The sequence below is a fragment of the Shinella zoogloeoides genome, assembly GCF_020883495.1.
Classification (GTDB): Bacteria; Pseudomonadota; Alphaproteobacteria; order Rhizobiales; family Rhizobiaceae; genus Shinella; species Shinella zoogloeoides.
The window spans coordinates 3,223,979-3,449,034 of record NZ_CP086610.1; the positions used below are offsets into that span (position 1 = coordinate 3,223,979).

Annotated in this window: 211 protein-coding genes, 1 tRNA gene, 1 pseudogene and 2 riboswitches (2 of these 215 running past the window's edge); of the genes and pseudogenes, 78 read left to right on the top strand and 135 right to left on the bottom strand. The window is 65.5% G+C overall.

Annotated elements, in window-relative coordinates; translation table 11 throughout:
- The 5 genes from K8M09_RS15895 to sdhC all read right to left on the bottom strand — a co-directional run.
- Positions 1–323, bottom strand: partial view of a protease inhibitor Inh/omp19 family protein gene (locus tag K8M09_RS15895; protein WP_160787106.1) — the 5' portion only. The gene continues 211 nt to the left of window position 1, outside the view; only the first 323 of its 534 coding nucleotides appear in the window; the start codon lies at positions 321–323; its stop codon lies off the left edge, out of view.
- Between the two features lie 144 nt (positions 324–467).
- The gene (locus tag K8M09_RS15900) at positions 468–1,247 is read right to left on the bottom strand and encodes a succinate dehydrogenase iron-sulfur subunit (protein WP_119258995.1); all 780 of its coding nucleotides are present in this window, start codon (positions 1,245–1,247) and stop codon (positions 468–470) included.
- Between the two features lie 18 nt (positions 1,248–1,265).
- On the bottom strand, positions 1,266–3,107 hold the full coding sequence (gene sdhA / locus K8M09_RS15905; protein ID WP_160787107.1) for a succinate dehydrogenase flavoprotein subunit: 1,842 nt from the start codon (positions 3,105–3,107) through the stop codon (positions 1,266–1,268).
- 6 nt (positions 3,108–3,113) lie between these two features.
- Positions 3,114–3,494: a succinate dehydrogenase, hydrophobic membrane anchor protein gene (sdhD, locus tag K8M09_RS15910; RefSeq protein ID WP_160787108.1), complete on the bottom strand. Its 381-nt coding sequence runs from the start codon at positions 3,492–3,494 to the stop codon at positions 3,114–3,116.
- Positions 3,495–3,504: 10 nt separating this feature from the next.
- A complete protein-coding gene (sdhC, locus tag K8M09_RS15915) occupies positions 3,505–3,897 on the bottom strand; it encodes a succinate dehydrogenase, cytochrome b556 subunit (RefSeq protein WP_160787109.1) in 393 nt (130 codons plus the stop codon).
- Positions 3,898–4,197: 300 nt separating this feature from the next.
- On the opposite strand from sdhC, the gene K8M09_RS15920 reads away from it, so the two are divergent.
- Positions 4,198–4,629, top strand: a complete 432-nt coding sequence (locus K8M09_RS15920; RefSeq protein WP_229341943.1) for a hypothetical protein — start codon at positions 4,198–4,200, stop codon at positions 4,627–4,629.
- Here the strand turns inward: K8M09_RS15920 and K8M09_RS15925 are convergent.
- Genes K8M09_RS15925 through tsaD form a run of 5 tightly spaced genes read right to left on the bottom strand, consistent with a single transcriptional unit; the run spans position 4,610 to position 8,115 of the window.
- Positions 4,610–5,266, bottom strand: coding sequence for a class I SAM-dependent methyltransferase (locus tag K8M09_RS15925; protein WP_160787111.1), 657 nt, complete (start codon positions 5,264–5,266; stop codon positions 4,610–4,612). The two genes, K8M09_RS15920 and K8M09_RS15925, sit on opposite strands and share 20 nt — an antisense overlap.
- Positions 5,267–5,271: 5 nt before the next feature.
- Positions 5,272–5,703, bottom strand: coding sequence for an EVE domain-containing protein (locus K8M09_RS15930; protein ID WP_160787112.1), 432 nt, complete (start codon positions 5,701–5,703; stop codon positions 5,272–5,274).
- A 6-nt stretch (positions 5,704–5,709) separates the two neighbouring features.
- Entirely contained in the window at positions 5,710–6,003 is a 294-nt protein-coding gene (locus K8M09_RS15935) for a YciI-like protein (RefSeq protein WP_160787113.1), read from the bottom strand.
- Between the two features lie 34 nt (positions 6,004–6,037).
- A complete protein-coding gene (locus K8M09_RS15940; protein ID WP_160787114.1) occupies positions 6,038–7,024 on the bottom strand; it encodes an NAD(P)H-dependent glycerol-3-phosphate dehydrogenase in 987 nt (328 codons plus the stop codon).
- Positions 7,021–8,115 (bottom strand): tRNA (adenosine(37)-N6)-threonylcarbamoyltransferase complex transferase subunit TsaD, encoded by a 1,095-nt coding sequence (tsaD, locus tag K8M09_RS15945; RefSeq protein ID WP_160787115.1) that lies wholly within the window; start codon positions 8,113–8,115, stop codon positions 7,021–7,023. The genes K8M09_RS15940 and tsaD overlap by 4 nt, the downstream gene beginning before the upstream one ends.
- Before the next feature lie 73 nt (positions 8,116–8,188).
- On the opposite strand from tsaD, the gene hemC reads away from it, so the two are divergent.
- The 7 genes from hemC (at position 8,189) to K8M09_RS15980 (ending at position 14,462) form a co-directional block, all read left to right on the top strand.
- The gene (hemC, locus tag K8M09_RS15950; protein ID WP_160787116.1) at positions 8,189–9,118 is read left to right on the top strand and encodes a hydroxymethylbilane synthase; all 930 of its coding nucleotides are present in this window, start codon (positions 8,189–8,191) and stop codon (positions 9,116–9,118) included.
- Position 9,119: 1 nt separating this feature from the next.
- Positions 9,120–9,833, top strand: a complete 714-nt coding sequence (locus K8M09_RS15955) for a uroporphyrinogen-III synthase (protein ID WP_160787117.1) — start codon at positions 9,120–9,122, stop codon at positions 9,831–9,833.
- Between the two features lie 98 nt (positions 9,834–9,931).
- Positions 9,932–11,128 (top strand): COG4223 family protein, encoded by a 1,197-nt coding sequence (locus tag K8M09_RS15960; protein WP_160787118.1) that lies wholly within the window; start codon positions 9,932–9,934, stop codon positions 11,126–11,128.
- 11 nt (positions 11,129–11,139) lie between these two features.
- Positions 11,140–12,738, top strand: a complete 1,599-nt coding sequence (locus K8M09_RS15965) for a heme biosynthesis protein HemY (protein WP_160787119.1) — start codon at positions 11,140–11,142, stop codon at positions 12,736–12,738.
- 123 nt (positions 12,739–12,861) lie between these two features.
- Positions 12,862–13,350 carry a tellurite resistance TerB family protein gene (locus K8M09_RS15970; RefSeq protein WP_160787120.1) on the top strand — a complete coding sequence of 163 codons (489 nt, stop codon included), beginning with the start codon at positions 12,862–12,864 and terminating at the stop codon, positions 13,348–13,350.
- 2 nt (positions 13,351–13,352) lie between these two features.
- A complete protein-coding gene (locus K8M09_RS15975; RefSeq protein WP_160787121.1) occupies positions 13,353–14,069 on the top strand; it encodes a glutamine amidotransferase in 717 nt (238 codons plus the stop codon).
- A 99-nt stretch (positions 14,070–14,168) separates the two neighbouring features.
- Positions 14,169–14,462 carry a YggT family protein gene (locus K8M09_RS15980; RefSeq protein WP_206366685.1) on the top strand — a complete coding sequence of 98 codons (294 nt, stop codon included), beginning with the start codon at positions 14,169–14,171 and terminating at the stop codon, positions 14,460–14,462.
- Between the two features lie 100 nt (positions 14,463–14,562).
- Here the strand turns inward: K8M09_RS15980 and ppa are convergent, their stop codons facing one another.
- Positions 14,563–15,096 carry an inorganic diphosphatase gene (gene ppa, locus K8M09_RS15985; RefSeq protein ID WP_160787123.1) on the bottom strand — a complete coding sequence of 178 codons (534 nt, stop codon included), beginning with the start codon at positions 15,094–15,096 and terminating at the stop codon, positions 14,563–14,565.
- Positions 15,097–15,231: 135 nt separating this feature from the next.
- Between ppa and K8M09_RS15990 the strand changes: the two genes are divergently transcribed.
- Positions 15,232–15,837, top strand: a complete 606-nt coding sequence (locus tag K8M09_RS15990) for a hypothetical protein (RefSeq protein WP_160787124.1) — start codon at positions 15,232–15,234, stop codon at positions 15,835–15,837.
- A gap of 3 nt (positions 15,838–15,840) precedes the next feature.
- Here K8M09_RS15990 and K8M09_RS15995 read toward each other — a convergent pair whose 3' ends face one another.
- The 3 genes from K8M09_RS15995 to K8M09_RS16005 form a co-directional block, all read right to left on the bottom strand.
- On the bottom strand, positions 15,841–16,347 hold the full coding sequence (locus tag K8M09_RS15995; RefSeq protein ID WP_160787125.1) for a GNAT family N-acetyltransferase: 507 nt from the start codon (positions 16,345–16,347) through the stop codon (positions 15,841–15,843).
- A 205-nt stretch (positions 16,348–16,552) separates the two neighbouring features.
- Positions 16,553–18,379, bottom strand: coding sequence for a translational GTPase TypA (typA, locus tag K8M09_RS16000; protein WP_160787126.1), 1,827 nt, complete (start codon positions 18,377–18,379; stop codon positions 16,553–16,555).
- 146 nt (positions 18,380–18,525) lie between these two features.
- Positions 18,526–20,586 (bottom strand): M3 family metallopeptidase, encoded by a 2,061-nt coding sequence (locus K8M09_RS16005; protein ID WP_160787127.1) that lies wholly within the window; start codon positions 20,584–20,586, stop codon positions 18,526–18,528.
- A gap of 378 nt (positions 20,587–20,964) precedes the next feature.
- On the opposite strand from K8M09_RS16005, the gene K8M09_RS16010 reads away from it, so the two are divergent.
- A complete protein-coding gene (locus K8M09_RS16010; protein ID WP_160787128.1) occupies positions 20,965–22,083 on the top strand; it encodes a DUF475 domain-containing protein in 1,119 nt (372 codons plus the stop codon).
- Positions 22,084–22,190: 107 nt separating this feature from the next.
- Here the strand turns inward: K8M09_RS16010 and K8M09_RS16015 are convergent, their stop codons facing one another.
- The 5 genes from K8M09_RS16015 to K8M09_RS16035 form a co-directional block, all read right to left on the bottom strand.
- Positions 22,191–22,355: a hypothetical protein gene (locus tag K8M09_RS16015; protein ID WP_024270181.1), complete on the bottom strand. Its 165-nt coding sequence runs from the start codon at positions 22,353–22,355 to the stop codon at positions 22,191–22,193.
- Positions 22,356–22,508: 153 nt separating this feature from the next.
- Positions 22,509–24,026 carry a tripartite tricarboxylate transporter permease gene (locus K8M09_RS16020; protein WP_160787129.1) on the bottom strand — a complete coding sequence of 506 codons (1,518 nt, stop codon included), beginning with the start codon at positions 24,024–24,026 and terminating at the stop codon, positions 22,509–22,511.
- A gap of 9 nt (positions 24,027–24,035) precedes the next feature.
- The gene (locus K8M09_RS16025) at positions 24,036–24,524 is read right to left on the bottom strand and encodes a tripartite tricarboxylate transporter TctB family protein (protein ID WP_160787130.1); all 489 of its coding nucleotides are present in this window, start codon (positions 24,522–24,524) and stop codon (positions 24,036–24,038) included.
- On the bottom strand, positions 24,521–25,465 hold the full coding sequence (locus K8M09_RS16030; protein ID WP_160787131.1) for a Bug family tripartite tricarboxylate transporter substrate binding protein: 945 nt from the start codon (positions 25,463–25,465) through the stop codon (positions 24,521–24,523). Before K8M09_RS16030 ends, K8M09_RS16025 begins: the two co-directional genes overlap by 4 nt.
- 224 nt (positions 25,466–25,689) lie before the next feature.
- The gene (locus tag K8M09_RS16035; RefSeq protein WP_160787132.1) at positions 25,690–26,757 is read right to left on the bottom strand and encodes an ABC transporter substrate-binding protein; all 1,068 of its coding nucleotides are present in this window, start codon (positions 26,755–26,757) and stop codon (positions 25,690–25,692) included.
- Between the two features lie 77 nt (positions 26,758–26,834).
- Here K8M09_RS16035 and K8M09_RS16040 point away from each other — a divergent pair, with 77 nt between their 5' ends.
- Together K8M09_RS16040 and K8M09_RS16045 are read left to right on the top strand one after the other, a co-directional pair.
- Complete coding sequence (locus tag K8M09_RS16040) at positions 26,835–27,509, top strand: response regulator (protein ID WP_160787133.1); 675 nt, start codon at positions 26,835–26,837, stop codon at positions 27,507–27,509.
- Positions 27,506–28,894 (top strand): sensor histidine kinase, encoded by a 1,389-nt coding sequence (locus K8M09_RS16045; protein ID WP_160787134.1) that lies wholly within the window; start codon positions 27,506–27,508, stop codon positions 28,892–28,894. The genes K8M09_RS16040 and K8M09_RS16045 overlap by 4 nt, the downstream gene beginning before the upstream one ends.
- A 100-nt stretch (positions 28,895–28,994) precedes the next feature.
- Here K8M09_RS16045 and K8M09_RS16050 read toward each other — a convergent pair whose 3' ends face one another.
- A complete protein-coding gene (locus K8M09_RS16050; protein ID WP_160787135.1) occupies positions 28,995–29,636 on the bottom strand; it encodes a LysE family translocator in 642 nt (213 codons plus the stop codon).
- 165 nt (positions 29,637–29,801) lie between these two features.
- On the opposite strand from K8M09_RS16050, the gene K8M09_RS16055 reads away from it, so the two are divergent.
- Positions 29,802–30,287 (top strand): MarR family winged helix-turn-helix transcriptional regulator, encoded by a 486-nt coding sequence (locus tag K8M09_RS16055; protein ID WP_170299540.1) that lies wholly within the window; start codon positions 29,802–29,804, stop codon positions 30,285–30,287.
- An 11-nt stretch (positions 30,288–30,298) separates the two neighbouring features.
- A complete protein-coding gene (locus tag K8M09_RS16060) occupies positions 30,299–31,504 on the top strand; it encodes a multidrug effflux MFS transporter (protein WP_160787197.1) in 1,206 nt (401 codons plus the stop codon).
- Positions 31,505–31,557: 53 nt separating this feature from the next.
- Here the strand turns inward: K8M09_RS16060 and K8M09_RS16065 are convergent, their stop codons facing one another.
- Positions 31,558–32,781 (bottom strand): argininosuccinate synthase, encoded by a 1,224-nt coding sequence (locus tag K8M09_RS16065; protein WP_160787136.1) that lies wholly within the window; start codon positions 32,779–32,781, stop codon positions 31,558–31,560.
- Between the two features lie 184 nt (positions 32,782–32,965).
- Here K8M09_RS16065 and K8M09_RS16070 point away from each other — a divergent pair, with 184 nt between their 5' ends.
- A complete protein-coding gene (locus tag K8M09_RS16070; RefSeq protein ID WP_160787137.1) occupies positions 32,966–33,817 on the top strand; it encodes an SDR family NAD(P)-dependent oxidoreductase in 852 nt (283 codons plus the stop codon).
- A gap of 83 nt (positions 33,818–33,900) precedes the next feature.
- A complete protein-coding gene (locus tag K8M09_RS16075) occupies positions 33,901–34,542 on the top strand; it encodes a LysE family translocator (protein WP_160787138.1) in 642 nt (213 codons plus the stop codon).
- Between the two features lies 1 nt (position 34,543).
- Here the strand turns inward: K8M09_RS16075 and K8M09_RS16080 are convergent, their stop codons facing one another.
- From K8M09_RS16080 to K8M09_RS16120, 9 genes are all read right to left on the bottom strand, one after another.
- Positions 34,544–35,338: an ABC transporter ATP-binding protein gene (locus tag K8M09_RS16080; protein ID WP_160787139.1), complete on the bottom strand. Its 795-nt coding sequence runs from the start codon at positions 35,336–35,338 to the stop codon at positions 34,544–34,546.
- Positions 35,338–36,216: an ABC transporter permease gene (locus tag K8M09_RS16085; RefSeq protein WP_160787140.1), complete on the bottom strand. Its 879-nt coding sequence runs from the start codon at positions 36,214–36,216 to the stop codon at positions 35,338–35,340. Before K8M09_RS16085 ends, K8M09_RS16080 begins: the two co-directional genes overlap by 1 nt.
- A gap of 123 nt (positions 36,217–36,339) precedes the next feature.
- On the bottom strand, positions 36,340–37,293 hold the full coding sequence (locus K8M09_RS16090) for an ABC transporter substrate-binding protein (RefSeq protein WP_160787141.1): 954 nt from the start codon (positions 37,291–37,293) through the stop codon (positions 36,340–36,342).
- A 108-nt stretch (positions 37,294–37,401) separates the two neighbouring features.
- Complete coding sequence (gene rlmN, locus K8M09_RS16095; RefSeq protein WP_380735248.1) at positions 37,402–38,631, bottom strand: 23S rRNA (adenine(2503)-C(2))-methyltransferase RlmN; 1,230 nt, start codon at positions 38,629–38,631, stop codon at positions 37,402–37,404.
- A 231-nt stretch (positions 38,632–38,862) separates the two neighbouring features.
- A complete protein-coding gene (locus K8M09_RS16100; RefSeq protein ID WP_160787143.1) occupies positions 38,863–39,366 on the bottom strand; it encodes an invasion associated locus B family protein in 504 nt (167 codons plus the stop codon).
- Between the two features lie 305 nt (positions 39,367–39,671).
- Complete coding sequence (locus K8M09_RS16105; protein ID WP_160787144.1) at positions 39,672–40,061, bottom strand: YkvA family protein; 390 nt, start codon at positions 40,059–40,061, stop codon at positions 39,672–39,674.
- Between the two features lie 71 nt (positions 40,062–40,132).
- Positions 40,133–40,441, bottom strand: a complete 309-nt coding sequence (locus K8M09_RS16110) for a 4a-hydroxytetrahydrobiopterin dehydratase (RefSeq protein ID WP_160787145.1) — start codon at positions 40,439–40,441, stop codon at positions 40,133–40,135.
- A 77-nt stretch (positions 40,442–40,518) separates the two neighbouring features.
- Positions 40,519–41,244 carry a beta-ketoacyl-ACP reductase gene (gene phbB / locus K8M09_RS16115; RefSeq protein ID WP_160787146.1) on the bottom strand — a complete coding sequence of 242 codons (726 nt, stop codon included), beginning with the start codon at positions 41,242–41,244 and terminating at the stop codon, positions 40,519–40,521.
- 87 nt (positions 41,245–41,331) lie between these two features.
- Complete coding sequence (locus K8M09_RS16120) at positions 41,332–42,513, bottom strand: acetyl-CoA C-acetyltransferase (RefSeq protein ID WP_160787147.1); 1,182 nt, start codon at positions 42,511–42,513, stop codon at positions 41,332–41,334.
- 293 nt (positions 42,514–42,806) lie between these two features.
- On the opposite strand from K8M09_RS16120, the gene phaR reads away from it, so the two are divergent.
- Positions 42,807–43,385, top strand: a complete 579-nt coding sequence (phaR, locus tag K8M09_RS16125; protein ID WP_160787148.1) for a polyhydroxyalkanoate synthesis repressor PhaR — start codon at positions 42,807–42,809, stop codon at positions 43,383–43,385.
- A gap of 82 nt (positions 43,386–43,467) precedes the next feature.
- On the opposite strand, the gene K8M09_RS16130 is transcribed toward phaR, so the two are convergent.
- From K8M09_RS16130 to mtgA, 4 genes are all read right to left on the bottom strand, one after another.
- The gene (locus tag K8M09_RS16130; protein WP_160787149.1) at positions 43,468–43,875 is read right to left on the bottom strand and encodes a hypothetical protein; all 408 of its coding nucleotides are present in this window, start codon (positions 43,873–43,875) and stop codon (positions 43,468–43,470) included.
- A gap of 156 nt (positions 43,876–44,031) precedes the next feature.
- Positions 44,032–44,217 carry a 50S ribosomal protein L32 gene (gene rpmF / locus K8M09_RS16135; protein ID WP_119257782.1) on the bottom strand — a complete coding sequence of 62 codons (186 nt, stop codon included), beginning with the start codon at positions 44,215–44,217 and terminating at the stop codon, positions 44,032–44,034.
- A 146-nt stretch (positions 44,218–44,363) separates the two neighbouring features.
- Positions 44,364–45,011, bottom strand: coding sequence for a glutathione S-transferase family protein (locus K8M09_RS16140; protein ID WP_160787150.1), 648 nt, complete (start codon positions 45,009–45,011; stop codon positions 44,364–44,366).
- A gap of 71 nt (positions 45,012–45,082) precedes the next feature.
- The gene (gene mtgA, locus K8M09_RS16145) at positions 45,083–45,865 is read right to left on the bottom strand and encodes a monofunctional biosynthetic peptidoglycan transglycosylase (RefSeq protein WP_206366686.1); all 783 of its coding nucleotides are present in this window, start codon (positions 45,863–45,865) and stop codon (positions 45,083–45,085) included.
- Positions 45,866–45,965: 100 nt separating this feature from the next.
- On the opposite strand from mtgA, the gene K8M09_RS16150 reads away from it, so the two are divergent.
- The 3 genes from K8M09_RS16150 to K8M09_RS16160 all read left to right on the top strand — a co-directional run bounded on the left by K8M09_RS16150 (position 45,966) and on the right by K8M09_RS16160 (position 48,703).
- Positions 45,966–46,883: a polyprenyl synthetase family protein gene (locus K8M09_RS16150; RefSeq protein WP_160787152.1), complete on the top strand. Its 918-nt coding sequence runs from the start codon at positions 45,966–45,968 to the stop codon at positions 46,881–46,883.
- 4 nt (positions 46,884–46,887) lie between these two features.
- Complete coding sequence (gene hisC / locus K8M09_RS16155; protein WP_160787153.1) at positions 46,888–47,943, top strand: histidinol-phosphate transaminase; 1,056 nt, start codon at positions 46,888–46,890, stop codon at positions 47,941–47,943.
- Positions 47,944–48,058: 115 nt separating this feature from the next.
- Positions 48,059–48,703 (top strand): LysE family translocator, encoded by a 645-nt coding sequence (locus K8M09_RS16160; RefSeq protein ID WP_160787154.1) that lies wholly within the window; start codon positions 48,059–48,061, stop codon positions 48,701–48,703.
- On the opposite strand, the gene ispG is transcribed toward K8M09_RS16160, so the two are convergent.
- The 6 genes from ispG to K8M09_RS16190 all read right to left on the bottom strand — a co-directional run bounded on the left by ispG (position 48,704) and on the right by K8M09_RS16190 (position 56,485).
- Positions 48,704–49,957 (bottom strand): flavodoxin-dependent (E)-4-hydroxy-3-methylbut-2-enyl-diphosphate synthase, encoded by a 1,254-nt coding sequence (gene ispG, locus K8M09_RS16165; RefSeq protein ID WP_160787155.1) that lies wholly within the window; start codon positions 49,955–49,957, stop codon positions 48,704–48,706.
- A 127-nt stretch (positions 49,958–50,084) separates the two neighbouring features.
- Positions 50,085–51,290 carry an MFS transporter gene (locus K8M09_RS16170; protein ID WP_380735225.1) on the bottom strand — a complete coding sequence of 402 codons (1,206 nt, stop codon included), beginning with the start codon at positions 51,288–51,290 and terminating at the stop codon, positions 50,085–50,087.
- Positions 51,291–51,367: 77 nt separating this feature from the next.
- Positions 51,368–52,132 (bottom strand): DeoR/GlpR family DNA-binding transcription regulator, encoded by a 765-nt coding sequence (locus K8M09_RS16175; protein ID WP_160787198.1) that lies wholly within the window; start codon positions 52,130–52,132, stop codon positions 51,368–51,370.
- Between the two features lie 156 nt (positions 52,133–52,288).
- Entirely contained in the window at positions 52,289–53,032 is a 744-nt protein-coding gene (locus K8M09_RS16180) for a Bax inhibitor-1/YccA family protein (protein WP_160787157.1), read from the bottom strand.
- Positions 53,033–53,222: 190 nt separating this feature from the next.
- Positions 53,223–55,775, bottom strand: coding sequence for an ABC transporter permease (locus K8M09_RS16185; RefSeq protein WP_160787158.1), 2,553 nt, complete (start codon positions 55,773–55,775; stop codon positions 53,223–53,225).
- Positions 55,772–56,485: an ABC transporter ATP-binding protein gene (locus K8M09_RS16190; RefSeq protein ID WP_160787159.1), complete on the bottom strand. Its 714-nt coding sequence runs from the start codon at positions 56,483–56,485 to the stop codon at positions 55,772–55,774. Before K8M09_RS16190 ends, K8M09_RS16185 begins: the two co-directional genes overlap by 4 nt.
- Positions 56,486–56,544: 59 nt before the next feature.
- Here K8M09_RS16190 and K8M09_RS16195 point away from each other — a divergent pair, with 59 nt between their 5' ends.
- On the top strand, positions 56,545–57,189 hold the full coding sequence (locus K8M09_RS16195; RefSeq protein WP_160787160.1) for an arylesterase: 645 nt from the start codon (positions 56,545–56,547) through the stop codon (positions 57,187–57,189).
- Positions 57,190–57,271: 82 nt separating this feature from the next.
- Complete coding sequence (thpR, locus tag K8M09_RS16200) at positions 57,272–57,853, top strand: RNA 2',3'-cyclic phosphodiesterase (protein ID WP_160787161.1); 582 nt, start codon at positions 57,272–57,274, stop codon at positions 57,851–57,853.
- Positions 57,854–57,871: 18 nt separating this feature from the next.
- Here the strand turns inward: thpR and K8M09_RS16205 are convergent, their stop codons facing one another.
- Entirely contained in the window at positions 57,872–58,420 is a 549-nt protein-coding gene (locus K8M09_RS16205; protein WP_160787162.1) for a hypothetical protein, read from the bottom strand.
- Between the two features lie 347 nt (positions 58,421–58,767).
- On the opposite strand from K8M09_RS16205, the gene K8M09_RS16210 reads away from it, so the two are divergent.
- The 5 genes from K8M09_RS16210 (at position 58,768) to K8M09_RS16230 (ending at position 64,777) form a co-directional block, all read left to right on the top strand.
- Entirely contained in the window at positions 58,768–61,779 is a 3,012-nt protein-coding gene (locus K8M09_RS16210) for a helicase-related protein (protein ID WP_160787163.1), read from the top strand.
- 3 nt (positions 61,780–61,782) lie between these two features.
- Positions 61,783–62,202 (top strand): RNA-binding S4 domain-containing protein, encoded by a 420-nt coding sequence (locus K8M09_RS16215; protein WP_160787164.1) that lies wholly within the window; start codon positions 61,783–61,785, stop codon positions 62,200–62,202.
- A gap of 191 nt (positions 62,203–62,393) precedes the next feature.
- Positions 62,394–62,732: a ferredoxin FdxA gene (gene fdxA, locus K8M09_RS16220; protein ID WP_160787165.1), complete on the top strand. Its 339-nt coding sequence runs from the start codon at positions 62,394–62,396 to the stop codon at positions 62,730–62,732.
- A 372-nt stretch (positions 62,733–63,104) separates the two neighbouring features.
- Complete coding sequence (locus K8M09_RS16225; protein WP_160787166.1) at positions 63,105–63,674, top strand: CarD family transcriptional regulator; 570 nt, start codon at positions 63,105–63,107, stop codon at positions 63,672–63,674.
- 242 nt (positions 63,675–63,916) lie between these two features.
- Positions 63,917–64,777, top strand: coding sequence for an RNA polymerase factor sigma-32 (locus K8M09_RS16230; protein WP_160787167.1), 861 nt, complete (start codon positions 63,917–63,919; stop codon positions 64,775–64,777).
- Positions 64,778–64,780: 3 nt separating this feature from the next.
- On the opposite strand, the gene K8M09_RS16235 is transcribed toward K8M09_RS16230, so the two are convergent.
- Genes K8M09_RS16235 through dapF form a run of 4 tightly spaced genes read right to left on the bottom strand, consistent with a single transcriptional unit; the run spans position 64,781 to position 69,173 of the window.
- Positions 64,781–65,431 carry a septation protein A gene (locus tag K8M09_RS16235; RefSeq protein WP_160787168.1) on the bottom strand — a complete coding sequence of 217 codons (651 nt, stop codon included), beginning with the start codon at positions 65,429–65,431 and terminating at the stop codon, positions 64,781–64,783.
- A complete protein-coding gene (gene ftsY / locus K8M09_RS16240) occupies positions 65,428–66,975 on the bottom strand; it encodes a signal recognition particle-docking protein FtsY (RefSeq protein ID WP_160787169.1) in 1,548 nt (515 codons plus the stop codon). Before ftsY ends, K8M09_RS16235 begins: the two co-directional genes overlap by 4 nt.
- 12 nt (positions 66,976–66,987) lie before the next feature.
- The gene (gene mtaB / locus K8M09_RS16245) at positions 66,988–68,277 is read right to left on the bottom strand and encodes a tRNA (N(6)-L-threonylcarbamoyladenosine(37)-C(2))-methylthiotransferase MtaB (protein ID WP_160787170.1); all 1,290 of its coding nucleotides are present in this window, start codon (positions 68,275–68,277) and stop codon (positions 66,988–66,990) included.
- Positions 68,274–69,173 (bottom strand): diaminopimelate epimerase, encoded by a 900-nt coding sequence (dapF, locus tag K8M09_RS16250; RefSeq protein ID WP_160787171.1) that lies wholly within the window; start codon positions 69,171–69,173, stop codon positions 68,274–68,276. Before dapF ends, mtaB begins: the two co-directional genes overlap by 4 nt.
- 313 nt (positions 69,174–69,486) lie before the next feature.
- Here dapF and ffh point away from each other — a divergent pair, with 313 nt between their 5' ends.
- From ffh to trmD, 5 genes are all read left to right on the top strand, one after another.
- Positions 69,487–71,028, top strand: a complete 1,542-nt coding sequence (gene ffh, locus K8M09_RS16255) for a signal recognition particle protein (protein ID WP_160787172.1) — start codon at positions 69,487–69,489, stop codon at positions 71,026–71,028.
- Positions 71,029–71,038: 10 nt separating this feature from the next.
- On the top strand, positions 71,039–71,359 hold the full coding sequence (locus K8M09_RS16260) for a chorismate mutase (RefSeq protein ID WP_160787173.1): 321 nt from the start codon (positions 71,039–71,041) through the stop codon (positions 71,357–71,359).
- A 31-nt stretch (positions 71,360–71,390) separates the two neighbouring features.
- Positions 71,391–71,756, top strand: coding sequence for a 30S ribosomal protein S16 (gene rpsP / locus K8M09_RS16265; protein WP_160787174.1), 366 nt, complete (start codon positions 71,391–71,393; stop codon positions 71,754–71,756).
- A gap of 167 nt (positions 71,757–71,923) precedes the next feature.
- Positions 71,924–72,499 (top strand): ribosome maturation factor RimM, encoded by a 576-nt coding sequence (rimM, locus tag K8M09_RS16270; RefSeq protein ID WP_160787175.1) that lies wholly within the window; start codon positions 71,924–71,926, stop codon positions 72,497–72,499.
- Between the two features lies 1 nt (position 72,500).
- Positions 72,501–73,196 (top strand): tRNA (guanosine(37)-N1)-methyltransferase TrmD, encoded by a 696-nt coding sequence (trmD, locus tag K8M09_RS16275; RefSeq protein ID WP_160787176.1) that lies wholly within the window; start codon positions 72,501–72,503, stop codon positions 73,194–73,196.
- On the opposite strand, the gene K8M09_RS16280 is transcribed toward trmD, so the two are convergent.
- Positions 73,178–73,924, bottom strand: coding sequence for a sulfite exporter TauE/SafE family protein (locus K8M09_RS16280; protein WP_160787177.1), 747 nt, complete (start codon positions 73,922–73,924; stop codon positions 73,178–73,180). The genes trmD and K8M09_RS16280 overlap by 19 nt on opposite strands.
- A 299-nt stretch (positions 73,925–74,223) precedes the next feature.
- Here K8M09_RS16280 and rplS point away from each other — a divergent pair, with 299 nt between their 5' ends.
- The 4 genes from rplS (at position 74,224) to leuC (ending at position 78,165) form a co-directional block, all read left to right on the top strand.
- Entirely contained in the window at positions 74,224–74,742 is a 519-nt protein-coding gene (gene rplS, locus K8M09_RS16285) for a 50S ribosomal protein L19 (RefSeq protein ID WP_160787178.1), read from the top strand.
- Between the two features lie 148 nt (positions 74,743–74,890).
- The gene (locus K8M09_RS16290; RefSeq protein WP_160787179.1) at positions 74,891–75,688 is read left to right on the top strand and encodes a transporter substrate-binding domain-containing protein; all 798 of its coding nucleotides are present in this window, start codon (positions 74,891–74,893) and stop codon (positions 75,686–75,688) included.
- A gap of 9 nt (positions 75,689–75,697) precedes the next feature.
- Positions 75,698–76,513: an amino acid ABC transporter permease gene (locus tag K8M09_RS16295; protein ID WP_160787180.1), complete on the top strand. Its 816-nt coding sequence runs from the start codon at positions 75,698–75,700 to the stop codon at positions 76,511–76,513.
- A 242-nt stretch (positions 76,514–76,755) separates the two neighbouring features.
- Positions 76,756–78,165 carry a 3-isopropylmalate dehydratase large subunit gene (leuC, locus tag K8M09_RS16300; RefSeq protein ID WP_160787181.1) on the top strand — a complete coding sequence of 470 codons (1,410 nt, stop codon included), beginning with the start codon at positions 76,756–76,758 and terminating at the stop codon, positions 78,163–78,165.
- Between the two features lie 67 nt (positions 78,166–78,232).
- Here leuC and K8M09_RS16305 read toward each other — a convergent pair whose 3' ends face one another.
- Positions 78,233–79,063, bottom strand: coding sequence for an aldo/keto reductase (locus K8M09_RS16305; protein WP_160787182.1), 831 nt, complete (start codon positions 79,061–79,063; stop codon positions 78,233–78,235).
- A gap of 277 nt (positions 79,064–79,340) precedes the next feature.
- On the opposite strand from K8M09_RS16305, the gene K8M09_RS16310 reads away from it, so the two are divergent.
- Together K8M09_RS16310 and K8M09_RS16315 are read left to right on the top strand one after the other, a co-directional pair.
- On the top strand, positions 79,341–80,024 hold the full coding sequence (locus K8M09_RS16310; RefSeq protein ID WP_160787183.1) for a response regulator transcription factor: 684 nt from the start codon (positions 79,341–79,343) through the stop codon (positions 80,022–80,024).
- A gap of 20 nt (positions 80,025–80,044) precedes the next feature.
- Positions 80,045–80,500 carry a cyclic nucleotide-binding domain-containing protein gene (locus K8M09_RS16315; RefSeq protein WP_160787184.1) on the top strand — a complete coding sequence of 152 codons (456 nt, stop codon included), beginning with the start codon at positions 80,045–80,047 and terminating at the stop codon, positions 80,498–80,500.
- 3 nt (positions 80,501–80,503) lie between these two features.
- On the opposite strand, the gene K8M09_RS16320 is transcribed toward K8M09_RS16315, so the two are convergent.
- From K8M09_RS16320 to tesB, 6 genes are all read right to left on the bottom strand, one after another.
- The gene (locus tag K8M09_RS16320; RefSeq protein ID WP_160787185.1) at positions 80,504–81,310 is read right to left on the bottom strand and encodes an exodeoxyribonuclease III; all 807 of its coding nucleotides are present in this window, start codon (positions 81,308–81,310) and stop codon (positions 80,504–80,506) included.
- A gap of 55 nt (positions 81,311–81,365) precedes the next feature.
- The gene (locus tag K8M09_RS16325; RefSeq protein WP_380735240.1) at positions 81,366–82,040 is read right to left on the bottom strand and encodes an outer membrane lipoprotein carrier protein LolA; all 675 of its coding nucleotides are present in this window, start codon (positions 82,038–82,040) and stop codon (positions 81,366–81,368) included.
- Positions 82,041–82,137: 97 nt separating this feature from the next.
- Positions 82,138–84,807: an FtsK/SpoIIIE family DNA translocase gene (locus tag K8M09_RS16330; protein ID WP_160787187.1), complete on the bottom strand. Its 2,670-nt coding sequence runs from the start codon at positions 84,805–84,807 to the stop codon at positions 82,138–82,140.
- A gap of 206 nt (positions 84,808–85,013) precedes the next feature.
- Complete coding sequence (locus tag K8M09_RS16335; protein WP_380735252.1) at positions 85,014–86,339, bottom strand: ammonium transporter; 1,326 nt, start codon at positions 86,337–86,339, stop codon at positions 85,014–85,016.
- Between the two features lie 66 nt (positions 86,340–86,405).
- The gene (locus K8M09_RS16340) at positions 86,406–86,756 is read right to left on the bottom strand and encodes a P-II family nitrogen regulator (protein WP_160787189.1); all 351 of its coding nucleotides are present in this window, start codon (positions 86,754–86,756) and stop codon (positions 86,406–86,408) included.
- A gap of 206 nt (positions 86,757–86,962) precedes the next feature.
- The gene (gene tesB / locus K8M09_RS16345) at positions 86,963–87,847 is read right to left on the bottom strand and encodes an acyl-CoA thioesterase II (protein ID WP_160787190.1); all 885 of its coding nucleotides are present in this window, start codon (positions 87,845–87,847) and stop codon (positions 86,963–86,965) included.
- Positions 87,848–87,957: 110 nt separating this feature from the next.
- On the opposite strand from tesB, the gene K8M09_RS16350 reads away from it, so the two are divergent.
- Positions 87,958–89,178 (top strand): ubiquinone biosynthesis hydroxylase, encoded by a 1,221-nt coding sequence (locus K8M09_RS16350; RefSeq protein WP_160787199.1) that lies wholly within the window; start codon positions 87,958–87,960, stop codon positions 89,176–89,178.
- Here K8M09_RS16350 and K8M09_RS16355 read toward each other — a convergent pair.
- The 4 genes from K8M09_RS16355 to K8M09_RS16370 all read right to left on the bottom strand — a co-directional run bounded on the left by K8M09_RS16355 (position 89,175) and on the right by K8M09_RS16370 (position 91,711).
- On the bottom strand, positions 89,175–89,363 hold the full coding sequence (locus tag K8M09_RS16355) for a Trm112 family protein (protein ID WP_160787191.1): 189 nt from the start codon (positions 89,361–89,363) through the stop codon (positions 89,175–89,177). The two genes, K8M09_RS16350 and K8M09_RS16355, sit on opposite strands and share 4 nt — an antisense overlap.
- 10 nt (positions 89,364–89,373) lie before the next feature.
- Positions 89,374–90,054 (bottom strand): LON peptidase substrate-binding domain-containing protein, encoded by a 681-nt coding sequence (locus tag K8M09_RS16360; protein ID WP_160787192.1) that lies wholly within the window; start codon positions 90,052–90,054, stop codon positions 89,374–89,376.
- Positions 90,055–90,180: 126 nt separating this feature from the next.
- Positions 90,181–91,143 carry a thioredoxin gene (gene trxA, locus K8M09_RS16365; RefSeq protein WP_160787193.1) on the bottom strand — a complete coding sequence of 321 codons (963 nt, stop codon included), beginning with the start codon at positions 91,141–91,143 and terminating at the stop codon, positions 90,181–90,183.
- A 58-nt stretch (positions 91,144–91,201) separates the two neighbouring features.
- Entirely contained in the window at positions 91,202–91,711 is a 510-nt protein-coding gene (locus K8M09_RS16370) for a prolyl-tRNA synthetase associated domain-containing protein (protein ID WP_160787194.1), read from the bottom strand.
- Between the two features lie 217 nt (positions 91,712–91,928).
- On the opposite strand from K8M09_RS16370, the gene K8M09_RS16375 reads away from it, so the two are divergent.
- The 8 genes from K8M09_RS16375 to K8M09_RS16410 all read left to right on the top strand — a co-directional run bounded on the left by K8M09_RS16375 (position 91,929) and on the right by K8M09_RS16410 (position 100,760).
- A tRNA-Gly gene (locus K8M09_RS16375) sits at positions 91,929–92,003 on the top strand.
- 220 nt (positions 92,004–92,223) lie between these two features.
- Positions 92,224–93,750 (top strand): IS21 family transposase, encoded by a 1,527-nt coding sequence (gene istA / locus K8M09_RS16380; protein WP_160788247.1) that lies wholly within the window; start codon positions 92,224–92,226, stop codon positions 93,748–93,750.
- Entirely contained in the window at positions 93,740–94,552 is an 813-nt protein-coding gene (gene istB, locus K8M09_RS16385) for an IS21-like element helper ATPase IstB (RefSeq protein WP_160788246.1), read from the top strand. The genes istA and istB overlap by 11 nt, the downstream gene beginning before the upstream one ends.
- 251 nt (positions 94,553–94,803) lie before the next feature.
- A complete protein-coding gene (locus tag K8M09_RS16390) occupies positions 94,804–95,829 on the top strand; it encodes a BMP family protein (protein WP_160787679.1) in 1,026 nt (341 codons plus the stop codon).
- A 124-nt stretch (positions 95,830–95,953) separates the two neighbouring features.
- On the top strand, positions 95,954–97,489 hold the full coding sequence (locus K8M09_RS16395; RefSeq protein WP_160787678.1) for an ABC transporter ATP-binding protein: 1,536 nt from the start codon (positions 95,954–95,956) through the stop codon (positions 97,487–97,489).
- Positions 97,479–98,528 (top strand): ABC transporter permease, encoded by a 1,050-nt coding sequence (locus K8M09_RS16400; RefSeq protein WP_160787677.1) that lies wholly within the window; start codon positions 97,479–97,481, stop codon positions 98,526–98,528. Before K8M09_RS16395 ends, K8M09_RS16400 begins: the two co-directional genes overlap by 11 nt.
- Position 98,529: 1 nt before the next feature.
- Positions 98,530–99,471 carry an ABC transporter permease gene (locus K8M09_RS16405; RefSeq protein ID WP_160787676.1) on the top strand — a complete coding sequence of 314 codons (942 nt, stop codon included), beginning with the start codon at positions 98,530–98,532 and terminating at the stop codon, positions 99,469–99,471.
- Entirely contained in the window at positions 99,468–100,760 is a 1,293-nt protein-coding gene (locus tag K8M09_RS16410) for an amidohydrolase family protein (protein ID WP_160787675.1), read from the top strand. Before K8M09_RS16405 ends, K8M09_RS16410 begins: the two co-directional genes overlap by 4 nt.
- A gap of 5 nt (positions 100,761–100,765) precedes the next feature.
- Here the strand turns inward: K8M09_RS16410 and K8M09_RS16415 are convergent, their stop codons facing one another.
- The 16 genes from K8M09_RS16415 to ccmA form a co-directional block, all read right to left on the bottom strand.
- Positions 100,766–101,782 (bottom strand): aldose epimerase family protein, encoded by a 1,017-nt coding sequence (locus K8M09_RS16415; RefSeq protein ID WP_229341950.1) that lies wholly within the window; start codon positions 101,780–101,782, stop codon positions 100,766–100,768.
- Positions 101,783–101,877: 95 nt separating this feature from the next.
- On the bottom strand, positions 101,878–102,330 hold the full coding sequence (locus tag K8M09_RS16420) for a GNAT family N-acetyltransferase (protein WP_160787673.1): 453 nt from the start codon (positions 102,328–102,330) through the stop codon (positions 101,878–101,880).
- A 3-nt stretch (positions 102,331–102,333) separates the two neighbouring features.
- Entirely contained in the window at positions 102,334–103,257 is a 924-nt protein-coding gene (gene metA, locus K8M09_RS16425) for a homoserine O-acetyltransferase MetA (protein WP_160787672.1), read from the bottom strand.
- Positions 103,258–103,316: 59 nt separating this feature from the next.
- Positions 103,317–103,394: riboswitch (SAM riboswitch) on the bottom strand.
- Between the two features lie 47 nt (positions 103,395–103,441).
- Positions 103,442–103,816: a DUF2794 domain-containing protein gene (locus tag K8M09_RS16430; RefSeq protein ID WP_160787671.1), complete on the bottom strand. Its 375-nt coding sequence runs from the start codon at positions 103,814–103,816 to the stop codon at positions 103,442–103,444.
- Between the two features lie 338 nt (positions 103,817–104,154).
- Positions 104,155–104,916, bottom strand: coding sequence for a DUF1223 domain-containing protein (locus tag K8M09_RS16435; protein ID WP_160787670.1), 762 nt, complete (start codon positions 104,914–104,916; stop codon positions 104,155–104,157).
- A gap of 117 nt (positions 104,917–105,033) precedes the next feature.
- Positions 105,034–106,860 carry an ABC-F family ATP-binding cassette domain-containing protein gene (locus K8M09_RS16440; RefSeq protein ID WP_160787669.1) on the bottom strand — a complete coding sequence of 609 codons (1,827 nt, stop codon included), beginning with the start codon at positions 106,858–106,860 and terminating at the stop codon, positions 105,034–105,036.
- 3 nt (positions 106,861–106,863) lie between these two features.
- The gene (locus K8M09_RS16445; protein ID WP_160787668.1) at positions 106,864–107,529 is read right to left on the bottom strand and encodes a thiamine diphosphokinase; all 666 of its coding nucleotides are present in this window, start codon (positions 107,527–107,529) and stop codon (positions 106,864–106,866) included.
- Between the two features lie 61 nt (positions 107,530–107,590).
- Positions 107,591–109,096 carry a M48 family metalloprotease gene (locus K8M09_RS16450; protein ID WP_160787667.1) on the bottom strand — a complete coding sequence of 502 codons (1,506 nt, stop codon included), beginning with the start codon at positions 109,094–109,096 and terminating at the stop codon, positions 107,591–107,593.
- Positions 109,097–109,310: 214 nt separating this feature from the next.
- On the bottom strand, positions 109,311–110,030 hold the full coding sequence (thiQ, locus tag K8M09_RS16455; RefSeq protein ID WP_160787666.1) for a thiamine ABC transporter ATP-binding protein: 720 nt from the start codon (positions 110,028–110,030) through the stop codon (positions 109,311–109,313).
- The gene (thiP, locus tag K8M09_RS16460) at positions 110,023–111,645 is read right to left on the bottom strand and encodes a thiamine/thiamine pyrophosphate ABC transporter permease (protein WP_160787665.1); all 1,623 of its coding nucleotides are present in this window, start codon (positions 111,643–111,645) and stop codon (positions 110,023–110,025) included. Before thiP ends, thiQ begins: the two co-directional genes overlap by 8 nt.
- Positions 111,646–111,661: 16 nt before the next feature.
- A complete protein-coding gene (gene thiB / locus K8M09_RS16465; RefSeq protein ID WP_160787664.1) occupies positions 111,662–112,669 on the bottom strand; it encodes a thiamine ABC transporter substrate binding subunit in 1,008 nt (335 codons plus the stop codon).
- A gap of 39 nt (positions 112,670–112,708) precedes the next feature.
- Positions 112,709–112,819, bottom strand: a riboswitch (TPP riboswitch).
- A gap of 72 nt (positions 112,820–112,891) precedes the next feature.
- Entirely contained in the window at positions 112,892–113,506 is a 615-nt protein-coding gene (locus tag K8M09_RS16470) for a DsbE family thiol:disulfide interchange protein (protein WP_160787663.1), read from the bottom strand.
- Positions 113,503–113,670 (bottom strand): heme exporter protein CcmD, encoded by a 168-nt coding sequence (gene ccmD, locus K8M09_RS16475; RefSeq protein WP_160787662.1) that lies wholly within the window; start codon positions 113,668–113,670, stop codon positions 113,503–113,505. The genes K8M09_RS16470 and ccmD overlap by 4 nt, the downstream gene beginning before the upstream one ends.
- Positions 113,667–114,437, bottom strand: a complete 771-nt coding sequence (locus K8M09_RS16480; RefSeq protein ID WP_160787661.1) for a heme ABC transporter permease — start codon at positions 114,435–114,437, stop codon at positions 113,667–113,669. The genes ccmD and K8M09_RS16480 overlap by 4 nt, the downstream gene beginning before the upstream one ends.
- 73 nt (positions 114,438–114,510) lie before the next feature.
- Positions 114,511–115,170 carry a heme exporter protein CcmB gene (gene ccmB / locus K8M09_RS16485; protein WP_160787660.1) on the bottom strand — a complete coding sequence of 220 codons (660 nt, stop codon included), beginning with the start codon at positions 115,168–115,170 and terminating at the stop codon, positions 114,511–114,513.
- A complete protein-coding gene (gene ccmA / locus K8M09_RS16490; protein WP_160787659.1) occupies positions 115,167–115,808 on the bottom strand; it encodes a heme ABC exporter ATP-binding protein CcmA in 642 nt (213 codons plus the stop codon). Before ccmA ends, ccmB begins: the two co-directional genes overlap by 4 nt.
- 266 nt (positions 115,809–116,074) lie before the next feature.
- Here ccmA and acnA point away from each other — a divergent pair, with 266 nt between their 5' ends.
- Positions 116,075–118,768, top strand: coding sequence for an aconitate hydratase AcnA (gene acnA, locus K8M09_RS16495; protein ID WP_160787658.1), 2,694 nt, complete (start codon positions 116,075–116,077; stop codon positions 118,766–118,768).
- A 50-nt stretch (positions 118,769–118,818) separates the two neighbouring features.
- Here acnA and K8M09_RS16500 read toward each other — a convergent pair whose 3' ends face one another.
- The 3 genes from K8M09_RS16500 to K8M09_RS16510 form a co-directional block, all read right to left on the bottom strand.
- Positions 118,819–119,370: a GNAT family N-acetyltransferase gene (locus tag K8M09_RS16500; protein ID WP_160787657.1), complete on the bottom strand. Its 552-nt coding sequence runs from the start codon at positions 119,368–119,370 to the stop codon at positions 118,819–118,821.
- A gap of 132 nt (positions 119,371–119,502) precedes the next feature.
- Positions 119,503–122,961 (bottom strand): pyruvate carboxylase, encoded by a 3,459-nt coding sequence (gene pyc, locus K8M09_RS16505; RefSeq protein ID WP_160787656.1) that lies wholly within the window; start codon positions 122,959–122,961, stop codon positions 119,503–119,505.
- Positions 122,962–123,182: 221 nt separating this feature from the next.
- Positions 123,183–123,923, bottom strand: a complete 741-nt coding sequence (locus tag K8M09_RS16510; protein WP_160787655.1) for a helix-turn-helix transcriptional regulator — start codon at positions 123,921–123,923, stop codon at positions 123,183–123,185.
- Between the two features lie 302 nt (positions 123,924–124,225).
- Here K8M09_RS16510 and K8M09_RS16515 point away from each other — a divergent pair, with 302 nt between their 5' ends.
- The gene (locus K8M09_RS16515) at positions 124,226–125,983 is read left to right on the top strand and encodes a glucan ABC transporter ATP-binding protein/ permease (RefSeq protein ID WP_160787654.1); all 1,758 of its coding nucleotides are present in this window, start codon (positions 124,226–124,228) and stop codon (positions 125,981–125,983) included.
- Between the two features lie 88 nt (positions 125,984–126,071).
- Here K8M09_RS16515 and K8M09_RS16520 read toward each other — a convergent pair whose 3' ends face one another.
- Positions 126,072–134,558: a GH36-type glycosyl hydrolase domain-containing protein gene (locus tag K8M09_RS16520; RefSeq protein WP_160787653.1), complete on the bottom strand. Its 8,487-nt coding sequence runs from the start codon at positions 134,556–134,558 to the stop codon at positions 126,072–126,074.
- On the opposite strand from K8M09_RS16520, the gene K8M09_RS16525 reads away from it, so the two are divergent.
- Together K8M09_RS16525 and metH are read left to right on the top strand one after the other, a co-directional pair.
- Positions 134,557–134,763 (top strand): hypothetical protein, encoded by a 207-nt coding sequence (locus tag K8M09_RS16525; protein WP_160787652.1) that lies wholly within the window; start codon positions 134,557–134,559, stop codon positions 134,761–134,763. The two genes, K8M09_RS16520 and K8M09_RS16525, sit on opposite strands and share 2 nt — an antisense overlap.
- A 180-nt stretch (positions 134,764–134,943) precedes the next feature.
- Positions 134,944–138,735 (top strand): methionine synthase, encoded by a 3,792-nt coding sequence (gene metH, locus K8M09_RS16530; protein WP_160787651.1) that lies wholly within the window; start codon positions 134,944–134,946, stop codon positions 138,733–138,735.
- Positions 138,736–138,741: 6 nt separating this feature from the next.
- On the opposite strand, the gene K8M09_RS16535 is transcribed toward metH, so the two are convergent.
- Positions 138,742–139,776: a YeiH family protein gene (locus K8M09_RS16535; RefSeq protein WP_160787650.1), complete on the bottom strand. Its 1,035-nt coding sequence runs from the start codon at positions 139,774–139,776 to the stop codon at positions 138,742–138,744.
- A gap of 75 nt (positions 139,777–139,851) precedes the next feature.
- On the opposite strand from K8M09_RS16535, the gene K8M09_RS16540 reads away from it, so the two are divergent.
- Positions 139,852–140,709 carry a LysR family transcriptional regulator gene (locus K8M09_RS16540; RefSeq protein ID WP_324256101.1) on the top strand — a complete coding sequence of 286 codons (858 nt, stop codon included), beginning with the start codon at positions 139,852–139,854 and terminating at the stop codon, positions 140,707–140,709.
- A gap of 145 nt (positions 140,710–140,854) precedes the next feature.
- Here K8M09_RS16540 and cobM read toward each other — a convergent pair whose 3' ends face one another.
- Both cobM and cbiE read right to left on the bottom strand, forming a co-directional pair.
- Positions 140,855–141,616 (bottom strand): precorrin-4 C(11)-methyltransferase, encoded by a 762-nt coding sequence (gene cobM / locus K8M09_RS16545; RefSeq protein WP_160787649.1) that lies wholly within the window; start codon positions 141,614–141,616, stop codon positions 140,855–140,857.
- 1 nt (position 141,617) lies between these two features.
- Positions 141,618–142,856: a precorrin-6y C5,15-methyltransferase (decarboxylating) subunit CbiE gene (gene cbiE, locus K8M09_RS16550; RefSeq protein ID WP_160787648.1), complete on the bottom strand. Its 1,239-nt coding sequence runs from the start codon at positions 142,854–142,856 to the stop codon at positions 141,618–141,620.
- Here cbiE and K8M09_RS16555 point away from each other — a divergent pair.
- Entirely contained in the window at positions 142,855–143,625 is a 771-nt protein-coding gene (locus tag K8M09_RS16555; protein ID WP_160787647.1) for a cobalt-precorrin-6A reductase, read from the top strand. The genes cbiE and K8M09_RS16555 overlap by 2 nt on opposite strands.
- On the opposite strand, the gene K8M09_RS16560 is transcribed toward K8M09_RS16555, so the two are convergent.
- The 6 genes from K8M09_RS16560 to K8M09_RS16585 form a co-directional block, all read right to left on the bottom strand.
- The gene (locus K8M09_RS16560) at positions 143,589–144,353 is read right to left on the bottom strand and encodes a precorrin-3B C(17)-methyltransferase (protein WP_160787646.1); all 765 of its coding nucleotides are present in this window, start codon (positions 144,351–144,353) and stop codon (positions 143,589–143,591) included. The genes K8M09_RS16555 and K8M09_RS16560 overlap by 37 nt on opposite strands.
- Positions 144,350–145,081, bottom strand: coding sequence for a precorrin-2 C(20)-methyltransferase (locus tag K8M09_RS16565; protein ID WP_160787645.1), 732 nt, complete (start codon positions 145,079–145,081; stop codon positions 144,350–144,352). Before K8M09_RS16565 ends, K8M09_RS16560 begins: the two co-directional genes overlap by 4 nt.
- Positions 145,078–145,710: a precorrin-8X methylmutase gene (locus tag K8M09_RS16570; RefSeq protein ID WP_160787644.1), complete on the bottom strand. Its 633-nt coding sequence runs from the start codon at positions 145,708–145,710 to the stop codon at positions 145,078–145,080. Before K8M09_RS16570 ends, K8M09_RS16565 begins: the two co-directional genes overlap by 4 nt.
- Positions 145,707–147,026 (bottom strand): precorrin-3B synthase, encoded by a 1,320-nt coding sequence (cobG, locus tag K8M09_RS16575; protein WP_160787643.1) that lies wholly within the window; start codon positions 147,024–147,026, stop codon positions 145,707–145,709. Before cobG ends, K8M09_RS16570 begins: the two co-directional genes overlap by 4 nt.
- A complete protein-coding gene (gene cobF / locus K8M09_RS16580) occupies positions 147,023–147,796 on the bottom strand; it encodes a precorrin-6A synthase (deacetylating) (RefSeq protein WP_160787642.1) in 774 nt (257 codons plus the stop codon). Before cobF ends, cobG begins: the two co-directional genes overlap by 4 nt.
- Before the next feature lie 132 nt (positions 147,797–147,928).
- Positions 147,929–148,750, bottom strand: coding sequence for an AraC family transcriptional regulator (locus K8M09_RS16585; RefSeq protein WP_160787641.1), 822 nt, complete (start codon positions 148,748–148,750; stop codon positions 147,929–147,931).
- 109 nt (positions 148,751–148,859) lie between these two features.
- On the opposite strand from K8M09_RS16585, the gene K8M09_RS16590 reads away from it, so the two are divergent.
- Complete coding sequence (locus K8M09_RS16590) at positions 148,860–150,062, top strand: MFS transporter (protein WP_160787640.1); 1,203 nt, start codon at positions 148,860–148,862, stop codon at positions 150,060–150,062.
- A gap of 63 nt (positions 150,063–150,125) precedes the next feature.
- Here K8M09_RS16590 and K8M09_RS16595 read toward each other — a convergent pair whose 3' ends face one another.
- Positions 150,126–151,430: an NAD(P)/FAD-dependent oxidoreductase gene (locus K8M09_RS16595; protein ID WP_160787639.1), complete on the bottom strand. Its 1,305-nt coding sequence runs from the start codon at positions 151,428–151,430 to the stop codon at positions 150,126–150,128.
- The gene (locus K8M09_RS16600) at positions 151,430–152,773 is read right to left on the bottom strand and encodes a glutamine synthetase family protein (protein ID WP_160787638.1); all 1,344 of its coding nucleotides are present in this window, start codon (positions 152,771–152,773) and stop codon (positions 151,430–151,432) included. Before K8M09_RS16600 ends, K8M09_RS16595 begins: the two co-directional genes overlap by 1 nt.
- 141 nt (positions 152,774–152,914) lie before the next feature.
- Here K8M09_RS16600 and K8M09_RS16605 point away from each other — a divergent pair, with 141 nt between their 5' ends.
- The gene (locus K8M09_RS16605) at positions 152,915–153,610 is read left to right on the top strand and encodes a GntR family transcriptional regulator (RefSeq protein ID WP_380735582.1); all 696 of its coding nucleotides are present in this window, start codon (positions 152,915–152,917) and stop codon (positions 153,608–153,610) included.
- 39 nt (positions 153,611–153,649) lie between these two features.
- On the top strand, positions 153,650–154,903 hold the full coding sequence (locus K8M09_RS16610; protein ID WP_160787637.1) for an NAD(P)/FAD-dependent oxidoreductase: 1,254 nt from the start codon (positions 153,650–153,652) through the stop codon (positions 154,901–154,903).
- On the opposite strand, the gene K8M09_RS16615 is transcribed toward K8M09_RS16610, so the two are convergent.
- Complete coding sequence (locus K8M09_RS16615) at positions 154,893–155,333, bottom strand: Lrp/AsnC family transcriptional regulator (RefSeq protein WP_160787636.1); 441 nt, start codon at positions 155,331–155,333, stop codon at positions 154,893–154,895. The two genes, K8M09_RS16610 and K8M09_RS16615, sit on opposite strands and share 11 nt — an antisense overlap.
- Before the next feature lie 112 nt (positions 155,334–155,445).
- Between K8M09_RS16615 and K8M09_RS16620 the strand changes: the two genes are divergently transcribed.
- A complete protein-coding gene (locus K8M09_RS16620; protein ID WP_160787635.1) occupies positions 155,446–156,546 on the top strand; it encodes a saccharopine dehydrogenase family protein in 1,101 nt (366 codons plus the stop codon).
- Positions 156,547–156,683: 137 nt separating this feature from the next.
- Here K8M09_RS16620 and K8M09_RS16625 read toward each other — a convergent pair whose 3' ends face one another.
- From K8M09_RS16625 to hglS, 4 genes are all read right to left on the bottom strand, one after another.
- A complete protein-coding gene (locus K8M09_RS16625) occupies positions 156,684–157,640 on the bottom strand; it encodes a MerR family transcriptional regulator (protein ID WP_160787634.1) in 957 nt (318 codons plus the stop codon).
- A 132-nt stretch (positions 157,641–157,772) separates the two neighbouring features.
- The gene (locus K8M09_RS16630) at positions 157,773–159,005 is read right to left on the bottom strand and encodes a pyridoxal phosphate-dependent aminotransferase (RefSeq protein ID WP_160787633.1); all 1,233 of its coding nucleotides are present in this window, start codon (positions 159,003–159,005) and stop codon (positions 157,773–157,775) included.
- A gap of 6 nt (positions 159,006–159,011) precedes the next feature.
- The gene (amaB, locus tag K8M09_RS16635) at positions 159,012–160,535 is read right to left on the bottom strand and encodes an L-piperidine-6-carboxylate dehydrogenase (RefSeq protein ID WP_160787632.1); all 1,524 of its coding nucleotides are present in this window, start codon (positions 160,533–160,535) and stop codon (positions 159,012–159,014) included.
- 130 nt (positions 160,536–160,665) lie between these two features.
- The gene (gene hglS, locus K8M09_RS16640; RefSeq protein WP_160787631.1) at positions 160,666–162,063 is read right to left on the bottom strand and encodes a 2-oxoadipate dioxygenase/decarboxylase HglS; all 1,398 of its coding nucleotides are present in this window, start codon (positions 162,061–162,063) and stop codon (positions 160,666–160,668) included.
- Positions 162,064–162,178: 115 nt separating this feature from the next.
- Here hglS and K8M09_RS16645 point away from each other — a divergent pair, with 115 nt between their 5' ends.
- Positions 162,179–163,075: a LysR family transcriptional regulator gene (locus K8M09_RS16645; RefSeq protein WP_160787630.1), complete on the top strand. Its 897-nt coding sequence runs from the start codon at positions 162,179–162,181 to the stop codon at positions 163,073–163,075.
- Between the two features lie 118 nt (positions 163,076–163,193).
- Positions 163,194–164,477 carry an NAD(P)/FAD-dependent oxidoreductase gene (locus K8M09_RS16650; protein ID WP_160787680.1) on the top strand — a complete coding sequence of 428 codons (1,284 nt, stop codon included), beginning with the start codon at positions 163,194–163,196 and terminating at the stop codon, positions 164,475–164,477.
- 53 nt (positions 164,478–164,530) lie between these two features.
- Here the strand turns inward: K8M09_RS16650 and purU are convergent, their stop codons facing one another.
- On the bottom strand, positions 164,531–165,415 hold the full coding sequence (gene purU / locus K8M09_RS16655; protein WP_229341954.1) for a formyltetrahydrofolate deformylase: 885 nt from the start codon (positions 165,413–165,415) through the stop codon (positions 164,531–164,533).
- Between the two features lie 306 nt (positions 165,416–165,721).
- On the opposite strand from purU, the gene K8M09_RS16660 reads away from it, so the two are divergent.
- Complete coding sequence (locus K8M09_RS16660) at positions 165,722–166,909, top strand: hypothetical protein (protein ID WP_160786277.1); 1,188 nt, start codon at positions 165,722–165,724, stop codon at positions 166,907–166,909.
- On the opposite strand, the gene K8M09_RS16665 is transcribed toward K8M09_RS16660, so the two are convergent.
- The 8 genes from K8M09_RS16665 to K8M09_RS16700 are packed head-to-tail and all read right to left on the bottom strand — an operon-like array spanning position 166,899 to position 175,024.
- Entirely contained in the window at positions 166,899–167,912 is a 1,014-nt protein-coding gene (locus K8M09_RS16665; protein ID WP_160786276.1) for a succinylglutamate desuccinylase/aspartoacylase family protein, read from the bottom strand. The two genes, K8M09_RS16660 and K8M09_RS16665, sit on opposite strands and share 11 nt — an antisense overlap.
- A gap of 2 nt (positions 167,913–167,914) precedes the next feature.
- On the bottom strand, positions 167,915–168,259 hold the full coding sequence (locus K8M09_RS16670; RefSeq protein ID WP_160786275.1) for a RidA family protein: 345 nt from the start codon (positions 168,257–168,259) through the stop codon (positions 167,915–167,917).
- A 26-nt stretch (positions 168,260–168,285) separates the two neighbouring features.
- Positions 168,286–169,599, bottom strand: a complete 1,314-nt coding sequence (locus tag K8M09_RS16675; protein ID WP_160786274.1) for an alanine racemase — start codon at positions 169,597–169,599, stop codon at positions 168,286–168,288.
- Positions 169,592–170,527: an amidohydrolase family protein gene (locus K8M09_RS16680; protein WP_160786273.1), complete on the bottom strand. Its 936-nt coding sequence runs from the start codon at positions 170,525–170,527 to the stop codon at positions 169,592–169,594. The genes K8M09_RS16675 and K8M09_RS16680 overlap by 8 nt, the downstream gene beginning before the upstream one ends.
- A complete protein-coding gene (locus K8M09_RS16685) occupies positions 170,524–171,465 on the bottom strand; it encodes an ABC transporter permease (RefSeq protein WP_160786272.1) in 942 nt (313 codons plus the stop codon). The genes K8M09_RS16680 and K8M09_RS16685 overlap by 4 nt, the downstream gene beginning before the upstream one ends.
- A complete protein-coding gene (locus tag K8M09_RS16690; RefSeq protein ID WP_160786271.1) occupies positions 171,462–172,427 on the bottom strand; it encodes an ABC transporter permease in 966 nt (321 codons plus the stop codon). The genes K8M09_RS16685 and K8M09_RS16690 overlap by 4 nt, the downstream gene beginning before the upstream one ends.
- On the bottom strand, positions 172,424–173,932 hold the full coding sequence (locus tag K8M09_RS16695) for a sugar ABC transporter ATP-binding protein (RefSeq protein ID WP_160786270.1): 1,509 nt from the start codon (positions 173,930–173,932) through the stop codon (positions 172,424–172,426). The genes K8M09_RS16690 and K8M09_RS16695 overlap by 4 nt, the downstream gene beginning before the upstream one ends.
- Before the next feature lie 21 nt (positions 173,933–173,953).
- Positions 173,954–175,024, bottom strand: coding sequence for an ABC transporter substrate-binding protein (locus K8M09_RS16700; RefSeq protein ID WP_160786269.1), 1,071 nt, complete (start codon positions 175,022–175,024; stop codon positions 173,954–173,956).
- A gap of 220 nt (positions 175,025–175,244) precedes the next feature.
- On the opposite strand from K8M09_RS16700, the gene K8M09_RS16705 reads away from it, so the two are divergent.
- Positions 175,245–176,018, top strand: a complete 774-nt coding sequence (locus tag K8M09_RS16705) for an IclR family transcriptional regulator (RefSeq protein WP_160786287.1) — start codon at positions 175,245–175,247, stop codon at positions 176,016–176,018.
- Between the two features lie 7 nt (positions 176,019–176,025).
- Here the strand turns inward: K8M09_RS16705 and K8M09_RS16710 are convergent, their stop codons facing one another.
- The 3 genes from K8M09_RS16710 to K8M09_RS16720 all read right to left on the bottom strand — a co-directional run bounded on the left by K8M09_RS16710 (position 176,026) and on the right by K8M09_RS16720 (position 179,441).
- A complete protein-coding gene (locus K8M09_RS16710; protein ID WP_160786268.1) occupies positions 176,026–177,240 on the bottom strand; it encodes a TIGR03862 family flavoprotein in 1,215 nt (404 codons plus the stop codon).
- Between the two features lie 78 nt (positions 177,241–177,318).
- On the bottom strand, positions 177,319–177,786 hold the full coding sequence (locus tag K8M09_RS16715; RefSeq protein ID WP_160786267.1) for a hypothetical protein: 468 nt from the start codon (positions 177,784–177,786) through the stop codon (positions 177,319–177,321).
- Positions 177,787–177,818: 32 nt separating this feature from the next.
- On the bottom strand, positions 177,819–179,441 hold the full coding sequence (locus K8M09_RS16720; RefSeq protein WP_160786266.1) for an ABC-F family ATP-binding cassette domain-containing protein: 1,623 nt from the start codon (positions 179,439–179,441) through the stop codon (positions 177,819–177,821).
- A gap of 189 nt (positions 179,442–179,630) precedes the next feature.
- Between K8M09_RS16720 and K8M09_RS16725 the strand changes: the two genes are divergently transcribed.
- The 5 genes from K8M09_RS16725 (at position 179,631) to K8M09_RS16745 (ending at position 184,270) form a co-directional block, all read left to right on the top strand.
- Positions 179,631–180,281 (top strand): PI-PLC domain-containing protein, encoded by a 651-nt coding sequence (locus tag K8M09_RS16725; RefSeq protein ID WP_160786265.1) that lies wholly within the window; start codon positions 179,631–179,633, stop codon positions 180,279–180,281.
- On the top strand, positions 180,278–180,904 hold the full coding sequence (locus tag K8M09_RS16730; protein ID WP_160786264.1) for an HAD family hydrolase: 627 nt from the start codon (positions 180,278–180,280) through the stop codon (positions 180,902–180,904). Before K8M09_RS16725 ends, K8M09_RS16730 begins: the two co-directional genes overlap by 4 nt.
- 12 nt (positions 180,905–180,916) lie before the next feature.
- Positions 180,917–182,434, top strand: a complete 1,518-nt coding sequence (locus K8M09_RS16735) for a glycosyltransferase family 2 protein (protein WP_206366673.1) — start codon at positions 180,917–180,919, stop codon at positions 182,432–182,434.
- Positions 182,431–183,126 (top strand): glycosyltransferase family protein, encoded by a 696-nt coding sequence (locus K8M09_RS16740; RefSeq protein WP_160786263.1) that lies wholly within the window; start codon positions 182,431–182,433, stop codon positions 183,124–183,126. The genes K8M09_RS16735 and K8M09_RS16740 overlap by 4 nt, the downstream gene beginning before the upstream one ends.
- Positions 183,127–183,208: 82 nt before the next feature.
- Positions 183,209–184,270: a class I SAM-dependent methyltransferase gene (locus K8M09_RS16745; RefSeq protein WP_160786262.1), complete on the top strand. Its 1,062-nt coding sequence runs from the start codon at positions 183,209–183,211 to the stop codon at positions 184,268–184,270.
- A gap of 68 nt (positions 184,271–184,338) precedes the next feature.
- On the opposite strand, the gene K8M09_RS16750 is transcribed toward K8M09_RS16745, so the two are convergent.
- Positions 184,339–184,554 carry a hypothetical protein gene (locus K8M09_RS16750; protein ID WP_160786261.1) on the bottom strand — a complete coding sequence of 72 codons (216 nt, stop codon included), beginning with the start codon at positions 184,552–184,554 and terminating at the stop codon, positions 184,339–184,341.
- 663 nt (positions 184,555–185,217) lie between these two features.
- Between K8M09_RS16750 and K8M09_RS16755 the strand changes: the two genes are divergently transcribed.
- From K8M09_RS16755 to K8M09_RS16780, 6 genes are read left to right on the top strand one after another with little or no spacing between them, the layout of a single operon-like run.
- Complete coding sequence (locus K8M09_RS16755) at positions 185,218–185,433, top strand: helix-turn-helix domain-containing protein (protein WP_229341956.1); 216 nt, start codon at positions 185,218–185,220, stop codon at positions 185,431–185,433.
- Positions 185,430–187,562 (top strand): type I restriction-modification system subunit M, encoded by a 2,133-nt coding sequence (locus K8M09_RS16760; protein WP_229341958.1) that lies wholly within the window; start codon positions 185,430–185,432, stop codon positions 187,560–187,562. Before K8M09_RS16755 ends, K8M09_RS16760 begins: the two co-directional genes overlap by 4 nt.
- A gap of 2 nt (positions 187,563–187,564) precedes the next feature.
- Positions 187,565–189,361 (top strand): GmrSD restriction endonuclease domain-containing protein, encoded by a 1,797-nt coding sequence (locus K8M09_RS16765; RefSeq protein ID WP_160786259.1) that lies wholly within the window; start codon positions 187,565–187,567, stop codon positions 189,359–189,361.
- A gap of 40 nt (positions 189,362–189,401) precedes the next feature.
- The gene (locus tag K8M09_RS16770) at positions 189,402–190,436 is read left to right on the top strand and encodes a phosphoribosyltransferase-like protein (RefSeq protein WP_160786258.1); all 1,035 of its coding nucleotides are present in this window, start codon (positions 189,402–189,404) and stop codon (positions 190,434–190,436) included.
- Complete coding sequence (locus tag K8M09_RS16775) at positions 190,436–192,553, top strand: restriction endonuclease subunit S (RefSeq protein WP_160786257.1); 2,118 nt, start codon at positions 190,436–190,438, stop codon at positions 192,551–192,553. The genes K8M09_RS16770 and K8M09_RS16775 overlap by 1 nt, the downstream gene beginning before the upstream one ends.
- Positions 192,540–196,094 carry a type I restriction endonuclease gene (locus tag K8M09_RS16780; RefSeq protein ID WP_160786256.1) on the top strand — a complete coding sequence of 1,185 codons (3,555 nt, stop codon included), beginning with the start codon at positions 192,540–192,542 and terminating at the stop codon, positions 196,092–196,094. The genes K8M09_RS16775 and K8M09_RS16780 overlap by 14 nt, the downstream gene beginning before the upstream one ends.
- 292 nt (positions 196,095–196,386) lie before the next feature.
- On the opposite strand, the gene K8M09_RS16785 is transcribed toward K8M09_RS16780, so the two are convergent.
- From K8M09_RS16785 to K8M09_RS16850, 14 genes are all read right to left on the bottom strand, one after another.
- Entirely contained in the window at positions 196,387–196,650 is a 264-nt protein-coding gene (locus tag K8M09_RS16785) for a hypothetical protein (protein WP_160786255.1), read from the bottom strand.
- Positions 196,651–196,812: 162 nt separating this feature from the next.
- Positions 196,813–197,487 (bottom strand): YcbK family protein, encoded by a 675-nt coding sequence (locus K8M09_RS16790; RefSeq protein WP_160786254.1) that lies wholly within the window; start codon positions 197,485–197,487, stop codon positions 196,813–196,815.
- A 73-nt stretch (positions 197,488–197,560) separates the two neighbouring features.
- Entirely contained in the window at positions 197,561–197,848 is a 288-nt protein-coding gene (locus K8M09_RS16795; protein ID WP_160786253.1) for a DUF6127 family protein, read from the bottom strand.
- Between the two features lie 20 nt (positions 197,849–197,868).
- Entirely contained in the window at positions 197,869–198,945 is a 1,077-nt protein-coding gene (locus K8M09_RS16800; protein ID WP_160786252.1) for a DUF2793 domain-containing protein, read from the bottom strand.
- A gap of 10 nt (positions 198,946–198,955) precedes the next feature.
- A complete protein-coding gene (locus K8M09_RS16805) occupies positions 198,956–202,921 on the bottom strand; it encodes a baseplate multidomain protein megatron (RefSeq protein WP_160786251.1) in 3,966 nt (1,321 codons plus the stop codon).
- Positions 202,922–202,930: 9 nt separating this feature from the next.
- The gene (locus tag K8M09_RS16810) at positions 202,931–203,365 is read right to left on the bottom strand and encodes an NlpC/P60 family protein (RefSeq protein ID WP_160786250.1); all 435 of its coding nucleotides are present in this window, start codon (positions 203,363–203,365) and stop codon (positions 202,931–202,933) included.
- Positions 203,362–204,246 (bottom strand): DUF2163 domain-containing protein, encoded by an 885-nt coding sequence (locus tag K8M09_RS16815; protein WP_160786249.1) that lies wholly within the window; start codon positions 204,244–204,246, stop codon positions 203,362–203,364. The genes K8M09_RS16810 and K8M09_RS16815 overlap by 4 nt, the downstream gene beginning before the upstream one ends.
- A complete protein-coding gene (locus K8M09_RS16820; RefSeq protein WP_160786248.1) occupies positions 204,243–204,869 on the bottom strand; it encodes a DUF2460 domain-containing protein in 627 nt (208 codons plus the stop codon). Before K8M09_RS16820 ends, K8M09_RS16815 begins: the two co-directional genes overlap by 4 nt.
- Positions 204,869–207,286: a phage tail tape measure C-terminal domain-containing protein gene (locus tag K8M09_RS16825; protein ID WP_160786247.1), complete on the bottom strand. Its 2,418-nt coding sequence runs from the start codon at positions 207,284–207,286 to the stop codon at positions 204,869–204,871. The genes K8M09_RS16820 and K8M09_RS16825 overlap by 1 nt, the downstream gene beginning before the upstream one ends.
- Entirely contained in the window at positions 207,267–207,407 is a 141-nt protein-coding gene (locus K8M09_RS16830) for a DUF7697 family protein (protein WP_023851451.1), read from the bottom strand. The genes K8M09_RS16825 and K8M09_RS16830 overlap by 20 nt, the downstream gene beginning before the upstream one ends.
- Before the next feature lie 98 nt (positions 207,408–207,505).
- Positions 207,506–207,961, bottom strand: a complete 456-nt coding sequence (locus K8M09_RS16835) for a hypothetical protein (protein ID WP_160786246.1) — start codon at positions 207,959–207,961, stop codon at positions 207,506–207,508.
- Positions 207,962–207,963: 2 nt separating this feature from the next.
- Complete coding sequence (locus K8M09_RS16840; protein ID WP_160786245.1) at positions 207,964–208,905, bottom strand: phage tail tube protein; 942 nt, start codon at positions 208,903–208,905, stop codon at positions 207,964–207,966.
- A gap of 24 nt (positions 208,906–208,929) precedes the next feature.
- The gene (locus tag K8M09_RS16845; protein WP_160786244.1) at positions 208,930–209,346 is read right to left on the bottom strand and encodes an acyl-CoA transferase; all 417 of its coding nucleotides are present in this window, start codon (positions 209,344–209,346) and stop codon (positions 208,930–208,932) included.
- Positions 209,343–209,768, bottom strand: a complete 426-nt coding sequence (locus K8M09_RS16850) for a MerR family transcriptional regulator (RefSeq protein WP_160786243.1) — start codon at positions 209,766–209,768, stop codon at positions 209,343–209,345. The genes K8M09_RS16845 and K8M09_RS16850 overlap by 4 nt, the downstream gene beginning before the upstream one ends.
- Positions 209,769–209,844: 76 nt before the next feature.
- Between K8M09_RS16850 and K8M09_RS16855 the strand changes: the two genes are divergently transcribed.
- From K8M09_RS16855 to merA, 4 genes are read left to right on the top strand one after another with little or no spacing between them, the layout of a single operon-like run.
- Positions 209,845–210,234, top strand: coding sequence for a mercuric transporter MerT family protein (locus K8M09_RS16855; RefSeq protein ID WP_160786242.1), 390 nt, complete (start codon positions 209,845–209,847; stop codon positions 210,232–210,234).
- Positions 210,235–210,252: 18 nt separating this feature from the next.
- Positions 210,253–210,558 carry a heavy-metal-associated domain-containing protein gene (locus K8M09_RS16860; RefSeq protein WP_160786241.1) on the top strand — a complete coding sequence of 102 codons (306 nt, stop codon included), beginning with the start codon at positions 210,253–210,255 and terminating at the stop codon, positions 210,556–210,558.
- A gap of 4 nt (positions 210,559–210,562) precedes the next feature.
- Entirely contained in the window at positions 210,563–210,796 is a 234-nt protein-coding gene (gene merF / locus K8M09_RS16865; protein WP_160786240.1) for a mercury resistance system transport protein MerF, read from the top strand.
- 4 nt (positions 210,797–210,800) lie between these two features.
- Positions 210,801–212,225 (top strand): mercury(II) reductase, encoded by a 1,425-nt coding sequence (merA, locus tag K8M09_RS16870; protein ID WP_229342398.1) that lies wholly within the window; start codon positions 210,801–210,803, stop codon positions 212,223–212,225.
- A 50-nt stretch (positions 212,226–212,275) separates the two neighbouring features.
- On the opposite strand, the gene K8M09_RS16875 is transcribed toward merA, so the two are convergent.
- From K8M09_RS16875 to K8M09_RS16910, 8 genes are all read right to left on the bottom strand, one after another.
- Positions 212,276–212,914, bottom strand: coding sequence for a DUF6441 family protein (locus K8M09_RS16875; protein WP_229341960.1), 639 nt, complete (start codon positions 212,912–212,914; stop codon positions 212,276–212,278).
- The gene (locus tag K8M09_RS16880) at positions 212,911–213,222 is read right to left on the bottom strand and encodes a head-tail joining protein (protein ID WP_160786238.1); all 312 of its coding nucleotides are present in this window, start codon (positions 213,220–213,222) and stop codon (positions 212,911–212,913) included. Before K8M09_RS16880 ends, K8M09_RS16875 begins: the two co-directional genes overlap by 4 nt.
- A complete protein-coding gene (locus K8M09_RS16885) occupies positions 213,222–213,557 on the bottom strand; it encodes a DUF2190 family protein (protein ID WP_160786237.1) in 336 nt (111 codons plus the stop codon). The genes K8M09_RS16880 and K8M09_RS16885 overlap by 1 nt, the downstream gene beginning before the upstream one ends.
- Positions 213,558–213,631: 74 nt before the next feature.
- Positions 213,632–215,689 (bottom strand): prohead protease/major capsid protein fusion protein, encoded by a 2,058-nt coding sequence (locus K8M09_RS16890; RefSeq protein WP_160786236.1) that lies wholly within the window; start codon positions 215,687–215,689, stop codon positions 213,632–213,634.
- 4 nt (positions 215,690–215,693) lie between these two features.
- Positions 215,694–217,250 (bottom strand): phage portal protein, encoded by a 1,557-nt coding sequence (locus K8M09_RS16895; RefSeq protein ID WP_160786235.1) that lies wholly within the window; start codon positions 217,248–217,250, stop codon positions 215,694–215,696.
- Entirely contained in the window at positions 217,250–217,459 is a 210-nt protein-coding gene (locus tag K8M09_RS16900) for a phage head-tail joining protein (protein ID WP_116134388.1), read from the bottom strand. Before K8M09_RS16900 ends, K8M09_RS16895 begins: the two co-directional genes overlap by 1 nt.
- A 2-nt stretch (positions 217,460–217,461) precedes the next feature.
- On the bottom strand, positions 217,462–219,465 hold the full coding sequence (locus K8M09_RS16905; protein WP_160786234.1) for a phage terminase large subunit family protein: 2,004 nt from the start codon (positions 219,463–219,465) through the stop codon (positions 217,462–217,464).
- Positions 219,413–220,009 carry a hypothetical protein gene (locus tag K8M09_RS16910; RefSeq protein WP_160786233.1) on the bottom strand — a complete coding sequence of 199 codons (597 nt, stop codon included), beginning with the start codon at positions 220,007–220,009 and terminating at the stop codon, positions 219,413–219,415. The genes K8M09_RS16905 and K8M09_RS16910 overlap by 53 nt, the downstream gene beginning before the upstream one ends.
- A 112-nt stretch (positions 220,010–220,121) precedes the next feature.
- Between K8M09_RS16910 and K8M09_RS16915 the strand changes: the two genes are divergently transcribed.
- Positions 220,122–220,394: a hypothetical protein gene (locus tag K8M09_RS16915; protein WP_160786232.1), complete on the top strand. Its 273-nt coding sequence runs from the start codon at positions 220,122–220,124 to the stop codon at positions 220,392–220,394.
- 95 nt (positions 220,395–220,489) lie between these two features.
- The gene (locus K8M09_RS16920; RefSeq protein WP_160786231.1) at positions 220,490–221,062 is read left to right on the top strand and encodes a DUF3489 domain-containing protein; all 573 of its coding nucleotides are present in this window, start codon (positions 220,490–220,492) and stop codon (positions 221,060–221,062) included.
- Positions 221,063–221,110: 48 nt separating this feature from the next.
- Here K8M09_RS16920 and K8M09_RS16925 read toward each other — a convergent pair whose 3' ends face one another.
- From K8M09_RS16925 to K8M09_RS16955, 7 genes and pseudogenes are all read right to left on the bottom strand, one after another.
- Positions 221,111–221,308, bottom strand: a complete 198-nt coding sequence (locus K8M09_RS16925; protein ID WP_160786230.1) for a hypothetical protein — start codon at positions 221,306–221,308, stop codon at positions 221,111–221,113.
- Between the two features lie 44 nt (positions 221,309–221,352).
- Positions 221,353–221,568, bottom strand: coding sequence for a DUF7220 family protein (locus tag K8M09_RS16930; protein ID WP_160786229.1), 216 nt, complete (start codon positions 221,566–221,568; stop codon positions 221,353–221,355).
- Positions 221,565–222,047, bottom strand: coding sequence for a hypothetical protein (locus K8M09_RS16935; protein ID WP_229342431.1), 483 nt, complete (start codon positions 222,045–222,047; stop codon positions 221,565–221,567). The genes K8M09_RS16930 and K8M09_RS16935 overlap by 4 nt, the downstream gene beginning before the upstream one ends.
- Before the next feature lie 202 nt (positions 222,048–222,249).
- Positions 222,250–222,837: pseudogene (locus K8M09_RS16940) on the bottom strand (DNA cytosine methyltransferase); the annotation flags it as partial.
- Positions 222,761–224,137 carry a site-specific DNA-methyltransferase gene (locus tag K8M09_RS16945; RefSeq protein ID WP_160786227.1) on the bottom strand — a complete coding sequence of 459 codons (1,377 nt, stop codon included), beginning with the start codon at positions 224,135–224,137 and terminating at the stop codon, positions 222,761–222,763. The gene K8M09_RS16945 and the pseudogene K8M09_RS16940, both read right to left, overlap by 77 nt.
- Before the next feature lie 416 nt (positions 224,138–224,553).
- The gene (locus K8M09_RS16950) at positions 224,554–224,934 is read right to left on the bottom strand and encodes a DUF6362 family protein (RefSeq protein ID WP_160786226.1); all 381 of its coding nucleotides are present in this window, start codon (positions 224,932–224,934) and stop codon (positions 224,554–224,556) included.
- A protein-coding gene (locus K8M09_RS16955; RefSeq protein WP_028720215.1) for a hypothetical protein crosses the window boundary here: on the bottom strand, positions 224,927–225,056 show its 3' portion. Its footprint extends 71 nt past the window's final position; the window shows 130 of its 201 coding nt (coding positions 72–201); its start codon lies off the right edge, out of view; the stop codon is at positions 224,927–224,929. Before K8M09_RS16955 ends, K8M09_RS16950 begins: the two co-directional genes overlap by 8 nt.

Genomic DNA, 225,056 nt, shown 5'->3' on the forward strand with positions numbered 1-225,056 from the left:
AACATGTCGCAGGAGGACGGGCCGTTCGCCACGCGCCAGTTGCCGACCATGGATTCCTTCTTGACGTCGAGCGCCGTGGCGGCCGCCGCCGTATCGCCGGTGCCCGTCGCCATGGCCGTATCGGTCGTCGGCTTGTCCGGGAACTGGCTGGTCGTGCTGGTCGTCGGATCGGGAAGCTGGCTCGAGGCGACCGCGCCGACCGGCTGGGCCTGCAGCGGCGTGAGGTTCGGCTGCGTATTGACGCTGTCCATCGACGCGGTGCGCTGGCAGCCGGCAAGTGCAAGCGCCATCATCAGTCCGCCTGCAACATGGTGAATCCGCATCTCGTTACTCCCGATCATCTGCCCGATACTGCTGCCCTGCAGCAATTCCCGCCGAATTAACGTGAATCGCCCGCACGAATCAAGACGAAACGGCCCGATTGTCCGGGCCGCCTCCTCACGTTTCGTGAACGCTGCTTATGTAGGTCAGAGCCGGCGCTCGACCAGCATCTTCTTGATTTCGCCGATCGCCTTGGCCGGATTGAGACCCTTCGGGCAGGCCTGGGCGCAATTCATGATCGTGTGGCAGCGATAAAGGCGGAAGGGATCCTCGAGATTGTCGAGGCGCTCGCCCGTCGCTTCGTCGCGGCTGTCGATCAGCCAGCGATAGGCCTGCAGCAGTACGGCGGGGCCGAGATAACGGTCGCCGTTCCACCAGTAGCTCGGACAGGAGGTCGAGCAGCAGGCGCACAGGATGCACTCATAGAGGCCGTCGAGCTTGAGGCGGTCCTCATGGCTCTGCTTCCATTCCTTGGCCGGCGTCGGCGACACGGTCTTCAGCCACGGCTCGATGGAGCGGTGCTGGGCATAGAAGTTCGTAAGATCAGGAACGAGGTCCTTCACCACCGGCATATGCGGCAGCGGATAGACCTTCACGGTGCCCTTCACCTCGTCCATGCCCTTGGTGCAGGCGAGCGTGTTGGTGCCGTCGATATTCATGGCGCAGGAGCCGCAGATGCCTTCGCGGCAGGAGCGGCGCAGCGTCAGCGTCGGGTCGATCTTGTTCTTGATGTAGAGCAGCGCATCGAGAACCATCGGGCCGCAATCGTCGACGTCGATGTAGAACGTGTCGATCGACGGGTTCTTTCCGTCGTCCGGGTTCCAGCGGTAGATGCGGAATTCGCGGGTATTCGTGGCCCCGTCCGGCTTCGGCCAGACCTTGCCCTCGGTCATCTGCGAATTTTTCGGGAGAGCGAGTTCAACCATGTCCTGTTCTCCTCGATCTTAGTAGACGCGGGCCTTCGGCTCGATCTTCTTGGGATCGATGCCGTCGGCGATGAGGTCGGTATGCACCGGGCGGTAGTCGAGCGTGACGTCGCCCGCCTCGTTGACCCAGGACAGCGTGTGCTTGCGCCAGTTGACGTCGTCGCGGCCGCCGAGCGGGCCGGTCGCATAGTCCTCGCGGGCATGCGAGCCGCGGCTCTCCTTGCGGGCCTCGGCGCCGTAGACGGTCGTGATGGCGTTGGCCATCAGGTTTTCCAGCTCCAGCGTCTCGACGAGGTCGGAGTTCCAGATCATCGAGCGGTCGGTGACCTTGATGTCCGGCAGTTCCTTCCAGATTTCGCTCATGCGCTTGCAGCCGCTTTCCAGCGATTCCTGCGTGCGGAACACGGCGGCGTCTTCCTGCATGGTGCGCTGCATCTTGTCGCGCAGGATCGCCGTCGGCGTGCCGCCATTGGCGTTCCGCAGGCGATCGAAGCGGTCCATGATCTTGTCGCAGGCGGCAATGTCGAGCGCCGGGATCGGGGAAGCGCGGTCGATGACCTGGCCGGCGCGGATGGCGGCGGCGCGGCCGAAGACCACGAGGTCGATCAGCGAGTTGGAGCCGAGGCGGTTGGCGCCGTGCACCGAGGCGCAGCCCGCTTCGCCTACGGCCATCAGGCCGGGCGCGATGCGTTCCGGGTTCTGGGCATCGGCGTTCAGCACTTCGCCCCAGTAGTTCGTCGGAATGCCGCCCATGTTGTAGTGAACGGTCGGCAGGACCGGGATCGGCTCGCGCGTCACGTCGACGCCCGCAAAGATCTTGGCGCTCTCGGAGATGCCCGGCAGGCGCTCGTGCAGAACGGCCGGATCGAGATGGTCGAGATGCAGGAAGATGTGGTCCTTGTTCTTGCCGACGCCGCGGCCTTCGCGGATTTCCATCGTCATGCAGCGCGAGACGACGTCGCGCGAGGCAAGGTCCTTGGCCGACGGCGCATAGCGCTCCATGAAGCGCTCGCCCTCGGAATTGACGAGATAACCGCCCTCGCCACGCGCGCCCTCGGTGATCAGGCAGCCCGCGCCGTAAATGCCGGTCGGGTGGAACTGGACGAATTCCATGTCCTGCAACGGCAGGCCGGCGCGTGCGATCATGCCGCCGCCGTCGCCCGTGCAGGTATGCGCCGAGGTGGCGGAGAAATAGGCGCGGCCGTAGCCGCCGGTCGCCAGAACCACCATCTTGGCGGCGAAGCGGTGGATCGTGCCGTCATCGAGGTTCCAGGCGACGACGCCGGTGCAGCGGCCATCGGCCGACATGATCAGGTCGAGCGCGAAATACTCGATGAAGAATTCCGCATTGTTGCGCAGCGACTGGCCGTAGAGCGTGTGCAGGATGGCGTGGCCGGTGCGGTCGGCGGCGGCGCAGGTGCGCTGCACCGGCGGGCCTTCGCCGTAGTTCTGCATATGGCCGCCGAACGGGCGCTGGTAGATCTTGCCTTCCGCATTGCGCGAGAAGGGTACGCCGTAATGCTCCAGCTCATAGACAGCCTTGGGCGCTTCCATGGCGAGATACTGCATGGCGTCGACGTCGCCGAGCCAGTCGGACCCCTTGACGGTGTCGTAGAGGTGCCACTGCCAGCTATCCGGCGTCATGTTCTGCAGCGAGGCGGCGATGCCGCCCTGCGCGGCGACGGTGTGCGAGCGCGTCGGGAAGACCTTGGTGATGCAGGCCGTCTTGAGGCCCTGCTCGGCCATGCCGAGCGTGGCGCGAAGACCCGCGCCGCCGGCGCCGACGACGATCACGTCGAAGGAATGGTCCACATAGGTATAGGCTTTGCCGTTGGCCGCCGGGGAGGAGATCGCTGCCATGGTGAATTATCCTGCGAAAGCGATTTTGAGGACGGCGAAAAGACAGAGCCCGCCGACGAGGATCGCGAAGAAGGTGTTGAGCATGAGGAGACCGATCTTCACGCCTTCCGCATGCACATAGTCCTCGATGATGACCTGCATGCCGAGCTTCATGTGAATGAGGCCGGAAATGACGACGAGGCCCATGAGGACGGCGACGACGGGATGCGACAGCGCCGCCGTCACTTCCGCATAGGACGCACCGTTGTAGCAGATGAGGAAGCCGACGAAGAACAGCATCAGCGGAACGTTGGCGACGGCCGTCAGGCGCTGGCGCCAGAAATGCTCCGTGCCGTCCTTTGCCGAGCCGAGGCCGCGAACCTTGCCGAGGGGCGTGCGCATATCCATGGGTCTCTCCTCAGCGCGCCAGATAGCCGACGACCCAGACCAGCACCGTCAGGGCGACGGAGACGACCGGGGTCACGATGGCGAGCTTGGTATTGAAGTGCTTCTCATAGCCGCGGCCCATGTCCCACATGAAGTGGCGAAGGCCGCCGAGCATGTGGTGCAGCAGCGCCCAGGTGTAGCCGAAGAGGATGAGACGGCCGATCCAGGTGCCGAAGAACCAGCTTACCCAGTCGAAATAGGCCTCGCCCGTCGCCGCCGCGATCAGCCACCAGGCGACGAGGACGGTACCGAAATAGAGCGCGCCGCCGGTGATGCGGTGCACGATGGACATGACCATCGTCGGGATCGGCTTGTAAACCTGGAGATGCGGCGAAAGCGGCCGGCTTCGAGTGACATTCGTCATCTGAACCTCACGGAACCCCGGAGAGCCAAAACTGGACCGATTTTCTCCGGAATTGCAAATATGTTGTGCACAATGCAGTGATTGCGACGTTTAATCACCGGAAAGCGGAACCACAAGCCTTCTTGCAGTGCAAAATGAATTTAATCGATTAGACGGCCTCCTGCCTCCGTCCCGTTCCGGCGCACCCGCCGCACGTTAACCAAACGCGGAAAATCCCCAATCGAATCCGTGACTTTTGCGGCTTTCTGCCTCATCCTGCCGTTAAGGATTTGTTAAGCATAACCCGGAAGGCAGGACAGAATGACTCTGTTATCCGCGCTCCGTGCGACCAAAGTCTTAGGGCTTGCGGTCGCGCTTGTCGCAGGCGGCATGACGGCCGCTGACGCCGGTGACGGTTGGGGCTCCTCCCGCCATCACGGCCATCACCATCGCTCCAAGTGGCTGCCGAGCATCGAATTGCCGGGCCATGGCGGACGCCTCGAGACCGTATTCCACTCCGGCGGGGAGGCGCGGCAGGGTTGGCGGGACAACGGGATGCGCATCGGCGTCTTCCCGGCCTATCACCTGCGCGCCGACAGCATCACCATCTATGTCGGCGATACCGATGCGATCGATTGGAGAACGAGGCGGGAAGCATCCCGCAGGAGCGAGCCGAAGGTCATCACCGTAGCGCCCGGCCAGAACGATTGCTCGTGGGAAGCCGGGGTCTGCGTCATTCGCCCGAACTGGTGAACCGCCAGACGGTCGTCTTCTTGACCTCGCTGTCCTCCAGCGCCCGCGTCACCGGCACCTGATAGGTGGCGAGCGCCTCCATGCGGTCCCGCGGGCAATAGGCTCGGCCGGGATCGCCGACGAGCACCGTCGCGCCGCGCGCGGCAAGCGCCGAGAACCAGGGGATCAGCACGTCGGCAAAGTCCCGGTCGTAGAAGACGTCACCCGCCAGCACCACATCCCAGCCCGCATCGCGCCCGACAAGGTCTTCGGCTGAGCAGTCGAGAGCGACCCCGTTGAGCGCCGCATTCAGCCGGATCGCCGTCCCGCTCCAGGGATCGATATCCGCCGCCAGCACGGCGGAAGCCCCGGCCATGCGCGCGGCAATGCCGACAAGGCCGGAGCCGCTGGCGAAATCCAGCACCGTCTTTCCGGCGACAAGCTGCGGATGGTCGAGCACATGGCGGGCAAGCCCCTGCCCGCCCGCCCAGGCAAAGGCCCAGAAGGGCGGCGGCAGGCCGATCGCCTCCAGCTCTTCCTCCGTCTTCAGCCACAGGTCGTGCGCCTCGGTGGCAAGGCGCAGCCGAACCTCCGGCACATGCGGCGGCGAAAGCACATCCGTGTTCTCGCGGATGAAGACTTCGGGGTCGGTCCTCACGGAATTTAACGCGGCGGGTTATCGAGACCGCCCATGCGGCAGACCTCGATCCACTCCTCCTCCGTCACCGGCTGCACCGAAAGGCGCATGGAAGTGACGAGCGACATATTGGCCAGCTTCGGATTGGCCTTGATATCCTTGAGGGAAACGGGCCTGGGCATGTCGCGCACGGCGCGGATATCGACGCAGTCCCAGCGCGGGTCCTCGCCGGCCGTCGAATCCGGGTGCGACAGGGCGCAGACCTCGGTGATGCCGACGATCTCCAGCCCCTCGTTGGAGTGGTAGAAGAAGCCCTTCTCGCCGATCTTCATGGCCCGCATGTTGTTGCGCGCCTGATAGTTGCGCACGCCGGTCCATTCCTCGCCGGCTTCGCCGACATCCTTCTGCATCTGCCAGGACCACTTGAAGGGTTCGGACTTGTAGAGCCAGTATGCCATCGGGCCTTACGCCTCCGGATTGTTGAAGACCCAGTTCCAAGCCTTCACCTCGACCTCGGCAAAAAGGCCGGCCTTGGCATAGGGATCGTTCGCCGCGATCTCGCGCGCCGCCTCGATCGTCTCGGCCTTGACCACGACAAGGCTGCCCGTCGGCTTGCCGTCATCACCGAGGAACGGGCCGGCGAAGGCCAGTTTGCCCTCGGCATTCAGCGCATTGAGATAGGCGAGGTGATCCGGGCGCGTATCGAGGCGCACCTGAAGCGCGCCGGGCTTGTCCTTGCAGAGGAATGCGAAATGCATGTGCGGTCCTTCCCTTCGGTTATAGTTCTGGCCATTATTCCTGGGTGATCGGGCGCGTCATGAGCTGCCCGATGGCGGTCTTCACGTCCAGTGTGCCGTCGACGATGCGGGCGACCGCATCGGTGATCGGCATGTCGATGCCCTTTTCCGCCGCAACGCCCGAGGCGACCGAGGCGGCGAAAGCGCCTTCCACGAGATCGCCCGACCAGCCGGCCGCCGTGCCATGCCGGCCGAGCGCGATGCCGAAGCGCAGGTTGCGCGACTGGTGGCTGGTGCCGGTGAGCACGAGGTCGCCGAGGCCGGAAAGCCCCGTCACCGTGATGCCCTCCCCGCCATGCGCCTCCACAAAGCGCGACAGTTCCGCAAGCCCGCGCGAGATCAGCGCCGCCCGGGCGGAATCGCCAAGCTGCGCGCCCTCGATGATGCCACAGGCAATCGCCAGCACGTTCTTGAGCGCGCCGCCGAGCTGCACGCCGATCCGGTCGGTCGAGGGGTAAAGCCGGAAGGTCGGCCCGGAAAGGGCCTGCGCCAGCATCGCCCCGATCTCCGCCGTGCGCGCGGCAATCACCATCGCCGTCGGCAACCCTTTTGCGATATCGGCGGCAAAACCGGGACCGGAGAGGACGGCGATCTCGCGACCGGGCAGTTCTTCTTCCAGAACCTCGGTCAGGAGCCGGCCAGTGCCCTTCTCCATGCCCTTGGCGCAGATGACCACCGCCGTGCCGGGCGCAAGGAGCGGAGCGAGCGACCGCGCCGCCTCGCGCTGTGCCTGCGAGGGCATGGCGAAAAGCACGATGCCCGCGCCACGCATGACCGCCGCATCCGCGCTATAGGCAAGCGTCTGCGGCAGGTCGATGCCCGGCAGCGCCTTCTCGTTGCGGCGCGTGGTCCGCATGGCCTCGACCGAGCCGGCATCGCGCCCGATCAGCGTGACATCGCCACCACTGGCGGCGGCCACGCTTGCCAGCGCCGTGCCGAAGGCCCCCGCACCGACCACGGCGATTTTCGCATGGGCGCTCATGCCTTGGCTCCCCGCTTGCCGGACCCGAGCATCGTCGCCGCCTCGCGGTCGAGCGGCCAGCGCGAACGCGGCGCGACGGACAGGTCATCGGGCGCAAAACCGGCCGCCATGCGCTCCAGCCCCGCCCAGGCGATCATCGAAGCATTGTCGGTGCAGAGCGCCAGCGGCGGCGCGATGAAGCGGAAACGGTTCTTGTCGCATAGCGCCTGTAGCGTCGCGCGCAATTCCGCATTCGCCGCCACCCCGCCGGCAACGACGAGCGAGGGCGTTTCAACGTCGGGATGGAGCGTGCGAAACCGCTCAAGCCCCCGGCCGATGCGGTCCTTCAGCGTACGCGAGACGGCGCGCTGGAAGGAGGCGCAGATATCGGCGACATCCTGATCCGTCACCGGCTCGATGGACTGCGCCGCCTGACGCACCGCCGTCTTGAGGCCGGAGAAGGAGAAATCGAGCCGCGCCTCGCCGACGAGCGGACGCGGGAAGGTGAAGCGTTCCGGGTTGCCGTTCTTCGCCATGCGCTCCACCGCCGGCCCGCCGGGATAGGGCAGGCCGAGCAGCTTGGCGGTCTTGTCGAAGGCCTCGCCCAGCGCGTCGTCGATGGTCGTGCCCCAGCGCTCGTAATCGTCGACGCCGCGCACCAGCACAAGCTGGGTATGGCCGCCGGAAACGAGCAGCATCAGATAGGGGAAGGAAAGCCCGTCCGTCAGCCTCGCCGTCAGCGCATGGCCTTCCAGATGGTTGACGGCATAGAGCGGCTTGCCCGTCGCCCGCGCGATGGCCTTGCCGGTCATCAACCCGACAATCAGTCCGCCGATCAGCCCCGGCCCGCTCGTCGCCGCGATGGCATCGATATCCTCAAGCGAACGGCCGGCGCGCAGAAGCGCCTCGGAAATCAGGCTGTCCAGCGCCTCGACATGCGCGCGCGCCGCGATCTCCGGCACCACGCCGCCATAGGCGCTGTGCTCTTCCAACTGGCTCAGCACGACTTCGCCAAGAATCTCGCCCTTGCCATCGGCACCGCGCGCGACGACGGACGCGGCGGTCTCGTCGCAGCTCGTTTCGATACCGAGGATGGTCAGATGGGACGACATGAAGCACTAGGATCGATTGCGGGCGGCCCTAAAGCCGGTTACGAGACATCCCGGTAACAATGGATCAAGGCGGATGCAAACAAAACCTTTCAGGATCGGCACCCGTGGCAGCCCGCTGGCGCTCGCCCAGGCTTACGAGACCCGCGCGCGCCTGATGGCCGCGCACGGCCTGCCGGAAGAGATGTTCGAGATCGTCGTTCTCTCGACGAAGGGCGACCGCATCACCGACCGCTCGCTGGCGCTAATCGGCGGCAAGGGCCTGTTCACGGAAGAGATCGAGGCGCAGCTTTCCTCCGGGGAACTCGATTTCGCCGTGCATTCCTCCAAGGACATGCCGACAAAACTGCCGGAAGGCCTGCACCTTTCCGCCTTCCTGCCGCGCGAAGACATCCGCGACGCCTTCATCGGCCGCAGCGCAAAACGCCTGCTGGACCTGCCGCAGGGCGCGACCGTCGGCTCCGCCTCGCTGCGCCGGCAGGCGCTCATCCGCCGGCTGCGCCCGGACCTCAATGTCATCGTCTTCCGCGGACAGGTCGATACCCGCCTTGCCAAGCTCGCCGGCGGCGAGGCCGACGCGACGCTGCTCGCCTATGCCGGCCTGAAGCGCCTCGGCAAGCTCGACGTGCCGACGGAAATCCTCGATCCCGTCTCCTTCCCGCCGGCTCCGGCGCAGGGCGCGATCTGCATCGAGAGCCGCGTGGGCGACGCGCGCATGGAAAACCTGCTTGCCGCCATCGACGACCGGCCGACCCGCACCGCCGTCACCTGCGAGCGCGGCTTCCTCGCCACGCTCGACGGCTCCTGTCGCACGCCCATCGCCGGTTACGCGACCGTCGAGGGCGACCACGTCCAGTTCCGCGGCATGATCCTGACGCCGGATGGCAGCCGGTTCCACGAGATCGAGGCAAGCGGCCCGGCAACCAATGCCGCCACGCTCGGCGAAGAGGCCGGCGAGGCGATCCGCGCGAAGGCAGGGGCGGACTTCTTCGAAAGCTGGGGCTGAGATGCGCGTCCTCGTCCTTCGCCCCGAGCCTGCCGCCTCCCGCACGCGGGATGCGCTCTCGGCGCTGGGGCACGAGGCCGTCTGCCTGCCGCTATCGCAGGCCGAACACGACCTGACGGCGACGCGAAAAGCCCTCGGCGAGCCCCATTCCGCCATCGCCGTCACCAGCGCGGAAATCGCCCGCCTGTCCGGCAGGCTCGGCAACGGCCTTGCCACCATGGTCTTCGCCGTCGGGCAGGCCTCCGCCGCCGCCATGCGCGCCGCCGGCTTCCCCACCGTCCTTGCCGCCGACGGGGATGGCGAAAGCCTTGCCGCGATGATTGCCGCGCACTATCGCGAGACCGGCTTGCCGGACGCCCCCCTGCTCTATCTCGCCGGCAATCCGCGCGCGCCCGCCTTCGAAAGCCGGCTTCGCGAGGCGGGCATCCCCTTCCGCACCGTCGAAGCCTATCGCATGACGCCGCTCACGCCCGCCAAAACGGACATCGAAGCGGCGCTGCTCGTCCCGCTTCCCGACGCCGTCCTGCTCTATTCCCGCGAAAGCGCGCTCGCCTTCTTCCGCCTGCCTCCCGTTCACGAAACACCCGAGCGTTTCCAGTCCGTCCGCCTGCTCTGCATGAGCCGCAATGTCGCAGCCGCAGTGCCCCGGCACTTCACCGCCAATGTCTCCATCGCCGCCGCTCCCGACGAAAAAAGCCTGTTCGCGCTGCTCTGAAACCGGCCCCCGGCGGACGAAATTGCCGCAAGGGTCTTTCCCTCCCCGGCTTCCCTGTCTACGTTCAGGGCAATGCACATGAACGCGAGGAGGCCGCCATGGAACCGGAAACCCCGTCCCGTCGAAACAGGACCGGCGACGAGCCGGTGACGATCGACCTCGAAGCGGTTCCCGCCACCGACGAGGCGGAAGCTGCCGACACGGTTGCGGACGTCTCCGCACAGCCGGACGAGGCGGCAAGCCCGGAGATCGCAGACGAGAAGCAGGCGCCGGAAGAGCCGGCCCCTGCGGCCGACAAGGAGCCGGCGCGCAAGGAAACGCCGCCGCCCCGCCAGCGCGGCACGTCCGGCACGCTCGCCGCAAGTATCCTTGGCGGCCTGATCGCGCTTCTCGGCGCCGGCAGCCTGCAATATGGCGGCTACCTGCCGGCTCTCGGGCCGGAACGCACGGGCGGCGACAGCGCGCTTGCCGGCCTGTCCAGCGAAATCGAGGCGCTGAAGGCGCGCCTTGCCGAACCCGCCACGCCCGTCACGGTGGATCTCCAGCCGATCGAGACACGGCTTGCCGCCCTCGAGAAATCGGCCGGCACCAATCCGGGCGCTGCCGGAGCCGATCCCGCAGCCGTGGGCAAGCTCGAAAGCGAAATTAGCCGGCTAACCACGGAGCTGGCCGCCCTGCAGGATGCCGTCACCCGCACGAGCGAAAGCGTCAGCACGACGGAAAGCCAGTTGACCCAGCGCATCGCCGCCGCCGAGCAGAAGCTCGACGAGCCGCGCAGCGACATAGAAATGGCCCGGGCCGTCGCCGCCAGCGCGCTGAAGACCGCAATCGACCGGGGCGGCTCCTATCTCGCCGAACTCGAGGCCTTCGCCTCCGTCGCGCCGGACGATCCGTCCGTGGCCGGGCTGCGCGAGCACGCCACGGTCGGCGTGCCCTCGCGCTCCGACCTCGTTCGCGACTTCCAGCCGACGGCGGACGCCATTCTCGACGCCGTCCACCAGCCGGAAGGCGATCAAGGTATCTTCAACCGCCTGATGTCGAGCGCCGCATCGGCCATCCGCGTGCGCCCGGTCGGCACCGTCGAGGGTGACAGCCCCGAGGCCGTCGTCGCCCGCATCGAGACCCGCCTGCAGGACGGCGATTTCAAGGGCGCGCTGATCGAATGGCAGGCCCTGCCGGAAAAGGGGCAGGCCGCAGCGGCCGACTACAAGCGCAAGCTGGATGCCCGCGTCACCGTCGAGGGGCTGATCGGCGCCGCCGTTTCCGGCGCCATGACGACCGGCAACCAGGGCTGAGGAGAGGCTTCATGATCCGCATACTCGGCTTCGTCCTCTTCGTGCTCGCGCTCGCCGCGGGCTTCGCCTGGCTTGCCGACCGGCCGGGCGAACTCTCCGTCATCTGGCAGGGCCAGCGCGCCGACATGAGCCTGATGGTGGCGGCAACGCTCGTCGTCTCGCTCATCGCCGCCGTCATGTTCTCCTGGTGGCTGGTGCGCGTCATCTGGACGTCGCCGCACTCGATCCAGCGCTATTTCCGCGCCCGCAAGCGCGACCGCGGCTATCAGGCGCTCTCGACCGGGCTGATCGCCGCCGGCGCGGGTGACGCCGTGGGCGCCCGCAAGATGCTGACGCGCACCAAGGGTCTGCTCAGCGCCGATCAGGAGCCGCTCATCCATCTGCTCGAAGCGCAGGCGGCGATGATCGAGGGTCGCTACGACGATGCGCGCAAAAAGTTCGAACTGATGGCCGACGACCCGGAAACCCGGGAACTCGGCCTGCGCGGCCTCTATCTCGAAGCCCGCCGCCTCGGCGCCAACGAGGCCGCCCGGCAATATGCCGAGCGCGCGGCGGAAAAAGCGCCGCAGCTTGCCTGGGCGACGGAAGCCGCGCTCGAATACCGCTCGCAGGCCGGCGACTGGGACGAGGCCTTGAAGCTCCTCGGCGACGGCCGCACCGCCTCTCCCGAGGAAAAGAAGGCCCATGCGCGCCGCAAGGCCGTGCTCCTTGCCGCCCGCGCGGCGGCAAAGCTCGACGCCGACCCGAAGGGCGCGCGCGAGGACGCCCATCAGGCGCTGAAACTCGACGAGAATTTCGTGCCCGCCGGCCTTGTCGAAGCCAGGGCATATCTGCGCGAGGACAATCTGCGCAAGGCCGCCTCGATCCTCGAAAAACTCTGGAAGGCGACCGCCCATGGCGACGTGGCGCGGCTCTATGTCCGCGCCCGCAGCGGCGATTCGGCGACCGACCGGCTGAAGCGGGCGGAAAAGCTGGAGGCCCTGCGCCCGAACAACGCCGAGGCGCTCTACGCCGTCGCCGAGGCCGCGCTGGAAGCCCGCGACTTCCCGCGCGCCCGCGCCAAGGCCGAGGCCGCCGCCCGTCTCTCCCCACGCGAAAGCGCCTTCCTGCTGCTCGCCGATATCGAGGACGCCGAGACCGGCGACCAGGGCCGCATTCGCCACTGGATGAACCAGGCGCTGAAGGCCCCACGCGATCCCGCCTGGACGGCGGACGGCGTCACCGCGCCGGAATGGCGCGCCGTTTCGCCCGTCACAGGCCGGCTCGACGCCTTCGAGTGGCGCACCCCGGTCAGCACCCTCGAAGGGCCGGTCGAGGAGGGTTCGGCGGATGCGGTGGACGAAGCCATCCGCACCCTGCCCCCGCTCGCCATCGCCGTGAAGCCCGTACCCAGGGCCGAAACGGCCGTGGTGGTGGAAACGGAAAAGCCGGTCGTCGTGGCGGCTGTCCCCGAGCCTGTGCAGGCGACCGCGACCGTGCAGGAAAAGCCGAAGACCGAGACGGCCGCGCAGGAAACGGAACCGCCCTTCTACGGCCTGCCGGACGATCCGGGCGTCAAGGACGGCACGGGTGCGAAGCGGGACGGCACAAGCGGCTTCCGGCTTTTCTGAGACAGGGACGATTCGAGCAGAAAGTGCGTCATGGCCCTTTAATACAATTGCGAAGAAACAGGCATTCGTCGTATTTTCGCAAGTCGTGAAATACATGCTCTTCCAGGAAATGGGGCCATATCGATGTTCGAACGCTTGCAGCAGTTTCTTGCGAGCCTTTCCGGTGGCGACAGCCGGCCGGCCTTTGCGGTCGACGACCCCCGGGTCGCGGTTATGGCGCTCTGCATCCAGGTGATGGAGGCCGACGGCACGGTGCTAGAATCCGAGAAGACGGCCCTTCGCGCCCGCTTCAGGGAATTCTACCCCGTGGACGAGGCGGAGCTGGATGCGCTCGTCGCCGCCGGCACGGATGCGGAAAGCGAGGCCATCGACTTCTTCCAGTTCACCTCCGAGTTGAAACGCCAGCTCTCGGAAGAGCAGCGCGTCAGCCTCATCGGCCTGCTCTGGGAGATCGTCTATGCGGATGGCGAGCGCAGCGAGATGGAGGACCATGCCATCTGGCGCATCGCCGACCTGCTCGGCGTCTCGGGCCGTGAGCGCATCATGAAGCGGCAGGAAGTGGCCGAAAGGGTGGGTGCGGCGGCGGGCGCGGAGGAGGCGGACGACGTCTGAGCATGCTCGATTCCCCGCATAAGCCGCATAACAAGCGCCCCATCCTCGTCGTCCTGCATCAGGAGACTTCCAGCCCCGGCCGCGTCGGCCAGATTCTCCGGGCGATGGGCTACCGGCTGGATATCCGCCGCCCGGTGCTAGGCGACGGGCTGCCCGAAACGCTCGACCGTCACGCGGGCGCCGTGGTCTTCGGCGGGCCGATGAGCGCCAATGACGACGAAGCCTATGTGCGGCGGGAAATCGACTGGCTGTCCGTGCCGCTCAAGGAGAACCGGCCGTTCCTCGGCATCTGCCTCGGCGCGCAGATGCTGGTGAAGAATCTCGGCGGCGCGGTCTACGGCCATGCGGAGGGCCTGACGGAGATCGGCTGGTATCCGCTTCAGGCGACCGAGGCCGGCACGGCGCTGATGGCCTGGCCGGACATGGTCTACCAGTTCCACCGCGAGGGCTTCGACCTGCCCGCGGGCGCGACGCTGCTCGCCACCGGCCATCACTACGAGAACCAGGCCTTTCGCTACGGCGACAACGCCTGGGGCATCCAGTTCCACGGCGAGCTGACACTCGCCATGATGCATCGCTGGGTGGTGCGCGGGGCGCATCGTTTCGACCTGCCCGGCGCGCAGATGGGCCGCGCCCATCTCGACGGCCGGCTGCTGCACGATGCGGCCCTGCGGCTCTGGATGGGGTCGTTCCTCGACCGGGTCTTCCACGAGGCTTGAGGCCGGCCCGTTAAACATGTTGCCGCGCGCCAAAAGCCCGGCCTTGCTGGCGGGGCCGGCAATGGCTACATGTCGGGACGAAACCAATTGGAGACGTCAATGATAGCGGTCATCAACACCCTGTTGTTCATCATCAGCATCGCGTGGTTCCTGGTGATCGCCTCGGCGATCTTCTCCTGGCTCTACGCCTTCAACGTCATCAACGCGAACAACCAGGCAATCGCCGCCATCGGCCGCTCGCTGTATCAGCTCACCGAGCCGATCTACCGCCCGATCCGCCGCGTCCTGCCGAATTTCGGCGGCGTCGACCTGTCGCCGCTCGTCGTGCTGGTCATCCTGTATTTCCTGGAGCAGGTGATCCGCGGCGTGCTGGCCCCGGCGCTTCTGTCCTGATTGACGCAGACCGAAAAAGAAAACCTCCGGATCGGCGACGATCCGGAGGTTTTCGATTTCAGGCAAGGGCAAACGGCCGGGACAGGCCCGGCCGCAAGGCTTACTTCGACTTGTTGTAACGCTCGACGGCTTCGAGAACCATCTTCTTGGCGACGGAAACGTCCTGCCAGCCGGCGATCTTAACCCACTTGCCGGGTTCCAGATCCTTGTAGTGCGTGAAGAAGTGCTCGATCTGCTTCAGCGTGATTTCCGGCAGGTCCGTGTAGTTCTCGACCTTGTCGTAGCGGCGCGTCAGCTTCGGCACCGGCACGGCGATGATCTTCTCGTCCTTGCCGCCATCGTCTTCCATGACCAGCACGCCGATCGGGCGAACATTGATGACGCAGCCAGGAACGAGCGGGCGCGTGTTGGCGATCAGCACGTCGATCGGGTCGCCGTCTTCCGAAAGCGTGTGCGGCACGAAGCCATAATTGCCCGGATAGGTCATCGGCGTGTAGAGGAAGCGGTCGACGACGAGCGCGCCGGCTTCCTTGTCCATCTCATACTTGATCGGGTGGCCGCCGACCGGCACCTCGACAATGACGTTCACGTCGTCCGGCGGGTTCTTGCCAACGGAAATCGCATCGATACGCATGGGGGCTCCCTCGATTGGAAATGGAGTGGTTTGCGCGCTTCCTAATGCGAATCCCGCTGCGGCGCAACATGACTTTCATCCAAGGTGAATAGACGGGCGGCCTGCGCCGTTCTCTAGCTAACCGGAGGATGTCCCATGCGCCTGATGCCCCTCTTCCTTGCCGCCACCGTCCATGCCGCCACCGCGCAGGCCAACGAGAGCGCCTATACCGACCGCAACCTCGACGCCTGCAAGACCCTTGCAAAAGAGGAGGAAGGCGAGAGCATCACGATGAAATGCGCCGGCTACAAGAAGGTCCCGGTCTATTTCAAGGAAGGCGACCTGCGGCAAAGCCAGACCTACGGGCCCATCGGCAAGGACTGGCTCGACGGAGCCTTCGAAACCTTCGGCCCCTTCAACCACACCAATGCGAAGATCGAGTGGCGGCTCGACGGCGGCGGCGCGCCCTTCGCAACCATCGTGCGGTGGTTCGTCGCCGATCCGGAAACGACGGACGACACCAACACGCGTTACGGCCAGGTCCTCGTCGTCTCGACGGTCGCCACGCCGGACAATCCGGCAAGCTGCGTGGTCGGCTATGTCGATGCACTGGAGAACAAGGACGCCAATGCGCTCGCCCGGCAGATCGCCGACGGGGAGGCGGCCGGCTTCATCTGCGGCAAGGACGAGCCGCGATGGCAGGGAAAACGGGGAAAGCTGGCGGGCGAGCCGATGCGCAACCTGCCGGAAACGGCGCAGTAGCCGTCAGGGCCAGACGAAGCCGATCTTCTTCAGTTCCTTCTCGCCGAAATTCTCCATGCCTTCGGCAATGTCGCGCCCGCCGGCGGAGCGGAAGAAGTTATGCGCATGCTCGCTGTCTTCCAGGCACCAGACGATCATGCCGTTGCAGCCGAGCGACTTCAAAAGCCGCTGCGCCTCGCCGAAGAGCAGGCGGCCAAGGCCGATGCCCTGGTATTCGGGGCGCAGGTAGAGTTCGTAGATCTCGCCTTCCTGCGGCAGCGCCCGCGCGCGGTTGAGGCCGAGCGTGGCGTAGCCAGCCACCGTTCCGGCGACGTCGAGCACGAGAAGCGTTGCGGGGCCGCGTGTCGCCTTGCGCCACCAGACCTCGCCGCGGCGGTCGACCATCTGGATGAGCGGCCGGTGCGGAATGAGGCCGCCATAGGCCTGCAGCCACGACACCCGATGCGTCTCGGATATCGCGCGCGCGTCCTGCGGCTCGGCGCGCCGCACATCGATCGACAGTGTCTTCATAACACGACTCATATTCCCGCACCGATTCCACCGGAATCGCGCATCGCGCGAAGGTCCCCCTTGCCCACAGGCAAGTTCGAGGTGGTATCCCGGAAAGTTAACGCTTTTTTAAGAAACGTCACAAGCCGTAAAACGATGGCACACACATGAAAAACCCCGGCACAGGGCCGGGGTCTCATTTTGTCCCGTTTCGGGAAGCGTGCGATTATGCGGCGCCGGCGGCGCGCTGCTTTTCGAATCGCTTGCGGTCGTTCGGGTCGAGATGCAGCTTGCGCAGGCGGATCGACTTGGGCGTCACTTCGACGAGTTCGTCGTCCTGAATCCACGAAAGGGCGCGTTCCAGCGTCATCTTGATCGGCGGCGTCAGGCGGACGGCCTCGTCCTTGCCGGCGGCGCGGATGTTGGTGAGCTTCTTGCCCTTCAGCACGTTGACCTCGAGGTCGTTGTCGCGCGTGTGGATGCCGACGATCATGCCCATATAGACCTTCTCGCCCGCGTCGATGACCATCGGGCCGCGATCTTCGAGGTTGAAGAGCGCGTAGGCGACGGCTTCGCCCGCTTCGTTGGAGAGCAGCACGCCGTTGACGCGGCCGCCGATCTCACCCTTGTAGGGCTGGTAGTCGTGGAACAGGCGGTTCATGATCGCCGTGCCGCGCGTATCCGTCAGAAGCTCGGACTGGTAGCCAATGAGGCCGCGGGTCGGGGCGAAGAAGACGAGACGGACGCGGTTGCCGCCCGACGGACGCAGTTCGACCATCTCGGCCTTGCGCTCGGACATCTTCTGCACGACGACGCCGGAATGCTCTTCATCGACGTCGATGACGACTTCCTCGATCGGCTCCAGAAGCTGGCCGCCTTCGTCCTTGTGCATGACGACGCGCGGACGCGACACGGCAAGCTCGAAGCCTTCGCGGCGCATGGTCTCGATGAGGACGGCGAGCTGAAGTTCGCCGCGGCCGGAGACGAAGAAGGAATCCTTGTCGCCCGACTCTTCGATCTTCAGCGCGACGTTGCCCTCGGCTTCCTTGAAGAGACGGTCGCGGATGACGCGGCTCGTGACCTTGTCGCCTTCCGTGCCGGCGAGCGGCGAATCGTTGACGATGAAGGACATGGTGACGGTCGGCGGGTCGATCGGCTGGGCCTTCAGGGCTTCCGAAACGGACGGGTCGCAGAACGTGTCGGCGACGGTGCCCTTGGTGAGGCCGGCGATGGCGACGATGTCACCCGCATGGGCTTCTTCGATCGCCGTGCGCTCGATGCCGCGGAAGGCGAGAATCTTCGAGATACGGCCGTTTTCGATGAGCTGGCCGTCCTGGCCGATGACCTTGACGGACTGGTTCGGCTTGATCGAGCCGGAATGGATGCGGCCGGTGATGATGCGGCCGAGGAAGGGGTTGGCTTCGAGGATCGTGCCGATCATGCGGAACGGGCCTTCGGCAACCTTCGGCTCGGGAACGTGCTTGAGCACGAGGTCGAGCAGCGGGGCCATGCCTTCGTCGCTCGGGCCGTGCGGGTTGACGTTCATCCAGCCGTTGCGGCCCGAACCGTAGAGGATCGGGAAGTCGAGCTGCTCGTCGGTAGCGTCGAGATTGGCGAAGAGGTCGAAGACCTCGTTCAGCACTTCCTCGTGGCGGCCGTCCGGGCGGTCGATCTTGTTGATGGCGACGATGGGCCTCAGACCGACCTTGAGCGCCTTGCCGACCACGAACTTGGTCTGCGGCATCGGGCCTTCCGACGAGTCGACGAGAACGATGGCGCCGTCCACCATCGAGAGGATGCGCTCGACTTCGCCGCCGAAGTCGGCGTGGCCGGGCGTGTCGACGATGTTGATGCGAACGCCCTTCCATTCGACCGAGGTGGCCTTGGCGAGAATGGTGATGCCGCGTTCTTTTTCGATGTCGTTGGAGTCCATGACGCGCTCGGCGACGCGCTGGTTTTCACGGAAAGAGCCGGACTGCTTCAGAAGCTCGTCGACGAGCGTGGTCTTGCCATGGTCGACGTGCGCGATGATCGCGATATTGCGAATGGACATGTTGTAATCTCTGAGGTTCGGGGCGCGCGGGATAGGGGGCGCCGTCTTCAATGGCCGCGCTCATACATGTTTTTCCGCAAATGCGAAAGGGGCGGGCCGCAACTCTGTTGCCCGCCCGGCGCACGGCGCCGCGATGAGGCGCCTTTTCAGGCCGCCAGTCCCTTCTTCTCCAGCATCGCCTGCGGGCTGGGCAGCTTGCCGCGGAACGCCTTGTAGGCGTCCTCCGGGTCCACCGAACCGCCGACGGAGTAGATATAGGTCTTCAGCCGTTCCGCCATGGCCGGGTTGAAGGCGTCGCCCGTCTCCGTGAAGGCGGCGAAGGCGTCGGCATCGAGCACTTCCGACCACATGTAGGAATAGTAGCCCGCCGAATAGCCGTCGCCCGAGAAGACATGCTGGAAATGCGGCGTCGCGTGGCGCATGACGATGGATTTCGGCAGGCCGATCGTCTCGAGCACTTCCGCCTGCACCGCCATCGGGTCCTCGACGGGACCGCGCGTGTGGAACGCCATGTCGACCAGCGCCGAGGAGGTGAACTCCACCGTCGCGAAACCGGAATTGAAGGTGCGGGCGGCCAGCACCTTGTCGAGCAGCGCCTGCGGCATCGCCTCGCCGGTCCGGTAGTGCACCGCATAGCGCGTGAGGATTTCCGGCACCGTCAGCCAGTGCTCGTAGAGCTGCGAGGGCAGTTCCACGAAGTCGCGCGAGACGCCCGTGCCCGAGACGGAGGGATAGGTGACGTTAGAGAGCATGCCGTGCAGCGCATGGCCGAATTCGTGGAAAAGCGTGCGCGCGTCGTCGAGCGAGAGAAGGGCGGGCTTGCCCTCCGCCGGCTTTGCGAAGTTGCAGACATTGTAGATGATCGGCAGCTCGCCGACCGAACCGTTCGGCAGCGGCAGGCGATGCTGGCTCTGGTAGGAACTCATCCAAGCGCCGGAACGCTTGGAGGACCGCGCGAAATAATCGCCGAGGAACATGGCGACCAGCCTGTCATCCCGGTCGCGGATTTCGAAGACTCGCACATCGGGATGATAGACCGGCACGCCCTTCTTCTCGACGGCGCGGATGCCGAACAGCCGTTCCGCGACGTCGAAGCAGGCTTCGATGATCTTTTCGAGCTGGAGATAGGGTTTTAGCTCCGCCTCGGAGAAATTGAACTTTTTCGCGCGCAGCTTTTCCGCGTAGTAGCGCCAGTCCCAGGGCATGACCTCGTGGTTGCGCCCCTCTTCGGCGACCAGCGCGGCAAGCTCCGCCTCTTCCTCGCGCGCCCGCGCCACGGCCTTTTCCCAGACCTGCATGAGAAGCCCGTTCACCGCCTCCGGCGTCTTGGCCATGGTGTTGTCGAGCTTCAGCGCGGCAAAACTCTGATAGCCGAGCAGGCCGGCCTTTTCCGCCCTCAGCGCCAGCGTGTCCTTGACGATGCCGCGATTATCCGTTTCGCCGGCATTCTCCCCGCGCGCCACCCAAGCGCGGAACGCCTGCTCGCGCAGGTCCCGGCGGGCGGAGAAGGTCAGGAACGGTTCGATGATCGAACGCGACAGGGTGACGGCATAGCGCCCGTCCTCGCCGCGCTCACGCGCCGCGGCGGCCATCGCATCCTTCAGGAAATCCGGCAGGCCTTCCAGCGCCTCGCCCTCGTCGAGGAAGAGCGCCCAGCTCTTCTCGTCGGCAAGCACGTTCTGGCCGAAATTCGCACCGAGACCTGCAAGCTGCTCGTTGATCGCCGAAAGCCGGTCCTGCTCGGGCTTTGCCAGCTTGGCCCCCGACTTCACGAAGCCCTTCCAGTGCCGCTCCAGCACGCGCACCTGCTCCAGCGAGAGGTTCAGCCCGGCGCGGCTTTCCCACAGCGCATCGATGCGCTTGAAGAGCGCGGCATTGGTGCCGATCTTCGAATAGTGCCGCGACATCTTTGGCGCGATGTCGCGTTCCAGCGCCTGGATCGTGTCGTTGGTATTGGCCCCGGCGCGGCTCCAGAACAGCGCCGAAACGCGCGAAAGCGCATCTCCCGCAACTTCCAGCGCGACGACGGTGTTCTCGAAGGTCGCGGGTTCCGGATTGTTCGCGATCGCGTCGATCTCCGCCTCATGATCGGCCAGCGCCGCATCGAAACCGGCCGCGAAGGCATCGTCCTTCACGAGATCGAAACGCGGCAGGCCGCCCGGGCCGGTCCACTCGACAAGGGCGGGATCGATGCGCGTTTCGGTCATGGCTCATCCTTTCTGGCAAATCATCGTGCAGCGAATATAGGAACGGACAGCCCCATTGGTACAGAGCATCGGCACAAATTTGGGAACCGGATGCGCCTTGCCGCGTTCAGGCGGGTGCGGCACCCTGCCTCTTGACGCGGAAGACGAGTTCGGTGAAAACAGTCCCGTACCCGCGGCCTTTTGACATCGGTTGCCGCGGTGAACCCTGGTGCCGGGCCCCTCTGGCGAGAGTTTTTACGGCGCTCTCGTGATGTCGGTACCGCCAGCAATTAGCCGGCGGATTCATACGCACATGAACATCCTGACCATGCCTTACCCGCATGCCCGTCGTGGTATGCGCAATTCCACCTTCCGTTCCTCCAGCATGGAGGCGCTGTCATGATCGGCAACGGCGAAGGCAAGACCACCCTCTCCTACCTCAAATGGGCACTCATCTCGACTGTCATCGGCCTTGCGCTCGGCGCCTGGCTCGGCTGGCAGACGACCGGAACGCTTTCCGGCATGGCGACCGTCTTCTTCATCTGCGCCGTTCTCGCGGTGCTGGAGATTTCGCTCTCTTTCGACAATGCCATCGTGAACGCCAACAAGCTCAAGGACATGACGCCGGTCTGGCAGCACCGGTTCCTGACCTGGGGCATCGTCATCGCCGTCTTCGGCATGCGCATCGTCTTCCCGCTGCTGATCGTCGTCATCGCCGCCGGCATCGGCCCGATCGACGCGCTCGTCCTCGCAGCCCGCGAGCCGGCAGAATATGCCCGCATCATGAATGACGCGCACCTGCCCATCGCGGCCTTCGGCGGCACGTTCCTGATGATGGTCGGCCTCACCTACTTCTTCAACCATGAGAAGGACGTGCACTGGATCGGCTTCATCGAGAAGCACATGGCGCGCTCGGCGACCGTCAAGGGCATCGAGATCGCCTTCGTTCTGGCGCTCATCCTTATCTTCTCGAACCTGCTGGAAGGCGAAGCCGCCAATACATTCGTGCATGCCGCGGTCTACGGCCTCCTCACCTTCCTTGCCGTGGAAGTCGTCGGCGGCCTGCTGGACGCCTCGCAGAAGGCGATGTCGGAAGCGGCCAAGGGCGGCCTCGGCGCCTTCATCTATCTTGAAGTGCTCGACGCCAGCTTCTCCTTCGACGGCGTGATCGGCGCCTTCGCGCTGACGCAGAACCTCTTCGTCATCGCCATCGGCCTCGGCATCGGCGCCATGTATGTGCGCTCCATGACGATCATGCTGGTGGAGAAGGGCACGCTGGCCGAATACCGCTACCTGGAGCATGGCGCGTTCTACGCGATCCTGATCCTCTCGGTGGTCATGTATTGCCAGACGCTGGTGCATATTCCCGAGGTCATCACCGGCCTTGGCGGCGCGACGCTGATCGGCATCTCGCTCTGGTCCTCGATCCGCTACAACAGGCGCGAGCGGGAACTGGAGCATCCGGCCGGCGCGCGTGCAAGCGACCGTGTATCCGCCCAGCTCGGCGAACAGGTCTGACGATTGCGGCCGGCCGTTCCGACGGCCGGCCTTCAAGCCTGAAAGACAGAAGGCCCGCCGATCTTGCGATCGGCGGGCCTTTTCATTCGGAAATTCTCTGTCTCGCGTCAGACGCGCGGGAAGTCGGCGGGGTTGATGCCGAGCGTCCTCAGGTCGCGTTCCTTCGGGCGGCGGTGCCCTTCGACTGCCGCGGCGGCTGCGTTGGCAGCGCTCAGTACGGCGAAGGCCCGGCCGAAGAAGCCCTGGGCGAAGGAGTTGCGGAGGGTGGTCATTGGATTGCTCGCTTTCTGTTTTAGCTTACGAGCGGAAGATGAGGCTGCGGGCCTCGAAGGACAAGAGACGGAATCTCAGCCCAGCCATGCAACGGATGCAGGCCGGAAACGGGGTTTCCGGCCTGCCTTGTTTTCAACCGCCAAAGAAGAACCTCAGTCTTCGTTCGCCGCGAACTGCGAGAGGACTTCGCCCTTGCCGCGCGCCCGCAGGATGAGCGGCACCACGACGGCGAGGAAGGCGAGGCCGAAGAGCACGGCGGCGATGGGCGACATGAAGAGCGCCGTCACGTCGCCCTGGCTGATCGCCAGCGCCCGGCGCAACTGCTGCTCGGCCATAGGCCCGAGGATGAGGCCGACGACGACCGGCGCGATCGGATAGCCGAAGATGCGCATGGCAAAGCCAAGCAGGCCGAAGGTGAGCAGCATGCCCAGCTCGAAGACCGACGGATTGGCGCCGATGGTGCCGAGCGTGGCGAAGAGCAGGATGCCGGCATAGAGCCAGGGCTTGGGGATGGTCAGCAGCTTCACCCAGAGGCCGATCAGCGGCAGGTTCAGCACCAGCAGCATGAAATTGGCGATGAGCAGGCTGGCGATGAGGCCCCAGACGAGTTGCGGATTGGTCGCAAAGAGCAGCGGCCCCGGCTGGAGACCGTATTGCTGGAAGCCGGCAAGCATGATGGCCGCCGTCGCCGTCGTCGGCAGGCCGAGTGAGAGCAGCGGCACGAGCGTGCCGGCGGCCGACGCATTGTTGGCCGCCTCCGGCCCCGCCACACCCTCGATGGCGCCCTTGCCGAATTCGTCCTTGTATTTGGAGAACTGCTTTTCCGTCGAATAGGATAGGAAGCTTGCAATATCCGCGCCGCCCGCCGGCATGGCGCCGATGGGGAAGCCGATGAAGGTGCCGCGCAGCCACGGCTTCCACGAGCGCGCCCAGTCCTGCGCACTCATCCAGACCGAACCCTTGACCGCCTCCACCTTGTCGGGAATGCGGTCGCCCTGACAGGCGACGTAGAGCGTCTCGCCGATGGCGAACATGGCAACGGCCAGCGTCGTCACCTCGATACCGTCGAGAAGATCGGGAATGCCGAAGGAGAGCCGCGCCTGCCCGGTCTGCTGGTCGATACCGATGACGGCAAGGCCGAGGCCGACGAAGAGGGCAGTAAGGCCGCGCAGCGTGGAATCGCCGAAGGCGGCCGAGACCGTCACGAAGGCGAGCACCATCAGCGCGAAATATTCGCGCGGGCCGAAGGAAAGCGCGAACTTGACGACGAAGGGCGCGATGAAGGCAAGGCCGAGCGTGGCGATGAGGCCGGCGACGAAGGAGCCGATGGCCGCCGTCGCAAGCGCCGGGCCGCCGCGGCCGGCGCGGGCCATCTTGTTGCCCTCGAGCGCGGTGACGACGGAGGCGCTTTCACCCGGCGTGTTGAGCAGGATCGAGGTCGTCGAGCCGCCATACATGCCGCCGTAATAGATGCCGGCGAACATGATGAGCGAGCCGGCCGGATCGAGCTTGTAGGTGACGGGCAGGAGCAGCGCCACCGTCAGCGCCGGGCCGATGCCGGGCAGAACGCCGACGGCCGTGCCGAGCGTGACGCCGATCAGCGCATAGAGCAGGTTCATCGGCTGGGCGGCGACGGCAATGCCCTGCAGCAGGAATTCGAAAGTACCCATCGTCAACCCTCAGAAGAACAGGTGCTCGAGCGGCCCCGCAGGCAGCGAAAGCTGCAGGAAGCGGCCGAAGATGATGTAGACGACGAAGCTGAAGCCGATGCCGATGGGCAGCGAGATCCAGAGCTTGCGCCGGCCGAAGCCGAAGGCCGTCAGCGCGAAGAGCACGCCGGTGGCGATGGAAAAGCCCGCGGTCTTCAGGAGCAGCATCTGCCCGGCAAGGCCGGCGACGATCATCACGACCGGCTGGATTTCGACCGGCTCGCGCTCGGGGAAATCGCCGCGCCAGGCTTCGAAGGCGGTCCAGACGGCGAGCAGCGCAAGGCCGATGGCGACCACATGGGGCACGGTGGCGGGGCCGATGCGGGAATAGTTGCTCATTTCCGCAAGGCGGCCGGCATCCCACCAGATGATGCCGGCAAGCAGGAAGAGCACCGGCGCGATGACCAGCGCCGCCCTGTCGGGGCGGCGCTTTTCGTGAGAGGACGGGACCTCGCTCATTTGACGAGCCCGATGTCCTTGAGGATGCTTTCCGTGGCGGCGACATCCTTGTCGAGCTGCGCCTTGAAGGCATCGCCGGCAAGGTAGGTGTTCTGCCAGCCCTTGGTCGTCAGGATATCCTTCCAGGCGGCGGAGTTCACGACCTTCTCGATATCGGCGTTGACCGCGGCGACCTGCTCGGCCGAAAGGCCGGGCGCAGCGGCGACCATGCGCCAGTTCTCGACCACAACGTCGAGGCCGCCTTCCTTGATGGTCGGGGCGTCGATGCCTTCGACACGCTCGGCGCTGGAGATGGCGATCAGGCGCAGCGTGCCGGCCTTCACCTGGGCTTCGAATTCGCCGTAGCCGGAAATGCCGGCCGTCACCTGGTTGCCGAGGATCGCGGCCAGCGCCTCGCCGCCGCCCGAATAGGCGACATAGTTGATCTTGGTCGGATCGACGCCGGCAGCCTTGGCGATGAGGCCCGCCGTGATGTGGTCCGTGCCGCCGGCAGAGCCGCCAGCCCAGGAGACCGCGCCCGGATCGGCCTTCAGCGCCTTGACGAGGTCTTCCATGTTCTGGATCGGCGAGGCGGCCGGGACGACGATGGCCTCATATTCGCCGGTGAGGCGGGCGATCGGCGTCACGTCCTTGAGGGAGACCGGCGACTGGTTGGTGAGGATCGCGCCGACCATGACATAGCCGCCGACGATGAGCGCGTTCGGATTGCCGCTGTTCTGGCTGGCGAACTGGGCGAGGCCGATCGTGCCGCCGGCGCCCGGAACATTGACGACCTGAACGGCGCCGGAAATCTTCTCATCCTGAAGAACCGTCTGCAGCGAGCGGGCCGTCTGGTCCCAGCCGCCGCCCGGACCGGCCGGCGCCATGATCGAATAATCGGCGGCGAAGGCCGGAAGCGCGAGAGCGCCGGCGATGATCGATGCCAGGAAGAAGTGTTTCAAAGGTATGTCCTCCGTCAGGCGCGGCTTTTTGCGCGCATCGTTGCTTGTGACGGGAGGATGGCGGCCATCGCCGGCGCGAACGGATTCGCGGGCGCGATTGCTGCAGAATTCTCCTCCCGGTCTTCCGTCCGCCTCCACGGACGATGAAGAAGCCTAAAGCAACACAGGAAGCTGACATCTACCTGACATGGCGGCGCAAGGCCCGGCCTTGGCGCGCCGGATGCCTATTGCGTGCGCAGGACCTCGTTCCAGCGGGCGATCAACCGCGCGCGCTTGACCTGGTCGAGATAGACCATCAGGCCGGGGCTGACGGGCACCGGCTTCAACTGCGCGCCGAGCAGCGCGCTCATCGTGCGCGCCGTGTTGGAGCCGGAGACTTCGGGGCTGACGGCGGCGATCTGCAATTCGCGCGACAGGATTTCCTGCCCCTCCTTCGACATGAAGAAGGAGAGGTAGCGCCGCCCGAGTTCCGGCGAGGCCGCCGCCTGCGGCACGAGGCCGATGCGCGACATGACGACCGTATAATCCTTCGGCAGCACGATGCCGACATCGGGATGGCGCGAGGCCCAGTCCGCGGCATAGGAGCCGAGAATGTTGTAGCCGAGCACGAAGCGGCCATCCGCCACGCGCTCCAGAATGGCCGAACTGGTCGAATAGAGCTTGACCCCGGCCGCGCCCATCGCCTGGATCACCGTCCAGATATCGCCGAACTGCTCCTGGTCGCGCGCCATGAAGAGGAAGCCGACGCCCGAGCGCTCGATATCGTAGGTGCCGATGCGGCCATAGACCTTCTCGCCCTGCTCCTTGAGATAGGCGAGGAATTCCGCGCGCGAGGCCGGCGGCTTGCGGCCCTTGAAGCTCGGCTTGTGATAGACGAAGACCGCCGGCTCGAAGGTCAGCGCATAGGCCGTGTTGCGCCAGTTGGCCCAGCCCGGCCAGCGGTCGCTCATCGGCAGATCGCTGCGCTGGGCATAGCCGTCGTTGCTGAGCTTGACCTGCAGGTCCATCGCCGAGGAGAAGGCGAAATCCGCCGTCTTCCCGCCCGCATCCGTCTCGCGCACGATGCGGTCGTGCAATTCCCCCGTCAGCATCTCGTCGTAGCGCACGGCGACATCCGGATTGGCTTCCTGAAAGCCCCGGATCATCGGCCGGGCGAGCGGCTCGTCCAGCGAGGAATAGACGACGAGCACCGGCGCGTCCGCATTGCCGTCGCGCGCCGCAAAAAAGGTCGGCTCGGCGAGCGCGGGAAAGGCGGCGGCGAGGATCGCAAGAAGGATGAGGACAAGGCGCATGGCGCGACCTTGCCAAAGCGCGCGCAGGTTCACAAGTCCGCCGCCCGCCGTTAAGCTCGCGAAGGGAGGACGAAAACGTGCGCATTCTACTGGTCGAGGACAACGAAGCCCTGGCGGATGGCCTGTCCGCCATCCTCAAGGGCACCGGCCATGCGGTGGACGTGGTGCGCGACGGCGCCTCCGCCGACGCCGCCATCGCGTCTGAAAATTTCGACCTCGTCATCCTCGACCTGACGCTGCCGGAAATGGACGGTCTCGACGTGCTGCGCGCCATGCGCGCGCGCTCCAGCAAGGCTTCAGTGCTGATCCTGACGGCGCGCGGCGCGCCGGAGGAGCGGGTGCGCGGCCTCGATCTCGGCGCCGACGACTATATGATCAAGCCCTTCGACATTTCCGAATTCGAGGCGCGCGTGCGCATGCTGCTGCGCCGGCAGGCGGGCCTGCGTTCCGCCGCCATCACCTTTGGCGGCGTCGCGCTCGACCTCAATTCGCGCACCTTCTCGGCCGAGGGCGCGCCGCTCGACATTCCCGCCCGCGAACTCGGCCTCCTCGAAATCCTCTTCATGCGCGCCGGCAAGGTGGTCGCCAAGGAGGCGATCATGCAGTCGCTCGCCGCCTTCGACGACGACCTTTCCGCCAACGCCATCGAGCAATATGTGAGCCGGCTAAGAAAGCGCCTTGCCCCGCATGGCCTGACCGTGCGCACGGCCCGCGGCATCGGCTATTATCTCGACAAGGCGAGCGCGGCTTGACCCTCTTCCCCACCTCCTCGCTGCGCCGCCGCCTCCTTCTCTGGCTGCTCGTCTCGACGGCGGTGATCGGCACCGTCGCCCTCGTCGATACCTATAACGAGGCGGTCAAGACGGCGAACACCGTCTCCGACCGCGTGCTCGCCGGCTCGGCGCTCGCCATCGCCGAGCGTGTCGTGGTGACGGAGAACGGCACGCTGGAGGTGGACATCCCCTATGTCGCGCTGGAAATGCTGACCTCGGCGGCGCAGGACCGCGTCTTCTACCGCGTCGACGGCCCGCCCGGCCGCTTCATCACCGGCTACCAGACCCTGCCGACCATCGCGGCCACGGAGGGCCGGTCCATCGGCTTTGCGGATGCGACCTTCCGCGGCGAGCCGATCCGCATCGCCGTGCTGCAACGCTCGGCCTCGACGGGCATCAACTCCGTGCCTTTCGCCGTGACGGTGGCCGAAACCACCATCGCCCGCCGCCAGCTCACCCAGACGATCCTCCTGCGCTCGGCGCTGCGTCTCGCCATGATGATCGCGGGCGCCGCCATCATCGTCTGGATCGCCGTCACCGTCTCGCTGCGCCCGCTCTATCGCCTCAGCGACGCCATCGCCGAGCGCAACCCCAACGACCTGCATCCCATCGAGCAGCGCGTGCCGAGCGAGGTGCAGGGCCTCGTCGATACCGTCAATTCCTTCATGGTGCGCCTGCAATCGGCGCTCGACGCGCTGCGCCACTTCTCCGGCAATGCCAGCCACCAGCTCCGCACGCCGCTCGCCATCATCCGCACGCAACTTGCGCTCGCCAGCCGCGCCGGCACGCTGGAAGAGGCGCAGGAGGCCGCGCAGAAGGGCGACGCCGCCGTCGCCCATGCCGAACGCATCCTCGCCCAGCTTCTGTTGATGGCGAAGATCGACGCCGCCGGTTCCAACGAGCCGCAGAAACCCGCGCCCATCGACATCGCCTCCCTCGCCCAGCAGCTTACCGCCGACCGCGTGCCCGCCGCGGCGGATGCCGGCATCGACCTCGGCTATGAGGGCGACGGCCCGGTTCCGGCCCGCGCCGAACCGCTGCTTTTCGGCGAACTCCTGCGCAATCTCATGGAAAACGCCATCGCCTATGCCGGTCCCGGCGCGGAGGTGACGGTGAGCGTGCGCGCCACCGCCGACGGCGCGCTGCTGACCGTCGAGGACAACGGCCCGGGCATCGCCCCCGAGCGGCGGAACCTCGTGCGCCAGCGCTTCTCGCGCGGCGAGCATCGCGATGCGCCGGGCATGGGGCTGGGCCTGCCCATCGTGGAGGAGATCGCCGCCCTCTTCGATGCGGCGATGACGCTGGAGGACGGTCCGGGCGGGCGCGGGCTTCGTGTGGCGATCCGCTTTCCCGCCGCCGCTTAGAGTATATCCAGCAAAAGTGCGTAGCGGTTTTGCGTTCGGAAATACGAAAAAACGAAGAGAGAAAGAGCGTTTTCGCGATTCGAAGAAAAGCGAAAGCGCTCTAGGGCTTCCGCCAGCCGAGAAGGCCGGGCGCCGCGTGCCAGACGGCCTGCACGGCAAAGCCCATGAAGAGCAGGCCGGACATGCGCACGATCGCCAGCTCGTGCCGCCGGTAGAAGGTGCGCACCATGCGCGCGCCGATAATGGCGATCAGGATGACATCCGCGACGAGGAAGCCGAGGAACGACACGCCAAGCAGCGCCGGCAAGGCATCGAAATCGAGCGCATTGGAGGAACTGGCGAGCAGGGCCGTGAAGGTGGCGAGCGCCACCGGATAACCCTTCGGGTTGGTCAGGCCGAAGATCAGCCCGCGTCTCAGCGGCCGCTCCACCGTCATCACGGCCGCGCCGTCCTGCCGGGCCTTCGCGCGCAGCGCCGACCAGCCGATCCAGGCCAGATAGAAGCCGCAGAAGAGGCCGAGCACATCGAAGACCATGGTACCGATCGTCTTGGCGCCGACGATGGCGACAAGGGCGAGGCTCGACCAGACGAGGTCGCCCGCAAGGTGCCCGCCCATGAACAGGGCCCCCGCCTTGCGCCCCTGGCCGGCGCCGATGCCGAGCAAGGCGAGAAAGGCCGGGCCGGGGATAAGCACATAGAGCAGAGCAGCCATGAAGGCGCCGAATAGCATCGAACCGGTCATCGGAAATCCCCTTGATTCTCAAGGCATTCCAGCCGTTCGGCCCTGCTTCGTCAAGGGGGTGTGCCCGGCCTTTCGCAGGGCAGCCATGCGCTGTTCCCCTAGCTCGCCAGTTGTCCATTCCGGGAGTGCATAGTAAGCTCTGCTTACAATAGCCAGAAAGCAATCATGATCTCACGCCCCGATCCCGACGCCCTCGGTTTCGTCCTCATCGACGTTGCCCGCATGCTGCGTAGCGCCTTCGAGCGCCGCATCGCCACCGCCGGCCTCGGCCTCACGCCGGGCGAAGCACGCGCCCTCGTGCGCATCGCCACACTGGAGGGCAGCCGCCAGCTCGAGATCGCCCAGCGCATGGGTATCGAGCCGATGACGCTCTCCACCTATCTGGATCGCCTCCAGAGCCTCGGCTTCATCGAGCGCCGCGCGGATCCGGCGGATCGGCGCGCCAAGCTGATCTTCACCACGCCCGCCGCCAACGCGCTGATCGCAAGCATCCGCGTCGAGCAGATGGAGCTGATGCAGCATGTGACAAGCGGCATCGGCGAGGCGGAGCTGGACCTGATGGGCGAGCGACTGAAACGCCTGCGCGCCAATCTCTCCGCGCTGGAGGAGGACAGCACCGCCCTGACGCTGGCAAGGGAGACCGGCCGGTGACGCGGGCGCGCATGAGCGAGCGCCGCACGAGCATCATCAGCGCCTTCCTCGTGGCGCTCGGCCCCGTTTCCATGGCGCTCTACACGCCCGCCATGCCGGAGCTGGTGCATGCCTTCTCCTCCACGGAATCGGCGATCAAGCTGACCCTTTCCTTCTATTTCGCGGGCTTCGCCCTCTCACAACTCGTCTCCGGCACCATGTCGGACGTGCTCGGCCGGCGCAAGACGACGCTGATCTTCATGACCGTCTACCTCGCCGGCAGCCTCATGGCCGCCTTCGCCCCCAGCGTCGGCGCGCTGCTGGCCGGCCGTCTCGTGCAGGGCATCGGCGCCTCCGTCGGCATGACGGTCTCGCGCGCCATCGTGCGCGACCAGTTCACCGGCACCGAAGCCGCCCGCATCATGAACATGGTGGGCATGATGCTCGCCATCGGCCCGGCCGTCTCGCCCACGCTCGGCGGCTTCGCCCTCGGCCTGTTCGGCTGGCAGTCGATCTTCTTCCTGATGGTGGGTTTTGCGCTTGCCGCCTGCGGCGCGGTTTATTTCTGCATGGCCGAGACGACGACCCCCGACCCCGCCAAGGGCCGCATCGGCCCGATCCTGCGTGGCTACCGCGATCTTGCGACCAGCAGCCGTTTCGTCTCCGCCACGCTCGTCATGGCCGGCGCGGTCGGCGCACTCTACGGCCAGGCGACCATGCTGCCCTTCGTGCTGATCGACCGCGTCGGCCTGACGCCCACCCAGTTCGGCGTCGGCATGCTCATGCAATCCGGCTTCTTCTTCGCCGGAACGGTCGTCGTGCGCCTCCTGATGCGCAGGATGACGCCCGCCCGCATCGTCGTTCCCGGCCTCACCTTCATCGGCATCGCCAGCGTGCTGATCGCCTGCGCCTCGCACCTTCTGGAAACTCCGACCTTCCTCAGCGTCATGGGTCCGGTCGGCCTCTATGCCTTCGGCATCGCCTTCGTGATGCCCTACATGATGACCGCCGCCATGGAACCCTTCCCGCATATCGCCGGCTCGGCATCGGCAGCCATGGGCTTCGTCCAGATGGGGTCGGGCTTCCTCGCCGGCCTGATCGCCGCCGCCATCGGCCTGCCCCTCTTCGCCTTCGGCACCATCATTCCCTCGATGGGCCTGATGGCGATCCTCTCCTACCTCTGGTATCGCGCGGTCTGCGGCCGCGACGCCCGGCTTGCGACGGAACCGGCGGAATAAGAAAAGCCCGCCGCCGTTGCCGGCAGCGGGCCTTTTCATTCGGGCAGAGCCGCTCAGCCGCGCTTGTTGCGGGCGGCGAGCGTGCGCAGGCGCAGCGCGTTCAGCTTGATGAAGCCGGCGGCGTCCTTCTGGTCGTAGGCGCCCTGGTCGTCCTCGAAGGTGACCAGCTTGTCGGAATAGAGCGACTTCGGCGATTCGCGGCCGGTCACCATGACATTGCCCTTGTAGAGCTTCAGCGTCACTTCACCCTCGACATGCTCCTGGCTGCGGTCGATCAGCGCCTGCAGCATCTCGCGCTCCGGCGAGAACCAGAAGCCGTAATAGATCAGCTCCGCATAGCGCGGCATCAGCTCGTCCTTCAGATGGGCCGCGCCGCGGTCGAGCGTGATGCTCTCGATGGCGCGGTGCGCGGCAAGCAGGATCGTGCCGCCGGGCGTCTCGTAGACGCCGCGCGACTTCATGCCGACGAAGCGGTTTTCCACGAGGTCGAGACGGCCGATGCCGTTGTCTCGGCCGTAATTGTTGAGCGCCGCAAGCAGGGTCGCCGGCGACATGCGCACGCCGTTTATCGAGACGGCGTCGCCGCGCTCGAAGCCGACCTTGATGACGGTCGCCTTGTCCGGCGCGCTTTCCGGCGAGATGGTACGCATATGCACGTATTCGGGGGCTTCGACGGCCGGGTCTTCCAGCACCTTGCCCTCGGAGGAAGAGTGCAGAAGGTTGGCGTCGACCGAGAACGGCGCTTCGCCCTTCTTGTCCTTGGCGACCGGAATCTGGTGCTGCTCGGCGAATTCGAGCAGGTGCGTGCGGCTCTTGAACGACCAGTCGCGCCACGGGGCGATGATCTTGATATCGGGGTTCAGCGCATAGGCCGAAAGCTCGAAGCGGACCTGGTCGTTGCCCTTGCCGGTCGCGCCATGCGCGATGGCGTCGGCGCCGGTCTTGGCGGCGATCTCGATGAGATGCTTGGAGATCAGCGGGCGAGCGATGGAGGTGCCGAGCAGGTAGACGCCTTCATAGACCGCATTGGCGCGGAACATCGGGAAGACGAAATCGCGCACGAATTCCTCGCGCACGTCCTCGATGAAGATTTCCTTGATGCCGAGCATCTCGGCCTTCTTGCGCGCCGGCTCCAGTTCTTCGCCCTGGCCGAGGTCAGCCGTGAAGGTCACGACTTCCGCGCCGAGTTCCGTCTGAAGCCACTTCAGGATGATCGAGGTATCGAGGCCGCCGGAATAGGCGAGCACGACTTTCTTCACGTCTTTATGTGATGCCATGATGATGAGGTCCGTTGCATGAAGGGCCGCAGCAAACCCGCGAAAGCCCGGTGTCGCGGGCACTTTTAGCGAGATTGGCGCGTGACGCAAGGGCGCAGCCCGACGCATCCTGCCGCAAGCCGGATTTGACCGGGGCGATTGCCACCCCATATTGCGCGGAACGAACCATGGAAGGGGCAATCCCATGACCGACCTCAAGGATATCATCAAGGCTTCCAACGTCGCCGTCATCACCGGCGGTGCCTCCGGCATCGGCCTTGCCGCCGCAAGGCGCTTCGCCGGGGCCGGCATGTGCGTCGCCATCGCCGACCGCAACGCCGACCGGCTCGGCGAGGCGCGCGCCGAGCTGGAAGCCATCGCCGGCGAGGCCAACGTCATGGCCGTGGAAACGGACGTCGCCCACCGGCACGAGCTGGAAGCGCTGGAGCGCGCGGTGCTGCAACGCTTCGGCCGCGTCCATGTGCTGATGAACAATGCCGGCATCCAGCCGGACACTTCCATCTTCAGCGCCGAGGCCAACTGGGACCATATCCTCGCCGTCAACCTGATGGGCGTGATCCACGGCACGCAGGTCTTCGGCCCGAACATGCTGGCCCATGGCGAGCCGGGCCTCATCATCAATACCGGCTCCAAGCAGGGCATCACCACCCCGCCGGGCAACCCTGCCTACAACGTCTCGAAAGCGGGCGTGAAGGTCTTCACCGAGGCCTTGCAGCACGAGCTGCGCAACACCGAGGGCGCGAAGCTTACCGCCCATCTGCTGATCCCCGGCTTCGTCTTCACCGCCCTGACGAGGGGAGAGCGCACCGAAAAACCCGACGCCGCCTGGACATCGACGCAGACGGTCGATTTCATGATGGAGAGCCTGCAGCGCGGCGATTTCTACATTCTCTGCCCGGACAACGACGTGCCCCGCGCCCTCGACGAGCGCCGCATGGCCTGGGCGATGGGCGACATCATCGAGAACCGCCCGCCGCTCTCGCGCTGGCACAAGGACTATGCCGACAGGTTCAAGGCCTTCGTCGAGAAACCGTAACGGCCCATCACAAGGTTTGATTGGAAATCCCCGGAAAGCCGGATAAGAGTCCGTCATCCTCCCGGCTTTTCAAGGGTTCCGCCATGGACGTCCTGCCCACGCTCCCGACGCTTCTCGCCTTCACGGCCGCAAGCCTGCTGCTTGCCATGACGCCGGGGCCGGACATGACGCTCTCCATCAGCCGGGCGCTCTCGCAGGGCCGCGGCCCGGCGCTCTATGTGGTGATCGGCACCAGCCTCGGCATCGTGGTGCATACGCTGCTGGTCGCCTTCGGCATTTCGGCGCTGATCACCGCCTCGCCCACCGCCTTCCTGATCCTGAAGACCGGCGGCGCGGCCTACCTGCTCTGGCTTGCCGTGCAGGCGATCCGCTACGGCTCCAACTTCACGGTGAAGGCGGCGGCCGGCCCGCGCGGCACGGCGCTCGCCAATATCTCCACCGGCTTCGGCGTGAACCTGCTGAACCCCAAGGTCATCATCTTCTTCATGACCTTCCTGCCGCAGTTCATCTCGGCCAGCGACCCGAACGTCACCGGCAAGCTGATCTTCCTCGGCCTGTTCTTCATCGTCGTCGGCATCCCGGTGAACGTGATCGTCATCCTCGCCGCCGACAGGCTGGCAGGCTGGCTCCAGCAGAACCCGAAGGTCCTGCGCGGCATCGACTACACATTCGCGGGCGTCTTCTCGGTCTTCGCGATGCGGATTCTCTTCACGCAGGCGAAATAGCTCAGCCGATCAGCAACGCATCGTCATCCAGCGTCTGGCCGCGCATCTTACGGAACATGGCGATGAGGTCCTCGACCTGAAGGGTCTTGCGGTTCTCCCCGGCCACGTCCAGCACGATCTCGCCGCCATGCAGCATGACGGTGCGGTGGCCGTAATCGAGCGCCTGACGCATCGAATGCGTCACCATCAGCGTCGTCAGCTTGCGCTCCGACACGATCTTCTGCGTCAGGGTCATGATGAATTCGGCCATGCCCGGATCGAGCGCAGCGGTATGCTCGTCGAGCAGAAGCACGTCGGAGCCGGCAAGCGTCGCCATGACGAGGGAAACCGCCTGCCGCTGGCCGCCGGAAAGCAGGTCCATGCGGTCGCGCATGCGGTTCTCGAGGCCGAGATTGAGTTCGGCGATGCGCTCGCGGAAATGCGCGCGGCGCTGCGGACCGAGGGCCGAAGCGAGGCCGCGCCGTTCGCCGCGACGGGCCGCAAGCGCAAGGTTCTCCTCGATGGAGAGCGCGCCGCAGCTACCCGTCAGCGGATCCTGGAAGACGCGGGCGACGCGGCCGGCGCGGGCGGCGGTGCCCTGGCGGGTCACATCGGCGGTGCCGATCTTCACCTGGCCCTCGCTGGCGATGACGTCGCCGGCGAGAACGCCGAGCAGCGTCGACTTGCCGGCGCCGTTCGAGCCGATGACGGTGACGAATTCGCCTTCCGCAATGGTGAGGCTGACACCGTTCAGCGCCTGCTTCTGCAGCGGCGTGCCCTTGCCGAAGACGACCTTGATATCGGAAACGGAGATCATCAGGCGGCTCCCCCGCGGCGAAGGCGCGGCAGCACGAGCGCCACGGTGACGAGCAGGGCCGTCACGAAATTGAGGTCCGAGGCCTGCAGGCCGAGCACGTCGGAAGAGAGCGCGAGCTGGATGGCGATACGATAGAGGATCGAGCCGAGCACGCAGCCGATCAGCGCCATGAGGATGCCGCGCGCGCCGAACAGCGTCTCACCGATGATGACGGCGGCAAGGCCGACGACGATGGTGCCGACACCGGAGGTGACGTCGGCAAAGCCGTTGGTCTGCGCGAAGAGCGCACCGCCGAGGGCGACCAGCGCGTTGGAAAGCGCGATGCCGAGATAGATCTGCTTGTTCGTATTGACGCCCTGGGCGCGGGCCATGCGGGCATTCGCGCCGGTCGCACGCATCGACAGGCCCGCGTCGCTTTCGAGGAAGCGCCAGACGAGGATGACGGCGATGACGACGAGGATGCCGACGAAGAGTGGGCGCACGTAGAAATCACGCAGGCCAAGCCCGAAGAACGGGCTGATCATCGTATCCGCATTGATGAGCGCGACATTCGGCTTGCCCATGACGCGCAGGTTCACCGAGAACAGCGCGATCATGGTGAGGATCGAGGCGAGCAGGTTGAGGATGCGGAACCTGACATTCAGCATGGCCGTGACGAGGCCGGCAACCGCGCCGGCCGCCATGGCGACGGCGGCGGCAAGCCAGGGGTTGAGGCCCGCGATGATCAGCACGGCCGCGACGGCCGCACCCAGCGGGAAGGACCCGTCGACGGTGAGGTCCGGAAAATCCAGCACGCGGAAGGCAAGGTAAACGCCGATCGCGACGAAGGCATAGACCAGCCCCAGTTCGACGGCACCCCAGAAGGCAATCAGGCTCACGGCTCTTAGGCTTTCTCTTTTTCCCATTCCGCATCGCGCGGGATGGGCCTTTCTAACAGATCAACCGCCGCCGGGCGATCCGGCAGCGGTTGATTCCGATTGGCGATGTCCGCGAACCTCGGCTTATTCGATCACGCGGGTCGCGCGGCCGACGACGGCTTCCGGAAGGGTGACGCCCATCTTGGCGGCGGCGCCCTTGTTGATGACGAGGTCGGTGCCGGCAGCAACCTTCACGGCGATGTCGCCCGGGTTCTCGCCCTTGAGGATGCGCACGACCACTTCGCCCGTCTGCTTGCCGACATCCTTGTAGTTGAAGCCGAGCGCCGCGATGGAGCCGCGCGAGACGGAATCCGTGTCGGCGGTGAAGAGCGGCAGCTTGGCTTCCTCGGCAACGGCGACGGCGCCTTCGAGGGCGGAGATGATCGTGTTGTCCGTCGGGATGTAGATCGCATCGGCGCGGCCGACGAGCGCACGGGCTGCGCCCTGCACTTCAGCCGACTTGGTGGCGGCGGATTCGACGACCGTGAGGCCGGCCTTCTCGGCTTCGGCCTTCAGCACGGCGAGCAGCGAAACGGAGTTCGCCTCACCCGAATTGTAGAGGTAGCCGACGGTCTTCACGTTGGGCAGGATTTCCTTGATCAGCGCCAGATGCTCGGCAACCGGCGACAGGTCGGAAAGGCCGGTGACGTTGCCGCCCGGCTTGTCCATGTCCTTGACGAGCTGCGCGCCGAGCGGATCGGAAACGGCGGTGAAGACGACCGGAATGTCCTTCGTCGCGGAAACGACGGCCTGGGCCGAGGGCGTGGAGATCGGCACGATGACGGTCGGGCCTTCGCCGACGAACTGGCGGGCGATCTGCGCCGCGGTCGCGGGGTTGCCCTGCGCCGACTCGTAGATGAACTTCAGGTTCTCGCCTTCCTTGTAGCCGGCGGCTTCCAGCGCTTCCTTCACGCCGTCGCGGGCGGCATCGAGGGCGGGGTGTTCGACGATGGCCGTCACGGCAACCGTGACGTCTTCGGCCTTCGCAGGCAGCGTGAGCGCGAGCGTTGCGGCCGCGGCGAGCAGGATATGGCGCATGAATGGGTCTCCCGAGAATGATTTCGGCCGTTTCTAGGCAAAACGGCCGTTCAAATCAATTCTCACAGACCGCTGGGTCGATCATATTTTCTGATGAGAGGGCGCGGCTCAGTCGTCTTCGCCGTGCCCGACGATCATCATCGCCTCGAAGGCCATGCGGTCGACCTTGCGCATGCGCTCGGATTCCGACTTGAGCTGACCGCAGGCGGCGAGGATGTCGCGGCCGCGCGGCGTGCGGATCGGCGAGGCGTAACCGGCCTGATTGATGAAATCGGCGAAGCGCTCGATCTGCTCCCAGTCCGAACACTGGTAGTTCGTGCCCGGCCAGGGGTTGAAGGGAATGAGATTGATCTTCGCCGGAATGCCCTTGAGGAGCTGGACGAGCAGCTTGGCGTCCTCCAGCGTGTCGTTGACGTCCTTCAGCATCACATATTCGAAGGTGATACGGCGGGCGTTCGACAGGCTCGGATAGGCGCGGCAGGCCTCGAGCAGGTCCTTCAGCGGATATTTCTTGTTGATCGGCACCAGCATGTCGCGCAGGTCGTCGCGCACGGCATGCAGCGAGATCGCCAGCATGACGCCGATTTCCGAGCCGGTACGATAGATTTCCGGCACGATGCCGGAAGTCGACAGCGTGACACGGCGCTTGGAAAGCGACAGGCCATCGCCATCGGTGGCGATCAGCAGAGCCGTCTTCACGCTCTCGAAATTGTAGAGCGGCTCGCCCATGCCCATCATAACGATGTTGGAGACCTTGCGGCCCTCCGCCGGCACGATGGCGCCGGCCGGCGTATCGCGGTCCGGGAAGTCGCCGAGACGGTCGCGGGCGAGCAGGAGCTGCGAGAGGATTTCCTCGGCCGTCAGGTTGCGCACCAGCTTCTGCGTGCCGGTATGGCAAAAAGAACAGGTCAGCGTGCAGCCGACCTGGCTGGAAATGCAGAGCGTGCCGCGCCCTTCTTCGGGAATGTAGACGGTCTCGATCTCGACCGGGCGGCCAGCGCCGCGCGCGGGAAAGCGCAGCAGCCACTTGCGCGTGCCGTCATTGGAAATCTGCTCGTCGACGATCTCGGGGCGGGCGATGGTGAAATGCGTCTTCAGCATTTCGCGCATGTCCTTGGAGACATTCGTCATGTCGTCGAAATCGGAGACGCCGCGCACATAGAGCCAGTGCCAGAGCTGGCTGACGCGCATCTTCACCTGCCGCTCGGCGACACCCTTCTCGACCAGCGCGCGGCCCATGTCCTCGCGCGAAAGGCCGATCAGCGACGGCTTTTCGGCGGCCGGGATGTTGCGGACGAGCGGCGCCTTGAGCGGCTCGGCCGTATTGAGAAAGTCCATGCTTGCCATCGGGTCATCCCTCAAGAACAGGGCGCGCCTGCGCAGGCTTCCTGCGCCGCTAGCGGGTCCATGCTCGACTGAAGTTCAGCGGACCTTACGGCGCCGACGGATGCGGCGGAGGTCCAGTTGCCGGCCCTTTAGCATTGTTCCGGCGCAAAGTCACCTGCCGAGGAATAGCGAAAGGGCCGGCATCGCTGCCGGCCCTTATAGCGGATAGGCTTCAGCCGCAGCTTAGCGGCAACCCTCGATCTGCTTCAGCGCCGCCGAGATGCCGGAGAGCGAATAGGAATAGGCCGTGCCGGTGCCGCGGCGGGACTTCGCCTGAACCTGCATGTCCTTGCCGTTCTTCATGGCGGCGACGAGGGCCGGCTCTTCGGCGGCGTTCTCGACCCAGGCGGAGTTGCCCTTGGTGAACATCACGAAGGTGCGGCCGTCGATGACGACGTTGACCTTGGAATTCTCCTGCAGCGGATAGCCCATCATCGCCTGCGGCTCGTAGCTGATGTTCTGGCCCGGGCGCTGCGAGACGAGGAAGAAGACATCGCCGTGGTCGACGCCGGGCGGCGTCTTTTCCTTCGGCACGGACAGCACGTAGCAGACCTTGCCGCCATTCGCCTGATAGGAATAGGCGCCCCAGGCATTGAACTGCTGAATGCGCGTCGGCGTTTGCGCCGAGGCAACGCCTGCGGTCGCAAGGACGAGGGCGAGTGCGGTTGCGAGCTTTCTTACGAACATGTTTTCCTGCCGGTTGTCTTGCCAGTGATTGCCGGCCGAAGGCGGATGCCTTTCACGCCGGTGTCGGCCATGCTTGATGACGATTTGATTTATTTTGACTTAATTCAGGTTACCAAACCGTCAACACGCACGCATTTTGCCGAGGTCTTCCGCGCCGCACCGGGACGAAACCGTGTCGAAGTCCGCCGCAGCCTTTTCGTGAAAAGCGGGCGTGCCCAGTCCCCATTTGGTGAGATGAACCCGTCGAGATGCCTAATGGCACAAGGAATAGGGCAAGAATTTGACCCGATTGCGGGCCGGCCGGCTCAACCGAAGGGTTGCATGTCCGGCTCGTCCGCAAGCGCCCGGTCGGCGGCCGCGTAATGGTCGTCGCGAACATGGCCGCGGATCGCCGCGAAGGCGGCCGTCAGCACGGCAACGTCGTCGGAAAAGCCGACGAGCGCGAAGAAATCCGGTATGCCGTCGAGCGGCAGCACAAAATAGGCGAGCGCCGCCAGCAGGATGCCGCGCGCCCGGGCCGGCGTGTGGGGATCGAGCGCGCAATAGTAGGACGCGACGAGATCGCGGGCGAAGGGAACCTGCCGCATCGCGCGCTTGAGAGCCGGCCAGAACCGCCGCCTCACGCGGCTTTCCTGACGCTCCTGCTCGTCCTTGTCGCCGGGCAGCAGAATCTCGCCGATCTTCACATCGTCCATTCAAGGCCTCCCTCGGGTGGCAGCGCCGGAACAGTCCGGCGCTGATCATATGGGAATGCGTTCACGCCGCTTCAACTCTTCGTGCGAAAGGCCGCCGCCTTCTCCATCGCCGCCGCCAGCTTGAAGTCCAGCTCGGTCAGCCCGCCCGCATCGTGGTTGGTCAGCCGCACGTCGACGCGATTGTAGACGTTGAACCATTCGGGATGGTGGTTGAATTTCTCCGCCGCCAGCGCGCCCTCGGTCATGAAGCCGAACGCCTCGCGGAAGCTCTTGAACGTGTAGCGCTTCTCGATGGCGATGCCGTCAGCCGAGCGAATCCATCCTTCGAGGGATGCCAGCGCCTCGGCAATCGCCGCCTCATCCAGCTTTTCCTGTTTCATCGGGGCTCTCCTTTCGACCAGCATACCACATGAAAACGGCGCCCGAAGGCGCCGCGTTCCGTTTCGTGTGGCCGGTATCAGACGAAGAACTGGCCGCCGTTCGCCGAGATGGTCGAGCCGGTGATGAAGCCGGCCTCGTCCGAGGCGAGGAAGACGACGATGCGGGCGATCTCGTCCGGCTCGCCGAGGCGGCCGACCGGGATCTGCGGGATGATCCGCTCGTTCAGCACCTTTTCCGGAATGGCGCGCACCATTTCCGTACCGATATAGCCGGGGCAGATGGCGTTGACCGTGATGCCCTTGGCCGCGCCTTCCTGCGCCAGCGCCTTGGTGAAGCCGAGGTCGCCGGCCTTGGCGGCGGAATAGTTCGCCTGACCCATCTGGCCCTTCTGGCCGTTGATCGAGGAGATGTTGACGATGCGGCCGAAGCTGCGGTCGCGCATGCCGGACCAGACCGGATGGGTCATGTTGAAGAGACCCGTGAGGTTGGTGTTGATGACCGCATTCCACTGGTCGGGCGTCATCTTGTGGAACATCGCGTCCTTGGTGATGCCCGCATTGTTGACGAGAACGTCAATCGGGCCGAGATCGGCCTCCACCTTGGCGATCCCCTCGACGCAGGCCTCGTAGCTCGACACGTCCCACTTGTAGACGGCGATGCCCGTTTCCGCCTTGAAGGCGTTGGCCGCATCGTCATTGCCGGCATAGCTGGCAGCCACCTTGTATCCCGCCGCCTTCAGCGCAATCGAAATGGCTGCGCCGATGCCCCGCGATCCCCCCGTTACCAATGCTACCCTGCTCATGTCGCTCACTCCCCTAGACTGATTTTTTGAGTCGACCTGTCGCCCTGCCGGCGGCAGGTCATGGCAAAGTTTTGGATAAGCTGACGCCTAAAGGCTCTCGATGCACATCGCCACGCCCATGCCGCCGCCGATGCAGAGCGTGGCGAGACCCTTGCGGGCGCCGCGACGCTTCATCTCGAAGAGGAGCGTGTTGAGGATGCGGGCGCCGGACGCGCCGATCGGGTGGCCGATGGCGATGGCACCGCCGTTGACGTTGACGATGGACGGATCCCAGCCGAGGTCCTTGTTGACCGCGCAGGCCTGCGCCGCGAAGGCTTCGTTGGCTTCCACGAGGTCGAGATCGCCGATCTTCCAGCCGGCGCGCTCGAGCGCCTTGCGGGAGGCCGGGATCGGGCCGGTGCCCATGACCTTGGGATCGACGCCGACCGTCGCCCAGGAAACGATGCGGCCGAGCGGCTGGATGCCGCGGCGCGAGGCTTCCGCTTCGCTCATCAGGAGGGCCGCGGCCGCGCCGTCATTGAGGCCGGAGGCGTTGCCGGCCGTCACCGTGCCTTCCTTGTCGAAGGCCGGGCGGAGCTTCGCCATGGAATCGAGCGTCGCGCCGTGGCGGATATATTCGTCGGCATCGACCGTGATGTCGCCCTTGCGGCCCTTGACGATGAAGGGAACGATCTCGTCCTTGAAGCGGCCGTCCTTCTGGGCGGCCTCGGCCTTGTTCTGCGAGGCGACGGCGAAGGCGTCCTGCTCGTCGCGGGAAAGCTGCCACTGCTTGGCGACATTCTCGGCGGTCGTGCCCATGTGGTAGCCGTAGAAGGCGTCGGTCAGGCCGTCCTTGATCATCGTGTCGATCATCTTGAAATCGCCCATCTTCACGCCGCCGCGCAGATGCGCGCAATGCGGGGCCATGGACATGGATTCCATGCCGCCGGCGACGATGATGCTCGCATCGCCCGTGGCGATCTGCTGCATGCCGAGCGCGACGGCGCGCAGGCCCGAGCCGCAAAGCTGGTTCATGCCCCAGGCGGTCGCCTCCTGCGGCACGCCGGCCTTCATGGCGGCCTGGCGGGCCGGGTTCTGGCCTTCGCCGGCCGGCAGCACCTGGCCGAGAATCACCTCGTTCACCTCGCCCGCCGCAACGCCCGCGCGCTCGAGAACCGCCGAAATCACGGTCGCCCCGAGTTCATGGGCGGGCGTGTTGGCGAAAGCGCCGTTGAAGGAACCGACCGCGGTGCGGGCGGCGCTGGCGATGACGATGGACGGGGTGCTCATATGTGCTTCCTCAGTTCTGGCAGCCTTGCGGCCGGCCTTGGAACCGGGTCCGGCGCACGAACGGCGCGAGCCCGGCGGTTCTCCCGAAATCAAAACTGGCAAAGCGGAGAAGGAGAGTCAAACGGGATATCCCGCGGCGCTAAAATTTCATGCGGGGGGCCGCGCAGCATGAAAATCCATGTTGCGCAGCATCCCTCGCCGCATCGCACAATTCGATTGTCAGGAAGCGTCTTTTTGCGGATACTCGCAAGGCTCAAAAAAGAAAACAGGAACACGGGGATGAGGAGACCCTAATGGCCAGGAACGACGGTCAGATCGTCATCAAGAAATATGCCAACCGGCGGCTCTACAATACCGGCACCAGCACCTATGTGACGCTCGACGATCTCGCGGTCATGGTGAAGAAGGGCGAGGATTTCACCGTGCAGGACGCCAAGTCCGGCGAGGACATCACCCATTCCGTGCTGACGCAGATCATCTTCGAGCAGGAATCCAAGACGGGCAACACCTTGCTGCCGATCTCGTTCCTGCGCCAGTTGATCTCCTATTACGGCGACCAGATGCAGATGGTCGTGCCGAGCTATCTCGAGCACTCCATGCAGGCCTTCACCGAGCAGCAGTCGCAGATGCGCGAGCAGATCAACAAGACCTTCGGCGACACCCCGCTCGGCAAGAACCTGCAGGTGCCGATGCAGCTCGTCGAGGAGACAGTGCGGCGCAATACGGAAATGTTCCAGCAGGCGATGAAGATGTTCTCGCCCTTCGCCAATGCGGCCCCGGCAAAGGAAACCCGCAAGGCCGAGCCCAAGGATCTCGACGAACTGAAGGAGCAGCTTCGCGCACTCCAGACCAAGCTCGACAATCTGAGCTGAAGAGGGCCGAGCTGAAGAGGGCTGAGCTTAAAAAAGGCTGGCCTGAACAGGCCGGTGCGGCGCGGGGCTTTCCCGCGCCTTCTCAGAGCCCGATGGAAAGGTCGCGCCCCGCCGTGCGGATCGAGACGGCGAAGCCTGCGATGACATCAATGAAGGCGATCGTCATCAGGATAAAGAAGATCTGCGTCGCCGCGCCCTGCACCAGCAGGAACTCGACGAGAAACGCCACGAACAGCACCATCGACAGCATGTGATCGAGAAGCGCCCGCGAACCGGGGCGCGTGGCCTTCAGGATTTCCACGAAGAGCAGCACGAGCGCGATCAGGATGAGGAGGTCCCCGAAGGCCATCGTCCAGTCCGTGCCGGAGAGCATGTGGACCGACATCACCTCGTTGTCGAGCACGCCGACGCCGCCATCGCCGAAAAGGCCCGCCATGGCGAGGTTGTAGAGGGCGAAGGGGATGATCAGCAGCGGGGTCGCCAAAAGCATGTGAAGCTCCCTTTGGCCGCGCGTTCACGGCGGCGTTCCAGCCCTCTTAGAGCATGTCCCGCAAGCCTGCGCAGCCGCTTTGCGGCGGAAACCGCGCAAAAAAGAAAAGGCCCCGTTTCCGGGGCCTCGATCTCGGCTGATGCCGGAAACGCAGGATTATGCGCTTTCCTTCGGCGTCAGAACCTGGCGACCGCGGTACATACCGGTCTTCAGGTCGATGTGGTGCGGACGACGCAGTTCGCCCGAGTTCTTGTCTTCAACGTAGGTCGAACCCTTCAGAGCGTCTGCGGAACGGCGCATACCGCGCTTGGACGGGGTCGTTTTTCTTTTCGGTACAGCCATTTGACTAACTCCACTTATCGGGCAAACACATCCCTACGGCACCGGACGGGCGACAGGACATGCCTTTTTCTCGGAAATTGGGCCGGCTTATACATGGCAAAACCCTGCTTGACCAGTCCCCGCGCGGATTTTTTCGACTCTGCCTTTCAGACCTCGTCTTCCGGCACGATCCACGGCTCGGCAAGAGCCGCCGCCTGCCATTTCCGCCAGGCCGGATGCGCCTTCATGCGCTCCACATAGGCCAGTACCGCCTCGTCCTTCGTCAGGCAATAGATTTCCAGCCGGTTGACGACCGGCGCATACATGGCGTCCGCAGCGGAAAAGTCCCCGAACAGGAACGGCCCGCCGGAACGGGCGAGCGCATCCTTCCAGATCGTCTCGATGCGCGCGACGTCGGCCATCACGCCCGTCGGCAGATCGATTGCGCCCGGCTTGCGGCGGATGTTCATGGGGCAGGCGCTGCGCAGCGCATGGAAGCCGGCGAGCATTTCCATGGAGATCGCCCGCGCCTCGGCCCGCGCCGCCCGGTCCTTCGGCCAGATGCCGGCATCGGGAAAAAGCTCGGCGACATATTCGATGATGGCGAGCGATTCCCAGACCCTGACATCGCCGTGATGCAGCAGGGGGACCTTGCCCGACGGCGAGACCTTGCGGATTTCCGGGTTTCCGGCGGGAAAATCGAAAGGGATCACCCTGTCGGTGAAGGGCACGCCCGCAGCCTCCATGGCGATCCATGGGCGGAAGGACCAGGACGAATAGTTCTTGTTGCCGAGGTAGAGGATGAGTTCCGACATGTTTCAATGCTCCCTGAGAGCATCGGACCCTAGGCCGTCACCGGGGAAAGCGCCAATGAAAAGGCCTGAAGTCACTCATAAAGGCATTTGATATAGTCGCCCGAACCGCTCGCCCGCCGCTCGATCAGCCGCGCCAGACGCTGCAATCCGCGCCCCGGCTTGCCGGCATTGCGCTCGCGCGGATTGGGCAGGGAGGCGGCAAGAAGCGCCGCCTGCCGGCGCGTGAGCTTTGCCGCCGGCACGTTGAAATGATGCTGCGCCGCCGCCTCGATGCCGTAGATGCCTGGCCCCCATTCGGCGACATTGAGGTAGATTTCCATCAGCCGCTGCTTGCTCCAGACGAAGTCCGCCGCCACGGCCAGCGGCAGCTCCATCGCCTTGCGCACGAAGGAGCGGCCGTTCCACAGGAAGAGGTTCTTGGCCGTCTGCATCGGGATCGTGCTTGCACCGCGCGTCTGCTCGCCCGCCAGCGCCTCGCTCACCACCGCGCGCATCTGCCCCCAGTCGACGCCGGCATGGCGGCAGAACTGCCCGTCCTCGGACATCATCACCGATTTCACGAGATTGGGCGAGATATCCTCGAACGCCACCCATTGCCGGTCGTAGCCGCGCAGCAGCACGAGATCGCGCAGCATCAGCGTGGAAACCGGGCGCACGAAGGGGACGGCATAGAGGAAGATCAGCACATAGGGCAGCGCGACGAAAGCGGCCACGACGAACACGAGGCGTCGCCAGTTCCGGCGAAGCCGGCTCATCCAGCCGTCCCTCCCACCGGTCTCAACCTCCATGTCTGCCCGTGTTTCCGGTACGATGTCCAAGAGCCGGCGTCCGTCCTTCCGTCGTTGCGCCTTCATACCGTCCCGACGCTTCAAAAACCAGCGCCGGGCCGCGATTCTTTGCCGCCATCCCGGCATTCCCGTTGCTTCGCCCGGGTGCCCATGCCAAAGAGCGGCCATGAGCGAGCGTCACCAGCAATTCCAGTCCCTTCTCAAGAGCAATGCCGAGGCGGTGGAAGCCCTCCTCGAACGGCTGCTCTCGACCGATCTGCAGGCCGGTGAGATCGCCCGGCCGGAACGCCTCCTCGCCGCCATGCGCCACGGCGTCCTCAACGGCGGCAAGCGGCTGCGTCCCTTCCTCGTCATCGAATCCGCCGCGCTGTTCCCGGGCGTGGAGCGCGAGACGGCGCTGCGCATCGGGGCCGCGCTCGAATGCATCCACTGCTATTCGCTGGTCCATGACGACCTGCCGGCCATGGACGACGACGATATGCGCCGCGGCCAGCCGACCGTGCATATCGCCTTCGACGAGGCCGCCGCCATCCTTGCCGGCGATAGCCTGCTGACGCTCGCCTTCGACATCGTCGCAGCACCCGAGACGCGCCTGCCCGACGCCACCAAGACGGCACTGGTTCTGGCGCTCGCCCGCGCCGCCGGCATCGGCGGCATGGCCGGCGGCCAGGCGCTCGACCTTGCGGCCGAAAAGCAGGCACCGGACGAAGACGGCATCGTTGCCTTGCAGGCCATGAAGACGGGCGCGCTGCTGCGTTTTGCCTGCGAGGCCGGCGCGATCGTCGCAGGCGCTTCCGCCGGGGACCGCAGCACGCTGCGCCGCTATGGCGAAACGGTGGGCCTTGCCTTCCAGATCGCCGACGACCTGCTCGACCTTACCGCGGATGCTGAGACCATGGGCAAGGCGACCGGCAAGGACGCCGAACGCGGCAAGGCCACGCTCGTCTCCCGCCGGGGACAGGCATGGGCGGAAAATCGCCTGAGGGAACTCGTCACGGAGGCCGAGGCGCTGCTTGCGCCGTTCAGCCATCGGGCCGGCATCCTCATCGAAACCGCCCATTTCATCGCCAATCGCAGGAACTGACGTCATGAGCAAATTCTGGTCGCCGATCGTCGCCACGCTCAAGCCCTATGTCGCAGGCGAGCAGCCGCGCATCCCCAACCTCATCAAGCTCAACACCAACGAGAACCCCTACGGACCGTCGCCGAAGGCCATCGCCGCCATGCAGGCCGCCGTTGCCGACAGCCTGAAGCTCTACCCCGATCCGGGCGCGCTGGCGCTACGCCAGTCCATCGCCCGCTTCTACGGCGTGGAGGCCGACGAGGTCTTCGTCGGAAACGGCTCGGACGAGGTGCTGGCGCACGCCTTCGTCGCCCTTCTCAAGCATGACAAGCCGCTGCTCTACCCCGACATCACCTACAGCTTCTACCCGACCTATTGCCGCCTCTTCGGCATCGAACCCGTCGAAATCCCGCTAAAGGACGATTTCACCATCGACCTTGCGGACTACGACCGCCCCGCCGGCGCGATCATCCTGCCGAACCCGAACGCCCCGACCGGCATCGGCCTGCCGCTTGCCGCCATCGAAAAGCTTCTCGCCGAACACCCGGACCAGCCGGTGGTGATCGACGAAGCCTATATCGACTTCGGCGGCGAGAGCGCGATCCCGCTGACGAAGAGATACGACAACCTCCTCGTCATCCACACGCTCTCCAAGTCCCGCTCGCTGGCGGGCCTTCGCGTCGGCTACGCCATCGGCCAGCGCCCGCTGATCGATGCGCTGGAGCGCGTCAAGGACAGCTTCAACTCCTATCCGCTCGACCGCGTGGCCCAGGCCGGCGCGACCGCCGCCATCGACGACCGGCAATGGTTCGACACAACGCGCGGCAAGGTGATCGAATCGCGCGAACGGGTGACGGGCGCGCTGCGCCAGCGCGGCTTCGAGGTGCTGCCCTCGCAGGCGAACTTCGTCTTCGCCCGCCATCCGGGCCACAGCGGCGAGGCGCTGGCGAAGAGCCTGCGCGAGCGCGCCGTGCTGGTGCGCCATTTCGCCAAGCCCCGCATTTCGGATTTCCTGCGTATCACCATCGGCACGCCGGAGGAATGCGACCGCCTGATCGCGGCGCTTGAGGACATCCTCTAAGACCACGCCAAACGCTCCCCTTCCCCAACTTGGGAAGGGGACATGTGGTGCAATTCTCCCGCTTGGAGCGGCAGAAACCTTCGCTTATCGTCCACCGGCAATCTCACGGTGGCCCATGACCGACCTTACACCTTACCTGCCCCAGCTCGCCGTCGCCTGGACGGCCTATTTCATCGCCACCGCCTCACCCGGCCCGGCGATCATCGCCATCATCGCGACCTCCATCAGCCAGGGCCGCCGCGCAGGGCTGGCGCTTGCCTCGGGCGTGCTGACGGGTTCCTATATCTGGGCGATCCTCACGGCATCCGGCCTTTCCGCCCTCATCCGCACCTATGGCGAAGCGATCGTCGTCCTGAAGATCGTCGGCGGATGCTACCTGCTATGGCTCGCCTGGAATGCGTATCGCGCGGCCCGCAAGAGCGAGGAAACCTATCGCGCGCAGATGGCCGCCCTGCCGGCGCTTTCGCCGCGCAAGCAATATCTCAAGGGCCTCGGTATCCACCTCACCAACCCCAAGGCGATCTTCAACTGGATCATGCTGACATCGCTCGGCATGCCGCCGGGCGCGCCGGGCGGCGTCATGGCAACCTTCATCGCCGGCTGCATGGTGATCGGGGTCTGCGTCTTTCTCGGCTTTGCGCTGGTCTTTTCACTCGGCCCAGTGCATCGCGCCTATCTGAAGGCGCGCCGCGGCATAGAGGGCGTGATGGCCGCCTTCTTCGCCTTTGCCGGTTTCAAGCTGCTGACGAGCCGGATCTGATTACTCGGCCGCCGCCTGCCCCTGCCCGTAGCGCTTTTCGATATAGTCGTTGACCAGCGCCTCGAATTCGCCCGCGATATCGGTGCCGCGCAGCGTCATCGCCTTCTTGCCGTCGACATAGACGGGGGCGATGGGAAGTTCCCCGGTGCCCGGCAGCGAGATGCCGATATCGGCATGTTTGCTCTCGCCCGGCCCATTGACGATGCAGCCCATGACGGCGACCTTGAGGCCCTCGACGCCCGGATACTTTTCCCGCCAGACCGGCATGTTCTTGCGGATATCGTCCTGGATCTTCTGGGCGAGTTCCTGGAAGACCGTCGAGGTCGTGCGCCCGCAGCCGGGACACGCGGCGACAACGGGAATGAACTGGCGGAAGCCCATGACCTGCAGCAGTTCCTGCGCCACCTGCACCTCGCGGGTGCGGTCGCCGCCGGGCTCAGGCGTCAGCGAAATGCGGATCGTATCGCCGATGCCCTGCTGCATGAGAATGCCGAGCGAGGCCGAGGAGGCGACGACGCCCTTGGTGCCCATGCCGGCCTCCGTGAGGCCGAGATGCAGCGCATGGTCGGAGCGCGCGGAAAGCATCGCATAGACGGCGATGAGGTCCTGCACATTGGAAACCTTGGCGGACAGGATGATATGGTCGCGCGGCAGGCCGATTTCTTCGGCAAGCTCGGCGGAAAGCAGCGCCGACTGGCAGATCGCCTCGCGCATCACCTGCTGGGCCGTGAGCGGCGAGCCCTTGTCCTGGTTCTCGTCCATCAGCCGCGTCAGCAGTTCCTGATCGAGCGACCCCCAGTTGACGCCGATGCGCACCGGCTTGTCGTGGCGGATCGCCGTCTCGACGATGGCGGCGAACTGGCGGTCCTTCTTGTCCTTGAAGCCGACATTGCCGGGATTGATGCGGTACTTCGCCAAGGCCTCGGCGCAGGCCGGATGATCGGCAAGCAGCTTGTGGCCGATATAGTGGAAGTCGCCGACCAGCGGCACGTCCAGACCGAGACGCAGCAGACGCTCGCGGATTTTCGGCACCGCCGCCGCGCTCTCGTCGCGGTCGACTGTGATGCGCACGATCTCCGAACCGGCCCGGTGGAGGGCGGCGACCTGCGCCACCGTCCCGTCGATATCGGCCGTATCCGTATTGGTCATCGACTGCACGACGACCGGCGCGCCGCCGCCGACGAGAACGCCGCCGACATCGACGCCGACGGACTGGCGCCGCGGCTTCGGTTCAAAATCGAAGGAAAAGGACATTGGGAGCCTCTTGCTCGAAAAGCGGCCGCGCAGACGCGGCCTTTGCCCTCAGGTGGATCAGGAAATGTGGCTTGTCAACTGCGGGGGCGGGCACGCGCGACGATTTGATCGCCGCGCGGTCGGCCTTTCAAGGACGCTCGCGCACGTCCGCATGCACCGCATGATGCGACAGCAGCAGCACCACGAGGAAAAGCACCGGCAGGAGGGCGAAGATCAGCGCGAAGCCGACATGCTCGGCGATGAAGCCGATGACCGACGGGGCGAAGAGCGAGCCGGAATAGCCCATGACCGTCGTCACCGACAGCGCCACGCCCTGCGCGAAGCCCGGCAGGTTGCCGGCGGCGGAAAAGGCGATCGGCACCATGTTGGAAATACCGACGCCGCAGAGCGCGAAGCCCACCATGGCCACATAGGCGTTCGGCGCCGTGCCCGCGACCACCATGCCGATGATGGCGATAACCGTGCAGGTGCGCAGCGTCTTCACCGCGCCGAAACGGTCGCGCACATGGTCGCCGGCAAAGCGCATGACGGCCATGGTCAGCGAGAAGGTGCCGAAGGCAAAACCCGAAAGGGCGAGCGACGCGCCCAATTCCTTGCGCATGTAGAGCGCGCCCCAGTCGAGGATCGCGCCTTCCGGCACCATGCAGAACAGCGCCATCAGGCCGATCAGCCAGGGCAGCGGCGTCATCGGCAGGCGCACCTTCTGGCGCTCCTCGCTCGGATGCGGCGCATCGTGCAGGATATGCGGCCAGATGAAGACGAGCAGCACCGCCCCGGCGACCGTGAGCAGAGCGGCATGGCCCAACACGCCGAGCGCGCCCATGAGGAAGCCGCCGGTCGTCGCGCCGATGAAGGCCCCGAGGCTCCAGAAGGCATGGCAGGACGACATGATCGCCCGGCGCATCGACTTCTCCACCTCCACCGCATTGCCGTTCATGGCGACGTCCATCGCCCCCATCAGCCCGCCGAAGAAGAAGATGGCGATGGCCCCGAGCAGGATGGTCGGCGTGAGCGACAGGAGCAGCATGGTGGACAGGAACAGGATCGTCGCGCCCTTGACCGTGCGCGTCGTGCCGAAATGGGCGATCAGGATGCCGGCGATCGGCATCAGGATGATCGAGCCAATGCCGAAACACATGATCATCAGGCCGAGGCCGCCTTCGGTAAGGCCGAGGCGGCTGGCGAATTCCGGGATTTTCGGCGCCCAGGCGCCGGCGAAGGTGCCGTTCAGCAGGAAAAGCCCGGAGACGGCGAGCCGCGTCGGCGGAAAATAGGTCTTGACGAAGGATTTCTCGGCAAGGGCGGTTTCGGGGGTCGTCATGGGGAGGTCCATTGCTTGGGAGTTCGGAGCGGCTGGAGCATTTCCAGCAAAAGTGCGAAGCGGTTTTGCGTCCGGAAATGCGCAAACATTCAGACGGCCCTGAGGATATCGATGCCTGCCGCGGCCAGCGCGGCGGCTTCCGTCTCGTCGGCGTCCGCCTCGATCACGGCATGGGCGACGCGGGAAAGCGGCACGACCGAATAGGGCGCGGCGGCGGAGAGCTTGTCATTGGTGATCGCAACCAGCACCGACCGGCTGCGCGAGGCGAGGAAACGCTTGAACTCGGCATCCTCGAAGCTGGACGCGGTGACGCCCGCCTCCAGATCGATGCCGCAAACGCCGAGCACGAGGATATCGGGCCGGAACGCCTCGGCATCGCGCATCGCCTTGGCGCCGATGGCACCGCCGACCTTGGGATCGATCATCCCGCCGAGCTGGATCGTCGCAATGTCGCGCTCGACGAGCGCCGCCGCGATGGCCGGCGCATTGGTCGCGACCGTGAGGCCCCCGCCGGACGGCAGCACCTTGGCAAGGGCAAGATTGGTGCTGCTCGCATCGAGGAACACGGTCGATCCCGCCGGGATAAGCCCCGCCGCCGCCCGCGCCAGCGCCGCCTTGCTCTCGCCGGCGATGCCCATGCGCTCGTTCATCGAGGTCGGCGACTGGGAAATGCGCAGCGCCCCGCCATAGACGCGCTGGCACAGGCCCGAGGCGGCCATCTCGCGCAGGTCCCGCCGGATCGTATCCTCCGACACGCCGAGTTCCTGCGCCAGCTCCGCCGCGATCACCCGCCCCGAAAGGTCGAGCCGCGCGCGGATCAGCGCCTGCCGTTCACCGAGAAGAAGATCCTGTATCGTCATCGCCAAGCCAGATCATGCATGATTGCGCAACAATATGCATAAACCGGCAAAATCGTCAATGAACGGGAGGTTCACGTTTCATGACGCGGGCAAACAAAAACCCCGCCGTTTCCGGCGGGGTTCTTGCGATCAGCCATCCGGCTGCCGGCATTACTCGCGGTTGCCGAGGAAGCGCAGCAGGAACAGGAAGAGGTTGATGAAGTCGAGGTAGAGCGTCAGCGCGCCCATGATGGCCTTGCGGCCGGCCACGGCGGCGTCGTCGGCTTCGAAGTACATTTCCTTGATCTTCTGCGTATCCCAGGCCGTCAGGCCTGCGAAGACCAGCACGCCGATCGCGGAGATCGCGAAGTCGAGCGCCGAGGACTGCAGGAACAGGTTGACGAGCGAGGCGATGATCAGGCCGAAGAGGCCCATCACCAGGAACGAGCCCATCGCGGAAAGGTCCCGCTTCGTCGTGTAGCCGTAGAGCGACAGCGCACCGAAGGCGGCGGCGGAGACGAAGAAGGTCTGCGCGATGCTGGCGCCCGTATAGATCAGGAAGATCGACGACAGCGACAGGCCCATCAGGCCGGCATAGACCCAGAAGGTCGCCTGCGCGGCACCGACGCTCATCGTGTTGATGCGGAAGCTCAGGAAGAACACCAGCGCGAGCGGGGCCAGCATGACGACCCAACGCAGCGGGCTGAGATAGATCGCCTGGCCGAAGGCGGTCAACTGGCCATCGGCGAAGGCGGCCTGGGCGGCGAAGTAGGCGACGGCGCCCGTGATCACGAGGCCGAGAGCCATCAGGTTGTAAACCCGAAGCATATAGGCGCGAAGGCCCTCGTCGATGACGGCGCCAGCCTGAGCGCCGGCCTGGGCGGTTCGGGTCTGGTAGTTGCGGAGATCAGCCATAGTTTCCTCTTGGTTCAAGCCCATGTCGTGAACGGTGTCGGGTACCCGTTTATTCGCTCCGATCGCTCGAAGCTTTCGCGGGGGTCCGGGCAGCCGCTGCGGGCTTCAGCTTGCCTGTCCATGAATATGCGCACGAATTGTGTCTCGCACAAGACCCGCGACCCCTGCGGGTGCCGCGGACCCCGCTATTTCAAAGCTCGCGCAGCACGGGCGCGGCCTTCTGTCTCAGAATGCGCCAGGTGCCGGCAAGGCCGATGCCGACGGTCAGCACCAGCGCGGTCGCCACGGTCATGACGGCAACGTCCGGCAGGAAGCTCGACGGCAGCTTCATGATGCGGCTCACCACGAACCACGCCGCCACCCCGCCGGCAAAGAGCGCGAAGATCGCCGTCGCCAGTCCCAGCAGGAAATATTCGTAGCTGAAGGCGCGGATCAGCGTGGCGCGCGTCGCGCCAAGCGTCTTCAGCACAACCGCATCATGCACGCGGGCGCGGTTGCCGGCGGCAAGCGCCCCGGCAAGCACGAGGATCGAGGCGATCAACGCCACCGCCGCCGCCGCGCGAATAGCGGTCGCAAGCTGCCCGACCAGTTCGTTGACGACATCGAGCGCGTCCTTCACCCGCACGCTGGTGACGGTGGGATAGGCGTTGGTAATGGCCTTCAGCGTCGCCGCCTCCTGCGCGGCCGTCGCCGCGGGATCGATGACCGTGGCGAGCCAGGCATGCGGCGCGCCGGCAAAGGTATTCGGCGAAAAGACCATGACGAAGTTGATCGACAGCGATTCCCACTCGACATTGCGGAAATTGGCGATGCGCGCGGTGATGTTGCGCCCGAGCACGTTGACCGTCACCGTATCCCCGAGCTTGAGGCCAAGTTCGCCGCCCTCCTCCGCCGAGAAGGAGACGAGCGGCTCGCCGGAATAGTCCTCCGGCCACCATTCGCCCTGAGACAGCGTGGAATTTTCCGGCATGCGCTTGGCATAGGTGATGCCGCGGTCGCCGCGCAGCACCCATTGCCCTTCCGGCGGCACCGTCACCTTGGCCACGTCGACGCCGTTCAGTTCCATCACCCGGCCGCGCAGCATCGGCACCTCGATGATCTTGCCCTCCGGCATGTTCGCCTTGAGAACATCGCGGAACCCGTCGACCTCCGCGCCCTGGATATCGACGAAGAAGAAGTTTGGCGCACGATCCGGCAGGTTGCCGGTCAGTTCACGGCGCAGGTTGCCGTCGATCAGCGTCAGCGTGACGAGAAGAGCAAGGCCCAGGCCGAGCGACAGCACGACCGAGGAAGTCAGCGCCCCCGGCCGGTGGATGTTACCGATTGCGAGCCGCAGCGCCGGCGAATTGACGCGCGGGCTGCGCTTCGCCAGCGCCGTGATCACTATTGCGACAACGCGCAGCACGACGAAGGCGAAGGCGATCGCGCCGAGGAAGACGGAAGCGATGTAGCGGTCATAGGCCGTGAAGATCGCCAGCCCCGCCAGCGCCGCGAGGAAGACGGCCGCGCCCAGTACATAGGGCCAGCTCGGCAGGCGGCCCGCCTCGAAACCTTGCTCGCGGAAGAGCGCCGTCGCCGGCACCTCGCGGGCATGGCCGAGCGGCAGAACCGCGAAGGCCAGCGCGGTCAGCAGGCCGAAGACCGCCGCCAGCAGCAGCGCCGAGGGATAAAGCGCCGCTTCGGCCGGCACCGGCAGCACGCCGCCGAGGAACTGCATCGCCACCATGGGCATCAGCGCGCCGATGACGAGGCCGATAGCGATGCCGACCGATGCGATCAGCGCGATCTGGGCGAGATAGACCAGCGCCACCAGCGAGGCCGGCGCACCGAGGCACTTGAAGGTCGCGATGACGGAGCGCTTGGAATCGAGATAGGCCCGCACCGCATTGGCGACCCCAACGCCGCCGACGATCAGCGCCGTCAGGCCGACGAGCGTGAGGAACTGCGAGAAGCGGGTGATGTTCGCCGTCAGCGCCGGGGCCGCGCTATCGGCAGTACGGATCGACCAGCCGGCCGTCGGAAACGCCTTGTTCGCTTCCGCACGGAGCGCGACGGGCGAAAACTCGGTATTGGCGAGGCGGATGCGATAGGAATTCTCGACGAGGCTGCCCGTCTGCACGAGGCCGCTCGCCCGCAGCGCCTCCTGCGACAACATAAGGCGCGGCGCGAAGCCGAAGCCTTCCGACACGGCATCCGGCTCGCGTGTGAGCGTGCCCGTAATCCTGATCTTCGCCGTGCCGAGCAGCACCTCGTCACCCACGGCAACGCCGAGGCGATCCAGCAGAAGCGGCGCGACGACGGCCCCGAAGGCATCGCCTTCCTTTGCGAAAAGCTCGGAAGCCGGCTTTTGCGGCTCCGTTTCCAGCGCGCCATAGAGCGGATAGGCGCCATCGACGCCCTTGGCCTCCACAAGCGTCTGGTCGGAACCGTCCGGCAGGCGCACCATCGAGCGCAGACCCGACGATTGCGAGACATCGCCAAGCCCCTCGAAATATTTCATCTCCCCGGGCGTTGCGAAACGGTTGCGCAATTCGAAACGCACGTCGCCGGCAAGCAGGGTCTGGCCCTGCGAGGCAATGGCCTGGGTAATGGCGCTCGAAACCGAATTGACGCCGGCAATTGCCGCCGTGCCGAGCGCGATGCAGGCGAGGAAGATATAGAACCCCTTGAGGCCGCCGCGCATCTCGCGCAGCGCAAGGCGCAGGGCCAGCGGAACCTGCCGGAAAACCGCGCCGGCCCTCATGCCGGCACCGCTTCGGCCTGAACCCGCACGGGCACGGCGCCCGAAACGATCTCGCCGGAACGCATGGCGACCTGCCGGCCGCAGCGCGCGGCAAGCGCCGGATCGTGCGTCACCAGAACCAGCGTCATGCCGCGCTCGGCCTGCTTGGCGAAGAGCAGGTCGGCGATCTGCCGTCCCGTCTCTGTATCGAGATTGCCGGTCGGCTCGTCGGCGATCAGCAGTTTGGGAGACGGCGCGAGCGCCCGGGCAATCGCCACGCGCTGCTGCTCGCCGCCCGAAAGCTGGCCGGGATAGTGCGACAGCCGCTCGCCCAGCCCGACCGCCGTCAGTTCGCGCCGCGCGATCTCGAAAGCGTCGCGCACATTGGCAAGCTCCAGCGGCACCGCGACGTTTTCCAGCGCCGTCATGTTGGGAATGAGGTGGAAGGACTGGAAGACGATGCCGATATTGCGGCCACGGAAATCCGCCACCCGGTCCTCGTTCATGCCGTGCAGGCCCGCGCCGTCGATATGGATCTCGCCGCTGTCCAACCGCTCCAGACCCGCCAGCACCATCAGCAGCGTCGACTTGCCGGATCCGGACGGCCCGACGATGCCCACCGATTCACCCGCATCGATGACAAGGTCGATCCCCTTCAGCACATGGACGGACGCGGCCGCCCGGCCCAGGGTGAGATCGGCTTTTTTCAGGTCGATGATGGTTTTGGCCAAGGAATTCTGCCCTATATGTATGGGAAAGACTGGAATGCCAGCAATCTAGGAATAGCTCTATGTCGTTTAAAGCGGCGCTCGGATTTTTCGCCTCCCTCGCAATCACAGCTTTGTTATCCGCCGGCCTCGCCCGGGCCGAACCGGTCAAGCTCGTCGGCTTCGGCGACAGCCTCATGGCCGGCTACCAGCTTCCCGCCGCCGATGCCTTCCCCGTGAAGCTGGAAGCGGTGCTGCGCGCCAAAGGCTACGACGTGGAAATCGCCAATGCCGGCGTTTCCGGCGATACGACCTCCGGCGGCCTTTCCCGCCTCGACTGGTCCATTCCCGATGGCACGCAGGGCGTCATCCTCGAACTCGGCGCCAACGACGCGCTGCGCGGCATTGCCCCCGAACAGACGGAAAAGAACCTCGACGCCATGCTGACCCGCCTCAAGGAGCGCGGCATCCCGGTTCTGCTCGCCGGCATGCTCGCCCCGCCGAACATGGGCGCGGACTATGCCGAACGCTTCAACGGCATCTACAAGCGCCTTTCGGAAAAGCACGGCGTACCGCTCTATCCCTTCTTCCTAGAAGGCGTCGTCACCAAGGCGGACCTTCAGATCGAGGACGGCATGCACCCCAATCCCGCGGGCGTGGACGTCATGGTTCAGTCGATCCTGCCGACGGCGGAAGCCTTCCTCAAGTCCATCTCGGCAGGGGAGTAGTTCTCGCGGGTGCGAAATTAGGGTTGCGCAAAAATCCGTTGCGTGATTCGCTGACGGTATAGTCCAGTAGGGAGAAGTCGCCATGCCGAGACTTTTCGTTGCCCTCGAAGTGCCGCGCAATGCCGCCATGAGCCTCTCCCTTTTGAGAGGCGGCCTTCCCGGAGCCCGCTGGATAGACGTCGAGAACTTCCACATCACTTTGCGCTTCATCGGCGATATCGACGGTCGCACCGCCGACGAGGTGGTCGACAGGCTCGACCGTATCGAGCGCCCGGAATTCCAGCTCGCCCTCTCGGGCATGGGCTCCTTCGGCTCGAAGAAGCCCCATTCCATCTATGCCGGCGTCACGCAGGCGCCGGAAATGTACGCCCTCCAGGCCGAAATCGAGCGCATCTGCCAGCGCCTCGGCCTTCCCGCCGACCCGCGCAAGTTCACCCCCCACGTCACCCTCGCCCGCCTGCGCAACGCCCGCACCGAGGACGTCGCCCATTACCTCACCGGCCGCGGCAATTTCTACACCGCACCCTTCACGGTGAACCGCTTCGTGCTGATGTCCTCGAAGGAATCGGTCGGCGGCGGGCCGTATCTGACGGAAGAGGTGTTTCCGCTCTATGAGGCCGGCGGCGGCTGGGATGGGGCGGATCTGCACGATCATCCGGTCTGAACTGAGGGCGATCACCTTTCAAGGCGACGGCTCTCCATAAAAGCCACCCAACGTTGTCACGAAAACGCCCATGCGCGTGCCACTCCCGGCCAAGACGATCTTATGACCGGGCGCCATTCGCTTTCTAAGATCTTCCGGAATATAACAGAGCGTATCGTAGAACCACGGCAACTCCTTGAGAGAAATCGGATAAATGCATTTTCCGCTGGGTAGATCGTCGGCCTTGCTGATCGTAAATACGTGAGCAATCTGATAGCCGGACACGAAAGTTATTATCATCGGAATAGACACAAGGACGATAAATCTTCCCAAAGCATACCCAACAAAGGGAAGTATTATCAGATACGGGGTATTGTCACGACCTCTCTTCGGCCTTTTGTATACGAAACGGGCACCTGCAGCGAGAAAAAGGCCTGCAAGTACCAAACCCGTAACGAGACTCAGCAGATAGGAATCGGTCACCCATTGGGCAGAGGGAAAATATTCATAGCCCAGAAATTTCAACAGAAAGGGCAGAAAGCTGATCAGCAGCAACACACCCACTGCTGAGAAGGCTGCAAGAAGCAAAAAGCGCTTTTTCAGTTTCCGCCCTCCCGGACACTAAAATTCAACCGGCATCAATCGTGAGTCGTCGCATGAATAATAGATTGCAGAATCAGGATAATGCAATGCTGGGTAAGGAAGTCTCCCCGATTGCAATACGCGTGCAATCTCCTTCAAGCAGGCACCAGAACAAACCCTGAATCACCCCGAGTCATCGATTCGTCTCCGTTTCGTTCGCACCCTGTTCACGCCTTTGCCAAAACACCCGGAAAACCGCCGCATTTCACCTCCCCTCTTGCCATCGGCCGTCCCGATGGGCATCTGTGAGCCGAAACTGAAACCTGCCGGGGCGTGACTTGTCGCAAGCACCCATGATCTTGAGCGGCCGCGGGGTCACCGCGGTGCTCGGCCCGACCAATACGGGCAAGACCCACTACGCAATCGAGCGCATGGTGGCGCATGAGACGGGCGTCATCGGCCTGCCTCTGCGGCTTCTGGCGCGTGAGGTCTATGCGCGCCTTGTCGAAAAGGTCGGCCAGCACAATGTCGCGCTCGTCACCGGCGAGGAGAAGATCACGCCGCATATGGCGCGCTTCTCGGTCTGCACGGTGGAGGCCATGCCGCGCGAGACGCGCGCCGCCTTCGTCGCCATCGACGAGGTGCAGCTTGCCGGCGACCTCGAACGCGGCCACATCTTCACCGACCGGGTGCTGCACCTGAGAGGGCGCGACGAAACGCTGCTGCTCGGCGCGGCCACGATGAAGCCAATCCTCGAACAGCTGCTTCCCGGCATCCATGTCATCGAGCGCCCGCGCCTGTCGCAGCTCTTCTATGCCGGTTCGAAGAAGATCACCCGCCTGCCGCAGCGCACCGCCATCGTCGCCTTCTCGGCCGATGAGGTCTACGCTATCGCCGAACTGATCCGCCGCCAGCGCGGCGGGGCTGCCGTCGTGCTCGGCGCGCTCTCGCCCCGCACCCGCAACGCGCAGGTCGCACTCTATCAGGAAGGCGACGTCGAATATCTCGTCGCCACCGACGCCATCGGCATGGGCCTCAACCTCGATGTCGACCATGTCGCCTTCGCGCAGGACCGCAAATTCGACGGCTACCAGTTCCGCAACCTGAACCCGGCGGAACTCGCCCAGATCGCCGGCCGCGCCGGCCGGCACCTGCGCGACGGCACCTTCGGCGTGACGGGCCGCGTCGATCCCTTCGACGACGAACTGGTCAAGCGCATCGAGACGCACCAGTTCGACCCGGTCAAGGTGCTGCAATGGCGCACGACCCACTTCGATTATTCCTCGCTGCAAGCGCTCCGCCAGTCGCTCGATGCCCCGCCGCCGATACCCGGCCTCACCCGGGCGCTGCCGGCGGTCGACCAGCAGGCGCTGGAACACCTTTCGCGCTACCCGGATATCCGCGAGCTTGCGACGACGCCCGAGCGGGTGCAAAAGCTCTGGGAGGCCTGCGCGCTTCCCGATTACCGCCGCATCGCGCCCGCCCAGCACGCCGATCTCATCTCGACGCTCTATGCGGATCTCGTAAAGCGTGGCACGGTTAACGAAGACTTCATGGCGGACCAGGTCCGCCGGGCCGATCGGACCGATGGCGAAATCGACACGCTTTCGGCACGAATCGCGCAGATAAGGACCTGGACCTATGTGTCGAATCGGCCCGGTTGGCTTGCCGATCCGACACACTGGCAGGAAAAGACGCGGGAAATCGAAGACCGATTGTCCGATGCGCTACATGAACGGTTGACGAAACGCTTTGTTGATCGCAGGACATCTGTGCTCATGAAGCGCCTGAGAGAGAATGCGATGCTGGAAGCTGAAATCAGTGTGAATGGCGATGTCTTCGTAGAAGGACATCATGTCGGGCAGTTGGCCGGTTTCCGGTTTACGCTGGCCTCCGGAACGGAAGGACCCGATGCGAAGGCCGCGCAGGCGGCTGCGCAGAAGGCGCTTGCGCTGGAGTTCGAGGCCCGCGCCGCGCGCCTGCATGCGGCCGGCAATGCCGACCTCGCGCTCGGCTCCGACGGCACCGTGCGCTGGCTCGGCGATCCCGTCGCGCGCCTCGCCGCCTCCGACCATATCATGCGCCCGCGCGTCATCCTGCTCTCCGACGAGCAACTGACCGGCAATGCGCGCGACCATGTCGCCGCCCGCGTCGAGCGTTTCGTGAACCATCACATCGCGACCGTGCTGAAGCCGCTCGACGATCTTTCCCGCGCGGAAGACCTGCAGGGCCTTGCCAAGGGCCTCGCCTTCCAGCTCGTGGAAAATCTCGGCGTGCTCTTCCGCCGTGACGTCGCGGACGATGTGAAGTCGCTCGATCAGGACGCCCGCGCCTCCATGCGTAAGCACGGCATCCGCTTCGGCGCCTACCACATCTTCATGCCGGCTTTGCTGAAGCCTGCCCCGGCCGAACTCATCACGCTCCTCTGGGCGCTGAAGAACGATGGCCTCGACAAGCCTGGCTACGGCGACCTCATCCCGATTCTGGCTGCCGGCCGCACCTCGGTCGTCACCGATCCGACCTATGAGCGCGCCTTCTACAAGCTCGCCGGCTTCCGCTTCCTCGGCAAGCGCGCCGTGCGCATCGATATCCTCGAGCGCCTCGCGGACCTCATCCGCCCGCTCCTTCAGTGGAAGCCCGGCACGCCCCGCCCGGACGGCGCCTATGACGGCCGCCGCTTCACCGCGACGACCGCCATGCTCTCCATCCTCGGCGCGACGCCGGACGATATGGAAGAGATCCTGAAGGGTCTCGGCTACCGCGCCGACAGCGTGAAGGCTGAAGAGGCTGCCGCCTTCCTCGCCGCGCAGGCTCCGGCCACGGCTGCTGCCGAAACGCCAGCGGAAGCGAATGCGGAAACCTCCGACGAACACGACGCCGACGCTTCGGACGAAAGCGACGCCCCGGTTGCAGCCGCGGAAACGCCGGCCGCCGAGACCGTCGAAGCCCCGGCTCCGACGGAAGCCGCCGCCGAAGGCGAGCCGGCCGAAATCAAGCCGGTCCTCCTCTGGCGTCCCGGCTCGCGCCACGACAACCAGCGCCAGGGCGGCAACCGCCATGGCGGGGAACGTCAGGGCGAGCGTCAGGACCGTGGCGAGCGCCGCGGCGGTGATCGCAATCGCGGCCAGCAGGCCGGCGAGCGCGGTGAACGGCGCGAAGGCGGCCGTGGCGGCCGCCCGGACCAGAAGGGCCGCGACGGAAAGCCGCAGGGTGGCAATCGCCCGGATCGCGGCGAGCGCAACGAACGCGGCGGCAAACCGCAGCAGGCAAAATTCGAGGCCCGGCCGCCCCGCAAGGAAAAGCCGATCGACCCGGATTCACCCTTCGCAAAGCTCGCAGCGCTCAAGGAGCAGCTCAAGAAGTAAGCCATGGCGCGCAACGAGGAACAGCCGGCAGGTCAGGCGCGACAGCGCATCGACAAGTGGCTGTTCTTCGCGCGCCTGCGCAAATCGCGCTCGCTGGCCGCGAAATCCGTGGAATCCGGCGATGTCAGCGTCAATGGCGTGAATATCCGCCAGCCCTCTCATGCCGTTCGCCCCGGCGATGTCGTCGTCATCTCGCTCGACAGGCACGACATGGTCGTGAAGGTGCTCCAGCCCGGCGAGCGCCGCGGCCCCTATGAGGAAGCGCGCCTTCTCTACAGCGACATGACGCCGCCCCCGCCGCCCCGCGAGGAGCGCAATCTCTTCGCCCAGGCGACGCGCGAGCGGGGCGCGGGACGCCCGACAAAGCGGGAACGCCGGGAAACCGACCGGCTGCAGGCTTTTCCCGGCGAGGACGACGATTAGAATTCTATACCTCGCATGCGCGCGGCGGCGCATGTATTACGCTTGCAAAGCGCCCGCAAAGCCTTTACCTCAGCCACCGGACAGCCTGCGCGAGCGCGGCCCTCTCCTATCCGGCAAGCCGCCTGCGTGACAGGTTTTGCGGCGCCGGACGGCCCCGCCTCCGCTGCCTTATGACGATTCTGGAGTGAAGCATGACGTATGTCGTGACCGACAACTGCATCCGCTGCAAGTACACGGACTGTGTGGAAGTATGCCCCGTCGACTGCTTCTACGAGGGCGAGAATTTCCTCGTCATCCACCCCGACGAATGCATCGACTGCGGCGTCTGCGAGCCGGAATGTCCTGCCGAGGCGATCAAGCCGGATACCGAGCCGGGCCTCGACAAGTGGCTGAAGATCAATACGGAATTCGCCTCCATCTGGCCGAACATCACCGTCAAGCGCGACGCGATGCCGGAAGCCAAGGAAATGGACGGCGTGGAAGGCAAGTACGAGCAGTTCTTCTCGCCCAATCCGGGCAAGGGCGACTGAGCCTCACCGCCACGCGGCGATCGATCCTGGGGAAAAAGCCTGCCTCTTGCCGAAAGGCGATAGGGCAGGCTTGATGACCCATGCGAAGCAAATTATTGATTTCGGCACTTTTTTGTGATAGGGTCTGGATACTGATCCAAATCGCGGCATTTTGCGTGCCCGAACACCACCACGAAAGCAAACGATCCCTCAACGTCGCTCACCTCCCATAGGCAACCCCGGTTGCTCAAATGTGAACGCGTCGAAGCGGACCTTTTTGCGCATGGCGGACGGACCAGAGTGGTGACACCCCCAAGGTGCCCCCGTCTTTCCCGGGTCCCCGGACCCACCCCGACCCCCGTCGGGGAGCGTAACAGGGAGTATTTGAACAGAATGACGACCCAGCAGAAGAAATCTTCCACGCGCCAGGGCTTCAAGACCGGCGAGTCGATCGTCTATCCCGCTCACGGCGTCGGCCAGATCGTCGCCATCGAAGAGCAGGAAGTCGCCGGCATGAAGCTCGAGCTTTTTGTCATCGATTTCGAAAAGGACAAGATGCGTCTCAAGGTGCCGGTTGCCAAGGCCGTTTCCATCGGCATGCGCAAACTGTCGGAGACCGATTTCGTCGAACGCGCGCTGAAGGTTGTCCAGGGCAAGGCCCGCGTGAAGCGCACCATGTGGTCGCGCCGCGCGCAGGAATATGACGCCAAGATCAATTCGGGCGACCTGATCTCGATCGCCGAAGTGGTCCGCGACCTCTACCGCGCCGAGAACCAGCCGGAACAGTCCTATTCCGAGCGCCAGCTCTATGAAGCCGCCCTCGACCGCATGGCCCGCGAAATCGCCGCCGTGAACAAGATGTCGGAAACCGAAGCCGTCCGTCTCGTCGAGACGAACCTCGCCAAGGGTCCGAAGCGCGGCAAGACCATCGAGGAAGACGACTCCCAGGACGAAGCCGCCTGATTTAGGGCGCTCCGTCGAAATTTAAAGCCCGGCTGGCGACAGCCGGGTTTTTTATTGGAACTTTTTTGCGGCGCACCCGTTGTGGCGGTTGAGGACGACCGGCTTCGGTTGGCCGCAAGGGTGGTGCCGCCACTTTAATCTGCCCGAAGGCGGATTTCGGGCGATCCTTCGGCCCGTCTGAAACGTCATCGTCAGGGCGTGGGTTTCTCCCGCGCCGGTTCGGTTCACGTGGAGACACCGCCATGGCTACGACGACCGCAGACCGCCGCATGATCAAGCTCGCCATGTCCGCCCCCTATCTGGAGCGCGACGAGGAACAGGCACTGGCCCATGCCTGGAAGGACAATCACGACCAGGAAGCCCGCAACCGCATCGCCATGGCCCATATGCGGCTCGTGGTCTCGATGGCGGGCAAGTTCCGCAACTTCGGCCTTCCGCTCGGCGATCTCGTGCAGGAGGGCTATATCGGCCTTCTGGAGGCCGCCGCCCGCTTCGAGCCGGAACGGCAGGTGCGCTTCTCCACCTATGCAAGCTGGTGGATCCGCGCCTCGATACAGGATTACGTGCTGCGCAACTGGTCCATCGTGCGCGGCGGCACCAGCTCCGCGCAGAAGGCGCTCTTCTTCAACCTGCGCCGCCTGCGCGCCCGGCTTGCCCGCGGCGACAGCCACCTCACCAGCGAGGCCATGCACCAGGAGATCGCCGCGGCGATCGGCGTCAGCACGGCGGATGTGCGCACCATGGACGCCCGCCTCTCCTCCTCCGACATCTCTTTGCAGGCTCCTATTGCCTCGGGCGAGGGCGAGGGTTCCAGCCGCATCGAATTCCTCACCAGCGACGCCCCCCTGCCGGACGAACAGGCCGAAGGCAGCATCGACGGCGAACGCCGCCGCCACTGGCTGCATTCGGCGCTCGGCGAGCTCAATGAGCGCGAGATGAAGATTATTCGCGCCCGCCGCCTTGCGGAAAACGGCGCGACGCTGGAAGAGCTGGGCGTGCTGCTGGGTATTTCGAAGGAGCGCGTGCGCCAGATCGAGAACCGGGCGCTCGAAAAGCTGAGGGCCGTGCTGATCAGCAAGACGACGGATTTCGCCTACGCGTGAGGCTTACGGCGTCTTGTTTTCCTCCGGCTGCTCAAGCGAATGCCGCATGATCAGCGGCATTTGCGATAGCGTGAAGAGGATGGTGATGGGCATGGTGCCCCACACCTTGAAGGCCACCCAGAAATCCGTCGAGAAATTGCGCCAGACCACCTCGTTCATCACGGCGAGCACGATGAAGAACAGGCCCCAGCGCAGCGTCAGCTTGCGCCAGCCCTCGTCCGTCAGCTTGAAGGCGGCGTGGAAGACGTAGCCGAGCAGCGACTTGCCGAAGAACAATCCGCCGAGCAGGATCGCGCCGAACAGCGTGTTGACGATGGTCGGCTTCATCTTGATGAACGTGTCGTTCTGCAGCCAGAGCGTCAGCGCGCCGAAGACGAAGACGACGAGGCCGGAGATCAGCGGCATCATCGGCAGCGTGCGCGTCAGCACCCACGAGACGACAAGCGCGATGGCCGTCGCGGCCATGAAGAGGCCGGTCGCGATGAAGATCGGCCCACCCATCTCGGACAGCACCGGAAAATGCGAGGCCAGCCACTCGCCGCGCGAATTGGCGAAGAAGAAGACGACGAGGGGGCCGAGTTCCAGCACCATCTTGAGGAACGGGCTGACCTTCTCCTCTTCCTTGGCCGGTGCGTCCAGCGTTGCCTTGCTCATGCTCCAACTCCTGCGATCGCTTCCGCGAAATCCTTGGCCTCGAAGGGTTCGAGATCGTCGATCCCTTCGCCGACACCGATGAAATAGACCGGCAGCTTGTGTTTTGCCGCAATCGCCACAAGGATGCCGCCGCGGGCCGTACCGTCCAATTTTGTCATGATCAGGCCCGAGACACCCGCGACGTTGCGGAAAATCTCCACCTGGTTCATCGCGTTCTGGCCGGTCGTGGCGTCGAGCGTCTGGAGCACGGTATGCGGCGCGTCGGGGTCGAGCTTGCCGAGCACGCGCACGATCTTTTCCAGTTCCGCCATCAGCTCCGCCTTGTTCTGCAGACGCCCGGCGGTATCGACGATCAGCACGTCGCTCTTCTTCAGCTTCGCCTGCTCATAGGCCTCGTAGGCAAGCCCCGCCGCATCAGCGCCGAGCTTCGAGGAGACGATGTCCGAGCCGGTGCGCTCCGCCCAGATCTTGAGCTGTTCGATGGCCGCCGCACGGAACGTGTCGCCCGCCGCCAGCATCACCTTGAGGCCCGCACCCGAAAGCTTCGCCGCAAGCTTGCCGATGGTCGTCGTCTTGCCCGTACCGTTGACGCCGACGACGAGGATGACATGCGGCTTGTGATTGAGGTCGAGTTCCAGCGGCTTTGCCACCGGTTCGAGCACCTTGGTGATCTCGGTCGACATGATGCGCGAGACATCCGCGCCGGTCACGTCCTTGCCGTAACGCTCGGAGGCGAGCGTATCGGTGATACGCAGCGCCGTCTCCACGCCGAGGTCAGCCTGTATCAGCAGGTCCTCGAGGTCCTGCAGCGTGTCGTCATCGAGCTTGCGCTTGGTGAAGAGGCTGGTGATCTGGCCGGTGAGCTGCGAGGAGGTGCGGGCAAGGCCCTCGCGCAGGCGCTGGAACCAGGTGCGCTTGGGCTGCGCCACGGGCGCGGCCTCCTCGACGACAGCCTTTTCCGACGACGCGAAACCCTTCGGCAGGACCGGCGTTTCCAGCGGCCTTTCCGCGCGGATGGCCTCTTCGAGGACAGGATCCGCTAGTTCGCCCGGTGCTTCCGCTTCCACCGTTTCCACATGGGCGGCGGCGATCTCCTCGACGAGTTCCTCGACCGATCCGGCCGGTTCATCCGCGACGATCTCCTCTACCGGCACCGGCTCGGCTTCAGGTTCTGCAACGGCCTCGTCGCCCGCCGGCCCGCCGGCAGTCTCCATTTCCGCCGGCACGACCGGATCTTCGGTAACCGGGAGGCTCGGGGCATGCGGCAGCGGATAGATCTCCGGCTCGACATCCTCGGAAATATGGTAGTCGGCCTCGGGATTGGCGGCCTCCGCCTCTTCGAGCAGCGCATCGCGCTCCTCGTCGACCGAGAGGGGCGCCGATGCTGCGGCAGGCTCTTCCGGCGCGGGCTCGATGATGTGCGGCTCGGCAGCCCGCGGTTCGGCGGCCTGCTGCTCGACAACGGGCGCTTCCGCCTCCGGCTTGGGCTCAGTGGCGGTGTCTTTTCCGAACGTGAAAATCTTCTTGATGAAGCCGAGAGCCATGAAAGGTATCCGCTAGTTGCGAAGGGACGCGGCGCCGGCCGCATTGAGGGGCCGCATCGTCAGGTGCCTGCCATTGTGTCCGGTGATCGTCACCGGCACAAGATCGCGCGGTTTCAGCCCCGCGGCATCGACGAGCGTGAAGTTTTCGGTATGGGCAAGGCCGTTGTTCTCCACGAGGATCGTCTCATCCCTGCCGATCATCGAGACGAGATGGGCCTCGTGCAGCCTTTTCCCCGTCTCCCGCAGCCGGGCGGCGCGGTCCTTGACGAGCGCGCGGTCGAGCTGCGGCATGCGGGCGGCCGGCGTGCCGGGGCGCAGGCTATAGGGAAAGACGTGCAGATGGGCGATGCCGCAGTCTTCCGCAAGCCGCGCCGCATTGGCGAACATTTCTTCCGTCTCCGTCGGAAAGCCGGCGATCATATCCGCGCCAAAACTGGCATCCGGCCGGGCCATCCGCACCCGCGCGCAAAAATCCCGCGCATCGGCGCTGGAATGACGGCGCTTCATGCGCTTGAGGATCAGGTCGTCGCCATGCTGCAGGGAAAGGTGCAGATGCGGCATGAAGCGCGGCTCATCGGCAATGAGGTCCCAGAGATGATCGTCCGCCTCGATGCTGTCGATGGAGGAGAGCCTGAGGCGGCGGATTTCCGGCACCTGCTTCAGCAAGGTTTTGGCGAGCAGGCCGAGGCTCGGCTGACCGGGAAGGTCCGCGCCGTAGCTCGTCGCGTCGACGCCCGTCAGCACGATCTCGCAATAGCCGCTCTCGACGAGTTTGCGCGCCTGATCGACCACCGCGCCCATCGGCACAGAGCGGGAATTGCCACGGCCATAGGGGATGATGCAGAAGGTGCAGCGGTGGTCGCAGCCGTTCTGCACCTGCACGAAGGCGCGCACATGGCCATCGATCAGCTTCACCATCTGCGGCGCGGTCTCGCGCACGCTCATGATGTCGTTGACGCGCAGCTTCTCTTCCGCCGAGACGCCGAAATCCGGCAGCGCGCGGTAGGAGGCGCTTTTCAGCTTCTCCTCGTTGCCGAGCACGGCGTCCACCTCAGGCATGGCGGCAAAGGTGGCGCTTTCCGTCTGCGCCGCGCAGCCGGTGACGATGATGCGGGCATGGGGATTGTCGCGCCGGGCGCGGCGGATCGCCTGCCGGGCCTGGCGCACGGCCTCGCCGGTGACGGCGCAGGTGTTCACCAGCACGGCATTGTTCAGCCCCGCCTTCTCGGCCTCCGCGCGCATCACTTCCGATTCGTAGGTGTTGAGCCGACAGCCGAAGGTTATGACCGTAACGCCGCTCAAAGGGCGGCCGCCCCGGTCTCGTCGCGGCGGAAAGCGCCGGTCGAAGGATCGAGCGTGCCCGACCATTCCCATTCGGCGGGCCCCGTCATCACGACATGGTCGTCCTCGCGCCATTCGATGGTCAGCGTGCCGCGATTCGGGCTGCTGGCGACGGTGATCGCAACCTTGCGGCCCGTCCGGCCGGTGCGCGCGCCGGAAACGCCGGCCGCGCAGGCGGCCGAGCCGCAAGCGAGCGTCAGGCCCGCGCCGCGCTCCCAGGTCCGCGTCGTCATGGAGGACGGCGAGGTGACCTGCGCCAGTGTGATATTCGCCTTTTCCGGGAACATCGGATGGTTTTCGAGCAGCGGGCCGAAACGGTCGAGATCGAAGCTCATCGGATCGCGATCGACCCAGAAGACGGCATGCGGATTGCCCATCGACATGGCGGCGGGCGAATGCAGGATCGGCGCATCGATCGGCCCGATCTGCAATTCGATGCGGCTCGTGTCGAAGAACTCTTCGGCAAGCGGAATGCGGCTCCATTCGAAGACCGGCTTGCCCATATCGACGGAGATCGTGCCGTCCGCATGCTCGGTGGCGTTGAGGATGCCGGCGACCGTCTGGAAGGTGAAGGCCTTGCGGCCGGTTTCGGCGGCGAGCGCCTGCACGACGCAGCGCGTGCCGTTGCCGCAGGCCTGCGCCTTGGTGCCGTCGCAGTTGAGAATGACGATGAAGGCATCCGTGCCGTCGACCTTCGGATCGTGGATCGCCATGATCTGGTCGAAGCGGGTCGCAGGATCGGCATTGAGCGCGATGGCGGCCGTCGGTGTCACGGCATCGGCGCGGCCACGCATGTCCACGACCAGGATCATGTTTCCCAGTCCGTTCATACGGGCGAATTGCGCTTCAGCGGCCATGTCGGATGTTCCTGTAAAGACCCGTCACGGAGTCTTTGATTTCTTGCGCGTATATGGCGCAAACGGCCCCGGATTACCAGATGGAGTCTTTCGATCCTTGACTTTCCGGCCTTCTTCCTGTTTAAGCCGCGCATCTGCGACAAGTGAGACTGCTTGAAGCCGCCGACCGGGACCCATTGCGGTATAAACAGATCCCGGAGGTCAACACCCGACAGCGCGATGCGCCCTCGGGTGCTTTTTGGCTTTGCGTCTTGTTTTCGACGCCGATTGCACCGACGTTTCCGCGTGACGCGGAAACAAGAAGGAAGACGTGATGTTTGAAACACTCCAGGACCGCCTTGGCTCCATTCTGAATGGACTGACAGGCCGTGGCGCGCTTTCCGAGGCCGATGTCTCGGCGGCGCTGCGCGAGGTCCGCCGTGCGCTGCTGGAAGCGGACGTGGCGCTGGAAGTGGTGCGGTCCTTCACGGATGCAGTGCGCGAAAAGGCCGTCGGCGCGGAAATCCTGAAATCCATCAAGCCCGGCCAGATGGTGGTCAAGCTCGTCCATGACGAGCTGGTTTCCATGCTCGGCTCCGAGGGCGTCTCCATCGACCTCAACGCCGCCGCCCCCGTCGTCATCATGATGGTGGGCCTCCAGGGTTCGGGCAAGACCACCACGTCGGGCAAGATCGCCAACCGGCTGAAGACGCGCGAGAAGAAGAAGGTCCTGATGGCCTCGCTCGACACGCGCCGCCCGGCCGCGCAGGAGCAGCTTCGCCAGCTCGGCGTGCAGACCGGCATCGACACGCTGCCGATCATCGCCGGCCAGTCGCCGACCGATATCGCCGCGCGCGCCGTGCAGGCCGCAAAGCTCGGCGGCCATGACGTCGTCATCCTCGACACCGCCGGCCGCACCCATATCGACGAGCCGCTGATGATCGAGATGGCGGAGATCAAGCGGAAGTCCAATCCGCACGAGATCCTGCTCGTCGCCGACGCGCTGACCGGTCAGGACGCCGTCAACCTCGCCCGCAATTTCGACGACCGCGTCGGCATCACCGGCCTCGTGCTGACCCGCATGGACGGCGACGGCCGTGGCGGTGCGGCCCTCTCCATGCGCGCCGTCACCGGCAAGCCGATCAAGCTGATCGGCGTCGGCGAGAAGATGGGCGAGCTGGAGGAGTTCCATCCCCGCCGCGTCGCCGACCGCATCCTCGGCATGGGCGACATCGTCTCGCTCGTCGAGAAGGCGGCGGAGAACATCGACGCCGAGAAGGCGGCCGCCATGGCCGCCAAGATGGCCAAGGGCAAGTTCGACCTCAACGACCTTGCCGACCAGCTTCGCCAGATGCAGAAGATGGGCGGCATGGGCGGCATCATGGGCATGATGCCCGGCATGGCCGGCATGAAGGACAAGATGTCCGCCGCCGGCCTCGACGACAAGCTCTTCGGCCGCCAGATCGCCATCATCAACTCGATGACCAAGGCCGAGCGCGCCAACCCGGACATGCTCAAGCATTCCCGCAAGAAGCGCATCGCCGCCGGCTCCGGCACCGATGCGGCCGACATCAACAAGCTTCTCAAGATGCACCGCCAGATGGCGGACATGATGAAGATGATGGGCGGCAAGAAGGGCGGCATGATGAAGCAGATGATGGGCGGCCTTGCCGGCAAGATGGGCCTCGGTGGCCTCGGCGGCGGCATGCCCGATCTTTCCAGCATGGACCCCAAGCAGCTCGAGGCGCTCGCCAAACAGGCGGAAGCCGCCGGCATCAAGCCGGGCAGCCTGCCGGGCCTCGGCGGCAGCGGCGGTCTTCGCCTGCCCGGTCTCGGCGGCCTTCCGGGCCTGCCCGGCCTGCCGAAGAAGAAGTGAGGAACGCCGCATGACGATCGACCCGAAGGTCAGGCAGCAATTGGGAGAATACCGGCAGTCGATCGACAATATCGACGCTGCCCTTGTGCATATGCTCGCCGAGCGCTTCCGCTGCACCCAGGCGGTGGGCGTGCTGAAGGCGACGCATGAACTGCCGCCGGCCGATCCGGCGCGCGAGGAATACCAGATCGAGCGCCTTCGCCGCCTGGCGAAGGATGCCAATCTGGACCCGGATTTCGCGGAGAAGTTCCTGAACTTCATCATCCGCGAGGTGATCCGGCATCATGAAGCCATTGCCGCCGAACATGGCGGCGCAAACCACACCGCTTGAAAAGCGGCCCATCTACCCAAGGAGAAATGACATGTCCCTGAAGATTCGTCTCGCCCGCGGCGGTTCCAAGAAGCGCCCGTACTACCAGATCGTCGTTGCCGACGCCCGCTCCCCGCGTGACGGCCGCTTCCTCGAGAAGCTCGGCGCCTGGAACCCGATGCTCGGCAAGGACGACGCAAACCGCGTCCAGATCGACACCGACCGCGCCAAGGAATGGCTCGCCAAGGGCGCACAGCCCACCGACCGCGTTGCCCGCTTCCTCGACGAAGCCGGCGTTCTGAAGCGCGAAGCCCGCAACAACCCGGACAAGGCAAAGCCGGGCAAGAAGGCTCTCGAGCGCGCCGCCGAGAAGAAGCAGAAGGAAGAAGACGCCGCTGCTGCCGCCGCTGGCGAATAATCTGCCTCGACTTTTATGGAGACGGGCGGCGTGCTTCATGCCGCCCGTTTTCATTTTGTCTGACGCAATTCCGGACGCAAAACCGCTGCACACTTTTGCTGGAATTGCTCTAGGAGCCTCCGCGCGAACGTCGTAAGAGGCTTTGCAAGACCACACGGAACCGAACCATGGCGAAACTGGAAAATCCCGTCCTCATGGGCACCGTCGGCGCGGCACAGGGCCTGCGCGGCGAGGTCCGTGTGAAATCCTACACAATCGACCCGACCTCCATCGGCGACTACGGCCATCTGCACACCGAGGACGGCCGGTCCTTCGAGGTGCTGGAGGTGCGCGAGGCGAAGAACGTCGTCGTCGTGCGCTTTCGCGGCGTCAACGACCGCAACGCCGCCGAGGCGCTGAACGGCATCGAACTCTATATCGAGCGCGACAACCTGCCGGACGAGGAACTGGACGAGGACGAGTTCTTCTATGCCGACCTCGAAGGCCTGGAAGCCGTCGACACGACCGGCCGCAGCCACGGCACCGTCACCGGCATCTTCGATTTCGGCGCGGGCGACCTGCTCGAACTCAAGGGGCCGGGCAAGCGCCCCGTGCTCATTCCCTTCTCCGAAGCCGCGGTGCTGGAAATCGACCTCGAAGGCGGCCGCCTCCTGATCGACGCCACCGCCGCCGGTCTCGTCGACGACGAGAAGGACGGCCCCGGCAGCCGTCGTCGCCGCCCGCCGCAGGGCGAGGGAGAATAACGTGGCTTTCCGCGCCACCATCCTGACGCTCTACCCGGAGATGTTTCCAGGCTTTCTCGCCCAGTCCCTCTCCGGCAAGGCGCTGGCGCGCGGCGACTGGTCGCTCGACTGCCTGCAGATCCGCGATTTCACCACCGACCGCCACCGCACCGTCGACGACACGCCGGCCGGCGGCGGCGCGGGCATGGTGCTGAAGCCGGATGTGCTGGCCAAGGCCATCGACCATGCCTCCGAGGGTGACAACCGCCCGCGCCTCCTGATGAGCCCGCGCGGAAAACCGCTGACGCAGAAGCGCGTGCGCGAACTTGCGGCCGGCGAGGGCGCGATCATCGTCTGCGGCCGTTTCGAGGGCGTCGACCAGCGTGTGATCGACGGGCGGCAGCTCGAAGAAGTCTCCATCGGCGACTACATCCTCTCCGGCGGCGAGCCGGCGGCGATGATCCTGCTGGATGCCATCGTGCGCATCCTGCCCGGCGTCATGGGCAATGCGCTTTCCGGTGAGCATGAGAGTTTTGAAGGCGGATTGCTGGAGCATCCGCACTATACGCGCCCGCAGGTCTTCGAAGGCCAAGAAATCCCCGGCGTGCTGACCTCCGGCAACCACGCCGCCATCGACCGATGGCGGCGCGAGGAGGCGGAGAAGCTGACGCGCGAGCGCCGGCCCGATCTTCTGACCGATCAGCCCTTCAGGAAATAATAGACCGTCAGCGCAAGGCCGACCGCCACCACCAGCACGCGGATCACCGGCTGCGGCACGCGCCGCGCCGCCCATACGCCGGACCAGCCACCAAGCGCCGCCGCCGGCACCATGACGGCGGCCTGCGGCCAGCCGATCACCCCGCCGCTGGCGAAGACGATAACCGCCATGGCGGCAATGACGACGGCGACGAAATTCTTCAGCGCGTTCAGCCGGTGATAGTCACCGCCCTTGGTGAGGCCCAGCACGGCGAGCGTCATGATGCCCATGCCCGCGCCGAAGAAGCCGCCATAGATGGAGGTGACGAACTGGCCGGCAAGGCCGAGCGGCGAGATCGGTTTTTCCGGGCTGAGCGTCTTCGGCTTGAGGTAAGGCCCGGCCGCGAAAATCGCGGTCGCCGCCAGCAGCAGCCAGGGCACCAGCGCGCGGAACGAGGGATTGGAGAGCGAGAGCAGCAGCAGCGCCCCGGCAAGGCCACCGACCAGCGACAGCGCGCCGAGCAGCAGCGCTTCCTTCCAGTCGGCGCGGATTTCCTTGGCATAGGCGAGCGTCGAGGTGACATAGCCCGGGAACTGCGTGATCGAGGAGGTGGCGTTGGCGACGATGGGCGGCAGGCCGATCAGCGACATCGCCCCGAAGGTAAGGAACGTACCCCCGCCGGCAATGGCATTCACCACGCCGGACAGGAAGCCGGCGACGAACAGAAAGATGGCATCGAAAACGGTCATGGCACTCCCCCGGGCGGCGACAGGGGCCGCGCCCGCTCCTTCAAGGCGTGATAGCGTGGCACCGGAAGGCCGGCAAGACCCGGAAATCCGCCACGCGCGGGTGGATTCTTTTGCCGCCGGGGGATGACAAGCCGGCCCGATTGGTGTATTGGCCCGCTCGGATTTGGGATTACCCAGCCGACCTGCAAGCAAAGAATGGCGAATCCGCTCCGTCCGGCAACGGACTAACCCGAGAGGCATGACCTCGAAGGCCACCGTCGAGCGCTCTGGCTGTTTCAGAAGAACCGAAGGTTAGACCGATGAACATCATCCAGCAGCTCGAAGCCGAACAGGCCGCGAAGATCGAAGCCAAGCGCCAGCTCCCGGAATTCTCCCCGGGCGACACCGTCCGCGTCAACGTGCGCGTTACGGAAGGCACGCGTACCCGCGTTCAGGCCTATGAAGGCGTTTGCATCGCCCGCTCCGGCGGCGGCATCAACGAGAGCTTCACCGTTCGCAAGATTTCCTACGGCGAAGGCGTCGAGCGCGTCTTCCCCGTCTACTCGCCGCTCGTCGAAAGCGTCGACGTCGTCCGCCGCGGTAAGGTCCGCCGCGCCAAGCTCTACTACCTGCGCGATCGTCGCGGCAAGTCGGCTCGTATCGTCGAGAACACCGGCACGCGCGCCCGCAAGCTGAACGACGCCGAGCGTCAGGCCATTGCCGAGGAAAAGGCACGTCTCGAAGCCGAGAAGGTCGCAGCAGCTCAGGCGCTCGCCGCTGAAAAGGCAGCAGCAGAAGCTGCCGAAGCCGCAAAGGCCGCAGAAGCCGCCGCCGAATAATCCGGCAGCGCATACTCTATCGAAAGCCGCCGGCCCCTTGCCGGCGGCTTTTTTGTTTTACGGAAAACCCTTTGCGCGCAAGCCCCATGCTTGTTGCCGGCCCTGACCTGTGACAGTGTTCCGCCGCCACAATTCAGGAGCATATCCCATGTTTTCCCGCCGCGCCGTTCTTGCAGGCCTTGCCGCCGCCGCTCTCATGCCCGCCGTCGCCTTCGCCTCCGACCTTCCCGATCTCGGCGGCAAGACCGTCGTCGTCGTCACGGAGAACGCCTATCCGCCGCTGCAGTTCGTCGACCCGAAGACCGGCAAGCAGATCGGCTGGGAATACGACGCGATGGACGAGATCGCCAAGCGCCTGAACTTCAAGGTCGAGTACCAGAACGCGAGCTGGGACGCGATGATCCAGGCCGTCTCCGACAACCAGTACAATATCGGCATGACCGGCATCACCATCAAGGAAGACCGCAAGGAGAAGGTCGACTTCTCCGATCCCTACATGCGCTCGCAGCAGTTCATGCTGGTGCGCGGCGATGAAACCCGCTTCACCGACGCCAAGAGCTTCGGCGAATTCAAGGACGGCCTGATTGCCGCGCAGCCCGGCACCTCGCCCTTCTATACCGCCGTCTACGAAATCCTCGACGGCAACGAACAGAATCCGCGCATCAAGCTGTTCGAGACCTTCGGCGCGACGGTGCAGGCGCTTCAGGCCGGCGACGTCGATCTCGTCCTGACCGACAGCGTCGCGGCCAAGGGCTATACCGATGCCTCCGGCGGCAAGCTGAAGGTGGTCGGCGGGCCGCTCGGCACCGAGGACTTCGGCTTCATCTTCCCCAAGGGCTCCGATCTCGTTGCCCCGGTCAATGCCGCCATCGCCTCGCTGAAGGCGGACGGAACGCTCGACACGCTCAACAAGAAGTGGTTCCTCGACTACAAGATGGGTCAGTAGCGGGCAGCCATGGCTCCCGTTTCGCCCGGCACCGGCAAGGACGACTATCCCTGGTGGCTGGTCGCGCTTGCCGTGATCGCGCTGGCGCTTGCCGGCGTGATCGTCACCAACGATATCTACGCGCAGGTTTTCAGCGTCGTGCTGAAGGGACTGTGGGTGACGATCTTCGTGACCCTCGTCGCCTTCATGCTCGCCACCATGCTCGGCCTCGGCGTGGCGCTGATGGCGCTTTCCGAGAGCAAGGCGCTGCGGCAGATCGCGCGGTTCTACACGGAGGTCATCCGTGGCGTGCCGATCCTCGTGCTTCTTTTCTACATAGCCTTCGTCGGCGCGCCGGCGCTGGTGGCGGCGATCAACGTCGTCATCGCCCCGCTCGTCGCCGCCGGCACGACGGAACCCATGCAGGTGCGCGACCTCTCCTTGATGTGGCGGGCGATCATCGCGCTGATGATCGGCTATTCCGCCTTCATCGGCGAGGTTTTTCGCGCGGGCATCCAGTCCGTCGACAAGGGGCAGGTCGAGGCGGCCAAGGCCCTCGGCCTCTCGCGCGTCCAGCGCTTCCGCCTCGTCGTCTTCCCGCAGGCGATCCGCGTCATCCTGCCGCCGCTCGGCAACGATTTCGTGGCGATGGTGAAGGATTCGTCCCTCGTCTCCGTGCTCGGCGTCGCCGACGTCACCCAGATGGGCAAGGTCTACGCCTCCGGCTCCTTCCGCTTCTTCGAGACCTATTCCATCGTCGCCTATGTCTATCTCATCCTCACCATCGGCCTGTCGCTGGCCCTGCGGGGGCTGGAAAGGCGGCTCAGGCGCAATGTCGCGCATTGATTCTTCGCAATTGCCGAGGCCCGCAAAAATCGCTATATGCGGCTCCATGGAATCCAAGTTCGGATGCACGGAAACGCATGTCGTCGTGCTGCAGGATCACAAGCGCCTGCCGGCACGCTTCTTTGCGCGTGTCTTCGGGGCGCTCATCAGCCGCCTATCCTGATCGCCGCTTCCTACGCGATCCCGCCAGCCGCACGCTGCGGATTTCCAGACCCTTTCAACATGCCAGCGGATGAAGAGCCATGAGCGCACCCCGTACCCTCTACGACAAGATCTTCGACGACCACATCGTCAGCCGCCAGGAAGACGGCACCTGTCTTCTCTACATCGACCGTCACCTCGTCCATGAAGTGACGTCGCCCCAGGCCTTCGAGGGCCTGCGCATGGCCGGCCGCAAGGTCCGCGCGCCGGAAAAGACGCTCGCCGTCGTCGACCACAACGTCCCCACCTCGCCGGATCGCCATCAGGGCATCAAGAACGAGGAAAGCCGCATCCAGGTCGAGGCGCTCGCCAACAACGCCGCGGAATTCGGCGTCGAATACTATTCGGAAAAGGACGTCCGCCAGGGCATCGTCCACATCGTCGGCCCGGAACAGGGTTTTACCCTGCCGGGCATGACCATCGTGTGCGGTGACAGCCACACCTCCACGCACGGTGCCTTCGGCGCGCTGGCGCACGGCATCGGCACGTCGGAAGTGGAACACGTTCTGGCCACCCAGACGCTGATCCAGAAGAAGGCGAAGAACATGCTGGTGCGCGTCGACGGGCAGCTCCCGGAAGGCGTGACCGCGAAGGACATCATCCTTGCCATCATCGGCGAGATCGGCACGGCCGGCGGCACCGGCCACGTCATCGAGTTCGCCGGCGAAGCGATCCGCTCGCTGTCGATGGAAGGCCGCATGACGATCTGCAACATGACGATCGAAGGCGGCGCCCGCGCCGGCCTCATCGCGCCGGACGAGAAGACCTTCGAATACATCAAGGACAAGCCGCGCGCGCCCAAGGGCAAGGCCCTCGATATGGCGATCGACTACTGGAAGACGCTCTACACGGAAGAAGGCGCGCATTTCGACCGCGTGGTCGTGCTCGACGCCGCCAACCTGCCGCCGATCGTCTCCTGGGGTTCCTCGCCGGAAGACGTCGTCTCCGTCGAAGGCACCGTGCCGAACCCGGACGACATCGAAGACGAGACCAAGCGTTCGTCCAAGTGGCGCGCCCTTGACTATATGGGCCTGAAGCCGGGCACGAAGATTACCGACATCGCCATCGACCGCGTCTTCATCGGCTCCTGCACCAACGGCCGCATCGAGGACCTGCGCGCCGTCGCCGCCGTCGTCGAGGGCAGAAAGGTCGCGTCCACCGTCAGCGCCATGATCGTTCCGGGCTCCGGCCTCGTGAAGGAACAGGCCGAGAAGGAAGGCCTCGACACGATCTTCAAGGCCGCCGGCTTCGACTGGCGCGAGCCGGGCTGCTCCATGTGCCTTGCCATGAACGACGACCGCCTGAAGCCGGGCGAGCGCTGCGCCTCCACCTCGAACCGCAACTTCGAGGGCCGCCAGGGCTTCAAGGGCCGCACGCATCTCGTTTCTCCGGCCATGGCCGCAGCCGCCGCCATTGCCGGCCATTTCGTGGATATCCGCGACTGGCAGTAAACACGGCCGGAACGCCGACAGGACAAAGGCCGGGAGCAAGCTCCCGGCCTTTTCGTTTGTGCAGGGCTCAGAACGTCGCCGTCATCGGATCGGGGCCGATGCGCCTGCCGTCCTTCTCGAGCGCCCCGAATGTCGCCATGTCCTCGGCATCGAGCTTGAAATCGAAGACCTTGAAATTCTCCTCGATGCGCGAGGGCGTCACCGATTTCGGGATGACCACCAGCCCGCTGTCGATATGCCAGCGGGTGATGACCTGCGCCGGGGTGCGGCCGTGCTTGGCGGCAACCTTCGCGACGAGCGGATTGTCCAGCAGCGTGCCCTGCCCGAGCGGGCTCCAGGACTGGGTGACGATGCGGTGCTTTTCGTGATAGGCCCGCGCCTCTTTCTGCGGGAAATCGGGATGCAGCTCGATCTGATTGATAACCGGCGTCACGCCCGTCTCGTCGATCACGCGCTGCAGGTGCTCGGGGTAGAAGTTGGAAACGCCGATGGAGCGGGCGCGGCCCTCCTTCTGGAGCTGGATGAAGGCCTTCCAGGTCGCCACATACTCGTCGCGCTTCGGCGCGGGCCAGTGGATGAGGTAGAGGTCGACATAATCGGTGCCGAGGCGTTTGAGGCTGGCGTCGAAGGCCTTCAGCGTCGAATCGTAGCCCTGATCGGAGTTCCAGAGCTTCGTCGTCAGGAAGATTTCGGACCGGGCGATGCCGGAAGCGCGGATGCCCTCGCCGACGCCGGCCTCGTTCTCGTAGATCGCCGCCGTATCGACATGCCGGTAGCCGGCCGAAAGTGCCGCCTTGACGGCCGTCACGGCCGTGTCGTTCGGGGTCTGCCAGACGCCGAGGCCCACCTGCGGAATGCTGTTGCCGTCGTGAAACAGGATCGTCGGTTGATCGCTCATAAGAATGTCTCCATGAAAAGGAATGGCGTGCTTGAACCCGTGGGGTTTCCCGTAGCGCCTTGCAGCCGGGCGACGGTCGAGGCTGATATAGGTTCGCGTCGCCGCATTTCAAAGGATGCCGCGGGGATCGCCTTCACGCACTGTTCAGGAGAATTTGATCCGCATCGCCCCGTCCGCCATATTCGCGCCATGCGGCAAGGTATCTGGCTAAGTCACAGGCGGGCTTGCCAAAAGCGCCAGTTCCCTTACTTTCCGTAGGAATGCCGAGAGGTAAAGCATGACATCCCGCACCATCCTTCTTGTCGATGACGACAACGACCTCCGCGAGACGCTCGTCGAGCAGCTTTCGCTCTACGAGGAATTCGCAACGCTCGAGGAAACGACGGCCGGCAAGGGCATCCAGACCGCGCGGGCGAACCAGATCGACCTTCTCATCATGGATGTCGGCCTGCCGGACATGGACGGCCGCGAGGCGGTGAAGCTCCTGCGCAAGGGCGGCTTCAAGGCGCCGATCATCATGCTGACCGGCCATGACACCGATTCGGACACGATCCTCGGTCTGGAAGCCGGCGCCAACGACTATGTGACGAAGCCCTTCCGCTTCGCCGTGCTGCTCGCGCGCATCCGCGCGCAGCTTCGCCAGCACGAGAGCAGCGAGGACGCCACCTTCACCGTCGGTCCCTATACGTTCAAGCCCGGCCAGAAGCTGCTGACGCTGGAAAACGGCCAGAAGATCCGCCTCACCGAGAAGGAAGCGGCGATCATCCGCTATCTCTACCGCGCCGACCAGAAGGTCGTCACGCGCGACGTGCTGCTGGAAGAGGTCTGGGGCTACAATTCGGGCGTCACGACCCACACGCTGGAGACCCATGTCTATCGTCTGCGCCAGAAGATCGAGCGGGACCCTTCCAATGCCGAGATTCTCGTGACAGAGAACGGCGGTTACAAGATCGTTCCGTAATTCAGTAAGGAGCGCCCGCCGTGGCCCTCAGCGACGACATCGCCCTGCTTTCCAAGGTCCCGCTCTTTGCGGGCCTTGCCGACGACAAGCTGCGCCTGATGGCCTTCGGTGCGGAACGCCGGCGGCTGGTCGAGGGGCAGACGCTGTTTCGCGAGGGCACCTCGGCCGATTGCGGCTTCGTTGTCGCCTATGGCGCGTTCCAGCTCACCTCGACGCTGCGCGACGGCGCGACGCGCGACGAGGGCACCGCAGGGTCCGGCACGCTCCTGTCGGAACTTGCCATGATCTCCGCCGTCGAGCGCAAATATACGGCGGTGGCGCTGGAGGACAGCGAGGTCATCCGCATCAACCGTCCGCTCTTCCGGCGCATGCTGGAGGAATATCCGGACGTCGCCGTGCTGGTCGACGCCCGTATCCGCGAGAATCTGGCCGCGATGATCAGCCAGATGCGCGGCCTTGCCGGCCGCTTCGCCTGAAACTCAGAAATCGAATTCCGCGATGACCGGAACGTGGTCGGACGGCCGCTCCCAGCCGCGCGCCTCGCGGACCACCGAAATGTTGGAAAGGTGCGGGTCGAGATCGGCCGAGGACCAGATATGGTCGAGGCGGCGGCCCTTGTTGGCGGCCTGCCAGTCGGCCGAGCGGTAGCTCCACCACGTATAGAGCTTTTCCTCCGCCGGCACCTTGCGGCGCATCAGGTCCACCCAGGCGCCCTTGGTCATCACGTCGATCAGGCCTTCGGTCTCGATGGGCGTATGGCTGACGATCTTCAGGAGCTGCTTGTGCGACCAGACGTCATGCTCCAGCGGCGCGATGTTGAGGTCGCCGACGAGGATGGAGGAGATGCCCGCCTCGGCTTCCGCATGGAGCAGCTTCATCTCCTCGATGAAATCGAGCTTGTGGCCGAATTTCGGATTGATCGTGCGGTCCGGCTCGTCGCCGCCGGCCGGCACATAGAAATTGTGCACCCGGATCGACTTGCCGCCATGATGGAAGACCACCGAGACATGCCGCGCATCGCCGACGCCGCAATAGTCGCGCCGCTCGACGATCTCCGTCAGCGGCAGGCGCGAAACGGTGGCGACGCCGTGATAGCCCTTCTGGCCATGCATGACGATATGCTCGTAGCCGAGCGCCTTCAGGGGCTTCGACGGAAACTGGTCGTTCGGGCACTTGGTTTCCTGCAGGCACAGGATGTCGGGCGAATAGGTCTTCAGGAAATGCTCGACGAGCGGCATGCGCAGCCGCACGGAGTTGATGTTCCACGTCGCGATCGAAAGTGCCATGCCTGCCCCCGGAATATCGTCCGGGGGTCTTAGAGCATTTTACGGCGAAGTGGAATCACTTGCCGCCGCGGTTGCGGATTTCGTCATAGGGGATCGAGAAGACCTTCTCGTCGAGCGGCACGCCGGTCTTGACGTTGAAGATCATCACGGAGGTGTCCTTGCCCTGCGCGTCGGTGATCGTCCACTGGCGCAGGTCGTAGGTCTTCGGGTCGAACATCATGGTGATGGTCGAATCGCCGAACATGTTCTTGTCGCCGAGCACGATGGTCGTCAGGTCCGCCTCTTCCTTCACGCCGCGCACCATCTTGGTGGAAAGGTCGATCTTGTCGCCAAGGAGAAGGTTCAGCGGCGTCTTGGAGAGCGGATAGATATCCCAGGTCTTCAGCTTGCGATTGCCGATGACGACGGACTTGCCGTCGGCGATCACGCGCATGGGCGAGGGATCCTCGTAGTTGAAGCGGATCTTGCCGGGGCGGTCGATGTAGAACTTGCCGCCGGTCTGCTCGCCGCGCGGGCCGAACTGCACGAACTCGCCCATCATCGTCTTCACGGAAGCGAAGTGGTCGGCGATCTTCTGCGCCGTGCCGCCGGCCTGCGCGGAAGCGTCGGCGGGCGCGAGCACGGAAAGGCCGGCCGCGAGCGCGAAGGCCATAAGGCCGGTAAAGCCGCGGCGGGTCAGCGTTCCGCTCGCACGGCCGTGTTCGGATCGGATCATGTCGGTCTCCTTCATGCGTCTGTCATGCGAGCCAAAGGCGGCGCCATAATGGCATCGGCCCGCAACGCGTGACGTGCCGGATGAAACGCGGCGGAAGGCCCCGCGTTCCCGGTCATCGTCCCGTAATCTCGTCTTCCGTCGGCACGAGAATCTCGCGCTTGCCGGCGTGGTTGGCGGGGCCGATCAGGCCCTCCTTCTCCATGCGCTCGATCAGCGAGGCCGCACGGTTGTAGCCGATGCCGAGGCGGCGCTGGATATAGGAGGTGGACGCCTTGCCGTCGCGCAGCACCACGGCCACCGCCTGGTCGTAGGGATCGTCGGAATCGTCGAGGTTGGCGGTGCCGGCCGGGCCGTGACCGCCCTCGCCGTCCTCGTCGTCGTCCTCGGTAATGGCGTCGAGATATTGCGGCGCGCCCTGCGTCTTCAGATGCGCGACCACCGCCTCCACCTCGCCGTCCGAGACGAACGGGCCATGCACGCGCTGGATGCGCCCGCCGCCGGCCATGTAGAGCATGTCGCCCATGCCGAGGAGCTGTTCGGCACCCTGTTCGCCGAGAATGGTGCGGCTGTCGATCTTCGACGTCACCTGGAAGGAGATGCGCGTCGGGAAGTTGGCCTTGATCGTGCCGGTAATGACGTCGACGGACGGGCGCTGCGTCGCCATGATGACATGGATGCCGGCAGCGCGCGCCATCTGGGCAAGCCGCTGCACCGCGCCCTCGATGTCCTTGCCGGCGACCATCATCAGGTCGGCCATTTCGTCGATGATGACGACGATATAGGGCATCGGCTGGAGATCGAATTCCTCCGTCTCGTACATCGCCTCGCCCGTCTGGCGGTCGAAGCCGGTCTGCACGGTGCGGGTGATCGTCTCGCCCTTGGCGAGCGCCTGCTCGACGCGGCTGTTGAAGCCGTCGATGTTGCGCACGCCGATCTTCGACATCTTCTTGTAGCGCTCCTCCATCTCGCGCACCGTCCACTTGAGGGCGACGACGGCCTTCTTCGGGTCGGTGACGACGGGGGAGAGGAGATGCGGAATGCCGTCATAGACGGAGAGTTCCAGCATCTTCGGGTCGATCATGATCAGGCGGCACTGTTCCGGCTTCAGGCGGTAGAGCAGCGACAGGATCATGGTGTTGATGGCCACCGACTTGCCCGAGCCGGTGGTGCCGGCGACCAGCAGATGCGGCATCTTGGCGATGTCGGAAATGACCGGCTCGCCGCCGATCGTCTTGCCGAGCGCCATGGCGAGGCGGGCCTTCGAGGTCTCGAAATCGCGGCTGGCGATGAGTTCGCGCAGGAAGACAGTCTCGCGGCTCTGGTTCGGCAATTCGATGCCGATGGCGTTGCGGCCCGGCACGACGGCGACGCGGGCGGCAATGGCGCTCATCGAGCGGGCGATATCGTCGGCAAGGCCGATGACACGGGAGGACTTGATGCCCGGGGCCGGCTCCAGCTCATAGAGCGTGACGACCGGGCCGGGGCGCACATGGATGATCTCACCCTTGACGCCGAAGTCCTCCAGCACGCCTTCCAGCATGCGGGCGTTCTGCTCCAGCGCATCGGCGGAAAGCGTCGTATCGCGCACCTGACCCTTGGGTTCGGCGAGCAGGTGGATCGGCGGAAGCTGGAAACCGTCCGGGCTGACGAAGGAGGTCTGCGCCTCGCGGTCGGCGCGCTGGCCGGGCTTCGGCCGGGCGGCGGGAGCAACGACGCGGGCGCCCGCGGCGGGAGCCGCCTGACGGGCCGGCGCGCGGCGGGGCGCCCAGTCGGCGGCGATGTCGTCGGCGTCCTCGTCCGGCAGGATGCCGCTCGGGCGGGCAAGCGGCTCGTCGTCCATGTCGAAGGGCAGGTCGTCGTCGAGCGAGATCGACGGCGTGGAGACGGCGCGGCGGCCGTCCATGGAGGGTTCGACGCGCTCGGCAGTGCGGCTTGCGGCGCGGGCGCGCACCGGTTCGTTCAGCGTGCCGAACTCGTCCTCGTTGAAATCGTAGGGCTGCTCGATGCCGCGCGCCTTGCGGCGCTGGTTCGAGAGGCCGAAGATGCGGCGCACGCGCGCCTGCCCGGTATACCAGGCATGGGTCATCGCACCGGCCAGCACGGTGAGCGGGCCTTCCCGGCCGTCATCCTCGTCGTCCTCGTCCTGAGCGGCACGGCTGCGGTTCTGCGCCGGAACCGGGGCAAAATCCTCCTCGTCGTCGATGGCGCCGCCACCGATCAGGCCGGCGCTGAACACCATCAGCCAGACGGCCGGCAGCGCGATGATGCTGCCGATGACGGTGGCGAACATGCCGGTCGGATAGGCGCCGGTGAAGAGCGCCGGGAACCGCAGGATCATGTCGCCGAAGACGCCGCCGAGGCCGGTCGGCAGCGGCCACGTCACCGGGCCGGGCACGCAGGCGAGCGCGGCGGACGCAAGAATCGCCCCGCCGAGCCAGGCGGCCGCGCGCTGCGGCACGCGGCTGAAGCGCCGGCCGCCGACCATGGCCAGACCCCAGGCGACGGCGGGCAGCAACGCGATCACGCTGGCAAGGCCGAAGAACTGCATGAAGAGATCGGCAAAGACGGCCCCCGGATAGCCGAGGATATTGGCCGGCTCGCCGCTGGAGGCATAGGAGAGGCTGGGGTCCGAGACGTTCCAGGTGGAGAGCGCAGCGATGGCGAGCGCAAGGCCGAGGAAGATGCACAGCCCGACAAGGACCTGAACCTGCCGCCAGACGAAGGCCGACAGAATGAAACGGTCGTGCCGGTTGTCCAGTCCTGCCGAAATGCTTCTGCTCATGGGTACAGCCTATCGTCCACGCAAGGAATCGCACGGCTTCCGCCCGAATCGCGGAATGTGCCTGACTGTGAACCCTACGAAGGAAGGCTTAATGCCATGTTAACCATGCGGCGGCGGATCATGGTTTCTGTGCGGTAAATGAAAAAGGGCCCGAACCGGAGTTCGGGCCAAGGCGGTGCGTGGCGGCCGGCAGCCGCCAAAGGCTTTTACGAGTGGTAGGCCGCTTCGCCGTGCGACGAGAGGTCGAGGCCTTCGCGTTCGGCTTCCACGGAGACGCGCAGGCCCACGGTGAGATCGACGATCTTGTAGAGGATCGCCGAGACCACGGCGCACCAGGCGATGGTGATGGCGACGGCGGTGAGCTGCGTCATGAACTGCGAGGCGATGGAGAAATCCGCCCCGCCCGTGCCGCCGAGCGACGGCGCGGTGAAGATGCCCGTACCGAGCGCGCCGATGAAGCCGCCCACGCCATGGACGCCGAAGACGTCGGCCGTGTCGTCATAGCCGAACTTGTTCTTCACCACAGCGACGAAGAAGTAGCAGACCGGTGAGGCGATGAGGCCGAGCACGATGGCGCCGAACGGGCCGACGGAGCCGGCAGCCGGGGTGACGGCGACGAGGCCGGCGATCATGCCCGAGGCCGCGCCGAGCAGCGAGGCCTTGCCGCGGGTGAAGACTTCCACCACCGACCAGGCGAGGATCGCGGCGGCCGTCGCGACGAAGGTGTTGACGGTGGCGAGCACCGCACCGCCCGAGGCCTCGAGGTTGGAGCCCGCATTGAAGCCGAACCAGCCGAACCACAGCATGGCGGCGCCGACGAGGGTGAGCGTCATGGAGTGGGGCGCCATCATGTCCTTGCCGAAGCCGGTGCGCTTGCCGACCATGATCGCGCCGATAAGGCCTGCCACGCCCGCATTGATATGCACGACGGTGCCGCCGGCGAAATCGAGCGCGCCCATGTTGAAGATCAGGCCGTTGCCGTCCCAGACCATGTGGGCGATCGGGAAGTAGACGAAGGTGGACCACAGCAGCGTGAAGAGGATGACGGCGGAGAACTTGATGCGCTCGGCGAAGGCGCCGATGATCAGCGCCGGCGTCAGCGCGGCGAAGGTCATCTGGAACAGCATGAAGATATATTCCGGGATGACGACGCCGTCGGTGAAGGTCGCCGAGGTGCTTTCGACCGTCACGCCGGTGAGAAACGCCTTGGCGAAGCCGCCGAAATAGGGGCTGGTCGAGCCGCCGAAGGCGAAGGAATAGCCGTAGGTCACCCAGACGATCATCATCAGCGCGCCGATGACCGTGCATTGCATGAGCACGGACAGCATGTTCTTGGTGCGCACCAGGCCGCCGTAGAACAGGGCAAGGCCGGGGATCAGCATGAAGAAGACGAGCAACGTCGCAAGGAACATGAAGGCGGTATCCGCCTTGTCCGGAACGGGCGCGGCGGCAGCGGCCTCGGTGGCGGCCGGCGCAGCTTCCTGCGCGAAGGCGATGACCGGGAGAAGCGCGGCTGTCGCGCCGGCGGCCATGCGGGGGAGAATGCGGGTAAACGTGAATGCGGACATGTTGAAAAGGCTCCCTGAAAGGCCGGTTGCTTAGAGCGCTTCGGTATCGGTTTCGCCGGTGCGGATGCGCACGGCATGGTCGATGGCGTAGACGAAGATCTTGCCGTCCCCGATCTGGCCGGTCTTGGCAGCGGCGGCGATCGCCTCCACGGCCCGGTCGACGAGGTCGCTGGCGACGGCGATCTCGATCTTCAGTTTCGGCAGGAAGCTGACGGCATATTCGGTGCCGCGATAGATTTCCGTATGCCCCTTCTGGCGGCCGTAACCCTTCACTTCGGTCACGGTCAGGCCCTGGATGCCGACGGCGGTGAGGGCTTCGCGCACCTCATCGAGTTTGAACGGCTTGATAATGGCCATTACGATTTTCATCTGGTTTCCCATCCTTCGTGCTTGTCCCCAGCCGGGGCCATCTCTCTGGCCGTTGGCAACCAACGACTGGAGATACACATTCAAGGGGCGTGCCAGATTCGAACGCCTTGGCTAAATCACTGAATTTAAATCGATAAAAATGACAGTCATGCTGCAGTGCAAAAAATCACCGCCGCACATGCTCAAAAAATAGTCGCTATCGAACTATCGCGTAAAATTTAGCCAGTTGCCTTTTTCCGAATCAGCCCTTCCTGGGCGACGGAGGCGATGAGCGTGCCGGAGCGGGTGTAGATCGCGCCCCGCGTCATGCCGCGCGCGCCGAAGGCCGAGGGGCTGTCCTGGCTGTAGAGCAGCCAGTCGTCGAGAACGGGCGGGCGATGGAACCACATGGCATGGTCGAGGCTCGCCACCTGCAGCGAGCGGTCGAGCACCGAGGTGCCATGGGCGAAGAGCGAGGTGTCGAGCAGCGTCATGTCGGAAAGATAGGCGAGGACCGCCGCCTGCAGGTGCCGGTCGGCCGGCACCGGCCCGGTCGTGCGCACCCAGATGTTCTGGTGCGGATCGAGCTTTTCCGAGGACAGGTAATGCGTCAGCGAAACGGGGCGCAGCTCGATGGGCCGCGGCCGTTCCCAATAGGCGCGGATATGCGGCGGGGCGGCGGCCATGAATTGCTCCTTCAGCTCCGCCTCGCCGATGAGCTTTTCCGGCGGCGGCACGTCGGGCACCGCCGTCTGGTGCTCGAAGCCGTCCTCATCATCCTGGAACGACGCGGTCATGAAGTAGATCGGCTTGCCATGCTGGATGGCGACGACGCGGCGCGTGGCGAAGGAGCCGCCGTCACGGATATTCTCCACGTCGTAGAGGATCGGCACGGAGGGATCGCCCGGCCGCACGAAATAGGCGTGCAGCGAATGTACGAAGCGGTTTTCCTGCTCCACCGTGCGCGTGGCGGCTACGAGCGCCTGGCCGATCACCTGCCCGCCGAACACCCGCTGCCAGCCAACCTGCGGGCTTTCTCCGCGAAACAGCCGGGTTTCCAGCCGCTCGATATCGAGCGTCCGAAGAAGGGCATCCATGGCGGGATTGGCGGTCTGGCGCGACATTTGGACGTGGCTCCTGTCTTGGACCCGAGGTAGGAAAGCGTTTCCTCCTCCTCTATATAGGGGAAGGAAAGACCTCAAGCGCCGTGGAGACCGCCATGCCCGAAGCCCAGATGCTCGACGTCCTCGTCGCCGGCGGCGGCTATGTCGGCCTTTCGCTGGCCGTTGCCGTCAAGAAGGCCGCGCCGCACCTAGCCGTCGAGGTGGTGGACGCTGCGCCGGACCACGCCTGGCGCAAGGACGAGCGTGCCTTCGCCATCGTCGCCGCCGCGCGCAATCTGCTCGACGTGCTCGGCATCTGGAACGAGATCGAGCCGGAGGCGGAGCCGATCCGCCGCATGGTCATCACCGATTCGCGCACCGCCGATCCCGTCCGCCCCGTCTTCCTCACCTTCGAGGGCGCCGGCTCCGGTGACGACGGCCAGCCCTTCGCTCATATGGTGCCGAACCGCGCCATCACCGCCGGCCTGCTGAAGCAGGCGGAAGCCCTCGGCGTCTCGATTCGCTGGTCCACCTCGGTGGAAGGCTTTGCGACCGGCCAGCATTCCACCACCGTCAGCCTTTCCGGCGGCACGGAACGCCAGACGCGCCTTCTCGTCGCCTGCGACGGCGTGCGCTCGAAGCTGCGCGACATGGCCGGCATCAAGACGGTGCGCTTCGATTACGGCCAGTCCGGCATCGTCACCACGGTCCAGCATGAGCGCCCGCACGAAGGCACGGCGGAAGAGCACTTCCTGCCCGCCGGCCCCTTCGCCACCCTGCCGCTCACCGGCAATCGCTCCTCCCTGGTCTGGACCGAGCGCACGGAGGATGCCCGCCGTCTCGTGGAGAGCGACGACCTCGTCTTCGAGGAAGAACTGGAGCGCCGCTTCGGCCACAAGCTCGGCGCGCTGAAGGTCGTCGACGGCCGCCGCGCCTTCCCGCTCGGCCTGACGCTCGCCCGCGCCTTCGTCGCCCCGCGCTTTGCGCTGGCGGGCGACGCCGCCCACGGCATCCACCCGATTTCCGGCCAGGGCCTCAATCTCGGCTTCAAGGACGTGGCGGCGCTCGCCGAAACCATCGTGGAAGCCGACCGCCTCGGCCTCGATATCGGCGCCGTTTCGGTGCTGGAGCGCTACGAGACCTGGCGCCGCTTCGACACGGTCCGCATGGGCATGACCACGGACGTGTTGAACCGCCTCTTCTCCAACGACATGACGCCGCTGCGCGTGCTGCGCGACGTCGGCCTCGGCGTCGTCGACCGCCTGCCGGGCCTGAAATCCTTCTTCATCCGGCAAGCCGAGGGCACGACCGGCAACGGCCATCCGCGCATGCTGGTGGGACAGAGGATCTAGTCCTTGATCTCGCGCGCTTCCGAAATCAGCATGATCGGAATCCCGTCACGGATCGGATAGGCGAGCCTGGCCTTCTCGGAGACGAGCTCCCCGGCCTTGGCGTCATAGACCAGCCGCCCCTTGGTCAGCGGGCAGACGAGAAGTTCAAGCATTTTGGGATCGACCCGGCTGGTGCTGGCATCCATGGCATAGACCCTATTGCAGCCGCGTATCGACGTCGCCATAGCTGCGCGCCAGAACGATTTCGGTGATGGCGATCAGCGTTTCCGCCCGCGTCTTGAGGTCGGGCGCTTCCAGCAGCGCCTGCTTTTCCGCCGGGCCGTAGGGCGACATCATCGACATGGAATTGACCAGCGTCGTGTTGCTGGCGCGCTCCACGCTCTCCCAGTCCGCCTCCAGCTTGTTGGCGTCGAGATAGGCCTTGAAGGCGGCAAGCAGCGCCTCGCGGTCGACGCTCTGCTCATCGTCCTTGCCGGAAAGATCGGCGATGAAGGGGGCGATGCGGAAACTGCGATAGGCCTTGCCGCCCCGCACCTCCTCAAGCAGCCTGTAGCGGCAGATGCCGGTGAGCGAGACGATGTAGCGCCCATCCCCGGTTTCGGCAAAGGAGGTGATGCGGCCGAGACAGCCGACCTGGCAGAGCGCCGGCGTCTCGCCGGTCTGGTCCTCCGCGCGATGCTCGCCGAAGACCGGCTGCACCATGCCGACCAGCCGATGCGATGCGAGCGCGTCGTCGAACATGGCAAGATAGCGCGGCTCGAAGATGTTGAGGGGAAGCTGGCCGCCTGGCAGGAGCAGCGCGCCCGTCAGCGGAAAGACGGGGACGGCCTCGGGCAGATCCTCCGGCTTCAGATAACGCGCGTTTCCCACCTGCATGGCATTGCCTTCCCGATTCGCGGCGCGGCGAAATGTTTCCCGCCTCTCGTCATCGCGCCCTCCCCCGAATGTGGGGTAGGCGCGGCGTTTCTCAAGGGACGCCGCGCCATGGGTTTGAAAAAAGCCTCAGGAGAACAGGATCGACGACAGCTTGCGGCGGGCGGCGATCGTCGCCGGGTCCTTGGCACCCCAGACGTCGAAGAACTGCAGCAGTTCCCGGCGCGCGCCGTCGTCGTCGAAGGCGCGGTCGCGCTTCATGATGTAGAGCAGATGATCGGCCGCCGCGTGGCGGTCGCCCTCGACATTGCGGATCTTCGCAAGGTTGAGCCGCGCGGCATGGTCGTCCGCATTCAGCGCCAGCGCCTGTTCGAGCGCGGCCGGATCGCCGAGCTTGCGGGCTTCCTCGATCTGGTCGAGCTTCTTGACGACCGCGGCGACGGCCGGGTCGGCGGCAAGCGCTTCCGGCAGGTTGCCGAGCGCCTGGCGGGCGTTGTCCGGCTGGCCGACGGCGATCATGCATTCGGCAATGCCGGCAAGCGCCGCGGCGTTTTCCGGGTCGGCCTGCAGCAGCGCGCCGTAGAGATCGGCTGCGCCGGCAAGGTCGCCCGCGTCGAAGAGCGTCTTTGCTTCGGCCAGCATGGCCTCGATCTCGGCCTTCTCGTCGGCGCCCGCGGGGCCGGCGATCTTGTCGATGAAGGCGCGGATCTGGCTTTCCGGCACCGCGCCCATGAAGCCGTCCACCGGCCGGCCGCCGACGAAGGCGACGACGGCGGGAATGGACTGGATGCCGAGCTGGCCGGGAATGGAGGGATGGTCGTCGATGTTGAGCTTGACGAGCTTCACCCGTCCGGCGCTCTCGCCCACGACTTTCTCGATAATCGGCTGGAGCTGCTTGCACGGGCCGCACCAGGGCGCCCAGAAATCGACGAGCACCGGCTGCTGGCGCGAAGCCTCCAGCACGTCACGCGAAAAATTCGCCGTGGTCGTGTCCTTGATCAGGTCGCCCGCCGGTGCCGCGCCGCCATAGCTCGCCGAAACGTTCATCTGCCCGCCATAGGACGGTGCATAGGGGTTGTCGCCTGCGCTCATGGGTCTCTCCTGTGGCGCAAAGCGCCGTCAAATGCGTGTCTGGGCCAGAAATCGTATGTCAGGCCGTGACTTTCAAGACAAGCGGCTCATGCCCCGTCGCCTCGATGAAGCGTAGCAGGTCCTTCGAGCCGATCGAGGTGGTCGCGTCGTTGCGCAGCGGATGGCAGTTGATCGTGTCGTATTCCATCAGGTCCGCATCGATGATGATCTTCACGTTCCCGCCCGCATCGTTGAACACGCCGAAGGCCGTGACCGCGCCGGGAATGACGCCGAGATATTCCATCAGCTTCTCCGGCTTGCCGAAGGAAACGCGGCTTGCCGCCCCGATGACGGTGTGGATCGTCTTGAGGTCCACCGAGGCATGTTCCTCGACGGTCATCAGGAAGTAGTTGTCCTTCTTGTCCTTCACGAAGAGGTTTTTCGTGTGGCCGCCCGGAATCTCGTCGCGCAGCGCCACGGATTCGGCGACGGTGAAGACCGGCGCATGTTCCTTCGTCGCATGGGCGATGCCCAGCCCGTCGAGAAACTGAAAAAGATCCTTGTCCGTCTTCGGCTGCGCTTCGCTCATGTCCCGTTTCCTGTCCCGAATAACTCCGCCCGCTGCTTAGGGCTTCGCCCGCCCGCACGCAACCACCTGAGAAACCGGGCCTTCGAAAGGCGCCGCAATTTTTTCTTCAAAATCCGACATTTCCCTGTTGCATTTGAAAATGGCTTAGGCCATATACCGCCCGTCGCCGCAACGCAGCGACCTTCGGCCACGAACTACCCCAGGCCGTCGACGATGAGCGGGTGTAGCTCAGGGGTAGAGCACAACCTTGCCAAGGTTGGGGTCGAGCGTTCGAATCGCTTCACCCGCTCCATTCTTTCCAAAGTTTCGAAGCCTCGGTTCGCCGGGGCTTTTGTGCGTTTTGGCGCGGTGGAAATCGCTAGGCGCGGAAACGGTGGAAGGGAGCGCGGTTACCACACGGTGTTGATTGCCACTGAGAACTGACCCGGCGTGGCCTGATATTTCCATTGAGAATTGACCCATGTTCCAACCTTCCCTCGCATGTTTTCAGCGGGGGCTATGGAGTGATCGACATGGCGTTATTGAGCGTGATCCGACGCTGGCATTTTCGAGAAGAACTATCGATCCGGGAGATTTGCCGCAGGACTGGCCTGTCCCGGAATACCATCCGCAAATACCTGCGCCTGGACGGCGTGGAGCCGAAGTTCAAAGTCCCGGAGCGGCCAAGCAAGCTTGATCCTTTTGCTGATCGGTTGTCTGCCTGGCTGAAGAGCGAATCCAAGAAGAACCGCAAGCAGAAGCGGACGATGAAGCAGTTGCATGCCGATCTGATGAGCCTTGGCTACGAGGGCTCCTACAATCGGGTTGCGGCATTTGCTCGGGAATGGCGTGATGATCGGCAGAGAGAATTGCAGACGACGGGCCGCGGGACATATGTGCCCCTGGCGTTTGACCCCGGCGAAGCCTTCCAGTTCGATTGGTCGGAAGATTGGGCCATCATCGGCAATGAGCGCACCAAACTGCAGGTGGCGCACACGAAGCTGAGCTACAGCCGCGCCTTCATCGTTCGGGCCTATCTCCTGCAGACGCATGAGATGCTGTTCGATGCCCATAATCATGCATTCCGGGTCTTCGGCGGCATCCCCGGCCGCGGAATCTACGACAACATGCGCACGGCGATCGACAAGGTCGGCCGCGGGAAAGAGCGCGACGTCAATGTCCGTTTCCTGGCGATGGCCAGTCACTACGTATTCGAGCCGGAGTTCTGCAATCCCGCGTCTGGTTGGGAGAAAGGGCAGGTCGAGAAGAATGTTCAGGATGCGCGTCATCGCTTCTTCCAACCTGTTCCGCGCTTTCCATCATTGGATGCCCTGAACGACTGGCTGGAGCTTCGGTGCAAGGAATTCTGGGCAAAGACCCCACACGGACAGATGCGCGGCACCATTGCCGACATCTGGGCTGAGGAAGCTTTGGCATTGATGCCTGTTACCCGTCCGTTCGACGGCTTCGTGGAGTATACGAAGCGGGTCACGCCAACCTGCCTCGTCCATCTGGAGCGCAATCGCTACAGCGTGCCGGCATCCTTCGCCAATCGACCGGTGAGCCTGCGGGTCTATCCGGATCGTGTCGTGGTTGCTGCGGAAGGCCAGATCGTCTGCGAGCATCGTCGCGTCATCGATCGCTCTCACGACCGACCGGGACAGACGATCTACGACTGGCGGCACTATCTGGCGGTCGTGCAACGCAAGCCAGGCGCGCTTCGCAACGGTGCACCCTTTGCCGAGCTACCGGACGCGTTCCGGACCTTGCAGCAATACCTCCTGAAGAAGCCGGGTGGCGACCGCGAGATGGTCGATATCCTGGCCCTTGTTCTCCAGCACGACGAACAGGCCGTGCTATCGGCGGTCGACATGGCGCTGAAGTCCGGCGTCCCCACGAAGACCCACGTGCTGAACCTGCTGCATCGCCTCGTCGACGGCAAATCCTTCACACCGCCCACCATCGATGCACCTCAGGCCCTGACGCTCGTCAACGAGCCCAAGGCCAATGTCGAACGATACGATGCGCTGAGAAAGACGGAGGCCCGCCATGCGTCATAATCCAGCAAGCGGCGCTGTCGTCATCATGCTGCGGCAACTGAAGATGCACGGCATGGCCCAGGCCGTCGGCGAACTCACCGAGCAGGGATCGCCGGCATTCGAGGCGGCAATCCCGATCCTGTCGCAGCTCCTCAAGGCGGAGACCGCGGAACGTGAAGTTCGATCGACGGCCTACCAGCTCAAGACGGCACGCTTTCCAGCCTATCGTGACCTGAACGGCTTCGACTTCACCAGCAGTGAGATCAACGAGGCGCTGGCCCGTCAGCTTCATCGCTGCGACTTCCTGGACGACGCCAACAACATTGTCCTGGTCGGCGGTCCCGGCACGGGCAAGACGCATATCGCCACGGCCATCGGTGTCCAGGCCATCGAACATCATCACAAGCGGGTTCGGTTCTTCTCGACCGTGGAACTGGTCAACGCGCTCGAGCAGGAGAAGTCCCAAGGTCGCTCAGGCCAGATCGCCAACCGCCTGGCACACTCCGATCTCGTCATCCTCGACGAGCTCGGTTATCTGCCGTTCAGTGCTTCAGGCGGTGCGATGCTGTTCCATCTGCTGAGCAAGCTCTATGAGCACACGAGCGTCATCATCACCACCAACCTGAGCTTCAGCGAATGGGCCAGTGTCTTCGGCGATGCCAAGATGACAACCGCGCTGCTCGACCGGCTCACCCATCATTGCCACATCCTCGAGACCGGCAACGACAGCTTCCGCTTCAAGAACAGCTCCGCGCACGACACCAAAACGACAAAGGAGAAAACGAGGAACTTGACCACGACCGCAGAGCCGAAACATACCTAATAAGCGGGTCAATTCTCGGTGGAAACGCCGGGTCAGTTCTCAGTGGCAATCAACACCAAGCCTCGGTTCGCCGAGGCTTTTGTGTGTTTTGGCGCCGCCGAAACCGCGCGGCCCATGGCTTCTTGCCGCGCCTGCGCGCGCTGTGAAGTTTCCGCCGCACCCGATTGCTGTACCCCGCGACTTCTCCTATGTTGACCAAGTGGTAAAAAACGACGCGTTTCAAAGCGCGCGGGCAAACAGAGGGGAATGTAATGCGACGCGATTCCTTCAATTCGGGCATTTCCAGACGCACGCTGATCAAGGCCGCCGGCGCCTCCGCCGTGGTGGCCGCCGCGGGCCTGCCGGGCCGTCTTCTCGCCGCCGATCCGATCAAGGTCGCGGCCATCTTTACCGTTCCGGTCGAGCAGCAATGGGTCAGCCGCATCCACAAGGCGGCCAATGCCGCCAAGGAGCGCGGCGATATCGAATATGTCTATTCGGAAAACACCGCGAACAACGACTATGAGCGCGTCATGCGCGAATATTGCGAGGCCGGCAACAAGCTGATCCTCGGCGAGGTCTTCGGCGTGGAGGACGCCGCGCGCGCCGTCGCCAAGGACTACCCCGACGTCGCCTTCCTGATGGGATCGAGCTTCAAGCCCGACGACGCCGTGCCGAACTTCGCCGTCTTCGACAACTATATCCAGGACGCATCCTATCTCTCCGGCCTTGTCGCCGGCGCGATGACCAAGTCCAAGAATATCGGCATGGTGGGCGGCTATCCGATCCCGGAAGTCAACCGGCTGATGAACGCCTTCATGGCCGGCGTGAAGGAAACCGCGCCCGACACCAAGTTCCAGGTCGCCTTCATCGGCTCCTGGTTCGATCCGCCGAAGGCCAAGGAAACCGCCTTCGCCCAGATCGATGGCGGGGCGGATCTGCTCTATGCCGAGCGTTTCGGCGTGTCCGACGCCGCCAAGGAGCGGAACGTGCTCGCCATCGGCAATGTCATCGACACCCAGGCGGACTATCCGAACACCGTGGTCGCTTCCGCGCTGTGGCATTTCGAACCGACGCTCGACAAGGCGATCGCCGAAGTGAAGGCCGGCACCTTCAAGGCCGCCGACTACGGCGTCTATTCCTTCATGAAGCATGGCGGCTGTTCGCTCGCCCCGCTCGGCACCTTCGAAAACAAGGTTCCGGAGGAAATCAGGGCGCGGATCGCGGAAAAGGAAAAGGCGATCAAGGACGGCTCGTTCGTCGTCGAGATCAACGACGCCGAACCGAAGTCGAGCTGACTTTACCTCCCGTTCATGGGAAGGATGGCCGTGGCGGCGGATGAAGGTTCAGCCTTCACCGCCGGCGGCCTCCTCTCCCTGAGCGGGAGAATGCCTCGCCCACAACGCAATTCCGGTCATCGCCGTGTCCAGCAATCCCGATCCCGTCCTTCGCCTTTCCGGCATCAGCAAGCGTTTCGGTCCGCTCCGGGCCAACGACGCCATTTCCTTCGATCTTCACCGGGGCGAAGTCATCGCGCTTCTCGGGGAGAACGGCGCAGGCAAGACGACGCTGATGAACATCCTCTTCGGCCATTACGTCGCCGACGAGGGAACCGTCGAGGCCTTCGGCCGCCAGCTTCCGCCGGGCGATCCGCGCGCTGCGCTCGATGCCGGCATCGGCATGGTCCACCAGCATTTCACCCTCGCCGACAACATGACGGTGCAGGAAAACATCGCGCTCGGCACCGAGAGCCTTTGGCGCGCGCGGCTCGACCGGGGCGCGGCGCGCCGGCGCATCGAGCAGCTTTCCGCCGATTTCGGCCTTGCCGTCGACCCCGCCGCCACGGTCTCCACGCTTTCGGTCGGCGAGCGCCAGCGCGTCGAGATCCTGAAGGCGCTCTATCGCGAGGCCCGCATCCTCATTCTCGACGAGCCGACCGCCGTCCTGACCCCGGCCGAGACCGACGCGCTGTTCCGCACGCTGAAGCTGCTCGTCGCCAAGGGCCTGTCGATCATCTTCATTTCCCACAAGCTGCACGAGGTCATGGCCGTCAGCGACCGGGTGCTGGTCCTGCGCGCCGGGCGGCTCGCCGGCGAGCGCCGGACGGGCGATACCAACCGCAAGGAGCTGGCCGCCCTCATGGTCGGCCAGGAAGTAAAACCGGCGGAAGTCAGCCCGGTGAAGCCCGGCGCGCCGCTGCTGGTGCTCGAGCGCGTCTCCACCGCGCCCTATAACGGGGCGGGGCTGGACGCGGTGTCGCTCACGCTCACGGCGGGCGAGATCACCGGCCTTGCCGGCGTTTCCGGCAATGGCCAGGCGGCCCTCGCCGCGCTCCTTTCCGGCACCCGCCGCCCGACCGCCGGCACCATCTCTATCGCCGGACGCATGGTCGCGGACTGGTCGCCGCGCGCCGCGCTTTCCCACGGCATCGCCCGCATCCCGGAAGACCGCCACGCCGTCGGCAGTATCGGCGACATGAGCGTGACCGAGAATGTCGTCGCCGAGCGCTACCGCAGCGAACGCTTCAGCCGCTTCGGCTTCCTCAACTGGAAGGCCGCCCGCAGCTTCGCCGAAAAGCTCATCGCCGATTACGACGTCAAGTGTCCCTCGCCGGAGGCCCGCATCCGCCTGCTTTCCGGTGGCAACATGCAGAAGCTCATCCTCGGCCGGGCGCTCGATCCCGATCCAGCGGTCATTCTCGCCAGCCAGCCGACGCGCGGCCTCGATGTCGGCGCGGTTTCCTATGTGCACCGCATGCTGCTCGAAGCGCGCGAGCGGGGGGCGGCGATCCTGCTGATCTCCGAGGATCTGGAAGAAGTTCTGGCCCTGTCGGACCGCATCGTCGTCATGTCCAAGGGACGTTTTTCGACGCCGTCTTCACGCGGCGAACGCAGCATAAGGGAACTGGGGGAACTGATGGCCGGCCATAGCGGGGAGCGCAGCGACCATGCGGCTTGAACCGAAGCCCGCGCCGTCGCTGGCGGTCACGATCCTGTTTCCGCTGGCGGCCATCGCCGCCACGCTGGCGCTGACCTCGATCCTGGTTCTTGCCGCCGGCGCATCGCCGCTGTCGGTGTTCTATCTGGTCGCCAAGGGCGCGGCCGGCTCGCAGTTCGCCTTCCTCGAAACGCTGACCCGCGCGACGCCGCTGATCTTCACCGGCCTTGCCATCGCCGTCGCCTTCCGGGCGAAGCTCTGGAATATCGGCGCGGAAGCGCAGCTCTATATCGGCGGGGTGGTGACGGTGGTGCTGGGAACCGGCGCGCTGCCGCTGCCCTCGGTGATCCTCATCCCCCTCATCATGGCCGCCGCCATGGCCGCGGGCGCGCTGCTGCTGCTCGGCCCGGCCGTGCTGAAGACCCGCTTCGGCGTCGACGAGGTCGTCACCACGCTGCTCCTCAATTTCATCGTCCTGCTGTTCGTCTCCATGCTGCTCGAAGGCGTGCTGAAGGATCCGATGGGCCTCGGCTGGCCGCAGTCGCAGAAGGTCATCGCCGAGGCGCAGCTTCCGCGTCTCATCCAGGGCAAGCGCCTGCATTACGGCTTCGTCGTCGCGCTCGTCTCGGCCGTGCTCGTCTGGGTCGTCATGAAGAAGACGGTGCTCGGCTACGAGATGCGCGCCGTCGGCCACAATCCCGAGGGCGCACGCTTCGTCGGCATTCCGGTCAACGGCACGCTGATGAAGACGGCGCTGCTTTCGGGCGGCCTTGCCGCGCTCGCCGGCTTTTCCGAGGTCTCCGGCCTCAAGGGCAACCTGACGCTCGACCTGTCGCCGGGCTACGGCTACACCGGCATCGTCGTCGCCATGCTCGCCATGCTGAACCCGCTCGGCGTCATCGCCTCGGCCATCTTCGTCGCCGGCATCTTCGTCGGCGCGGACGCCATGAGCCGCGCGGCCAAGGTGCCGAGCTACATCGCCGACGTCATGGTCGCGACCTCCCTGCTGACAATGGTGGTGGCGATCCTCCTGACGCGCTACCGGATCAGGTGGAAGTAACATGGACGCGCTCGACATCCTCTTTTCCGCCTCCTTCTGGGTCGCCGCCATCCGCATCGCCTCGCCGCTGATCTTCGCGACCATGGGCGAACTCATCTGCGAGCGCGCTGGCGTGCTCAACCTCGGCATCGAGGGCATCATGACGGCCGGGGCCTTCGCCGGCTGGTTCACCGTCTATTCCGGCGGCGATCTCTGGGCGGGCCTCGTCGTCGCCGCCCTCGTCGGCGCGCTGTTCGGCCTGCTGCACGCAACGCTCACCGTGCCGCTCGGCCTGTCGCAGCATGTCGTGGGCATCGGCGTCACGCTGCTTGCCACCAGCCTCACCTATTTCACCTATCGCCTCGCCCTGCCCGAAGTGACGTCGCCGCCGAAGATCGAGCCGTTCCAGCCCTGGCCCGTCCCGGGCCTGTCCAGCATACCGATCGTCGGCGAGGCGCTATTCACCCAGACGCCGCTCACCTATCTCGCCTTCTTCACGGTCGCGGCCGTCGCCTGGGTTCTCTACCGCACGCCCGTCGGCCTTGCCGTGCGCGCGGCGGGTGAAAATCCCTCGGCGGTCGAGGCGCAGGGCATTTCCGTCACCGGCATCCGCATGGGCGCGGTCATGGCCGGCAGCGCCCTGATGGCGGTCGGCGGCGCGTTCCTCACCACCTCGGCCTTCAATTCCTTCTTCTTCCAGATGATCAACGGGCGCGGCTGGATCTGCATCGCGCTCGTCGTCTTCGGCTCCTGGCGGCCGGGCAAGGCGCTGATCGGCGCCATCCTCTTCGCCGCCTTCGACGCCTACCAGGTCCGCCTGCAGCAGATATCGGGCGGCGTCGTCCCCTATCAGGTCTTCCTGATGATGCCCTATGCGCTGTCGATCCTGGCGCTGATCCTGGTCGCGCGCCGCGCCACCTATCCCAAAGCTTTGATGATCCCGTACCAGAAAGGCGAAAGATGAGTTTCGACCTGATCGTAAAGGGCGGCACGCTGCCCGATGGAACCGTCGCCGATATCGGCATCCGGGGCGAGACGATCGCCGCGATCGAGCCGCGCATCGATGCCGAGGCCGGCCGCATCGTCGACGCCACCGGCAACCTCGTCAGCCAGCCCTTCGTCGATCCGCATTTTCACATGGATGCGACGCTGTCCTATGGCCTGCCGCGCATCAACGCCTCGGGCACGCTGCTGGAGGGCATCGCGCTCTGGGGCGAGCTGAAGCCTCTCCTGACGCACGAGGCCGTCAAGGAACGGGCGCTCGCCTATTGCGACTGGGCCGTCTCGATGGGGCTGCTTGCCATCCGCACCCATGTCGATACCTGCGACGACCGCCTTCTCGCCGTGGAAGCGCTGCTCGAGGTGAAGAAGGAGATCGCGCCCTATATCGACCTCCAGCTCGTCGCCTTCCCGCAGGATGGCCTCTACCGCGCCCCGAACGCGCGGGAGAACACGATCCGCGCCCTCGACATGGGCGTCGATATCGTCGGCGGCATCCCGCATTTCGAGCGCACCATGGAAGACGGCCGGCGCTCCGTCACCGAGCTTTGCGAGATCGCGGCGACGCGCGGCCTGATGGTCGACCTCCACTGCGACGAGACCGACGACCCGCTGTCGCGCCATATCGAGCAGCTCGCCTACGAGACCCAGCGGCTCGGCCTTGCGGGCCGGGTGGCCGGCTCGCACCTCACGTCCATGCATTCGATGGACAACTACTACGTCTCCAAGCTGCTGCCGCTGATCGCCGAGGCGGGCGTATCGGCCATTCCCAATCCGCTGATCAACATCATGCTGCAGGGCCGGCACGACACCTATCCGAAACGTCGCGGCATGACCCGCGTGCCGGAAATGCTGAAATACGGCATCCGCGTCGGCTGGGGTCAGGATTGCGTGCTCGACCCGTGGTACTCGCTCGGCACCGCCGACATGCTCGACGTCGCCTTCATGGGCCTGCACGTCGCGCAGATGTCCTCGCCGGCGGATATGCGCGCCTGCTTCGACATGGTGACAAGGGTGAATGCCGAGATCATGGGGCTGGATCACCTCGGCCTTGCCGTCGGCAAGACCGCGAGCCTCGTCGTGCTCGACGCCGGCAATCCCATCGAGGCGGTGCGCCTGCGTCCCGACCGGCTCTGCGTCGTCGCGAAGGGCAAGGTCGTCGCCGAGCGCGAAAAGCGCGACACGGCCCTCTCCATCAGGGGCCGCCCGGCAACCATCAACCGCCGCCATATCGTTCCGCCGCAGGCCGGCTGAGACGGTCAATCCTTGCGGAAGGCGTAGTCCGTTTCCTGCCGCAGCGTCTCGCCGGGGCGCAGCACCGCCTTGGGGAAATGGTCGTGGTTGACGGCATCCGGCCAGATCTGCGTTTCCAGGCAGAAACCCGCGAAGGGGCCGTAGCGCCGGCCGTCGAGGCCGGGAACGGGCGAATTCACATAGCCGCCGGTATAGAGCTGCACGCCCGGTTCGGTGGTCAGAACTTCCAGCGAAACGCCCGATGCCGGGCTACGCACGGCGCCCACGGAACGCTTCGCCCGCCGCTCCGGCGAGAGGCAGAAATTATGGTCGAAGGCGATGCCGCCCGCCTCCGTCTGCCGGCGAAGCGGCGTCCAGTCCCGAAGGTCGAAGGGCGTGCCCGCTACGGAGCGGACCTCGCCGGTCGGAATGAGCTTGTCGTCGACGGGCAGGTAGTGATCGGCGGCAAGGCGGATTTCATGACCGAAGGCGTCGGCGCTACCGTCAAGGTTGAAATAGCTGTGCTGGCAGAGATTGACGGGCGTCGGGGCATCCGCCGTCGCCTCGTAAACGACCGAGAGCACGCCGTCGCCGGCAAGGCGGTAGGTGCAGGTAAGGGCGGCAGTGCCGGGATAGCCGGCGCGGCCGGCAGGATCGGTGACGGCCAGCGTGACGAAATCGCCGCCCTGATCCGCAATGCGCCAGTTCTGCCGGCCCATGCCGTCGCTGCCCCCATGCAGATGCGTGACGCCGCGCTCGTTGCGTTCGAGCTGATAGGCGACGCCATCGATGGCGAAGCGGCCGCCGGCGATACGGTTGGCGCAGCGGCCGGGCGTCGCGCCGAAATAGGGGGAGTGGGCGAGATAGGACGGCAGGTCTTCGTAACCCAGAACGAGCGGGGCGTCGTGGCCGGCAAGCCGCAGGTCCTGGATGACAGACCCCCAGGTCAGCACATGGGCGGTCAGCCCGCCGCCGGTCAGCCTGATGCGCTCGACCGGCTCGCCGCTTTCCAGATGGCCGAAGATCTCGTTTCCTGCATGCACCGCCCGTTTCCTCCGCATCCGGCCCAATCGTGCGGGCAACCTGCCGCTATTTGCCCGCGCCCGCAATCAAAAAGTCATACTTTTTCTGGCGTGCCTCAGAAATTCTTCTGATAGACGATGAAGGGCGTCTTGTCGGCGATGCGGTCGTAGAGCCGGCGGGCGGTGGCGTTGAAATCCTGCGTCATCCAGTAGACTTCCGGCGCGCCCGCCTCCTTCGCCCTGGCATAGACGCCTTCGATCAGCGCGCGGCCGATGCCGCTGCCGCGCACATCCGGATCGGCGAAAAGGTCCTGCAGGTAGCAGATATTGTCGACGGTCCAGCAGGAGCGGTGGAAGAGATAGTGGGCAAGCCCGACCGGCCGGCCGTCGAGCGTCGCCAGAAGGCCGCGATACTCGCCTTCGGCCGCCGCGCCCGTCAGCCGGGCGAAGGTGCTGGCGAAGACGTCTTCCGGCAGGACCGTCTCGTAGAAGGCGAGATAGGCGGTCCAAAGGCGCCGCCACTCGCCTTCATCATCCTTGTGCAGGGGGCGAATGACGACGCGGCTCATGGCTCAGGCTCCCGTTCCGATTTTCTGAAGGTCGTAGGGCGTGGTCTGGTAGATTTCGTTGATCCAGTTGCCGAAGAGCAGATGCGCATGGCCCCGCCAGCGGTTCTGCGGCGGCAGCGACGGATCGTTGTGCGGGAAATAGTTCTTCGGCAGCTTGATCGGCACGCCGGCCGAGACATCGCGGAAATACTCGTCGGCGAGCGAGGTCGAATCGTATTCCACATGGTTGAAGATGTAGAGCCGGTTGCCGGCCGTCTCCTGCACGAGGCAGACACCCGTTTCGTCGGAATCGAGCAGGATGTCGAGTTCCGCCACGTTGCGGATGTCCTCGATGCGGATTTCCGTCCAGCGCGAGACGGGAACCTCGAAATTGTCGGAAAAGCCGTTGAGATAGACCGACGAGGGCTTCCTGTTGTGGTGCCGGTAGACGCCGAAGGCCTTTTCTTCCAGCGTGTGCTTCGGCACGCCATGGAAATGATAGATCGCCGCCATCGCGCCCCAGCAGACGTTCAGCGTCGAATGGACATTGGTCTCGGTCCAGTCGAGAATCTGCTTCATCTCGTCCCAGTAGGTGACGTCCTCGTAGTCGAGGGTTTCCACCGGCGCGCCGGTGATGATGAAGCCGTCGAACTTGCGGTGCTTCACCTCTTCCCACGTATCGTAGAAGGCGAGCAGGTGATCTTCCGACGTGTTCTTGGCGCGGTGGCCGCCGACGCGCACCAGCGACAGCTCGACCTGCAGCGGCGAGGCGCCGACGAGGCGCGCCATCTGCACTTCCGTCTTGATCTTGTTCGGCATGAGGTTGAGCAGCCCGATCTGCAGCGGGCGGATGTCCTGCCGGATCGCCATCGTTTCGGTCATCACCCGGACACCCTCGTTGACGAGGGTCTCGAAGGCGGGGAGCGTATCGGGAATCTTGATGGGCATCTTTCAACTCGATCCAAAACAAAACCGGCCGCAACGACGTCGCAACCGGTCCACGTAAGGCTCTTCCTCGCGCGGCCCTTTAGCGACTTGTTTAACGTGGCTGCAAGCCGGCCGGCCAAATCACCACGAAGTCCATAGATACTGCCTCTGCGCGCACGAATCAATCCGGCGCGCGGCGCCGCGCTCAGGTCTCGACCAGACGCAGCACCTTGTCGAAGACCTTCAGCACCTGGCTCAGCTCATGGCCGCGCTTCAGGATCATGCCATGGGTGTTGAGCACGCTGTAGGCGCCCTGCTTGGCGGCGAGCTTGGGGTTCTTCTCGATACGGTAGAGCGGCATTTCGCCGGAACGCTTGAAGACGGAGAACACCGCCTTGTCGCGCATATGGTCGATGGCGTAGTCGCGCCATTCCCCCTCGCCGACCATGCGGCCATAGACCCAGAGGATGGCGTCGAGTTCCCGGCGGTGGAAGGTCACGGGCAGCGGGTCCTTGCTGCTCCTGTATTCCCGAAGGTCGACCACGACGTCGGGCGTCTGAAAATCCGGCTGGTCGGTCATCGAATCTCGGCACCTCGTCCATGACGGCACGGTGACAGTGTGCCTGACCGGCACCGAAATGCAAGGCGGATGCCACGGACTTGCGTTTTGGCAAAAATTCCTCTCGCCGCATTTCAGACAAACAGACGCCCAAATTTAAGGGGAAAGTCCGCCCGTCGCCGCTCGCGCCGGCCCGCCGCCTTGTGCGGGAAGCCGGTTCGGTGGAGCGTGCGTCGCTCGAGGCTGCCCTGAAATTCCGTTGCCGGCAGCTTCGTTACGGTCCGGTCCGTGCCTCTTCGAACCCTCAAGCCCCAGCCCCTCGAGGAAGCCGGACCGGACCTCCCCCATCGGGGAGGCCGTCAGCGGGAGGCGTGCTCGCCCGTCAGCACCGTTGCGCCGAGAATGGCGCCGGGCGTATCGGCGCTCTGCATGCGCTGGATCAGCACGGCGCAGCCGCCGGCCTTCTTTTTCTTCTTCAGCATGTCGGCGGGAAGCACCAGATTGGTTTCCTTGCCCTCCCACATGCCGATCGTCTCCATGTCGGTCACAGCATGCCAGTAGTTGACGGTCTTGCCGCGGTTCTCGCCCTCGTCGATATTGATCGTGCGCTGCTGCTCGAAATAGGCGATCACGATATTGGCCTTGCCCTCGCCCGGCCCGACATGGATGCGCAGCTCGTCGTTCTTCACCGCGACATCGACCGGCACTTCCAGCCCCTTGCCCTCCTGCGGCATCGCGGCGATGCGGTTGCGGATGCCGGCAAGGTCCGCGCCGTTGATGTGCTCGCGGCCGTTCAGCACGACCTGGGGCGTATAGACGCCGTTGCGGCCGAACATGCGGGCATAGGCATATTGCCGGTCGGTATTGTCCTTGGAGGCAAGCGTGTCCGCCCAGCCGAGATAGTTCCAGTAATCGACATGATAGGCGAGGGCGACGACCTCGCCTTCGCGCGCCAGCGTCTCCAGCGCCTTGTCGGCCGGCGGACAGGAAGAGCAGCCCTGGCTGGTGAAGAGTTCGACGACGCCCCTGGGCTTCGTTATTTCCTGCGCATGCACGGCGCCGGCTCCGAGCGTCAGCGCGATCGCCAGACAATGCAAGAGGGTCGGTTTCGGCATGGTCATTTCCAGTGGCGCGCCGGCAATGCCAGCCTTTCAAGCGGTCATACGCCCTCGCCGCTTCAACAGGAAGTCACGATGGAGTGAGATTTTCCCTCCAGGGGCGGCCGACGCGGCGGCTTTTCAGCCCTCCAGCTCTTCCCGCAGCATTTCCAGCTCCAGCCATTCCTCTTCCATCTTCGTCAGGCCGTCGCGCAGTTTCTCCATTTCCGCGGCGAGCTTGTTGAAGGTGGCCGGGTCCTTGGCGAAGAGGTTCGGATCGGCCATCTTCGCCTCGCGGGCGGCGATTTCCTTTTCCGCCTTCTCCATCTCCTTCGGCAGGTTCTCGAGGGCGAATTTCTGCTTGTAGGAGAGTTTCGACTTGCCCTTGCTGTCCGCGGCGACGGCGGCGGAAGTGTCGGCGGCCTTGGCCTTCTCGGCCTTCTCCGCCTTGCGCTTCTCCTCGATCGCGCCGCGACGCTGGGCCATCATGTCCGTATAGCCGCCGGCATATTCGATCCAGCGCCCATCCGGGCTTTCCGGGTCGGCGGGCGCGATGGTGGAGGTGACGGTGCGGTCGAGGAAATCGCGGTCGTGGCTGACGAGCAGCACCGTGCCGGCAAAGCCCGCGACGATCTCCTGGAGGAGGTCCAGCGTCTCGATGTCGAGGTCGTTGGTCGGCTCGTCGAGGATGAGCAGGTTCGTCGGGCGCGAGAGGATGCGCGCCAGCATCAGCCGGGCGCGCTCGCCGCCGGAAAGGTTGCGGATCGGCGTGCGGGACTGTTCCGGCTGGAAGAGGAATTCCTTCATGTAGCCGGTGACGTGGCGTTGCTCGCCGTTGACCAGCAGCGTCTCGCCGCGCCCGTCGGTGAGGTAGTGGGCGAGCGTGTCGTCGAGATTGAGGTCCTCGCGGCGCTGATCGAGCGTGGCGATCTCAAGGTTCGTGCCGAGTTTCACCGTGCCGCTGTCGGGTTCGAGCTGGCCGGTCAGCATCTTCAGGAGCGTCGTCTTGCCCGCGCCGTTCGGGCCGACGAGACCGATGCAGTCGCCGCGATGCACGCGGATCGAGAAGGGGGCGACGATGGTGCGTTCGCCGTAGCTCTTGGCGATCTTTTCCGCCTCGATGACCAGCTTGCCGGATTCCTGCGCGTCGGAGGCGCTGGCCTGCACGCTGCCCTGCGGACCCTTGTGGCCGCGATAGCGGGCGCGCAGGTCGTGCAGCGCACCGAGGCGGCGCATATTGCGCTTGCGGCGGGCCGTCACGCCGTAGCGCAGCCAGTGCTCCTCGCGCTCGATGGCCTTGCCGAGCTTGTGCTGCTCCAGCTCCTCGGCCTCCAGCACCTCGTCGCGCCAGGCCTCGAAATGGGCAAAGCCGCGATTGAGACGGCGCGACTGGCCGCGATCGAGCCAGACGGTGGCGTTGGAGACCTTTTCGAGGAAGCGGCGGTCGTGCGAGATGACGACGAGGGCCGAGCGGGTCGATTGCAGCTCGCCTTCCAGCCATTCGATGGTCGGCAGGTCGAGATGGTTGGTCGGCTCGTCGAGCAGCAGGATATCCGGCTCCGGCGCCATGACGCGGGCAAGCGCCGCCCGGCGCGCCTCGCCGCCCGACAGCGACTTGGGGTCCTCGTTACCGGAAAGGCCGAGATGTTCGAGCAGATAGGTGACGCGGTAGGGATCGTCGCTCGGCCCGAGGCCCGCCTCGGCATAGGCGGCGACGGTGTCGTAGCCGTCGAAATCGGGGGCCTGGTGCAGGTAGCGGATGGTCGCGGAAGGGTGGCGGAAGACCTCGCCCGACTGCGCCTCGGCAAGGCCGGCGGCGATCTTCATCAGCGTCGACTTGCCCGAGCCGTTGCGGCCGACGAGGCAGATGCGGTCGCCCGGCTCCACCTGCAGGCTTGCGCCGGCAAGCAGCGGCGTGCCGCCGAAGCTGAGGAAGATATCGTCGAGTTTGAGGATAGGCGGTGCCAAGGGTCAGGCTCCTGAAAGGTCATAGGGCCGGGCGATGAGGATTGCGCGGCCGGAGGCGAGCGAAAGGCGGATCGGGCCTTCCGCGACATTGGAAATGGTGCGGGACGAACCGAAGGGCAGCGCGAAATCCGTGAGCGGATAACGCACATTGCCGATGGAAAGGCCGCTCAGCGGCGAAAGGCCGAGAATGGAGAAGAGGCTGCCCTGCGGCAGGTCGATTTCCCGCGTGCCGGGCAGAAGCGGCCAGGCCTCCTCCTCGCCGGAGGTCAGCTTGATCGCAAAGCCCTGCTCTTCCAGCGAGACGGCATGGATGAGATGCATCAGCGCATGGTCGCTGCGCTCCCCGCCGAGCGCGCCGGCAAGCACGATCCGCCGCGCGCCCCGTTCGGTGGCGACGGAGACGGCAAGCGCCCCATCGGTCTCGTTCTTGGCGGCGGGATAGGGCTGGCGCTCGATTTGGGGCCAGGCGGCCAGAAGCTCCGGCGGCGTGGAATCGAAATCGCCGACCCACAGTTCCGGCGCAACACCGAGGCCGGCCGCATGGCGCATCCCGCCATCCGCCGCCACGACCCGGGCGCCGGCCACGTCCGCGCGCAGACGCGGCGTCGCGGCAAGCGTGCCGCCGAGAAGGACGACGAAGGTCTGGTCTGTGGAAGCCGGCGTGATCATGGTTGAAGCCCTTAGCGCATGTCGTGCGGAAAGGGAAAGATTTTGGCGGCGTGCGCCGCCGTCACTCGCCGATGATCTTGAATTTCTCGCCCGGCTTGACCGTGCTGGTCGGCGTCATGGCGTTGATCAGGCGGAAGAGGTCGAGCTTGCGGTCGGTGCCCATCATGCGGCCGGCGAGCGAAGCGACGGTATCGCCCGGGCGGGCGGTGACGACGCGCACGCGCAGCGGCTTCAGCTCGGCCACCTCGGCCGGCGTCAGCTTGCGGAACGAACCCTTGAGGATCTCCGCCGTCGGCTCCAGCGCCTTGGACCCCGCCGGCACCGCCGTCAGGAAGCGATAGATCTGGTTGTCGATGCGCACGACGGTGACATCGAATTCCCAACGGTCCGCAGCGGCCCGGGCGGTTGCCGCCTGCAGGCCGTTGATGGTGATCGGCCGGATCGTCTCGGGCTTGAGGCCCGTCACCCAGCCGCTGGAAATGTAGTTGACGAGGTCCTGCCCACGGCTGTCGGCCACGCCGTCGAAACGGATCGCGACATCGCCGGGGCCGGTCGCCAGCACGGCATCGGCCTTGTTGTCGATCTGGAAGCCGGCCGGCACGTCGAAGCGGATGCCGAGCTTGCCGTGCAGGAAGGTCTGGCCGCGCACATAGCCCTCTTCCGGCGCATCGCCGTAGAGCAGGCCGTCGATGCCGGCGAGATAGTAGTCGCGTCCACGGTCGCCGATCGAGCCTTCCGCGCCGAAAGCCCGCGCATGCATGCGCGCAAGCTCCACGCGCTGCGGCGCGTTCGGGTGGCTCGACAGGAAGTCGAGGCTCTGGTCCGCTTCCGGATCGACCGCCGTGAAGCGTGCATAGCCGGCCATGGAATCGAGGAAGCGCGCGGCGGCATAGGGGTCGTAGCCCGCTTCGCCCAGCATGCGCACACCGATCACGTCGGCCTGAAGCTCCTGATTGCGTGAGAAGGCGGCAAGGCGCAGCTTGCCGCGCGCCAGCGCCTGCTTGCCGGCGATGTTGCTGGACAGCACCTCGGCGACGACGCGGCTGGCGATGACCTCGGCCTCTTCCTTCTTCTGCCGCTCGATGCCGTGATTGGCGGTGACATGCGCCATTTCGTGCGACAGCACGGCCGCAACTTCCGAGGCGTCGTTGGCAAGCGCCAGCAGGCCGCGCGTGACATAGAGATAGCCGCCCGGCAGCGCGAAGGCGTTGATGGCCGGCGAATTGAGGATGGTGATGCGGTAGGACTGGTTCGGGTTTTCCGAAACGGCCGTCAGCGCGCCGATGATGCGTGCGACGAGGCGCTCGGTCTTGGCATCCTTGTATTCGCCGCCATAGCTCGCCACGATGCGCGGATGCTCGCGCGCGCCCATCTGGGCGCGCGGATCATTCTTCTGCACCTCGTCGACGATCTGCGGATTGGAAGAGGGCGAGATGGTCGGCTCATAGCTCTGCTCGATGAGCGACTGGCAGCCGGCCAGCAGCGTGCCGGCAAGCAGCAGGGCCACGACAGGCCGTGCGACCCCGCGTCCGGATACCGTTGCAGCTTCCTGCGTCGCTTTCGCCATGTCTTTCGCCCAAGCCCCTCAATGGGTTCGCATTCGTGCCACAGCCTTGGGGTGCGGCGCGAACGCGCATCTTCGCGCCTTCGAACGGATGAGATAGACGCGCCATACCCGGCCGGCAACTCCCCATTCGACAAACGGTTTTCCTGTGGCTCCGGTGACACAGGGGGGCGACCAAATTGTGGCATCCAGCCCGGTCAAATCACCACTCCCGTCGCTAAATGCCGGAATGGCCGAGGAATTTTGCAACGGCGGGTGGATCGAGGCGCGCAAGGAAATCCTCCGCCGACGTATCGAGGAGCACCGCACCGGCCTCGAGGAACAGCACCCGCTCCGCAAGCCGGCCGATATCCTCCGGCTGATGGGTGATGAAGAGGAGCGTGCTCTTCGTCTCGGCGTGAAGTTCGGCGATCAGCCGCGCCATATCCGCCCGCATGGCCGGATCGAGCGCGGCGAAGGGTTCGTCGAGCAGCAGGATCGGCCGGCGGCGCACCAGCGCGCGGGCAAGCGCCACGCGCTGCCGCTCGCCGCCGGACAGCGAACCCGGCAGGCGCTTGCCGTAACCGGCAAGGCCGACACGGGCGAGCGCGGCCTCGACGGCCTGCCGGCCCGCCGCATCGAGCTTCAGGCCCGGATCGATGCCGAGGCCGATATTGTCGGCGACGGAAAGGTGGGCGAAGAGGTTGTTGTCCTGGAAGACGACGGAGACCGGCCGTTCCGCCGGGTCGCGGCCGGCCATGTCCTCGCCGAACAGCGTGACCCTGCCGCTCGCCGGCCTTTCGAAGCCCGCAATGACATTGAAGAGCGTCGACTTGCCGGCACCCGAGGGACCGGCGACGGCAACGGCTGCGCCGGCGGGAATGGCGCAATCGAACGCAAGGCGCTTTTCCGCAAAGCGCACGGTGACGTCGGCAAGGAAAATGGCGGGATCAGGCATCGGAGCCGGGTCTTTCGATTTGGCGGTCGGTCGTGGTCGAAGGCAGCGTCAGGAGGAGGCACAGCACGCCCAGGATCAGCGCGATGCCCGCGGCATCGGCCGTGCGATAGCTCGCCATGCGGGAATACAGCAGCCAGGGCAGCGTAACGAAACCATCCGCACCGAAGATGGCGACGGCCCCGAGATCGCCGAGCGATAGCGCCATGGCGAAGGCGAAGGCCGTAAGGAAGGGCTTTTTCAGCGCCGGCCAGTCGATGCGCAGGAAACGCCGCCAGCCAGTGACGCCAAGGCTGAGCGCAAGGCGCGCGGTGCGGGAGAGATGCGTTCGATAGGCCGGCTCCAGCACCCGGGTGACGAAGGGCAGCGCCATCAAAGCGTTGAGGACCGTGACGACGAAGGGCGCGAATCGGCCCGTCTCGCCGAAACTGCGCAGCATCAGGAACCAGCCGGTGGCAACGACCACCGGCGGCACGAGCAGGATCAGCGAGCCGACCGCCGGCAGCGCACGGCCCATCAGCCGCGTCGTGACCCCGCTATCGCCACTTTCGGCAAGGCGCGGCACCAGCACGACGGGCAGCGCGATGGTAAGGCTGAGCGTTGCGGAGGCGAGCGAGATGGCGAGGCTCGTGGCAAGCGCCCGATGGAGCTGCGCATCGGCCGCCAGCTTGCCGAAGTCGGCGGCAAGGCCGGAGATCAGGGTGGCGACCAACGGCGCGGCGGTGAAGAGCGCGAAGAGAAGGATGACGAGGCCATCCGATACGCGCCGCCTGCGGCCGTCGAAACGGCGGATGGCGCGGCCGGCCGTCATGCCCTCTTCCGGCGGGCGGCCGAAGAGCGAGATAAGCCAGAGCAGCGCCGCCGTCACCGCGATCTGCAGGAAGGCGAGCAGCACGGCGCGCTGGGGATCGAAATCGAAGCGCAGCGCCTGATAGATCGCAACCTCGATGGTGGTCGCCGCCGGCCCGCCGCCGAGCGTCAGGACAATGGTGAAGCTCGTCGCGCAGAGCATGAAGACGAGGCCGGCGATGCCGGGCAGCACGCGGCGGATGACCGGCCATTCGATGAGCCGGAAGACCGCCCCCGAACCCATGCCGAGATTGGCCGAGGACAGCCAGTATTCCGGCGGGATGCGGTCGAGCGCGGCGAGCATGAAGCGAGCGGCGAGCGGCAGGTTGAAGAAGACATGGGCGATAAGGATGCCGGCAAGCCCATAGACGCTGACGGGGTTCTGCAATCCGGCAAGGCGCAGCAGATCGTTGACGACGCCCTGCCGCCCCCAGATCTCGACGACGCCGAGCGCGGCGACCAGCGCCGGCAGGCCGAGCGGCACGACGGAGAGCCTGACGATCCAGACGCGGCCGGGAAAGGTCCGCTGCCGGGCGAGCGCCCGGGCGACGGGAATGGCGAGCACGATGGAAAGCAGCGTCGAAAGCGCCGCCTGCACCAGCGTGAACCGCGCCACGCGGCCGATATAGGCATCGAACAGCGGCGCGCCGCTGCCGCCCGCATGGGCAAGCAGCACCGCAGTCGCCGCGCCGACGAAGAGCAGCACGCCGCCGAGGGCAAGGCCCCCGGCAATATCGAGCGTCTGTCGTTCGGCGCGGGCGAAAAGCATGTTACGTCCTGCTTGCTTACTTGGCGCTCATCGCGCCGAGCCATTCGTCGATCCAGACCTTACGGTTCGCCGCCACCTCATCCGACGACATCAGGAAGGTCTTTTCCGGCTTCACCAGCGCGTCGAAGGCGGCCGGCAGCGGATCGCGCGTCTTGGCGGCAGGCATCATCCAGTTGGTTTCCGGGATGATCGACTGGAAATCCGGCCCCGTCATGAAGGTAAGGAACTGGCGGGCGAGGTCCTTGTCATGGGAGGTGCGCGTCAGGCCGGCGACCTCGATCTGGATGTAGTGCCCCTCGGAGAAGGCGGCCGCCTTGTAGCGCTCGGTATTCTCCGCGATGACGTGATAGGCCGGCGAGGTCGTGTAGGAGAGCACCATCGGCGCCTCGCCCTTGGTGAACAGGCCATAGGCTTCCGACCAGCCGGGGGTGACGGTCAGGACGCGGTCCTTGAGCTTGGCCCAGGCTTCCGCCGACTTGTCACCATAGACGGACTTCACCCAGAGCAGCAGGCCGAGGCCGGGCGTCGAGGTGCGCGGATCCTCGATGACGATCTTCTGCGACGGATCGCCCTCGACCAGTTCCTTGAGGCTTGTCGGCGGGGTCTTCAGCGCCTCGGTGTCGTAGACGACGGCGAAATGGCCGTAGTCATAGGGCAGGAACGTATCGTCGGAAAAACCGCCCGGAACGGCAAGACCTTCCGGCTTCAGGCCGTGCGGCTCGAAGAGGCCGGTCGCCTTGGCTTCCGAGATCAGGTTTGTATCGAGGCCGAGCACCACGTCGGCCTTGGTGCCCTCGCCCTCCAGCTTGAGGCGGGTCAGGAGTTCCACGCCATCGGCGACACCAACCCATTCGACCTTGCAGCCGCAGGTCTTTTCGAATTCTTCCTTGACCTTCGGCCCCGGTCCCCATTCGGAAACGAAGCTCTCATAGGTGTAGACGGTCAGCGTCTTTTCCGCGGCGAAGGCCGAGGACGCGAGGGATACGGCAAGCGCCGCGATGGAAGAAAGAAATGCCGTGCGCATCAGCGCCTCCTTGTCTGGTCACAAACGGGAATAGGGCGCTGGATTGAGCCGTCTAATCCCTCCGCCGGTACGAGCCGGATCAGGTTCTTCGGGTTGGCAAAAGCCTCTCAGCCGGCAGGTCGAAACCTGCGAGCACCCCGTTAGAGCGGAAAAAGGCATAATCCCGCGCGCCTCGGCACGCAAGAGGCCGCGACGGAAACAGTTTTATACGGAAATGGAGGGTCAGCCGGCCGCAGCGGGCGTCCCAAGCGCCTTTTCGATGGCCGGATAGAGGCCGTCCTTCAGGCTCTTGTCATCGAAGGGGCCGACCCGCTTGTAGAGGATCGTTCCGTCGGGCCCGACGAGATAGGATTCCGGGATACCGTAAACGCCCCAGTCGATCGCCATCTTGCCGACGGGATCGAGGCCGATGGCGAAGAAAGGATTGCCGAGTTCGCCGAGGAAACGCAGCGCATTCTCGCTGCCGTCCTTGTAGTTGACGCCGACCACCGTAAGGCGCGGGTCCTTGGACAGCGCCAGGATGACCGGGTGCTCCTGCCGGCAGGGCACGCACCAGGACGCCCAGAAATTGACGAGCGTCAGCTTGCCCTTGACGGCTTGCGCCGTCAGCGCCGGCACCGGCGCGCCGTCCCTCGTCGCGCCGGCGAGCGGCTCGAGATCGCGGAAGGGCGCCTTGGTGCCGATGAGGGCCGAGGGGATTTCGGAAATGTCGCGGCCGGAATTGAGCTGCGTCCAGAAGATCAGCGCCAGACCGAGAAAGATCGCCAGCGGCAGCGCGGCGAGGATCAGGCGCGTGCGCTTGCCCGCACCTTCGGCATTCGTCTCGCTCTCGCTCATTGACTGGCCTCGCTGCGCGCCGAACGGCGGCGGATGCCGGCGGCTTCGAGCTGTTCGATCTCGCGGTGGCGGGCGCGGTGATCGAGCCACACCCAGACGACGAGGCCGAGCGTGACGGCGAAGGCGGCGATATAGGACACCGCGACGTAGAAGGCGTGGCTCATGCGGCGCCTCCCGTGCGGCCGGCGGCGCGGGCCGCATGGCGGCGCAGCACGGCGATGCGGCGGCGCAGGATCTCGTTGCGCATGGCAAGGATATGCAGCGTGAAGAAAAGCAGGGTGAAGGCGACGGCCATCACGATGAGCGGCCAGAGGAATTCAGGATCTATGGTCGGGCCGTCCATACGGATGACGCTCGCCGGCTGGTGCAGCGTGTTCCACCACTCGACCGAGAATTTGATGATCGGGATGTTGACGAAGCCGACGAGGATCAGGACGGCGCTGACCTTGGCGGCGCGCGTCGGGTCGTCCATGGCGCGGCCGAGCGCGATGAGGCCGAGATACATCAGGAACAGCACGAAGACGGAGGTAAGCCGCGCATCCCACACCCACCAGGTCCCCCACATGGGCTTGCCCCAGAGCGAGCCGGTGATGAGTGCGACGAGGGTGAAGCAGGCGCCGATGGGCGCGGCGGCCTTGGCCGAGACATCGGCGAGCGGATGGCGCCAGACGAGCGTGCCGAGCGCCGAGAGCGCCATGACCGAATAGCACATCATGGAAAGCCAGGCGGCCGGCACATGCACATACATGATGCGCACCGTCTCGCCCTGCTGGTAGTCGCCCGTCGTCGTGAAGGAAAGGTAGAGACCTGCGGCGAACAGACAGAGCGTCAGCCCCGCAAGCCACGGCCAGATCATGGCGACCAGCGCCAGGAACCGCGTCGGGTTGGCGAGATCGCTGAATTTGCGGATGGCAAGGCTCGGTTCGCTCATGATGGTTCTTTAACGCGGAAGGGGCCGGGCTTCAATTGATCTGCCGCAATCACTTTCCTGTCAATTTGCCGCGTCAGTCGCTCGAAAGCCGAAGCGCCGCCGCCGCCGCGACCGGGCCGATGACGGCGAAGGCGAGATTGAGCGCGACGAGGATGAGGAAGGGCGGCAGGAACGGGGCCGGGTCCTGGATCGCCGCATAGACCGCGCTCACCCCGAAGATCAGCACGGGAATGGCGAGCGGCAGCACGAGGATGGAGACGAGCAACCCGCCGCGCGGCAGCGCCACCGCCACCGCCGCGCCCACCGCACCGATGAAGGTGATGGCGGGCGTGCCGGCCAAGAGCGTCAGCGTCGTCGCGCCGATGGCGGTCTCGTCCATGTTCATGAAGAGGCCGAGCAGCGGCGCGGCGACGACGAGCGGCAGGCCGGTCGCAATCCAGTGCGCGATGCATTTGACGAAGACCGTCAGCACCAGCGGCGTTTCCTGCATCAGGAGAAGATCGAGCGAGCCGTCCTCGCGCTCGGCCTGGAACAGCCGGTCGAGGCCGAGGAGGGAGGCGAGCAGCGCGCCGATCCAGAGGATGGCGGGGCCGATGCGGGAGAGAAGATTGAGGTCCGGCCCGACGCCGAAGGGAATGACGGCGACGACCGTCATGAAGAACAGCACGCCCACCAATGCGCCGCCACCGGCGCGCACGGAGAGTTTCACGTCGCGGAGGAGGAGAGCGATCACCAGACATCCTCCATGATCCCGGCAAAGCCCTTCATGTGCAACTCCTTCACCCCTTCCAGCCCAAGCGGCTGGTGCGTCGCAGCTATCGCAATGCCGCCGCGTGAAAGGTGGGCCATGACAAGGCCGGCGAACATGGTTTCAGCGGCCGCATCGAGCGCGGCCGTCGGCTCGTCGAGAATCCAGACCGGACGCCAGGAAACGAGAAGCTTGGCCATGGCCATGCGGCGCTGCTGGCCGGCGGAGAGATAGCCGAAGGGAAGGTGCGCGATACCGCCGAGACCAACCGCCTCGACCGCCTCGACGACCGACAGGCCCGCCCCGCCGGCAAAGTCGCCGAGGAAGGACTGCCAGAAGGACAGATTCTCCTCGACGGTCAGCTCCCGCTTCATCGCGTTGCGGTGGCCGAGATAATGCGCGGCCTCGCTGACACGCTCGACCGGTTGCGCTGCAGCAAGAAGTTTTGCCGCTCCCGAATGGGCCGGCAGAAGGCCCGCCAGAACACGCAGCAGCGTCGACTTTCCCGAACCGTTCGCACCCTTGACGACAAGCGCCTCGCCGCTGGCGATTTCAAAGGAAATATCTTGGAAAATCAGGTCTTCGCCGCGCTTGGCGCTCAATCCCTCGACGACGAGCCGCATGGCTTTTCACTTTCCCTTTACGACCTTGGTCGCAACGCAAAAAAATTGTCCCGATTTGCCCTTCGGCGCTCTGGATCGTTTCTTAGAAATTATCTATAACGCCCGCAACACGCCAGCGGTCGGCGTGAATTTCATCCAAGCGCCGAACACGGGAATGATTTCCGCGTACGGACAGCGGAAATGGCCGCACCCGCATCCCATTCGCGCTTGACGCGCACGGGCGTTCGTACGTCAGCTTTCTGGCGCCAGACGAGACGGGGTATAAAGTGTCCAAATCCCTAGACAGTTTCAATTGTCGTTCGACCCTTACGGTAAACGGCACCGACTATGTGTATTACAGCCTTCCCAAGGCCGAGGCGAACGGCCTTGCCGGCGTCTCGAAGCTCCCCTACTCGATGAAGGTGCTTCTTGAGAACCTGCTGCGCTTCGAGGACGGCCGCTCGGTCACCAAGGAGCAGATCCTTTCCGTCGTCGACTGGCTGACGAACAAGGGCACGGTCGAGAACGAGATCGCCTATCGCCCGGCGCGCGTGCTGATGCAGGACTTCACCGGCGTTCCCGCCGTGGTCGACCTTGCGGCCATGCGCGACGCGATGGTCTCGCTCGGCGGCGACCCGGAGAAGATCAACCCGCTCGTTCCCGTCGACCTCGTCATCGACCACTCGGTCATCGTCGACGAATTCGGCACGCCGACCGCCTTTGCCCGCAACGTCGAGCTGGAATACCAGCGCAACGGCGAGCGCTACCGCTTCCTCAAGTGGGGCCAGCAGGCGTTCCAGAACTTCCGCGTCGTTCCCCCGGGCACCGGCATCTGTCACCAGGTCAATCTGGAATATCTGGGCCAGACGGTTTGGACCAAGGAAGAAGACGGCGAGATCGTCGCCTACCCGGATACCTGTGTCGGCACGGACAGCCACACGACCATGATCAACGGCCTCGGCGTTCTCGGCTGGGGCGTGGGCGGCATCGAGGCGGAAGCCGCCATGCTCGGCCAACCGGTCTCCATGCTGCTGCCCGAGGTCATCGGCTTCAAGCTGACCGGCAAGCTCAAGGAAGGCGTTACGGCGACCGACCTCGTGCTGATGGTCGTGCAGATGCTGCGCAAGAAGGGCGTCGTCTCCAAGTTTGTCGAATTCTTCGGCCCCGGCCTCGACAACATGACGCTCGCCGACCGCGCAACGATCGGCAATATGGGCCCGGAATACGGCGCGACCTGCGGCTTCTTCCCGGTCGACGGCGAGACCGTCAACTACCTCACCATGTCCGGCCGCGAAGAGCAGCGCATCGCCCTCGTCGAAGCCTATTCGAAGGCGCAGGGCATGTGGCGTGACGGCGACGGCTCCGACCTCGTCTTCACCGACACGCTCGAACTCGACCTCGGCGACGTCGTTCCGGCCATGGCCGGCCCGAAGCGCCCGGAAGGCCGCATCCCGCTGGAAAACATTGCGCCGAACTTCGCGACGGCCCTTGAAAACGACTACAAGAAGCCCGGCCAGCTTTCGAACCGCTATGCCGTCGAAGGCACGGATTACGATATCGGCCACGGCGACGTCGCCATCGCCGCCATCACGTCCTGCACCAACACGTCCAACCCGTCGGTCCTCATTGCCGCCGGCCTTCTCGCCCGCAATGCGGTCGCCAGGGGCCTGAAGACGAAGCCGTGGGTCAAGACGTCGCTGGCGCCCGGATCGCAGGTCGTCGGCGAATACCTCGCCAAGTCGGGCCTGCAGGCGGACCTCGACAAGCTCGGCTTCAACCTCGTCGGCTTCGGCTGCACGACCTGCATCGGCAATTCCGGCCCGCTGCCGGCGCCGATCTCCAAGACGATCAACGACAAGGGCCTGATCGCTGCGGGCGTCCTCTCGGGCAACCGCAACTTCGAAGGCCGCATCTCGCCGGACGTGCAGGCAAACTACCTCGCCTCCCCGCCGCTCGTCGTCGCCTACGCCCTTGCCGGTACGGTCCAGAAGGACCTGACCAAGGAGCCGATCGGCGAAGACCAGAACGGCAATCCGGTCTACCTCAAGGACATCTGGCCCTCCTCCAGGGAGATCCAGGAGTTCATCATGAAGTACGTCACGCGTGAGCTCTATGCCACGAAATATGCCGACGTCTTCAAGGGCGACGAGAACTGGCAGGCCGTGCAGGTGCCGGAAGGCCAGACCTATGCCTGGGACGACAAGTCGACCTATGTGCAGAACCCGCCCTACTTCGTGGGCATGGGCAAGACCGGCTCGGGCCTGAAGAACATCGAAGGCGCGCGCGTCCTCGGTCTCTTCGGCGACAAGATCACGACCGACCACATCTCTCCGGCCGGTTCGATCAAGGCGGCCTCGCCGGCCGGCGCGTATCTTACGGATAACGGCGTCGCGGTGGCGGACTTCAACCAGTACGGCACGCGCCGCGGCAACCATGAAGTCATGATGCGCGGCACCTTCGCCAATATCCGCATCCGCAACCACATGCTCGGCCCGAACGGTAAGGAAGGTGGCTACACGATCCACTATCCGACCAAGGAAGAGATGTCGATTTACGACGCGGCCATGAAGTACAAGGCCGAGGGCGTTCCGCTCGTCATCTTCGCCGGCGTCGAATACGGCAACGGCTCCTCGCGCGACTGGGCGGCCAAGGGCACCAACCTCCTCGGCGTCAAGGCCGTGGTGGCGCAGTCCTTCGAGCGCATCCACCGCTCCAACCTCGTCGGCATGGGCGTCGTGCCCTTCGTCTTCGAGGAAGACACGACCTGGGCCTCGCTCGACCTCAAGGGCGACGAAGTCGTCACCATCGAGGGCCTGGAAGGCGATATCAAGCCGCGCGAGAAGAAGATCGCCAAGATCACCTACTCCGACGGCACGGTGAAGGACGTTCCGCTCCTCTGCCGCATCGATACGCTGGACGAGGTGACCTACATGAACAACGGCGGCATCCTGCAGACCGTTCTTCGCGACCTCGCCGCCTGAGCGGCCTGAAGCCTGAAAACACGATGCCGGGGCCAAAAGCCCCGGCATTTTTATGCCATCGTTCCCGGGAAATCCGTCGCGGAGGGTTCCGTCTCGGCTCCCTCGCCGAGCGGGCGCTGCATGAAGACCGTGTCGAGCCAGCGGCCGTGCTTGAAGCCCGTCGCACTCATGCGGCCCGAATGCGCAAAGCCGGCCGCGCTGTGCACGGCGATGGAGGCGGGATGCGCCCCGCCGATCACCGCCACCATCTGGCGGAAGCCGCAATCCGTGCAGCGGCGAATGAGTTCGGCCAGCAATGCCTTGCCGATGCCCCTGCCGCGCGCCTCCGGCGCCAGATAGACCGAATCCTCCACGAGCCAGCGATAGGCCGGCCGCGTGCGGAAGGCCGAGGCATAGGCATAGCCGAGGATGAGGCCGGTCTGCTCGACGGCGACGATATAAGGATAGCCCTTGCCGGTGATCGCCGTGAAGCGCGTCGCCATCTGGTCGAGCGTCGGCGGATCAACCTCGTAGCTCGCCACGCCGTTCAGCACGGATTCGCGGTAGATTTCGGTGAAGGCGGCGATGTCGCCGAGCGCGGCGGTGCGGATGACGAAGCTCATGGAAGCCTGCGTTTCTTGGAACGGTTCCGGTAAAGTGCGCAGCGTTTTGCGGCCGGAATTGCGTGAGCGCAAGCGCAAACAGGGGATGGGGTTAACCCATCCCCTGTCATGGAGGCTTTATCGAGGGCCGCTTCAGGCGCCGTAGACGATCAGCAGGTCCTTGGCGTCGATCTGGTCGCCGGCCCTGACGAGCACTTCCGAGATCATGCCGTCCTTCTCGGCATGCAGCGCCGTTTCCATCTTCATCGCCTCGATGGAGAGCAGCACGTCGCCGGCCTTGACCGGCTGGCCGGCCGCGACCGCGACGGTCGAGATGACGCCCGGCATCGGCGCGCCGAGATGGGCGGCGTTGCCGTTGTCGGCCTTGCGACGGATGGCGGAGGTGGCGGCGCGGTTGCGGTCCGGCACCTTGATGAGGCGCGACTGGCCGTTCAGTTCGAAGAACACCTTGACCATGCCCTGCGCATCCGGCTCGCTGGTCGCCTGATGCAGGATGACGAGCGACTTGCCGCGCTCGATTTCCGGCTGCAGTTCCTCGCCCGGCGCAAGGCCGTAGAAATAGGCGGGCGTCGGCAGCACGCTGACGGGGCCGTACATGTCGGCGGCCAGCGCATAGTCGGTAAAGACCTTCGGATACATGAGATAGGAGGCGAATTCGAAATCGTCGACCTTGCGCTCCAGCTTGTCCTCGATGGTTTTGCGCTCCGCATCGAGATCGGCCGCCGGCAGCAGCGAGCCGGGCACGGCGGTATAGGGCGCGTCGCCCTTCAGCGCCTTCTTCTGCAGGCCGGCCGGCCAGCCGCCCGGAGGCTGGCCCAGATCGCCGCGCAACATGGAGACGACGGAATCGGGGAAGGACACATCCTTAGCCGGATTCTCGACGTCGGCGACGGTCAGTTCCTGGCTTACCATCATCAGCGCCATATCGCCGACCACCTTGGAGGACGGCGTCACCTTGACGATATCGCCGAACATCTGGTTGGCGTCGGCATAGGCCTGGGCGACCTTGTGCCACTTGGTCTCAAGCCCGAGCGAACGGGCCTGTTCCTTGAGATTGGTGAACTGGCCGCCCGGCATTTCATGCAGGTAGACTTCCGAAGCCGGCCCCTTGAGGTCGCTTTCGAAGGCGGCATACTGGAAGCGCACGGCCTCCCAGTAGAAGGAGATACGACGGATCCATTCGGGATCGAGACCCGGATCGCGCTCCGATCCCTTCAGCGCCTCGACGATGGAGCCGAGGCAAGGCTGGGACGTGTTGCCCGAAAGGGCATCCATGGCCGCATCCACCACATCCACGCCGGCATCGACGGCGGCAAGCACGGTCGCGGCCGCGATGCCCGACGTGTCATGCGTGTGGAAGTGGATCGGCAGGTCGGTGGCCTCGCGCAGCGCCTTGAACAGCACGCGGGCGGCGGCGGGCTTCAGAAGGCCCGCCATATCCTTCAGCGCGATCATATGCGCGCCGGCCTTTTCCAGCTCGGCGGCGAGGTCGGTGTAGTATTTGAGGTCGTATTTCGGGCGGGCCGAATTCAGGATATCGCCGGTATAGCAGATCGCCGCCTCGCAGATGCGGTTCTCCTCGGCGACGGCGTCCATCGAGACACGCATGTTGTCGACCCAGTTGAGGCAATCGAAGACGCGGAAGACATCGATGCCGCCCTTCGCCGCCTGCCGGACGAAATACTTCACGACATTGTCGGGATAGTTCTTGTAGCCGACGCCGTTCGCCCCGCGCAGCAGCATCTGCAAGAGCAGGTTCGGCGCATCCTCGCGGATGCGGGCAAGACGCTCCCACGGGTCTTCCGTCAGGAAGCGCATGGAGACGTCGAAGGTCGCGCCGCCCCAGCATTCCAACGAGAAGAGCTGCGGCAGCGCCCGGGCATAGGTGCCGGCGACGCGGGCGATGTCATGCGTGCGCATGCGGGTCGCCAGCAGCGACTGGTGGCCGTCGCGCATGGTCGTGTCGGTGAGGAGCACGCGGCGTTCGGCGCGCAGCCATTCGCCGAATTTCTTCGGGCCGAGTTCGTCGAGCTTCTGCTTGGTGCCGGCAGGGATATCTCCGCCGATGAAGGGCACGACGGGCTTGGCCACGTCTGCCGGCGGCTTCGGGCGGCCCTTGGCTTCCGGGTGGCCGTTGACGGTGACGTCGGCAAGGTAGGTGAGCAGCTTCGTCGCGCGGTCCTGGCGCTTGACCTGCTGGAACAGTTCCGGCGTCGTATCGATGAAACGGGTCGTGTAGCTGTTGTCGCGGAAGGCCTCGTGGCCGATGATCGCCTCGAGGAAGGTGAGGTTGGTGGCGACGCCGCGGATACGGAATTCGCGCAGCGCACGGTCCATGCGGTTGATGGCTTCCCCCGGCGTGCTGCCCGAGGCCGTGACCTTGACGAGCAGCGGGTCGTAATAGCGGGTGATATAGGCCCCGGTATAGGCCGTGCCGCCATCGAGACGGATGCCGAAGCCGGCCGCCGAGCGGTAGCCAGTGATGCGGCCATAGTCCGGGATGAAGTTCTGTTCTGGGTCTTCCGTGGTAATGCGGCACTGGAGCGCATGACCGTTAAGGCGGATATCGGCCTGCTTGGGAACGCCCGATTCCGGCGTGCCGATGGCCTCGCCGTCGAGGATGTGGATCTGCGCCTTGACGATATCGATGCCGGTCACGACTTCCGTGACGGTGTGCTCGACCTGGATGCGCGGATTCACCTCGATGAAGTAGAACTTGCCGCTGTCGACATCCATCAGATACTCGACCGTGCCGGCGCCGACATAGCTGGTCGCCTTGGCGATCTTCAGCGAATAGTCGGCAAGTTCCTGGCGCTGCGCTTCCGATAGGTAAGGCGCGGGCGCACGCTCGACGACCTTCTGGTTACGCCGCTGGATGGAGCAGTCGCGCTCGAAGAGATGCACGACATTGCCATGCGTATCGCCGAGGATCTGGCTTTCGACGTGGCGGGCGCGCTCGACGAGCTTTTCGAGATAGACCTCATCCTTGCCGAAGGCGGCCTTGGCCTCGCGCTTGGCTTCCGTCACCTCGCGGATCAGGTCCTTGGCATCGCGGATGGCGCGCATGCCGCGACCGCCGCCGCCCCAGGAGGCCTTGAGCATGACGGGATAGCCGATCTCGGCGGCGAGACGGTGGATTTCCGCTTCGTCATCCGGCAGCGGATCGGTGGCGGGCACGACCGGCACGCCGACGGAGATGGCGAGATTGCGCGCGGCGACCTTGTTGCCGAGCTGGCGCATGGTGGCCGGGCGCGGGCCGATGAAGATGATGCCGGCGGCATCGCAGGCATCGACGAATTCCGGGCTCTCCGAAAGCAGGCCGTAGCCGGGATGGATCGCATCCGCGCCGGAAAGCTTGGCGACGCGGATCACCTCCTCGATCGAAAGATAGCTCTCGATGGGACCGAGATCGCGCGTCAGATGCGGGCCGCGACCGATCTGGTAACTCTCGTCCGCCTTGAAGCGGTGCAGCGCCAGTTTGTCCTCTTCCGCCCATATCGCAACTGTTTTCAAGCCGAGTTCATTGGCCGCGCGGAACACGCGGATGGCGATTTCGGAACGGTTGGCGACAAGAATCTTGGAAATGGGCAAGTCGGACTCCTCAATGACCTGGATGGGGGACCTTCGAGCGGGAAATGCTGCACCCGCGAAGAGAATTATTAGCGGGTAATTTCCAAAGTGCAATTTTATCGTCGCCATGGAACAAAAGATTTGCGCCGCCGGAAATAATCCCGACGGCGACCGGGACATTGCCCCATAGATAAATCTTTTAGAAACAGACGGTTATGCCGGATTCATGCGGCACCGCCCCGCTACGAGACCAGCCCCAGGCGGAAGGCGATGGCGATGGCGTGGTGCCGGTTGCGGGCGCCGAGCTTTTCCTGGATGCCGTTCATGTACCAGTCGACCGTATGGTTCGAGATGCCGAGGACGCGCCCGATATCGTGCGAGGTCATGCCCTGGGCGAGCAGCGCCAGCGCCTCCATCTCGCGCCGCGTCAACTCGACGTCGACGATCGCCGAAAGCCGCTCGGCCTCCTGCGGGTCGGCTGCGTGAAGGAGCTTCCAGTAGAGCCGGCGGGCGATGCTGTCGAACAGCGCCATCTCCGCGGTCTCCAGCTCCACCGGCCTGCCGCCGATGCTGAGGCTGCCGAGAAGGCCGCGCCGACCATGGACCGGAAACAGATAGCCATCCTCCAGCCCGTTCTGCCGCGCATCGACCATCATGCGCTCCATGCGCTTGCGATGCGGGCTGGCCCGGAACGCGCCGAGCGTGTCGCGCCAGCGGAAACCCACCTGGGCATGGCCGAGATAGCGCACGGTCGGATCGACCTGCATATAGCTTCTGCGCAGATAGGTCTCCGGCCAGCCTTCCGGCCAGCGTCCTGCCAGCAGCAGGCTCAGCACGCTTTCCACCGGTCTCGGCGACTGGTTAAGCCAATAATACTCGAAGCCGTAGAGTGTAATGAGACGCTCGAATTCGGCAGTCGTCTCCTCCCTACCACGCAACTCGTCGATCAGTGCAAGGAACTGCACCAGCAAGTTGATCTTCATATTCCCCGCGCTTGACTAGCTTTGCATAACCAACTGATAAAGCTGAATCAGGCCGACAACCGGCCCAAGCGCCCCTCTGATATCCCCGCTGAACAATTGGCAGGATCGGAAGGTGAAAATCAATCGCTTTGCGTGCATAGCTGACCTGAAATTGCACAATCACGCAAGATTTCAGGCGCGTTATCAAATTTGCTTGACTGCGAAGAACTTTTGCCGCTTCCGCTGGTTAATACCTTCAGCCAAGGGACTGAAGGTGCCAACGTTGCACCGCACAACAGCTATTGCCGGAAAGGCTCCATTCCGTGTCTTTGTTTCAGGTCTATGCCAGGGCCCTCAGCTATCTTGGCATCTACAAGCTCCGGGTCGGGCTGGTGGTTGCCGCCAATATCGTTCTTGCCGTGATCACCATTGCCGAACCCATCCTGTTCGGCCGCATCATCGATGCCATTTCCACCAAGAGCGACGTCACGCCGATCCTCCTGATGTGGGCCGGCTTCGGTCTCTTCAACACCGTCGCCTATGTGCTCGTCGCGCGTGAGGCCGACCGGCTGGCCCATGGCCGCCGCGCCAGCCTCCTGACGGAAGCCTTCGGCCGCATCATCTCCATGCCGCTCGCCTGGCACAGCCAGCGCGGCACCTCCAACGCGCTGCACACGCTGCTGCGCGCCTGCGAGACGCTGTTCAGCCTGTGGCTGGAATTCATGCGCACGCATCTCGCCACCGCCGTGGCGCTCACCCTGCTCATCCCGACCGCCTTCTCGATGGACTACCGCCTGTCGCTGGTGCTGATGGTGCTCGGCGCGCTCTATGTCGTCATCGGCAAGGTGGTGATGAACCGCACACGCGAGGGACAGGCCTCGGTGGAGAACCATTACCACACCGTCTTCTCCCATGTGTCGGACTCGATCAGCAACGTCTCCGTGGTGCACAGCTACAACCGCATCGAGGCGGAGACGCGCGAACTGAAGCAGTTCGCCGAGCGGCTGATCAACGCGCAGTTCCCGGTACTCGACTGGTGGGCGCTCGCCAGCGCCCTCAACCGCATCGCCTCGACCATCTCGATGATGACGATCCTCGTCATCGGCACGGTGCTCGTCCAGCGGGGCGAAATCCGCGTCGGCGACGTCATCGCCTTCATCGGCTTCGCCGGCCTGCTCATCGGCCGCCTCGACCAGATGAAGGCCTTCGCCACGCAGATCTTCGAGGCGCGCGCCAAGCTGGAGGACTTCTTCACGCTGGAAGACGCCGTGAAGGAACGCGAGGAACCGACCGGCGCGGGCGAGCTCGGCGACGTGAAGGGCAAGGTCGAATACCGCAATGTCAGCTTCGACTTCGCCAATGCCACGCAGGGCGTGCGCGACGTTTCCTTCACGGTGGAAGCCGGCCAGACCGTCGCTATCGTCGGCCCGACGGGCGCCGGCAAGACGACGCTCGTCAACCTGCTCCAGCGCGTCTACGAGCCGCAATCCGGCCAGATCTTCATCGACGGCGTGGATATAGGGACGGTGACGCGCAGGTCGCTGCGCCACTCCATCGCCACCGTGTTCCAGGACGCGGGCCTGCTCAACCGCTCGATCTCCGACAATATCCGCCTCGGCCGCGAGGGCGCGAGCCAGGAGGAAATCGAGGCGGCGGCAGAAGCCGCGGCGGCGAACGACTTCATCGTCTCGCGCCAGAACGGCTACGAGACCCATGTCGGCGAGCGCGGCAATCGGCTTTCGGGCGGCGAGCGCCAGCGCATCGCCATCGCCCGCGCCATCCTGAAGAACGCACCGATCCTCGTGCTCGACGAGGCGACCAGCGCGCTCGACGTGGAGACGGAAGCCCGCGTGAAGACGGCCATCGACTCGCTGCGCCGGGGCCGCACGACCTTCATCATCGCGCACCGCCTGTCGACGGTCCGCGAGGCCGATCTCGTCGTCTTCATGGATCACGGTCAGGTCGCGGAGATGGGCACCTTCAACGATCTCAGCCAGAGCAACGGCCGCTTCGCCGCGCTGCTGCGCGCCAGCGGCATCCTGACCGACGACGACGTGCGCAAGAGCCACACGGCGGCCTGATCGATACATCAGCGAAATGCAAAACGGCGGGGCCTGAAGCCCCGCCGTTTTTATTTCATCCGTTCCATGACGTTCCGGCCTACCCGCCTCAGAGCGGGTAGCCCTTGTCCAGGGCATCGAGAGCGACGCCGTTGATCGTCGCCTGCCATCCGCCTTCGTCCGCGCGGTCGACACGGATGGAGAGTTTCTTGCCGTCGATGACCAGCGTCGCGCTGTAGCCATTCCACGCCGCCGGAAGCACCGGCGCGACGAAGAGGCGGCCGCCTTCCTTGCGGATGCCGAGAATGCCCTCGACCGCCGCGCGGTAAAGCCAGCCGGCCGAGCCCGTATACCAGGTCCAGCCGCCGCGGCCCGTGCGCTCGCCTTCGCCATAGACGTCGGCGGCGACCACATAGGGTTCCACGCGGTAGCGCTCGGCCGCGTCCGCATCGAGCGCGTGCTTGACGGGATTCAGCAGGTCGAGGCAGGCGAAGGCATCGTCGCCCCTGCCCTGCCGCGCCAGCGCCAGCACGACCCAGGTTGCGGCATGGGTATACTGGCCGCCATTCTCACGCACACCCGGAGGATAAGCCTTGATATAGCCCGGCTCCTGCGGGGTTTCGGAAAGCGGCGGGGTGAACAGGCGGATGATGCCGTTCTCCCGGTCGACAAGCTCGGCCATGACGGCGTTCATCGCCTGACGCGAGCGATCCGCATCGCCTTCGCCGGACAGCACGCTCCAGCTCTGCGCGATGGAATCGATGCGGCATTCGTCGCTTGTCGCCGAGCCGAGCGGCGTTCCGTCGTCATAATAGCCGCGACGGTAATAGCCGCCGTCCCAGCCCGCCGTTTCCAGCGATTCCTTGAGGCGGCCGAGATGGCCTTCCCACGCGTCGGCGCGAACATGATCGCCATGCGCGCGGGCGAGCGGGATGAAGCCGCGCAGCGTGCCGGCAAGGAACCAGCCGAGCCAGACGCTGGTGCCGCGGCCGGCTTCGCCGACCCGGTTCATACCGTCGTTCCAGTCGCCGCCGAGCATGAGCGGCAGGCCGTTCTCGCCGGTGCGCTTCAGGGCAAGATCGAGAGCACGGGCGCAATGCTCGTAGAGCGGCGCTTCCTCGCCCGAACGGTTGGGCCTGTAGAAGGAATCGTGCTGGCCCTCGGCAAGCGCCGGACCTTCGATGAAGGCAAGCGTCTCATCGAGCACGGCGCGGTCGCCGGTCACACGGCAATAATATTCCACCGCATAAGCGAGCCACACCACATCATCCGAGATCATCGTGCGCACGCCGGCGCCGGTATCCGGCAGCCACCAGTGCTGCACGTCACCCTCGACGAACTGGCGCGCGGCCGCATTGAGGATCTGCTTGCGGGCAAGCTCCGGGTGATGCAGCAGGAAGGCCAGCGTGTCCTGCAACTGGTCGCGGAAGCCATAGGCCCCGCTTGCCTGATAGAAGGCGGTGCGGGCCATGATGCGGCAGCCGAGCGCCTGATAGGGCAGCCAGTCGTTGACCATGCGGTCGAGCGCCGCATCCGGCGTCTTGACCTGCAGCGTGCCGGTAAAGCCCTCCCAGAAGGTGCGCACCGACGCCATGACCGTATCGAAATCGGCCGTGCGGGCCTTGTCGGCCAGCGCGCGGGCGCTGTCCGCATCGGCGGTGTCGCCGAGCACGAAGAGCAGTTCGCGCTTCTCGCCCGGCTTCAGCGTGATATCGACGGCAAGCGCCGCACAGGGATCGCCGATGCCGTCGGCATTGCCGGGCAGCGGTTCGCCCGTGGCGACGGCGACCGGCAGGACGATATCGCCGATGCGGCCGATGAAATCGCGGCGTCTAGCGGTAAAGCCCGTCAGCGGCGTATCGACGGCGAAGAAGCTGGTCCGGCCGGCGAAATCGAGGCTGTAGGGATTGGCGGCGAAGAGCGCACCGCTCTCCTCGTCCTGACTGGTCAGCACGAAGGGCGCCGTTTTAGAGGGATTGTTGCCGAGGACCCATTCGACATAGCCGTAGACGGAGAGGCTGCGTTCCGTGTCGCCGGTGTTCTTCACGACGAGGCGCGAATATTTGACCGGGTCTTCCGGGTCGACCGTCTGCACCAGATCGAGCTCGATCCCGTCCTCCCAGCTTCGGAAGGCGGTGTAGCCGAGGCCATGCCAGGTCTCGAACTTGACCGATGGCTTGCGCGACAGCGCCGCGAACGGCGTCATGACCGTGCCGCGCTCGCGATCGCGCACATAGAAGGCCTCGCCCGGACGGTTGACGACCGGATCGTTGGTCCAGGGCGTGAGCTGGAAGTCGCGCGAATTGCGGCTCCAGGTGAAGCCCGCACCTTCCGCCGAGACGTGGAAGCCGAATTCGCGGTTGGCGATGACGTTGATCCACGGCTGGGGCGTCGCCTCGCCGCCGCGCAGGCGCACGGCATATTCGCGGCGGTCGGCATTGAAGCCGCCAAAACCGTTCCAGAAGGTCAGGCCCTCGCCGTCGATGGCGACGGGTTCGGCAACGGGTGCCGGCAGCTTGGCCACCGGCGTTTCCGCCTTGACCTCGTCCTCGCCGCGCGGCGTCGAATAGAGCGAGGCCGTGCGGGCGATCTGGTCGGCAAGCGAACCGTTACGCGCGTGGAAGACCGCGCGGGCGGTCGCCAGCAGCGCCTGCCAGGTGGAGGTATCCATCAGGTCGCGGCGCACCGTGAAGACATGCTGGCGCACGCCGTCCGACTGTCCGCGCATGCGCAGGTTCTCGCACAGATAATCGAGCGTGTGCTGCATGTCCTGCGCATAGGACGCCGCACGCTCGTTGAGAATGACGAGATCGGCGGTGACGCCGCGATGACGCAGATATTCCTGCGCGCGCAGCGCCTCGCGGGCGACATCGAGGTCGATTTCATCGTTGATGCGCAAAACGAAGATCGGGAAATCGCCCGAGATCGCCAGCGGCCAAAGCGCCGACTGGGCGGCAAGGCCGGTCTCGATCGTGCCGGTATCGGCCCGCAGATGCATGTCCGGATAGGTGAGGTAGCGGCCGAGCATCTGGAAGCTCGCCGCCTCCTGCGAGGTGACGCCGACATGGCGCATATGCACCTGCGAGCGCGTCCAGGCATGGATCATTTCATGGTTGAAGGCGTCCGGGTGGCGATAGCGGTCGATGGCCGCGTCCACCTCGGCGCGGCTCGGGGCCGCAATGGTCCAGAAGATGACCTTGACCTTCTTGCCAGCCGGAACGCGCACCACGCGGCGCAGCGCCATGATCGGATCGAGCGTGAAGCCGTCCGTGCCCGAGAGCTGCGCGCCGGCGTCGAAGGCGGCGGCATTTGCCAGCGAGCGGCCGCGGCCGATGAAGCGGCGGCGGTCGGTCTCGATCTCGGTACGGCGCGACGGGCCGGCATTGTCGACGATCAGATGGGCGACCGCCATGTCCGGCTCGTTCGGATTGCGCTTCTGGCGCTCGGCGCGGATGACGTCGCCGCGCTTGCCGATCTCGGTGCGCACGAACATCTTCGAGAAGAGCGGATGGGCGTTGTCGGCGTCATCCGTCGAGATGACCGGCTCCATATAGGAGGTCACCTCGATGAAGCGGTCTTCCGTGCCGGTGTTGAGCAGCGTCAGGCGGCGGCCTTCGGCATCGTGCTCGGTGGCGACGATGACTTCGACCTCGCTGGTGAGCTTGCCGATGGTCTTGACAAATTCCGCCTTGTCGTCGCCGAACTGGGTCTTCGTCTCCTCGCCCTCGATGCGCTTCGGCTCGGCGGTGGCGGACCACCACTCGTTCGTCGCCATGTCGCGCAGGAAGAGGAAGGAACCCCAGCGGTCTTCCGTCGGGTCGGGCTTCCAGCGGGTGACGGACTGGCCGTTCCAGCGGGAGTAACCGGCGCCGGTCGCCGTGAGCATGACGGAGTAGTGGCCGTTCGACAGGAACACGGCCTCGCGTTCGCGCGAGATCGGGTCCTTGAAGATGCGGATTTCCGGGCGCAGCAGGTCGGCCTGCGTGCTGCCGACGGTTTCCGGCTCACGCTTGGCGTTGATGACCGGAATGTCGCGCGGGGCCTTTTCCTGCAACAGCAGTTCGGCCGCCTCGATGACCGGATCGGCATGGAAGCGTTCGCGCAGTGCCCCGTTGAAGACGACATTGGCGACGGCGGCGATGGACATGCCGTGATGGTGCGCCATGTAGTTCTTCACCACGGCGCAGGTCTTGCCCTCGGGCACGCGGGTCGGCGTGAAGTCGACGGCGTCGTGGAAGCCGTAGACGCCGAGCGCGCCGAGCTTGCGCAGGCGCTCGAGGTTTTCGAGCGCTTCCTTCGGCGCATACTGGGCAGCCAGCAGCGAGGCATAGGGCGCGATGACGGCGTTCTGGCCGAGGCCGCGCTTGAGGCCGAGCGTCGGCACGCCGAAATTGGTGTACTGGTAGGTCAGCTCATGGTCGCGGGCGTTGAAGGCCGCTTCCGAGATGCCCCAGGGCGTGCCGAGGCGGCGGCCGTGGTTCATCTGCTCGACCACGACGAGATTGTTCGTCTGGTTGAGAATACCGCCCTGACGCTCCTGCATGACGAGCGGGGGCATCAGATATTCGAACATCGAGCCGGACCAGGAAACCAGCGCCCCGCGCGAGCCGACCGGCACGACCGGACGGCCGAGCTTGTACCAGTGCTCGGTCGGAAGGTCGCCCTTGGCGATGGCGAAGAGGCTGGTCAGACGCGCCTCGGAGGCGAGCAGATCGTAGCAGGCTTCGTCCAGCTCGTTCGTCTCGACGCGGTAGCCGATGGAGAGAAGGCGGCGCTCCTGACGGAAGAGGAAGCCGAAGTCCATCGAGAAGGCGATGTCGCGCGAGCGGTCGCGCAGCACGACGAGGCGGTCGCGCAGGCCCTCGATGGAGCCGAGGTCGAAGACGCTGTCGGCGATATGCGCCTCGCAGGTCGCAACCAGCCCGCCGGCCCAGGCGGCAAGCTCGCCGCTTTCCGCCGATTTGATCTCGTGGTCGAGATTGACGATCAGCTTGTTGATATCGCGCGCCAAGACCGAAAGATTGATGACGCGGATGGAGGCGAATTCGTGCTCGCGCTTGACGGCTGCGAGCGCATTGTGGAAGCCCTCGATGCGCTCCTCGACGAGGCGGCGGAGCGGGCGGACCGTCTTGCGGTCGTCCGGGAGCTGCTTCAGCGTTTCGGAGAGGATGGCGGCGACGTCGCCGATGCCGTCGAGGCTGCCCTGGAGATGGGCGGACGGGGCTTCGGCCCATTCGCGGCACATGGAGGAGACGGCGATGAGGTGGCCGGCAAGGTTGCCGCTGTCGACCGCCGAGACGTAGCGCGGCCCTAGCGTTTCCAGCGTGTTGGTGCGATACCAGTTGTAGAGATGGCCGCGATATTTCGGCATGCCGTCGATGGTGGCGATGGTCTGCTCGAGGCGGCGGACCGTCTCCTCGAAGCTGATCCAGCCGAAATCGCGGGCAGAGATGACGGAGAGCAGATAGACGCCGATATTGGTCGGGGAAGTGCGCTCGGCCAGAACCGGCTGCGGTGTTTCCTGGAAATTGTCCGGCGGCAGGAAGTGCTGCTCGGCGGTGACGAAGGTCTCGAAATAGCGCCAGGTGCGTCGCGCGATCTTGCGCAGTTCGGTCGCGACGTAGTCGGAGACGACGAGCTGGTCCTCGGTCTCGGCCGTCTGACTGACATACCAGGCGATCATCGGCGAGAGCATCCAGACCAGCGCGAAGGGTACGCCGATGAAGGGCAGGCCCGTATCCGAGATCATGGCGAGCGCCACGGAAACCACGGCAAGCGCCGGGGCCTGCCACATGGACCTGTAATGGGCGAGGATTCCGCCACGCGCGCCGCTGTCGGCCTGCGCGGCCGTGCGCCATTCCAGCATCAGCTTGCCGCTGACGAAGGTGCGGTAGAGCGAGCGCACGATGGCGTCCGCCATCAACGCCGCCGAATGGGCGATGAAGACGATGCGCAGCGCGACCTGCGCATTGGCCGCGCGGATATCGGACAGCACGCGATGCACATGGGCGCGCGCGACGATATCGCTGCTGCGCGGCATGATGCCCGAGATGAGCGACAGCGTCGGCGCGACGAAGAGCAGGAAGATCAGCACGAGCTGCCAGATCAGCGCCTGGCGCGGCTCCATGTAGTACCAGCCCATGACGGAGGCGACGAGCCAGCCGATGGGGATGAGGCTGCGGCGCAGGTTGTCGTACATCTTCCAGCGGCCGAGCATGGGAATGCCGCTCGACGGGCCGAAGAGATAGGGCAGCAACTGCCAGTCGCCGCGCGCCCAGCGATGCTGGCGCGAGGTCTCGACGCCGTAGCGGGTCGGGAAGTCCTCGACGAGTTCCACATCCGTCACCAGCGCGCAGCGCGAGAGCGAGCCTTCGAGCAGGTCGTGGCTGAGCACCGCGTTCTCGCCGATGCGGCCCTTCACGGCCGCCTCGAAAGCGTCGACGTGATAGAGGCCCTTGCCGGTGAAGGTGCCCTCGCCCGCAAGGTCCTGATAGACGTCGGAGACGGTGAAGACGTAAGGGTCCACGCCGCGGTCGGCGGAGAAGATGCGCTGGAAGGTGGAGGCTTCCTTGCCGGTCGTCAGCGAGGGCGTGACGCGCGGCTGGAGGATGGAATAGCCGGTGACGATCTCGCCCGTCGCCTCGTCGATGACGGGGCGGTTGATCGGGTGGTGCATCTTGCCGACGAGCTTCGTCACCGCATCGCGCATCAGGCGCGTGTCGGAATCGAGCGTCATGACATATTTGACATTCGCCGGCACGATATTGGCGCCCGGCAGGAAGGTCGTGTCGCCGTCGCCGCGCAGCAGCAGGTTCAGTTCGTGCAGCTTGCCGCGCTTGCGCTCCCAGCCCATCCACGCGCCTTCCGAAGGATTGTAGAGGCGGCGGCGGTGGAGGAGGTAGAAGCGCGTGCGCCCGTCATAGGCATAGCGGGCGGAGAGCGTGGCGATCTCGCGCTTGGCATAGTCCAGCACGTCGAGGTCGGCCGGCGTTTCCTCCACCTGGCTGTCGGCCCAGTCGCTGATCAGCGCGAAATAGATCTCGCCGCGCGGATTGGCGAGGTAGTGGACTTCGAGGTTGCGCACCAGTTCGTCGACATGGTCGCGCTTGGAAATGAGACAGGGCACGACGAGCAGCGTGCGCGCGTCGTCGGGAATGCCGTCCTTGAACTCGTAGCCGACAAGCCGCGAGGGCGTAACGAAGAAGGTGACGAGCGTGTTGAAGAGACCCGTCGCGCCTTCCGAGGCCGGCAGCGCGAAGAGGATCAGCATGATCAGCCAGGCGCCGTTCGGAATGTCGAGCTGGTCGAGAAAATAGTAGACCGCAATCATCGCCAGCAGCGTGAGGATGATGTTCGGCCCGGCCACCGCCAGCCAGTCGAGCTTGCGGGTGAGGCGCACGACGCGCTGCACCGCCGTCGGCCGGTAGCCGATGCGCTTTTCCAGGAGCTTGCGCTGCTTGCCGACGATGAAGGAGGCGACATTGGCCTCGTAGTCTGGATCGTCCGCATGGGCCGCGGCGTCTTCCGCCGTCATGTCGAGCGCCGTTTCCGTGACTTCCAGCTCCGTCTTGCCGGAGCGGCGGGCGAAGCGCTCGATGGAATTGCGGTACTTGTTGCGCGAGCCGAAATCGAGATCGCTATAGTCGGAGCGCTGGCGCAGCGCCTCGTCGAGGCGGCTGACACTCTCGAACCAGCCGGGCCATTCCGTATCGTCCACCGTGCGCAGGCCCTTGATGAGCGAACTCATCGTGACGTTGCCGGAAGACAGGCGGTTGTTTTCCGCGACGATCAGTTCCTCGAGGTCGCTGCCGCGGCTCTCGATCTTGCGCTCCAGCCACTGGATCACCGCGCCGGAGGCCTGAAGGCCGTCGCGCAGGCGATAGAGAAGCTGGATGACGAAGGTGTTGTCCTCGACGAAGCTTTCCAGCGCGCTGAGATGCGCGATGCACTTTTCCGGGTCGTTGAGGCGCACCAGTTCGTCGGCCACCTCATTGGCCTTGATGCGCATCTTGCGCGAGCGCTCGACGCGGCTGGAAATGCGGCGCAGGTTCTCGAGCAGCACGAAGCGCACGAAGGAGGGCAGCGCCCAGAGTTCGCCGATCTTCAGCGCGTCGATCTTCTGGAAACCCTGCACGAAGGCCGTCAGGCTCTCCACGGAGACGCCGCTATGCGTATGGGCGACATAGAGCCAGGCGAGCGCCAGCGTGCGCGGGATCGGCTGGCCGTCGATCTCCATGGTCGGAAGCTGGCGGAAGAAGCGGCGCGGGAAGTCGCGGCGGACTTCCTGGATGGCCTCTTCGATGACGTAGTAGTTGTCGAGCAGCCATTCGGCCGCCGGGGTGATCTGGGCGCCCGCTTCCACATCCTTGGCCGTCGCCTGATAGACGCGGAAGATTTCCTTCTCGTTCTCCTTGTGCCGGGGGCGGAACTCGAAGGGCCGGTAGCCGGGCAGCGATGCCGTCCTGTCGCGCGCGAGCGTCTCGCCGCATTCGGCCAGCTCCTCCAGCGTCAGATAGGTGGCGCGGATCGAGTCGTTATAGTCGATCTGCTTGGCATCGGCGTCGCGCGGAGCTTGCGGCGTAGTGTTCAGGGGCATGTTTCTGATTCTGGATCCGGCCATGTTGATCCATCCGGCAATGGCCTTTGCGCCGGAGGGTTTTTCGCGGACAGGCTTCTTCTCGGTGCCGCGTTCAGCCATGACACCGGACCGCGCCTTCATGGCGCCTCACGGAGGGATATGGCTCAAGCGACACGCAGATTGGCATCCTGGCCGCGTGGTGCATGAAAACGGCATTTTTTAGCCGTAAGGGCAAAGACTTGCAACATGTCAACGGGACGAGATGGCGCAGCGCCGCCCCCGATCTGCGGTTTTGGTGAATCGCCGCGCCCGATGAAAACGGCCCGCCACATAGAGACATATTGACATAAAGATATCTTTATGTGACTTCGAATGCATCGATATGCGCAGCGGAGGTCCTGTCATGGCCAACTCCCCCCTGGACGCCCTTTTCGGGCCTGAACAGCCACCCCGCGACGGCAAGGAGATTCGTGCCGCCCTTGAGGCCGCCGCCCGCGAACGCATCCTCGTTCTCGATGGCGCGATGGGCACGGAAATCCAGACGCTGAAGCTGGTGGAGGAGGATTTCCGCGGCGACCGCTTCGGCGACTGCGCCTGCCACCAGCAGGGCAACAACGACCTGCTGACCCTCACCCAGCCGGGCGCGATCGAGGACATCCACTATCGCTATGCGCTTGCCGGCGCCGATATCCTCGAGACCAACACCTTCTCCTCCACCACCATCGCCCAGGCCGACTACGGCATGGAAGACATGGTGTATGAGCTGAACCGCGACGGCGCGCGCCTTGCCCGCCGCGCCGGCCTGCGTGCGCAGCAGAAGGACGGCCGCCGCCGCTTCGTCGCCGGCGCGCTCGGCCCGACCAACCGCACCGCCTCCATCTCGCCGGACGTCAACAATCCCGGCTACCGCGCCGTCACCTTCGACAACCTGCGCACCGCCTATGCCGATCAGGTGCGCGGCCTCATCGACGGCGGGGCCGACATCATCCTGATCGAGACGATCTTCGACACGCTGAACGCCAAGGCCGCGATCTTCGCGACGCGCGAAGTGTTCGAGGAAAAGGGCATCGATCTGCCCGTCATGATCTCCGGCACGATCACCGACCTTTCCGGCCGCACCCTTTCCGGCCAGACGCCGGAGGCCTTCTGGAACTCGGTGCGCCATGCCGATCCCTTCTCCATCGGCCTCAACTGCGCGCTCGGCGCCAATGCCATGCGCGCCCATCTCGCAGAAATTTCCTCCGTCGCGCAGACCTTCGTCTGCGCCTATCCCAATGCCGGCCTGCCGAACGCCTTCGGCCTTTACGACGAGACGCCGGAGGAAATGGCCGCGCAGATCGAAGGCTTCATGCGCGATGGCCTTGTCAATGTCGTCGGCGGCTGCTGCGGCTCGACGCCGGATCATATCCGCGCCATCGCCGAGGCCGCCGCGCGCCACAAGCCGCGCAAAATCCCCGATATTCCCCGCCACATGCGCCTTTCCGGCCTCGAGCCCTTCACGCTGACCGAGGCCATTCCCTTCGTGAATGTCGGCGAGCGCACCAACGTCACCGGCTCGGCGAAATTCCGCAAGCTGATCACCGCGGGCGACTATGCGGCCGCCCTCGACGTCGCCCGCGACCAGGTAGCGAACGGCGCGCAGATCATCGACATCAACATGGATGAGGGCCTGATCGATTCCGGCCGGGCGATGACGGAATATCTCAACCTCGTCGCCGCCGAGCCGGACATCGCCCGCGTCCCCGTCATGATCGACAGCTCCAAATGGGAAGTGATCGAGGCGGGCCTGAAATGCGTGCAGGGCAAGCCGCTGGTCAACTCGATCTCCCTGAAGGAAGGCGAGGAAGCCTTCCTGCACCACGCGAAGCTCGTGCGCGCCTATGGCGCGGCCGTCGTCGTCATGGCCTTCGACGAGACCGGGCAGGCCGATACCAAGGCGCGCAAGGTGGAAATCTGCACCCGCGCCTACAAGCTCCTGACCGAAGTCGCCGGCCTCGCCCCGGAAGACATCGTCTTCGACCCGAACATCTTCGCCGTCGCCACCGGCATCGAGGAGCACGACAATTACGGCGTCGACTTCATCGAGGCGACGCGGGACATCACCGCGACGCTGCCGCATGTGCATATCTCCGGCGGCGTCTCCAACCTCTCCTTCTCCTTCCGGGGCAACGAGCCGGTGCGCGAGGCGATGCACGCCGTCTTCCTCTACCATGCCATCCAGGCGGGCATGGACATGGGCATCGTCAATGCCGGCCAGCTTGCCGTCTACGACACGATCGAGCCGGAACTGCGCGAGGCCTGCGAGGATGTGGTGCTGAACCGCGTGCCCAAGGCCGGCGGCACCGCCACCGAGCGCATGCTCGAGATCGCCGAGCGCTTCAAGGGCGCGGGCGGCAAGGAGGCCAAGGAGCGCGACCTCGCCTGGCGCGAATGGCCGGTGGAAAAGCGGCTGGAACACGCCCTCGTCAACGGCATCACCGAATTCGTGGAAGAAGACACGGAAGAGGCCCGCCAGAATGCCGAGCGACCGCTGCATGTCATCGAGGGCCCGCTGATGGCCGGCATGAACGTTGTCGGCGACCTTTTCGGCGCAGGCAAGATGTTCCTGCCGCAGGTGGTGAAATCCGCCCGCGTGATGAAGCAGGCCGTCGCCGTTCTGCTGCCCTACATGGAGGCCGAAAAGCGCGCCAATGGCGGCAGCGGCGAACGGCAGAGCGCGGGGAAAATCCTGATGGCCACCGTCAAGGGCGACGTACACGATATCGGCAAGAACATCGTCGGCGTCGTGCTCGCCTGCAACAATTACGAGATCATCGACCTCGGCGTCATGGTGCCGGCAACGAAGATTCTTGAAACCGCGAAGGCGGAGAAGGTCGACATCATCGGCCTTTCCGGCCTCATCACCCCCTCGCTGGACGAGATGGTGCATGTCGCCGCCGAAATGGAGCGCGAGGGCTTCGACATTCCCCTCCTCATCGGCGGGGCGACGACCAGCCGTGTCCACACGGCGGTGAAGATCCACCCCCGCTACGAGCGCGGTCAGGCCGTCTATGTCACCGACGCCAGCCGAGCCGTCGGCGTCGTCGGCAGCCTGCTTTCGCCCGAGATGAAGCTCGGCTATGTCGAGACGCTGAAGGCGGAATACCGCAAGGTGGCCGACGCCCATGCACGCAGCGAGGCGGAAAAGCAGCGCCTGCCCATAACCAGGGCCCGCGACAACGCCTTCAAGGCCGACTGGTCCGCCTACCAGCCCAAGACGCCGTCCTTTCTCGGCACGCGCGTCTTCCAGGACTGGGACCTCGCGGACCTCGCCCGCTACATCGACTGGACCCCGTTCTTCCAGACCTGGGAACTGAAGGGCGTCTATCCGAAAATCCTCGACGACGAGAAACAGGGCCCCGCCGCCCGCCAGCTCTTCGCCGACGCACAGGCGATGCTGGAAAAGATCGTCACCGAAAAATGGTTCACGCCGAAGGCCGTCGTCGGCTTCTGGCCGGCCGGAGTGGTGGGCGACGATATCCGTCTCTTCACCGACGAGGCGCGCAAGGCGGAGCTTGCCACCTTCTTCACACTTCGCCAGCAGCTTTCCAAGCGCGACGGCCGGCCCAACGTGGCGCTCTCCGATTTCGTCGCACCCGTCGATAGCGGCAAAGAGGATTATCTGGGCGGCTTCGTCGTCACCGCCGGCATCGGCGAGATCGCCATTGCCGAGCGCTTCGAGCGGGCGAACGACGATTACAACTCGATCCTCGTCAAGGCGCTGGCCGACCGCTTCGCCGAGGCCTTCGCGGAGCGCATGCATGAATATGTGCGCCGGGAACTCTGGGGCTACGCCCCGGACGAGACCTTCGGCCCGACCGACCTGATCGGCGAGCCCTATGCCGGCATCCGCCCCGCGCCGGGCTATCCCGCCCAGCCGGACCATACGGAAAAGACGACGCTCTTCCACCTGCTCGACGCAGAGAAGGAAATCGGCGTGACGCTGACGGAGAGCTACGCCATGTGGCCCGGCTCCTCCGTCTCCGGCCTCTACATCGCCTCGCCCGAAAGCTACTATTTCGGCGTCGCCAAGGTGGAGCGCGACCAGGTGGAGGACTATGCCCGCCGCAAGGGCATGGAAATCGCCGAAGTGGAACGCTGGCTCGGCCCGGTGCTCAACTACATCCCGACGACCGCGCGGGAAAACGCGGCCTGAGCGGCATCAGGCCGTCGCGAGGTTGAGGAGAAGCACCATGGCGTAGCTGGCGACGACCAGCACGCCGAGCGACAGCACGACCGCCACCGTCACCCGCGGCCCGGCACGCAGAACGCGCCGCAGATCGATGCCTAGGCCGAGCGCGGCCATGGAAAGGATCGTCAGCACGGTGGCGGCCTTGCTCATGCCCCCGGCAAGTCCGGCATCGATGAGGCCGACGCTGCGCGCGAAAAGCATGGCGAGGAAGCCGAGGATGAACCAGGGCACCAGCCGATGAAGCGCCGGCCGGCGGCCGCCCGCCTTGCCGGAGGCGAGCGACAGCACGAAGATGACCGGCCCGAGCATCAGCACCCGCACCAGCTTGACGAAGGTGCCGATCTGGATGCTGAGGGCAGAGACCGGGGCGGTCGCCGCCAGAACCTGCGGCACCGCATAGACCGTCATGCCCGCCATCACGCCGTAGCCCGTCGCCGACAGGCCGAGCAGCGGCACGAGCGCCGGCAGCAGCAGCACCGTCGCCATGCCGAGCACCGCCGTAAATGCGATGGACGAGGCGACATCCTCCGCATCCGCATGGATGACCGGCGCCGTCGCGGCAATTGCGGAATTGCCGCAGATCGAATTGCCGCAGGCGACCAGCAGCGCGACACGGCGTGAAAGCCCGAGCCCCCGACCGATTCCATAGCTGGCGATCAAGGACACGGCCACCACCGCCGCAATGGCGCCGATCAGGGGCAGGCCCATGCCGGCAATCGCCGCCGCGCTGACACCCGCGCCGAGCAGAACGATGGCGACTTCCAGAAAATACTTAGCCGAAAAGGCGATGCCCGACTCGAAGGTCTCCGGCCGGCGCAGGAAGAGACGAACGACCGCGCCGATAAGGATCGCCAGCACCAGCGCCTCGATCCATGCGCCGCCCGTCAACGTGAGTTCGAGCCGCTCGGCAACGAGCGCGAGGCCGGACACCAGCGCCGAGAGCAGCACGCCGGGCGCCAAAGCGCGAATTCCAAGGATCGAATGTTTTTTGGGTGTTTTTTCCATACGCAGAGCAATGCGCTTGAAAAACCATTCGATCCATCGGCAAATATCTGACATTTCATTCGACTGGATCGAACAATGATGACGCTGGAACAGCTCCGCATCTTCGTCGCCGTGGCGGAGCGGGAACATCTCACCCAGGCCGCCGAGGCGCTGCATCTCACGCCGTCGGCGGTAAGCTCGGCAATCCGCGTGCTGGAAGAGCGCTACGGCATCGCCCTCTTCCACCGGACAGGCCGACGGATCGAGCTGACGGAAGCGGGGCTCGCCTTCCTGCCCGAAGCGAAAGCGACGCTGGCGCGCGCGACAAGCGCCGACCTCTTCCTCACCGAGATCGGCGGCCTGAAGCGCGGCACGCTCGCCATCGCCGCAAGCCAGACGGTGGTCGGCTACTGGCTGCCGCCGCTCCTTCTGCGCTTCCACGAGGCCTATCCGGCGATCGATATCCGCATAGTGGGCGGCAATACGGAACAGGCGGCCGAGGCCGTTCTGGAGGGGCGGGCGGAACTGGGCATCATCGAGGGTGAAGTGGACCACCCCGCCCTGTCACAGCGCATCGTCGCCCGCGACCGGGTGCTCGTCGTCGCCCCTGCCGGCCATGCCTTCGCCGGCAGGCCCGTCACGCCAGATGAGCTGACGCAGGCACGCTGGGTGCTGCGCGAACCCGGCTCCGGTACCCGCAGCGCGCTGACCTCGGCGCTGGACGAAACGGCGCTGGATATCGCCCTGTCGCTGCCCTCCAACGAGGCGGTGCGTAGCGCCGTGCTTGCCGGAAACGCCCTGACGGCCGTTTCGGAATATGTGGTGCGGGACGATCTTGCGACCGGCCGCCTCGCACCCGTCGCCTTCGACCTGCCCGAGCGCGCCTTCCGCTTGCTGCGGCACAAGGAGCGCTACCGCTCCAAGGCCGCGCTCGCCTTCGAAAAGCTGCTTTAGGACCGATCGACATTCAGATCAGGCTGAGCCGAAAATGGTGCTTTTGCGGGACCCGGAGCGCAGCGTACTTTCGGTACGTGAGCACCGGAAGTCCGGAAAAGTGCTATTTGCAGGCCGGCATGGGCTGAATGTCGGTCGGTCGGTCCTAGTCGCCGCGGCCGCGGAAGCGGCGCTGATAGGCAGGATCGTAAAGCGAGCTTTCGCGAAAATCCTCCGCAGCCAGCGTGCGGCCGACAAAGATCAGCGCCGTGCGCTCGATAGGCTCTTGCGCGACCTTCCCCGCGATATCGGCCAGCGTGCCGCGCACGACCCGCTCGTCCGGCCAGGACGCCTTGACCACGATGGCGACCGGGCAATCGGCCCCGTAGAGCGGCGTCAGGTCTTCCACGACCTTGTCGAGCGCATGGATGGCGAGATGGATCGCCAGCGTCGCCCCCGTCGCGCCAAAACCTTCCAGCGTCTCGCGGTTCGGCATGGGCGAGGCGCGGCCGGAGACGCGGGTGAGCACGAGGCTCTGCGCAACGGCCGGAATGGTGAGTTCGCGGCCGAGCGCCGAGGCGGCGGCGGCAAAGGAGGGCACGCCCGGCGTCATCGTATAGGCGATGCCATGCTTTTCCAGCCGGCGGATCTGCTCGGCGACGGCGCTCCAGACCGAAAGGTCGCCGGAATGGAGGCGCGCCACATCCTCGCCCGCAGCCGCGGCGCGGACATATTCGGCTTCAATCTCGTCGAGCGACATCGGCGCCGTATCGACGATACGCGCACCCGGCGGGCAATATTGCAGCAGTTCCGGCGAGACGATGGAGCCGGCATAGAGGCAGACCGGACATTTGCCAATGAGATCGCGGCCGCGCACGGTGATGAGATCGGCAGCGCCCGGACCGGCGCCGATGAAGTGAACGGTCATGTCATCCCTCAGTTTGTTTAGCCGGCTTCACCCAGCTCCATTGCGTCACCGGCATGGCCGGCCGCCAGCCGGTCATCCGGCCGACGGGCGAGGCCCGCGCGATATCGATGCGGACCAGCGAACCGCCGAGCCGGGCATGATGGGCCAGAAGCACGGCCTCCATTTCCGTCGTCACAGCATTGGCGACAAGCCGTCCGCCGGGTTTCAGGCCGGAAAGCGCGGCTTCCACCACCCCCGCCTCGCTGCCGCCGCCGCCGATGAAGATGGCGTCCGGCGCGGCAAGCCCGGCCAGCGCCGCCGGCGCGGCGCCTTCCACGACGGAAAGCCCCGGCACGCCGAAGCCTCGCGCATTACGGCGAATGCGGGCGGCGCGCTCCGGGTGACCCTCGACGGCAATCGCCCGAAGCGAGGGATCGGCCAGCATCCATTCGATGCCGATGGAACCGGACCCCGCGCCGATATCCCACAGAAGCGCGCCGCGCCGGGGCGCGAGCACCGAGAGCGTCAGCGCGCGGACCTCGCGCTTGGTGATCTGGCCATCATGCTCGAAAAGGCTGTCATCGAGGCCGGGCGTGAGGGCGAGGATGCGCGCGCCCTCGCCGGCCGCCACTTCCACGGCGCAGACATTGAGCATGTCCGCATCCGCAAGCGCAAATCGATCCGCCCGATGGCTGCTCACCCGTTCCCGCGCACCGCCCAGCGCTTCCAGCACGGTGAGGCACGATGCGCCAAAGCCGCTTTCGGCCAGAAGGGCCGCGAGCGCCGCCGGGCCATCGCTATCCGAGGTCAGCGCGAGGATGCGGCTGCCGGGATGGAGATGCGGACGGATGAGGTCGATGGGACGGCCGTGCAGGGAAACACACGCTGTATCCTGCAACGCCCAGCCCATGCGCGCGGCAGCGAGGCTGAAGGAGGAGGGCGCGGGGAAGACCCGCATTTCCGCCCGCGAAATGCGCCTGCAAAGCGTGACGCCGACGCCGTAGAAGAAGGGATCGCCCGAGGCGAGCACCGCGACGGGGCGCCCCCGCGCCGCCAGCACCGCCTCCACGGAACGCTCGAAGGGGCTCAGCCAGACGTGTCTTTCACCATGGATCGCCGCATCGGCAAGCTCCAGATGCCGCGCGCCACCGAAGACCAGAACAGCCGCAGCGATGGCGGCCTTGGCCTCGTCGCCGAGACCGGCTAGACCATCCTCGCCGATGCCGACGATGGTGAGCCACGGGGGAGCTGGATCAGGCATGGACAAGAGACGCATCCTCATACTGGGCGGCGCGACCGAGGCCCGGGACCTTGCGGCCCGGCTTGCTAGGCGAACCGATCTCGCCGTCACGCTGTCGCTCGCCGGCCGCACGCTCGATCCCGCGCCGCAGCCCGTGCCGGTGCGCAGCGGAGGGTTCGGCGGCGCAGAGGGACTTGCCGCCTATCTGCGCGGCGAAACCATCGATCTGCTCATCGACGCCACTCATCCTTTCGCAAGACAGATTTCCGCCAATGCCGGCATCGCCAGTAAGGCGGCCGGTATCCCCCTGCTGCGGCTGGAGCGCCTCGGCTGGGAAGAAACGGACGGCGACCGCTGGACGCGTGTCACTTCTATTGCCGAGGCGGTGACTGCGCTGGGTGGGGAGCCGCGCCGCGTCTTCCTCGCCATCGGCCGGCAGGAGGCCAAGGCCTTCGACGCCGCGCCGCAGCACCACTATCTCGTGCGCAGCGTCGATCCCGTCGATCCGCCGCTCGATGCACCCGATGTGGAGTACTTGCTCGCCCGCGGCCCCTTCGCCGTCGAGGCAGAGGTGGCGCTGCTGCGGGATCGCCGCATCGACGTCATCGTCAGCAAGAATTCCGGCGGTGACGCCACCTATGGCAAGATCGTCGCCGCGCGCATCCTCAGCCTGCCCGTCCTTCTGGTCGAGCGGGCGGCGGCGGGCGATGGTCATCGCGCCGGGACGGTCGAGGAGGCGTTGCGGCTTGCCGATCATTTGCTCGGCGCCTTCAGGAAGCGCGGCGTATAGACGAGGTCCGGCAGGTCCGGCCGCGCGATGACGCGGGTTTCCGGCGAGCCGATGACGACACAGGTCGCCATGTCGGCGCGCTCCGCCTCTGCTTCTCCGAGCGGCATGACCAGCATGCGCTCGTCCGGCCGGCCCGCCGCGCGGCCGAAGATGACGGGTGTCTCACCCGGCAGGACCTCTCGCAAAATCTCGAAGGCCTTGCCAAGCTGCCAGGGCCGTGCCTTGCTGATCGGGTTGTAGAGCGCGATTACGAGGCCGGCTTCGGCGACCATGCGCAGCCGCCTCTCGATGATCTCCCAGGGCTTCAGGTTGTCCGAGAGCGAGATGGCACAGAAATCATGACCGAGCGGCGCGCCGATGCGTGCCGCGACCGCCAGCATGGCCGTGACGCCCGGCACCACGACGAGATCGACGGACTTCCATTCCTCCGGCCCGGCATCGATGGCCTCGCAGACCGCCGCCGCCATGGCGAAGACGCCCGGATCGCCGCCCGAGACGACGCAGACATTCACACCCGTTGCGGCCCGCGCCAGCGCCGCCTCGGCACGGTTCAGTTCCTCGCGATTGTCGGAAGCGACCTTGATCTGGTCCGGCCGCAGATTCAGCCGGTCGATATAGGGGAAATAGCCGAAGAACTCGGTCGAGGCCTCGACGGCACGCAGCGCCTCCGGCGTCATCTGGTCCGGATTGCCGGGGCCGGTGCCAATCACATGGAGCCTGCCGGTCATGGACGGCCGCTCCAGCCGGGCACGAGCACCAGCGAGAAATAGGGCGCGGTATCGTCGAGCTTTTCGGAAAGGCGCATGGACTTGCCTGAGGGCGTGGTGCCGCGCTCCACATAGACCGCCTCGCCGAGCCGCCCGGCATTGGCAAGCGCCCGGCGGATCTTCGGCAGGTTGCGCCCGACCTTCATGATGACGGCGGCCTCGGTATCTCCGAGCCGGCGCGACAATTGCTCCTCACCCATCGTGCCGGGCAGCACGGAGAGCACGTCGTCGCCCTGCACGATTGGCAGGCCGGAGAGCGACCAGCAGCCGGACATGGCGGTGATGCCGGGTATGACCTCCGTCGGGAACCGGCCGGCAAGGCGCACATGCAGATGCATGTAGGAGCCGTAGAACATCGGGTCGCCCTCGGAGAGGATCGCGACCGTGCGGCCGGCGGCAAGGTGTTCCGCGACGGCGGCGGCGGAAGCATCGTAGAAGGCCGTGATCTGGCTCTTGTAGTCGTCGTGCTCCTTGTCGATCTCGACCGTCACCGGATAGTAGAGCGGCAGCTCCACCATGCCGGACTTCAGAAGGCCCTCGACGATGGCGCGGCCATTGCCGGAGCGGCCCGCCTTCGCGAAATAGGCCAGCACATCGGCTTCGCCGATAGCCCGCACGGCCTTCAGCGTCAGGAGTTCCGGATCGCCCGGGCCGGTGCCCACGCCATAGAGTCGTCCCGTCATAGTCATACTCCCGGCCTTGCCAGCGAATTGAGGGCGGCGGCCGTCATGGCGCTGCCGCCGAGGCGGCCGCGCACGATGGCGAAGGGCACGCCGTAGGAATTTTCCGCCAGCGCATCCTTCGATTCCGCCGCGCCGACGAAGCCGACCGGCATGCCGAGGATCGCCGCCGGTTTTGGCGCGCCGTCGCGCAGGAGTTCCAGCAGATAGAAAAGGGCTGTCGGCGCATTGCCGATGGCGACGACCGAACCGGCCATGCGCTCCAGCCAGAGGCGGATGGCGGCGGCCGAGCGGGTGTTGTCGATCTCTTTGGCAATCTCCGGCGTGCGCGGGTCGCGCAGCGTGCAGATCACGTCATTGTTTGCCGGCAGGCGGGCGGCGGTGACGCCGCGCGCCACCATTTCGGCATCGCAGAAGATCGGCGCGCCGGCCTGAAGCGCCGTGCGGGCCGAGCCCACGAAATCCGGCGAGAAGACGAAATGCGCCGCCGCCTCGACAAGACCGGCCGCATGGATCATGCGCACGGCGACATCCGATTCCGCCTCGGAAAAGCGGGAAAGATCGGCCTCGGCGCGGATGATCGCGAAGGATTTTTCATAGATGGCGGTGCCATCTTTTATGTAGTCGTAGTCTGTCATTGCGGGCCTTGATAAGCGGAAACGAGGGCGGCAGGTGCGGTGCGGTCGATAAAACTCTTCGCCGTCTCGCCCTCCTTGCGCTGCGCGCGCAAGAGAGTGCCGAGACGCCGGATCGCGGATGGGAGGTCTTCGACGGGAAGGGCAGCGGCCGGCGCATCACCGGCACGCCCATCGAGCACAAGCCCGACGCCTGCGGCCGTGCCGCAAAGCGTGACGGCGGCGCGAGCGGGATGTGCGCAGCCCTTCGGGCAGCCGGAAATATGCACGTCGACGGAACCATCGAGCAACTCTCCGGCACCCCTCACGACGGCATCGGCTGCGGCATGGGTATCGAAACGGGCCGAAGCGCAGCCGGCGGCACCGGCGCAGATCGAGATGGAGCGGCCGGGCGCGGTATCCGTGCACCAGAAACCTTCAAGGCTGGCACAGGCTTCAGCCTCCGCCAGCCCTTCCCCAGAAAACCCACGCACGAGCAGCATGCGATGCGGCGCGAGCCGGAATTCGGAAGCACCACAGGCGACAAGGCCTTTCACGAGGGCAGCGAGCTTATCGGCCTGCATCTGGCCATAGGCTGGGGCGATGCCGAGCACGCGTTCGCCACCTATACGGTGAATGCCGAGCGGATGGCGGGAAAGAGCAGCGAAAGGGGGCGGTTCCGAGACCACACCGAATTCAGCGGCAAGCGCCGCAGCGTCGAGGTCACGCCCGCGGGCAGCCGGGCCGAGGGCGGCAAGGGCGGCGATGACGGTCATCGTACCGGCAATGACGCGATCTTCCGCCAGCACCGCGACGGGTCGCGCCGCCTGCCGATCACCGCCGACCGACAGCCGCCAGCCGGCCGCAACCGCATCGAGCCGGATATCGGCCACCATGTCGCCAAGGGAGAGCACGCCGCCGCCATCGACGACGATGGCAAGCTTGGGCGCGAGAATGAGCGAAGCCGCCGCGATGGCCTTGCGCAGCGCATCGGCCACCGGCGTCGCATCGACAGTCTCGGAGGGGTCGATGCCCGAGAGCGGCGGGATTTCGATGGCGACGCCCGTCTGCGGCACGATGCCGGCGGCGGCTAGCCCTTCGGCAAGGCGCGGCACCGAAGCCTCCGTCAGGCCACGAAGCTGGAGATTGCCGCGGGCGGTGATCTCGATCAGGCCATTGCCGTGTTCGCGGGCGAGGTCGGCAAGGGTGAGCAGGTCTTCGGCCGCCAGCGCCGGGGCGGCGGGGCGCAGGCGCACGAGAAGGCCGTCGCCGGTCCGCATTGGCGCGGACAGCGAAGGGCAGGCGCCGCGGCGCAGGGTGTCCAGCGCAGGAACCGTCATGCGCCCTCCTCCTCGCCGGCCGGGCGGCGGATCAGGTAGGTGTCCATGATCCAGCCATGCGCCTCGCGCGCCTTGGCCCGGGTTTCCGTGATGGTCTCGGCAATGTCCGCAAGCTTGCCGGACAGCAGGATTTCGTGCGGCGTGCCAAGATAGGCACCCCACCAGATTTCCGCCTCCGGGTCTTCCACCGTGCGGAAGGCCTGCACGCCGTCGAGCATGACGAGCGCATCACGGGAGGATTCCGGCCAGCCCTCCGAAAGGCGGCGGCCGGTGGTGATCTCGACGGGCAGGCCGATGCGGTTGAGCGCGATGCCATGGCCCGCGCAAAGCGCCTGCACGCTGGTGATGCCGGGGATGACCTCGGTTTCGAAGGCGACGTTTCCGGCAGTGCGCACATGCTCGACGATGCGCAATGTGCTGTCGTAGAGCATCGGGTCGCCCCAGACGAGAAGACCGAGCGTCTGGTTCTCGCCAAGCTCGTTCAGAAGCGTGCGCTCGTAGATACCGGCAATGGCGCGGTGCCAGTCGTGAACGCCGTCCTCATAGGTGCCATCGGCGCGGCGCACCGGCACGGCATAGTCGAGGATACGGCATGAAGAATTTTCGAGGAAACGGTCGCAGATCTCGCGGCGCACGTCGGCAAGGTATGCCTTTTCCGCGCCCTTGGTCGGGATGAGCAGCACATCGGCCCGGTTCAGCGCCTTGATGGCCTGCACGGTCATGTGCTCGGGATTGCCCGCGCCGATGCCGATGACCAGTATCTTCCTCACATCCGTCTCCCGTGCGGCTTGCGCTCCCGGTTCGCGGCCCTGTTTGGGTCCCGCACCTCTTCCTAATCCCAAAAGCCGGCGGAATACAGTCCCCGGATCGCGTCCTTTGCCGGTCTTTTTGAGACGTCGCGCTCAGGCGGCCTTGCGATCGGTGAGATAGACGCGCGGCGAGGTGCCGAGCATGCGCTTGAACATGGTGGTGAAGGCCGGCACGCTCTCGTAGCCGGCATCGAGCGCCACGCGCGTCACCGGCTCGCCGGCCGCAAGGCGCGGCAGGCAGGCGAACAGGCAGGCCTGCTGCCGCCAGGTGACGAAGCTGACGCCCATTTCCTGCCGGAAGAAACGGGTGAAGGTGCGCCGGCTCATGTTGAGACGCCGCGCCCAGTCGTCGATCTTCACCGTCGGCGAAGGCTGCTCGACGAAATCGCGGCAGAGGCCGGCAAGCCGCCCGCTTTCCGGGAAAGGCAGGCCGAGGCGGCGCTCGGGCAGCCGGCCGATCTCGTCCAGAAGCAGCGCCATCACAAGTTCGGCCCGCGCGCGATCCTCCGCCATCGCCCCCTTGCGCACGGCCTCGGTGATGAGCTGGCGGGCAAGGTCGGTGACTTCGAGCACGGTCGGCTCCTGCGAGGCGGCCCGGCCCTCCGGCGAATAGATATAGACCGAGCGCATGCTGACATCGCTGTACATTTCGACCGAATGTTCGAGGCCGCGGGGGATCAGCAGCGCATGGCCGGGCGGGATCATCCAGCGCCCGCGCCCCGTCGCCACCAGCACGACACCGGAGAAGACGCAGAGGAACTGCGTGCGGCGATGCCGGTGCGGCGGCACGGTATAGCCGCCCGGAATATCCGAACTGTGGACCAGAACGTCCTCGTTCGACTGCTCCATGCGGGCGAGGTTATGGACGTGGTCCTCGTCCAGCGCCTTGAGGCGCGCTGCGGTCAGTTTTTCCATTTTGGCCCACTCGCGTAAGAAATGGACCTCAGCACAAAAGCAGGCCGCAAGCAATCCTTGTATTTGAGCAAAAAATGCCGAGCCGGGCATCTCATCTTTCGAGGCAACCATGTCGACTGTCGTTCCCGCGGCGCCCCGTAGCGCCGCTGCCGCCACCACCTATTCCGTCATCATCGCGGTCAGCGCCTGCCACATGCTGAACGACATCATGCAGTCGCTGCTGACGTCGATCTATCCGCTGCTGAAGGAGAACTACGCGCTCGACTTCGTGCAGATCGGCCTTCTGACCATGGCCTTCCAGGTCACGGCCTCGCTGCTGCAGCCGGCCATCGGCATGGTGACGGACCGCTGGCCGATGCCCTTCTCCCTGCCGGTCGGCATGGGCAGCAGTTTCGTCGGGCTCATCCTGCTCGCCTATGCGCATTCCTTCCCCATGCTGGTCCTCGGCGCCTGCATGATCGGTCTCGGCTCGGCGATCTTCCATCCCGAATCCTCGCGCGTCGCACGCCTTGCCTCCGGCGGGCGGCATGGCCTTGCGCAGTCCATGTTCCAGGTCGGCGGCAATGCCGGCACGGCAATCGGCCCGCTGCTTGCCGCCTTCATCGTGCTGCCCTTCGGCCAGACGAGCGTCGCCTGGTTCTCGGCGGTGGCGCTGATCGGCATGATGATCCTGACCTGGGTCGGCAACTGGTATGCCGGCGAGCGCCGCAACGCCGCAAGCCGCCCCGCCATCAGCCGCACGCTGCCGCTGCCGCGCGGCCGGGTCGCCTGGGCGCTCATCGTGCTCATCGTTCTGACGACCACGAAGAACGCCTATCTCTCCAGCCTCTCCAGCTACTTCACCTTCTACACGATCGGCCGCTTCGGCCTCGACGTGCGCGATGCGCAGTTGATGCTGTTCCTCTTCCTCGGCTCCTCGGCAGTCGGCGTCTTCCTGGGCGGCCCGATCGGCGACCGCTTCGGCGCGCGCTTCGTGATCTGGTTCTCGATCCTCGGTGTCATCCCCTTCGCGCTGATGCTGCCCTATGCGAACCTGTTCTGGACGGGCGTGCTGACGGTGCTGATCGGCCTGATCTTCTCCTCGGCCTTCTCCGCCATCGTCGTCTTCGCGCAGGAACTGGTGCCGGGCCGCGTCGGGCTGATCGCCGGCATCTTCTTCGGCTTCTCCTTCGGCGCGGGCGGCCTTGCCGCCGCCCTGCTCGGCGGCGTCGCCGACAGCCACGGCATCGACTATGTCTACAAGCTCTGCTCGTACATGCCGCTGCTCGGCATCCTCACCATCTTCCTGCCGCGCCTGCCGGCAAGGCACTGAGCACCTCCAGCTCAGACGAAAACGCCCGGCGAAAGCCGGGCGTTTCTGTTTTAGGCATTGCCCTCAAAGACCGAAGGCATCCTTGAACTGGTACCACCAGGAACCGATGGTCGAATACTGCGCACGGAACATGCGACCGCCCGGGAAGGGAATCCAGGGCAGCTTCTCGAACTGGTTGAAGCGCGACAGATCGCCGTGAATCGCTTCGCTCAGGATCTGGCCGAAGAGATGCGAGCCGGTGACGCCGTGACCGCTGTAGCCATGGGCGAAATAGGTGTTCTTTCCGATCTTGCCCATCTGCGGCACGCGCGAGAAGGAGAGCGCGAAATTGCCGCTCCAGGCATAGTCGATCTTCACGCCCTTCAGCGACGGGAAGACTTTTTCGAGGTTCGGGCGGATTTTCGCCCTGACGTCGGCCGGGTCCGTGCCGCCATAGACGGTGCCGCCGCCGAAGATCATGCGCTTGTCGGCCGAGAGGCGGAAATAGTCGAGGATGTAGCGCACGTCCTCCACGCACATGTCGCTCGGGATCAGTGCATCGGCGCGATCACCCAGCGGCTCGGTGGCGATCATCTGGGTCGAAACCGGCATGACGCGCGAGACGAGCTTCGGCACGACATGGCCGAGATAGGCGTTGCCGCAAAGCACGGCGGCATTCGCCGTCACGCTGCCTTTCGCGGTATGAATGACGGGCTTTTCCGCCTCATGCTCGACGCGGATGACGGGCGACTGTTCGTAGATCACGCCGCCGAGCGATTCCAGCGCCTTCGCCTCGCCGAGGGTCAGGTTGAGCGGGTGCATGTGGCCGCCGCTCGTGTCCAGCATGCCGCCGATATAGGCGTCGGTATTCACCAGCTTCTGCATGGCAGCCTTGTCCAGCAACTGGTAATCGTCCATGCCGTAGCTCTTCCACAGCGCCTTCTTGTGCTCCAGCTCCTTCATATGGGCGGGCGTATAGGCGGCGTAGATATTGCCATTCTTCAGGTCACAGTCGATCTGGTACTGCGAAACGAGGCGGCGGATGATCTTGCCGCCTTCCTGCACCAGACCGCCGATGAAGGCGCCGGCCTCGTCGCCGTAGCGGCGCTTGATCGTGTCGAGGCTGGCATTGAGGCCATTGACGAGCTGGCCGCCATTGCGCCCGGACGCGCCCCAGCCGATGCCGGCGCCTTCCACCATCACGACCTTGTAGCCCTTTTCGGCAAGGTGGATGGCGGTGGAGAGGCCGGAATAGCCGGCGCCGAGCACGGCGACATCGGCCGTGACCGCGCCCTCCAGCACCTTCGGCGTGCGGATGATGTTGCGGGAAGCAGCGTAGTAGCTGTCGGGATATTCGCCGTTGCCGGCATAGGAAGCTTTGTTGGCCATCAGACGATTTCCAGGTAGGCGCTGAATTCGAAGTCGGTCACCTGTTCGGCGAAACCGGCGATTTCCTGCCGCTTGCAGGCGATCAGCATGGAGCGGAGATCCGCATCGAAGATTTCCGAGACGATCGAGCCGTTCTCGAAGGCGGTGACGGCAGAGCCCCATTCGCTGGGAATGCGCGGCAACTGCGAAAGATAGGCCCGGCCCGAGACCGGCGCCGGCGGCTCCCACTTGTTGCGGATGCCGACGAGGGCAGCGCCGAGAATGGCGGCCATGACGAGATAGGGGTTGGCGTCGGCGCCGGCGACACGGTGCTCGATGCGCCGCGCCTTGTTGTTGCCGCCCGGAATGCGGATGGCGGCCGTGCGGTTCTCATAGCCCCAGGAAATCGAGGTCGGCGCATGGGTGTCCGGGCGCAGGCGGCGATAGGAATTGTAGTGCGGGGCGAAGAGCAGGGTCGATTCCGCCATGCCGCGCGTCAGGCCGGCGACGGCATGTTTCATGATGGCCGAGCCTTCCGCCGTGCCGTCGTCGAAGACATTGTTGCCGTCCTCGTCGATCACGCTGAAATGCATGTGCATGCCGCTGCCCGAGCGCATGCCGTAGGGCTTGGCCATGAAGGTGGCGGCAAAGCCGTGCTTGCGCGCGATGCCCTTGACGATGCGCTTGAAGAACAGCGCGTCGTCGGCCGCTTTCAACGGATCGTCGGAATGCATCAGGTTGATTTCGAACTGGCCGATGCCGTTTTCCGCGACGGCCGAATCCGCCGGCACGTTCTGCCGCTCGCATTCCGCATAGACGTCGGAGAAGAACTGGCCGAAATCGTCGAGTTCGTCGATGGAGAGGATGGCGTCGGAATCGAGGCGCTTGCCGGTATAGGGCGAGATCGGCGGCTCGGCATGATCCGGCTCGGCGTCGATCAGGTAGAATTCCATTTCCGAGGCGACGACCGGGCGAAGGCCCAGCTCGTTATACTGCCGCACGATATTGGCGAGCGCCTGACGCGGATCGGCAAGGAACGGCTCGCCGCTCTCCTTGAACAGCCAGAGCGGCACGACGGCGGAAGGCTTCAGCGTCCAGCTGACGGGCAGCGGCCCGCGGCCGGTCGCCGCGCAGATGCCGTCCATGTCGCCCGAGGCGAAGACGTGGCTCGAGCCGACGATATCCTCACCCCACACATCGACGCCGACGATGGACAGCGGCATGCGGATACCGCCCTTCAGCACCTTTTCCGCCTGCCCTACCGGCACGCGCTTGCCGCGCAGAATGCCGTTCAGGTCGCAGACGACGGCCTGGATGCTCTCCACGCCATCGGCATTGATCAGCCAGTTGGAATCGTCAGTCACGTCAAATCCCCTTCCGTATCACATAATTATTTTTGTGATCACATTTTCCAGATATGCACACTTTCTTGTCACGGGTCAAGCTGCTAGAACCTGTCACGAAGGACAGGCTGGCACCCGACAGCCTTTCACAGGAGGTATGGATTGGGCAACTTGGCGCTGGAATCGCTGGAGCGGCCGGAAGGCATGACGACGCATGAATATGCGCATCGCCGCCTGCGCCAGGCCATCATGGTCGGCTCGATCCGCCCCGGCGAATCGCTGACCATCCGCGGCATTGCCGAGGCGATGGAGAGCAGCCCGACGCCGGTGCGCGAGGCGCTGCGCCGTCTCTCCGCGGAAGGCGCGCTGCGCGTGCTCGACAATCGCCGCATCATGGTGCCGCGCATGACGGCGGACCGTTTCAGCGAACTCGTCTCGCTGCGCTCCATGCTGGAGCAGCACGCCGCCCGCCGGGCCGTGCCGCATATCACCGAGCGCCGCATCGACCAGCTCGCCGAGATCGACCGCGCGCAGGACGAGGCCATCGCCCGCAAGGACAACGGCACCGCCCTCCTCCTGAACCAGGAATTCCATCGCACGCTATACACCGCCAATCCCGAGCAGGTGATCATGCCGATGGTGGAGAGCATCTGGCTCCAGCTCGGCCCCTTCCTCGGCATCGCCATGGAGCATGTCGCCCAGCTCTATTTCGTCGATCGCCACCAGGAGGCCATCGAGGCGCTGCGCAAGCGCGACGAGGACGCCGTGGCCACGGCGATCAAGGCCGACATTTCCGAGGGCATCGGCGGTTTCGAGCGTTCGGCCATCGAGAATCTCTTGAAACTTGCAGGACAATAAACGCACCGGCCAAAGGCCGGGCAACAGGGGGAATGGCAGATGAAGGCGGATGTGATTGTTCTCGGCGCGGGCGTGGTCGGCATTTCGGCGGCGATCCATCTGGCCCGGCGCGGCAAGAAGGTGGTGATGATCGACCGCCGCGGCCCGGCCGAGGAAACCTCCTACGGCAATGCCGGCCTCATCCAGCGCGAGGGCGTCTTCCCTTACGGCTTCCCGCACGATTTCGGCGCGCTCTTCCGCTACGCGCTGAACAACACCATCGACGCCCATTATCACCCCTCGGCGATCCCGAGCATCATTCCCTTCCTCGCCCGCTACTGGTGGCATTCCGGCTTCCGCCAGCACCAGAGCATCGCCCATCTCTATGCCCCGCTCATCGAACATTCGATCAGCGAACACGCCGACCTCATCGCCGCCTCCGGTGCCGACGACCTCATCCGCAAGGACGGCTGGATGAAGGTCTTTCGCACGGAGAAGGAGCGGGACAAGGCCTATGCGGAGGCGGAAAAGCTTTCGGCCAATTTCGGCGTCAACCACCAGAAGCTGACGACGGCGGAAGTGGCCGCCGCCGAACCGCATATCCGCGCGGAACTGACCGGCGGCCTGCGCTGGACCGACCCATGGTCGATCCGCGATCCCCAGAGCCTCCTCAAGCGCTACCTCGCCTATTTCCAGTCCCTCGGCGGCGAATTGAAATCCGGCGACGCGGCGACCATCGAACATGTGCTTGAAGGCGAAGGCTGGCGCATCGCGACGCCCGAGGGACCGCTGGAAGCAAGGGACGTCGTCGTCGCGCTCGGCCCCTGGGCCGATACGGTGACGCGCAAGCTCGGCTATCGCTTCCCGCTCGCCGTCAAGCGCGGCTACCACATGCATTACGGCGCGGAAGAGGGCGCGACGCTCAACAACTGGGTGCTCGACGCCGAGCGCGGCTATTTCCTCGCCCCCATGCTGCGCGGCATCCGCCTCACCACCGGCGCGGAGTTCGCCAGGCGCGACACGCGCAAAACCCCGGTCCAGCTTCGCCGCGCCGAAAAGGTCGCCCGCGAATTCTTCCCGCTCGCCGAACGGCGCGACGAGGAACCGTGGATGGGCGCCCGCCCCTGCACGCCGGACATGATGCCGGTCATCGGCAAGGCCCCACGCCATGCCGGTCTCTGGTTCGCCTTCGGCCATGCCCACCACGGCATGACCCTCGGCCCCATCACCGGCCGCGTGCTGGCGGAAAAGATGCTGGGCGAGCGCACGGTGATCAATATCGGGCCGTACCGGCCGGAGCGCTTTATCGCCTGATCCGCGTCGACAGGATGATCGACGACAGCGTGCGCTCCACGCCGTCGATGGCGCCGATGCGGTCGATCAGGTGGTCGAGTTCCGCAATGGACGCCGCCTCGACCACGGCGATGAGATCGAAGCTGCCGCTCACCGAATGCAGCGTGCGCACGGCGGAAATGGCGTGCAGCTCCGTCGTGATGCGGGCGAGGGTCTTGGGCGCGATGGTGATCAGCACATGGGCCTTCACCATGCCGCTCTCATAGGCGTCGGAAAGCTTGACGCCGTAGCCGGCGATCACGCCGTCGCGCTCCAGCCGGTCGATCTTCGCCTGCACGGTCGTGCGCGACAGGCCCAGCTTGCGGGCGATGGTCGCCGTCTGTTCGCGGGCGTTCTCGCTGAGGATGGCCAGAAGCGCGCGATCCTTGGCGCCTAGCGTCGAAATGCTCATTTTCACCGTCGTTCTGCCGATAATGATAACGCATTATGCCAGATATGGCGCTTTAAATCGACAGCCCCTCCCCTCAAAATAAGTGCATCAATTCATGCCGGAGGGTAATCACATGAAGGACATCGTCGTCATCGGCGCAGGCAAGATCGGCTCGACCATCGCGCGCATGCTGGCCCATTGCGGAGACTACCGCGTCACCGTCGCCGACCGCTCGGAAGACCAGCTCGCCGCCATCGAGAAGCACGATGCCGTTTCGACCGTCGTCGTCGACATCGCCGACGCCGTCGCCATGAAGGCGCTGCTCACCGGCAAGTTCGCCGTTCTCTCGGCTGCCCCCTACCACCTGACGGTCGCCATCGCCGAAGCTGCCGCCGCTGCCGGCGTGCACTATCTCGACCTCACGGAAGACGTCGAATCCACCCGCCAGGTCAAGCGCATCGCCGCGAACGCCAAGACGGCCTTCATTCCGCAGTGCGGCCTCGCACCGGGCTTCATCTCCATCGTCGCCAATGACCTCGCAAGCCGCTTCGACACGCTCGACAGCGTGCGCATGCGCGTCGGCGCCCTGCCGCAGTACCCGTCCAACGCTCTCAACTATAACCTGACCTGGAGCACGGACGGCGTCATCAACGAATATATCGAGCCCTGCGAAGCCATCGTCGAAGGCTCGCTGATCGAGGTTCCGGCCCTCGAAGAGCGTGAAGAATTCTCGCTCGACGGCGTCACCTACGAAGCCTTCAACACCTCGGGCGGCCTCGGCACGCTCTGCGAGACGCTGAAGGGCAAGGTTCGCACGCTGAACTACCGCACGATCCGCTATCCGGGCCACGCCGCCATCATGAAGGCGCTGCTCAACGACCTCGGCCTGCGTCACCGCCGCGAAGTCCTCAAGGACATCTTCGAAAACGCCCTGCCGACCACCACGCAGGACGTCGTGATCATCTTCGTGACCGTTTCCGGTCGCAAGGGCGGTCGCCTGATCCAGGAAACCTACGCCAACAAGGTCTACAGCGCCCCGGTCGCCGGCGCCCTGCATTCCGCCATCCAGATCACGACGGCCGGCTCGATCTGCGCCGTGCTCGACATGCTGGCTGACGGTTCGCTGCGCGCCGAAGGCTTCGTACGCCAGGAAGAAATCGCCCTCGAGGCCTTCCTCGCCAACCGCTTCGGCCACTACTACGCCCAGGAAAACCGCGGCGCGCACGCCGCCTGATTTTCCCGACCTCTTCAACGCCCCGGCCAAACCGGGGCGTTTTCGCATCGTGGCCCAGCCGCGGGGAAGCAAAGAACGCCACAAAGGCGCAAACCAATAAAAATGGGGCCTCCTGCGAGGCCCCTTTTCTTTTGGCATCAGGCGGCGCTCGGCCGAAAGGCGATCACGCCCTCCGTCCGCGACCGCACGGCCGGCGTCGCAAGGCATGTCGCGACCGCCTCGTAGCCCCGCGCGCCCTTGCGCGGCGGCACGATCATCGGCATGTCGTGATTTGCCGGGCAGTAGAGGATGGTTTCGTCCGCGGACATATCGGCAAGATCGAGCATCGACGAGGAGCGCGTGAGCAGGAAAAGCGGACGCTCCCCGAAAGGCCGGCTTCGCAGATAGCGCCGCAACGCCTGCTGCGTGACCTGATCCAGCCCTTGCTCCACCATATCGATGACAAGGACTGCCGCCTCCGAGGCCTCGACGGCGAAGAGCAAGGCCGCCAAGGCCGGCGAGAAGTTCGCACCCTGTCCCAGAAGCCGGTGAAGATGACTGTCGCTTCGCGCCTCTACCACCGCATCGCCGTCCACCTGCCGCTCCAGCCCGATAAAGGCGGCATCCGGCAGGGCTTCCGAAATCGCCAGCGCCAACCGTGTCTTGCCGCTCCCCAGAGGACCGGTGATGTAGGTGAGGGGTTTCAGGGCCGGGAGCTCGAACCGCTCGCCACCCCATGGCCAGGGCAAATCCAGCGAGACGGCCGCCTCTACGGCCGACGCCACCTTCTTTCGCGCCGCCTCGACGGATTGAACCGTCTCGGCCATCCGGCCGATCTGGCTTTCGAGACCCGCCTGATGGGCGGCAAGCGCGGTATCGAGGCTACCGCCAGCCGACAGGACACCCTTGATCTGCGTAAGCCCCATCCCGAGCCGCCGCAGGGCGGCAACCTCTCTTGCGCGCGCCAGTTCGGACGGGCCGTATATCCGCCAGCCGGCGGTGGTGCGCAGCGGGGTCAGCAATCCATTCTGCTCGTAGAGCCGGAGCGCCTTGGCCGAGACGCCGAGTTCCCTTGCCGCCTCGGCGGCGGTCAGATGAAGGCTGGACCTGCGCACGAATCACCTCCCTGTCGTTCACCACCCTCTTATGCGGCCGGCCCCCGGGGCCGGGTCAAGCAGACGTTTCGGCAAAGAAAAACCCGCCGCAGGCTGGCTGCGGCGGGTCGGAAAGGCGAGGTGCGTGGCGGCTCAGGAAAGCCGTGCGCAGGCGTCCGCGATGCGCTTCAGCGCTTCCGTCAGTTCCGCTTCCAACGTGGCGTAGGAGATGCGGAAAAAGGGCGAGAGGCCGAAGGCCGAGCCCGGGACGACGGCGACATTCGCGTCTTCGAGGAGGTAGTCCGTGAAGTCGCTGTCGGCCTCGATGCGCTTGCCCTTCGGCGTTGTCTTGCCGATCACGCCGGCGCAGCCGGAGAAGGTGTAGAACGCGCCTTCCGGGGTGCGGCAGGCAAGGCCGGGAATGGCGTTGAGTGCGGAGACGACGAGGTCGCGGCGATGCTTGAAGCTCGCCTGGCGGTCCTTCAGGAAGTCCTGGGGGCCGTTCAGCGCTTCGACCGAAGCGGCCTGGCTGACCGAAGACGGGCAGGAGGTCGCCTGGCTCTGGATCACGGCCATGGCCTTGATCAGCGCCTTGGGACCACCGGCATAGCCGATGCGCCAGCCGGTCATCGCATAGGCCTTCGAGACGCCGTTGATCGTCAGCGCGCGGCTTTTCAGGCGCGGTTCGATGGCGACCGGGGTCACGAATTTGAAGCCGTCATAGACGATGTGCTCGTACATGTCGTCGACCATCAGCCAGACATGCGGATGACGCAGCAGCACGTCGAGCAGCGGGCGGTAGTCCGCTTCGCTGTAGGCCGCGCCCGACGGGTTGGACGGCGAGTTGAAGAGCACCCAGCGCGTCTTCGGTGTGATCGCCTTTTCGAGCTGTTCGGCCTTCAGGCGGAAGCCGGCTTCCGCGTCGCAGGGGATCAGCACCGGCACGCCGCCGCAGATCTCCACGATGTCGGAATAGGACGTCCAGTAGGGCGTCGGGATGATCACCTCGTCGCCCGGATTGACGCTCGCCATGAAGGCGTTGAAGAGGATCTGCTTGGCGCCCGTCGCGACGGTGACTTCGTCGATTGCGTAATCAACGTTGTTCTCGCGGCGGAATTTTTCGGAAATCGCCTTCTTCAGCTCCGGCGTGCCGTCGAGCGCGGTGTATTTGGTGTCGCCCTTGTCGATGGCGGCCTTGGCGGCGGCCTTGACGTTGTCGGGCGTGTCGAAGTCAGGCTCGCCGGCGCCGAGGATGATGACCGGCAGGCCTTCCTTCTTCATGGCAGCGGCGCGGGCGCCGATCTGCAGGATTTTCGAAACGCCGATGGCGGCGATGCGCGAGGCGGGCACGAAGCCCGCCTCCTCGATCTTGGTGGATACGGTCATGGCCGCTTACTCGATATCGAAGGAGACGCCCTGGGCGAGCGGCAGGGCCTTCGAATAGTTCACCGTGTTGGTGGCGCGGCGCATATAGGCCTTCCAGGCGTCGGAGCCGGATTCGCGGCCGCCGCCGGTTTCCTTCTCGCCGCCGAATGCGCCGCCGATTTCAGCGCCCGAGGTGCCGATGTTGACATTGGCGATGCCGCAGTCCGAACCGTCGGCCGACAGGAAGCGCTCGGCTTCCTGAACGTTGAGCGTGAAGATCGACGAGGAGAGGCCGGCCGAAACGGCGTTGTGGTCTTCCAGCACGGCTTCGAAGTCGGAATACTTCATGACGTAGAGGATCGGCGCGAAGGTCTCTTCGAGAACCGGGCCGGCCTGCTTCGGCATTTCGACGATGGCGGGCTTGACGTAGTAGGCCGTGTCCTTGCCGGCTTCGGCAACGCGCTCGCCACCGGTGACGGAACCGCCCTCGGCCTTGGCCGCTGCGATTGCCTTCTGCATGCCGTCGAAAGCCTGCTTGTCGACCAGCGGGCCGACGAGAGCGGAGGTTTCCAGCGGGTTGCCGACGGAAACGCTGGTATAGGCCTTCTTCAGGCGCGGAACGAGCTGGTCATAGACGCTGTCATGCACGAAGAGGCGGCGCAGCGTGGTGCAGCGCTGGCCGGCGGTGCCCATTGCGCCGAAGGCGATGGCGCGCAGTGCCATGTCGAGGTCGGCCGAGGGGCAGACGATGCCGGCATTGTTGCCGCCGAGCTCGAGGATCGAGCGGGCGAAACGCTTGGCGAGACGCGGGCCGACTTCCTTGCCCATGCGGGTGGAGCCGGTGGCCGAGACGAGCGCGACCTTGTGGTTGTCGACGAGGGCTTCACCGATGGTGCGGTCGCCGATAAGGACGATCGACAGGTTTGCCGGGGCATCGCCGAAGCGGGCAAGCGCGCGCTCGAAGATCGCCTGGCAGGCGAGCGCCGTCAGCGGGGTCTTTTCAGAGGGCTTCCAGACGATGGAATTGCCGGCGACGAGCGCCAGAGCCGCGTTCCACGACCAGACGGCGACCGGGAAGTTGAAGGCCGAGATGATGCCGACGACGCCGAGCGGGTGCCAGGTTTCCATCATGCGGTGGCCGGGACGCTCGGTGGCGATCGTCAGGCCGTAGAGCTGGCGGGAGAGACCGACGGCGAAATCGCAGATGTCGATCATTTCCTGCACTTCGCCGAGGCCTTCGGAGGTGATCTTGCCGGCCTCGATGGAGACGAGGCGGCCGAGATCGGCCTTGGAGGCGCGCAGCTCTTCGCCGAGCAGGCGAACCAGTTCGCCGCGCTTGGGAGCCGGAACGAGACGCCAGGCCTTGAAGGCTTCGTGGGCGGCATCGATGGCCTTGTTCGTCTCGGCGGCCGAGACGGTCTTCAGCTTGCCGATCTCCTCGCCGCTGACCGGGCTGAAGGAGGCCATGTCGCCACCCTGCCAGTCGGCGCGGGCAACGCCGAGCTTGTCGAGAAGGGCTGCGGTTTCGGTTTTCACGTCGACTTTCGTCATCGGGTATCTCCCTGTTGTCTCTTGGGTCTCTTGGCGCCCGGCAGGCCCGGCGCTTTAATGGTTTCACCCCGGCCGTCCGCTTGCGCTTCCCGTCCGGGGTGTATCTGTCGTGGAAGGCCTTTGCCGTCCGTTATTCCGCGGCTGCCGCCATGTTGACGATGCCGAGGCACATTTCAAGCGAGGCGCGCTGGATGCCGGCATAGTGGGCGAATTCGTCCAGCACCGTGGCGCCCATATCGCGCTCGAACATCACCTGGTTCGGGCTGGCAACGAAATCCTGCGTCGCGTCGTCGCCGAGGTTCGACTGGAAGATGCCCGCGGCGCTGACCGGCAGGAAATCCTCGTAGACGATGGGGTCGAACTGGATCAACCCGGCTTCGATGGCGGTTTCGAGATCGGCGTTGCGGCCGGTGACCGCCTTGCCCTTCTCCGTCAGCGAGTAGCGGAAATAGCCGAGGCCCGCCTTGCGGATGCCGTCCCATGTGTCGGGGAAGGCCTTGAAGACATCGGCGAGCGCGGCTTCGTATTCGGCGGCATTGGAGCCGTCGGCGGCCGGGCGCACGCGGGCGCGGGTGTCGGTGAGAAGCCTGTCGTAGAGCGCGCGACCCTTCGGCGTCAGCGCGACGCCGCGCTGTTCGATCTCGCCGAAGCGGGCGGTGTGCGAGCCCTTCTGCCAGCTACCGTCTTCCGCGATGAAGGAGACGGCCTCTTCCAGCGCCTTGAACGAGGTCTGGCGCAGCAGGATCGGGCAGGTGCGGGTCGGCGGGCCCTCGACGATGGCCTTGGGGGCGATGCCCTCTTCCGGCATGCGCGCCTGCACCTTGTCGATGTCGAGCGTGCGCGGCGTCAGGTGATTGATGTGCGGCCCCTTGAAGGACACGACGTCGGCGATCAGGCGGTGCGCATCGTGCAGGCGCTTGTACATGTCGGCGCTGACGATGGCGTGGTCGTGCCAGCGGAAGGTTTCCAGCACCTCGGTGACGAAGCGGGCGGCGTCCGCGCGGTCCAGCCCGCCGTCGCGCTCGGCCTTCTCGACCAGGGCGATGGCGGCGCTGGTGAAGATCTTGCGGCCGGCGAGAACCGCGGCGGCTTCTGCGCGCAGCGCTTCATCCGCGATGAGATCGAGGCGGAGCAGCGAGGTGAAGACGCGGAACGGGTTGCGGCTGAGGCTTTCCGCGCCGACCGGACGGAAGGCGGTGGAGTGAACCGGCACGCCGGCCGTCGACAGGTCGTAGTAGCCGACCGGGAACATGCCCATGACCGCGAAGACGCGGCGCATCATGGAAAGCTCTTCCGGCGTGCCGAGGCGGATGGCGCCATGGCGTTCCTCGGAAATACGCTCCAGCGAATCGGTCGCTTCGAGGCGGGTCTTCAGATGCGGGTCGGCGGCGAGCGTCTCGTCGTTGACCTTGGCGACCAGCGACATCAGCGTGCCGTAGGCCGGAACCTCGTCGCGATACATGGCGGACATGGCGGCGGAAAAATCCGAGCGGATCTTGTCGACGGAAATGTACGAATTTGCTTTCATGGGAAGCGGTCTCATCTTACAAGGAGGGAGGCCCTGTTCATTCTCAAAACGGATAATACCGGATCGTTTCCTTCAGCGATTGCGACCGTTCTGACTATGTTGATGCGAGGAAAGAATGAAGCTCAGTCGCAGGCTGATCCCGGACGTCACCACGCTGCAGGCGTTCGAATGCGCCGCCCGCCATGGCAGTTTCACGCAGGCCGCCCATGAGCTGAATCTCACCCAGAGCGCCGTCAGCCGCCAGATCAAGGACCTCGAGGAACAGCTCGGCGTGCTGCTCTTCGAGCGCGTGCGCCAGCGCGTCGTGCTGTCCGACGACGGCCGTCGCTTCCTGCCGGAAGTGCGCAAGCTGCTGCACCAGACGGAAGAGACCATGCTGCGCGCCATGGCCTCGGCCTCCTCCGAGCACAGCCTTGCCATCGCCACCCTGCCGACCTTCGGCAGCCGCTGGCTGACGCCGCGCATTCCGGCCTTCCTTGCCGAGCATCCCGGCACGATCATCAACATCGCCTCGCGCTCCGCGCCCTTCGATTTCGACGAGGAGAATTTCGACCTCGCGATCCATTACGGCCAGCCCGTCTGGGCGCGCGCGGCCTGCTCTTATCTCTGCAGCGAGGAAATCCTGCCGGCGGCAAGCCCCGAACTCCTGAAATCCTGGCCCCTTTCCGAACCGAAGGACCTGGAGCAGGCGCCGCTGCTGCATCTCGCCACGCGGCCGAAGCTCTGGGCACAATGGTTCGAGCTGAACGGCGGCTCCGCCGACACCGCCTATCGCGGCCACCGCTTCGACCAGTTCGCCATGGTCATCGAATCGGCCGTCGCCGGCCTCGGCTTCGCGCTGCTGCCGAAATACCTGATCGAGCAGGAGCTTGCGACCGGCCGCCTCTGCGTCGTTTTCGACCGGCCGATGGAAATGGAGAACAGCTATTATCTCGTCGTTCCCGAGGGAAAGCTGGAGAACCCGCTGAGCCAGGCCTTTCGCGCCTGGATCGCCAGGCAGATGCCGAAATAACGGGACAGGCCCGCTTCATGCGGAGGGGGCATGACCCGGTGCCGATTTTTTGCTTTAGTGGAAGGGCCGCATCGTCGATGGTGCGATGACGATCCTCCTTCCGAAAAGACAGACCACCATGCTCAACGACCCGCGCTCCCATGGCCTCTGGGAGATGACCGCCCCATCCGCCCCTGAAACTGTCGCCTTCTCCGGCAAGGCGGAAGCGGACGTGGTGATCGTCGGCGGCGGCTATACCGGCTTCTCGACCGCGCTGCATCTTGCCGAACGCGGCACGCGGGTGATCCTGCTGGAAGGCGCGGAGATCGGTTATGGCGGCTCGGGCCGCAATGTGGGCCTCGTCAATGCCGGCATGTGGGTAATGCCGGACGAACTGCCCGGCGTGCTCGGCGACCTCTACGGCAGCCGCCTGCTCGAACTGCTCGGCAATGCACCGCGCCTCGTCTTCGACCTCGTCGAGAAACACCAGATCGACTGCGAGATCAATCCGGCCGGCACGCTGCACTGCGCCGTCGGCCAGTCCGGCCTCGACGAACTGAAGCAGCGCGCCGAGCAATGGGCGCGCCGCGGCGCGCCGGTGCGTCTGCTCGATGCCGCCGAGACGGCCGCCAAGGTCGGCACCGATGCCTATACCGGCGCGCTGCTCGACATGCGCGCCGGCACGATCCAGCCGCTCGCCTATGCGCGCGGCCTTGCCCGCGCCGCGATTGCCGCCGGCGCGAATGTCTTCACCGGCAGCCCCGTGACGGGCGCTGAGCGAAACGGCAAGCGCTGGACGGTCAACACCGCGCGCGGTTCCGTGACGGCGGACTGGGTGGTGGTCGCGACGAACGCCTATACGGTCGCCCCGTGGAACGAGGTGCGCGCCGAGCTCGTGCATCTTCCCTATTTCAACTTCGCCACCGTGCCGCTGTCGGCGGAGATGCAGGCGAAGATCCTGCCGGAAAAGCAGGGCGCGTGGGATACGCGGGAAGTCCTCTCCTCCTTCCGCTTCGACAAGCGCGGCCGTCTGGTCTTCGGCAGCGTCGGGGCGCTACGCGGCACCGGCACGGGCATCCACAAGGCCTGGGCGCGCCGCGCTCTGAAAAAACTGTTCCCTGAGATCGGCGACGTCGCCTTCGAGGCCGAATGGTACGGCAAGATCGGCATGACGACCGACAACCTGCCGCGCTTCCATCGCCTTGCCGACAATGTCGTCGGCTTTTCTGGCTATAACGGCCGCGGCATCGCTCCCGGTACCGTCTTCGGCCGCACGCTCGCCCAGCTCGTTTCCGGCGAGATCGCCGAAATGGACCTGCCACTGCCGGTCACCGATCCGGAAGCCCAGTCCTTCCGCTCGGTGCGGGAAGGCTATTACGAACTCGGCGCGCAGATCGCCCATTTCGCCGGCGCGCGCATCTAGGTAACCCGCCCTAAAAGCAGAAAGGCCGGCGTTTCCGCCGGCCTTTTCGTTTGTCAGCCCATGCGCTCGGAGGCGTAGGAGCCGGGCGACGGCGGGAAGACGATGGTCTTGTTGCCGTTCATGAAGACGCGGTGATGGATATGGGCATGCACGGCGCGGGCCAGAACCTGGCTCTCCACGTCGCGGCCGATCGAGACATAGTCCTCCGCCGACTGCGCATGCGTGATACGCGCGACGTCCTGCTCGATGATCGGACCTTCATCGAGGTCCTCGGTGACGTAGTGCGCCGTCGCGCCGATCAGCTTCACGCCGCGCTCGAAGGCCTGCTTGTAGGGGTTCGCCCCCTTGAAGGACGGCAGGAACGAGTGGTGGATGTTGATGATGCGGCCCGACATCTTCTTGCAGACCGCATCCGACAGAACCTGCATGTAGCGGGCGAGAACGATCAGCTCGGCGCCGGACTGCTCGACCACTTCCATCAGCCGCGCCTCAGCCTGCGGCTTGTTCTCCTTCGTCACCTTGATGTGGTGGAAGGGGATGTCGTGGTTGACGATGACCTTCTGGTAATCGAAGTGGTTGGAGACGACGCCGACGATGTCGATCGGCAATGCGCCGATCTTCCAGCGGTAGAGCAGGTCGTTGAGGCAATGGCCGAAGCGCGAGACCATGAGCAGCACCTTCATGCGCTCGTCGCTGTCGTTGAAGCGGTATGTCATCGCATATTTCTTGGCGACCGGGGCAAAGCCCGACTTGATGTCGTCTTCCGACACGCCTTCCTGCGACAGGAAGGTGAGGCGCATGAAGAACAGGCCCGTCTCCAGATCGTCGAACTGCGACGAATCGGAGATGTAGCACCCCTTCTCGGCGAGGTAGCCGGTGATCGCAGCGACGATGCCGCGGGTCGATTGGCAGGTTACGGTCAGGACGTGGCTTTTCATCGGTTTCAATCTCGCGTTCGGCCGGTGCGGGGGCAGGCAACGGCGATCCCCTCTTGATGCGCCGCACATAACGGCTCGGCGCATATTTCAGGCTGCCTGCGGCGGCGCAAGCCCTGCAATGGCGAGAAGCTACGCCTGCTCCTTTCAGGAATCCCTCCGGTTCGCGACATCCAATGCGTCGAAAATGCCAAGAGATGCGATCCGCTTTCCGCAAATGCCGGAATCGATGACGCAGAGGCAAATTCCCGCTAGACACTATTATGGACGCATGTTCTACATAATGGACATATTTGACCGGAGCACATCATGCATCTTTCCATGTGGACCTATCCCTGGGACATTCAGGACCAGGGGCTCGAAACGCTCGCCGCCGACCTTGCCGGCCGCGCCGGGCTGAACACGGTCAGCATGGCGACCTCCTATCACGCCGGCCGCTTCCTGCAGCCGCGCAGCCCGCAGCAGAAAGCCTATTTCCCGGAAGACGGAACGATCTATTTCCGCCCGGACGAAAGCCTCTGGCAGGGCAAGGAAATCCAGCCGCTGGTGGCGCAGAACCTCATCGAGCGCGGCGACATGCTAGAAGCGCTGACCAAAGCGCGCGCGACGACCGGCCTCAAGGTCTCCTGCTGGACGGTCTGCCTGCACAATACCCGCCTCGGCACGCTGCATCCCGACCACGTGACCCGCAACGCCTTCGGCAACGCCAACTACTACAATCTCTGCCCCTCCAGCCCGGCGGCGCGCGACTATGTCGTCACGCTCGTTCGCGACATCACGGTGAACTACAAGCCGGACATGCTGGAGCTGGAAAGCCCCAACTTCATGGGTTACGCCCATGAACATCATCACGAGAAGGACGGCGTCGGCCTCAATGCCGAGGACGATTTCCTGCTCTCGCTCTGCTTCTGCGACCATTGCACGGCCCGGGCCCAGAAGGCGGGCGTGCCCGTGGACGCCGCGCGCAAGACCGTGGTGCGCTTCATCGCGGAGACCTGCGAGCGGGCCGTGCCGGAAAAACAGTTCGCCGATTTCCCCGAAGCCGGCATCGACGCCTTCCGCGCCTATCCCGAACTCCACGCTTTCCTCGCATGGCGCACGGAGCCGGTGACGAGCCTGATCGGCGCGATCAAGGCCGCCGCAGACCCGGCGACACGCATCGTGCTGATCGACCTCAAGGACGCCTGGCTCGGCGGCGTCGATCTCGACGCGGTCGGCAAGCTCTGCGACGGGGCGATCCTCTGCTGCTACGACATGACGCCGGAAGCCGTGGGCGAGGTCATCCGCACCGGCCGGGCGATTCTTGGCCCGGACAAATTCCTCGGACTGGGCCTGCGCGTCTTCTATCCGGAAGTCGACGGCCCCGAGATCCTGACGGCGCGCGTGAAAAACGCCGTCGAAGCGGGCGTCGACGGCGTCAATTTCTACAATTACGGTCTCATTCCCGCAAAACGCCTCGACTGGGTGGGCGAGACGGTCGCGGCCATCAGCCGCTGATCGGCTCGGCCGCCTGGATCAGGCAATCGCCCGCCTGGCTGTCGGTGTGCAGCCGATGGGAAATGACAATGCCGCCTTCGGCAAAGCGCAGCGCCTCTTCCGGCTGATCCAGCCGTTCCAGATCGTGATACCAGCCGGCAAGATCGCCGGCGGCAACACGCGCGCCGAGCGCAACCGCCGGCTCGAACCAGCCGCGCCGGTTGGCATAGATGCCCTGGCTGTGCCGCGAGAGCGAGAGAAGCTGCAGGTCCGGCGAGGCGGGCAGCGCCTGCCGCGAGAGAACCGGCCCCTCCGTAATGCCGAGCGCCACGAGCAGGCGGTCGATCGCCGCCGCCGTGAAGGCCATGCTGTCGGGCGTCACCGTACCGCCGCCGCCGAATTCGCCGGAAAGACCGATCGTGCCCGCACGGCCCGCCGCACCCATCGAGGTCGGCGCTGCCGGCCCGTTGTCGGCAATGAAGGCGTGGCCCGCGCCCATGGCCCGCATCAGCTCCAGCGAGCGCTGGAAACGCGCCGGATCGGCCTGCCGCTCGATGAGCGTGCAGGCGAGATGGGCCATGGAGGTGCCGCCTGAATGCAGGTCCAGCACAGCCTCGTGCTGCGGAAACAGGACATGCTCCAGGAAATGGGCAAGCCGCGCCGTCGGCGTGCCAGCGGGGTCGCCCGGGAAGGCGCGGTTGAGATTGCCGCCGTCGAAGGGCGAGCAGCGCCGGGCCGCCATCACCGCCGGCAGGTTCGCCATGGGCAGGATGGTGACAGCGCCGCGAATTTTTGCAACGTCGAGCAGCCGCATCAACCGGCCGAGTTGCAGTTCGCCCTCATATTCGTCGCCGTGATTGCCCGCCATGAGCAGGAGACTCGGCCCCGCGCCGTTCTTCAGGCGCAGGATCGGGATGCGAATCTGGTAATAGGGCGAGCGGTCGACGGAATAGGGGATGGCGAGATGGCCGTCCTGCCGACCCTCGGCCGCAAAATCGATCGGGTTGACGACGCCGCTATGCATGGTCAGAGCGCCGCGACGGCGGTCATCTCGACGCGCAGGTCCGGGTCGGCAAGGCGTGCCTCGACGCAGGCGCGGGCCGGCGGGTTCACCGGGTCGATCCAGGCGTCATAGACGCTGTTCATGGCGTCGAAATCGACGATGGCCGGGAGGAAGACGTTGACGGCGAGGAGCTTCGAACGGTCTGTGCCGGCTTCCTTGAGCAGCGCGTCGATCTTGCCGAGCACGTCGCGCGTCTGGTCCTCGATGCCGGCCTTGCGGTTTTCCGCGACCTGGCCGGCAATGTAGACGAGACCGCCATAGGAGACGGCCTGGCTCATGCGCGAGCCCTTCTGGTAACGCTGGATCATGGTGTTTTCCTTTCGTCCTGGGAGGATCAGCCGAAGCTGGTGAGGTAGGCCGTCACGACCTGATGGTCGGGGTCGAGGCCGTAGAGGATGGCGTGCCGGTCGAGGCAGGTGCAGGGGTGGGAGATGCCGAACTCCACCACATCGCCCACGGCGACCGCGCTGCCGGCCGGAAGGGTGACAAAAGCGTGCTGGTCGTTGAGGCGCAGCACCTCGGCGCTGGTGAAGTCGGCGGCCTTCGCGCCGTCACGGTAAAGCACCAGCGGGCGCGGCAGGCCCTGGTCGATGGCGACGTCGCGCAGGCCCATGCCGCAGATGGCAAGGCCGGGCTCCGGCAGCGACAGCACTTCCGCCCAGACGCGCAGCGCCGGCTGGAATTCCCGCGCCGCCGAATGGACCTTGCCACCGAAGCGGAAGCCTTCGCGCGCATCGAGGCCGGACAGACCGCGCTCGTAGACGCCGTGATCGTGGAGGAAGATCGCCCCGCTGCGCAGGATCAGTTTGCAATCGGGATCGGCCGAAACGGCGGCGGAAAGACCGGCGACGACACGGTCGAAGAAGACCGAGCCGCCGGCCGTGACGAGAAGCGGCCGCTCCTTGCCGATGCGGGCGCGCACCGTGGGGAGGAAGGCGGCGGTCAAGTCCATCAGGCCATCGATGCGGCGCAGCGTCTCGTCCGCATCCGCCGTTGCGGCCGCGCCCTCATAGGCGGCGATGCCGGTGAGCCTGAAGTTTTGGCTTTCGGCCGGAAGGATCACGTCGAGGATCGCATTCGCGGCATCAGTGCTGCGGGCACCGGCGCGCCCGGCTCCGAACTCCACCAGCAGACCGAGCGGCGGCAGGTCGGCGCATCCGGCCCAGGCTGCGACGAGCGCTTCGGCAAACGGCACGGAATCGACAAAGATATGCACCTCAGCCGAGGGATAGCCGGCGAGCAGGGCGGCGAGGCGGCGGGCAGCGGCGGCACCGCCGATCTCGTTGGCGAGGATCAGCCGGCGCTGGCCGGCCTTCAGCATCACGGCGGCCTGCCTGATATCGGCGACGGTCGTGCCCCAAGCACCGGCGGCCAGCAGCGCGCCGGAAATCGCCGTCGACATGGGCGTCTTGGCATGGGGCGCGATTTCGACGCCGTGATCCTTCACATAGGCCATCATCAGGTCAACATTCGTGGCGAAGGCCTGCTGGTCGAGCGAGATCAGCGGCAGCGCCATTTTCCCGTCATAGGGCTTCCAGCCCTTGCCGCCGATAGCCTCGAGCGGCAGCGGCGCATGGCCCGGCGGAAAGCCGCGGATGCGGTCGTCGATGACGGGATTGCCGGTTCCGGTGGTGTGAAGGTCATACATGGTGCTCTCCCATCCCGAGACGGTAGGTCTCGTTGGCGGTGGTGAAGAAAAGGGCGCGCTGCTCGTCGAGCGAAAGACAGGCAGCCGCGTTGCGGAAGACGTCGTAGACCGCGTCGAAGGAGGCGTGCAGCCCGGCGACCGGGAAATCGCTGGCGAACATCGAGCGCGACGGGCCGAAACAGTCCAGGCAATGGTCGATCACCGCGCCGAGGCTTTCGGGCGTCCAGTCATTGTCGTAGGCGACGAGGTCGGAGATTTTCAGGCGGGCATTCGGCTCCCCGCCGAGGGCGCGCAGACCCTTGCGCCAGAGCGCCATGCCTTCTTCGCTGCGGTCGGCCGGGCTGCCGCCGTGATTGAGCACGAAGAGCGTGTCCGGGAAGGATCGCATGAGATGCAACGCCTCTTCCATCTGCCAGGGATAGAGCATGAGGTCGAAGACGAGGCCGAGGCGGGAGAGATGGGTTAGGCCCGCCCGCCAGACGGGATCGGCCATGCGGTGAGGACGGGGCGCGAAGCTCTTGGCCGGCTCGGGGTGCCAGCTCACGATATCGCGGATGCCGACGACATTCGGGTTCGCCGCCTCCGCTTCGAGGAGGCGAAGCGCATCGGGGCTGTCGAGGGGAACGCGGGCGATGTAGCGCCGCGCGACGCCCGAGGTACGGTCGAGACCGTCGAGCCAGCGGCTTTCCTCCAGCGGGTGCGCATCCGACCAACCGGCCTCGACATGCACGGTGGCGACGACGTTCTGGTGTGCGGCATCCGCCAGATAGTCCTCTATACCATAATCCCTGAGGATCTGCGCAAGGCTACCGAACACCATCTCGGTCCCCTCGCCGCGTGCCTTTTCCAGCCAGGGATGGCGGTTGAGCGAGAGGTCCCAGAGATGGTGGTGCGGGTCGATGACCGGCCCGCCGTAGCGCAGCGTCATCGCCGGGCCTCGCGGCCGGAAATGAGCAGGAGCGCCAGGATCAGCGTGCCGAACATGATGGAGCGCCAGCCGGGCGAGGCATTGACCACCGTGATCAGCGCCGTCGTGGTGACGAGCAGGATCGCCCCCGGAATGGTGCCGGCATAGGTGCCGCGCCCGCCGAGGATGGAGGTGCCGCCGAGCACCACGGCGGCGATCGACGTCAGCAGATAGGGATCGCCGATGCCGACATAGCCCTGCCGGTTCATGCCGAGCACGAGAATGCCGGCGAGGCCCGCGAAGAAGCCGGAGAGCGCATAGAGGATCAGCGTGTTGCGCGTGAGGCTGACGCCCGAAAGGCGAGCGGCGAGCGGATTGGCCCCGATGGCGAGGAACCGCGCGCCGATGGGCATGCGGTGGATCAGGATGAGCACGACGGCCGAGACGGCGAGCCAGAGGAGGACGCCGGCCGGCACACCGAGCGGACGCGCCTGCCCGAGCAGGATGACGGCCGGATTGCTGACCGTGACGGCGCTGCCGCCGGCGACGATGACGAGCAACCCTTGCAGGAAGGTCGCCATGGCGAGCGTCATGATGATCGGCGGCACGCGAAGGTAGGCCGCGCCCGCGCCGTTGAGGAAGCCGATGCCGGTGGCGATGGCCAGCACGAGGGCGATGCCGACGAGGCCGGTCGGATCCCAGGCGGGCGAGATGATCGGCAGCAGGATCGCGGTGACGGTGATGACCGCGCCGACGGAAAGGTCGATGCCGCCCATCAGGATGACGAGCGTCTGGCCGGCGGCGGCGATGCCGATGACGGCGGCAAGCTCCAGCAGGTAGCGCAGGTGCCCGTAGGCCCCGAAGCCGCGCAGCGTGACGCTGGCGACAAGCCAGACCAGCGCCACGAGCACGAAGGTGAGGAGCGGGGGATTGCGGAACAGGGAACGAGCGGCATTCATCGCCTTGCCCTCCATTGTGCGAGCAGTTCCGGCACCGCGACGGCGCCGACGATGATCAGACCCTGCGCGACATATTGCGCGACCGGCGGGAAGCCGAGGAAGAACATCACGTTGATCATGACCGAGAGCAGCAGGCTGCCGCAGATCGCCCCACGCATCGTGCCTTTGCCGCCGAGGAAGCCGACGCCGCCGAGCACGGCCGCGGCAATGGAATTCAGCGTGAAGGGTGCGCCGATGACCGGATCGCCCGAGCCCGTCTGCGCCGCGACGAAGAGGCCGGCAAGCGCGGCGAGCAGGCCCGACAGCGCGAAGGCGACGATCTTCACCCGCTCGACCGGCACGCCGGAGCGGAACGCGCCGACGGGATTGTCGCCGGCCGCATAGATGCCGAGGCCGAGTGGCGTAGCCAGGAACGCCTTCCAGAGAAGGAGGACGACGACGAGCAGCAGGAAGGCGACGGGCGTGTGGCCGGCAAGCGTGTTGGACAGCCAGTCCGGAATGAAGCCGCCCGGGCGCGGCAGGAGGATCAGCGCGACGCCGGTGATGATGAAAGAGCCGGCAAGCGTGACGATGATGGCGGGGAGCCTCAGATGCGCGACGATGACGCCGATGACGGCACCGATGGCAAGGCCGGTGATCGCGACGGCGAGGAAGCCGCCGGGAACGCCGAGCGCCGTGCCCATGGTGGTTGCGGCGATGACCGCGCCGAGGCTGACGAGCGGGCCGATGGCGAGCGTGATGCCGCCGTTCAGCATGAGCAGCGCCTGCGCCATGGTGACGAGGGCGAGCGGGAACCAGTTCTGCGTGAACTTGGAGAAGCCGCCGACCGAGAGAATGCCGGGGAAGAGCACGGCATAGAGGATGAGGAAGGCGGCGACGACGAGATAGAGGCCGCCGAGGCTGCGGTTGCGGCGGCGCTGGATGGCGCCGTAGAGCCAGCTTGGGGACGAAACAGCGCTCATGCGGCCGCTCCTTCTGTGTTGACGCCCATGGCCGCGCCGACAATGGCCTCTTCGGTGATCGCCGTGCCGGACAATTGCGCGGCGACGCGTCCCTCGCGCAGCACCACGACGCGGTCGCAGAGATGCACGAGTTCAGGCGTGTCGGAGCTGACGATGACGATGAGCCGGCCTTCGGCGGCGAAGGCGCGCAGCATGTGGTAGATTTCGCGCTTGGTCTCGATGTCGACGCCGCGCGTCGGATCGTTGAGCAGCAGCACGGAAGGATCGAGCGGCAGCCACTTGGCAAGCGCCACCTTCTGCTGGTTGCCGCCCGAAAGCGCCTGCACCGGACGGGCGACATCGCCCTTGATGGTGAGGCGGCGGGCGAGATCGGCGATCAGGCCGGTCTCCGCCGTCCGGTCGCGAAGGCCGCCGCGGGCCAGCCGGCCGAGCGAGGGCAGGATGAGGTTGGAGGCGATGGAATGGGGCAGAACCAGCCCCTCATGCTTGCGGTCTGCCGGCACATAGACGAGGCCCGCGGCATTGGCCGCGCCGACATGGGCGGGAAGGCCGGGCTTGCCGGAAATCTCCGCCTTCGCCGCCTTGGCGGGAATGGCGCCGTAGAGGCCGAGCAGCAGGTCTTCCTGCCCCTGGCCCACCAGCCCGCCGATGCCGACAATCTCGCCAGCCCGCGCGGAAAAGCCGATATCGCGGACAAGACCGGCGGAAAAGCCTTCGACGCTGATGCGCAGCGCGCCCGGACTGGAAACGGCGCGCGGCGGGAAGAGATCGCCCGTCTCGCGGCCGACCATCAGGCGCACCAGCCCCTCGCCGTCGATGCCGGAAAGCGACTGGTCGGCGGTCACGCCGCCGTCCTTCAGCACCGTGACATGCGAGCAGAGCGCCTGCACCTCGTTGAGGCGGTGGGAGATATAGAGAAGTGCTGTGCCGCGATCGCGCAGCGTCTCGATGAGGCGGGCGAGGATGCCGGCCTCATGGGCGGAGAGCGAGGAGGTCGGCTCGTCGAGGATGAGCACGCGCGGCTTGCGGTAGAGCGCCTTGGCGATCTCCACCATCTGGCGGCGGCCGAGCGCGAGATCCGCGACCGGCATGTCGAGCGGCTCGGTGAGGCCCACCATGTCGCAGACCTCCCGTACGCCGCGGTGAAGCGCGGCATAGTCGATGAGGCCGAAGCGGCGCGGGAAGGCGCCGAGGCCGATATTCTCGGCGATCGACAGGTCGGCCGTCAGGCTCAACTCCTGCTGCACCACGGCGATGCCGGCCGCGCGGGCGGCGGCCGGGCTGAAGCGCCCGGCCGGCTTGCCGTCGACGACGATGGCTCCGCTATCCGGCTGGAGGGCGCCGGAGAGAAGGTTGATCAATGTGGATTTTCCCGCCCCGTTCTCTCCGAGCAGGGCGTGAACCCTGCCCGGAAGAAGGGCGATATCGACGCCCTTGAGAACCGGATTGCCGAAAAATCCCTTGAACACCTGCCGGGCTTCCAGCAGGGGTTTTGCATCCGTCATGACGGCGTCCTCGGGTCGGAATTACTGGGCCAGAAGCTTGTCGAAAAGCGCCTTGTCGTAATCCGAGTAGATGTAGCCGTCGGCCGGGAACTGGTCGGCGCGGGCGAGGTAGCTGTCGATGGTGCTGTCGTCGATGACCGGCAGCGGCACCTTGATGAAGGCCGGAACGTCCTTGCCTTCGAGCGCCTGGACGGCCGTGTAGACCGAGAGCGCGCCCAGCCAGTTCGGCTGCATGGTGGCCCAGCCCTTCAGGCCCTTTTCCTTCCACAGTTCCAGGAACTGGCGGGCGTTTTCGCCGGTGATCGGAACCTGCTCGCGACTCTGGCGGTCGAAGGCCATGACGGAGCCGGCCGAAAGCGCGCCGCCGAGCGAAAGCACGCCGTCGATTTCCGGATTGGCGAAGAGCAGGCTCGTCATGGCTTCCTGCGCCGGGGCCGCGTTGTATTCGGTGTTCGTCTCGGTGATGATTTCGAGACCCGGATTGGCTTCGAGAACCGGCTGGGCGCCCTTGCGGCGGTCATCGCTGACGGAAATGCCGGCCGGGCCGTTCATGACAATGATCTTGCCCTTGCCGCCGAGCTGGTCGGCAAGCCACTTGGCGGCGCCCGCGCCCCATTCGTTGGAATCGGTGTTGATCTTCGCCGTCACCTTGTCGGTGTTGACGAGGCTGTCGAAGTTCACGACGGCGATACCCTTGTCGCAGGCGTCCGAGATGACGCGGTCGAGCGCGTTGGACGAGCCGGCAATGACGACGATGGCGTCGACATTGGCGTCGATCATCGACTGGATGTGCTGGATCTGCGTCTGGGCGTTGCCCTGCGCGTCCGTGATCATCAGGTCCTTGACGAGACCGGCCTTCTTCAGCTCCTCGACCTCGGCGGCGATGGTGCCTTCGGTCTGCTTCATCCAGGTCGGTACGGAATAGATGTTCGCCCAGCCGACCGTGTAGGGCGCCTTGCGATCGCCCTTGATGCAGTTCGCGGCCGCCGAAGCGGTGCCGGCGGACATGGCGAGAAGCGCGGCGGCAGCAGCGGCGCCGGCCAGAAGGCGGCCACGCAGCGTGGCGGACGAGCGGTTTGCAGAATTCTTCATGGTGTTCCCCTTTTTGCGGCCAGCGTTCGGGCTTGCCATCCGTCATTGTCCAATATAATGTACAAGTGATCTTAATAATGGACGTCGCGATCTTATGCCGATTTTTCCAGCCCGCAAGAGGGGGGCAGGAAATTTCGTCCAGCCAGCGTCCGCGGGCGGATTGACAGATGGGACGGTGGGCATGAGAAGCTTGGCCGACGACAGCCGGGGAATGGATGCGATGGATGCGATTACCGACGAAGCAGGGGGAAAGCGCGCTCGCGGGCTGGACCGCGCCTTCGAGATCCTCGACTTCCTGCGGCAGAAGCGGCAGGCGCTGAAGCCCAACGAGATCGCCGCGCAGATCGGCGCGCCGCGCTCATCGGTCTATGAGCTGGTGAACCTGTTGCTGCGCAACGGCATCCTCGAATTCACCGGCGGCGAGGGCCGCGTCTATCTCGGCCGCAAACTCTATTTCCTCGGCGCGGCCTACGAGAACCATTTCGACTTCACCCGCGAATGCGAGGCGGCGTTGGAAAGGCTGGCCGACGAAACGCGCGAGACCGCGCAGTTCTGCATGCTCGACGGCAACAAATACACCGTCGTGCGCATGCGCGAGGGCGCGCGACCCTTCCGCATCTCCGCCGATATCGGCCAGTCGGTGCCGATCCCGTGGACCGCCTCCGGGCGCCTGCTCGTCGCGCATATGACGGACGAGGAAATCCTCGCCTTCATTCCGCCGGAGGATTTTCGCCTGCCGAACGGCGAATGGCTCGAACCGGCGGCCTTCCTGGCGCAGGCGCGTCAGGCCTGGCGCGACGGCTTCTTCACCTTCAACAGCATCGTCGACAGCTTCACGCACTGCTTCGCCGTGCCGGTGATGGACGAAGGCCACGCGGCCGCCACGCTCTGCCTCGTCGCCCCGCGCGCCGATGGCATCGCCAACCGCGACCGCTATCTCGACTCCCTGAAAATGGCCGCCGCCGGCCTCAGCCACGCCCCAAGGCGCGGCTGACCTTCGCTTATTTCGCCTGATCGCATAGCCAGCTATCGATGCCTGCGGCTGCCGCACGGCCCGTCGCGAAACAGGCGGTCAGGAGATAACCGCCGGTCGGCGCTTCCCAATCGAGCATTTCGCCGGCGGCAAAGACCCCCGGCATCGCCTTCAGCATATAGGTCTCGTCGACCGCATCGAAGCGAATGCCGCCCGCCGAGGAAATCGCCTCGGCGATGGGGCGCGGCCGGACAAGGGAAAGCGGCACGGCCTTGATCGCCGCCGCAAGGGCGTTCGCGTCGAGTGTCGATGCGGCAGGCACGCATTCGCGCAGCAGCGCCGCCTGCACACCATCCAGCCCCGCCGCCTTGCGCAGGCGCGTGGAAAAGCTCGCCTTACCACCCTGCCGAGAGAGATCTGCGGCGAGCCGCTCCTGAGTCCGCCCCGGCACAAGATCGAGCACGAGGGTCGCGGCCCCGTCCTGCGCCAGCGCGTCGCGCAGGGCAGCGGCATGGGCATAGACGAGGCTGCCCTCGATGCCGGTTTTCGAAATGACGAACTCGCCCGGGATCGTCCCCGCCGCCGACTGCGCGGTGACACCCTTGACCGGCGCACCGGCGAAGCGCTCCGCGAGGAAGGGCGACCAGTCCACGTCGAAACCGCAATTGGCGGGACGGAGGGGGGCGATACCGACACCCTGCTCGGCCAGCTCCTCCACCCACGCCGCATCCGAGCCAAGCCGTGGCCAGCTCGCCCCGCCGAGGGCCAGCAGCACCGCGTCGAATGCCAGAACCGCCTCGCCCTCCGGCGTATCGACCCGAAGACCATCCGGCGAAAAACCCGTCCAGCGATGACGCACGCGGATATCGACGCCCTGCTTTTCCAGCCGCGCGCGCCAGGCCCGCAGCAGGGGCGAGGCCTTCATGACGGTCGGGAACACCCGGCCGGAGGTGCCGACAAAAGTCTCGGTGCCAAGCCCCAGCGCCCAGGCGCGAAGATCGTCCGGCGTGAAGGCGTCGAGCGCCGTGCGCAGCCGCGCGTTCGCCGCGCTAAAACGGGTGGCGAAGCGCGCATAGGGTTCGGAATGGGTGATGTTGAGGCCGGATTTTCCGGCGAGGAGGAACTTGCGGCCGATGGTCGGCATCGCCTCCAGCACCGTTACGGCATGGCCACGCGCCGACAGCACTTCCGCCGCCATCAACCCGGCCGGCCCGCCGCCGACAATCCCGATCCGCCTTGCCATCGTTTCCGCCCTGAAATCCCTAGCGCCGTCATAAGCCGTCCGCCGCCGCTTCGCCAGCGGTGCGTGACCGGCAACCGGCTAGTCGGCCGGCGGAGAATATTTGCGCGTGAAGGGGATGCCGTTGAATGTGTGCGTGCAACAGGCGCAGCCGGGTTCCATATGCTCCACCCTGAGGTCAGGATCGACCAGCCGCAGCCTGTTGTCCTCATCCACGAACAGGCCGGAATAATAGGAGCTTTCGCCGATCCGCACGAAGGGCTTTTCCTCCGCCTCGGACCGCGCGACCATCCAGAATACCGGCTCGTGCCTGTCGAGCCGCGCCGCTGCCTCGGCGAAGACCGTATCCCAATCCTCACCGACCCGCGACAGAAGGAACCTGAAGAGCGGCGTATAATCCAGCCCGTGGCGCTGCCCGCCGCGCATGGCTCCGTCATGCACGCGGTCCTCGCGCCGCCGCGACCAGCGGTATTCGCCGCCCGCGCCGTGGCGCACGCCATGGGTCCGCGTGTTGACGCTGCGATAAAGCGGTTTCTTCCGATCCGTCATCCCGCAGTGATAACCCGAAATGCGGGAATGCTCTAGCTGGCGAGGCCCGGCGCCTCGTGGCCGCTCTGGGCGACATATTCCATATAACCACCCGGATATTGATGCACGTCGTCGCCGTTGAGTTCCAGCACGCGGTTCGACAGCGCGCCGAGGAAATGGCGGTCGTGCGAGACGAAGAGCATGGTGCCCTCGTAGTCGGCCAGCGCCTTGATCAGCATTTCCTTGGTGTCGAGGTCGAGATGGTTGGTCGGCTCGTCGAGGATCAGGAAATTCGGCGGATCGAACAGCATGGCCGCCATGACGAGCCGCGCCTTCTCACCGCCCGAAAGCACCCGGCACTTCTTCTCGACGTCGTCGCCCGAAAAGCCGAAACAGCCGGCAAGCGTGCGCAGCGGCCCCTGCCCCGCGCGCGGAAACTCCTGCTCCAGCCATTCGAAGACCGTCAGGTCGCCGTCAAGCAGGTCCATCGCATGCTGTGCGAAATAGCCGACCTTGACGCTCGCCCCGATCGTCACGCTGCCCACATCAGGATTGGCCGCGCCGGCGACCAGCTTCAGCAGCGTGGACTTGCCCGCGCCGTTGACGCCCATCACGCACCAGCGCTCCTTGCGGCGGATCAGGAAGCTGAAATCCTTGTAGATCGTGCGGCTGCCATAGGCCTTGTCGACATTCTTGAGGTTGACGACATCTTCGCCCGAGCGCGGCGCCGGCTGGAATTCGAACATCACCGTCTGGCGCCGGCGCGGCGGCTCGACGCGCTCGATCTTGTCGAGCTTCTTCACCCGGCTCTGCACCTGCGCAGCATGGGAGGCGCGCGCCTTGAAGCGCTCGATGAACTTGATCTCCTTGGCGAGCATCGCCTGCTGGCGCTCAAACTGCGCCTGCTGCTGCTTTTCGTTCTGCGCACGCTGCTGCTCGTAGAAGCCGTAGTCGCCGGAGAAGGTGGTGAGCGAGCCGGCATCGATCTCGATGATCTTGTTGACGATGCGGTTCATGAACTCGCGGTCGTGCGAGGTCATGAGGAGCGCGCCGTCATAGCCCTTCAGGAACTGCTCCAGCCAGATCAGGCTTTCGATGTCCAGATGGTTACTCGGCTCGTCGAGCAGCATGACATCGGGCCGCATCAGCAGGATGCGGGCCAGCGCCACGCGCATCTTCCAGCCGCCCGAGAGCTTGCCGACATCGCCGTCCATCATCTCCTGGCTGAAGCTGAGGCCGGCGAGAACCTCGCGCGCCCGGCTCTCCAGCCCGTAGCCGTCGAGTTCCTCGTAGCGCGCCTGCACCTCGCCGTAACGCTCGATGATTTCGTCCATCTCGTCGAGCCGGTCGGGATCGACCATCGCCGCCTCGAGTTCGCGCAATTCCGCCGCGACGGAACTCACCGGCCCGGCCCCGTCCATCACCTCGGTAACGGCGCTGCGGCCCTCCATCTCGCCGACATCCTGGCTGAAATAGCCGATGGAGACATGCTTCTCGACGGAAACCTGCCCCTCGTCCGGCAGCTCCTGCCCAGTGATCATGCGGAAGAGCGTCGTCTTGCCCGCACCGTTCGGCCCCACGAGGCCGATCTTCTCGCCGCGGTTCAGCGCGGCGGAGGCCTCGATATAGAGGATGCGGTGGCTGTTGGACTTGCTGATATTCTCGATGCGGATCATGGAAGGGCGGCCTCGTCGTGTTGCGCGCCCTATGCCATGGCGCAGGCGCTCCGTCCATGCGCAAAGCCCGCCGCGCCGCCGCAAATCGCAGATCCGAAGCGGAAATGACACGCATTCCGGAAGGAAGGCTTCGAGCCAGCTTCCGATGATACGTGCGCAGACAATGGACATCCGATTCAAGGGGCAGGCATGAGAAGCCGCATTCTGGCGCACAGGGGCTATTGGCTGGAGCCGGGGGAGAAGAACAGTCTTTCCGCCTTCCGCCGCGCCTTCGAAGGCGGCTTCGGCATCGAGACCGATATTCGCGATCTCGACGGCGAACTGGTGGTTTCCCACGATCCGCCGACGCACCGGAACGCCCCCATGCCGTTCCCGGCCTTTCTCGACCTCTATCGCTCGATGAAAGCGGATGGCTGGCTGGCCCTCAACATCAAGGCGGACGGCCTTGCGCAGGCGGTCACCGAAAATCTTGCCGAATACGGCGTCGCCAATGCCTTCGTCTTCGACATGTCCGTGCCGGACATGCGGGGCTACCTGAAGATCGGCGCGACCACCTTCACCCGCCGGAGCGACGTGGAGACCGCGCCTTCCTACTACGCGCCCAGCCAGGGCGTATGGCTCGATTGCTTCGAAATTCCCCACAGCCCCGGCGAATGGATCCGGCAGGCGCTTGCCGACGACAAGCGCGCCGCCCTCGTCTCGCCGGAACTGCACGGGCGCAGCCACGAGGCCGCATGGGCGGAATGGCGCGAGACCGTGAACATGGCCGAGGACGAGCGCGTGATGCTCTGCACGGACATTCCCGAAGCCGCATTGACCTATTTCCGGGGTACGACATGATCAAGGCCGTTCTTTTCGACATGGATGGTGTCCTGATCGACGCCAAGGACTGGCACTACGAGGCCCTGAACCGCGCGCTCGATCTCTTCGGCATGGCCATCGAGCGCGACGCGCATCTGGCGACCTATGACGGCCTGCCCACCCGCCGGAAGCTGGAAATGCTGACCAAGGTCAAGCGCCTGCCGGTCGAGCTGCACGGCTTCATCAACGAGATGAAGCAGCAGTTCACCGCCGAGCTTGCCCATTCCAACTGCAAGCCCGATTTCCGCCACCAGCGCGCCCTCTCCCAGCTCAAGCGCGACGGCATCCGCATCGCCGTCTGCTCGAATTCCATCCGCGCGACGATCGAACTGATGATGAAGCTCTCGCGGCTCGAGGGCTATCTCGACGTCATCCTGTCGAACGAGGACGTGTCGAAGTCGAAGCCCGACCCCGAAATCTATCTCAGCGCCATGAGCCAGCTCGGCCTGAAGCCCGAGGAATGCCTGATCCTGGAAGACAACGACCACGGCATCGCCGCCGCAAAGGCCTCCGGCGGCCATGTCATGGTCGTCGGCGACACGGGGGACGTGCATTACGACGCCATTGCCGGCCGCATCGCGGCCATCAATGCCGCGGCCTGACGAGGACAGACGATGACGAAACCCCTGCAGATCCTCATCCCGCTCGCCGCGCCCTCGCCCTTCTTCGATCCGGCCGAGTTCTTCTTCCCCAAGCCGCTGGTCGATGTCGGCGGCAAGTCGATGATCGAATATACGCTGTCGGCGCTTCAGGCGACGGTGGAGAACGCGCGCTTCTTCTTCCTCGTCCGGCAGGAGGATATCGCGAAATTCTCCATCGATTCGATCCTGCGCCTACGCGCCGGCGAGGATTCCGTGGTGATCCCGATCGCCGCATCGACACAGGGCGCGCTCTGCTCATGCCTCCTTGCCGTCGACCAGCTCGACCTCGACGCGCCGCTCCTCATCAGCAACGGCGACCAGGTGGTGGAAGCCGACCTCTCCCAACTCTTCGACAAGGTGCGGGAAGAGGGCGCGGCAGCCGGCGTCGTCACCTTCCCCTCGGTCCATCCGCGCTGGTCCTATGTGCGCACGGGCAGCGACGGCAAGGTCAGCCAGGCGGCGGAAAAATCCGTCATCAGCGAGAACGCCATTGCCGGCCTCTACTATTTCGGGACCGCGCGCACCTTCATCGAGGCCGCCAAGGACACGATCCGCGCCAATGACCGCGTCGGCGGCCAGTTCTTCATCGCGCCCAGCCTCAACCAGGTCATTCTCAAGGGCGAGACGGTGACGGCCGTCTCCATCCCGGAAACGCGCTACCACAGCTTCTACACACCCTCGAAGTTCCACGACTATGTCGAGGGGCTGGAGCGCCGCGCGCAGAGCTACCGGATGATGAACACGGTGGTGGTCGTACCCGCGGCCGGCGAAGGCAGCCGTTTCGCCAAGGCCGGCTGGAAACGCCCGAAGCCCTTCATCGATGTCGGCGGCAAGTCGATGATCGAACATGTGCTGGACAATGCCCGCCCCAAGGGCAGCAAGCTCGTCACGCTCCTGCGCTCCGAACATGTCGCCGCCAGCCCCGACGTCGTGGCGCGGATCGAGACCATGGCCGACATAGTGAAGGTGGAGAAGCTGACCGAAGGCACGCTCTGCACGATCATGCTGGCCCGTCGCTATTTCAACGACGACGACGCGGTGCTGGTGGCCAATTCCGATCAGGTCATCGATTTTTCCGTCGACGATTTCATCGAGGATTGCCGGAACCGCAATCTCGACGGTTCGATCCTCGTCTTCAGGGACCGGGAATTGAACCCGAAATGGTCCTTCGCCCGCATCAACAGCCGCGGCCTCGTCGAGGAGGTGGCGGAGAAGAAGCCGATCTCCGACCTTGCGACCGTCGGCGTCTATTTCTTCCGCAGGGCCGGCGATCTCTTCAAGGCGACCATCGACATGATCGCCAACAACGACCGGGTGAACAACGAGTTCTACACCTGCCCGGTCTACAACTACATGATCCGCGAGGGCGCCCGCATCGGCGTCTACGAAGTGCCGGCGGACGCCATGCACGGCCTCGGCATCCCGGAGGACCTGCGCACCTATCTCGACGATCAGGGCCTTGCGAAATCCGCCGACGAGCCCGACGCATGAAGGTCATCGTCCCCCTCGCCGGCCCCGATTTCGTCAAGCCGGACGGTTCGGTAAAGGCCGAAATTCCCGTCGAGGGCCTCCCACTCCTGCGCCGCGCGCTGGAAAGCCGGTCCTGGTGGACGAGCGACCTCGTGACCGACGCCGACCTGGTCTTCGTGCTCCACGACAACCCGCCGAGCCGCCGCTTTGCGGAAAACACCCTCTCGCAATGGTATCCGGCGGCACGGCAGGTCTTCCTCTCGACCTACACCCGCGGCGCCGCCCTCACCGCCGCCGCCGGCTGCGCCCTGCTGTCCGATATGCACGAGGCGATCTGTCTCGACCTCACGGACATCCTGTTCGACTGCGAGATCGACCCGAAAGCCCTCTTCGACCAGCCCCACACCGGCGCCCTCGCCCTGACCTTCCCTTCCGACAAGCCGGTCTATTCCTACCTGCGCCGCAACGCGGCGGGAGAAGTCGTCGAAACCGCCGAAAAGCGGGTCATCTCCAGCGAGGCCTCCGCCGGCGTCTACTTTTTCCGCTCCACTGCTGTCTACCTCAAGGCCCTCGCCCACATCATGGACCACGAGGCCGCCTATACCCACCGCAACCTCTTCTTCGTCTGCCCCGTCCTCAACGGCGTCCTGCCGCAGGGTCTCGGTATCGAAGGCATTCCGGTTTCGAACATCCGGGACATCAAGGTCGATTGAATCGACCCCGATCATCGGTATCGATTGATCGTATATCTCATTATGCTAATTTACATGCATGTCCTGGCCTTGGGAGGCTTCCATGCGTGAACCAGATATGCAGAAACTCGATGCGCTCGTCGGCCGCCTCGTGGGCGATGTCGGCGCGGCCGTCACCGGCGCGCTGGTCGTGCTCGGCGATCAGGTGGGTATTTTCAGGGCGATGGGCGACGGCGAGCCGGTGAGCGCCCGGGAACTGGCAGCGAAAACGGGCGTGAAAGAGCGCTACCTGCGGGAATGGCTCAGCGCGCAGGCCGCCGCCGACTATATCAGCTACGATGAAAGAACGGATCGCTTCAGCCTGACGCCGGAACAGCCGATGGTCTTTGCCGAAGAAAACAGCCCGGCCTTCTTCGTCGGCGCATTCGAGGTCGTCCAGTCCATGTGGATGGACGAGCCGAAAGTCGCCGATGCGTTTCGCACGGGCAACGGCCTCGGCTGGCATGAACACAGCACCTGTCTTTTCCGCGGAACGGAACGCTTCTTCCGCCCCGGCTACAACAGCCATCTGGTCGCCGAATGGATTCCGGCGCTCGACGGCGTCGAGGCAAAACTCAAGTCGGGCGCCCGCGTCGCTGACGTTGGCTGCGGACATGGCGCGTCCACCATCCTGATGGCGCAAGCCTATCCCGCCTCGCGGTTTACCGGGTTCGACTATCACGGCGCGTCGATCGAGAGAGCAAAGGCTGCGGCCCAGAGCGCAGGGGTGGCCGACCGGGTCACATTCGAGCAGAGCGCCGCAGCCCGGTTTCCGGGGCGCGACTATGACGTCGTCGCGATGTTCGATTGCCTGCACGACATGGGCGACCCCGTCGGTGCCGGACGGCACGTCAGGGAAACGCTGGCCTCGAACGGAACCTGGATGATCGTCGAACCTTTCGCGCACGATCATCTCAAGGACAATCTCAACCCGGTGGGCCGCGTCTACTATGGAGCCTCGACGATGATCTGCACGCCCGCGTCCCTCGCCCAGGAAGTGGGCCTCGGGCTCGGTGCGCAGGCCGGAGAAATGCGCCTTCGAAAGGTCGCCCTAGACGCCGGCTTCACCCATTTCCGCCGGGCAACGGAAACGCCGTTCAACATGGTGTTCGAGGTGCGCGCTTGAGACCGTGCCATCCTGCAGGAAGGCAAATGCAACACGCGGCCGATCAGGAAAGCCGGTGACGGCCTCGTTCACCAGTTGCCGGGATCGGCCGTGTGGTCGGTCACCGCATATTCTTCCGCGATATCCCTATCGAGCGACAATTCCGTCGCCGTGTCTTTCCCATCCGTGACCCGATAGGCAAGCGGCACCGGCCCTCTGCTGAGCTCGCGATACATGAGCAAGGCGGCCTCCTCGGCAGTATCCGCCTCGATTTGAAGGCTGGTCGCGACTGTGAACGTCACCATGGCTGAATCCTCACCCGGCTGGTTTCGGTGCGATGGCAGTGTAGATCCCAGATGGATCGAAAGCCAGATTTTCACCGCTCGTCGCCGGCATCCGGATGGATACGCTCAGTGCAGAGCATCGCCCGACAGAATGCCGGCACTATCCACGTGAATCCAAGGCCGGACGCACGGAACATACCCGCTCTGGCGAGTCGCATCGGCTTGTTTGAGAGGAGAATAATCGTAACGGAATGGCGGAGGGAGTGTAACAAATACCGAACTCTCTCCCGTGTCGATGGCTTCGGCACGGGATCGCCGCAAAAATCTGCGCATCAACGACCGTCAGACACTCGGTCTTTAGCCTGAAGAGACGCTCCGCCCGCCCGTACCATCAACCGTTACCAACTGGCGCACGGCCACCAGATGGCTCGATTGAGCTCCGCGGCGGCATGCTTCTCTGCCACCATCAGGTCATCCCGCCAGCGCGAGGGAATCTTCCCAGCACCTCGCTGAAGTGTCGGTCGAGAGAGACCACGCGGCCCCCGCTCGGACCATGCCGTCCGACAAAGCAGTTCTTCACACCTCTGATGGGCGCGCTAGCAGTATGGCCCGCGATCAGCCGCGGCCAGCATTGGACTGGCTTGCCCCAGCTTACCCTGATATGGTCAAGAAAAAGAGGGCGATATGATGGCGGATGCGGCTGACCAAGCCATGACCGTGCGAGATGTGGCTGGCTACCTGAACGTCGACGAAAAGACGGTTTATCGGCTCGCCAAGCGCGGCGATCTGCCGGGTTTCAAAGTGGCCGGCGCATGGCGCTTCAAGAGGTCAGACCTCGATGGCTGGATCGATCTGCAGAAAAAAGCTGCGAAAAAAGAAAGTTTGAGGGGGCCCGAGTGAGCGATCTGAACATCAGCAATTTTATCTGGAACATCGCTGATGATGTTCTGCGCGATGTCTATGTTCGCGGCAAATACCGGGACGTCATCCTGCCGATGACCGTCATTCGTCGGCTCGACGCCGTGCTTGAACCGACCAAGGACGCTGTCTTGGCTATGAAGGCGCAGCTGGATAAGGCAGGAGTCGCCAACCAGCACGCGGCTCTTTGCCAGGCGTCGGGCGAAGCCTTCTACAACACATCGCAGTTCCGGCTTCGCGACCTCACGTCTCGCGCGCGCCGCCAGCAGCTGAAGTCGGACTTCGAGGCCTACCTCGACGGCTTCTCCCCGAACGTTCAGGAAGTGCTCGACAAGTTCAAGTTCCGCAATCAGATCCCAACGCTTGTCGAAGCCGACGCGCTCGGGTTCCTGATCGAAAAGTTCCTCGACCCATCAGTTAATCTCAGCCCTAAGCCCGTGCTGCACCAAGACGGAAGTGTGCGCCTGCCCGGGCTCGACAACCACTCAATGGGAACAATCTTCGAGGAGCTTATCAGGCGGTTTAACGAAGAGAACAACGAGGAGGCCGGAGAGCACTTCACGCCTCGCGACGTGGTCGAGCTCATGGCGTACCTGATCTTCATGCCGATCGCGGATGAAATTCAGTCAGGCACCTATCTCGTCTACGATGGTGCCTGCGGCACGGGAGGCATGCTGACGGTCGCGGAAGAGACGCTGATCAAGTTGGCGACCGACCACGGGAAAGAGGTGTCGGTCCACCTCTACGGGCAGGAGGTCAATCCCGAGACATTCGCCATCAGCAAGGCGGACCTCATCCTAAAAGGTGAAGGGGCCGAAGCCGAGAACATGAAGTATGGCTCGACGCTCTCCAGCGATGCATTCCCATCGAGTGAGTTCGATTTCATGCTTTCGAACCCTCCTTACGGCAAGAGCTGGAAATCCGATCTCGACCGGCTCGGCGGCAAGAAGGACATCACCGACCCCCGCTTTGTGATCGAGCACGATGGCGATCCCGAGTACAGCCTGATCACGCGCTCCAGCGATGGCCAGATGGTGTTTCTAGCCAACATGCTGAGCAAGATGAAGAAGGCCACCAAGGTCGGCAGCCGGATCGCCGAGGTCCACAATGGCTCATCTCTGTTCACGGGCGATGCGGGATCGGGTGAGAGCAATGTGCGGCGCTGGGTCATCGAGAATGATTGGCTTGAGGCCATCATCGCGCTGCCGCTGAACATCTTCTACAACACTGGTATCGCGACTTACATTTGGGTGCTCAGCAATCGCAAGGCAGATTCCCGCAAGGGCAAGGTCCAGCTGATTGATGCGACGGCGTGGTTCAAACCTCTGCGGAAAAACCTCGGCAAGAAGAACTGCATTCTCGGGCCAGATGACATCAAGCGCATCTGCGACAGCTTCCTCAACAGCGAGGAAAGCGAGCAGTCGAAGATCTTCCCCAACGCGGCGTTCGGTTACTGGAAGGTGACGGTCGAGCGGCCCTTGCGCTTGAAGGTCGAACTGTCCGCGAGCGCGCAGCGTCGCTTCGCGAAGACGTGCGCGGAGGCTGCTGAAGAGCCCCTCACTGGCGTTGTGGAAGCGGTGGCTGAGCGGCTTGGCGAAGGCCCCCATCTCGATTTCAACCGCTTCCTTGAAGAAGCCGAAGCTGTGGCGGGCAAGCGCGGCGTCCGTATGACAGCCAAGCGCCAGAAGCTCCTGATGGCAGGGTTGGGCATCAAGGATCCCGGGGCGGAACCGGTCATCAAGAAGGCGTCCAAGATCAAGCCGGGCGCCGATGCTGAATCTGATGCGCTGTACGGCAACTACCATCGGACCGTCGGTGGCAAAACAGCGATCGTCGAATTCGAGCCGGACACGGAGTTGAGGGATACCGAACAGGTGCCGTTTTTAGAAGACGGCGGTATCGAGGCGTTCTTCCGTCGCGAGGTTCTGCCTCATGCGGCCGACGCCTGGATCGATCCGTCCAAGACGGTTATCGGCTATGAAATCTCTTTCACGCGGCACTTCTACAAGCCACAGCCGCTGCGGACACTTCAGGAGATCGAAGCCGACATCCGGGCGCTTGAGCAGGAAACCGAAGGCCTTCTTGAAGACGTGCTAACGGGAGGCCGCTGAGCATGGCCACCCAACGCTACTCCGTCACCCCCCATCCGATCGAAACCCTTCTCACCTGGGTGAAGTCCGGCGAGATCGCGATACCCGAAATCCAGCGCCCTTTCGTCTGGGATGCGACCAAGGTCCGCAACCTTCTGGACTCGCTCTATCAGGGCTACCCAGTTGGCTATCTGATCGCCTGGCGGAACCCGTCGGTCAGGCTTAAAGACGGTTCCACATCCTCGGGCAAGCGCATCTTGATCGACGGGCAACAGCGCGTCACCGCGCTTATGGCCGCGTTGCTCGGCCAGGAGGTGCTGACCAAGGATTACGAGACCGTACGCATTCGGATCGCGTTCCACCCGGTCGAGGAGCGCTTCGAGGTTTCGAACCCGGCCATCCAGAAGGACGCCTCGTGGATCCCCGACCTGGCAACGGTCTTCGCGCCTGACGCCAGCCTGACCAAGCTTACGCGCGAATATACAGCGCGCAATCCGGACGTTGATCAGGACCAGATTTCATTAGTGCTGGAGAAGGTCCGCAAGATCATCAACAATCAGGTCGGCATCATCGAGCTGGCCGAAGATCTCGACATCGAGACGGTCACCGAGATCTTCATCCGGGTGAATTCGGCCGGGGCATCGCTCAGCCAGGCGGATTTCGCTATGTCGAAAATCGCGGCGAACGACACCTATGGCGGCAACATGCTGCGGAAGGCGATCGACTATTTCTGCCACCTCGCCGTCGCGCCCGAATTCCTGCCTCGCATCGAGAAGGGCGACAAGGCATTCGCCGCTTCCGAGTTCCTGCCAAAGATGCGTTGGCTGAAGGACGTGAACGACGACCTCTACGACCCGTCCTACACCGACATGCTGCGCGTGGCGTTCACGTCGGAGTTCCGCAGGGGCAAGCTTCAGGATTTGGTCGCCCTGCTGTCGGGACGTAACTTCGAGACGAAGCAGTACGAGGAAGCGGTCGCCGAGGAGGCCTTCGACAAGCTGAAGGCCGGTGTCCTCAACTTCATCAACAAGACCCACTTTGACAGGCTCACGATGATCCTGCGCTCGGCCGGGTTCGTCACCTCCGGCCTGATCCGCAGCCAGAACGCCATCAACTTTGCGTACATTCTCTACCTTCGTGGCCGCGCCGAAGGCATGCCGGCCGCCGACATCGAGCGTCTCGTCCGGCGCTGGTACGTCATGTCGCTCCTGCGCGGGCGTTATTCTGGCAGCCCCGAAACGGCCTTCGATTTCGATATCCGTCAGATCGAGTCCCGCGGCCTGGCCACATACACCGATGCCGTGATCGACGCGGAGCTGCCCGAAAGCTTCTGGAACACTCTGCTGCCGCAGGAGATGGACACATCGTCCGCCTCGAGCCCCTATTTCCTCGTCTATCGGGCAGCGCAGGTGAAGCTCGGCGACCTCGGGTTCCTGTCGCGGGACATCACCGTGCGTGACCTGCTGTTGAACCGGAGCGACGTGCATCACGTCTATCCGCGCAATCACCTCAAGGGCCAGGGGCTGACGCGCGGCCGCTATAACCAGATCGCCAACTTCGTCCTGGCCCAAAGCGAGATCAACATTGGCATCGGTGACCGCGACCCGAAGACTTACTTCAGCGAGCTGGCGGACCAGTGCAACGGCGGTGCCAAGAAGTATGGTGGCATCACGACGATTGAGGAGATGCGGGCCAATCTTCGGATGAGCTGCTTGCCGGAGTGCATGCTGGACGGAGAGATCCCATCCTTCGATGACTTCCTGGAGCAGCGGCGCAAGCTGATGGCGCAGAAGATCAAGACCTATTTCGAGGGGCTGTAAGGGGCACGATGAATGTATTGCATTGGTAGGGGAACGAGGAATGGCTGAACGTGATGAACTTCTAGCCTCGATTGTCGAGACAACTGCTGACTATCGTGAAGGGGATCTTGCTGCGCCAACACCAGAACATGTCGAGCGTTGGGTCAGTCAATTTGACGAGCATGTTCGCCTGCCAATCTTGCGCGAAATCGATCACGTCCTAAAGTCGACTTACTTTTCTCGCGCGAACACGCGCAAGTTTCTCTCTGGCCTTTTTCAAACCGACAGCCTCGTAGGCGAGGATCCATGCAAGTTTTGGGGGGGAGTGAGTTTCCTTGATGTCCAAGGAGGTGGTGCAAGCCAGAAGGAAATGCTCGCGCTATTCAGCAAAATCCTTGAGAAAAGATGTGGATACTCCGTCAGCGACTGCGGCGCCGATCCACACTCCTTTGTTTACTTGGATGACGCCAGTTTCACAGGAAACCGTGTCAGACAAGACGTTGAAGGTTGGATCGCCAAGTCGGCTCCAAAGGATGCGACCCTACATATCATCGCAATCGCACTTCATAGCAATGGTTCCAATTACGCGAATGGACGTATTCAAGCTGCCGCAAAGGCAGCCGGAAAATCGATCAAGCTGAAGTGGTGGCGCGCAATTGCCCTCGAAGATCAACTAGGCCAGACAAATTCCTCGGATGTTCTCCGACCGACACAAATTCCAGAAGATGACTTGGTGAAGGCATACGTGGAAGCAATGACCCATAAGCCTCGCTTACGAGTTCCAGGGCAGGTAGGCGGAAATGGCATCTTTTCGAGTGATGAAGGTCGACAACTGCTCGAACAGGAATTCCTGAAGGCTGGAGCGCGCATTCGGAGTATGTGCCCACATCTAAACAAGTATCAAAGGCCGCTTGGAAATTCACTCTTGGAGACACTCGGCTTTGGCTCCCTAATTGTCACTTTCCGAAACTGCCCAAACAATGCGCCGCTGGCTCTTTGGGCGGGGGATCCCTGGTACCCGCTCTTCCCCCGAACGACCAACAGCGACACCTCGATGCGCAGGTTCATGGCCATGCTGGCGCGGGAAGACTTCTAATGTCCCAGCCCAGCCAAGTTCGCACATATGTCCCCATCGAAAGCGCCGTCTTCCTGAAGACGAACGAGCGCTATGGCGGGCTGTCGAACATGGCGCCTGGCTTTCCGCTTGTCGTGAACGGTGTTCGGATCCGGACGTCGGAAGCGCTCTACCAGTCTTGCCGCTTCCCCCACATGCCAGAGGTGCAGCGCATGATCATCGGGGAGCGGAGCCCGATGACCGCCAAGATGCGCAGCAAACCCTACCACCGGGCGTCCCGACCGGATTGGGATGGCGTACGGGTCAAGATCATGCGCTGGTGCCTGCGCGTGAAGCTGGCTCAGAATTGGGCCACCTTCGGACGGCTCCTCCTGTCCACCGGGGATCGGCCCATCGTCGAGAAGAAGGTGCGCCGCAAGGATTTCTGGGGTGCCACCGAACAGCCGGACGGCACGCTCGTCGGCATGAACGTGCTCGGGCGGCTGCTTATGGAACTGCGCGAGCAGCTGAAGGGCGATGAGGCGGAGAGCCTGCGGTTCATCGAGCCGCTGGCGATCTCCGAGTTCCTGCTGTTCGGTCAGCCTATCGAGGCGGTCCAGGCCGCGCCCAATGCCGAGATCCCCGGCTGGACCCCTCGGCGGCCATCCCGGGCCGATACCGCCCCACCGCAGCCCAGCGACCCCCAGCCCTCCTTATTTGAGCAGCCAATGATTTCAGACGCCGAACCTGTCTCTGCCCCGTCGCTCCCCACTCTCGCCAGAGACGATGATTCACAGAAGCATCTCTCAGACTATCACCCAGCAGTGCGCGATTGGCTTGGCGATCTGCCAGGTCGGTGGGACGTGCTACGAAGCAAGTATCTGTTTCGCGAGATCGACGACCGGACCGACACCGGGACGGAAACCCTACTGTCTATGCGACAGGCTCATGGTCTGATCCCCCATGCGAAGGTGTCGACCAAGCCAGTCACGCCGGAAGAGCTCAAGGGATACAAGCGCGTCCGCACCGGCCAGATGGTGCTGAACCGCATGCAAGCGTCGAACGGCATGTTCGCGGTTGCGCGCGAGGACGGTCTGGTCAGCCCGGACTATGCCGTCTTCCAGCCACTCCGGCCGATGAATCCTGACTACTTCGTCGACCTCTTCAAGACCACTATCTACCGAGCAAAGTTTCGCCAGGAATCGAAAGGGCTAGGAACCGGCATGTCCGGCTTTCTGCGCCTATACTCGGATCGTTTCGGGGCCATCCATGTCCCGCAACCGCCTGAAGAAGAACAGCGTAAGATCGTGCAGTTCATCCGGGTCTATGACCTGCGCGTCCGTCGCCTGATCCGCAACAAGCGGCGGCTGATCGGGCTGTTAAACGAGCAGAAGCAGGCGATTATAAACCGGGCCATCACGCGTGGCCTGAACCCGAATGTTGCAATAAAGCCAACCGGCATTGCTTGGATGCCGGAAATCCCTGAAGAGTGGGTAGTAACTCCGTTGCGGCACCTCTCCATTTGTCTAGACGGCAAGCGCGTACCGCTCGAAGCGTCTGCCCGCGAAAAGATGCTCGGTGAGATCCCGTATTGGGGTGCGAACCAAATCATCGACCATTTGAACGACTTCTTGTTCGACGAAGATCTGATCCTGCTTGGCGAAGACGGTGCCCCATTCTTTGATCGCAACAAGCCAGTCGCTTTCTTCTCACAAGGAAAAGTCTGGCCGAATAATCACATCCATGTACTACGGCCAAAGCCCGGCAATAGACCTGAGTTTATTGTGCATGCCCTGAATTGCGTCGACTACACGAATTATGTTGGCGGCGCCACGCGTAACAAGCTCACGCAAAGCTACATGAAAGCAATTCCCATCCCAATACCTCCGGAGAACGAGCAAAACGCGATCCTGGAGTATTTGACCCGGGAATGTACTCCGTTGGACGAAACGGCCGAACGGGCTGCTCGCGAGATTGGGCTTATTCAGGAGTACCGAGAGCGCCTGATCGCTGACGTTGTTACCGGCAAGCTGGACGTTCGCCACGTCGAGATCGCAGCGCCCGAGGACGAGCCGATCTTGGATGAGGATGACGCGCTGGAGGAGGAGCTGGAAGGCGACGCCGCCGAGGTGATGGAGGGGGCCGATGCCGACGAGTAGGCCCGCAATCCCAATCGAAATAAAGCGCGATGTGCTCTTCGAGGCTCGTCATCATTGCGCTGTCTGCTGCACGTCGCTGCCGCTCGAGTACGCGCACCTGATTCCATGGAGCAAGTCGCAAGACCATTCGCTCGAAAACCTCATTGCCCTGTGCGCAAACTGTCACGAGCGGGCGGACAACGAAAAATGGGGCGTGAGCTACCTCCAACGATACAAAAAGTCACCGTGCATCATTGCACGCGGTGATCCGCCGCCGATGACGGCAGAGCAGAAAATGCTGGTCGATCTGATCGTGGCGCGCGATCCGGATGAGATGAATCAGAAAGAGCGGCAGCGCCTGGTATCAATGGTAGCTGCTTATGTAGGTGTTCCATTCGGCCAAATAGGGATTTCATCCGTAACCCAAGCCAACAGCTCTCGAGTTCGTTTGGAAATGCCGTCTGACGCGGCGCGACGCTTGGTTGCTGGTTTCGAGGCCAAAGACCCAATGCTCGAGGCGTTCCTGAGCGAAGCGGGCCTAATTCGGGTCGATGCCGGCCCCTCGGTTCAAGGAGGCCGCGAAATGCGCCAGCACACCGACACAAGCGAAAAGGGCCTCGAAACCCTCATCGTCCGCTCGCTGATCGACGAGGCGGGTTACGTCGCTGGCGCCTCGAAGGATTTCGACCGGGACCACGCCATCGACCTGGCCAAGCTGTTCGATTTCCTGAACGCCACACAGCCAGAGGCCGTCGAAGCCCTCGGCATCGGAGAAGACGGTCCGAAGCGGCTGCAATTCCTTCACCGGGTGCAAGGCGAGATCGCCAAGCGCGGTGTCATCGACGTGCTGCGCAACGGCGTGAAGCACGGCCCTGGATCGGTCGAGCTGTTCTTCGGGACGCCGACCCCCGGCAACACGAAGGCCGAGGAGCTGTTCGCCGCCAACGTGTTCAGCGTCACCCGGCAGCTGCACTATTCCAAGGATGCGACCAAGCTGTCGCTCGACGCTGCGCTGTTCATCAACGGCCTGCCCGTCGCCACCTTTGAGTTGAAGAACAGCCTGACCAAGCAGACGGTCGAGGACGCGATCGAGCAGTACAAGCGCGACCGCGATCCCAAGGAGCTGCTGTTCCAGTTCGGCCGCTGCGTCGTCCACTTCGCCGTGGACGACCACGAGGTGCGGATGTGCAGCCACCTGAAGGGCAAGGCGTCCTGGTTCCTGCCTTTCAACAAGGGCTGGAATGACGGCGCGGGCAACCCGCCGAATCCGCATGGTCTGAAGACCGATTACCTTTGGAAGCAAGTCCTTACGAAGCGCAACCTCACCGACATCCTGGAGAACTATGCGCAGGTGGTCGAGGAAACGGACGAGCGAGGAAAGAAGAAGCCGCCGAAGCAGATTTTCCCTCGCTTTCACCAGCTCGACGTGGTGCGCAAGCTGCTGGCTGACGCCGAGGGCTCCGGCGCCGGGCGGCGGTACCTAATCCAGCACTCGGCAGGTTCGGGCAAGAGCAACTCGATTGCTTGGCTCGGCCACCAGCTGATCGGGCTGGAGACCGGCGGCAAGCCGACCTTCGACACCGTCATCGTTGTCACCGACAGGCGCAATCTCGACAAACAGATCCGCGACACCATCAAGCAGTTCGCGCAGGTATCTTCCATCGTCGGCGCGGTCACCGAAGGCTCGCAGCAGCTGCGGACGTTCCTGCAGCAGGGCAAGAAGATCATCATCACCACGGTGCAGAAGTTCCCGTTCATCCTAGACGAAATTGGGGACGGCCATCGCGGGCGAACCTTCGCCATCATCATCGACGAGGCGCATTCCAGCCAGGGCGGCCGGACGTCAGCCAAGATGAACATCGCGCTTGCCGCGAATGGTGCCGAGGAGGAAGACGAAACCGTCGAGGATACCATCAACCGGCTGATGGAAGCGCGGAAGGTTCTGCCGAACGCGAGCTATTTCGCCTTCACCGCGACACCCAAGAACAAGACGCTGGAGATTTTCGGCACGGCGGTCCCCGAGGGTGGGAAAGTCAGGCACGTCCCTTTCCACAATTATTCGATGAAGCAGGCCATCGAAGAGGGATTCATCCTCGACGTTCTCAAGCACTACACGCCGGTCGAGAGCTACTACCGGCTCATGAAGACGGTGGAGGACGATCCGCAGTTCGACGCCAAGCGGGCGCAAAAGAAGCTCCGCCGATATGTCGAATCCCATGACCATGCCATCCGCAAGAAGGCAGAGATCATGGTCGACCATTTCCACGACCAGGTGATGGCCCATCGCAAAATCGGCGGAGCAGCGCGCGCCATGGTGGTGACCAGCGGGATTCACCGGGCCATCCAGTACTTTCACGCCTTCGGGGAGTATCTGAAGGAGCGCAAGAGCCCATACCAAGCCATCGTCGCCTTCTCGGGCGAGCATGAATATGGCGGCCAGAAGGTCACCGAGGCGTCGCTCAACGGCTTTCCCAGCAACAAGATCGAGGAGTTGATACAGAAGGATCCGTACCGGTTCCTCATCGTCGCCGACAAGTTCCAGACCGGCTATGACGAGCCGCTGCTGCACACGATGTACGTGGACAAGACGCTGTCCGGCATCAAGGCCGTGCAGACGCTGTCGCGCCTGAACCGGGCGCATCCGCAGAAGCACGACACCTTCGTGCTGGATTTCATGAACGACGTGGATGGCATCAAGGCGTCGTTCGAGGACTATTACCGCACGACGATCCTGAGCGAAGAGACCGATCCGAACAAGCTGCACGACCTGAAAGCGCGGCTCGATGGCTATCAGGTCTATTCCTGGGAGCGGGTGGAGGACCTCGTGGCGCTGTACCTCGGTGGCGCCGACCGCGACAAGCTCGACCCGATCCTCGATGCGTGCGTCGCGGTCTACAAAGCCGATCTCGATGAGGATGGACAGGTCGACTTCAAGGGCAAGGCGAAGGCATTCACGCGCACCTACGGATTTCTCGCGGCCATCCTGCCCTATACGAACGCGGAATGGGAGAAGCTCTCGATTTTCCTGAACTTCCTGACGCCGAAACTGCCTGCTCCGGAGGAGCAGGATCTGTCGAAGGGCATTCTGGAGGCCATCGACATGGACAGCTACAGGGTCGAGGCGCAGGCGACGATGGCGATTGCGCTTCCCGATGCCGACGCGGAAATCGGCCCTGTGCCGTTGGGCGGAGGCGGTCGCAAGCCTGAGCCGGAATTGGACCTGCTCAGCAACATCCTCAAGACGTTCAACGAGATGTTCGGCAACATCGACTGGAAGGACGCCGACAAGATCGGGAAGGTGATAGCTGAGGAGTTGCCCACGAAGGTCGCGGCCGACAAGGCCTATCAAAACGCGATGCAGAATTCGGACAAGCAGAACGCCCGCATCGAGCACGACAAGGCACTGGAGCGCGCGGTCATCGAACTGCTATCTGACCATACCGAGCTGTTCAAACAGTTCAGCGACAATCCATCTTTCAAGAAATGGCTTTCGGAGACGATTTTCGCGGCGACCTATGCCGACAAGGCGGCGCAGGCCGGTTCGGCTGCTACTCGCAGCTGAACCAGCGCATGGCGGTTTGGATCAGATGGTCATGATCCCCGCTAGTAGCCTCTTGGTAGAACGCATCGATCTCTTGCTGCGAGAGGCCCGCTTCTTTTGCGGCCCGTCGGCACAAGCCGAGGATCATAAACGCATTGCTGTCGTGTCCAGTCAGCTGGACTGTTATGTTTGGATACTTGGGGGGCATTGATCGGCTCCTCCAGCGCAGTAGGTACAAAGCCTAGAGCGCTCATTTATTATTTATTATCAACAGGATAAGGCGATTTTGTTTGCGCTTTTTCCATTGCAGTGTTTATGGGCTTCGGCTGCGACAACTACGCGCCTGATCCCGCATGACGCTGTAATCGGCGATCATCTCGGCGATAGCCGACGCCTCCGGCAGCAGATTGAGCTCGTCGGCCGCGCGCGCCTGGAACTCACGGCTGTACTCGATGACGGGAGGGCAGACGGTTGCGAGGCGCGGTTCAGAAGCGACCGTTGCGCAGCCGGTCAGCAAGCTCGTGGCGGTCGCGAGGACGGCGAGCCGCCGCATCCAGCATCCGGCGTTGAACATCATTGGTTTCCTCCAATGTTTCGAGACGTTCGGCGAGGCGGCCCGTGCGTTCACCGGAGCGCCGGAGTGCGAACAGGAACAGGAGCACTGTGAGCGCGATGGCGCCGTAGCGGAGAGCCGTCCGGGCCCACGGGTTGGTGGCGAACCCAGCGAGGAGCGCACCAATCATCGGCGGCCCCGCTTCCAATCGTCCAGCCGCGCGTAGATCGTGATCGCGATCCCGCCGAGCGCCACGGCGATGAACACCCAGCGGAGCGTGTCGAGGTACGGCACCAGCGGCAGGATGGCGGTCTGGGTCTCGGTCAGGACGCTGTGTGCGACCTCCACGCCGGCAGCGCCCAGCGTGGCGACACCGGCCGCCCCGCCACCCTTCATGGTGCGGCTGTCGCCCAGCACTTCGCGCGCAGGCGGCGTTTCAGCCGCGAAGGCTGTCGCCCGGATTGGGAAGCACTCGCCCCACTGGCGAGCGGGCCCGAGATCGACATGGATGAATCCTGATCGCGGGTAGAATCCGAAGCCGAGGAACCCGACCTCCCGCGCTGCTGCCTCGAACGCCACCGGGTCATGGTTCGCCATGGCGATGTCGAAGGCCGCGCCGTCGAGGTGCTTCGACCGGGTGGCGCCGCCCACGGCGCGGTTGTGCTCGGGGCTGCGATAGGCGGAACGCACGATCAGCGGTTTGCCCAACCGGTCGCGCAGCGCCTGCAGCCTGTCGAGCGCGGGCTCGTTGATGAGCAGCTTGCCGGTGCCCCGGCAGGCGATCTCCGCCGGGCTGAAGTTCGGCCAGCGCCAGGCGCTCTCCGGCACGTTGCGCCAGTGATCGTAGAAGGTCGTGGTCATGGGGTCCTCCGAAAACGAAAAACCCGCCTCGAGGGCGGGTCATTGCGGGCTGATGAATGTGGATGGGGCGCGGCTACGGGCTGCCGCCGAAGATCTTGAGCTTGATCGCGATGCCGGCGAGCAGCGCCAGCATCACGCCGGTGGTGATCATGCGGACGACCGTCTGCATGGCGGTGCGGCGCACGAGGCGGATGCAGTCGACCAGGGAGCGCAGATCGCGGATGTCGAGCGCGGCCTCGTCGCCGTCGAGCCCGACATCGGCCAGCGCGCGCTTCGCGCCTTCCTCGGCGGCGCGCGCCAGGATCGCCTCGAACTCGTGCTCGGGTATGCGGACGAAGCCCTCGGATCGGGGTGGGGTCATTGAGATCCTCCCTCCGCCGCTCAGCCGACCTTGCAGCCCCAGAAGGACGTGTGGTCGGCGGCGAAATAGCCGTCCGCGACCCGGAAATATCCCTGCAGCTCCACGGTATCGCCCGCGGTGAGCGGCACCATGGTCTGCAGCCAGATCGCGGTGGCGAGCGAGACGTGGGTGGCGGAGATTTCGCCGAGGGAGCCGCGGATTTCCGTCGTGCCGTTCAGGACGAGCCGCCCGCGCATGCGGGCCGTGGCGCTGGCGTTGATCTTGTAGAGGAGCGTCGCGCCGAACAGGTAGGTGCCGTCGACGGGTGCCACGAAGTGGTTGTTCGCGGCGTCGAACGCCCCCTGATCGTTGTAGTCGGTGTTGTTCAGGCCGATCTTCGTCCAGGTCCCCACGCCCACGTAGTTGTCGTAGTTGGTCCAGGCCTTGAACCGCGGCAGCCGGGGCTGATCGACGATGCCGGTGGCGTTGTCGACGCTGAGGCCATCGAAGAAGGTGCTGCCGTCGGCCGAGACCGCGAGGCGGAACCGGTCGGAGCCGAACAACCCCACCAGCGCCTTGGTCACGAAGCCGGTCTGCAGCGTCAGGCCGAGATCGTCGCCTGCCGCCTCCTTGTTCATGGTGTAGAACAGGTCGCCGGTGCCGCCCTCGGCCACGGTCTTCGCCGTCCAGAGCGCGGCGTTCAGCTTGGCCGAGAACGGGTTCGAGGTGTCCGCTGTGGTGCCAAGCCCCAGCAGCGCGAGGTTCTGCAACGCAGCCGGTGTCGTCCCAACCCAGCCCGCGCCGTCGTAGACCAGGAGCAGTCCCTGGTCCTCGACCCACGCGCGCCAGCCGGTGCGTGGCGGCAGGCGAAGCCAGGCGCCATCGGTCCAGAGCGCGACGTTCAGGTCCCACCCCGCCCAGTCGCCGGTTGCGCCCGAGGCGACGATGTAGCGGTCGCCATCGGCTGGCGAACCAGGCGGCGCAGTCAGGTCCCGGTCGAGAACGGAGAGCTGGACAAGCCCGTCGAGCAGCCGCAGCGCCTCGTTGTGGGTGACGTGTTTCTGGGCCTGCGCCGCGAGGATGTAGGGCAGCAGGAGATGGGTCGTGGCGTCGGACATGGGATGGCCTTCAGAACAAGAGCGTGACGGTTTTCGGTGAGCCCTGCCCGACGAGGGCGGAGAGCTGGAAGATGCGGATGTCGAGCGTGTCGCCGGGGGCGAGCGGCGCACCACAATCGGCGCTCTGCTGGGCGGCGGTGTAGACCGCGCTGGTGGTGGCGGTGCTCAGCACCCGCTTCACGGTGGCGCCGTCGAGGATCTCGACCTCGTAGGCTTCCAGTTCCTCGCCGAGCGGCACCTCGAGTCCGCCCCAGCTGTCGGCCGCGAGCGCGCGGGACCGGCGCGTCCAGCGGATCGTCAGATCGCCGGGCGTGCGCGGCGTGCGCCACGGCTGCTCGACATGGGCGACGGAGAACGGCCGCAGCCCGATGCCTTCGGGCGTGAAGGCCTGCGCCACATATGTCTCGTCGCTGACCGGGCGGCTCGCGGGGCCCATGCGCCAGTTCCACGGAATGCCGAGATCGGCTTCGGCGATCGGCAGGGACGCAAGGCTGTCGTCCAGCACCACGACCCGAGCGCCTGTCGGAGCCGGGTTGCCCATCGCGCCCTCGGTGCCGCGCTGACCGCGCAGGAGCCGCGTCAATCTATACCGGCCAGGCGCCAGCAATTCGACCGCGCCCGCCTGGACGATCTCCCAGGTGCCGGACGTGCTCTCAATGGCGAGCGCATTTGCCCCTCCGAACAGTGTCAGGTCCGTGACGCTTTCGAGAGTGCCGGTCAGCAGATCGACCACCAGCGCATTGCCAAGATCGAAGCGCGACGTAGGGCCCGGGTAGAAGTCCGAGACCAGCGCGCCGATCCGGGCGCGGCTGCCGAACGTGGTCAGCAGTTCGAACCCGTCCGTCGACGGGCTGCGGAACACCGCCATCTCGCCCGGCCAGGGAACCGCGTGCGCCGCGACCAGCGGCCGATGTGCGGGCTGGTCCTCGGTCAGCTGCGGCAGGTCCATCAGCACTGCTTCCGGCGCGCCGAACACCACGGCGCGCGTAAGTGACGCCGCCCGCGGATCGCCGGGCGGCAGGTCGTAGGTCGCCCGGTCCTGGCGGACCGCCTCGATGCCGCGCGCCTCGGCGTCGGCGATGGAGACGAGCCGCAGATCGACCAGCCGCCCGTTATGCTCCAGCCGGATCGCGTCGGCCGGATCGAGCGCGAGGCGCGAAGGCGGCAGACGGAACGCCGCCGTCTCGCGCCCCACCCACGCCTCCATCAATGCGCGGCGGCAGCGCCGCTCGGCCTCCTCGGGCGGAACGGCCATCGGGAAGGACTCGGAGGCGATGCGCGTCGTGTCCACGGTGATGCGCCGGGCCTCGACGAGGGCCGCGTCGTAGTCCTCGTCGGCGCGGGCGACCTGCCACTTCAGGGCCTGCGGCAGCTCCGTCTCCTGTCCGCGCGTCAGCTCCAGCACGTCGCCCTCTCGGGCCGCCACCAGATCGTCGGGCGCGAGGGTCGCGACAGAGGCCCGGCCACGCATGATGAAACGGATCACGCCCTCGGTCTCCACGGCGTCGAAGCCGAAGTGGCGCGACAGCGTGGTGATCGACGCGCGCGGACTCTCCAGCGCCGTGATGGCGTAGCCCTCGACCGCGCCCCAGAGGCCGATGACGTCGATCCGCGCCTCGGGCAGCCCGGCGCGCAGGCAGAGGTGCCGCACGAGCGCCGCCAAAGACACCGCGCCAAGCCGTCCGGTCAGCCAATGCCCCAGTCGCCAGTTCGCCCCGTCCGTCCAGACATCGGTGAGCGCCGGAAAGAAGGGATAGGGTCGCGCGTCCCATGTCCAGGCGGCGCATTCCGGGACATGCACCATCCGGCCGCCGTAGACCGAGGACACAGGGTTGTTCCCGGTCTCGCCCCACCAGAGGTACGTCGCCTCGAGATAGGCGCGCTGGATCGCGTCGTCGCGCCAGCCCCGCGAGAAATGCGGCGTGAAGCTCTCCGACGACTTCGGGTCGAAGAAGACATTGGGCTGGTTGGTGCCCCGATCGATGGCCGGGCAGCCGAGCTCGGTGAACCAGACCGGCTTCGACTCCGGCGTCCATGCCGTCGCCGTCCCGCTCTCCACGCCACCGGGGCGGTCATAGTGCGGGTTCGACCACCAGCCGCGCAGGTCCTTGTAGCGGAAGACCCACGGCTTGCTGGCCGCACCATCGGTGATCGGGGTGCGCACCTGCGCGGAGCGGTCCGCTGCGCTGGCGTAGAACCAGTCGAAGCCTTCGCCGCCGACGATGTTCCCCTGCAGATAGGCCCGGTCGTAGATCGCGGGCCAGCCCTCTTGCGCGTCGAGATGCTCGAACCCGTCGCGCCAGTCCGAGAGCGGCATATAGTTGTCGATCCCGACGAAATCGATCTCCGGATCGGCCCAGAGCGGATCAAGGTGGAAGAACACGTCACCGCTGCCGTCGCCCGGCTGGTGGCCGAAGTACTCCGACCAGTCGGCCGCATAGCCGATCTTCGTTCCGGACCCGAGGATTGAGCGCACATCCGCGAGGAGGTCCCGATAGGCCTGTACCGCCGGATAGGTGGTTGCGCCCGAGCGGATGGTGGTCAGCCCTGGCATCTCGGTCCCGATCAGAAAGGCATCGACCCCGCCCGCTGCCGCGCAGAGATGGGCGTAGTGCAGCACCATTCGGCGCAGGCCCCAGTCGCCGGGCGTGCCTGTCCACGAAACCGACTGACCCGAGACGCTGAAGCTCGCGGGCGTGGCTGCGCCGAACAGCGCCGCGACCTGGCTTGCGGCCGTGGCGGTCTTGTCCACGGTCCCGGCGTAACCTGCGGCCGGAGAACAGGTGATCCGCCCCCGCCAGGGGAATGCGGGCTGGCCCGTCTCGGCGGCATTGTCGGAATAGGGGTTCGGCAGCGTGTTGCCGGGCGGCACGTCCATCAGGATGAACGGATAGAAGGTCACCCGCAGCCCGCGCGCCTTCATCTCCTGGATGGCCTGCACCACCGCGAAGTCGGACGGCGTGCCACCATAGACCGGGCGGTCCTGGTCGTCACGGCTGACGAGAAAGGCGTTGGTGCGGCTGACGCCGTTCACCGACCAGCTGGCGGGCGTGGTCGACTTGGCCGACACCTCGACACCCGGCCGCACTTTACAGGAGCCCGCGCGCAGGTCGTCGCCGAACCACGCCACCACAAGGCTCACGCTCTCGACCGCCGGGGCCATCGCCTGCAGCCGGTCGAGCGCCTCCACCATGTCGGTGGAGTCCGCCAGAGCGTTCAGGTTCTCGGGCGCCGTCGCGCCGCCATCGGTCTTTCGGATCGCCTGCGTGGCATAGGTGAACTCGCCCGAGGCCGGGATCATGGTGACGGCCTGCACCAGCCCCTCGGCGGTGTCGGGATCGGCGAGCGGGCGGAACACCTCGAAGGACAGCTGCGGCAAGCGGTTGCCGTAGGTCGAGAGCGCCAGTTCCTCGAAGACGACATAGGCGGTGCCGCGATAGGCGGGTGTGCTGGCCGCGCCCATCTTCGCCGAAATGAACGGATCGGCCGCCTGCGTCTCGTCGCCCGGATACCAGCGCCAGGTGACGCTGGAGAGGTCCATCGGCTTGCCGTCGGCCCAGATGCGGCCGATGCCGGTGATCGGGCCCTCGCACAAGGCCACCGCGAAGCTCGCGTAATACAGATACTCGGTCGTCTTGACCTTGCCGCCCCCGCCGCCCTTGCCGCCGCCCTGCGTGGTGGTCTTGGTCTCCTCGCGGAAATCGGTCGCCCAGATGATGTTGCCGCCCAGCCGCATCCGGCCATAGAGCCGCGGGATGACCGCGCCTTCTGTAGCGGAGGTGATGCGCAGCGTGTCGAGCCGCGCGCCCTCGATGCGCTGCGTCGGCGCCAGCGACGAGATGATCCAGCTGTCGACGACCGAGCCGATGCTGGAGCCGATGAAGCCGCCGATCGTCGCGGCGCTGACGCCGAGGATCGCGCCGCCGATCGAACCGCCAATGGCGGCGCCGGCCGCGCCGAGAACGAGGGTGGCCATGTTCGGGTCTCAGCGTTGCGGGAACAGGAAGGCGAAGGCGATGCGCCGCCGCCAGGATGGGGTGAGCGGTTCCTCGATCACGCCGAGCCGCTCGTAGGCGTGGAGGAAGGAGTCGGGGCTCGTCAGTATCCCGACATGCTTGGCGATGGCCCGGGGCTTCATGCGGAAGAGGACCAGCGTGCCCGGGCCGGACTCTACGGGAGGCGCCTCGATCATCATGCGCCGCGCGCCCTCGGCCAGAACCTCGCGCGGCCCGGTCTCGCCCCAGTCCCGGCTGTAGGGCGGGATCGGGAACGGCTCGGGGCCGACGACCTCGCGCCAGACGCCCCGCGCCAGCCCGAGGCAATCGCAGCCGACACCGCGCAGGCTGGCCTGATCATGATACGGCGTTCCGAGCCAGGACCGCGCAATGGTGATGACGTGCTGGGGATCAGCGGCGTTCACAGCACCGACCCCTCGTGCCCGCCGTCCTTCGTGGCGTAGCGCAGCACGGCATCCTGGCCCGGGATGTGCGGGAAACCCCGGAAGTTGACGGTGTTGGCGAACTTGGCGCCGCAGGTCTCCATGCGCTTGTCGCAGCCCGCGCGGATGGTGAAGGCGTCGCCCTCGGCGATGGACCGCACCGGCGCCTCGAGCAGGGTCAGGATCGCGACGCCGTCCGTCACGTCATGGCCCAGCACTTCCGCGCGACGCCCCGCATTCGCGTCGCTCGTCCATTCGATGGTGCCGAAGGTGAACCAGCCGGAAGCGAACCCGCCGAGCCCCGAGGCGGTGAAGGCCCGGTCCCGCAGGAGATCGATGACGGCGCCCGTGCCCTTGAAGGCCGGGTGCTCCAGATCGACCCCGCAGCGCGCGTCGCCGAGCGCGGCATCGCAGGTCGCCTGGAAGGTCCGCCCGACCGTCTGGCCGAGTACGTGGGCGAGCGAGCGGACCTCGGCGACGAAGGCCAGCCTCCCGCGCCGGATCTGGCCGATGGCCCCGCGGCGCATCAGGACGCGCTGGCCGGTGTCGGCCCAGTTCACGCGCCAGACCTCGACTTGCGCCGCGTCCCAGCGGCCGTCGAGAATGTCGGTCTCGGTGATCCGGTCGGAGGTCAGCACGCCCTCGGCATCCTGTGCATCGACCGACAGGTCTGACCCCGAGCGCACCTCGGACGCCGTGAGCCCGCTCTCGGGCTCGAAGGCAGTGCCATCGAAGCTCAGCGTCCGGTCGTGGTCGGTGAAGCCGACGGTGACGCCATCAGCCCGGGTGATCCGCCAGCACCACGCGAGCGTCGTCGTGCCCTCGTCGAGATGGGCCTGCAGGTCAGGGTCGAGGGTCTTCATCGGCGCAGTTCCAGCAGCGGAATGGAGGTGATCGAGCCGAGCCGCTCGAGGTCGAGCGTCACGTCGAGCGCGTCGGCGTCGAAGCGGACGGGTACGTCGAACTCGAACCCGGCGGTGATCGCGACGCCAGCGCCCGGCGCGGCGCTGAAGGTGACGACGCCGGTCGTGGTGTCGACCGACCAGCCGGAGGGCTGCTCGACGCCCGACAGCGCGATGCGCACGCTGCCCGCCACCGGCTTCGCGATGGCGCGCGTCCAGGATTGCGCGCCCGAGGCGTAGCGCTTCACCAGCTGGAAGGCGGTCGTCGCGCCATCGCCGGTGCCGATCGCCTGGTCGGTGGGCGACGGCGTTCCCGAAGGCAGGCAGGACTTGTGGTCGCCCCAGTCCTTGAAGCGGAAGCCGTGCAGCCGACCGTTGCGCGCCTCGAAGAAAGCCACGACAGCCGCCAGATCGTCCGCGCGGCGGATACCGTAGGCCACATCGTAGCGGCGGCGCGAATTGGCCCAGCTCGCGTTGCGTTCCTCGTCGCCCGAGGCGAGTTCGACGATCTGCGTGCGCCGCTCGGGCCCGCCGCGCGCGCCGCGGCTGATGTTGTCGGGAAACCGGACCTCGTGAAACGCCATCACATGCCCCTCCGCCCGAGCGACACGGCACGGGCGATGTCCGCGGCGACCTGCGTGCGGGACTGCCGGAAGCTCTCGGCGTCGCGGGCCATGATGGTGACGTTGACGCCGCCACCCGCGCCGTAGCTCTGCGCCTCACGCCGGGACAGCACGCGCTCGCCCCGCTGCAGGATCGCGGGCACCTCGTCATGACGAAGTCCGGCCATGCCGCCGCCATGCATCCGGGGCGCGGCGGCGAAGGCCATGGCCGGGACCATCCGCGAGGGTCCAGCCGATCCGACCATGCCGCCCGCATGCAGGACGTTGGCGAAGATGCCGCCCGCGCCGGAGAACACGCCCGACAGCGCGTTCGCGATCGGCCCGAGGATGAACCGCCGCGCCGCGAGCTGGGCGAGATCAGCGAGCAGCGAGGTGACGAGATCTCGGAAGTTCAGCTTGCCGGTCCTCACGAACTGGCCCACCGCGTTCTCGGCCGATTGGAAGGCGCCGACGAGGCTCTGGCCGATGTCGCCGCCAATGTCGCGGGCCTTGCTGGCGTAATCGGACAGCGCCGCCGTGACCGCCTGCCAGCCGGTGACGGCCGCGTCGGTCGCGGGCTCCGCTGCAGCGGCGGCGGCTTCGGCCGCCACACCGGCGCCCGTCGCGGCGCGTCCGGCATCGCCAAGCGCTGTCTCCAGGCGCTCCGCCGCAGCGGTCGTCTCGGCCAAAGCGTCGGCGCCGTCCTGGTCGGTGCCGCGGACCGCGTCGCGCAGCGCCTGCCAGCTTTCGAGGGGCGCACGGGCACCCTCAGCCAGATCGCGCGCCGCACCACGATAGGTGTTGGCTGTTGCGAGGGCGGTATTGGCCGCTGCGGTGAGCCCGAGATCGGGAGCGGTGAGCGGGTTGCCCTCGAAGGCCCGGTCGAAGGCCGTCTGCGCCGCTGTCGTGGCAGCACTGGCTGCCCCCTCGAATCGGTTCTCGATCTCGCCGAGGTCGAGGTCGGGCACCAGCGAGATGCGGCGCTCGGACCCGAGGGCTTCCAGCCCCTGGTTGATGCCGCCGATGAAGCCGTTGATGCGCGAGACCACACCGTTCAGCATCGCCTCGACGCCGTCGACCAGGCTGTTGGCCGCCTGGAACGCCAGATCGCCGATGGCGGCGGGCAGCAGGCCCCAGATCGCCTTGATTGCCTCGTAGGCGCCCTCGAACGTGTTCACGGCGGTGTTGCCGAAGCCCACCACGCTCTCGATGGCGCTCTGCATGCCGGATGCGGCATCAGCCTTCAGGTCGAAGAACATCGCCGTGGCGGCCGCGCCCGCCGCAGCGGCGCCCATCTTGATGCGTTCCCAGACCTCGACCGCGACGTCTTTCAGCAGCGACATCGCCTCGCCGAAGCCGCCCGCGCCGGACACGAGCCGGGTGAACTGGTAGACGAGCTCGCCCGCGCCGACGATCAGCGCGCCGATGCCGGTGCGGATCAGCGCGCCGCGCAGGACGACCAGCGCCGTGGCCAGACCCCGGACCGAGAGCGCCGCAGCGGCCATGCCGGCGGCCCCGCGTCCGGCGAGGAAGGCTGCGAAGGTGGCGGCATAGGTGGTCAGGCGGCCGATGTTGTCGAAGAGCCCGCGGATCGCGACGCCAAGCGGCCCGGTGCGGCTGGCGACCGCCGCCATGGCGTTGGCGACAGCTTCCAGCGCGGGGGCCGCGGCGACCGCCAGCTGGTTCGACAGCCCGCGCCAGATCAGCCCGAGCCGCGAGATGGCGTCGTTCGTGCGCTCGATCTGGTCCGCATCCTGCTCGGAGACGACGACCCCGAAGGCGAGGACGTCCTCGGTCGCCTGGCGCAGCGTCGCGGTGTCGATCCGCGACATGGCGATCGAGCCTTCCTCGCCGAAGAGCTGACCCGCGACGGCCGCGCGCTCGGCGGCCGGCACAAAGCTCTCGATCGCGGCGTTGATCGCGCCTACACGCTGGTCCAGCGGCAGAGCGATCAGGTCGGTGGCGGACAGCCCCAGCCGGTCCAGCGCGTCGGCGGCGGGACCGGTTCCGGCGGCCGCCTGGCTGAGGCGGCGCGTCAGATCCTTCGTCGCCTGCTCGATGCCGGACATCGACACGCCCGCAAGTTCGCCCGCCCGCTCCAGCGTCTGGATCGAGGCGACCGTGGTCCCCAGCGACTGCGCGAGCTTCGCCTGCGCATCGACGGTCTGCAGGCCGGACCGGATCATTGCCACGCCAGCGGCTGCAGCGGCTGCCACGGCGGCGGCTGCAGCCACAGCTACACGACGAGAAAACGCCGCCAGCCGGGAGTTGGCCGCTTCCATCTCCCGGCTCAGCCGTCCGAAGCCACGCGATCCGGCTTCGCCCACGCCCTCCAGTTCGGCACGCACCTGCCGTCCGCCCACGGCCGCGAGGCGGACGCTAACCCGTTTTTCCGCCATGGGAATGATCCATCTGTTCGTTGAGTTTGGCGACCATCACCGCTTCGATGACGGGCAGCAGTTCGGCCATGGCGAGCGGCGGCACGCCGAGCGCGTCACCGAGCGCCAGCGCCGCCGACATGTCCCACCCGATCACCGCGCCGGGCAGGACACGCAGCTGGCCACCGAGACGGCCGACCAGGTCCCAGACCTGCCAACCCTCCGGAGTTTCCGGACGGTTCAGCCGCGCCGGGCAGTCCGGGCAGGCTTGCTCGCGGCCCTCGTAGGGTGCGCAGGCTTGGCAGTATCGCTCGCCCCCGCCGAAGGACCATTCGGCAAGAGCGCGGAGACGTTTTTTTCCTGCTCCAGCAGCAGGCCCTTCGAGACGTAGGTCAGCTGGAAGGCCTCGAAGATCGGCCAGACGTCGAGCAGCGCGTCGATGGCCTCCGGGCTCGGGTCGATGGCGTTGCCGTCGGCGTCGCCGATGCCCTCCCAGGCGAGCACCGCGCGGCGGGCCAGTGCCTTGGCGAAGGCGACCGCGCGTTCCTCGTCCGAGGCCTCCTCGGGGACCGCCTCCACTACGGGGTCGCTGCGCGTCGCCACCATCAGCGCCGTCGTCAGCGGGCGGAGCTGCACGCGGACGCCAGGGGCGAGGTCATGCCAGCGTGGCGCGTTGGTCAGGTCGAGCGTCAGCATCCTCAATACACCTCTATGTCGTTGATCAGGGTTGCGGTGCACATCCGGCCGACCACGCTGTCGCGCGCCGCCTGCCAGTCGAACGTTGCCTGCACGCCCTGCGGACCCGAGATCTCGATGCGCGGGCGTGGCAGGTAGACGGCGTGCACCGTGAAGGTGAAGCTCTCGCCCGAGGGCAGGACGTAGGCGAATTCCATCTCGCAGGCCTCGCCGTTGATGGCCTGCGTCACCAGCGTCTGGTCGGCGAACCGCACCTCGATCCGACCCGTGAGCGCCGCGATGCTTGGGTCCGCGCCGTCGATGCGCCCGTCCGAGCGGATGGTCTCGATGCGGTCGAGATTGTTGGCATAGGTGATCTCGGCCGAGACCACGTTGCCGAGCGCGGTGCCGTTGCGCGTGATCGCCCCGTTGAAATGGCCGAAGCGCTTCAGCTCCAGCGCGGCGGGCGTTCCGGCGCTGGTGGTCGTGCCCACCGTCTCGCCCTGCGCCACCAGCCGCGCGGTTGCCGTCAGCAACCCCGACCGCTGCATCTGCCAGGTGATCTGGTCGAGCACGCAGCCCGAGTACATCGCATAGCGCGGTACCTCGGGCATGCCGGTCTCGATCGACATACTGGGCAGCGTCCAGGACCCCGACTGGAATTCATGGCTGTACGGGGCCTCGGCGCCCGTGGTCGTCGGTGTCCCGAAGGCCGCCTTCAGCCAGAAGCCGAAGGCCTCGGCGTCGAGCGGCACCACGACATCGCCATCGGCCGTCACCGCGTCCTTGATCGGCGCCAGCGGATCGCGACCATAGCCGAGCAGCTCAGAGTTCAGCAGCGGTTGCTCCGCCCCCAGCGAGGTGCTGGCGAAAGGCATGCGGGTGAAGCCGCTCACGGGCGGCGTGCCATAGGTCGTCTCGAACGCAAGCGCCATCAGCGCCCGCGCCCCTTGGGCTCGTGCCATGGTGTTCTCCTCGGGTTGTCGGGATCAGCCGAGCGGGTCGGCCGTGGAATAGTGCAGCACCACCGGGATCACGGCGGCCTTCAGGCTGGCCGCGCCATCGACGGGCAGATCGACCGGGCGCGGAGCTTCCGCCTCGGTCCAGTCGCAGAGGCCGCCCAGCGTGCGGTCGGCGGCGAGCGCTGCGCCGATGCTGGCGGTCAACGTGTCGAAGGCGGCGTCACGGTCCGCGCCCTGCACGACCGCCTCGATCTCGGCTCGGTGCTGGTAGTGATAGCGAAGCGGCGACAGCGTGACCTCCGGCTCCCCCGGCTCGCCGTCGCGCATGATCAGCAGGCCTTCCGCCGGCACGCGCTCGGGCAGCACGTCGCCCCGCAGCGCGGTGGCGGGCAGCGCCGAGAGCCGCGCGTGCAGCGCGGCGAGGATGGTTTCGCGGGGTGTCATGGGTCGGTCGGGTTGGAAATCGCGTCGAGCACCGGACAGTCGGGGACTTCGGCGCCCGAACACCTGGATGCGGTTGCAGCAAGGACGGATTCGATACGCCGAAGATCCGCGATCCTCGCGCGGACATCGGCAAGGTGGCGCTCCGTCCGCTCCTTGACTTCCGCGCAGGTCGGCGCGGTGCCGTCGCCAAGTCCCAGAAGGCCGCGAATGTCCTCCATCGAGAACCCGAGTTCGCGGGCGCGCAGGATGAAGCGCAGGCGCGTGGCGTGCGCGGCGGAATAGATGCGGTAGCCGGCGTCGGTCCGGGGCGGGTCAGGCAACAGGCCGGTCTTCTCGTAATATCGGATCGTCTCGATGTTGCAGCCGGTCGTCCGGGCAAGATCTCCGCGTGTGAAGCCGCTCTCGCGCTCGTGATCGATCATGGGCAAGTTTCCTCTTGAGCCTGTAGTTGCTACAGACCCTACACCCATCGTCAATCACAGACGAGAGGTGCGCGACATGGCGCTGACAGACGACAGAACGGACAGCACGGGCGCGGATCGCCCCGCCCGAAAGGGCTGGCTCGCGGCGGGCGGTGTGCTGGGCGCCTTTCTCGCCTCGGCCTGCTGCATCGGGCCGCTGGTGCTTCTGACTCTCGGCATCTCGGGCGCCTGGATCGGCAACCTGACGGCTCTGGAGCCTTACAAGCCGATCTTCGCCGTGATCGCGCTCGGCTTCATCGCGGCGGGTTTCTGGCATTTGTATTTCCGCAAGCAGACCGTCTGCGAGCCCGGTTCCTACTGCGCAAGGCCAGCATCGGCGCGCATCACCAAGTCGGCGCTCTGGGCCTCCCTGATCCTCGTTCTCGCAGCCCTCACCATCGACTGGTGGGCCCCGCTTCTCTACTGACCCCGAAAGGACATCCACATGAAGAAGATCCTTGCACTCGCCTTGTTCGGCCTGACCGCCGTTGTGCCGATCACCGCCATCCCTGTTGCCGCGCAGACCGTCGCCGCCGAGCAGACCGTCACCTTCGCGGTGGACAACATGACCTGCGCGCTGTGTCCGGTCACCGTGAAGCGTGCGATGGAGGGCGTCGCGGGCGTGCGCGCCGTCGAGATCGACTTCGAGGCCCGCACCGCCACGGTGATCTTCGACACCGCCGCGACGAGCGCCGACGCCATCGCGACCGCGTCGGCCAATGCAGGCTACCCGGCGCGTGTCGCGGGCTGACGAGATGACCGAGCAGACCGACCGCAAGCTGATCGCGACAGGTGTCGTCGGCACCGTCATCGCAGCGCTCTGCTGCTTCACGCCGATCCTGGTCGTTCTTCTCGGCGCCGTGGGCCTGTCGGCCTGGCTTGGCTGGCTCGACTATGTGCTGCTGCCCGCGCTCGCCTTTTTCGTCGCACTGACCGTGTACGCGGTCTGGAGACGGCAGCGGCGCCAGACCACTCGAACGGATGGATGACTTGATGAAAGACGATTGCTGCGCGCCCAAGGGCGATTTCGACCTTGCCGTGATCGGCGCCGGATCGGCCGGGTTCTCGGCCGCGATCACCGCCGCCGAGGGAGGCAAGCGCGTCGCGCTGATCGGCCATGGCACCATCGGCGGGACCTGCGTGAACGTGGGCTGCGTGCCCTCCAAGACGATGATCCGGGCCGCGGAAGCCCTGCACGGTGCGCAGACAGCACATCGGTTCCCGGGCCTGAACGGCGAGGCGCAGGTCGCCGACTGGTCGGCGCTGGTTGCGGCCAAGGACGATCTTGTCGCGACACTGCGCCAGAAGAAGTACGCCGACCTGCTGCCGGGCTACGATGGCGTGACTTATCTCGACGAGGGTCCGGCACGTCTGGTCGAAGGCGGCGTCGAAATCGGCGGGCGCAAGATCACAGCCCCCAAGGTCATCGTCGCCACCGGCGGGCGGCCCGCCGTGCCCGACATCCCCGGTATCCTGGACGCACCAACGCTCGACAGCACGTCGCTGCTGGAGCTGGACCGGTTGCCCGAAAGCCTGATCTTCCTCGGCGGCGGCTATATCGGCGTGGAACTCGCGCAAATGATGGCGCGGATGAGCACACGCGTCACCATCGTCTGCCGCTCGCGCCTGCTGCCGCGGGCAGAGCCGGAGGTCTCTAGGGCACTCGCCGAGGTCTTGCGTGCCGAAGGTCTCACGATCCTCGACGGCGTGACCTATGACGCCGCGCGGCGCGACGGCGACCGCGCCGTTCTGACGGTAACGGTTGACGGCAACGTACACGATCTGACCGCGGATCACCTTGTCCTGACCACCGGGCGCGCGCCCAACACCGAAGGGCTGGGTCTGGCCGAAATGGGCATCGAGACCGATCGACGCGGCGCGATCAAGGTTGGCGACGACATGGCCACGACACGCCCCGGCATCTATGCGGCGGGCGATGTGACGGACCGGGACCAGTTCGTCTACATGGCCGCCTATGGCGCCAAGCTCGCGTCCCGCAACGCCGTGCTGGGCGGGGCCGAGCGCTACGACAACGCCGCGATGCCCTGGGTGGTGTTCACCGATCCGCAGGTCGCCGGCGTCGGCCTGACCGAGGCGCAGGCGCGCGCGGCGGGTCATGACGTCAAGACCAGCGTGCTGACCCTCGACAACGTACCCCGCGCGCTCGCCGCCCGCGACACGCGCGGCCTGATCAAGCTGGTCGCGGACCGGGCGACCGACCGCCTGCTGGGCGGCGTGATCATGGCGCCGGAGGGCGCCGACAGTGTCCAGACGCTTGTCCTGGCGTTGAAGTTCGGCATGACGACAAAGGCGCTCGGCGAGACGATCTTCCCCTATCTCACCACGGTCGAGGGCCTGAAGCTCGCCGCGCAGACCTTCGACAAGGATGTCGCGAAGCTGTCGTGCTGCGCGGGGTGACCCGAGCCGTCGGTTTCGTGGCTGCCGAGCAAGATTGCGCATCGATGCGATCACAACCTACCCTCCACCCAGTTCGCCACGATCAGCCCCGGCACGCCGTCCAATGCCCGGTCCGCATCCCGCGCCAGGTCCAGCCGCTTCGGCAGCTTCACCTGCGGCACCAGCAGGAAGATCGGCGCGGTGACCTTGCCGCGTCCGGTCTTCGAGCGCGACACTACCGCTTGGCCCTTCGTGTTCAGCCGGCTCTCAGCCACCAGCAGACTCGGGCCCGTCCGGCGATAGACGAACCGTAGCCGCAATCCCCGGCGTCGTTCCCATTCGCCGGGGGTGATCCGGCCGCCGCGCAGGGATTTGCCCGCGGCGGGCAGCGGGATCGCCAGCCAGAACCCGTTCTTCGAGCGGATCAGCGGGCCGGTGTCATGCGCACCGACGATGACCGGCGCCTTCGACCAGACCAGCGCCGCGGCGTCGAGGCTTTCGCCCGACCTCGGGAAGTTCTGGCTGCGGATCGCGTTGGCGAGCCGTGTGCCGAGCCCCGCGCCGGTGATCTGCAGCCGCCACGCCGACTTCAGCCCGGTCCCGGCCTCGCGCATGGCAGCCGTCACCGCGCGTTCGCCCGCCGCGACCTCGGCCGCCATCATCGCGACGATGTCGGGATCGATGGCGAGCTTCAGCTTCATGGCCGTCATGCGGGCCTCAGATCGACGGTCCAGACCAGCCGCTCGCGGTCGCGGACAGGCTCGCCCTGAATGAGGAAGGCGTCGCCATCGATCTCGATGCGGTCGCCGGAGCGCGGGGCTGGAACCTCGGCCACGCGCAGATCGATCCGGGTGGTCTCTGACCAGAGCCGGGCGTCGCCGAAGTCGGTGACGGCGTCCGCGCGCCGGGCGACGACGCGCACCAGGACGGGCGCGACGCCGTCGGCGATGTAGACCGCATCCCGGCCGATGTTCGGATCGGCGAAGAGCGCGCCGACGGCGGCGGCGAAGGCGCTCATCAGAAGGCCGCGTTCAGGCGAACCCGGCCGATGGTGTCGCCGGCGCCGCTCGCCACCGCCTCGACGGCCACGCCGATCAGGGTGTTGTCGGTCGCGACCGTGGTGCAGCGCTTGTTGGTGTCGTCCCAATAGACCTTGGCGCCGACGGTCCAGGCCTGCGAGCCGACCTTGGTGATGTCGAAGACGCCGACGAGCGCGGTCTCGACGGGCTCGCCGAGGGCGGCGGCGCCAGCAGCGATGCCGAAGATCGAGCCGACGAGCAGCCCATCGCCGGAGGCGACGGCATAGGGCGCGGTCAGGGTGATGGAGTTGCCGGGCTGGACGTAGTTTTTCATGACGGGGATCCTCGTGGAAAGACGAAGGGCGGCCCGTCAGGACCGCCCGCGTGTCAGGGTTCAGGAAGCGGGCCTTATGCGCCCGGGTTCTTGTAGAGGCCGCGCCAGTCGATGGCCTTGGCGCCGAAGTCGAGGCGGCACTTGATCTCAACCCCATCGACGTCGAAGCCGTTGCGGGTCTCGATGTAGGCGCCCTGCTGACCCTCGAGATAGGCGTATTCGATGGTGTCGATCTGGTTCGGGCTGGCCGCGAGGTACCAGGCGGTCTCGCTGGCCGCGTCGAGCCGGGGCTCGCTGATCGGCGCGAGCGTGCGGATCGACTGCGGCACCACGCTGGACGTCGCGGCGGGCACGAGGTTCTGTGCGACCAGCTGCTCGGCCTTCAGTTCCAGCGAGGCGGGCACGATCAGGAAGGCCGGGCGGACGTTCAGCACCGTCTTCTTGTCGAGGCCGGTCTGCTTGGCCATGGCGGCGCGCGCCGCGCCCACAGCATCGACCGCCAGCGCCGTGCCAGTCCCCGCGAGGTTCTTGTGGGTGGTGTGGAACAGCGCGTTGCCGTCGGCCATCGCCGGGTTGGCGGTGATGATGCCCCAGACCACGTCCGACTCGAGCTGGGCGATGGAGTTGCCGTACATCGCCGGGATCCGGGTGAAGGCGTCGAGATCGTCGTTGATCAGCGTCTGGCGGGTGATCGCGACCACCCGGCCATAGGTCTTGACCTTGTAGCTCTCCTTGCTCTCGCCGAGCGTGCCGCGCTTGAACTCGCCGCTCTCGCCGACTTCCAGCAGTTGCGGCGCTTCGCCGAGCTGCACCCGGTGCATCGCCTTGAAGTCCGTCGCCAGCACCTGGCGGCAGAACAGCATGAAGGTGCGGGGATAGGCTTCGTAGGCTTGCCGCAGGGTCTTGTTGGTGACCGCCGACAGGATCTCGGGGAAGTCCGAGGTCGAATGCAGGGCCCGTGTCGCCACCTCGTCGCGCGACAGGCCGCGGGTGTTGACCCCGGCGTTGCCGAGGCTTTCGCGGGCCAGTTCCAGCAGCGTCATGCCGCGGTACTGGCGGGCGGCGTCCTCCAGCTGGAACAGCGTCGGGCTGTAACGGTGCAGGAGCGCGTTGGCCACCGCGTCGCGGCGGGTGATGCGCTCGTCCCGGCCGCCGAGGGGCACGGAGACATGCGGGAAGGTCCGGGTCTCGTCCGACTTGGCCGCGACCTGGTCGAGGATCAGGCGGCGGGACTCGTCGATGCTGACGCCGCGCTTGACCAGGTCCTCGGCGAAGCCGCGCTCGAGGTTCAGCCGCGCGGCCAGATCGTAGATGGTGGAGACGCGGTCGCGCTCGGCCTCGCGGGCGCGCGTTGCGACCGCCTCGGTGTCGGGCGCGGGAGTTGCCTGCGTCTTCGGCTGGCTGCGCGTCTCGCTGGCGGCGACCTTCGGGTCGGGCGCAGCCGGTTTCGGCTCGGTCATGGTGGTGTCCTCGGTTTCGACCGGCTCGGTCGGCTGGGTGGTGGCGGGTGCGGCGGCGTCGCTCGCCGGGGTCTGGCTCTGCTCCGTCATCGGGATCGGTCCTTTCGTGGTGGAAGGGGCGTCCCGGCGGTGGAGGACGCAGTCGTGAAGGGGATGCTGGGCGCGGAAGCCCGCGGCGGGGTCGGCGCCGACCGCGACGGCGGACACCTCGAAGGGCGTCCAGTCCACCGCCCGCCAGAGTTCGCGGGCGGCCTCGGGTTTCGAGACCTCGAAGCGGTGGACCTGGTAACCGATGGAGACCGCGCGGATGTGGCCTGCCTGGATGTCGCGCCAGATCGGCTCGACGTCGGCGCGCTCGGAGATGCGCACCAAGGCGATGCCGCGTCCGTTCTCGATCCGCGCCGAGCCCGGCACGACCGAACCGATCACTGCGTCGAGCGTGTCGAGTTCGTGCACCTTCAGGAACGGCGCGCCCGCGTTCAGCCGGTCGAGCCGGACATGGGCGGGGTCGAGGCTCAGTACCTCGTCATAGGGCTCGCCGAAGAAGGTGGCGCGGCGGACGCGGGCCCCGGCCGACCAGACCACCTCTACGGTGCGGCTGTCGGCATCGGCCGTGTTCGGCGCAAGCTCCGCCGACCGGCGCATGGCCGGCAGTTCGATCATCGTGTCCATGGGGTCAGTCCTGTTGGTCGGCCTGCGCCGGGTCGGTTTCCGCGTCGGCGGAGGAGTCGTCGGTATCCGGTGCGTCGGCGGCGGGATCGGTCGCCGGATCGCCGGTCTGCGCGCTGCCGGTTTTCGTGACACGGCGCGGGTCGCTGTCGAGCACCAGCCCCAGCGTGTCGAGTTTTGCGTTGGTCGCGGCGATCTCGGCCAGCACCGCGTCCGGGTTGCGGCCCTGCTTCGCGATCACCTCGGCCAGCGTCATGGTGCCCGAGCGGATCGACAGCAGGTTCGCCATCGCGTCCTTCTGCGGATCGACCGCCTCGAACTTCGGCGGCGACCATTCGACCGGCACGATGGGCGACGGGATTTGTCCTGCAGCCCATGCGGCTTCCGTGAACCAGCGCCAGACCGGAGCGCAGAACATCGGAATGAACAGCTGCCACTGCACGGCGTCGATCTGGCGGCGGAATTCCACGAGACCCGCCCGGATCGAGGAATAGTTGACTTGGCTGAGGTCGCCGGTCAGCAGCTCGTAGGGCACGCGGAACCCGGCCGAGATCGTGTGCAGGCTGGCCCGCTTGTACTCGCCGTAGCCGCCGGTGGCGGCGGGCTGGTTGAAGCGGATGTCCTTGCCGCCGCGGGCATAGGCGATCAGCCCCGGCTCGAACTGCTCCACGCGGTTGCCATCGGCATCGACCACCGAGGGCGCGATGCCCTGCTGCGCCTCGTCGTCGCCGAAGACGATGGCGGTCACGCAGGCCTCGGTCTTCTTGCGGACCAGCTCTGCCACCTCATAGTCGTCGAGGTCGCGCAAACTGCGGATCACCGGCGCGCCCCAGGGAACGCCGCGCGCCTGCGTGCGCTGCTTCTCGTAGACATGGGCGAGCTCGCTCGCCGGGACGGGGCGGCTCTGCAACCCGTTCTGCAAGGCCCCGTATGCGTCGCCCGGGTGCTCGGAATGCAGCCAGTAGGCCCGGCGCTTGCCCACCGCGTCGAACTCGATCCCCTGCACCAACCGCCCCGCGCTGAGGGCGCCGGATTTCGTGGCGTCGAGGAAGTCGGCCTCCAGCACCTGCAATTGCAGCGGCACGGGCAGGCCGTCGCTCGCGCGCCGGAGACGGCGGCGCACCAGTACCTCGCCCGCCTCGACCATCTCGCGGCAGATCAGCGTCTGCAGGCCGTAGAAATCCAGCTGGCCATCGGCATCGCACTCCGCCGTCCAGCGCTCGAAGAGCGCGTCGACCTTGCGGTCCAGCTTGTCGTCGCCGCTGGCGGCGCGGGGCATGATGCCCGAGCCAATGATGTTGTTCACCAGCACCGCCACCGCCTTGGCGGCATGCGGGTTGTTGCGCACCAGATCGCGCATCCGATCCCGGAGCAGTGCCCCGGCCACGCCGATCTCGGTGTCGGCGGAGGATCCCGGCGCACGCCAGCCCTCGGTCCGCCGTCCGCGCGCCGCTCCGTCATAGCCCCGCGTCAGGGTCTCGAAGGCCTGACGCGCCATCACACGGCGCGCCGCCATGCGCGGCGCCACCGATGCGATGGCATGGTCGAACCAGTTCGCTGACATCAGCGATCCCCGCGCGAGAAGCCCGCCAGCCCTGCCACCGGCAGCGGACGCGTGATCCCCGCGATGGCGCGCTCGATGGTCCGGATGCGGGCGAGCAGATCCTCGGCCGAGCCGTAGTCCACCGATTTGCCGTCATAGCTGACCCGCGTCGTCCCGCTGGCATAGGCCCGGCGCAGCGCCGAAAGTTCGGTTTCCGTCCAGTCCGTCATGTTCAGAACCATCCTCCGCGCCGCCCGAGCCAGTCGGAGCGGCGCTTGCCCTGCGGGGCCTGTCCCGGCCGGTTGATCTGTCCGGCGGGATCGGTGTTGGTGGGGGCGGGCCCGAGCTGATCCTCGAGGTCGCGCCATTTCTCCTCGGGCCAGCGATCCGCGCCCGCGATCCAGGCGGCAGCGCGGGCATAGACTCGGCAATCCAGCGCTTCGTTCCGCTCGCGCAGCTTCTGCCATTCCAGCCGGGCGAAGCCGCGCTTGGTACGCACCGTCACCAGCTGTTCGGCGACGAACTGCTTCAGCCATTCGTTCTCGACCCAATGCGGCAGATGCACCGAGCCGGGCGGGAACGCCGCCCCGTCGGCCATCTCCTCCTCGGTCGGCCGCGCCAGCCGCAGGAAGCGGTAGGTCTCGGCCTTGAAGGTCGAGACCGCCACGGTCCAGAGCCGGGCCCCGCGCCGCAGGCGTTTCCCGCCCTCGGTCGCGTCGACGAAGGTCGGCCCCGACACCGGGCTGGAACGGTTGAACCCCTCGACGCCCTTCACCGGCGACACCTGCCCAAACCCCTGCGCCCGCGTCCAGGAATAGACCGCCGGGGCCTCGTAGCCCGTGTCGATCGCGAGCCGCGCGATCCGCAGATGGGCGCCGCGCTCGTGCAGCCAGGACCGGTCCAGCAGCGCGGTCAGTTCCGACCACGCGTCGTGCCGGTCCGGTCCGCCCTCGATCACGACGTGATCGACGAGCCAGCTTTCCAGTCCGCGACCCCAAGCCCAGACATCGACCTCGATCCGGTCCTTCTGGACATCGGCTCCGGCGGTCAGGAACAGCCCGCCCGCAGGCACGGTGCCGGATGTCCAGCGCTCGCGACGGTCGTAGAGCCGCTGCCAGTCCGGGGCTTCCCCGGTTTCGACCCATGTCTCGCCGAGGATGGTGTTGCGGAATGCCTTGATCGCCTCGTCCGACCCCTGAGCCGCGTCCCATGCCCGCACGATCCGCTCCCAGCTCAGCCAGCCGATCGGCGAGTAGAGCGCCGAGAGGTGATACCCGACCGTGGTTGGATCGGCGGCCGTGGCGGTCGCCCGCCATTCGCCACCCTCCAGCATCGCCGTCTTGTGGTGCTCCGCGATGGGCGTGTCGCAGCCCTCGCAGTGATATTCCGCCGTCTCCGGGCGGCCCTTCTGCCAGCGCAGCCGGTCGAACTTCAGCCACTGCATCGCGCCGCAATGCGGGCACGGCACGAAGAACCGGCGCTGGTCGGACGCCTCATATTCCCGTTCGATGCGCGACAGCCCCCGGATGGTGGGCGTCGAGACCAGCAGCACCTTGCGCCGATGGGCGAAGGTCAGCGACCGCGCCTCCGCCAGCGTGACCGGATCGCCTTCCTCGTCGGCCGAGGCCGGATAGGCGTCAACCTCGTCGAGAAAGATGTATCGCGCCGGGGTGGACCGCAGCCCGACCGCCGAGTTTGCCCCCGTCATGATCAGGATGCCGCCCGCGAACTCCTTGGACAGCATGGTGTTGCCGGCGTCCCGCGACCGGGCCGGTTTGACCCGCTCCCGCAGCTCGGGGCTCTCGTCGATCAGCGGGTCGATCCGCTGGCGCGAGTTGCGCTTTGCGAGTTCCACCGTCGGCTGGACCGCCAGCATCGGGCCGGGCGCCTGGTGGATGGCGAACCCGATCCAGTTGTTGCCCGCCTCGGTCGCGCCGACCTGCGCCGCCTTCATGAACACGATCCGCTGGGTGGGATCGCCGGGCGACAGCCGGTCCATGATCTCGCGCATATAGGGCGTGCGCACCGTGCGATACCGCCCCGGCTCGGCCGAGGCGCGGCCCGACAGCATCCGGTGCCGGTCCGCCCATTCCGAGACGGTCAGGTCCGGATCAGGCCGCAGCCCGTTGCCCCAGGCGCGCAGGATCTCGCCCGCGCCGTCGAAGTCCGTCAGGCCATCATCATCATCGGAAGTCGGGCCGGACCTCGGCGAGTTCGTCGAGGTGGGCGCGTACATGTTTCTCCAGGACCTTCTGCATCGCGGCTGGCTCCACGGTGATCTGCTGGCCTGTCGCGTCGCTGCACGAGGCCGAGAGCTCGGCCGCCATCAGCGCCGCCGCACGCGCGGGCCAGTTCACCCATGCGTCCCGTTCCTCCCGCGCCAGCCGGAACACCAGCGCCAGCGCGCGGGCCCGCTCGATCAACTCCCCCTTCAGCTTCTGGAGCCTGATGCGCCGTTCCTGCGCCTTCAGCACCTCGTTCGCGGTCTTCGCCTGCAGGAAGGTCGTGCCGCCGCCGACCGCCGGCACCGCCAGACCCTGTTCGCGGAGCGTGTCGCCGACAGCTGCCACCGCCGCCTCGGGCACCGGCTTGAGCTTCGGCGCGGGCGGCTTGCGGGTCTTGGACGGGTCGGTCGTCTCGGCACGTCTGGCGTCGCTGGCGGCCGCGTTGATGCTGCCGTCGGGATAGAGGACCAGCCGCTCGGCGGCCTTGGCCTTCTGGATCGCGCCCCGCGACAGCCCGACATGCGCGGCGTACTGGCGCTCGCTCATGCCCTGCATCGACGGCTCCGATTATCATTCAGATTCATGTGCTTATCGAGTTGATAAGCGGCGCCACCGGAGCGAACGTCCATCCCACAAGGACGATGCAACTCACCACGGAGCCACCACGATGACCACCCGCCTGAACCCGATCACCACCCCGCGCCACGAACTCCGCGCCGAGAAGGTGCGCCGGAACAAGGAAGCCGCGCTCGCGGCCTTCATCGGCAAGAAGGCCGAGATCGACGAGATGCTCGCCCGCCTGCAGGCGCTCAGCGACGACCATTTCAACTGCGCCCCCGACGAGGCGGGCTGGGCCATGGTCGGCACCCTCGAACACTACGCCAGCCTCCTGAAGCGCATCACCGACAGCGCCTTCGGCGAGGGCGAGCACGCTCGCTGATCTCCGGCACTGCCGGAACTCCCGCCGCGCGCCCTGCGTGGCTCGGGGTCGTAGAAGGCGCCGCATGACGCGAGCCCGAATACGGAGCCGACCCCATGACCAAGCTTTCCGACACCCAAGCCATGATCCTGAGCGCCGCCGCCCAGCGGCCCGAGCGCATTGCCCTGCCGCTGCCCGAGAGCCTGCGCGGCGGCGCCGCCGCCAAGGTGGTCGGCGCGCTGCTCGCCAAGGGCTTCCTGCAGGAGGTCGACGCCGACATGCGCAAGGGCGAACCCGTCTGGCGCGAGAGCGGCGACGGCCATGGAGTCACACTGGTCGCCACCGCCGCAGGGTTCGCCGCCATCGGCATCGAGACCGAGGACGCGAACCCCGCGCCTGTGGGCGCGACTGACGCGCCGACAGAGGAGCCAGCGCCGGAGGCCGCCACCGGCACCGAGACCACGCCCAAGGCGCGCACGCCGCGCGAGGGCACCAAGCAGGCGACCCTGATCGCCATGCTGCGCGCGCCGGACGGCGCGACCATCGAGGAGATCATGGCCGCGACTGGCTGGCAGTCGCACACGGTGCGCGGCGCGATGGCCGGGGCCCTGAAGAAGAAGCTCGGGCTCGAAGTGACCTCGGAGAAGGTCGAGAACCGGGGGCGGGTCTATCGGCTTCCGGCAGCCTGATCGCACGCACAAGAACTCAGGCCGCCGCCCCGACTGGGCGGCGGTTTCTCATTGCCACGAGAGCAGATCGCGGGCGGCTGCTTGAAGGATATCTTGCGCCATGCGTGGCTCGCAGGTGTAGATGCCACCAGCTTCCGGTTCGCCGACATGCTCCGCGAACCAGTTCCGACCCTCGTCCGAAATCGGACGCAGGACGACGATGGTCCCGTGATCGTTGATCTCGATATGTTGCCAGCCTTCGGACATGCACCAATGCTACCAGCGGGATAGCCGATCCGCCAGCAGCCGCATCAGGCCCGCCGCAGCCGTTCGAACAGTCGCCGCAGGACGTAGGACCGCGCGATGCTCACCACCGTGAACACCGCGCCCATCTTCAGGTTCTGCGCCAGAGTCGTGTGCAGCCCGAAGACCGGGAAGATCAGGATCTGCGTCACGACCGCGACGCCGTAGCCGACGATCACGTTGGCGACGGACTCGACCAGCGACATGAGGCGGGTCTGCTTCATGTCGCCGCCTCATCCATCGGCCAGCAATTCAGCCGCGAGAGTTCGCAGCGCATGCGCTGCAACCAGCGGGACCACGCCGTTGCCACAGAGGCGAAGCCGGTCCACCCGGTGGGCCAGCCCATCAGCGCCTCGACGAACAGCGGGTTCAAGGTCCGGCGCGGCTCGCAGGTATCGCTCCCAGCCAGCGGCGTCACCAGGACCTGGCGGCCAAGCAGGCCGTTCACCGGGGTGTTCGCGAGGCTCGTCGCCCCGTCCTTGTGATCGCGCGCCGTCGGCGTCATCCACATCCCGGCTGCATGGGTCAGGTCTGCTGTCCGCCGGTTGCCCGCGCTCGGCTTGCATCCGTCGTTCGCCATCGGCGTCGGCCAGTCCCGCGCCATCCGGTCCAGACCCTTCTCGTCGCGCCTGTCGCCACCCCGGTTGCGGAAGCTGTCGATCTGCGGCGTCGGCCACATCGCGGCTATCGTCGCGAGGTTCATGCCGTGCTGGACCGCAGCCTGCGATGGCGTCGGTTTCGTTTGCCGGTTCTCGTTGGCGCTGGCCCTCGGCGTCGGCCAGAGCCGCAGCAGTTCCGTCCGGTTCCCTCCACTCGACCGGGTACCAGAGCAGGCGCGCGGGGTCGGCCAGCTCGTCCCCCTCGCGGATGGCGAGGATGAACAGCCGCTCCCGCTTGTGGGGCGCGCCGACTTCCGCCGCCGTAAAGAGGCCTGCCGCAAGGCGGTAGCCCATGCCGACCAGTCCTGCGGCGACTTCGGGGAAGCCGAGGCGGAGATGATGGGCGACGTTCTCGAGGAAGACGAAGGGCGGCCGGACCTCGCCGATGACGCGGGCGACATGCGGCCAGAGGTGCCGCGGATCGTCCGCGCCCCGGCGCTTGCCCGCGACCGAGAACGGCTGGCACGGATAGCCCGCAGTGACGATGTCCACCGCGCCGCGCCACGGGCGGCCGTCGAAGGTTCCAACGTCGTCCCAGACAGGCGCTCGATCCAGGGACGCGTCCTCCATCCGCGCCACGAGAGTGGCTGCGGCGTAGGTTTCCCGTTCGACATGGCCCACAGCACGATATCCGGGGATGGCGATGGCGAGCCCGAGGTCGAGACCGCCCGCGCCGGAGCAGATGGAGAGGCCGAAGAGGCATGCGTCTCCGGCTCCGAAAGCGCGTCCGGAGGAAGGTAAAGCCAGGTCATGCATGTCACGCGGCGGTCTTGCGCTTTCGCGCGGGTTCGGGGGCGGCGTCCGTAGCCGGGGGATCGGCGGGGGCTTCGGCATCGTCGCCCAGCCGCTCGGTCCTCACCTGCGCGAAGGTCCGACCGTCACCGTCGAGGATCGCGTCGCGGCCGGTCTCGGCCTGCCAGCGTTCGACGGCAACGTCGACATAGGCCGGGCTGATCTCCATCGCGAAGACCCGGCGGCCATTCGCTTGGCCCGCCATGATCTGCGAACCCGAGCCCGAAAAGGGCTCGTAGCAGAGGCCGCCCCGCGCCACATGCTGGCGCATCGGGATCCCGAACGCGTCCAGTGGTTTCGGGGTCGGGTGATCGGGGCGCTCGTCCTTGGCGAAAGACGGCATCTCCCAGGTCGATGGCAGCGTCTGCTCTGCCACCTTCGGCGGGCGGTTCGGGCGGCGCCAGCCCATGAAGCAGGGCTCGTGTTTCCAGAGGTAATGGGAGCGGGTCAGAACCCCGCGGTCCTTCACCCAGATGATCTGCTGATGGACGAAGGCACCCGCCTTCTCCCAGCAGGCCTCGAGCATCGCCTGGCGGCGGGAGGCGTGCCAGCAGTACCAGGCCGCGTCCTCGGTGATCGCCTCGGCGACGGCGGCGGCGATAAACCCGTCGTAGAGTTCCGCGCCCTGAGAGCTGTCGTCCCAGGTCGTGCCATAGGAGGCGGACCAATCCTTGTTGCGGGTCGGATGGTTCGAGCCGTCATAGTCGACGAGATACGGCGGATCGGTCGCGAACAGCACGGCGCGCTCGCCGTTCATCAGGCGGCGCACGTCGTCATGGTTCGTGCTGTCCCCGCAAAGCAACCGGTGGTCACCAAGGATCCAGAGGTCGCCCGTGCGCGAGGCCGGATTGCGCGGCGGTTCGGGGATGGTCACCGGCGGCACGGAGCCCCCGGCGCCACCTTCTTCACCGTCCCCCTCCGGCACGAAGGCCAGCAGCTTGTCCAACTCGCCATCCGAGAAGCCGACCAGCGACAGGTCGAAATCCTCGGCCAAGAGGTCGTTCAGTTCCGCCGAAAGCAGCGCCTCGTCCCAGGTGCCTAGTTCGGTCAGCTTGTTGTCCGCGATGCGGTACGCCCGCCGCTGCGCCTCGGTCAGATGCCCGAGTACGATCACCGGCGCTTCGGTCAGCCCCAACTGCGTAGCGGCCAGCACGCGCCCGTGCCCCGCGATCAGTTCCCCGTCCTCGCCCACGAGGCACGGCACGGTCCAGCCGAACTCGGCCATGCTGGCGGCGATCTTCGCGACCTGGTCCGCGCCATGCGCTTTCGCGTTCTTCGCGTAGGGCTGGAGGCGCGACAGCGGCCACGTCTCGATCGCATCCGGGGCGAAGCTCAGCGTCATGGTGGGCAAGGTTCCTCGGTCGGGTGGATGCCGGTGACTTCCGGACTCCGGATGCCGGGCTGGACTCCAAGCGGGGTCCAGCGGCCACCAGCGGTGTCAGGTCGGAAGACCAGCGTTCATTGGTGTTTGCGCGGGGCGCGCGGGGCGCCGGCTTCCGGGTGGCTTCCCAAAAATCCGGCCCTGTCGCTGGCGATCTTCCGCGCTTCGCCCGCCAGCATACGAAAACGCCCAGGAAGGAACCGGAAACTGCCGTGGGCTGGACCCCGGCCGGACCCTTGCTGGATGCCGGGGTCCAGAAGGCCCCTGTCAACGCAAAAGGGAGAGCGAGCCTTCCAGCGCACTCTCCCCATCTTGCCTTCGGAATAGCACGATCATGTTGCAGATGTCGAAGGAAAAAGTGTTGCAACACATTGGAGTCACTGCGCATTCAGGCGCGCAGCGATCTTGGTCAGCGCCAACTGCCAACGCCGCCATGCGGTCGTGCGGTCGCACCCCAGTTCGCCGCTGATCTGCTTCCACGGCACGCGGGCGGCACGAGACCAGACCAGCTTGCGCTCCGCCTCCTCGATCCAGAGCACCCAGTCGAAGGTCTGCTCGAGCCGGGTGATCGCGGCGGCCGAGGGCCAGACCCGCATCGGCTGCGGCTCCATCGCCGCGATCTCGCGGCTGGTGCGCACAATGTCGGGCCAGGTGTTGAAGTAGCCCAGCGCCTTCACCGGCGGCAGCTTGCGCAGGGTACGGAACGCCTCCTCGAAATGATCGGCGACGCAGTCGGCGGTCCATTCCCGATCAGCCATGACGCGCCTCCCTGTCGGAAGGGCGCGGGCCATAGAGCTTCTCGCCGAGCTGGCGGACCAGTTCACGCTCGGGCCAGGTGAGGCGGTCGTCATCGGCGGAGACCGCGAGGACGCCCTGTTCC

Bases quoted from the DNA above. Each gene is read 5' to 3' on its own strand.
- K8M09_RS15900 (WP_119258995.1), bottom strand. From the start codon at position 1,247: ATGGTTGAACTCGCTCTCCCGAAAAATTCGCAGATGACCGAGGGCAAG.
- sdhA (WP_160787107.1), bottom strand. From the start codon at position 3,107: ATGGCAGCGATCTCCTCCCCGGCGGCCAACGGCAAAGCCTATACCTAT.
- sdhD (WP_160787108.1), bottom strand. From the start codon at position 3,494: ATGGATATGCGCACGCCCCTCGGCAAGGTTCGCGGCCTCGGCTCGGCA.
- sdhC (WP_160787109.1), bottom strand. From the start codon at position 3,897: ATGACGAATGTCACTCGAAGCCGGCCGCTTTCGCCGCATCTCCAGGTT.
- K8M09_RS15920 (WP_229341943.1), top strand. From the start codon at position 4,198: ATGACTCTGTTATCCGCGCTCCGTGCGACCAAAGTCTTAGGGCTTGCG.
- K8M09_RS15930 (WP_160787112.1), bottom strand. From the start codon at position 5,703: ATGGCATACTGGCTCTACAAGTCCGAACCCTTCAAGTGGTCCTGGCAG.
- K8M09_RS15935 (WP_160787113.1), bottom strand. From the start codon at position 6,003: ATGCATTTCGCATTCCTCTGCAAGGACAAGCCCGGCGCGCTTCAGGTG.
- K8M09_RS15940 (WP_160787114.1), bottom strand. From the start codon at position 7,024: ATGAGCGCCCATGCGAAAATCGCCGTGGTCGGTGCGGGGGCCTTCGGC.
- tsaD (WP_160787115.1), bottom strand. From the start codon at position 8,115: ATGTCGTCCCATCTGACCATCCTCGGTATCGAAACGAGCTGCGACGAG.
- hemC (WP_160787116.1), top strand. From the start codon at position 8,189: ATGCAAACAAAACCTTTCAGGATCGGCACCCGTGGCAGCCCGCTGGCG.
- K8M09_RS15955 (WP_160787117.1), top strand. From the start codon at position 9,120: ATGCGCGTCCTCGTCCTTCGCCCCGAGCCTGCCGCCTCCCGCACGCGG.
- K8M09_RS15960 (WP_160787118.1), top strand. From the start codon at position 9,932: ATGGAACCGGAAACCCCGTCCCGTCGAAACAGGACCGGCGACGAGCCG.
- K8M09_RS15965 (WP_160787119.1), top strand. From the start codon at position 11,140: ATGATCCGCATACTCGGCTTCGTCCTCTTCGTGCTCGCGCTCGCCGCG.
- K8M09_RS15970 (WP_160787120.1), top strand. From the start codon at position 12,862: ATGTTCGAACGCTTGCAGCAGTTTCTTGCGAGCCTTTCCGGTGGCGAC.
- K8M09_RS15975 (WP_160787121.1), top strand. From the start codon at position 13,353: ATGCTCGATTCCCCGCATAAGCCGCATAACAAGCGCCCCATCCTCGTC.
- K8M09_RS15980 (WP_206366685.1), top strand. From the start codon at position 14,169: ATGATAGCGGTCATCAACACCCTGTTGTTCATCATCAGCATCGCGTGG.
- ppa (WP_160787123.1), bottom strand. From the start codon at position 15,096: ATGCGTATCGATGCGATTTCCGTTGGCAAGAACCCGCCGGACGACGTG.
- K8M09_RS15990 (WP_160787124.1), top strand. From the start codon at position 15,232: ATGCGCCTGATGCCCCTCTTCCTTGCCGCCACCGTCCATGCCGCCACC.
- K8M09_RS15995 (WP_160787125.1), bottom strand. From the start codon at position 16,347: ATGAAGACACTGTCGATCGATGTGCGGCGCGCCGAGCCGCAGGACGCG.
- typA (WP_160787126.1), bottom strand. From the start codon at position 18,379: ATGTCCATTCGCAATATCGCGATCATCGCGCACGTCGACCATGGCAAG.
- K8M09_RS16005 (WP_160787127.1), bottom strand. From the start codon at position 20,586: ATGACCGAAACGCGCATCGATCCCGCCCTTGTCGAGTGGACCGGCCCG.
- K8M09_RS16010 (WP_160787128.1), top strand. From the start codon at position 20,965: ATGATCGGCAACGGCGAAGGCAAGACCACCCTCTCCTACCTCAAATGG.
- K8M09_RS16015 (WP_024270181.1), bottom strand. From the start codon at position 22,355: ATGACCACCCTCCGCAACTCCTTCGCCCAGGGCTTCTTCGGCCGGGCC.
- K8M09_RS16020 (WP_160787129.1), bottom strand. From the start codon at position 24,026: ATGGGTACTTTCGAATTCCTGCTGCAGGGCATTGCCGTCGCCGCCCAG.
- K8M09_RS16025 (WP_160787130.1), bottom strand. From the start codon at position 24,524: ATGAGCGAGGTCCCGTCCTCTCACGAAAAGCGCCGCCCCGACAGGGCG.
- K8M09_RS16035 (WP_160787132.1), bottom strand. From the start codon at position 26,757: ATGCGCCTTGTCCTCATCCTTCTTGCGATCCTCGCCGCCGCCTTTCCC.
- K8M09_RS16050 (WP_160787135.1), bottom strand. From the start codon at position 29,636: ATGACCGGTTCGATGCTATTCGGCGCCTTCATGGCTGCTCTGCTCTAT.
- K8M09_RS16055 (WP_170299540.1), top strand. From the start codon at position 29,802: ATGATCTCACGCCCCGATCCCGACGCCCTCGGTTTCGTCCTCATCGAC.
- K8M09_RS16060 (WP_160787197.1), top strand. From the start codon at position 30,299: ATGAGCGAGCGCCGCACGAGCATCATCAGCGCCTTCCTCGTGGCGCTC.
- K8M09_RS16065 (WP_160787136.1), bottom strand. From the start codon at position 32,781: ATGGCATCACATAAAGACGTGAAGAAAGTCGTGCTCGCCTATTCCGGC.
- K8M09_RS16070 (WP_160787137.1), top strand. From the start codon at position 32,966: ATGACCGACCTCAAGGATATCATCAAGGCTTCCAACGTCGCCGTCATC.
- K8M09_RS16075 (WP_160787138.1), top strand. From the start codon at position 33,901: ATGGACGTCCTGCCCACGCTCCCGACGCTTCTCGCCTTCACGGCCGCA.
- K8M09_RS16080 (WP_160787139.1), bottom strand. From the start codon at position 35,338: ATGATCTCCGTTTCCGATATCAAGGTCGTCTTCGGCAAGGGCACGCCG.
- K8M09_RS16090 (WP_160787141.1), bottom strand. From the start codon at position 37,293: ATGCGCCATATCCTGCTCGCCGCGGCCGCAACGCTCGCGCTCACGCTG.
- rlmN (WP_380735248.1), bottom strand. From the start codon at position 38,631: ATGGACTTTCTCAATACGGCCGAGCCGCTCAAGGCGCCGCTCGTCCGC.
- K8M09_RS16100 (WP_160787143.1), bottom strand. From the start codon at position 39,366: ATGTTCGTAAGAAAGCTCGCAACCGCACTCGCCCTCGTCCTTGCGACC.
- K8M09_RS16105 (WP_160787144.1), bottom strand. From the start codon at position 40,061: ATGGACGATGTGAAGATCGGCGAGATTCTGCTGCCCGGCGACAAGGAC.
- K8M09_RS16110 (WP_160787145.1), bottom strand. From the start codon at position 40,441: ATGAAACAGGAAAAGCTGGATGAGGCGGCGATTGCCGAGGCGCTGGCA.
- phbB (WP_160787146.1), bottom strand. From the start codon at position 41,244: ATGAGCAGGGTAGCATTGGTAACGGGGGGATCGCGGGGCATCGGCGCA.
- K8M09_RS16120 (WP_160787147.1), bottom strand. From the start codon at position 42,513: ATGAGCACCCCGTCCATCGTCATCGCCAGCGCCGCCCGCACCGCGGTC.
- phaR (WP_160787148.1), top strand. From the start codon at position 42,807: ATGGCCAGGAACGACGGTCAGATCGTCATCAAGAAATATGCCAACCGG.
- K8M09_RS16130 (WP_160787149.1), bottom strand. From the start codon at position 43,875: ATGCTTTTGGCGACCCCGCTGCTGATCATCCCCTTCGCCCTCTACAAC.
- rpmF (WP_119257782.1), bottom strand. From the start codon at position 44,217: ATGGCTGTACCGAAAAGAAAAACGACCCCGTCCAAGCGCGGTATGCGC.
- K8M09_RS16140 (WP_160787150.1), bottom strand. From the start codon at position 45,011: ATGTCGGAACTCATCCTCTACCTCGGCAACAAGAACTATTCGTCCTGG.
- mtgA (WP_206366686.1), bottom strand. From the start codon at position 45,865: ATGAAGGCGCAACGACGGAAGGACGGACGCCGGCTCTTGGACATCGTA.
- K8M09_RS16150 (WP_160787152.1), top strand. From the start codon at position 45,966: ATGAGCGAGCGTCACCAGCAATTCCAGTCCCTTCTCAAGAGCAATGCC.
- hisC (WP_160787153.1), top strand. From the start codon at position 46,888: ATGAGCAAATTCTGGTCGCCGATCGTCGCCACGCTCAAGCCCTATGTC.
- K8M09_RS16160 (WP_160787154.1), top strand. From the start codon at position 48,059: ATGACCGACCTTACACCTTACCTGCCCCAGCTCGCCGTCGCCTGGACG.
- ispG (WP_160787155.1), bottom strand. From the start codon at position 49,957: ATGTCCTTTTCCTTCGATTTTGAACCGAAGCCGCGGCGCCAGTCCGTC.
- K8M09_RS16170 (WP_380735225.1), bottom strand. From the start codon at position 51,290: ATGGACCTCCCCATGACGACCCCCGAAACCGCCCTTGCCGAGAAATCC.
- K8M09_RS16180 (WP_160787157.1), bottom strand. From the start codon at position 53,032: ATGGCTGATCTCCGCAACTACCAGACCCGAACCGCCCAGGCCGGCGCT.
- K8M09_RS16185 (WP_160787158.1), bottom strand. From the start codon at position 55,775: ATGAGGGCCGGCGCGGTTTTCCGGCAGGTTCCGCTGGCCCTGCGCCTT.
- K8M09_RS16195 (WP_160787160.1), top strand. From the start codon at position 56,545: ATGTCGTTTAAAGCGGCGCTCGGATTTTTCGCCTCCCTCGCAATCACA.
- thpR (WP_160787161.1), top strand. From the start codon at position 57,272: ATGCCGAGACTTTTCGTTGCCCTCGAAGTGCCGCGCAATGCCGCCATG.
- K8M09_RS16210 (WP_160787163.1), top strand. From the start codon at position 58,768: ATGATCTTGAGCGGCCGCGGGGTCACCGCGGTGCTCGGCCCGACCAAT.
- K8M09_RS16215 (WP_160787164.1), top strand. From the start codon at position 61,783: ATGGCGCGCAACGAGGAACAGCCGGCAGGTCAGGCGCGACAGCGCATC.
- fdxA (WP_160787165.1), top strand. From the start codon at position 62,394: ATGACGTATGTCGTGACCGACAACTGCATCCGCTGCAAGTACACGGAC.
- K8M09_RS16225 (WP_160787166.1), top strand. From the start codon at position 63,105: ATGACGACCCAGCAGAAGAAATCTTCCACGCGCCAGGGCTTCAAGACC.
- K8M09_RS16230 (WP_160787167.1), top strand. From the start codon at position 63,917: ATGGCTACGACGACCGCAGACCGCCGCATGATCAAGCTCGCCATGTCC.
- K8M09_RS16235 (WP_160787168.1), bottom strand. From the start codon at position 65,431: ATGAGCAAGGCAACGCTGGACGCACCGGCCAAGGAAGAGGAGAAGGTC.
- ftsY (WP_160787169.1), bottom strand. From the start codon at position 66,975: ATGGCTCTCGGCTTCATCAAGAAGATTTTCACGTTCGGAAAAGACACC.
- dapF (WP_160787171.1), bottom strand. From the start codon at position 69,173: ATGGCCGCTGAAGCGCAATTCGCCCGTATGAACGGACTGGGAAACATG.
- ffh (WP_160787172.1), top strand. From the start codon at position 69,487: ATGTTTGAAACACTCCAGGACCGCCTTGGCTCCATTCTGAATGGACTG.
- K8M09_RS16260 (WP_160787173.1), top strand. From the start codon at position 71,039: ATGACGATCGACCCGAAGGTCAGGCAGCAATTGGGAGAATACCGGCAG.
- rpsP (WP_160787174.1), top strand. From the start codon at position 71,391: ATGTCCCTGAAGATTCGTCTCGCCCGCGGCGGTTCCAAGAAGCGCCCG.
- rimM (WP_160787175.1), top strand. From the start codon at position 71,924: ATGGCGAAACTGGAAAATCCCGTCCTCATGGGCACCGTCGGCGCGGCA.
- K8M09_RS16280 (WP_160787177.1), bottom strand. From the start codon at position 73,924: ATGACCGTTTTCGATGCCATCTTTCTGTTCGTCGCCGGCTTCCTGTCC.
- rplS (WP_160787178.1), top strand. From the start codon at position 74,224: ATGAACATCATCCAGCAGCTCGAAGCCGAACAGGCCGCGAAGATCGAA.
- K8M09_RS16290 (WP_160787179.1), top strand. From the start codon at position 74,891: ATGTTTTCCCGCCGCGCCGTTCTTGCAGGCCTTGCCGCCGCCGCTCTC.
- K8M09_RS16295 (WP_160787180.1), top strand. From the start codon at position 75,698: ATGGCTCCCGTTTCGCCCGGCACCGGCAAGGACGACTATCCCTGGTGG.
- leuC (WP_160787181.1), top strand. From the start codon at position 76,756: ATGAGCGCACCCCGTACCCTCTACGACAAGATCTTCGACGACCACATC.
- K8M09_RS16305 (WP_160787182.1), bottom strand. From the start codon at position 79,063: ATGAGCGATCAACCGACGATCCTGTTTCACGACGGCAACAGCATTCCG.
- K8M09_RS16310 (WP_160787183.1), top strand. From the start codon at position 79,341: ATGACATCCCGCACCATCCTTCTTGTCGATGACGACAACGACCTCCGC.
- K8M09_RS16320 (WP_160787185.1), bottom strand. From the start codon at position 81,310: ATGGCACTTTCGATCGCGACGTGGAACATCAACTCCGTGCGGCTGCGC.
- K8M09_RS16325 (WP_380735240.1), bottom strand. From the start codon at position 82,040: ATGAAGGAGACCGACATGATCCGATCCGAACACGGCCGTGCGAGCGGA.
- K8M09_RS16330 (WP_160787187.1), bottom strand. From the start codon at position 84,807: ATGAGCAGAAGCATTTCGGCAGGACTGGACAACCGGCACGACCGTTTC.
- K8M09_RS16335 (WP_380735252.1), bottom strand. From the start codon at position 86,339: ATGGCCGCCGGCGCGACAGCCGCGCTTCTCCCGGTCATCGCCTTCGCG.
- K8M09_RS16340 (WP_160787189.1), bottom strand. From the start codon at position 86,756: ATGGGAAACCAGATGAAAATCGTAATGGCCATTATCAAGCCGTTCAAA.
- tesB (WP_160787190.1), bottom strand. From the start codon at position 87,847: ATGTCGCGCCAGACCGCCAATCCCGCCATGGATGCCCTTCTTCGGACG.
- K8M09_RS16350 (WP_160787199.1), top strand. From the start codon at position 87,958: ATGCTCGACGTCCTCGTCGCCGGCGGCGGCTATGTCGGCCTTTCGCTG.
- K8M09_RS16355 (WP_160787191.1), bottom strand. From the start codon at position 89,363: ATGGATGCCAGCACCAGCCGGGTCGATCCCAAAATGCTTGAACTTCTC.
- K8M09_RS16360 (WP_160787192.1), bottom strand. From the start codon at position 90,054: ATGCAGGTGGGAAACGCGCGTTATCTGAAGCCGGAGGATCTGCCCGAG.
- trxA (WP_160787193.1), bottom strand. From the start codon at position 91,143: ATGAGCGCAGGCGACAACCCCTATGCACCGTCCTATGGCGGGCAGATG.
- K8M09_RS16370 (WP_160787194.1), bottom strand. From the start codon at position 91,711: ATGAGCGAAGCGCAGCCGAAGACGGACAAGGATCTTTTTCAGTTTCTC.
- istA (WP_160788247.1), top strand. From the start codon at position 92,224: ATGGCGTTATTGAGCGTGATCCGACGCTGGCATTTTCGAGAAGAACTA.
- istB (WP_160788246.1), top strand. From the start codon at position 93,740: ATGCGTCATAATCCAGCAAGCGGCGCTGTCGTCATCATGCTGCGGCAA.
- K8M09_RS16390 (WP_160787679.1), top strand. From the start codon at position 94,804: ATGCGACGCGATTCCTTCAATTCGGGCATTTCCAGACGCACGCTGATC.
- K8M09_RS16400 (WP_160787677.1), top strand. From the start codon at position 97,479: ATGCGGCTTGAACCGAAGCCCGCGCCGTCGCTGGCGGTCACGATCCTG.
- K8M09_RS16405 (WP_160787676.1), top strand. From the start codon at position 98,530: ATGGACGCGCTCGACATCCTCTTTTCCGCCTCCTTCTGGGTCGCCGCC.
- K8M09_RS16410 (WP_160787675.1), top strand. From the start codon at position 99,468: ATGAGTTTCGACCTGATCGTAAAGGGCGGCACGCTGCCCGATGGAACC.
- K8M09_RS16420 (WP_160787673.1), bottom strand. From the start codon at position 102,330: ATGAGCCGCGTCGTCATTCGCCCCCTGCACAAGGATGATGAAGGCGAG.
- metA (WP_160787672.1), bottom strand. From the start codon at position 103,257: ATGCCCATCAAGATTCCCGATACGCTCCCCGCCTTCGAGACCCTCGTC.
- K8M09_RS16430 (WP_160787671.1), bottom strand. From the start codon at position 103,816: ATGACCGACCAGCCGGATTTTCAGACGCCCGACGTCGTGGTCGACCTT.
- K8M09_RS16435 (WP_160787670.1), bottom strand. From the start codon at position 104,916: ATGACCATGCCGAAACCGACCCTCTTGCATTGTCTGGCGATCGCGCTG.
- K8M09_RS16445 (WP_160787668.1), bottom strand. From the start codon at position 107,529: ATGATCACGCCGGCTTCCACAGACCAGACCTTCGTCGTCCTTCTCGGC.
- K8M09_RS16450 (WP_160787667.1), bottom strand. From the start codon at position 109,096: ATGGCGAAAGCGACGCAGGAAGCTGCAACGGTATCCGGACGCGGGGTC.
- thiQ (WP_160787666.1), bottom strand. From the start codon at position 110,030: ATGCCTGATCCCGCCATTTTCCTTGCCGACGTCACCGTGCGCTTTGCG.
- thiP (WP_160787665.1), bottom strand. From the start codon at position 111,645: ATGCTTTTCGCCCGCGCCGAACGACAGACGCTCGATATTGCCGGGGGC.
- thiB (WP_160787664.1), bottom strand. From the start codon at position 112,669: ATGCGCACGGCATTTCTTTCTTCCATCGCGGCGCTTGCCGTATCCCTC.
- K8M09_RS16470 (WP_160787663.1), bottom strand. From the start codon at position 113,506: ATGAGCGAGAGCGAGACGAATGCCGAAGGTGCGGGCAAGCGCACGCGC.
- ccmD (WP_160787662.1), bottom strand. From the start codon at position 113,670: ATGAGCCACGCCTTCTACGTCGCGGTGTCCTATATCGCCGCCTTCGCC.
- K8M09_RS16480 (WP_160787661.1), bottom strand. From the start codon at position 114,437: ATGAGCGAACCGAGCCTTGCCATCCGCAAATTCAGCGATCTCGCCAAC.
- ccmA (WP_160787659.1), bottom strand. From the start codon at position 115,808: ATGCGGCTCGTCGTCGAGGGATTGAGCGCCAAGCGCGGCGAAGACCTG.
- K8M09_RS16500 (WP_160787657.1), bottom strand. From the start codon at position 119,370: ATGAGCTTCGTCATCCGCACCGCCGCGCTCGGCGACATCGCCGCCTTC.
- K8M09_RS16510 (WP_160787655.1), bottom strand. From the start codon at position 123,923: ATGAAGATCAACTTGCTGGTGCAGTTCCTTGCACTGATCGACGAGTTG.
- K8M09_RS16525 (WP_160787652.1), top strand. From the start codon at position 134,557: ATGTTTCTGATTCTGGATCCGGCCATGTTGATCCATCCGGCAATGGCC.
- K8M09_RS16520 (WP_160787653.1), bottom strand. From the start codon at position 134,558: ATGCCCCTGAACACTACGCCGCAAGCTCCGCGCGACGCCGATGCCAAG.
- metH (WP_160787651.1), top strand. From the start codon at position 134,944: ATGGCCAACTCCCCCCTGGACGCCCTTTTCGGGCCTGAACAGCCACCC.
- K8M09_RS16535 (WP_160787650.1), bottom strand. From the start codon at position 139,776: ATGGAAAAAACACCCAAAAAACATTCGATCCTTGGAATTCGCGCTTTG.
- K8M09_RS16540 (WP_324256101.1), top strand. From the start codon at position 139,852: ATGATGACGCTGGAACAGCTCCGCATCTTCGTCGCCGTGGCGGAGCGG.
- cobM (WP_160787649.1), bottom strand. From the start codon at position 141,616: ATGACCGTTCACTTCATCGGCGCCGGTCCGGGCGCTGCCGATCTCATC.
- K8M09_RS16555 (WP_160787647.1), top strand. From the start codon at position 142,855: ATGGACAAGAGACGCATCCTCATACTGGGCGGCGCGACCGAGGCCCGG.
- cbiE (WP_160787648.1), bottom strand. From the start codon at position 142,856: ATGCCTGATCCAGCTCCCCCGTGGCTCACCATCGTCGGCATCGGCGAG.
- K8M09_RS16560 (WP_160787646.1), bottom strand. From the start codon at position 144,353: ATGACCGGCAGGCTCCATGTGATTGGCACCGGCCCCGGCAATCCGGAC.
- K8M09_RS16565 (WP_160787645.1), bottom strand. From the start codon at position 145,081: ATGACTATGACGGGACGACTCTATGGCGTGGGCACCGGCCCGGGCGAT.
- K8M09_RS16570 (WP_160787644.1), bottom strand. From the start codon at position 145,710: ATGACAGACTACGACTACATAAAAGATGGCACCGCCATCTATGAAAAA.
- cobG (WP_160787643.1), bottom strand. From the start codon at position 147,026: ATGACGGTTCCTGCGCTGGACACCCTGCGCCGCGGCGCCTGCCCTTCG.
- K8M09_RS16585 (WP_160787641.1), bottom strand. From the start codon at position 148,750: ATGGAAAAACTGACCGCAGCGCGCCTCAAGGCGCTGGACGAGGACCAC.
- K8M09_RS16590 (WP_160787640.1), top strand. From the start codon at position 148,860: ATGTCGACTGTCGTTCCCGCGGCGCCCCGTAGCGCCGCTGCCGCCACC.
- K8M09_RS16595 (WP_160787639.1), bottom strand. From the start codon at position 151,430: ATGGCCAACAAAGCTTCCTATGCCGGCAACGGCGAATATCCCGACAGC.
- K8M09_RS16610 (WP_160787637.1), top strand. From the start codon at position 153,650: ATGAAGGCGGATGTGATTGTTCTCGGCGCGGGCGTGGTCGGCATTTCG.
- K8M09_RS16615 (WP_160787636.1), bottom strand. From the start codon at position 155,333: ATGAGCATTTCGACGCTAGGCGCCAAGGATCGCGCGCTTCTGGCCATC.
- K8M09_RS16620 (WP_160787635.1), top strand. From the start codon at position 155,446: ATGAAGGACATCGTCGTCATCGGCGCAGGCAAGATCGGCTCGACCATC.
- K8M09_RS16630 (WP_160787633.1), bottom strand. From the start codon at position 159,005: ATGACCGTATCCACCAAGATCGAGGAGGCGGGCTTCGTGCCCGCCTCG.
- amaB (WP_160787632.1), bottom strand. From the start codon at position 160,535: ATGACGAAAGTCGACGTGAAAACCGAAACCGCAGCCCTTCTCGACAAG.
- hglS (WP_160787631.1), bottom strand. From the start codon at position 162,063: ATGAAAGCAAATTCGTACATTTCCGTCGACAAGATCCGCTCGGATTTT.
- K8M09_RS16645 (WP_160787630.1), top strand. From the start codon at position 162,179: ATGAAGCTCAGTCGCAGGCTGATCCCGGACGTCACCACGCTGCAGGCG.
- K8M09_RS16650 (WP_160787680.1), top strand. From the start codon at position 163,194: ATGCTCAACGACCCGCGCTCCCATGGCCTCTGGGAGATGACCGCCCCA.
- purU (WP_229341954.1), bottom strand. From the start codon at position 165,415: ATGAAAAGCCACGTCCTGACCGTAACCTGCCAATCGACCCGCGGCATC.
- K8M09_RS16660 (WP_160786277.1), top strand. From the start codon at position 165,722: ATGCATCTTTCCATGTGGACCTATCCCTGGGACATTCAGGACCAGGGG.
- K8M09_RS16665 (WP_160786276.1), bottom strand. From the start codon at position 167,912: ATGCATAGCGGCGTCGTCAACCCGATCGATTTTGCGGCCGAGGGTCGG.
- K8M09_RS16670 (WP_160786275.1), bottom strand. From the start codon at position 168,259: ATGATCCAGCGTTACCAGAAGGGCTCGCGCATGAGCCAGGCCGTCTCC.
- K8M09_RS16675 (WP_160786274.1), bottom strand. From the start codon at position 169,599: ATGTATGACCTTCACACCACCGGAACCGGCAATCCCGTCATCGACGAC.
- K8M09_RS16680 (WP_160786273.1), bottom strand. From the start codon at position 170,527: ATGACGCTGCGCTACGGCGGGCCGGTCATCGACCCGCACCACCATCTC.
- K8M09_RS16685 (WP_160786272.1), bottom strand. From the start codon at position 171,465: ATGAATGCCGCTCGTTCCCTGTTCCGCAATCCCCCGCTCCTCACCTTC.
- K8M09_RS16690 (WP_160786271.1), bottom strand. From the start codon at position 172,427: ATGAGCGCTGTTTCGTCCCCAAGCTGGCTCTACGGCGCCATCCAGCGC.
- K8M09_RS16695 (WP_160786270.1), bottom strand. From the start codon at position 173,932: ATGACGGATGCAAAACCCCTGCTGGAAGCCCGGCAGGTGTTCAAGGGA.
- K8M09_RS16700 (WP_160786269.1), bottom strand. From the start codon at position 175,024: ATGAAGAATTCTGCAAACCGCTCGTCCGCCACGCTGCGTGGCCGCCTT.
- K8M09_RS16705 (WP_160786287.1), top strand. From the start codon at position 175,245: ATGGATGCGATTACCGACGAAGCAGGGGGAAAGCGCGCTCGCGGGCTG.
- K8M09_RS16710 (WP_160786268.1), bottom strand. From the start codon at position 177,240: ATGGCAAGGCGGATCGGGATTGTCGGCGGCGGGCCGGCCGGGTTGATG.
- K8M09_RS16715 (WP_160786267.1), bottom strand. From the start codon at position 177,786: ATGACGGATCGGAAGAAACCGCTTTATCGCAGCGTCAACACGCGGACC.
- K8M09_RS16720 (WP_160786266.1), bottom strand. From the start codon at position 179,441: ATGATCCGCATCGAGAATATCAGCAAGTCCAACAGCCACCGCATCCTC.
- K8M09_RS16725 (WP_160786265.1), top strand. From the start codon at position 179,631: ATGAGAAGCCGCATTCTGGCGCACAGGGGCTATTGGCTGGAGCCGGGG.
- K8M09_RS16730 (WP_160786264.1), top strand. From the start codon at position 180,278: ATGATCAAGGCCGTTCTTTTCGACATGGATGGTGTCCTGATCGACGCC.
- K8M09_RS16735 (WP_206366673.1), top strand. From the start codon at position 180,917: ATGACGAAACCCCTGCAGATCCTCATCCCGCTCGCCGCGCCCTCGCCC.
- K8M09_RS16740 (WP_160786263.1), top strand. From the start codon at position 182,431: ATGAAGGTCATCGTCCCCCTCGCCGGCCCCGATTTCGTCAAGCCGGAC.
- K8M09_RS16745 (WP_160786262.1), top strand. From the start codon at position 183,209: ATGCGTGAACCAGATATGCAGAAACTCGATGCGCTCGTCGGCCGCCTC.
- K8M09_RS16750 (WP_160786261.1), bottom strand. From the start codon at position 184,554: ATGGTGACGTTCACAGTCGCGACCAGCCTTCAAATCGAGGCGGATACT.
- K8M09_RS16755 (WP_229341956.1), top strand. From the start codon at position 185,218: ATGATGGCGGATGCGGCTGACCAAGCCATGACCGTGCGAGATGTGGCT.
- K8M09_RS16765 (WP_160786259.1), top strand. From the start codon at position 187,565: ATGGCCACCCAACGCTACTCCGTCACCCCCCATCCGATCGAAACCCTT.
- K8M09_RS16770 (WP_160786258.1), top strand. From the start codon at position 189,402: ATGGCTGAACGTGATGAACTTCTAGCCTCGATTGTCGAGACAACTGCT.
- K8M09_RS16775 (WP_160786257.1), top strand. From the start codon at position 190,436: ATGTCCCAGCCCAGCCAAGTTCGCACATATGTCCCCATCGAAAGCGCC.
- K8M09_RS16780 (WP_160786256.1), top strand. From the start codon at position 192,540: ATGCCGACGAGTAGGCCCGCAATCCCAATCGAAATAAAGCGCGATGTG.
- K8M09_RS16785 (WP_160786255.1), bottom strand. From the start codon at position 196,650: ATGATGTTCAACGCCGGATGCTGGATGCGGCGGCTCGCCGTCCTCGCG.
- K8M09_RS16790 (WP_160786254.1), bottom strand. From the start codon at position 197,487: ATGACCACGACCTTCTACGATCACTGGCGCAACGTGCCGGAGAGCGCC.
- K8M09_RS16795 (WP_160786253.1), bottom strand. From the start codon at position 197,848: ATGACCCCACCCCGATCCGAGGGCTTCGTCCGCATACCCGAGCACGAG.
- K8M09_RS16800 (WP_160786252.1), bottom strand. From the start codon at position 198,945: ATGTCCGACGCCACGACCCATCTCCTGCTGCCCTACATCCTCGCGGCG.
- K8M09_RS16805 (WP_160786251.1), bottom strand. From the start codon at position 202,921: ATGGCCACCCTCGTTCTCGGCGCGGCCGGCGCCGCCATTGGCGGTTCG.
- K8M09_RS16815 (WP_160786249.1), bottom strand. From the start codon at position 204,246: ATGAAGACCCTCGACCCTGACCTGCAGGCCCATCTCGACGAGGGCACG.
- K8M09_RS16820 (WP_160786248.1), bottom strand. From the start codon at position 204,869: ATGGCGTTTCACGAGGTCCGGTTTCCCGACAACATCAGCCGCGGCGCG.
- K8M09_RS16825 (WP_160786247.1), bottom strand. From the start codon at position 207,286: ATGGCGGAAAAACGGGTTAGCGTCCGCCTCGCGGCCGTGGGCGGACGG.
- K8M09_RS16830 (WP_023851451.1), bottom strand. From the start codon at position 207,407: ATGTCGGCGGCGCTGGCGCTCGGTGACGCGCTCGGCGTGCCGCCGCTC.
- K8M09_RS16835 (WP_160786246.1), bottom strand. From the start codon at position 207,961: ATGCTGACGCTCGACCTGACCAACGCGCCACGCTGGCATGACCTCGCC.
- K8M09_RS16840 (WP_160786245.1), bottom strand. From the start codon at position 208,905: ATGGCACGAGCCCAAGGGGCGCGGGCGCTGATGGCGCTTGCGTTCGAG.
- K8M09_RS16845 (WP_160786244.1), bottom strand. From the start codon at position 209,346: ATGACACCCCGCGAAACCATCCTCGCCGCGCTGCACGCGCGGCTCTCG.
- K8M09_RS16850 (WP_160786243.1), bottom strand. From the start codon at position 209,768: ATGATCGATCACGAGCGCGAGAGCGGCTTCACACGCGGAGATCTTGCC.
- K8M09_RS16855 (WP_160786242.1), top strand. From the start codon at position 209,845: ATGGCGCTGACAGACGACAGAACGGACAGCACGGGCGCGGATCGCCCC.
- K8M09_RS16860 (WP_160786241.1), top strand. From the start codon at position 210,253: ATGAAGAAGATCCTTGCACTCGCCTTGTTCGGCCTGACCGCCGTTGTG.
- merF (WP_160786240.1), top strand. From the start codon at position 210,563: ATGACCGAGCAGACCGACCGCAAGCTGATCGCGACAGGTGTCGTCGGC.
- merA (WP_229342398.1), top strand. From the start codon at position 210,801: ATGAAAGACGATTGCTGCGCGCCCAAGGGCGATTTCGACCTTGCCGTG.
- K8M09_RS16875 (WP_229341960.1), bottom strand. From the start codon at position 212,914: ATGACGGCCATGAAGCTGAAGCTCGCCATCGATCCCGACATCGTCGCG.
- K8M09_RS16880 (WP_160786238.1), bottom strand. From the start codon at position 213,222: ATGAGCGCCTTCGCCGCCGCCGTCGGCGCGCTCTTCGCCGATCCGAAC.
- K8M09_RS16885 (WP_160786237.1), bottom strand. From the start codon at position 213,557: ATGAAAAACTACGTCCAGCCCGGCAACTCCATCACCCTGACCGCGCCC.
- K8M09_RS16890 (WP_160786236.1), bottom strand. From the start codon at position 215,689: ATGGACACGATGATCGAACTGCCGGCCATGCGCCGGTCGGCGGAGCTT.
- K8M09_RS16895 (WP_160786235.1), bottom strand. From the start codon at position 217,250: ATGTCAGCGAACTGGTTCGACCATGCCATCGCATCGGTGGCGCCGCGC.
- K8M09_RS16900 (WP_116134388.1), bottom strand. From the start codon at position 217,459: ATGACGGACTGGACGGAAACCGAACTTTCGGCGCTGCGCCGGGCCTAT.
- K8M09_RS16905 (WP_160786234.1), bottom strand. From the start codon at position 219,465: ATGTACGCGCCCACCTCGACGAACTCGCCGAGGTCCGGCCCGACTTCC.
- K8M09_RS16910 (WP_160786233.1), bottom strand. From the start codon at position 220,009: ATGCAGGGCATGAGCGAGCGCCAGTACGCCGCGCATGTCGGGCTGTCG.
- K8M09_RS16915 (WP_160786232.1), top strand. From the start codon at position 220,122: ATGACCACCCGCCTGAACCCGATCACCACCCCGCGCCACGAACTCCGC.
- K8M09_RS16920 (WP_160786231.1), top strand. From the start codon at position 220,490: ATGACCAAGCTTTCCGACACCCAAGCCATGATCCTGAGCGCCGCCGCC.
- K8M09_RS16925 (WP_160786230.1), bottom strand. From the start codon at position 221,308: ATGTCCGAAGGCTGGCAACATATCGAGATCAACGATCACGGGACCATC.
- K8M09_RS16930 (WP_160786229.1), bottom strand. From the start codon at position 221,568: ATGAAGCAGACCCGCCTCATGTCGCTGGTCGAGTCCGTCGCCAACGTG.
- K8M09_RS16935 (WP_229342431.1), bottom strand. From the start codon at position 222,047: ATGAACCTCGCGACGATAGCCGCGATGTGGCCGACGCCGCAGATCGAC.
- K8M09_RS16945 (WP_160786227.1), bottom strand. From the start codon at position 224,137: ATGACGCTGAGCTTCGCCCCGGATGCGATCGAGACGTGGCCGCTGTCG.
- K8M09_RS16950 (WP_160786226.1), bottom strand. From the start codon at position 224,934: ATGGCTGATCGGGAATGGACCGCCGACTGCGTCGCCGATCATTTCGAG.